A 230,686-nucleotide genomic window follows, 5' to 3' on the forward strand; every position below is an offset into this window, starting at 1 on the left:
AATATCAAACATTAGAAGAGCTTGAAATTGATTTGACCCATAACTTAACCACAATCTCAACCATTGGTTCTAATGCGCCTTATATTGGCTTACTCGGTACTGTTATCGGTATTCTTTTAACCTTCTACGAATTAGGACACGCGGGCGGAGATATTGATGCTGCATCAATTATGGTGCACTTATCTCTTGCCTTAAAAGCAACAGCTGTGGGTATTTTAGTCGCTATTCCAGCTATGATGTTCTATAACGGTTTCGGTCGTAAAGTGGAAGAAAACAAACTGAAATGGCAAGCAAATAAAGCTCGTCAATAATGGAGTTTGCCATGAAAAAGTTTGATGAAATCAATATTATCCCTTTTATCGATATTATGCTGGTGCTACTAGCCATTGTACTGATTACGGCTTCCTTTATTTCACAAGGAAAAATCCAAGTCAATGTACCAAAGGCTAGCACCACCCAAGCAATAAAATCCGATGATATGGCTAAATTACTCACCATTACGGCAGATAATGAGTTTTTTTATAATGATAAACCTATTACAAAAGAGTTATTAGCATCAGAAATTGCCACTTGGGATAAAAGTCTCAAAGTGACATTAAAAGTAGATTCTGCTGTTGCTTTTGAAAAATTTGTTGAAATCACAGATCTACTTTCTAGTCATGAAATCAAAAATGTTGCTATCGTAACCCAGAAAGAGAGTGCGAAATAAGCCATGCCAAATAAATCTAACTCCCGAATTGGTTTGCTCGGCTCGTTAGCTATCCACAGCTTAATTTTTGGAGGAGTATGGGCAGCCGTACAACACACAAAACCGATGTTACAAGAAGAGGTTACAAGTATTTCAATTGAGCTTATTGCCTCAAGATTGGAACAAGAGCAAGTTGCTGTCGCACCAGAATCAGATAATGTTGTTCCTGAACCTACTCCTGAACCAGAAAAGGTCGTTGAGCCAGAGCCTGAGCCGGTGGAAGAGCCTGAGGCTATCCCTGTAGTTAAACCTGAGTCAAAACCAAAAGAAAAACCGAAAGAGAAGCCAAAGCCAAAAGAAAAACCGAAGGAAAAACCTAAAACTGAGCCTAAGAAGGTAGTAAAAGCGCTCGAAACAGGTAAAGAAGCCAAACAGGGTGTGGTCGCTAAAGCAATACCAAATGCATTTCAAGGTAAGAAAAACCAAGCAGGCATTCAGGATGGCGCTGAACTTGGTAATAACACTAAAGTAAACCAAGCAGGCTTGCCAAATGGCAATACGACTCAACCGGGGCAATATAAAATTGCCAATGGCAATGAACATAGTACTTATCGAGCACTATTGCTAAGATCCTTGCAACAACGTGCGAATAGTAGTTACCCTGTGCGCGAAAAAATGATGCGTAAAATGGGAGTAGTTGTTCTCAATTTCTCACTGTCTGCCAATGGGCAAATTAGCAATGTTCAGGTAACAAAATCTTCAGGGAATCAAAACTTAGATAATGCCGCTGTAAAAGCTGCCCAAAATACCAAACCGCCCGCACCGCCGGCGGGGTTCCCTAATGCGATTTCTGTCCCTGTCAGATTTACCATTCAATAATTATAAACCCTTAGCAACATACCATTGCTAAGGGTTTATTTCTTTTCAAGCTATCCAAACGCGCTTGTCTAATAGATCGTGACTACCTTTTTAATCCCACACTGTTTGCTGAAAAGGGCAAGATTATTAACCTGTTCAACACTTGGTACAAAAGGCTTAAGTCCATTTTCATCGCGCACTCCTTTTGTATGCACCCGAATTATTTTCAATAATACATCTGGATAAGGTTTTAGCAAAACAGCGACTTTTTCAATTAGCTGATAAGCATCATAAAACTGATTAAGATAAACTAAACGCACCTCTTCAATCTTTCCAAGCGGTAACAATTTAGATAAATTTTGCAAATTGCGTGCCAGATTTTCTGGTTTCATATGATTTTTCACCGGTATCATCTGACTTGGTACTTTACCTGCTTGGTTTTTTCGATCAAAACAAAGCGCTTGCAATCCTTCTCCATCGCCTTTTAAATCAAATAAAAACTTATCCGTCACTTCAATCAATGGTGCAATCATCTCATATTCAAAAAAGCCACTACTATCTAGATAACAAGTTAAACCCTGTTGATGAAGTGTTTTAAATAACGGAATTAGCTTTTTATAGTGAATCGTGGGCTCACCACCGGAAATTGTCACTCCTCGAATAAAAGGTACAGATTCCATTATCTGTTCATACAGATATTGTAAACTCACTAATTTTGCGGCATCGGTATAGCGAGGGATCGTTTCCGGATTATGGCAATACAAACAATTCAGCTTGCAACCTTGTAAAAAAATACTGGTGCGATTCCCTCGCCCTTCTACATTGGAAAAAGGAATAATCCGATGCAGTGGCACAAAAATCTCTGAAAGCGCCATAGTAAACTTATACCGCATTCACATTATCATGATCACGCAGTTGGCGATCGAATACGTTGGCACAATCATCTGTTCCAGAGCCATACCACGTCGTGTCACGCAATACTGCTTCGCCATTCCGATAGCGTTCAACTTCACTTTTTTTCACTAAATAGCCCGTTACCCTAATCAGATCGGTATTTTTTAGGTATGTTGTAATATAGCGATATCCCTGTGTAAAAGCCCCATCAATAATATCAACGACAGCATCTAGGTGCTCTGTATAGGTTTGGTCGAAAGCAAATAAATCTCCCGTTCCAGCAGGAAAATATTTATGAAACGGTGCAGATTGTTTTAAATGTGCTAACAAGGTTGGCTCTTCTCCCACTCGAATACGATGGGCGGGTGTATTCAGCTTGTCTTCTGGATGATTATTAGCGCCAACTTGCGCATGCAATAAATATTGATTGTTCGTTCGCTCAACATATAGCCCTATATGCGCATTATTTACTTTTGCTAATTGATCCATAATCAAGGTCGCAATTTCATCCCCTCGCTGACTTTGTCCAAAGGTTTCATTCAGTCCTTCTTGCTTAAGAAGATGATTAACTGCATCGGCAAGCCCAACAATAGCCAGCATACTAGTAAAGTTTTTTCGCTGGATAAAGCCTTCTTTCACAAGAAAACTACTCTCAAAGAAATGGCTTTCTTCCACTAAAAACTTATGTCGCTTATCCATAGTAGAAAGCGCAAATTTAGCCACTTTTGGTAGCAGTTCATTTACCATTTCATCAACAGTGGTGCAAGCCCGCCCTATCGTACCTAATCGCAACCGAGTTAATGTATAAGCGCCACCGCATTCAGGTAATGCATTATAACAGCTTGCAATACCATACTCTTCGCCTAAATCTTGAATGTAGTAAGCATCATTTGCAAAGGATGGCTTGGAAACCAATAAACAAGCTTTCGCCGCGAGTTCTGCAAATTCCCGTGACGTTTTGGTTTTGTCATAACGAATAGTCATATTCGGTGTTGTATTCTCAAGCTCTATCACGGCTTTTAAAATTAAACGACCGGCTTTGGTGTCGTAAGGTCCGATATTGGCGTGGCAGAAGGAATCAGAAATAGTTTTATCAATATGATTTAAGAAGCGCTTGATTTTAATATAATCTTGCTCTTCATCGGTAATAAAAGGCTCAAGTAATTGATCTAAACGTCCGATATAAACAGGGAAAGTAGTGATAGAAGGTACGTGTGAGTAGATTATTAATAAGCCATCTAAGGCTTCGTCTAGGTCAGTAGGTGGTGGTAAATCTAAGAATTGGCAACCTTTTTGCATATACACATTATAATCAGGCAAAATATAACGTGGTCGGTAAATGGCATAACCTTCATTAAGATCACAAATCATCTGATTTTCAATATAGTGCCACTCTTCTTCTGTATAGCCTAATAATTCAATTGGATGAAATAGTCGTTCTGCAATATTACCAATGCTCATCAATTTCTGTTGATAAGTCAAATTTTTCGCTTTTACAACATCAAGAATATCTTGTAATACCGCTTGCATAGTATTCTCCTTAGTTTATGATTTTCAGAAAAGAAGAATTGTAGCCAAGCTGTTAGGAAATTAATGTGAATTAGATCACATTTTCTATTTACAATCTTTTGATTTTTAACTCATGCTAACAAGCGGTCTATTTCATCAAAAAATTTGCAAAAATAAAGAGCAAACAGCTAGCTGTTTGCTCTCACTTCTTATGCTTCGCTAGTCAATTACTGCGCACGAATAACTACACGGCGGTTCGGTTTTAAGCAATCTTTTAATGCTTGACCAGTTTCGCCTTTACATGCTTTAACTTGGTTAGCTTTACCTTTACCAATCGCTTTAATATTTGCTTTCACGCCTTGCGCTTGTAAATACGCTTTTGCCGTGTTTGCACGCTCTTGAGAAAGTTTCAAGTTATATTGTGCAGAACCTAAACGGTCGGTATAACCTGTAATTGATACATTTTTTGCACCATTTGCTTTAATTTCTTTAGCAACATTATTTAATACAGATTTGCCTTTTGCAGTGAGATTTGATTTATCAAAATCAAATAAGAAATCACCACTTAAGACAAATTCTTTTGCTTTAGCCGGCGCAGGTGCTGCTGGTGCAACTGCTGGCGCAGGAGCAACGGCCGGAGCTGGAGCATCATAATTAATACTTTTTGCGGTAAAACAACCAGCTAAAAGTAAAGTTGCCACTGAAACAGTACTTAATTTAAAGATGTTTTTCATCATGTTAAAAATCCTTCAAAAATAAACTCAGAAGATAAATGTTTTCTTGCAAAAACATGTTAATCCTAAGAGTTTTTTGTTCAAAAAACAATAAGACATAGCCTAATTCTAGTAAAAGGCGACAAGTATGTCGCTTGTCGCCTTAACTTATTAGACTATAAGTGAGAGTCTTAAATTACCATTGGTAACCTACACCCACACCACCAGATAAGTGTCCTTGACTATTTGCAGTACCAGTCATTTTCAGGATTAACTTACCATTGTCACTCGCTCGTGAGTAACCCACGGCAACTGCCGATTCACCACCGTAAGTACCAGCAGAAGCTGCTACCATGGATTTACCTGGGATATAAACCTGTGGTAACGCCATACCTGCCGCAGCATTTGCACCAACACCACGAACACGTTTATCCACTTTGTTAATGTGGTTATGGATATTACCCACAGCACCACGTAATTGCCCTACATTCACTGCATCTGTATCTGCAATGCCTGGTGCAACGTTTGTGATACGTGCTTCCGCTCCACGAGCGCCGACGCTTAATTCTTTCACGCCGTCTTTCGCGGTTGAGCTTCCAAGGGTTACACCTTCTTTACCGCCCACTTGAACTGTGTTGAACGTTGGGGTCATTGAGGTGGCAACTGTGATGTCTGCGCCACTGCGGGTAATTTCTATATTATTACCTGCATTGATATTGACTGTGTTACCTGCCTTCACTTTGGTTGCCGCTTGGCTATCTACGCGTTTTTCATTAACGACGTTGATGACCGTGCCCCCTGCGGCTTTAGAATCAACATTCCAAGCTGCATTGTTCACCGTGGTAGCAAGAGTCGTTGCATTCACGTAGTGGCTACCGCCGTTTTCCGAACTTGGCACGTTAATTGAGCCATCTTCGTTGACTTTTGGTGCTTCTGCGTTGTTTACATTGAAGCTCACTTCAACTCCGCCGTTCGCGTTCTTCGCCACGTTTGCCGTTGTGCCTGAGCCATTGACAAACTTAACGATATCGCCTGGTTTCACTAACTCATTGCTGCCATCTGTTAAGGCGATGTTCCAGCCTGAGTTGTTAATCGCATCGGCAACGTTTTTCACTGTCGCAACGGTACCATTTGTACTGTTGCTGGTGACTTTACCTGCTTCATTGCCAAGCTCACCGGCTTTTACGCTGAAGCTGACATTCACGCCATCCACATTAGCTTTCACGCTAGCGCTATCGTTGAAGCTGACGGTTTGGCTGCCTACGGTTGTTGCGTTTGCATTGTCATTGTTACCGGTCAGTTTCCATTGAACGCCTGCAATCGTGCTGTTCAATTGGCTGACATTCACTGCGTCTGTTGCATTCGTTCCTGCTGCAACATTGGTGATTTTGTTGCCGCCATTATCTAAACCTTTATCGGTTAGGATTACGGTACTATTTTCACCTTTCACTGTGATGCCATTGTTCATGATTGAAGTATGAACGGTGTCATTGCCCACGGTGACGCTTGTGTTCGCTTTTAAGGTATCTACCTTGATGTCTTTCGCTAAATTGAAGGTGACGTTATTCGCGTCTTTGCTAATCTCGATATTGCCGTCACTATTACGCAAATCAACATTCGCACCCGGTGCCACATTGCCTGCGTCTTCTCCCTCATTTACCGATAAGTTCCAGCCGGCTTCTGCGATTTGTTTCACTGCATAGAGCTGGCTGCCGTTGATGGCGTCTTTGCTCTCTGCGCTGATTGTGCCGTTGCTAACATTCGTCACTTTCTTATCACCGGCATCTACACCATTTTCGGTAATACTTGGACCATCTTTAATGGTTAAACCACTATTATCAATCGTTGTATTACCAATAGTGACTGAGCCGTTTGATGTTAGGTTCAGGTTATTGCTCAAGCCAAAGGTGATATTGCCATCCTCTTGGGTGATAACAAGATTGTTATTTGCCGTTCTCAAGTCTACGCTTGCGTTCGGTTTCACATTAAAGGACTTGTCACCGTGATTTGTCGTCATAAACCAGCCCGCATTTGCTGTGGCATTGACTTTCTCTAGCTGATCAACATTCACTGCATCTGTGCCGTTTACACCCGGTGCAACATTGCTGATTGTCGCGTTGTTGATATTCACGGTGTTGTTGCCATTGCTATCACTTAGCGTAATCGTGGTCTTGCCATTGCTGCTGGTGATATTGTTGATGTCTCGCAGGTCGCTTGCCATCTTGATCACTAACTGACCGTTTTCATTATCCACACGTAAGTTTTTATCTGTCACATTCGCAGTTTCTGCTGTACGACCGATAATCTCTAACGTTTCACCCAGTTTCTTCGCAATCACTTCACCTGTGTCGCCTTTGAATTTCAAGCCGTCATCTAAGGTAGCAATTTCATGCGTTGTGCCGTTGGCATCGGTATAAACCACACGGGTTAGCGTTTCGCCGTCTTTTCCGTTGATACCTGGGGTGCCTTCAATCACTGTGACTGAAGCGTTCGCACCTGGTTTGCCATCGACTCCATCACGACCGTTAATGCCAATTGTGCCGTTGCCATAGATGGTTACGCCATCTGCGCCATCTTTACCGGCTACGCCCATTTGACCATCTTTACCATCTTTTCCACCAATGGTTAAGGTGCTGTTTAAGTCAAAGGTGATGTTACCGTTGTCTTGGCTAATCACAATGTTGCCATCTGCATTACGTAAATCCACTGTTGCATTTGGTTTCACATTGTAAGTCGCGTTACCTTCGTTTGTGGTAATCGTCCAGCCCGCATTTGCTGTGGCATTAACTTTCTCTAGCTGATCAACATTCACTGCATCTGTGCCGTTTACACCCGGTGCAACATTGCTGATTGTCGCGTTGTTGATATTCACGGTGTTGTTGTTATTGGCATCACCTAAGGTGATGGTTGTGCCGTTATTGTTGCTAATTGAGTTAATTTCTTGTAACTCTTTCGCCATTTTCAGCACTAACTTACCTTCTTCATTATCAACACGTAAGTTTTTATCTGTCACATTCGCATTCACGTCTGTGCGGCCGATAATCTCTAATGTTTCGCCCAGTTTCTTCGCAATCACTTCACCTGTGTCGCCTTTGAATTTCAAGCCGTCATCTAAGGTGGCAATTTCATGCGTTGTGCCGTTGGCATCGGTATAAACCACACGGGTTAGCGTTTCGCCGTCTTTGCCGTTGATACCTGGGGTGCCTTCAATCACTGTTACTGAAGCGTTCGCACCTGGTTTGCCATCGACTCCATCACGACCGTTAATGCCAATCGTGCCGTTGCCATAGATGGTTACGCCATCTGCGCCATCTTTACCGGCTACGCCCATTTGACCATCTTTACCATCTTTTCCACCAATGGTTAAGGTGCTGTTTAAGTCAAAGGTGATGTTGCCGTTGTCTTGGCTAATCACAATGTTGCCATCTGCATTACGTAAATCCACTGTTGCATTTGGTTTCACATTGTAAGTCGCGTTACCTTCGTTTGTGGTAATCGTCCAGCCTGCATTTGCTGTGGCATTGACTTTCTCTAGCTGATCAACATTCACTGCATCTGTGCCATTTACACCCGGTGCAACATTGCTGATTGTCGCGTTGTTGATATTCACGGTGTTGTTGCCATTGCTATCACTTAACGTAATCGTAGTATTGCCATTGCTGCTGGTGATATTGTTGATGTCTCGCAGGTCGCTTGCCATCTTGATCACTAGCTGACCACCTTCACTATCTACGCGTAAGTTCTTATCTGTTACAGCGGCATCATCTGTAGCTTTACCGATAATATCTAACGTTTCGCCCAGTTTCTTCGCAATCACTTCACCTTTGTCGCCTTTGAATTTCAAGCCGTCATCTAAGGTAGCAATTTCATGCGTTGTGCCGTTGGCATCGGTATAAACCACACGTGTTAGCGTTTCGCCGTCTTTGCCGTTGATACCTGGGGTGCCTTCAATCACTGTGACTGAAGCGTTCGCACCTGGTTTGCCATCGACTCCATCACGACCGTTAATGCCAATCGTGCCGTTGCCATAGATAGTTACGCCATCTGCGCCATCTTTACCGGCTACGCCTAACTGACCGTCTTTACCGTCTACGCCATCTTTGCCTTTTCCACCAATAGTTAAGGTGCTGTTTAAGTCAAAGGTGATGTTGCCGTTGTCTTGGCTAATCACAATGTTGCCATCTGCATTACGTAAATCTACCGTGGCATTTGGTTTCACATTGTAAGTCGCGTTACCTTCGTTTGTGGTAATCGTCCAGCCCGCATTTGCTGTGGCATTGACTTTCTCTAGCTGATCAACATTCACTGCATCTGTGCCGTTTACACCCGGTGCAACATTGCTGATTGTCGCGTTGTTGATATTCACGGTGTTGTTGTTATTGGCATCACCTAAGGTGATGGTTGTGCCGTTATTGTTGCTAATTGAGTTAATTTCTTGTAACTCTTTCGCCATTTTCAGCACTAACTTACCTTCTTCATTATCAACACGTAAGTTTTTATCTGTCACATTCGCAGTTTCTGCTGTACGACCGATAATCTCTAACGTTTCACCCAGTTTCTTCGCAATCACTTCACCTGTGTCGCCTTTGAATTTCAAGCCGTCATCTAAGGTAGCAATTTCATGCGTTGTGCCGTTGGCATCGGTATAAACCACACGGGTTAGCGTTTCGCCGTCTTTTCCGTTGATACCTGGGGTGCCTTCAATCACTGTGACTGAAGCGTTCGCACCTGGTTTGCCATCGACTCCATCACGACCGTTAATGCCAATTGTGCCGTTGCCATAGATGGTTACGCCATCTGCGCCATCTTTACCGGCTACGCCTAACTGACCGTCTTTACCGTCTACGCCATCTTTGCCTTTTCCACCAATAGTTAAGGTGCTGTTTAAGTCAAAGGTGATGTTGCCGTTGTCTTGGCTAATCACAATGTTGCCATCTGCATTACGTAAATCTACCGTGGCATTTGGTTTCACATTGTAAGTCGCGTTACCTTCGTTTGTGGTAATCGTCCAGCCTGCATTTGCTGTGGCATTGACTTTCTCTAGCTGATCAACATTCACTGCATCTGTGCCGTTTACACCCGGTGCAACATTGCTGATTGTCGCGTTGTTGATATTCACGGTGTTGTTGCCATTGCTATCACTTAGCGTAATCGTAGTGTTGCCATTGCTGCTGGTGATATTGTTGATGTCTCGCAGGTCGCTTGCCATCTTGATCACTAACTGACCGTTTTCATTATCCACACGTAAGTTTTTATCTGTCACATTCGCAGTTTCTGCTGTACGACCGATAATCTCTAACGTTTCACCCAGTTTCTTCGCAATCACTTCACCTGTGTCGCCTTTGAATTTCAAGCCGTCGTCTAAGGTGGCAATTTCATGCGTTGTGCCGTTAGCATCAGTATAAACCACACGGGTTAGCGTTTCGCCGTCTTTGCCGTTAATACCTGGGGTGCCTTCAACTACTGTTACAGTTGCATTAGAACCATTCATGCCTGGTTGGCCGTCTTTACCCGGAATGCCGTCTTTACCGTTGATACCTATCGTGCCGTTACCATAAATGGTTACGCCATCTTTACCATCTTTACCGGCTACGCCTAGCTGACCGTCTTTACCGTCTACACCATCTTTGCCTTTTCCACCAATGGTTAAGGTGCTGTTTAAGTCAAAGGTAACGTTATTCGCATCTTTCGTAATCACGATGTTGCCATCGCTGTTACGTAAATCCACTGTCGCATTCGGGCTAATATTGGTGCCGTTTTCGCCTGTATTCACCGTGAGATTCCAGCCTGCATTTGCCGTGCTGTTCACTTTTTCTAGCTGATCTACATTCACCGCATCTGTGCCGTTTACACCCGGTGCAACATTGCTAATTGTCGCGTTGTTGATATTCACGGTGTTGTTGCCATTGCTATCACTTAACGTAATCGTAGTATTGCCATTGCTGCTGGTGACATTATTGATGTCACGCAGGTCGCTTGCCATCTTGATTACTAACTGACCGCCTTCACTATCTACGCGTAAGTTCTTATCTGTTACAGCGGCATCATCTTTAGCTTTACCGATAATATCTAACGTTTCACCCAGTTTCTTCGCAATCACTTCACCTGTGTCGCCTTTGAATTTCAAGCCGTCATCTAAGGTGGCAATTTCATGCGTTGTGCCGTTGGCATCGGTATAAACCACACGGGTTAGCGTTTCGCCGTCTTTACCGTTGATACCTGGGGTGCCTTCAACTACTGTTACGGTTGCATTAGAACCATTCATGCCCGGTTGGCCATCTTTACCCGGAATGCCGTCTTTACCGTTAATGCCAATCGTGCCGTTACCGTAAATGGTTACGCCATCTTTACCATCTTTACCGGCTACACCTAGCTGACCGTCTTTACCGTCTACGCCATCTTTGCCTTTTCCACCAATGGTTAAGGTGCTGTTTAAGTCAAAGGTGACGTTATTTGCGTCTTTCGTAATCACAATGTTGCCATCGCTGTTACGTAAATCCACTGTCGCATTCGGGCTAATATTGGTGCCGTTTTCGCCTGTATTCACCGTGAGATTCCAGCCTGCATTTGCTGTGCTGTTCACTTTTTCTAGCTGATCTACATTCACCGCATCTGTGCCGTTTACACCCGGTGCAACATTGCTGATTGTCGCGTTATTGATATTCACGGTGTTGTTGCCATTGCTATCACTTAGCGTAATCGTGGTGTTGCCATTGCTGCTGGTGATATTGTTGATGTCTCGCAGATCGCTTGCCATCTTGATCACCAACTGACCACCTTCACTATCTACGCGTAAGTTCTTATCTGTTACAGCGGCATCATCTTTAGCTTTACCGATAATATCTAACGTTTCGCCCAGTTTCTTCGCAATCACTTCTCCTTTATCGCCTTTGAATTTCAAGCCGTCGTCTAAGGTAGCAATTTCATGCGTTGTGCCGTTGGCATCGGTATAAACCACACGTGTTAGCGTTTCGCCGTCTTTGCCGTTGATACCTGGGGTGCCTTCAACTACTGTTACAGTTGCATTAGAACCATTCATGCCCGGTTGGCCGTCTTTACCCGGAATACCGTCTTTACCGTTAATGCCAATCGTGCCGTTACCGTAAATGGTTACGCCATCTGCGCCATCTTTACCGGCTACACCTAGCTGACCGTCTTTACCATCTACGCCATCTTTGCCTTTTCCACCAATGGTTAAGGTGCTGTTTAAGTCAAAGGTAACGTTATTTGCGTCTTTCGTAATCACAATGTTGCCATCGCTGTTACGTAAATCCACTGTCGCATTCGGGCTAATATTGGTGCCGTTTTCGCCTGTATTCACCGTGAGATTCCAGCCTGCATTTGCCGTGCTGTTCACTTTTTCTAGCTGATCTACATTCACCGCATCTGTGCCATTTACGCCCGGTGCAACATTGCTAATTGTCGCGTTGTTGATATTCACGGTGTTATTGCCGTTAGCATCGCCTAACTTAATAGAAGTATTACCATTAGTGATACTTGTGATATTCGTTAAATCACCTTCGACATGGTAAGTCACATCCGTTGCATTTGTGGTTTCATTTAATTTCACCACGGCAACGGTATTATTACCATTTACAAAATTAACAACATCACCAGCCTTGATTTTGCTGACATTGCTTCCATTGCCTGCGACCGTCCAAGACACATTATTGATGGTTTCAACAATATCCCCTACAGTTGCCACATCGGTATTATTACTACCTGAAGCGACTTCTGCTTTGCCGGTTGTCGCGTTAGTTGTGGTATTACCTTCGCCAAAAGTAAAGGTTGTGCCATTATTAACAATGGTTGTGACATTATTGTTATCGCCTAAACGGATACTGTGATTATCACCATTACTGATATTAGTGATGTTGGTTAGCTTACCTGCAAGGTCAAAGGTGATATTACCGTTATCTTGGCTAATGACAATGTTGCCGTCTGCATTACGTAAATCTACCGTGGCATTTGGTTTCACGTTATAGGTTGTTTCACCTTTATTCGTGCTCACATTCCAGCCTGCATTTGCTGTGCTATTCACTTTCTCTAGCTGATCAACATTCACTGCATCCGTGCCGTTTACCCCAGCTTTTACTTCGGTAATCGTTGCGCCACCAATATTGACCGTATTGTTGCCATTTTCAACGCCAACTTTAATCGTTGTGCCGTTGTTGGTGATACTGCTGATGTTGGTGAGATCGCCTTCTACTGTCACCGTATAGTTGGTTAAACCTTTACCATCAGTTTCAGTGGTCACATTGACATTATTACCCGCTTTTACTACGGATTTTTCAGCATTCACCGTATAAACTGTGCCATTGGCATCTGAGATGCTGGTAACTGTGGTGTAGTTGCCCGCTTTAACTACTGATTTGCTGGCATTTAATTGTTGCAGATTCACCGCATCTGTGGCGTTTGTACCATTTGCAACATTGGTGATATTTGCACCATTAACATTTACTACATTATTGTTGTTGGTATCACCTAAGGTGATTTGTGTACCGTTATTATTTGTTAAAGAAGTAATGTTACTTAATGCACCTTCAACATTAAACTTAACATCTGCACCACCAGTTGAAGTATTGGCTGTCACGACAGCAACAGTATTGTTGCCATTGACAAAATTCACCACTTCGCCTGCGGTAATATTTTCTTTTACAGCACCATTGCCGGCTACAGCCCAGCTTACATTGTTGATGGTATTCACAATATCGCCAACGGTCGCAATATCTGTTGCATTTGAATTATTGCTAACTTTTGCTTTACCTGCATCAACTGTCGTAGTGCCGTTACCAATGGTTAATTTATTACCTTCATTATTTGTAATGCTGGTAATGTTAGTTAAATCACCCGTTACACTTACATTGTAAGTGGTTAGCCCTTTACCATCTGTAGTTGTAGTCACATTGGCATTTGTACCTGCCACAACAACCGATTTTTCAGCATTTACCGTATAAACCGTGCCATTGGCATCTGATGTACTGGTGACTGTGGTGTAGTTGCCCGCTTTAACCACCGATTTGCTCGCGTTTAACTGATCCAGATTTACGGCATCTGTACCGTTCTCACCCGCTTTAACATTCGTAATGGTTGCGCCATCAACATTAATCGCTTTATCACCATCTTTATTTTCTAACTTAATGGTGGTGCCGTTATTCGTAATACTTGTGATATTAGTGAGATCACCTTCAACATTGTAGGTCACCTCGGTTGCACCATTGTTTACTTTCGCAGAGGCTTTTGTATTTTTACCATCGATAAAATTAACGATATCACCCGCTTTAATCTGGCTCACATTGGCACCATTACCCGCAAGCGTCCAAGACACACCGTTAATCGTTTCAATAATATCGCCAACGGTCGCAACATCAGTGCTATTTGTACCCGTAACTAACTCGGCTTTACCACTCACATTTACCGTCGTATTTCCCGCACCAAAGGTAAAGGTCGTACCATTGCTAATAATGGTTGTAATATTGTTGTTATCACCTAAACGAATACTGTTGTTATCACCATTGCTAATATTCGTGATATTGCTCAAGTTACCTGCTAGCGCAAAGGTAATGTTTCCGTCTTTTTGACCAATAACAATATTGCCGTCTGAGCTACTTAAATCTACCGTGGCATTTGGTTTCACGTTATAGGTTTGATTGCCATTATTCGTCGTGACATTCCAACCCGCATTGGCCGTTGCATTCACTTTTTCCAACTGACCAACATTCACCGCATCCGTTAAATTTACACCCGCAGCGACATTAGTAATGGTTGCACCGCCAACATCAACGGTTTTATTCCCATTTTGATTATCTAATTTAATCGTTGTGCCGTTGTTGGTGATGCTGCTGATATTGGTAAGATCACCTTCTACTTTAACCGTATAGTTGGTTAAACCTTTACCATCAGTTTCAGTGGTCACATTGACATTGTTACCCGCTTTTACTACAGATTTTTCAGCATTTACCGTATAAACCGTGCCATTGGCATCTGAGGTGCTGGTAACTGTAGTGTAATTGCCTGCTTTAACTACTGATTTGCTGGCATTTAATTGTTGCAGATTCACTGCATCTGTGGCGTTTGTACCATTTGCAACATTGGTGATATTTGCACCATTCACATTGACCACATTATTGTTGTTGGTATCACCAATAGTGATCGTTGTGCCGTTATTGGTTAAAGAAGTAATGTTGCTTAATGCACCTTCAACATTAAACTTAACATCAACCCCGCCGGTTGTGTTGTTTGCAGTAACAACCGCAACACTATTATTACCATTAACAAAATTCACCACTTCGCCTGCGGTAATATTTTCTTTTACCTCACCATTGCCAGAGACTGTCCAACTTACATTGTTGATGGTCTTCACAATATCGCCAACGGTCGCAATATCTGTTGCATTCGAATTATCGCTAACCTTCGCCTTACCACCTTCAACGGTTGTTGTACCGTTACCAATAGTTAACTTATTACCTACATTATTTGTAATGCTGGTAATGTTAGTTAAATCACCAGCTACGCTTACATTGTAAGTAGTTAAACCATCACCGCTAGTCGTTACATTAACTTTGACATTAGTACCTTCAGTCACGACCGATTTTTCAGCATTCACTGTATAAACCGTGCCATTGGCATCTGATGTGCTGGTAACTGTGGTGTAATTGCCTGCTTTAACTACTGATTTGCTGGCATTTAATTGTTGCAGATTCACTGCATCTGTGGCGTTTGTACCATTTGCAACATTGGTGATATTTGCACCATTAACATTTACCACTTTATTATTGTTGGTATCGCCAATAGTGATCGTTGTGCCGTTATTGGTTAAAGAAGAAATATTCTTTAAATCACCCTCAACATTAAACTTAACATCAACCCCGCCGGTTGTTTTGTTTGCAGTAACAACCGCAACACTATTATTACCATTAGCAAAGTTCACCACTTCGCCTGCGGTAATATTTTCTTGAACAGCGCCATTGCCTGCTACAGCCCAACTTACATTGTTGATGGTATTCACAATATCGCCAACAGTCGCAATATCCGTTTTATTCGAATTGTTGCTAACTTTTGCTTTGCCACCTTCAACAGTTGTTGTGCCATTACCGATGGTTAGCTTATTGCCCACATTATTTGTAATGCTGGTAATGTTAGTTAAATCACCCTCTACATTAACCGTGTAATTCGTTAAACCTTTACCGTCTGTCTCTGTAGTGACATTAACATTATTACCCGCTTTTACCACTGATTTATCAGCATTTACCGTATAAACCGTACCATTTGCATCAGAGCTGCTGGTAACATTGGTGTAATTCCCTGCTTTAACCACCGATTTGCTGGCATTTAATTGTTGCAAATTCACCGCATCTGTTGCGTTTGTACCATTTGCCACATTTTGCACGGTATTACCGCCCATATTCACCACACCACTTGCATTCACAGTGAAATTATTCGTGGTTACGCTGTTAAAGGCAGGATCCATAGAAGTTGCAATACTAATCTTACGATCAGACTGCGTAATATTGATATTCTGCCCTGCATCGATAGTCACTAAATCGCCTAATTGAACATTGGCTGTTGAGCTATTATCTACCTTACCGCCAGCAGAAGCAGTTGTTGTGATATTCCAACCTTGTTTAATCGTATTATTTAAGTTGGTAATATTTTGGGTATTATTAGAAACTTGATTTATCGCATCTTTTGTTGTTTGGTTAAGATCGATCGTATATTTGAATACATTGTTAGCTTCACTAGATTCAGTGACTGTAACATAATCAGAACCTTTTTCAGCAATGGTTTTCAATGTATCAACAGTATAAGTAATAGAGCCATTTGTATGAGCTGTGCTAGAAACATTCGTATTTGTTCCCGCTTTTACAATACTCTTCTTAGCCGCCTCTACTGCTACTAAATAAAGTTGTGAACCATTGATTGCATCAGTAGAATTGGCAGAAACATTACCCGCCGCCACATTCACAATTTGGCGTTCAGCACCTTTTGAGCCCACAGAAACCACACTACTCGGGTTATTACCGGCAAAGCCAGTATAAGTAATGCCATTTACTGTTGCCGTGCTTTCTTTAGTTGCTTCACGAGTAGTAGAAGCTGAGCCAAGTGCAACCGCGTTGGTATGACTTGCTATTGCATTGGTACCGATTGCAGTAGCATTTGCCGCAGTGACATTTGCAGAGTGGCCAATCGCCATACCACTTTCAGCATTCGCACCGACTTGGCTACTCGCACCAATACTGGTAGAGAAATTGCTCAATGCTTTTGATTTCATTCCCACTGCGGTAGATTCTTTAGCATCTACTGTCGCATTTTCACCAATTGCAATACTACCGCCCGATTTCTGCGTTACATTTGCATCGGCACCAATAGCAATAGAGCGTTCACCACTTGCTTTAGAAGAGCTTCCCACCGCTACCGCAGCGCTGCCGTTAGAAAATGCTTCTGTACCAAACGCAATCGCCTTTTCTGCCGATGCATTTGATTGCACACCAAATGCAATTGCAGATACATTAGTTGCATTAGATTGCACGCCAAATGCAACTGCATTTTCACGCGTTGCGTTAGAAGCGGTACCTAATGCAAAGGCATTTTTATCTGTTGCGTTGGCATTAGTGCCTAACGAAAACGAACTTTCACCAGAAGAATTTGCGCTGGTACCTAAAGCAAAAGCATCATCTTTTAATGCACGAGATTTTGTACCTAAGGCAAAAGCTCTTTGTGCTTTTGCACTAGCATTTGCTGAAGCGACATTAGCTTGTAAATATGTATCATAAACAGAATCAAATGATCCTGCATTTGCTTCTGAACCAAATGCAAAAGAGTCATCACCATTTGTTTTTGCAGAAGTACCAATAGCAAAAGAACGATTGCCATTTGTTTGGGTATTATTCATTCCATCATATTTGGTTCTTCTCGCTTCATTAGTATCTGTACCATCTAAAGTCACATGGTCAGCACTACCAATCGCAAAAGATTGCGTCCCTTTAGCTGTCGCAGATGAACCAATCGCTAAGCTAGAGCGGCTATCTGCCCAAGCAGTAGAACCAATTGCAACAGAATAATCCCCAATAGCAGCAGATTGACGCATTGCCGCAAATGAGTTAAAGCCTGCTGCTCTTGATGAAGTACCAAGAGCTACAGAACCGATATCTAATGCTTGCGAATAAGCACCTATAGAAACCGCTAAGCCTCCGGATGCATTTGAATAATCCCCGATCGCAATACCATTAGAAAAGCCATTACGCTGACCTTTGGCATTCGCATTTTCACCCAAAGCAATACCAGTAGAATTACTTGAATTATACAAATCTACTTCAGAATTGCTTTCTGAGGCATTCGCATAAGATTTACTACCTGGGTTATAGTAGTTATAAGGGCGAGTACTTTGGGAAGAAACACTGCTTCCTGCTCCCCCCGAAATATCCGATTGATTAGTGTTTACTACTACTGCACCTTGCGCTGTTGTACTACTAATTGCAACTGCTGCTTCAGCACTTGAAGGTATCCCTAGCATAACCGAAGCAGAGAGTAAACTTAATGAGAATGTTTTTGCGTAGTTATTGGATACGTCAGCTCCCTGATTTACACTTGACGCAACTTTACCATTATTTTTGGCAAGTTCCGATGCGACCACAAATGTTCGTGTTGCATGGCTCCAAATAACCTTAAAGATCTTATTCATAAGAATAATCCTATTTTGTTTTTATAATAAAAAAGGCAAATACAGAAAAATGATCGCTATTATCAATAGAGATTTATTTTCTATATTTGCCCGCCTAGTTGGGTTAGCCCCAACGTACTAAAACCGCACAAAAACTGCGGTTCAAAAATAAATTCTAGACTTGCTTGCTTGCTTGCTTGCTTGCTTGCTTGCTTGCTTGCTTGCTTGCTTGCTTGCTTGCTTGCTTGCTTGCTTGCTTGCTTGCTTGCTTGCTTGCTTGCTAGTGTGTCATTTTTTAACGATATCAACAATATTGATACAACTATAACGCTCGGAGCGGAGTTTACTCCAAAGAAATTTTTAAGAAATCAAATTTGCACACTTTTACAATATATACATTCACTATTTTGATTAATTTAATTCTCTCCGTTCAAAAATAATCAATTAAACATATTGCTAAACCAATTTAGCCCAAAGAAAACGATTGCATCATAAAAAAATAACGTAATTTATATACGAATTTATAACATCATAATAATCACAGAAATCATCAAAAAACATCATTTGTAAATATCATTTACATTTCTCGTCTCCACGCCTTTAATATCTACATTCATCATAAAAGTTATGTAAATTTACTTAAATATCAAGCGGTTATACTGCAAGCAATATGAAAAAATATATTCAAAAACACAAAAAGGAAAAATGCATAAATAACACGCCAAAAATGATCATTATTTATATAATCACTTCATTTGTCACTCCATCAAAAAAAACAATTTAGCAGCTTGAACAAGCGGTTTATTTTGTCTCATTTTTTGCATATTGCTGATGGCATCTCTAATAAGCATCAGCCATTTAAGTAAGCAGTCTGTTTTCACTATAAGAGAACCCTCCATACTAAAGCTTGGTAAAATTTGCAAAAAATTTTCCAAAATAGACCGCTTGTCGGCTATAATGCATAATTTACTGGATAAAATCACATAAAGAGGCAACTGTGGATTTCTCTCTATTACTCGATGGCTTAAATGATAAACAACGTGAAGCCGTAGCCGCTCCGCTCGGCAATTATTTGGTACTCGCAGGGGCAGGTAGCGGTAAAACGCGTGTGCTCACTCATCGTATTGCTTGGCTTATCGGTGTGGAGAATGTCCCTGAAAGTAATATCCTTGCTGTTACCTTTACAAATAAAGCCGCAGCAGAAATGCGTCAGCGTATTGAAAGTACCCTTATGCAAGCAGGTAATCATCGCCTATTTGGTATGTGGGTTGGCACCTTCCATAGCATTGCCAACCGCTTATTACGTTCTCACTATCTCGATGCCGATCTGCCCCAAGATTTCCAAATTATGGATACGGAAGATCAGCTTCGTTTGCTCAAACGCTTGATGAAACTGCATAACATTGATGAAAAACATTTTCCACCTAAACAGGTGGCGTGGTTTATTAATGCCCAAAAAGATAAAGGTTTGCGTGCCAAAGATATTGTGCTGGAACAAGGCGACCATAATGGGCGAGAATTGGTGAAACTGTATCAAATTTATCAAGATGCCTGCGACCGTGCTGGCTTGCTTGATTTTGCCGAGTTATTAATTCGAGCCTATGAGCTATTCAAAAATAAACCGCCGATTTTGCAACGTTATCAACAACGCTTTCAGCAAATTTTGATCGATGAATTCCAAGATACTAACAACATTCAATACGATTTAATCCGATTACTGGCAGGAAATAGCGGCCATGTGATGATTGTGGGCGATGATGATCAATCTATCTACGGCTGGCGAGGGGCACAAGTGGAAAATATCCAACGTTTTTTGAATGATTATCAAAATGCCCAAACTATCCGCCTTGAGCAAAACTATCGTTCTACAGGGCATATTCTTAATTCAGCCAATGCCTTAATTGCCAATAACGATAACCGTTTAGGTAAAAACCTTTGGACAGATAGTGGCGATGGTGACCCTGTCGATATTTATTGTGCATTTAATGAATTAGATGAAGCTCGTTTTGTTGCCTCACAAATTAAACAGTGGAAAGAAGACCATGGCGATTTAAACGAATGTGCCGTGCTGTATCGGAGTAATAGCCAATCTCGTGTGATTGAAGAAGCGCTTATTCAAGCCAACATTCCTTACCGTATTTATGGCGGTATGCGATTCTTTGAACGCCAAGAAATTAAAGATGCCCTTGCCTATTTACGCTTAATTGCCAATCGCCAAGATGATGCCGCATTTGAGCGTGTTGTGAATACCCCACCACGCAGCATTGGCGATCGTACCCTTGATGTGCTGCGTCAATTAACTCGTAGCCGTCAGATCACCCTTTGGCAAGCAATCCAAGTAGCAGTAAAAGAAGAAATGCTATCAGGACGTGCTGCAAATGCACTACTCCGTTTTGTCGATTTAATCAATGCGTTGGATAACGAAACCGAGCAGATGCCCCTATTCGAGCAAACCGATTTTGTGATTAAAAATTCCGGTTTGTATGAGATGTATAAGCAAGAAAAAGGCGAAAAAGGTGAAGTACGCATTGAAAACTTAGAAGAGTTAGTCAGTGCAACCCGTGATTTTATCAAAACTGATGAAGCCGATGAAATGAGCGATCTCACTGCATTTTTAACCCACGCTTCCCTTGAAGCAGGTGAAACACAGGCTTCACCACATCAGGAATATGTCGAATTAATGACATTGCACTCAGCAAAAGGATTGGAGTTTCCTCGTGTATTTATCGTAGGGGTGGAAGAAGGCTTATTCCCGAGTGGAATGAGCTTTGATGAAGGTAGATTACAAGAAGAGCGTCGCCTTGCCTATGTAGGGATTACTCGAGCGAAGAAAAAACTCACGATTAGCTATGCCGAACTACGTCGTTTATACGGCAAGGAAGAACGCCATTTACCTTCTCGGTTTATTGCCGAACTACCTGAAGAACATATTCGTGAAGTACGGCTACGAGGAAATATCAACCGCCCTGCGGCTTTTGTAAATTCCAAAGCAAAATCAACCGCTTGTATTGATAATACGAATGAATGGAAAATGGGACAAAAAGTACTTCACGAAAAATTTGGGCAAGGTACGGTTATTAATGTGGAAGGCAGCGGCGAACAAACCCGCTTACAAATTGCCTTTGTCGCCAATGGCATCAAATGGCTAATTGCGAAAATGGCAAAATTGGAAAGAAATTAGGGCGCAGACACAAGGTTTGCGCCAATGAATTTTACATGGTAAAGCAGAGCTAAATTGGCTGACGTGGCACGGCATTTTGGTAGCCAAACTGCCGCCATGCTTCATAAACCACCACCGCCACCGAATTGGATAAATTCATACTGCGGCTATCTTTGCACATTGGAATGCGGATTTTTTGCGACATCGGCAGTGTATCTAAAATTGCCATAGGAATGCCGCGGCTTTCTGGCCCGAACATCAAGAAATCGCCTAATTCATACTGCACATCGCTATGATTTGGCTCGCCTTTAGTCGTCAGGGCAAACAGACGTTTCGGCTTGGCGCGAGCCAAAAAATCGTCAAAATTTTTGTATTTTTGAATATCGACAAATTCGTGATAATCCAGCCCTGAGCGGCGGAGCTTTTTATCGTCCCACGCAAAACCCAGTGGTTCAATCATATGCAGTCTAAAACCACAATTGGCACATAAACGGATAATGTTGCCACTATTTTGCGGAATTTCTGGTTCATAAAGTACAATATCTAACATTCTATCCCTCCTTATGCTTCACTATCCAACAATTATGAATTTGTGGATTACGCTCAAAATCCAATGGTAAGGTTTTCGCCGAGATATTCTCTGCGGTTAAACCTAGTTTGGCTAACCCCTCAAAGTCCATTTTAAACCCTCGTTTGTTATTGGAGAAAACGATAGTGCCATCATGGGTTAAAATGCGTTTGAGATTTTCAAACAATTTGAGGTGATCTCGCTGTACGTCCCAACTGTTTTCCATACGTTTGGAGTTGGAGAATGTTGGCGGATCCACAAAAATCAATTCAAAACGTTCACGACATTCGGCAAGCCATTGCAAACAATCGGCTTGAATTAAGCGGTGATTGCGATGATTTCGCCCTGTTAAATCATTCAGCGCTAAATTTTGCTCAGCCCAGTTAAGATAAGTGTTAGACATATCCACTGTGGTGGTAGATTTTGCGCCATGCAGTGCAGCGTGAATCGTCGCTGACCCCGTATAGGCAAATAGGTTTAAGAATGTTTTACCTTTCGCCATTTCGCCTACCATTTTACGAGTAAGGCGATGATCCAAGAATAAGCCTGTATCCAAATAATCAGTGAGATTGACCCACAACTTCGCCCCATACTCTTCTACAAAGAAATAATCGCCTTTGTTTGCCAATTTTTCATACTGATTGGTACCTTTTTGTTTTTGGCGTACTTTCAGCACTAATTTGTTTGTTTCAACGCCTGTAACCGCCAGCGTTGCCGAAACGGCATCAAGCAAGCGTTGGCGTGCTTTATTTTCATCAATGTTTTTCGGGGCTTGATACTCTTGTACCACAATGTGATCTTTGTATCTGTCCACCGCTAAATTATATTCTGGTAAATCCGCATCATATAAGCGATAGGCTTCTAAGTCTTGTTGTTTCGCCCATTTCTCAATTTTTTTGATATTTTTCGCAAGGCGATTGGCAAAATCTTTTGCCACTTCACGATTTTGTTCAAATTGTAAATTTTCGCCTAAATCTGACCGCTTGTTAGCATTTTCACTGATCAGATAATTTTTCTGCACACAATCTAACGGCCCATTTTTCGCTTTAAATTGACGAGCAGAACGTAAACGTAAGCAGTTGAGTAGTTCAGGCTCGCCACTAAAAATAGAGGCATTCCACCCAGCAAACTGCTGTTTTAAACGTTGCCCAAAAACAGAATAGAGTGCAATTAACGCAGGCGTTGTGCCAAGTCGTTCACCATATGGGGGGTTACAAATTACCGTGCCGATATGCTCCGCACATGGATTTTTAAGTGCGGCTACATCGCCTTGCTGAAATTGGATTAAATGTGCCACGCCTGCATTCTCGGCATTCTGTTTTGCCTTAGCGAGAACACGATGATCGAGATCAAAACCAAAAAACATTGTAGGGGCGGACCGATGTGTCCGCCCATTTTCGCCTGTTTCAGGGCGGACACATCGGTCCGCCCCTACCATTTGCTTCTTTACCGCTTCATTCTTGACCTTTTCCCACACAGCAGGCTGATGCCCTTTCCAGCAATCAAAGCCCCATTTTTTGCGACTGATTTGTGGGGCGATATTGGCTGCCATTTGTGCTGCTTCAATTAACAGTGTGCCAGAGCCGCACATTGGATCTACTAACGGTGTGCCTATTTTCCAGCCAGAACGCAGGATAATTGCTGCTGCAAGGGTTTCACGCAACGGGGCAGCGCCTGTATCTTCACGATAACCACGCATATGCAACGCCTCACCACTTAAATCGAGCGAAATCACGAGCTCTTCACGGTTCAGATAAGCGTGTAAACGCACATCAGGGCGGATTTTATCAACAGTTGGGCGAGCAAAACCTTTACGCTCAAAATAATCCACAATACCGTCTTTGACACGCATTGCACCAAATTGGGTATGACGAATTTCTCGGTTTGTGCCGTTGAAATCCACAAAAAAGGTATCACGTGGGTCAAATAATTCTGCCCAATTAAAGGCAACTACTGAGGCATAAAGATCGCTATCGCTAAAAATTTTAGTGGTAATTAACGGCAATAAAATGCGTGAGGCTAAACGGCTGTGTAATAACGCTTTATATACCCCTTCAAGGGAAGTGGTGAAATGCACGCCGCCTTGGGCAATTTTGCATTCAGCATGGTTAATTTGTTGCAGCTCGCTTTTTAGCATTTCTTCAAAGCCACGAGCGCAAGTGGCGAAATAGGTTTGATTGATCATACTTTCTTTTATCTTCAACAAAATTGACAAATTATAGCGGAAATAGCGAAACAAGCGGTCAAAATCCGCAAAAATTTTGCAAAATCACGTAAAGAAACTTCACTCACTCCAAATTTCGGTTAAAAACCACTCTTTTAAGCAAATTTCAAAATAAAAAATCACTTTTATTGCATAAATATGCAAATTTAACTTGTTTTTGAAGCAAAAGCACTCTACACTCTCGTTCATTCTTTATACTTTGGGAGAAATCAAATGGCAAAATACAAAGTGTTTATTGACGGTGCGGCAGGCACAACGGGATTGCGGATTTATGAACGTTTAGGGCAAGCAACAGATATTGAATTATTAAGCCTAGCTGAAAATGAGCGAAAAGATCGCAATGCTCGTCTGGCGAAAATCGCAGAGGCGGATATTACTGTGCTTTGTTTGCCTGATGAGGCTTCCAAAGAAATCATTGCAAGCGCCCCAAAATCAGCAAAAATTTGCGATACCTCTACCGCTTTTCGTACTCATTCCGACTGGGTTTATGGATTCGCTGAACTTACAGGGCAAAAAACAAGAATCCAACATGCAACCCGAGTTGCTGTACCGGGTTGCCACGCTAGCGGTTTTATTGCGTTAGTTCGCCCATTGATTGAAAAGAACGCCTTACCCAAAGACAGCTTACTTTCTTGCCACTCTTTAACGGGCTATTCAGGCGGTGGTAAAGCGATGATTGGCGAATATCAAGCCCAAGATCGGGCGGAAAAATACACGGCTCCTCGTTTATACGGCTTGCCACTTAAACACAAACATTTACCTGAAATGCAAACGCTAACAGGGTTAAATAATGCACCATTATTCACTCCTGTCGTTGCGGATTTTTACAGTGGAATGCTCGTTACCGTGCCGTTATTTACGGCTCAGTTTAATCAAGGTTATCAAGAAGGCGTTGCCGTGCATCAGCTATTGTCAGATTACTACCACGATAGCTCGCTGATTCAAGTCCAACCATTTGGTGTAATGCCTGATGATAATATGCTTAATGCCAATGAATACGCAGGCAAAGACAGTATGCAAATTTTTGTGTATGCCAATGAGTCTCAAATTCTGCTTGCGGCACGTTTTGATAATCTCGGCAAAGGCGCAAGCGGTGCTGCAGTGCAGTGTTTGAATTTGATGTTGGGACGAGATGAAACAGCAGGTTTAGATATTTAATTTGTAGGGGCGGACCGATGTGTCCGCCCGAATATCCCACGAAATTAATGGGCGGACACATCGGTCCGCCCCTACATAAAAATTTTAAATTTAAGGAATAAAATATGACATTCACAACAATCAACGGCGGGGTTACCGCACCAAAAGGATTTAAGGCAAGTGGCGTGCATTGTGGCATTCGCCGTAATCGTGGCAAATTGGATTTAGCCTTGCTCGTGAGCGATGTGCCTTGTGCTACTGCCTCTGTTTATACGCAAAATAAAGTGAAAGGCGCACCGATTTTTGTAACGCAAAAAAACATTGCGGACGGCTATGCACAAGCCATGTTATGCAATAGTGGTAATGCCAATACTTGTAATCCCAATGGCGTGGAAATTGCCGAGCAATGTTGCCAACTGGCAGCGGAAACGCTTGGATTAAAACCAACGGATTTTGTGATTGCCTCCACAGGCGTTATCGGGCAACCACTAATGATTGAGCCTTTTGAATATGGTATTCCCAAAGCCTTTGAGGAATTAAGCTATGAAGGGGGAGAGCAAGCTGCCGAAGCGATTATGACCACCGATACTGTCAAAAAATCCTACGCAATTCAATTTGAATTGGGCGGTAAAGCTTGCCATATCGGGGCGATGACCAAAGGCAGTGGAATGATCAATCCAAATATGGCGACAATGCTCACTTTCATTACAACCGATGTGGCTATCACGCCTGCAATGTTAGATAAAGCGTTGAAAGCGACGGTTAAAACCACGCTCAACCAAATCAATGTGGACGGCGATACCTCCACCAATGATATGGCAACGGTAATGGCAAATGGCTTAGCAGGCAACCCTGAAATTGATGAAGAAAATGCGGATTTTGTGCTTTTCTGTGAGGCATTAAAACAGGTTTGTATTTGGGCGTGCCGTCAAATTGCCAAAGATGGCGAAGGTGCAACGAAATTATTGCAATGCACCGTAAGCCATGCCAATACAGAAGAAAATGCACTAAAAATCGCGAAAAGTATTATTTCTAGCGACCTATTTAAATCGGCAATGTTTGGCGAAGATGCTAACTGGGGACGTGCTTTATGTGCCATTGGCTACACCGAAGGCAATTTCAGCATTGACGGCGTTTCTGTGATCCTCAAAAGTGCCAAAGGGGAAGTCAAAGTATGCGAAAACGCTGCCTACCACCCATTTAGCGAAGAAAAAGCCGCTGAAATTTTAAGTGAAAACGAGATTGAAATTTTAGTGGATATGCACGATGGCACCGCATTCGCCCAAGCGTGGGGGTGTGATTTAACTTATGAATATGTCCGAATCAATGGGGATTATCGTAGTTAAATCTCCCCCCTCCCCTCTTTTTCAAAGAGGGGGCGATCTTTTTGAGCGTAAAATAAGATTGAGCGTGATTTCCCCACGAAATAAATTCCCCTCTTTGAAAAAGAGGGGTTAGGGGAGATTTTATTGGGGCGAAGCCCCAAGATGATAAAAAACAGGAAAACCAATATGCAACAATCCCAAATTGAAGCCCTCACCAAAGTGATGGGCGAAGCAACGCCCTATATCAAAAAATATCAAGGTAAAACCATCGTGGTGAAATACGGTGGCAATGCGATGATCAACGAAGAACTCAAACAAGCCGTTATGCAAGACTTACTATTGCTCAACCAAATAGGCGTAAAAGTCGTGTTAGTGCATGGCGGTGGCCCTGAAATTTCTCACGGATTGAAGCTCATTGGCAAGGAAAGCCAATTTATCAACGGTTTGCGTGTAACCGATAAAGAAACGATGGACGTTGTGCAACAAATGCTGGCAGGCAAGGTAAACAAAAGCCTCGTTGCTTTGCTTAAAGGCAAAGGCATAGGCTTATGTGGCTTAGACGGCAATATGCTGCTGTGCGAAAAATTACAGACCGAATACGATTTAGGCTTTGTGGGCGAAATCAAAAGTGTGGACACTACATTGCTCAACTTCGCTCTTGATTCTGGTTTTATCCCTGTGATTGCGACCATTGGTGCAGATGAACAGGGTATCGCTTACAACATCAATGCCGACACCGCCGCTAGTGAAATAGCAATAGCATTACAAGCGGAAAAACTCGTGAGTATGACCGATATTGCAGGGCTATTGATGAATAAAGATGATGAAAGTACCTTAATCCCCGAAGTGGAAATTAGCGAAGTGCAAACGCTCATTGATAAAGGCATTATCAGTGGCGGTATGATCCCTAAAATCGCCTGCTGTGTGGATTGTGTGAAAGCTAGCGTAAAAGAATCTGCCATTATTGACGGACGAATTCCCCACGCGATTTTGCTAGAAATGTTCAGCACCGAAGGGAATGGGACGTTGTTTTATAAAAAGGAGGCAAATCATGAGTAGTCAGACAGCCAAGCAATTAGATCACACCTATATCGCCCAAACCTATGGGCGGTTTGATTTAGCATTAAGCCACGCTAAAGGCTGTGAAGTATGGGATTTTGAGGGCAAACGCTATTTGGATTTTACCTCTGGGATTGGGGTAAATAGTTTGGGCTGGGCTGATGAGAATTGGCTACAAGCGGTCATTCATCAAGCAAGCACCCTTTCTCATACCTCTAATTTATTCTACACCTCTCCCGCTGCGCAACTTGCCGAAAAATTAGTGAAAGCAAGCGGGTTAAAACGGGTCTTTTTTTGCAATTCGGGGGCAGAAGCCAACGAGGGAGCAATAAAAACTGCTCGCAAATATAGTGTTGATAAATACGGTGAAAACCGCTCAACGATTCTTTCTCTGGTGAATTCTTTTCATGGGCGAACCATTTCTACCCTTGCGGCGACAGGCCAAGCTGTCTTTCATCAACATTTTTTCCCTTTCACACAAGGTTTTGAACATTTAGAAGCAAATAATCTTAGTGCTCTCACGCAACGACTCAACCAAAATGATGTTTGTGCGGTAATGCTGGAAATCGTGCAAGGAGAAGGCGGTTTAAATTCGTTGAATCCCGATTATTTACAAGGCGTGCAAGCACTTTGCCAAGCGAACGATATTTTGTTGATTATTGACGAAGTACAAACAGGCATAGGGCGCACGGGCAAAATGTTCGCCTATCAACATATTGGTTTAACGCCTGATATTGTTACCCTTGCCAAAGGCTTAGGAGGTGGCTTGCCAATTGGGGCAGTACTGTTTGGTGAAAAATGTGAATATACGCTTGGTAAAAGCGATCACGGCTCAACCTTTGGGGCAAATCCTGTGAGCTGTGCGGCGGCTAATGCGGTGATGGATAAATTAACGCCCGATTTTTTAGCTGAAGTCGCACGCAAGGGGGAAAAACTGAAAGCAGAATTAGCAAAATTGCCAAAAGTAAAATCCGTCAGCGGTTTAGGTTTAATGCTTGGGGTGGAATTTGAAGAAGATATTCAAGCCAGTAATGTAGTGGCAAAAGCAATTGAACAAGGCGTGTTGTTTTTAACAGCGAAACATAAATTACGTTTATTGCCGCCGTTGATTATTTCAGATGAAGAGATAACTGAAGGCTTGGCTGTACTACAGCATATTCTGGCAAGTTATTAACTCACTAAGGCGCCAACTATGTGCGCCTTTTTCATTTATTCCTTGGAAAATTTTAGCTATTTTTGGTATCGCTTGTTCCTACTCATTATTAGACTTTGGTACTTATATCTAAACATCCTATCTTTTTCTTTTAAAAATTTTGAACTAAAAACACACAGCAGCAGTCGAAACTTCCGCCAAATTTGGTTATACCTAGGCTCAGTTGATAATTCTAATTATCAACTGAGCCTAGTATATGGATGTATAACTTTTTATTTTACTTTTGGAGCAGGATGCTTTTTTTGGAGCAATCAAGCATAAACAGGGCTATTGCTCTAATTTTTTATGCTTTATAATTCGCTGCATTTTAAGCAAACTTAATTATACAAATCTAATATATTCGATATATTTGGATTTTTAGGCTTTTTTAATATGCAAAAACTATATAAAACACCAATCCTACCTCTATCTTTGTTATTAGCAACGCACTCCACAATAAGCCTTGCTTACTCCAAGATTGATGAACAGCGTGAACAAATTGTGATCGCCTCCCGCGAAAATAACACAGCGCTCACCCAAGCTATTCAGGAGTTGAGGAGACTTTATAAACAAACCAGTGACAAAAAGGTACGTGATGATTTAATCGCCCTACTGATTCGTCAAGAAAATTATCAACAAGCGTTGAATGTTTGCGCAAAATGTAAAATAAGTGATTTTTCAGAGAGTGAACTGGAAAATTTAGCTCGAGCAGCACGTAATCAGAAACAGTTGCAAAAATCACTGACGCTTTATCAGCAACTGGCAAAAAAATTTCCACAAAACCCTAATGGGTTGCTTGGTAGTGGTTTACTTTTTATTGAATTAGCTCGCTACCAACAAGCAAAAGATAGTCTCAATCGTTATATCACTCGTTTTGGGCAAGACAGTGCTGTTGAAGAAGCTCTCGGCTACTTACGCCAAAATGCTGAAACAGAAATTGGTAGAATTGGGCGCCTACAAGATGAATTGCAAAAAAATCCTCAAAATCAAGCGCTTGCTTTGGAACTCTATCGCCTTGCGGCAAAATATAATCTGATTCCGCTACAACAACGGCTTAAATCACAATACCCCGAGCTCTTTAGTGCAAATGATGCGGCTTGGCTTTCACACACAATGGCAATCAATAATGTTCGTGGCGAAGCAATCACGCCCCAGCAACTTGATCAATCTTTCCAACAATTAAGTCAATTAATAGCACAAAATACCGTTGATTCACCTATCTATCGACAAGCATTACAAGATCGCATCGTCTTGGCTGTTCGCCTCAAAAATTACCGCTCAGCCCTTGCCGACTATCGCCAACTAGAAAAATCTGTGCAGACGATTCCTAATTATGTGCAAGAATCTTATGCGGATGCCCTCTTAGCTGAAGGCTCTCCTTCAAAAGCATTATCTATTTATCAAAATTTGGTAAAGCCGTCTGAAAATATTCCTGCCGAATTGCGCTTTAAATTAGTCAATGCCGCAAGTGATAGTGGACAATTTAAATTGGCTGAACAATATGCCAATGCCATTGATGAACCGCCATTTGTACAAGACTATACCCATACTCAGCGGATTATTAACCCTAATTATGATCGCCAATTCTTTAGTCAAGTGAGTTTAACCAACTGGCGAGGGAATAAAGCTAAGGCAATGCGTTTACTTGAAGAGCGTTTACAACAAAAAACCCCTGGTGATCCTTGGACAATGCTAGAAATTGGTGAATTGTCTCGCGCTTTTCAACATTATGACGATGCAGAAACTTGGGCAAATAACGCGATGCCATTTTTGGCGCCACATGAACGTCACAATAGCCAGCGTTTACTCGCTAATGTGGCATTAGATCGTCAAGATTGGAAAACAGCTTCTCAAATTATCCGTTCATTTGATGATACACAAAAATTTCAAGAACGTAGTTTGTTAGAACGCTATGAGCGCTTAAGTTCAACAGAGGTGATCGCACACTTTGGTATACAACATAAAACCTCACCAAAAGACAGTGAAAATAATGAGGTTTCACAAGAATATCTTATTTATTCACCACGCAGTTTCAAAGGACATCGAGCTTATGTTCATTATCTTGCAAACAATGCCCCCAATGGGCAACAAAATTTAAAACAACAACGTGCAGGAGCTGGTGTCGCTTTAAATTTTTATCCGTTAGACTTAAATTTTGAAGCAGGTAGAGGTATTAAGCTCAATGATAGAGCCTATTTCACACTGAATTTAAATTACCAGTATTCCCAACACTGGTCGTTTGCGTTGCAAGCTAATCGTAATGGCAGCCAAACCCCAATTAAAGCAATTCAGCAAAATATCTATAGCAAAGATATAGGTATTGCCTCAACTTACCGTTATAGCGATCGATTCCAAGCCGGCTTAAATGCGAATTGGATGAAATTTGATGATAGTAATTTACGTCAAAACTACTTTGTTTGGGCAAATCTCCACACTTTACAAAAAGATCGCTGGTCACTTTCTAACTCGCTCCGGTTCGATTATCAAAAGAATAGGCAAATTAATAACGCTATTTATTACAATCCTGAACAAAGCAAAAGTGTTGAATTTGGTACAAATATTGCCTACCTACAGCCTTTTGATTACGGCTTAATCCTCACCCATCACCTAAAAGGGAATATTGGACGCTATTCACAAAAACATGAATCGCATGCAAAAACTTGGTCGCTCAGTTATGAACATCAATGGCGGATGGGTAAGAAATTAGCTATTAGCTATGAGATCGGGCGTAAGAAAAATATTTATGACGGCGACACAGAATTTAATAATTTCGCCAATGTTAATTTTTCATTCTATTTTAAATAAGGTTTAATAATGACTTTTAATAATAAATTTAAGATCTTTTTATTTCTCTTTATGGCAATATTTGTCGGAGAAACCGCTGCAAAAAACAACGAATACCATGTACTTGCTTATCATTCAGTGCTTGATGAAAATGCACCCGAGCAAGATAAATACTATCTACCGCAAACCATTCCTGCGCGCCAATTAATCGCCCATTTTAATTGGCTAAAAACGAATGGCTACAATGTTATCGCTTGGCAGCAAGTTGTGGATGCAGAAGCAGGAAAAAGTAGTCTGCCAGATAAAGCGGTACTACTCAGCTTTGATGATGGCTATGAATCCATGTATAGCACTATTTTTCCCTTGCTAAAAGCCTACAACTATCCAGCGGTATTTGCCCCTGTAAGTAGCTGGTTAAATGCCCCAACGGGTAGCCAAATTCAATATGGAAGCACCGCTAAACTCTCTCGCAATGCCTTTGCCCAATGGCATGAAGTGGCAGAAATGCAGCGTAGTGGATTAGTCGAAATCGCCTCACATACTCACGATCTCCACTATGGGGTTAATGCAAACCCTGCAGGTAGTCAGATCCCTGCGGTAATTTCACCTATCTACAAAAATGGTCAATACGAGAGCAAACAAGCATATCGCCAACGTTTACAACGCGATTTTCAATCCTCTGTGAAATTCATTCATCAACATACAGGACATGCACCTCGAATTATTGTTTGGCCTTATGGACAATTTAATGACACTGCCGTAGAGGTTGCCCGCCAAGCAGGTATGCCTCATCATTTTTCTTTAGATATGAGCAAAGTTAATCGTGCCGGTGACAAACATATCGGGCGATTATTACTGGATGCAGAAACTTCAATTGATACTATCGAAGAATATTTGGTGGGAAAAACGGCTGAAAATGGCATACAGAGAGTAATACATGTCGATTTAGATTATGTCTTTGATCCCAACCCAGCCCAGCAGGCTAAAAATTTAGATGCACTTATTCAGCGTATTTATGATTATGGCATTACGACTGTTTACCTACAGGCGTATGCTGATCAAGATGGTAACGGCGTTGCTGATGCGCTTTATTTCCCCAATAAATATTTGCCAGTGAAATCGGATCTGTTTAGCCAAGTTGCTTGGCAATTAATTAGTCGAGCCGATGTAAAAGTCTATGCATGGATGCCCGTGCTTGCTTTTGATATTGGTGAAAAAGGTGAATACGTGCTTGATCGTCGTACAGGCAAACCTGCTGAAAATCACTATCTTCGCCTAAACCCTTATTCAGCAAAAAATAAAGCGATGATTCAATCCATTTATCAAGATCTCGCATTTTATGCCAAGTTCAATGGCATTCTTTTTCATGATGATGCATTCCTTACCGATTTTGAGATCAATGATAACAGTGCGCAAAAGACTGCAGATTTAATTCAATTTACGCATGAATTAACACAAAGCCTTGCACCTTATTTCCGTTATGGTAAAGAAAAAATCAAAACAGCACGTAATATTTATGCGTCATTGATCACTCAACCGGAATCAGAAGCTTGGTTTGCACAGAATTTTGTAAAATTTACTCAACACTATGATACTACCGCCATTATGGCAATGCCTTATATGGAAAATGAGAATTCAATTGATGCTAAAGAAGCCAAAGCTTGGCTAGACAATTTAATTCATTTAGTAAAAGCGGAGAATATCCCTTTGCATAAAGTACTATTTGAGCTACAAGCAGTAAACTGGCGTAATAATAAAGCGATACCAACAGCTGAAATGATTGATTGGATTAGTACATTAACTAAAAACGGTATCTATAGTTTCGGTTATTATCCAGATAACTTTATTAACAACCAACCTAATTTAAAGCAAATTAGACCTTACATGTCAATTAATCAAAACTCGACAAAATAACAAGGTATTCATATGTTTTTAGAAATTTTTGGCATTTTTGTTTTCGCCTACCCTGCGGTAATGGCTCTCTATTGGTCGGTAGCAGGTATTGTCTATTTTATTCTTTATGAGAGAAATTTATCTAAGCAAAAATTTTGCAAACACCAAAATAACATGCCGATGGTAAGTGTTATGATCCCTTGCTATAACGAAGCAGAAAATTTAGATGAATCTATCCCACATTTATTAAAATTACGTTATCCCAATTATGAATTAATTTTTATCAATGATGGGAGTAAAGATAGTACTGGAGAAATTATTGATCGCTGGGCTGAGCAGAATTCGAAAATAATTCCCCTTCACCAGCAAAATTCAGGAAAAGCAAGCGCATTAAATAATGCCTTAAAAATTGCACGTGGCAAATATGTTGCCTGTATTGATGGTGATGCTGTATTAGATTATAGGGCTCTCGACTACATGGTCGAATCACTGGAAAAATCTTCAAAATATGGTGCAGTAACAGGCAATCCTCGCGTAAGAAACCGTAGCACAATTTTAGGTAGATTACAGGTTTCTGAGTTTAGCTCTATTATCGGTCTGATTAAGCGAGCACAAAGCCTGATGGGGACAATCTTCACTGTCTCTGGTGTTTGCTGTTTATTCCGTAAAGATGCCATGTTAGAGATCGGTGGCTGGAGCCAAAATATGATCACGGAAGATATTGATGTTAGCTGGAAACTCCAAACTGCTGGCTATGATATTTACTATGAACCGCGTGCACTATGTTGGGTATTAATGCCAGAAAAACTCTCTGGATTATTCAAACAACGCTTACGCTGGGCGCAAGGCGGTGCAGAAGTCATTATGAAATATTTTTCCCAAGTATGGCGATTTAAAAATCGCCGTTTATGGCCAATGTATATTGAATATTTTATCACGGCAATCTGGGCTATTTCACTGATAATCACCACACTGATTGCTGCCTATCAGTTTTTATTCTCTCAACCATTAATATGGAATCAAAATCTGCTACTACTGAGAACCAGTATTGCTATTTTGTTCTCGGCCTTTTTCTTTCAATGCTTATTTAGCATGTATATTGATAGCCGTTACGAAAAAGGATTAACTCGCTATGTATTTTCTTGTATCTGGTATCCATGGGTATATTGGTTACTAAACACATTAACGCTATTAATTGGTATTCCAAAAGCCATTTTTAGAAACAAATCCCAATTAGCAGTTTGGGTAAGCCCAGATAGAGGAGTATAAGTATATGCCAAGAAAATTACAAAAATTAATGGTAATTAATAAAAGTCGTAACTTACCACTTAAATTAAAATTAAAAACTATATTAATTGATATTATCACCTGGGGATTGTGGATTTACGTGGGATACTTTATCTACGTCCATGCAGATCATATCCTTAACCTTCCTATTATTGATAATTTAATTTTTATTGATGTAATAGGCCTGATGTTTTTAATCGTGTTAGGATTACTCATCCTAACTATATTATGGGCTGTGATTACAAGAAGTAAGCGCAATACCCAAAATAAGGAAAATAATGATTTAAAATAATATTATTTTTCAGTTCAAGCGGTCAGTTTTGCAAATAAATATGCAAAATTGACCGCTTGTTTTTTTAGTCTTTCGAGATGCTAACACTCGCTTTAATATGCTTTAGATGCACGACAATAGTAAATGTCATGATGACCAATAGAGCCCACGCACTCCATTTACTCACATGCACCATAGACCACGCGCCAAGCTGATTTGGATAACGCCAGATCCCAGCAAAAGTACCTAAATTTTCTGCTAACCAGATAAAGAAACCTATTAGAAAAAAGGCGAGTAATAGTGGCATTTTTCGCGCAGTATCGTAAGGCGTAAATTGCACAAACGTTCTTGCGTATAATCCAAGTGCAAAAGTAGCAATATACCAGCGATAATCACTTAAATAGTGATGGGTAAAGAAATTAAGATAAATCAATAATGCTGTAAGTGTTGCCAACCAATAGGGTGGGTGGCGATAAATTTTAAGATCAAATAATCGCCATGCTTGAATGATATATGAACCAACTGCCGCATACATAAACCCAGTAAATAATGGTACATTCAGCACTTTAGTATAAGCAAAATCAGGATATGCCCAAGACTGAATATGCACTGAAGTTTTAAAAACTTCTAGCACAAAACCCACTAAGTGAAACAAACTAATAGCTTTCAGTTCATCCCAAGTTTCGAGCTTAAGTTTTAACATCACGATTTGCATCAACAATGCAAAAACCAGCAAAATATCATAACGCGGTATACCAAATAAGCCTGCTTTTGGCACAACAAACATTGCCACAAAAAACATCCCTGCAAACAAGCATGCCCTTGCTTCCTTTAATCCAAAAAAGCAAAACTCAACACAAAAGCGACGAATACCACGCAATTGTAAATTCGGCTGGTGATTCATCAACCATTTATCAAACTGATTTAGCATTTTTTACCTATTTTTATACCGCTTGTTATTTATATCGATTATTGAATTTGGCTTGATGTACAGCTATCACCTCTTCTAATTCAATGCCGTATTTATCCGCTAGCACGCAAAGATTATCCAGCACATCGCCAAGCTCTTCGATAAGAGCTTGGCATTTTTCTTTTTCGTTTAAATCCGCTTTATCTGGGCGTTCATAGCCAATTTCTATCGCTCGCACCGCGGCGGCAACTTCGCCCACCTCTTCGGTAAGATAAGCCAAACGACGAAAAACATCTCGTTCATACCAACCTTGCTGTTGATAAAATTCTCGACCCCATTTTTGATAATCTGAAAAGTGCATTTGTGTTCCTTATTATTGTTCGGGCGGACACATCGGTCCGCCCCTACGGTGTTTTTTCAAATTACCGTAGGGTGGGCGTAAGCCCACGTAAACAACGTTTTACTTTGTTAATGGTGGGCTTACTCATTCCTTAACGTATCAAAAATCACTTCCGCTAATGCTTTTGAAATGCCCGGTACGCTTTCAATCTCTTCCAGCGTGGCTGATTTCACACCTTGCATTCCGCCAAGATATTTCAATAACGCTTGGCGACGTTTTGCCCCGACACCTGCAATACTTTCCAAACCGCTTTCAGTAAAGGCTTTTTGCCGTTTTTTGCGGTGGGCGTTGATCGCATAATTATGGGCTTCATCTCGAATATGTTGGATTAAATGTAACGCTGGGCTGTCGGGGGGCAGATGAATTTCCTTATCCCATTTGCTGATAATCAAGGTCTCTAAGCCTGCTTTGCGTTCTACCCCTTTTGCCACGCCAATCAATAGCGGTTGGGTTTTATCCCATTCTACGTTCAATTTTGCAAAGGTTTCCAACGCTCGATTCAATTGCCCTTTACCCCCATCAATAAAAATAATATCGGGAATTTTTTCAGGGGGAAGTGGGCGATCATAGCGTTTAAGCAAAGCTTGTTCCATTGCCGCATAATCATCACCGCCCGTAATCCCCTCAATGTTAAAACGGCGGTAATCGGATTTGAGAATGCCATTTTCATCAAACACCACGCAGGACGCCACTGTTTGCTCGCCCATTGTGTGACTGATGTCAAAGCACTCCATTCTTGCAATTTTTTCTAAATTTAGCACCGCTTGCAATGCTTCATAACGTTTGTGAATACGCTCATCTTGCTTTAATTGCAAGTTAAGTGCGGCCACTGCATTGGTATGTGCAAGGGCTAAATAACGGCTTTTTTCGCCACGTACTTTATCTGAAATGGTAACTTTATGTCCTGCTTGTTCGGTCAGCACCGCTTCTAGGGCTGATTTTTCACTCACTTTTTGGTCAATCACAATCTGATTTGGGATAGTGCGGTGCTGGTTCATTTGCAAATAAAACTGCCCGATAAAGGTATCGCTCAATTCTGCTAATTCCGTGTGGTTAGGCACTTTGGGGAAATAGCTGCGATTACCCAACACCTTGCCTTGACGCACAAATAAAATATGCACACAGGCAATACCGTGCTGATAGACGATAGAAATAATATCCAGATCATCTAATCTGTCTTGCGAAATAGATTGTTTTTCGGTTACCGCTCGCACCTGCTGAATTTGATCCCGATAGCGTGCCGCCATTTCAAAATCCAGCTCTTCGGCGGCTTTTTCCATTTTACCGATCAGATATTCCACCACCTGATGGTCTTTCCCCTGCAAAAACAGACGGACTAAATTCACCTGATTATTGTACTCATCTTGCGAATAATAACCTTCTACACAAGGGGCAAGGCAACGCCCGATCTGATATTGCAAACAAGGGCGTGAACGATTTTTATAGTAGCTGTCTTCACACTGGCGAATTGGAAAGATTTTTTGCAGTAAATTCAAAGTTTCTCGCACTGCCCCAGCATTCGGATAAGGCCCAAAATACTCCCCTGCGATTTTTTTGCTTCCTCTAAAACTGGCAAGGCGTGGATGCTGATGTTTGGTCAGTAAAATGTAGGGATAGGATTTATCATCACGCAATAACACATTGTATTTTGGCTGATTTTCCTTAATGTAATTGTGTTCCAGCAATAAAGCTTCGGTTTCAGAATGGGTGAGGGTGGTTTCAATATGGGCGATATTTGCCACTAACGCTTCGGTTTTACGGCTGGCTAAATTTGATCGGAAATAGCTAGAAAGGCGTTTTTTTAAGTCTTTTGCTTTGCCCACATAGATAATTTCGCCTTTATCGTTATACATACGATAAACGCCTGCGTTGTGAGGGACGTTAGCAAGGAAGGATTTGGGGTCAAATTGCGACATAGGATATCACCAAAATTTCGGGCGGACACATCGGCCCGCCCCTACAATTATTTTTACAGCACATTACGATTTCAATAAACTGCCTTTTGAGGCTTTCAAATACTGCAACATAGACCAAATCGTTAATCCTGCCGCAACATAAAGCAAAATAAAGGCAAGCATTTCCATTGTTTCACTTTGTCGCCAAAGTAATCCCCCCAAAGCAAACATTTGTGCAGTGGTTTTCACTTTTCCCCAAATAGAGACCGCCACATTTGCTCTTTCACCAATTTCTGCCATCCATTCACGCAATGCCGAAATAATAATTTCACGAGAAATCATAATTACCGCTGGGATACTTATCCACCAAGTATGGTAGTGCTCAACCACACATACCAAAGCAACCGCCACTAAAACTTTGTCTGCCACAGGGTCTAAAAATGCGCCTAATCGTGTGGTTTGATTCCATTTACGAGCAAGATAGCCGTCAAACCAGTCAGTAATAGAGGCAATAAAGAAAATTAAGGTAGTAAGCTCTGGTGAATATTTAAATGGGAGATAAAATGCCACAACAAACAGTGGAATAAGTACAACGCGGAAAATAGTTAGGTAGGTTGGGATATTGAATTTCATAATTCGCAGCTCAAGCAAGAAAAGTTGAACTATTTTAAACAAAACAAGCGGTCACTTCTACGCCCTTTTTTGCAAAATTTTGTAAGGAAATGACCGCTTGTACTTTAGATAATTAATTTAGCGACAATCACTAATTGACACTGCCACAATTTAGGCAGTAAAGATAACTCTGTTTTGGGTCGTTAAATTTATTTAAAAGATTACTTTGTTGTTTAATTTTTCCAGCCAGTGGACTATCAAGCAACATAGATAAATCCAATTTCGCTTTCATTTTAAAATCACGCATTAACTGACTAAAGAAATCTTCTTTTTGTTCAATAAACCATTGTACTGTGAAGCTATCACGTTCAGCTAGATTCTGTGCTTTACGTTTGGCATTAATCAGCGATTTAAGTACATCATAGGCATCGTCAAAATCGCCTAGTTGATCTACCAAGCCATGTGTCAATGCAGTTTCACCTAGCCAAACTTGTCCTTGTGCCACTTTATCCACTTCAGCTTTACTCATCTTACGCCCCTTAGCCACCAGAGCTAAAAAACGATCATAGCCGTTTTCAATGCTAATTTGGATCATCTCAACATGTGTTTTATCTAATGGCTTTAATGCCGATTGCCGCGCTAATGGCGAGGTTGCAATACCATCTTCACTAACCCCAACTTTCTTGGCAGTCTTTTCTAAATTTACAGATAATCCAAAAATACCAATAGAGCCAGTCAATGTTGTTGGTGCTGCAATAATTTTATCCGCAGTAGCAGAAATCCAATAACCTCCTGAAGCTGCCATTCCCCCCATTGAAACAACCACGGGTTTACCTGCATGTTGAAGATCTTCTGTTGCTTGGCGAATTAACTCAGAAGCCACCGCACTACCACCAGGACTATTAACACGGAGAATGACGCCTTGCACACTCTCATCAGCCCGAGCTTGGTGTAATAATTGTACAATTTCATCACTTCCCGCACTGTTTTCGTCTCCTTTACCCCAAACGATTTCCCCTTCTACATTAACCACAGCTATTTTCTCTTGTGATTTAAGGTTAAAGCGATCGGGTAATTCTGCAGCATAATCTAAATATTCAATATGCTGATAGCCCCGTTTAGGATGTTTACCAAAAGTCTCGATTAGTTTCTGCTTAATTTCTCGGCTGCTAAGGCTTTGTGTAATCCATCCTTGCTTAAGCGCGAATTCTGCGTCATCACCTTTTAAAGCGCGATATTGCTGCAATAATTTCTCTGGAGCGAGAACAACATTTTCTGCGTTTATTTCACGGTTTTTCGCAATGTTATCTCGCATATTTTGCCAAAGTTTACTTAACCATAATTGAGCATTTGCTTTAGCTTCAGAAGACATATTGTCACGCAAAAATGGTTCAACCGCTGATTTATAAGTCCCAACTCGAAAAACATAGGGTACAGCCTCAATTTTCTCTAATAATGATTTGAAATAGAGATTAGAATAACTCAACCCTTGTAGCTCAACCATTCCCGATTTATTAAGATAAATGTTGTCTGCAAAGCTTGCCAGATAATATTGTTTTTGACTAAACAAGTCTCCCACAGCAATCACGGATTTCCCTGACTGCTTAAATTCTTGCAATACGTTACCTACATAGGTGAGCGAGGCAATATCCCCCCCAGAGAAATTCTTCAAATCTAATACGATGCCTTTAATCCGGCTATCTTTTGCTGCTTTACGGATAGCCTGTACAACATCAAAGGTTGAAATTTTGAGCGGTTCACTCCCATTGCCAATTTCTGACTGTAAAAAACGGCGAAAATCGGCAAATTCATCATGGTTATCTGCAAGATAACCATCAAAATTAAGCGTTAATGCCCCGCTTTGAAAAGCGGGATCTGCATTTTTTGATTTACTACTATCACTACTGAGTAATGAAGTAAAAGCAAAAAATGCCAGTACAAATAAAATAAAAAATAGGCTTACCGTAAATTCCCGCACACAGCAAAAAGCACGATATAGCCCTTTAAAAATTTTTATAATCATTAATACCTCCTATCAGAAAAATTGCAGTGTAAGCTACCACAAATTCAGGCGGAAATTAACAAATTATGTTATGATTTTGCGTCTTTTTATCATTCGAGAAGCCTTATATGAACACCTTAGATTTCTTACAACGCCGCCGTTCATGCAAAAAATTTGGCAATATTGCGCCAAACCGCGATCAACTTGAGCACATGTTTAAAGCAGCCCTGCGAGCGCCCGATCACGGCAGATTAAAACCTTATCGTTTTGTCGTTATTGAGAATAAGCAAGCACTGTATCAAGCATTGCTTGCGGCTGTCACTGAATTTGATTTAGGCGAACGAGGCTTAGAAAAAGCAGAAAAACTTTCCTCACAAGCACCAACCGTTGTTGCGGCTATTGCCAAACTGGATGACCAAAATAAAAAAGTTCCTGCTTGGGAACAGATGGTAACAACAGGTTGTGCAACTTATGCGTTACAACTTGCCGCGAATGTTCAAGGCTTCGAAACAGTATGGATCAGCAAACATTGGGTGCAAGGCAAAGCAATGCGCGAAATGCTGACATGTAAAGAAAATGAAAAAGTAATCGGACTAATTTTAATTGGTTCCCCACAAGATAAAGCGGAAATTACAACAGCAACTGAAACTGAAAATACAGAAGGCTTTGTCTGCTACCTAGAGGGATAAAAAATGAACCAAGATCAACACGACTATCAAGATTTAATTCAGATTTTTGATAACTGCTTTGCGAAAGAATACAATACGCGCTTAGAAAAAGGTGGGGATTACCCAATCTACTTACCCGCCCATTTAGATGAAGGTGGGGTAGCAAGCGAGCGAGATTACAATGTCATTTTATTCGCACATGGCTACTACAGTAGTGCTTTACACGAAATTGCTCACTGGCTAGTAGCAGGACGTGCTCGTTGGGGATTAGAAGATTTTGGCTATTGGTATGAGCCTGATGGCAGATCAGCCGAACGCCAACGTGAATTTGAACAAGTAGAAGTAAAACCGCAAGCAATTGAGTGGATTTTAGCGACTGCTGCCGGTTTCCGCTATTTTGCAAGTAGTGATAACCTTACTGGTGATTCTGGCGATAATTCTGCATTCAAGCAAGCAGTGTACGAACAAGTTAAAACTTACGCAGAAAAAGGTCTACCAAAACGTGCAGAAACTTTGCGTCAGGCGCTTTGCCAATTTTATGGTACTCCCAATACAATTGATTTAACCCAATTTGATATATCAAGAATTTAACAAGCGGTCTCTTTTTCGCAAAAAATAACAAAGGAAACATTATGCAATTTACTGTTATTATCCCTGCTCGCTATGCTTCTAGTCGCTTACCTCGCAAGCCATTATTGGATATTGTTGGCAAACCAATGATTCAACACGTTTGGGAAAAAGCTCAACAAGCAGGGGCAAGCCGAGTGATTGTAGCAACTGATCACCCTGAAATTGAAAGCGTTGTTAAAAGCTTTGGTGGTGAAGTTTGTCTCACTTCAGATAAACACAATTCTGGCACCGAACGCCTTGCGGAAGTAATTGAGAAAATGCACATTGCTGATGATGAAATTATTGTCAATGTACAAGGCGATGAGCCGCTAATTCCCCCAATGATAGTAGCTCAAGTAGCGGAAAATTTAGATCGCCATCAAGTGAATATGGCAACTCTTGCAGTTAAACTCGAAACTAAAGAAGAACTGTTTAACCCCAATGTGGTTAAAACCTTAACCGACAAAAATGGAATGGCGCTCTATTTCTCTCGTGCATCTATTCCTTTTGCTCGTGATCATTTTGCTCATTGTGATGATGCTTTTGTCGCAAGCCAACAGTATCTCCGCCATATTGGCATCTATGCTTACCGTGCAGGCTTTGTAAAACAGTATGTCGCTTGGCAGCCAACACAATTAGAACAACTTGAAAGCTTAGAACAACTGCGTGCATTATGGTATGGTGAGAAAATTCATTTAGAGCTTGCAAAACAAGCGCCTGAAGTGGGGGTAGATACCGCGGAAGATTTAGCTCGAGTGAGAGAAATTCTTGCTAAACAAGCGATATAATAACAATCGAATTTTATTCAACATGCCCCAAAGCATTTAAAAATAAACCCTGAAATTATTTTCAGGGTTTATTTTATTAATCAATATCTTTCAGTTCATCTTCCGACAAAGTTTCTTGACTACTTTCAACTTTGCCATCTTTCACTTTAAACTCTAAATTTTGAAAATAGGCCTCACGAAATGTAACATAAGGGTCGGCTGATTGCTTAAGCAATGCCTCTTGCCCAATTAACGCAGCTCGTTTATCAACTCCTTGCACAGTAAATTTTGCAACAGACCATGGCGTAGCAAGTAGTGATAACACCGGATAAGTACTATCCACTATACCACCGAGATCTTGTCGCGGTGTTGCTGCACCATAAGCAGGTAGCATGACATAACTGCCCGTTGGTACATTATAACTCCCTAAAGTATCACCAAAAGAGCGATGCCCATTCTCTAGTTTAAGATCGTTGGTTAAACTAGCAAAATCAATTAAACCACCTAACCCAAAGATAGAGTTAATCCAAAAACGGCTGAAGTGCACCATCGCTTTTTGTCCTTCCCCTTCTAATAAGCGATTGACAAAACTTGCTGGTTCGTCAAGGTTATTGGCAACATTAACCAAGCCCGTTTTAATTGGGCTTGGTACATACTCTTTCCAACCTTTTGCGACAGGCTCTAATACATAAGGGTCAAGATATTCATAATTAACCTTCCACATAGCACGATTAAAACCTTCAAGTGGATCGTTACGCGTACCATCTTCATTTAATGCAGAAGAACACCCAACAAGCATAAATGCTGCAGCAACCAAGATAAGCTGTTTAAATTTTGTCATAAAAAACCTGTTATTTTAAGAAAGGATTATGTTGTTTTTCTCGTCCAATTGTTGTGTGCGGACCATGACCAGGAATAATTACAAAATCATCGTCTAAATCAAATAACTTTGTCCGAATTGATGAAATTAAAGTATCAAAATTACCTTGGTAGAGATCAGTTCGACCAATGCTGTCTTTAAACAAAACATCACCACTAAAAGCAATTTTATTTTTCATTTCAAAAAAACCAATGTGCCCCGGAGAATGTCCCGGTAAATGACGAATTTCGAAAGAAAGCGTACCGACTTCAATTTCATCCCCTTCACTTAACCAGTGGTCAGGTAAAAAAGCAGGAACTCTAGGAAAACCATAGCTAGCACAGATTTCAGGTAGATTGTCGAATAAAGGCTTATCAGCTAATTGGGAACCATAAACCTCAACACCAAAGTGTTTCGATACCTTTTCAACCGCCATAATATGGTCAAGATGAGCATGCGTAATCAGTAATTTAGTTACGTTAAGCTGCTGCTCTTCAATAAATTTAATAATAATGTCGGCATTGTCACCAGCATCAATAATAGCTGCATTTTTGTTTTCATCCCACACAATGCTGCAATTTTGCTGAAATGCACTAACAGGAATAATTTGTAAATTAAGCATAAAAAACAACCGCTTGCTTAACCTCGCCAGGTTCGAACAGGGCCTGTATCAACATGTACAAAGTTACTCCGAGGATAGAACCCAACCCCGCCATTATTTAAACTTTGTGCCGCATTTCTAATTTTTGCTAATGGCACCCCTTGAATATAGAAATCAATCGCTTTACCTTGCATATGGAAACTGTTGCCTGCACCACGCACTGCACGATTACTTCTTGGTGTACGATACCCGCTTAAAACCTGAATTTCTGAATTCCGCAATCCTAAACGAGCTTGTATTTGGATGAGCTTTAAATAAAGATTCGGGTCAATAGCACGAACCTTATTTTCACGTCTATCGCGCATTAAATAGTTCATACTTTGTAAACTTGCCGAATTAAAACGCCCACCTAGATGCTGACCTGTTGCCACATCTCCTGTATTGACATTACGCAAACGTAATACCATTGGCTTTGGCGTGGAAACAATTGCCGCTGCTTTATTAGAAAATAGTGTTGCACCAAGCATAATTCCACCAAGCGAAAGCCATCTACGGCGTTGTAAATTGGTTTGATCCATTAAATTCTCCTTCTTTGGATATTGGATATATCTCCGTTTTAAATGGGTATATCCTAACGCTCTATCGTTAATCTCCGAGGCTCGGTAATTGACGATAAATCATTAGCAAGTCAGATTTAGTATTCACAATAAAAACAAAGTTCCGAGAAGATTATTATACTTCTCGGAAAATATCATTTATGCGATCTAGATCACATTTTTAACCTTCATCCAATCTATTGAGACTCGCGGAAGATTAACATCATATTTATAGATATCAGGCAAGGTATACACTTTACCATTTTCTACCCACGCCGTGACATAATACAAATAAACAGGATTGTCTGAACGAATTGGCACCGAAGTTGTTTTACGGCTGGCTAATACACCTTGCTTCTTACTATCACTCCAACCCGCTTCTTTCAATAATAATGTCGCGAGTTCATCTGATTTTGCCACACGAACACACCCTGAGCTTAACGCACGATCATTTTTACCAAATAGACCTCGGTTAGGTGTATCATGCAAATAAATAGCATCAGAGCTTGGCATATTGAATTTATACAATCCCAATGCAGCATTGTCACCCGGTTTTTGGCGAATATGATAAGGGAAAGTATTCTCTTTACCTTTATATTGCGCCCAATTGATATTACTTGGGCTAATCTTATTACCACGCCCATCTAAAATCTCATAGCCTGAACGCTCTACCATACCTGGATTACGGCTAAATTTAGGAATAAGATCTTTAGCTTTAATTGTCGGCGGTACATTCCAAGGCGGATTCACAACCACATTACTTAATTTGCTATACATAACTGGTGTGCGGCGGTCATCTCGTCCAACAATCACTTTAGATTGCAAAACCTGCTTGCCATCACGCATATAGTAAAGCTGATAACTTGGAATATTAACGAAAATACCATTAGTAAAGCTTGGGATTAAACGTAAGCGTTGTGCATTCAATGCTAATTTCGCAAATGTCGTGCTTCCCCCTGCTACTGCAGACTCTTGAGCTTTCCCTTTTTGTCCTTTGGTATTTTTGCTGTTCGCAGCTTTTTTAGCGACACCCGCCGTGCTATTTGGAGACATTGTAAACAATCTATCTACCGTTTCACGGTAAATATGATTATTTGGTATAAGAGCAGAAATATATTGTACAGCAGAGCCATTTCTGACAGCCCGTAACCAAGCAGAAACATGACTTTCAGCCGGAGCTTTAGTTACGTAGCTGCCTAACCGATATAGCCATTTATCTGCATTACGTCCCACATTTTTATTGTAATACAGATAATCTAAAAAACTGTCTGTTAATAAAACATCACGAGCGAAACTATCTTCTGGCGTATTTAGAATTTGTTGTAGTGCTTTCGTTGATTTTGCAGAAACTCCACTGGCTGCAAAAGCAGCATACTCTTTTAAAAATAGCTGTGTTGCCCGTTTATCAGACCATATTGAACTAAATTCGTTATCTAAATAAACCTTAGCTGTTGTAGATGCTAACAATAATTGATTTGGTGCAATTTCTTGATTAAGGCGATTTTTAGCTTGCGCAAGTTTTTCTGCTGCAATTCGCTCTTCTTCTGCACGTTGAATAAAACTTTCTGCTTGCCGAGCCATTGCTGCTGCTCTTGCTTGCTGAGCTTCAAAACTTAATTGCGGCAATACCGTATCAACAGTATTTAACGCATTTGGTGTGGCAACATTTATTTCTGCAACTTGAGTTGTCGCACTTGCTACTGCCGATGTTTCTGCAAAAACAGCAGAACTCAATATCGTAATAGGTAAAAACTTAAACGCTTTCATGTTTAATCCAAAAAATAATTTGCTCATTTGCAAAATGTTTAATAAAACAGACCGCTTACAAAACAAGCGGTCTGGTAATTTTCGCACTAATTATATACGATATTTGACTATTTGTTAATTTTGAGCCAATCGATCATCATATTCTCCGTCTCTTTTAAGAAGAAATCTGGAGCCTCATAATCTTTTGGTAAAGCATCAAGATTCTTTAATGGCTTTTTGCCTTCTCGCTTAAAACGAGCATTCAGATCTTTCAAGCGTTTAGCTTCACTTGCTTCGTTCTCTTTTTTACGCTCATCTAAATTGAGTGAGGTAAATTGGCGAGCATCACGTTCTTTGCGCAAAGCAATATCTTCATTTACCACAATAAATTCAGGATCTTCTTTAATTCTAGCTTGGTGTTTTTCAATTAACTGAGTAACAACCGCACGTGAATTTGCCGTTTCTTGATAACTTGCTGCTGGAATCTTATCCCATGCTAATGCATTATCTTCAAAACTTTCACCTGTCTTTTCAGCATTAATAATTTCTGGCAAGCGAATATCCGCTTCTACCCCTTTAAGCTGCGTACTTCCGCCATTAATCCGGTAAAACTTCTGAATAGTATATTGGATTGAACCTAACGGCTCACGATCTAAGTCATACACAAAATTTAATGAGCGGCTTTGCTGTACTGTACCTTTACCAAAACTTTGCTGACCAACAATGATCGCACGATTATAATCTTGCAATGCGGCAGCTAAAATTTCTGAAGCCGAAGCACTATGGCGGTTAATCATCACCATGATTTTGCCATCATACTCGACGCCTGCATTCGGATCTTCATGTACTTTGATACGATTAAACGCATCACGCACTTGAACCACCGGGCCTTCATCAATAAATAAACCAGTTAATTCAACAACTTCAGTTAAAGAACCTCCGCCATTTTCACGTAAATCAATAATCAAGCCATCCACTTTTTTAGCTTTCATCTCTTTTAATAATTTACGCACATCTTTGGTTAAACCAATATAAAAGCTTGGGATCTTAATAACGGCAATATTTTTACCATCCACTTTATCTATTGTAAGCTTAGCTGCACTATCTTCTAAACGAATTTTATCGCGCACTAAAGTCACAATTTTTGATTTTCCCCCTTTTGCGGGTTCAATCTCTAGATAAACTTTCGAGCCCTTTTTCCCTTTAATTTTATCAACGACATCATCAATTCGCCAACCAACCACATCTTCAATTTTATTTTGTGATTGTCCTACCCCGATAATTTTATCCCCTACAGCTAAGCGCTTGCTACGAGCAGCAGGAGCACCAGGAACTAAAGATTTAATCGTAGTGACATCATCTTCCATCTCAAGCGTTGCACCAATTCCTTCTAATGAAAGGTTCATGCTCTCTTGAAAACGTTTTGCTGAGCGGGGAGAAAGATAACTAGTATGAGGATCAATCTCTCGTGCAAATGCATTCAAATACGTTTGCAAAATATCATCCGCTTTGGTTTGTGTTAAACGGCGAATCGCTAAGTTATAACGCTTAGTGAGTGTTTTTTTAATTTCACCCCATTTTTTATCTTTCAAATATAAACCGATAATGTCATTTTTAACCCGTTGTAACCAAAGTTCATTAGCCTCTGCTTCGGTTTTAGGAAATGGAGCTTTATCGCGCTCATTTTCAATTTGGTCATTAGCTTTCAAATCAGGTTCTTTATCAAGCAACGACAGCGCATATTTATAACGCTCATAACGACGCTTACTCATCAGCTCATAGATTTCAAAAGCAATATCAAGCTCTCCGTCATAAAGAGCATCATCTAATTTGTTCGCATATTTGCTATGCAATTCATCAATATCTGATTGTAAAAAAGTATTATGAGCAGGATCAAGCCAATCAATATAGCGATTAAAGATCTTTTCTGAAAATGTATCATCAAGGGTAAACTTGTGATAATGCGACTGTGTTAAACGAGCAGCAACCCGCTTGGTCGAAGTTTGATGTTGCTCGCTTGGCTGTGGAATAACAATTTTATCTGCTTTTATTTCTGGCTCTGCGCTAAAAGTATTGGCTGATAACAACCCTAAACACAGCCCGATAAAGTAACTTAATTTGGTCGGTTGCATAATATTCCTAAGATAACACCAAAACTATTTACGAGAGAATTTGCTTTCTAAAGCAGCTAAACTTTCTAATGATGCTTTAGGTGCATTATGGCGCTCTGTACGTTTTTTAGCATTCTCTTCGCGTGCTTTTTGTTTAAAGAATTCTTTACGTTGAGCTTTGCGTTGCTCTTTTCTCTCTGCCGCACGGCGCTCTGCCACGACTGCTTTAGCTTGAGCTAAGGTTTGTGCTGCATGTTCTGCTTGTTGGCTATCTACCACACCAGCTTCTTCACCATTTAAGCCCACACGAACAGCACCATCACGACAAGCGTGAAGATAACGCCAACTCATGGTATAGCTACGTAATGCTTGGCGTAATAGTGTTTTACTCACTTTGTCATCGCCAGCTAGGGCTTCTGCTAATTCTTGAAATAAGCCCACTTTAAGTGGTTTGGCTTCGCCTTCAGCGATAAAACAGAGAGGAAATTTTTCACAAAGGTAGGCAATGACTTCTTTAATTGGCATTGCAGTTTTTTGATGAGTTTGAACCGCTTGTTCAGATAATTGTTCGTTTAATTGTTCAGACATAGTTTTTCCATGTTGTTAAGGGAGAAAATAAACGGGGCGTACTCTATTTTATTTGTCCGCCCTTGTCTATCAAATTTAATGCGTACTTAGACTCTAATTTCTTATGAAGTTCCAATTATGCTTGGCTTTCTAAAAAACGCTCAGCATCGAGTGCAGCCATACAGCCTGTTCCAGCAGAAGTGATCGCTTGACGATAATTATGATCCACCACATCGCCAGCTGCAAATACCCCCGCAACGCTGGTTGCAGTGGCATTACCCTCTAATCCCGATTTCACCACAATATAGCCATTGTTCAATTCAAGCTGATCTTTAAATATATCTGTATTCGGTGCGTGTCCAATTGCCACAAATACACCATCAAGCACTAGGCTTTGCTCAACACCATCTTTGACGCTCTTAATACGCACACCAGTCACACCAGCATCATCACCCAGAACTTCATCAAGTACACTATCAGTGTGCAAAATAATTTTGCCTTCTTCGACTTTTTTCATTAGACGATCAATCAAAATTTTCTCACTACGAAAAGTATCACGACGATGAATAAGATGCACTTCAGAGGCAATATTCGATAAATAGAGAGCTTCTTCAACCGCAGTATTCCCTCCACCAATCACTGCAACAGGTTTATTACGATAGAAAAAGCCATCACAAGTTGCACAAGCAGAAACACCACGACCTTTATAATTTTCTTCTGAAGGCAAGCCTAAGTATTTTGCGGAAGCCCCAGTTGCAATTATCAATGCATCACAAGTAAAGGTATTAAAATCACCTTTTAACGTGAATGGGCGTTGAGAAAAATCAACCGTATGAATATGGTCAAAAATGATTTCCGTGTTAAATTTTTCAGCATGCTTTTGCATTTTATTCATCAAATCTGTGCCAGTAATTTCACCAAATTCACCTGGCCAGTTTTCAATTTCAGAGGTAGTGGTCAGTTGTCCACCTTGTTGCATACCTGTCACTAATACAGGATTTAAGTTTGCACGAGCCGCATAGACTGCTGCAGTATAACCCGCAGGCCCCGAGCCTAAAATTAATAATTTTGCGTGTTTTACAGCCATTATAATTTCCTTTCTAATTTGTCTAAATTTATCAATTAATATAATAACGAATAAAGCTTACGTCTAAACTGACCGACCAGAGGATCGGTATTTCCCATTGCTGATAAAATAGCTAAAAATTGCGTTTTAACTTCGCCATCTCCTGCACTCAAATCTTTTTGTAGCCATTCAAATAGTAATCCTAACGCCTCTTCATTCCGTTTTACTTGGTGAAGTTGGTTGGCCAATTTGATTGCAATTTCAGGCGTTTTGTTCATTCCATAGGCTTGCTGTAATTCTTGAATTTCAGGTGAATCCGCTGCTTGTTCTAGTAAATGAATTTGATCTTGTAAGCCCTGCCAACGGCTATCTCGATCTTGTAATGGAATCTGTGCCAAAATAGCTTTTGCAGGTTCAATCTCTTTCAAGGCAATATGCGTTTCAGCATACAATAAGCCAAAATCACTATTTTTCTTGTCTGTTTTCTCCCAAGCCGATTTTAACAACGGTAACGCCATATCAAATTGTTCCGCCTCTAAAAATTCTATCGCTTGGGCATATTGTAGTTCCTCTTCTTTTGGCAAAATGTTGGCTAGCCGAATGCGTAATTCTTGCTCACTGATCACACCTTGAATCGCATCAACAGGCTGGCCATTTGCAAAAAAATAGCTAGTTGGCACCGCTTGTATACGAAACTGCTGAGCAATTGCCATTTGCTCATCACAATTGATGATTGCAAGTAAAAATTGCTTTGGATATTCATCAAGCAATCGACGAAATAATGCCTCCATTTCAATAGATGCAGGTTCTCGAGACGAAATAAAATGAAAAACCACAGGCACTTCGGCTGTGGCACTGATCACTTCACTAAAATTTTGTTCATTAATATTAATTAAATAATCCATATCTTCATCACATTAAAAGCAGTGTGATAATACACACTGCCTTTTATTAAAACTGTTTTAGCCTTACTCAGAGTGATAACGCCCAATAATTGTTTTTACACCGCCATTACCAATACAGACAGAGTCATCAGTTGCTTTAGAGTACGAACCATCCTGACAAATCGCTGTTACACCAGCAGGTACTTGGATTTGTTCAATCACTGGAGGCTTTGCGATAGTACTTGAAACTGTATTGTCAGTTTGAGCTTTTACTACTTCCACTGGAGTACGTTGTACACAAGCGCTTAATCCACAAAGCAAGACCAATGCTGTAACAAATTTGAGTTTTTGCATAATCACCTCGCATAATCATTATAATAAAGGCTGAAAATTACTTTTCAGCCTAACTATGATGAAGAGTTTTATAGCAAATAGCAAGTTAGCCGTTAATGAATTTTTCGCCTAATTCAATATCTGCTTTTAAAGTTGGAATCATTGCTTCAATCGCCGCTTGCTCATAAGCGCTAATTTCACCAATTGGTAGCAATTCTTCTACGCCATCTTTACCTAAACGCACAGGCTGAGCAAAGAAACGGGCATATTTACCGTCTCCCTCTACATAAGCAAATTCAACAACATGCTCACCACTTAAGCCTTTTAATACTGAGCGAGCAAAACGTGCTGCAGCTTGAGCCATAGAGAGGGTTGCTGAGCCGCCTCCCGCTTTAGCTTCTACCACTTCAGTACCTGCGTTTTGAATACGCTTAGTTAAAGCTTCAACTTCTTCTGCAGTGAAGGCAATTTTGTCGGTTTCTGTCGCTTGAGAAAGTAATGGTAAAATCGTTACCCCAGAATGCCCACCAATCACTGGTACTCGCACATTATTCACATCCTTACCTTTTAGTTCTGCCACAAATGTTTCAGAACGCAACACATCTAGCGAAGTCACGCCAAATAATTTACGTTTGTCATACACACCTGCTTTTTTCAATACCTCAGCAGCAATCGCAACGGTAGTATTAACAGGATTTGTGATAATCCCCACGCAAGCTTTCGGGCAAACCGCTGCGACTTTTTCAATTAAGTTACGTACAATTCCCGCATTAATATTAAATAAATCAGAACGATCCATACCAGGCTTACGCGCAACACCTGCTGAAATTAAAACAAGATCTGCGCCCTGCAAAGCTGAAGCAGGATCTTCCCCTGCAAAACCTTTTACCTTAACCGCGGTTGGGATATGGCTCACATCAACAGCGACCCCAGGAGTCACAGGCGCAATATCATATAAAGATAATTCCGTCCCTGCAGGGAGCTGTAATTTCAACAAGAGCGCTAACGCTTGGCCGATACCACCTGCTGCACCTAAAACTGCAACTTTCATAAACTTCTCCTATTATCAGAATAAATAAATCTTATTGAATTGTAGAAAAAAGCGAATACGCTTTCAAATAGCGATGTTAAATTTTGCGATCTAGTGCAAATTTTAGAAAAAAATTTTAGATATCAATTGATTTATTTGCATAAATAAGCAAAAATTTTGCATATTTTTAAATAAAAATGCATAACCTTGTATAATGGAAAAAAACGATTCTCTCTCTGATGCGTTCAAATCATTGTTACGCGAAGAAAAATTTGGCTCACAAAGTGAAATTGTAGCCGCTTTACAAGAAATGGGCTTCAGCCAAATTAACCAATCTAAAGTGTCACGTATGCTTTCAAAATTTGGTGCAGTACGTACACGTAATACAAAAATGGAGATGGTTTATCAGCTTCCCGCGGAATTAAGTGTGCCAACAACCTCTAGCCCACTGAAAAACTTAGTCATGGATATTGATCATAATGATGTATTAATTGTTATCCATACCAGCCCAGGCGCGGCACAATTGATTGCTCGTCTATTAGATTCCATAGGCAAAGCGGAAGGGATTCTTGGCACAATTGCAGGAGATGATACGATTTTTGTCACCCCAACACGAGAGACACCAATTCACCAATTAATGGAAACTATTCACGAATTATTTGAAAACTCGCTGTAATGAATATTCTTATCACCGGTGGCACAGGCTTTATTGGCAGAGCTTTATCCCAAGCCCTTATTGCGCAAGGGCATCAGCTAACTATCCTTTCTCGCCAACCCAAAATAGATACACAAGCGCTCAAATTTATTCAAAATTTTGCTCATATCAAAAATCTAGATGCATTTGATGCTGTTATCAATCTGGCTGGTGAGCCTATTTTTGCGAAAAAATGGACAGGAATACAAAAAAGTAAACTTCGTCAAAGTCGGCTTGAATTGACACAAAAACTCGTTGAATTATGCCAAAAAAGCTCAAATCCGCCACATACCTTTCTTTCTGCATCCGCAACAGGCTACTATGGTAACTTAGCGCAATTTGCAAAAAACTGTACAGAACAAACCGCTTGTGGTAATGGCTTTACTGCGCAGCTTTGCCAAGAATGGGAAGCCTGTGCATTACAAGCACAAAATAAAAAAACACGGGTTTGTTTACTTAGAACAGGGATAGTATTAGATACAGCTGGCGGTGCATTAAAACAGATGTTAGCGCTCTACCGATTAGGCCTTGGGGGAAAATTAGGTCACGGTAAACAGCACTGGGCTTGGATTTCCCTTGAAGATCATATTCAAGCAATGCTATTTTTATTGGAAAATCCCGATGCTCAGGGAGCATTTAATTTCGTTGCTCCGCAATCTATCAGAAATACTGATTTTAATTGTTTATTAGCTAAAGCGATTCACCGCCCAGCATTTTTTTCTGTTCCTGCATTTGTGTTAAAGCTTATTCTTGGCGAGCGTTCGCAACTTTTGCTGGATAATCAACCGCTTGTACCACACCATCTAACTCAATTAGGCTTTAAATTTAAGTTCAATAACTTAGAACAGTGGTTAGCGAGTTGTTTTAAATAAAAAATAGGGCGATTAAGCCCTATCTTTTTAATAATCTAACTCATCTTTATACAAGTTATAATCCGCCTTTAATGCTTGGATTAATGCTATAAAATCATCAGGCAGTGGTGCATGCCACTCCATCAATTCGCCGGTAATTGGATGTTCTAAACGCAACATTGCTGCATGTAAAGCTTGGCGTTTGAAATTACGTAACACTTCCAAAAATTCTTCACTGGCACCTTTGGGAGGGCGAGGTCTTCCACCGTAAAGCTGATCACCAAGTAATGGATGAGCAATATGTGCCATATGCACACGAATTTGGTGCGTACGCCCTGTTTCTAAGCGTAAACGTAAACGTGTGTAATTGCGAAAACGCTCCATAATACGGTAATGCGTAACGGCAGGCTTACCCATTGGATGAACAGCCATTGCAGTACGTTTGGTAGGATGGCGAGCCATGGGTTCATCCACTTTCCCTCCTTGAGTCATAATACCACTGGCGACCGCCTCATACTCACGGGTAATTTGACGTTTTTGTAGCGCGGAGACTAAATGCGTTTGTGCTGGTAACGTTTTTGCAACCACCATTAAGCCCGTGGTATCTTTATCTAAACGATGCACAATCCCTGCACGTGGCACCTCAACGATTTGTGGGTAGTGATGCAATAAAGCATTTAGCACTGTACCATCTGGATTACCCGCCCCAGGGTGAACCACAAGATCTTTTGGTTTATTGATCACTAAAATATCATCGTCTTCATAAACAATATTGAGTGGAATATCCTGAGGTTCAAAGCGGATTTCTTCTTCTGTTTCCGCCTGCACTTCAATTAATTCACCACCAAAGACTTTTTCTCGCGCTTTATTGACAATTTTGCCATTCACTGTAACCAGATCATTTTCAATCCACACTTTCAAACGCGAACGTGAATAATCAGGAAAAAGTTGTGCTAATGCCTGATCAAGTCTGGCACCTAGTAAATCCGAAGTTACTTCGGCTGTTAAAGTAATTTGTTGAGCCATTAAAAATATAATTCCAAATATGCTTTTCGTATTGAATGATGTAGAATAGCGCTATTTTCCGTCTGAACTTTGCGGATAATAGCCAGTCGAACCGCATTGTACATTAAACATATTTTTATAGGTAATATTTATGCGCAAATTTACAACTCTTGCATCAGTTATGCTAGCAGGTTTGCTGCTTGCAGGCTGTTCTAGCGACAAAAGCAAAGAATTCGAAGGTATCCCTGCCCAAGAACTTTATAGTAAAGGTCAGCAATATCTTGAAAATGGCGACTACAACAATGCAATCCGTTATTTAGATGCCGTGGATGTCCGAGCGATGCAAGGCGCATATGGTGAACAAATACTACTCAGCACAATTTACGCACAATATAAATTAGGTGAATACCACAAAGCATTAGTGCTTGCTGAACAGTTTGGTCGTAGCTATCCACATAGTAGTTCAATGGATTATGCACATTACCTTGCGGCATTAAGTAATGCTCGTCTAGGCGACAATTTTATCCAAGACTTCTTCCGCGTAAACCGTTCTTCTCGCGCAGTAGAAAGCATTAATAACGCTTATGGTAATTTCCAAGCTATTGTCCAACGTTACCCTCACAGCCAATATGTTCAAGATTCTTTAAATTGGATGGCATACTTAAAACATCGTCTCGCCGAACACGAGCTTAAAATCGCACAATTCTACATGGAACGAGATGCCTATGTCGCCGTAGTCAATCGGGTATCCGATATGCTCCGTGCTTATCCAGATAGCAAACCGACAGCGGATGCTCTACCGCTAATGCAGAAATCGTTTGAAGCAATGGGCATTCAAGATTCCGCTCAAAAAGTTGCCGCAATGATTGAAGAAAATAAAGGTAAAGAATATCCAAGTATTAAAAAACCTGAGTACTCGCCTCAATTCTAACAAGCGGTTAAAAATTTCAAAAATTTTACAAAAGGGGCGCAAGCCCCTTTCCCATTTCTATAATTTCTACAGATAAAAATGAAAATTCTCGGTATTGAAACTTCCTGCGATGAAACTGGTGTTGCCATCTATGATGAACACCAAGGTTTAATCGCAAACCAACTTTACAGCCAAATTGAAATGCATGCAGACTATGGTGGCGTTGTACCCGAGCTTGCTTCGCGTGATCATATCCGTAAAACACTCCCCCTTATCCAAGCTGCACTTAAAGAAGCAAATATTACAGCTCAAGATATTGATGGTATTGCCTATACTTCAGGGCCTGGGCTAGTCGGGGCGTTATTAGTAGGATCCACTATTGCTCGCTCCCTTGCCTATGCATGGAATGTGCCAGCTCTCGGTGTCCATCATATGGAGGGCCATTTGCTGGCTCCTATGCTAGAAGAAAATCCTCCTCCATTCCCCTTTGTCGCACTGCTTGTTTCAGGTGGGCATACACAGCTGGTTAAAGTTGAAAATATCGGCAAATATGAGCTACTGGGTGAAAGTATTGATGATGCTGCAGGCGAGGCTTTCGATAAAACAGGAAAATTGCTGGGCTTAGATTACCCTGCTGGTGTTGCAGTTTCTCAATTAGCTGAAAAAGGCACACCAAATCGCTTTGTTTTCCCACGCCCAATGACAGATCGCCCTGGACTCGATTTTAGCTTTTCAGGCTTAAAAACCTTTGCTGCTAACACAATTCATGCGCACTTGGATGAAAATGGTCAGTTGGATCAACAAACCAAATGCGATATTGCACACGCCTTCCAACAAGCAGTGGTAGATACCATTATTATCAAATGCAAGCGAGCGTTGCAACAAACAGGCTATAAACGCCTAGTCATGGCAGGAGGCGTAAGTGCAAATAAGCAATTGCGCCAGGATTTAGCTACATTTATGCAAAGCTATGGCGGCGAGGTATTCTATCCGCGCCCACAATTCTGTACGGATAATGGTGCAATGATCGCTTATGCTGGGTTTGTTCGCTTAAAAAAAGGTGAACGTAGTGATCTTGCTGTCAGCGTTAAACCTCGCTGGCCGATGACAGAATTGACCGCAATATAAACTCAACGTTAAAGATTCACAAAACATCCAAATTAAATGGTGGCTTCCTCCAGAGGTAAGCCACCATTTAGTCGGAAAGTTTCCATCAAGAAAAGTTGTACACAGTTTCTGCTGTCAAGAGAAAAAGAGCAAAAAATTCTAATTTTTTTTGAAAAGAATCTATAGACACAATATAACTTATTGATTTTAAAGAATAAGTTATTTTGCATTCAATTATAGGGTAAAAATTTAAAGCCTTGTTCTACAAAGGCTTACGTGACTTTTCAAAAAGTTACCCCCAAAGTTATCCACAGGCACTGTGAATAAAAAAACGAGCATTTTGATACTGTTTTTTAATCCAGAAATACTCGTTTTATTAGAGTGAGTTGATATTTCAGATGGAATATCAGCACACCTCACATTTAAGTCTTATCTACGATAAATATCTTCTCCATCTCGGCGAGTTTTTAACAAACGTAAGATCCAAACATACTGCTCTGGGTTTTTCGTCACAAAATACTCAATCACCTCATTCATTGCCCGAGCAGACTGCTCTGCCGTACCATCAAATTCAATTTGAGGTAGGATCTCAATCTGATATTTACCTTTTTCAGCGTTATAAATTGGGAACATCGGGATCACCACTGCATTTGCTACTTTCGCCATTTTATTTAAACCTGGTAAGGTGGCTTTCTCTGTAGCAAAAAACGGCACATAAACACTATTTTCTTCACCAAAATCTTCATCAGGTAAGAAATAGCCTAGTTCTCCTTTACGCACATCCGCTAAAAATGGCTTAATTCCATTCTGGCGTGCATGCATTTTGCCGCCAAAACGCTCACGGGTTGCATTCCAAAGCCAATCTACTAGTGGATTGTGATGAGGGTGATACATCGAAGTCATCGGCATGCCAAAAGTGTGCATTGCGATCCCTGAAGCATCTATCGACCAGGTGTGCGGTACAAGCAAAATCACATTTTTTCCGCTATTTTTAGCCGCTTGCACAATCGCTAAATCCGGAAACTCACAACGGCTTTGTAAATGCTTTGGTGAACGCAAAGCAATCTCACCAATCCCTAACATCGTCTGTCCTACCGTGACAAACATTTTCTCAATCACGTTTTCACGTTGCTGAGAACTCCATTTGGGAAAACAGTAACGTAAATTTGTCTCGGCTCGATGATACTGTTTATTACCTTTTTGTTTAATGATTTTATACGCTTGACGACCTACCCAAGCAGCAAATTTATCTCGCAGCCGATAAGGAATAAAGGCAAGTAACACTAGCCCTAATACCCCAAGCCAAATCCCCCAATATTTGGGATGAAGATATTCTTTACGAAATTGATGTTGATAACCATCTCGATAGGTGAAACGTTCCATTTTTTCTATTTCCTTTTTATTTTTTCTTTCTATCCACAATGTTCTTCAATGCTAAAATCACCCCTAGCCCAATAAATGCCCCTGGTGGCAAAATGGCCAGCAATAAACCATGATCAAATGCCAAAATATCTAACCGTAAGCTCTTCGCCCAATCCCCCAATAGCAAATCCAACCCATCAAATAGCGTACCATTACCAATTAACTCACGCATTGCCCCGAGTACAACCAACGCTAGCGTCATTCCAAGCCCCATAGCAAAGCCATCAAAGGCAGATTGCAACACACCATTTTTAGAGGCAAAGGCTTCTGCTCGTCCAATTACAATACAATTAGTCACGATCAAAGGAATAAAAATCCCTAAAGATTGATACACAGGGTAAGCAAAGGCATTCATTAAAAGCTGAATAGTCGTTACTGCGGTGGCGATAATCATCACATAAATCGGAATGCGAATATCGTGAGGGGTAATATGACGAAACACCGACACTACCGTATTCGTTGCTGTTAGCACCAACAAAGTCGCCAGTCCCAGTCCTAAAGCATTAGTCACATTATTTGATACCGCCAATAATGGGCAAAGCCCCAAAAGCTGCACCAATGCCCCGTTATTACTCCAAACCCCCTGAGTAAAAAGCTGTTTCCAGTTGGTAGGTTCGACTTTTGGTGTATCGTCAATTTGTGTGATTTCTATTTTTTCGCTCATTTGCAATCCTTAAACTGTTCTACCATCTGCGGATTTTTCGCTAATTCATTTATCGTCCATTTTGCCGATTGACGAACATTATTCACCACCGCTCTTGGGGTAATCGTTGCTCCCGTAAACTGATCAAAACTCCCCCCATCTTTTTTTACCGCCCATTCGCTTTCGTTTTCTAATCTGAAAATGCGGTTACTGAATGATTTGATCCAGTCGGATACACGAGTTTCAATTTTATCGCCGAGTCCCGGCGTTTCTTTATGTTCAAGGGTTCGCACACCTAATACATTGCCATTAGGTTCAATTGCCATTAACAACACAATGTTGCCCGAATAGCCGTCTGGAGCCGTTGTTTGTAGAATGTAAGCGGTCGTTTCAGTACCTTTTTTTGCAAAATAGATCTTATTTATCATCGCTTGTTCAGGCTCATTAACCATTTTACAAGTAGCGGTTGGATCGTTATCAAATAGCTCCTGAGGCAAAATTTCACGGAATAAAATCCGTTGTTGCTCAGCGGTAACTTGCTCAATTCTGCCTTTGGTGAGCCCAAAAATGAGCGTAGAAATCAGCGTACAAGCCAATGCTACCGCCCCCAAAATCAGGGCATAACGCAGGGTGATTTGACGAGTCATTATTTTCTTCCCCCTAATTTTGTGCCATATAAACGTGGCTGCGTATAATGATCAATCAACGGCACGCAGATATTAGCAAGCAATACACCAAATGCGACACCATCAGGGTAATTACCGTAGTAGCGGATTAAATACACCAACAATCCGACCAATGCACCATAAATCAGTTTGCCTTTTGGCGTGATGCTTGCGGAAACAGGATCGGTTGCAATAAAAAATGCCCCGAACATCATCGCACCACTGAATAATTGCAACGGCATTGACCACGTTGTATTGCTGAATAAATCCGTTAGCCCACTAAGCAAAGCGAAACTGGCTAACATTGCCACAGGAATTTGCCAATGGATAATTCGCTTATAAATTAACACGACACCGCCAATCAGAAAGGCTAAATTGATTTGTCCCCAGCCGTTGAAAAGTAAATCACTTGGCAATGCGTTTTGGCTATGTTTGGCATTGTCTAACACGGTGGCTGATGAAATGCCGTCCACACTATCAATCAGTTGATGAAGGCTAAAACCATCAGTGCTAACACCGCTAAAAATCAATGCAAAGCTATCCGCAAAACTCGGGGGTTCATTGAGTAAAGAAAGCGGTGGCAACCAAGCCGTCATTTGCACAGGGAAAGAAACCAGTAATAACGCATAACCGATCATCGCTGGATTAAATGGATTTTGCCCCAATCCCCCATAAACGTGTTTGCCAAGCAATAGGGCAACAATCACACCAATCATCATTACCCAAAACGGTGCATAGGGTGGAATGGCGACCGCTAAAATTAAAGCAGTCAAAACTCCCGACATATCCGAAAGATAGAAAGCGGTCGGTTTACGGCGTAATTTTGCAATAATCATTTCAATCGCAGTGGCAAGGCTTAACGCAAGAGCAATCTGCCAAAGCAGCCCATAGCCAAAAAACCACCACATTACCCCAATCGCTGGCAACATTGCCCCAATCACCCACAACATAAAATTCGCCGTGAGATTGGTGGAATGGGTGTGGGGGGAACTCACTAGTTTGAACATTTTATAATAAACCTTTTGTAAAAAATCCAAGAAATTTAACCGCTTGTTAAACCTTCGGCAAATTCAAATTATATTTTATCGCCAATAAACGGATCACAATCACAGTGCTGGCAGTGACAAAATAGATCCAATCACTTGCTAATCCTGCTGAATAGGCAAGAACGAAAATCACGCCACCAATCAGGCTTGCGGTCACATAAATCTCTTTTTGCAGAATAATCGGCACTTCATTGCGTAAAATATCCCGGATTAAGCCACCAAAACAGCCTGTCATGCCGCCCAGTGCGATGCAAATTAATGGGTGCAAGCCAAAATCTAAACCTTTTTGCACGCCAATCACGGTAAACACCCCAAGCCCTATCGCATCAAATACCAGCAAGCCAATTTGCCAACTTTTGCGGGAAATTTGGTTGCGGAAAATCGCTGTGATGATAACGGCGATGGAAATCATCACCAGATAAATCGGTTGTTTCATCCAAAACACAGGGGTTGAACCAATCAGCATATCTCGTAATGTGCCACCGCCTACGCCTGTCACCAATGCCAAAATAAACATACCGAATATGTCCATTTTGTGCTGGCGTGCGGCAATTGCCCCAGAAATGGCGAAAACGATAGTGCCGATCAGGTCTTGGATAAATAAGAATGACCACGCCTGTGGTAGAAATAAATCAGCTAACATAACAATACATTACTCAGCTTGCTTCGCAAATTTTACCAATTCAGGTTGAATAATCCGTGCATAATCTTCCGCATTCAGTATGATTGAACGCTCTAATGTGCCAGCGTTGAACGCTAATTCTTCATAACGCCCAAATAAACTCGGTTCAACAATCAATTTGAGATCCGTGTGAAAACTGACGGGGGGAATTGCCCCAAAAACACAATCTGTTAATTCAGATACTTCCGCTGGGCTTGCAAGAGAGGCTTTCCCTGCGCCAAAATGCTGGGCAATTAAAGCTAAATCTGCCTGATAATCGGCAGGTAGTACCGCTAACACCACCTGTTTTATGCCATTACCTTTTACTTTACAAACCAATGCTTTCGCCCCTTGTCCGATTTCCGTACCACGAATTTTTGCCACTTCTTCAGATTTCCCTGCACTTGGGTGCGAAACGACACGGTAGCGTGCGTTGTGTTGATCAAAAAGTGCGGTAAGTTGGATAAAAGTATTTTCTGACATTATTTCTCCTGATTCTGTTTTCGTGCTTTGGCTCGGGCAATTGCTGCTGTAACCGCTGCTTTTCTTGGATCTTCCGCATTTTCATTTGGTGCAACAAGTTGCACCCTACTTGCAGAATTTTCTGCATTTTCTACCACTTGATCTGCGTTAGCGGACACAAGCGTTGCGTCCCTACTGGCGGCTTTTTTCGCTTTCGCTCGGGCAAGGGCTGCCGCAACCGCAGCCTTTCTTGGATCGGTTTCCGATGAATTTAAATTCTCTGTAGGGGCGGACCTATGTGTCCGCCCTTGTTCCTCAGACTCATTTTCGGGCGAACATACAGGTTCGCCCCTACTGGCGGCTTTTTTTGCTTTCGCTCGGGCAAGGGCTGCCGCAACAGCGGCTTTTCTTGGATCCGTTTCCGATGAATTTAAATTCTCCGTAGGGGTGGACCGGTGTGTCCGCCCTTGTTCTTCTGCCTCATTTTCGGGCGAACACATCGGTTCGCCCCTACTTTGCTCTGCTTGCTGGGCTTGTTTTTTCGCTTTCGCTCGGGCAAGAGCAGCGGCAACCGCTGCTTTTCTGGGATCAGTTTCCGATGAATTTAAATTCTCCGTAGGGGTGGACTGATGTGCCTGCATTTGTGCTTCCGCTGAGTTTTCGGGCGTACGCAGTACGCCCCTACTAGCGGCTTTTTTCGCTCTCGCTCGGGCAAGGGCAGCGGCAACAGCGGCTTTTCTTGGATCGGTTTCGTGCGTATTTGCTGATTTTGCAGAATTTTCTGCATTTTCTACCGCTTGATCTGCATTAGCGGACGCAAGCGTTGCGTCCCTACTGGCGGCTTTTTTCGCTTTCGCTCGGGCAAGGGCTGCAGCAACCGTAGCTTTTCTTGGATCGGTTTCGTTCGTATTTGCTGATTTTGCAGAATTTTCTGCATTTTCTACCGCTTGATCTGCGTTAGCGGACACAAGCGTTGCGTCCCTACTTTCGGCTTGTTTTGCTAATCGTCTTGCTTTGCGTTGTGCCATCAGGTCGCTATTATCAGGTTCACCTGTCTGCGTGATTTTTTGTTCGCTGGTTTCTGCTTTTTTCGCTTTTAAACGTTCAAGAGCAGCTTTAACTGGGTCTATACCATCTGAATTTGCCACTTCTTCACGGCGTTTTTCAGCCGCTTTTTGAATGCGTGCATTGCGTGCTTCTTTTTCTTTTTGCATTCGGGCTTCACGAGCTTCAAAACGCTGTTTGGCTTCTTCCGCTTTACGAGCTTTGTCGTCTGCTTCCGCAATTTTGGCTTTTTCTTGGCGGAAGTATTGGATCAGTGGAATGTAGCTCGGGCAGACGTAGGCACACACGCCACATTCTATGCAGGCATCAATGTGGTATTGTTTCGCTTTGTCGTGATCGTCAGATCGTGCAAACCAGTAAAGCTGTTGAGGTAAAAGCCCAACTGGACACGCATCGGAACAGCTAGAACAACGAATACAATTTCGCTCAGGCTGTGGTGGAGCATATTCAAAATGATCAGGCGCAATAATGCAGTTCGCTGTTTTGGTAATCGGTGATTGCAACGATGGCAAAATAAAGCCCATCATTGGGCCGCCTAAAAAGACAGGGAAACGCTCATCTGCTTGATAATCCACTTGTTCCAACAGGTGAATAATCGGCGTGCCAAGTCTTGCCCACACATTGCCTTTATTGCGAATTTTATCCCCCGTAAGCGTGACTACACGCTCAATTAAGGGTTCATCATTGATAATGGCACGTTTAACCGCATAAGCCGTACCCACATTTTGCATCACAATGCCCATTTCAATGGTGCGACTACCCTGCGGAATTTCTAAGCCTGTGAGAATTTGCACAAGCTGATCGCTTGCACCACTTGGATATTTGGTTGGAATCACACGAAGCTGAATATCGTTTGAACCGTCAAGTGCTTTTTGCACCGCTTTGATGGCTTTAGGTTTGTTATCTTCAATCGCAATCACCACTTCTTCGGGACGAAGGAGATAACGTAAAATGCGAATCCCTTCAATCATATCAAGGGTGTAATCTTGCATAAGACGATCATCACAAGTGATGTATGGCTCGCACTCTGCACCGTTGATAATCAAGAGTTTACAACGTTTGTCCGCATAGCTTAATTTGCTAGAAGTCGGGAACACCGCACCGCCTAAACCTGCGATCCCTGCTTGGTAAATTTTCTGCAAAATCTGATCGCTTGTAAGGCTAAAAAAATCATCAATCGGATTGCGTTCACACCACTCATCTTTGCCGTCTGTTTCAATCACAATGGTTAATTCAGGCAAGCCAGAGGGGTGCGAGGAAACGTAAGGCTCAATCGCTTTAACAACACCCGATGTTGGGCTATGTACAGGGAGCTGGCGATAATGATCGCCTTTGGTTAAGGGTTGACCTTTTAAAACATGATCACCCGCTTTCACCAACAATTCTCCCGCTGTACCACTATGTTGTAATACGGGCACATAGAAAAATTTCGGCAAATGCAGTGTACGAATGGGCTTTTGGTTAGACTGCTTTTTATTCTCTTGAGGATGAATACCGCCAGGAAAATCCCACAATTTCCCTGAGCGAATGCGACTTAATACATCAATTTGCATTTTTGCCTCCTTCAGTCACATTCACAGTTGGGATCACTAAATTGGGATCAAATTTCCAGTTCCAGTTTTGTGTAGTGGTTTTAATCGGGATCATTTTGATACAGTCGGTTGGGCAAGGGGCAACACAGAGCTCACACCCCGTGCAAAAATCTGCAATGACCGTGTGCATGGCTTTGTTTGTGCCAATAATGGCATCAACAGGACAAGCGGCAATACATTTAGTACAGCCAATGCAATCCTGCTCAATAATATAAGCCACCATTGGCACAGGGGCTTCGCCATCTGTTTCAGGCACGTCCACACCCATTAAATCAGCGATTTTTTCAATCGTTTCACGCCCACCTGGAATACATTTAGTAATATCGTCGCCATTGGCTACCGCTTGGGCATAAGGTTTACACCCCGGATAACCACACTGCCCACATTGGCTTTGTGGCAAAATCGCATCAATTTGCTCGACAATGGGATCGGCTTCTACTTTAAGTTTAATCGATGAATAGCCCAGCACTGCCCCGAAAATCAGCGCGATAACGGCAATTATGGCAATTGCAAGGTAAAGGATTTGGTCGGTCATCATTAGCTTGCCAACCTCACAAAAATATGGCTCATTGTTCCCACAGTTTGGATAGAAATCGGTTTACACAAAGGGGCATATTATCCGTGTTTTTGCAAGATTGAGCAAATACAAGCGGGCAGATTAGGGGAGAAAATTGCAAGAGGCAATGTAATTATCAAGCTCAACAAAAAAACTTGCTCTATATTAGATTTAGAGAGGCATTTCTTGATTGTATGAATAGAGAACTTGCAAGAAATTACAGCGAAAAATAGCTCGCCTGATGTTGCAAGCGCTTGATATTGAGCTAAAAAATGCAAATAAAAGCCTTTTAAATTCATGAGCATCACGCCTAAAAGGCTTTGCCTGATTTATATTCTCACCATGCCACTAAACCCCATAAAGGCAAGCGACATTAAACCAGCGGTAATCAACGCAATACTTGCCCCCTGAAAAGGCTGTGGTACGTCAGCACTGGCGAGACGCTCACGCAAGGCTGCAAATAACACAAGCACTAGCGAGAAACCTACAGCTGCGCCAAAACCATAAAGTACAGATTCCACTAAATTATTGGCAAGATTCACGTTCAATAACGCGACCCCTAGCACAGCGCAGTTCGTGGTGATTAAAGGCAAATAAATACCTAACAAACGATATAAAGTCGGACTAGTTTTATGCACGATCATTTCGGTTAATTGCACAATCACTGCGATCACTAAAATAAATACTAAAGTGCGAAGAAAAGTAGCATTGAATGGCACAAGAATATAGCTTTCTACTAGATAAGCAATGAGGCTTGCAACCGTGAGTACAAAAGTTGTGGCAAACCCCATGCCAATGGCTGTTTCTACCTTCTTAGAAACGCCCATAAAAGGACAAAGCCCTAAGAATTTTACCAACACAAAATTGTTAATTAGGGCTGTGCCGATAACTAATAAAATATAATCCGTCATAATACTGCAGTTACTGCTTTAGGAAATCACTCAAAAAAACGGCGGTTATTATCCGTTTTTTTAATGGGAAATGCTACCTTATTTGCGAAACAAGCGGTATCATTTCAACAAAACTCTGCAAAGGAGAAGCTAACAATGCAAACAAAGCAATTTCTCATTTTTGGGCGTGTCCAAGGTGTTGGTTTTCGCTTTTTTACTTGGCAGCAAGCCCAAAAAATTGGCTTATCTGGTACAGTAAGAAATCGAGATGATGGCAGTGTTGAAGTCATTGCACAAGGAAGTGAGAAACAGCTTACTCAACTCAAACAATGGCTGCTACAGGGCTCAAGATTTGCTCGAGTTGAGAATATCATTGAGCAAGAATATCTGACAGACAGCCTCTACCAGCAATTTCGTGTTATTCAATAATGACAAAAAAACTCAACTTCACCCTTTTATTCCTATTGCTTACGATTAGCTTGGTATCAAGTTTGTATCGTCTTGGTGATTTTGCACATTTAATGGCAGAAGGCGTTTCTATTGATATGCGTTGGCAAGTTTTAATCGATATCCGCCTCCCTCGCCTACTACTGGCAATGTTAGCAGGTGCTTGCTTAGCTTTAGCGGGCAATGCAATGCAAGGTGTCTTTCAAAATCCACTAGCAAGCCCTGGCTTACTTGGCAGCAGTGCTGGAGCAACGACAGCAAGTGTTTTTGTGCTTTATTATTTCTCTGCACCCATCGGTTGGTTACTCTTTGCTGGTGTCGGCGGTGCTTTAAGTGCATTTCTATTAGTATGGCTAATTGCACGTTACCAAGGCACAACGATGATGATTCTTGCTGGCATAGTAATTAATGTATTACTTGGTGCAACCATTACTCTCTTGCTCTCAAATGCGGAAAGCCCTTGGGCATTAGCTGAGCTTTATCGCTGGTTACAAGGATCGTTAATTTGGGCAAGAATGGATAATTTGGCTATGGCAACACCTATTATTTTGCTAGGTGGTCTATGTTTATTCAGCCAGCGCCGCTATTTAGATTTACTCACCTTTGGCGAAGAAACTGCTGCAACCATGGGCATTCATCTTAAACGCAGCTTTTTTATTGTCAGTATTGGTGTTGCGTTGTTACTTGGGGCTACGATTCCACAAACAGGTACTATCGGCTTTATTGGCTTAATCGCCCCTCATCTTGCCAGAATGTTATTGCATAAGCCTCCTTCACAACTCTATATCACTTCGGCATTATTTGGTGCATTACTCCTACTTATCGCCGATCTCTCAGTGCAATATTTAGCTCTTTTCAACCGCATTTATATTGGTACATTAACCGCTATTTTAGGCGCACCATTTTTACTTTGGATTTTACTCACAGAGCGCAAACAACTCGCGCAATAAAACGTAAAGCGAATGATGATTCACATTGATAATATTACTCTACCCTATGGCTTAAATCAGATAACCTGCCGTATTCCACAAGGTAAATTAATCGGCATTATGGGCGCAAATGGTGCGGGTAAGTCTACCTTGCTTAAGGCTATCGCAGGTATTTTACCCCTTACAAGCGGTGAAATTTGGCTAGAAAATTGCAAAATGACGGCACTTTCCCCGCAGCAACGTAGCCAAAAAATTGCTTATCTTGCTCAAAAACTCAATCTTGCGTGGCAACTTTCGGTATTCGATGTGATTGCATTGGGCTTGCCATGTCCTCTTTCTTCCTCGCAAGAACGTTTAAGAATTCAGCAAGTTGCAGAAAAATTTCATATTACCTCACTATTAGATAAAAACTATCAGCAGCTTTCTGGCGGAGAACAGATTAGAGTTCAATTGGCTCGCTGCTGCATAAAGCAAGCCCCTATTTTGCTTGCTGATGAGCCAATCGCACCACTCGATCCCTATTACCAAATCGATATAATGCAGCAATTAAAATCTCTAACACCAGTGCAAACTTGTGTTGTCGTTATCCACCATCTACCGCTCGCCTATCGTTTTTGTGATGAAATTATTCTCTTAAAAGAGGGAAACTTACTTGCTTTTGGTCAAACACAAGCGGTGTTAAATGCAGAAAATCTTGCAAAAGCATTTGGCGTGAAAGCTGAAATTGATCTTGAAAGAAAGGAAATTGGGCGAATTGAAAAATTATAAAGCAACTTTGCCGTTAAAACTCAAGGAAAAGTTGCTTTATTCATAAAGATTATGGTTTGATTTGCTCTTCGATCACTCCTCCACCTAAGCAAATTTCGCCTTGGTAGAATACCGCAGATTGTCCTGGGGTAACAGCAATTTGGGGCTCATCGAAAATCACGCGGATGGTTTCATCGTCAATCGGCTCAATTACGCAATCAATGTCCGCTTGACGATAACGGGTTTTCACTGTGCAACGCAGATTTTCTCGGATTGGCTGACGATCAACCCAATGGAGCTGGCTGGCGATTAAGCCTTTGGAGAGCAATGCAGAATTATCTTGCCCTTGTGCCACAATCAAAACATTATTGATTAGATCTTTTTCCACCACATACCACGCATTTTCTTTTGCACCTTTTACCCCACCAATGCCTAAGCCTTTGCGTTGTCCAAGGGTGTGATACATCAGCCCCTCATGGCGACCAATCACTTGTCCATCCACAGTTTTAATCTCACCAGCCTGTGCAGGCAAATAGCGCGCTAAGAAGTCTTTAAATTTGCGTTCACCGATAAAGCAGATCCCTGTGGAATCTTTTTTCTTCGCCGTTGCCAAGCCGAGATCTTCGGCAATCGCACGCACAATCGGCTTTTCAATATCGCCCACTGGGAACAGGCTTTGCCCTACTTGTTGCTCGCTGAGAGTGTAAAGGAAATAGCTTTGATCTTTATTGCTGTCCAAGCCGCGCAATAATTTTGGTGTTTCAGATAAAGCAGGGCGGCGGACATAATGCCCTGTTGCGATAAAATCAGCCCCTAAATCTTCTGCGGCATATTCTAAAAACGCTTTAAATTTAATCTCTTTGTTACACAAAATATCAGGATTTGGTGTACGTCCTGCTTTATATTCTGCAAGAAAATGCTCAAACACGTTATCCCAGTATTCCGCCGCAAAGTTAATTTTGTGCAGTTTGATTCCTAATTTATCGCAAACCGCTTGTGCATCGGCGAGATCGGCTGCAGCGGTACAGTAGTCGGTATCATCGTCTTCTTCCCAGTTTTTCATAAACAAGCCTTCAACGATATAGCCTTGTTGTTGCAGAATAAAAGCAGAAACTGATGAATCCACCCCACCAGACATACCGCAAATCACTTTTTTCTTAGCATTTTCGGCAAGTTGTTCAGGGGAAAGTTTAGGAAAGTGTTGTTCGTAAGTATTTGAAGTTAATTGATTTGACATAATTTCTCCCGTAACTTCGGTTAAGGCGAAGCACTTGGTTTGTTAAAAATAACAAGCGGTTGAATTTGCAAGATTTTTTGCAAAATTGACCGCTTGCAACGTTATCAGCTTATTCGCTGATAGAAAATTTTTCCGACTCTATCGATATGCTCAATAAAATTCGGATTGCTGAGTTGATGATAAATAGAAAGATCGAATAAATAAGGCGAGTCGGAATCATCTAAATCACCCCAAATTCGTTTAATAATATCGTAAGTGAGCTTTTCACCTTTAAAGGTTAAATCAATATCCGAACCTTCTCGATAATTCCCTTTTGCCCTTGAACCATAGATAATGGCTTGCTCAACTTCGGGATATTTTGCCAGAATGTCGGTAATAGTTTTCGTCGCTCGTTCGCTTAGTCCAAAGTCTGACATAACGCATTTATTCGTTGTTCAAAAGCAATGAAAAGTGGCAAGTAATCGTGAATAATTTTATTAAATTCGTTGGTTAATACCGCTACATCATAAGTATGCACGGTTAAGTTGCGGCTTTTTATCATTTCTTGCCAAACTTCACCGTGAGTAATAAGGCCTCGATTAAATGCCAAACGAGAAGCGGATTTAGAGCCTAAAATTTCGGTTTCGCCTTCCCATTTCAAAATATCTTGCATTAACTTCCACGCAAGTTCGTGGGTGATTTCAAAGCTCTGAATTATCCCCTTTTTGATTACATCAACATCAGTATCAGCATATTTTTCGCTTTCACTTTTTAAATAGCCTACTGCTTTTTGATAGTTATCAAATCGTTGTTTCCAGCGAATATCTGTCATTGGTTGTCCTTGATTATTTACGCCTTTCCGTTACCGTTTTACCGCCAATCCCCCAATTATCCATTGGAATTTCATCAATCACAACAACGGTTGTTTCAGGATTTTTATTTAAAATACGCTGCAACAAATCCGTAACACCTGCAATAAGCTCGGCTTTTTGTTTAGCAGTTGGGGCTTCTGTTCCACCTGTAACTTTAATATTGACGTAAGGCATAACTTACTTCACTTCATAAAACTGTGGTTCTGCTTTTTTGCCAAATTTTTCGTTATATTCGGCAATTGCCGCTTCATCACCAGCGGCAACTTTGGCTTGTAAGTTATCGCATGCTTCTTCGCAATCGCACATTTTTTTCATACCTAATGCAGTAATACCACCGCAGCTCCCTTTAATCGTTTTTTTGCTGATAATAAATCCAATCGACATCATAAAAATGATTGCCACAAAAAAACCGAAAGTCAGTAAAATCGTTTCCATTTTATTCTCCTAAATTAGTGAATTAACTTCTCAAATGCTTTTGACGCTTTTGTTTCAAAATGCTGACCATTTTTGATAATCATAAAAATAGCTAGATTCTCTTTTTCCGCGATTTCTAAAGCTTTGTCTGCACCAAGCACAAATAAACCGGTTGATAATCCATCAGCAGTCATTGTCGTTGGAGCAAAAACTGTAATAGATGCAAGATTATGGTTAATCGGGCGAAGCTGTTTTGGATCAATAATATGTGAAAAACGGTTGCCCTGTTCATCTTCAAAATAGTTGCGATAATCACCCGAGGTTGCCATCGCTAAATTATCTAATGGCACGATAATTTGTGTTGCCACTCCCTGTGCTAAGGCAGGTTGCTCGATCGCAATTCGCCAAGCCTGACCTTGTAAATTTTTACCTTTACCACGCAGCTCACCACCAATTTCCACCAAATAGTTTTCTACCCCGAGTTGTTCAAGCTGTTCCGCAAGTTTATCTACACCAAAACCTTTAGCTATCGAAGAGAGATCTAAATAAAGATCAGCCTCTTTTTTAGTTAATTGATTATTTTCGAGCAGCAATTTATCAATCCCAACTGACCGAGATTTTTCCGCAATCTGCTCAGCACTTGGCACTTTATTTAAACGCTTATCAGGTCCGAATCCCCATAAATTAACTAAAGGTCCGACTGTAACATCTAAAGCTTGCTCAGTAATGGTGTTTAAGCGGATTGCTTCCTGAACTACTGTGGCAAAGTCTTGGCTAATCACAAAAGGTTTATTCGCCTCTTTCATTTGGTTAAATTGTGAAATTTGCGAATCTTTTTGATAGGTGGACATTTCATCATTCACCGTTTTTAGCAAACGATCTAATTCTGCTTGCACATCACTTGATTTAGGCAAACTTGCCACTTTGCCATCATCAATATATTTTATGCTATACGTTGTGCCCATTGTTTTACCCGTTAAGGTAATTTGTTCAGGGGCTTTATCACAAGCGGTAAGAAATAGGGAAAAAAATGCAAAAAAGAGAAATTTTTTCATAGCTTTCATTCAGTTAAAAATTTGCGGAAAATTGTAACATATTTATGGAATAAGCACTTCATAACGTTGCAAAATGATCTGTTTGAATGCTTCACTGCAACTTGCCCAATCCACTAAATCAACCGTAAAAGGTAAATCTGAGTCGGTAAAAGCAAGTTCTAATTCAGTTTGCTGACGAATGCTAAGTGGCTGTTCAGTCATTAAGGCTAAATCTAAATCAGAATAGGTTTTCGCTGTGCCTTTAACACGAGAACCGAATACCCAAACCGTTGTGTTGGGCAACTGCTTGGTTAGAATATCTCGTACTTGCTGAATTTGTAATTCGGTTAAATCAATCATTGGCATTGCGTTTTTGAAGCTGTGTGACTAAAAATCGGGTGCTTTCCAAAAAAGCAGCGATCCCATTATAAACTTGCAGGGCTTTATTTTGATCGTAAGTATGTGAGGTAATGTTTCGCATTTTACGATAATCAAACCAACTTTCAGGGGATTCAATCAAACCTGCCTGTGCCGACATTCTTAGAATATCCCGAAAATCGCTACTATCAATATCACTATCATTTGACTCTATGGTTTTAAGCTGACGCTTTAACATTTTGATCGAAAGCTCATATACAAATTCAAACTTTTGGATACTCCCTGCAATCAGCGTATCTTGCACAATCTCTTCTTGTTGATTAAACCATTCTTGATTTTCTAATTTTGAGATCGTTTTTTCTAACGAAGTAAATGCATCTTGTAATGCGGTAATATTGAGTTTTTCCATATCTGACTTTAACAATTTGTTTTAGGCGAATGACATTCGCCCCTACAATTCATATTACTAAATCCCCCAAAGAGATTTAAGAATATAAACTAAATCAAGCGGTGGGTTTTGCAAAGAATTTTACAAAACTCACCGCTTGTTTTTATTTGAAGTTAAGGTTTATCAACCACCGAAGTCATCTAATAAGATGTTTTCGTCTTCAACACCTAAGCTTTTCAGCATACCAATTACCGCTGCGTTCATCACTGGTGGACCACACATATAGTATTCACAATCTTCAGGTGCTTCGTGATTTTTCAGATAGTTTTCATAAAGCACATTGTGAATAAAGCCACGGTAGTAGTCTTCATTATCACCCGGTAATGGATCTGAAAGTGCAACATACCATTTGAAATTATCATTCTCTGCTTGAAGCATATTGAAGTCTTCAACGTAGAACATTTCACGTTCAGAACGAGCACCGTACCAGAAAGTCATTTTGCGTTTTGATTTGAGACGTTTTAATTGGTCAAAAATGTGTGAACGCATTGGAGCCATACCTGCACCACCACCGATAAAGACCATTTCTGCATCGGTATCTTTCGCAAAGAATTCACCGAACGGACCAGAAATTGTTACTTTATCACCCGGTTTTAATGACCAAATGTAAGAAGACATTTGACCCGGAGGCGCATCAGGCTGACGTGGTGGTGGCGTTGCGATACGCACGTTTAGCATAATAATGCCTTTCTCTTCTGGGTATGAAGCCATTGAGTAAGCACGCACGATATGCTCGTCCACTTTTGACACATAACGCCATAAATCAAATTTGTTCCAGTCTTCGTGGTATTCTTCAGGAATATCAAAGTCTTTATAGTTTACCACGTGTGGATCGGCTTCAATTTGAATATAGCCACCTGCACGGAATGGGACTTCTTCGCCTTCAGGAATTTGAAGTTTAAGCTCTTTGATGAAGGTTGCTTTGTTATCGTTAGAGATAACGGTACATTCCCATTTTTTTACACCAAAGATCTCTTCTGGCAATTCAATATCCATTGAAGATTTTACGTTTACCTGACACGCTAAACGATAGCCTTCTTTTGCTTCACGTTTGGTAATGTGTGAAAGCTCGGTTGGTAAAATCTCACCACCACCGCTTTTCACTTTCACTACACACTGACCACAAGAGCCACCGCCACCACAAGCACTAGATACGAAAATCCCTTGACTTGCTAAGGCACCAAGTAATTTGCCACCCGCGGGCAGAGTAATTGCTTTTTCTGGATCATCATTGATAGAGATCGTGATGTCGCCAGAATCCACTAATTTTGATTTAGCAAATAGGATAATTACCGCAAGTAACAATACAAGGGCGGTAAATACCACAATACCGAAAATAAAATCACTCATTCGATACGCTCCTTATAATTGAATACCTGAGAACGACATAAAGCCTAATGCCATTAAGCCTACAGTGATAAAGGTGATACCTAAACCACGTAAGCCTGCTGGAATATCAGAGTATTTCATTTTCTCTGTTAAGCCAGCAAGGGCAACAATCGCTAACATCCAACCTGTGCCGGCACCGATACCATATACCACAGACTCTGCGAAGTTATATTCACGTTGTACCATAAACGATACACCACCAAAAATCGCACAGTTTACGGTGATAAGTGGTAAGAAGATACCTAATGCACTGTAAAGCGCTGGGAAGAATTTGTCCAAAATCATTTCTAGAATTTGAACTAACGCTGCAATTACACCGATAAAAGTAATGAAGTTAAGGAATGAAAGATCCACTCCTTCAACAAGTGCATTTGGTTTTAATACATACGAGTACACAAGTTGGTTCGCAGGCACAGCAATACCAAGTACCACAATTACCGCAATCCCTAAACCGAATGAGGTTGAAACTTTCTTAGATACCGCAAGGAATGTACACATACCAAGGAAGAAAGAAAGTGCCATATTCTCAATGAAGATGGATTTTACAAAGAGACTAATATAGTGTTCCATTGATTATTTCTCCACCTGTTCTGGTTTCCAAGTTCTGATTGCCCAGATTACGAAACCGATAATAAAGAACGCACTTGGAGCAAGTAGGAACAAGCCGTTTGCTTGATACCAACCGCCATCTTGTACAGTTTGGAATACGGTCATACCGAAAAGTTTACCTGAACCGATCAGCTCACGGAAGAACGCTACAACGATTAACATTGCACCATAACCTAAACCGTTACCGATACCGTCCACAAAGCTTTCCATCGGGCCTGATTTCATCGCAAATGCTTCTGCACGACCCATTACGATACAGTTGGTAATAATTAAGCCAACGAATACCGATAACTGTTTAGATAAGCCGTAAGCATACGCACGTAAAATTTGGTCAACCAAAATTACCAATGATGCGATAATTGCCATTTGCACGATAATACGAATGCTGTTTGGCACATAATTACGAATCAAAGAAATGAACAAGTTTGATAATGACACCACGAAAGTTACTGCGATTGCCATTACAAAGGCTGTTTCTAATTTGGTCGTTACCGCAAGTGCAGAACAGATACCTAAGATCTGTAGTGCGATTGGGTTGTTATCCACAATTGGTGATAACAATAATTTTTTCAAATTTGAGCCTGCCATTAGTTAGCTCCTGCTTTCAATTTGGTTAAATATGGACCAAAAGCGTTTTTGCCGAACCAGTATTTGAAAGTACCGTCCACACCGTTTGAAGTCAGTGTTGCACCTGATAAGCCATCAATACCGTGATCTTTATCGGCAGAAGCACCTTTGCCAATTGTGATTGCTGACTCGCCTTGCTCGTTTTGTAATTTTTTACCAACGAAGTTAGCTTGCCAACGTGGGTTTTCAATTTCACCACCAAGACCCGGAGTTTCACCGTGATCATAGAAAGTGATACCTTTAATGGTATTACCATCTGGTTCAACTGAAACAAAACCATACATCACAGACCATAAACCTGTACCGTACATTGGCAGTACGATTTGGTTTACTTCACCTTGTGCATTTTTAACCAAATATACTTCTGCATATTTCGCACGAGCACGTAAGCCCGCTTTATCGTCGGCTGGCGCAATCGAAACGCTTTGTGCAGGATCTTTTGCCGCTGCTTTTGCGTCAAAATTGGTTACGCCTTCTACATAGTCGCCAGTTGCTAAATCAACAATTTTAGCTTCAATGTTTTTTGCATAAGTCTCTTTGATATCGCTTGCTTTATCCGATTTTAATAAACCAGCAACGCTTAAAATATTTTTCTGTTTATCAAGCACTTTCTGCTCTTCTTGAGTAGGTTTAAGCAGCACTGCTGCACCAGCTACGATTAAAGAACAGATTAAACTCAATAACACAACGACAGTAATAGTACCGCCAACACTATCTTTATTGAATTTAGACATTGCGAATTCTCCGACGTTTGATGTTAGCTTGAACCACTAGGTAGTCAAAGATTGGCGCAAACAAGTTAGCAAATAAGATCGCTAACATCATACCTTCAGGGTATGCTGGGTTTGCTACACGGATAATCACAGCCATTGCACCGATTAATGCGCCATACCACCATTTACCTTTGTTAGTAAATGCCGCAGATACAGGGTCTGTTGCCATAAAGAACATACCCAGTGCAAAGCCACCTAATACTAAGTGCCAATGCCAAGGCATTGAGAACATAGGATTAGTGTCAGAGCCAATGAGATTGAATAAAGTTGCAGTTGCTGCCATACCAATCATTACACCAGCAATAATTCGCCAAGATGCAATACGTGCAAAAACAATAATTGCTGCACCGATCATAAGCATTAAGGTAGATGTTTCACCGATAGAACCTGGAATGTTACCTAAGAATGCGTCCATCCAAGTAATATCTGCACCCGTTGCAACGTGTTTTAAACCTGCTTCGCCACCTGCTGCCCATTGAGAAAGTGCAGTTGCACCTGAGAAACCATCAGCAGCTACCCATACGGTATCGCCTGAGATTTGAGCAGGGTAAGCAAAGAAGAGGAAAGCACGACCTGCTAACGCTGGGTTCATAAAGTTTCTACCCACGCCACCAAAGACTTCTTTTGCAACCACCACACCGAAAGTAGTTGCAAGGGCTGCTTGCCATAGTGGTAATGTTGGCGGCACGATAAGTGCTAAAAGAATAGAGGTAACAAAGAAACCTTCATTGATTTCGTGTTTACGCACCATTGCAAATAATACTTCCCAGAAACCACCTACTAAGAAAACGGTTAAGTAAAGCGGTAGGAAGTAAGTTGCACCTAGCAACATTTTGCTACCCCAACCTGCATTAGCCACAGAGCCTAAGCTATCAGCAAAACCATAGTGCCAGTTATTTGCCACTAAATCTGCTAATGTCCCCATTTGGGTTGCGGCAAGAATTGCTTGATGACCTACGTTATACATACCGTAGAACATTGCAGGGAATAATGCGAACCATACGAATAACATCATACGTTTAGAGTCAATCGCATCACGTACGTGGGCATCTTTTTGCGTTACTGTACCTTGAACGAAAAGCACAGTCGCAACGGCTTCATACAAGATATACCATTTCTCATATTTACCGCCCGGCAAAAACGCAGGTTCCATTTTTTCTAATAAATGTTTCAAACCCATTTTTAACCTTCCTTCTCGATTTTCTCTAACGCTTGGCGTAACAATGGCCCCCAGTTATTTTTACCTGAGCACACAAAGGTACATAACGCTAAATCTTCTTCATCTAACTCTAAACAGCCTAATGCTTGAGCTGAATCAGTATCGCCAGCTTCTAAATCACGCAACAATAATGTTGGGATAATATCTAATGGCATTACACGCTCATATGCACCTGTTGGTACCATTGCACGGTGTCCACCGTGAACAGCTGTGGTAAAGTTAAATAATTTCTTCGCAAAGTGTCCAAGCGTTGTACGAGTAATTGAGTATTTATCACCGTAAGGTGCAATCATACCGAATAACACTTTTTCACGCCCTTCAAGCAATACAGAAACCTGCAACGCATAACGACCTAAATAATCGTGTGGACCACTTGCTTTCGCACCGCTTAATACAGAACCTGAAATCACACGATTTTCACCTTCATTTAACTCATTTGCGGTTAATTGAGAAAGGTTTGCACCTAAACGGGTACGGATCAAACGAGGATTTTTCACCTGTGGGCCTGCAAGCGAAATGACACGTTCAACATTTAATTCACCAGTCGTAAATAATTGACCAATCGCAATCACATCTTGATAGTTCAAATACCACACTTGTTTTGTGATACTAACAGGATCAATAAAATGAATGTGCGTACCAGCAAGACCCGCTGGGTGTGGACCTTTAAAGCGGTTAGTTTGCACATTTGCAATTTGCTTACTCTGTGCCGCATTTAAGATATTAGAATCAGCTGCGCCACATAAATGTACGGTTTTGCTGCCATCAAATAAACGACTTAATACCGTTAAACCATTGAAAAATGCTTGATTATTTTCAGCAATGATCACTTCTGGATCCGCACTCAATGGATTTGTATCCATTGCATTCACGAAAATAGAAGACGGTTCAGCATCTAATGCTGGCACTTTGCTAAATGGACGAGTACGGAATGCAGTCCAAAGACCTGATTCCACAAGATTTTGTTTTACTTGGTCTGCAGTTAAAGAAGCCAATTGTGCTTCTTCATAGCAGTTAAAGGTAATTTGCTCATCACCCTCAACACGAATAACGACTGACTGAAGAACACGTTTTTCGCCACGATTAATCGCAACAACAGTACCGCTGGCAGGCGCGGTGAAAACCACACCAGGATTCTTTTTGTCTTCAAAAAGCACCTGACCTTTTTTCACAATATCGCCTTCGCGAACCTTCATAGAAGGACGCATACCCACAAATTCTTCGCCAAGCACAGCAACTTCAGTAACAGCATTGCCATTACGGATTACTTGCTCAGGTTTTCCGTTAATCGGAAGATCCAAGCCTTGTTTAATTGTAATCATATTGTTTGCACTACTTTTGGTTGGGTTAAAAAAAATGGTTGTTTAGGAAACTCCTAATCACAACCGCTGCTATTGAGCCGCAATCAAATTTGATAAACGTAGAATTCCCCCACTTATCAATAAGACCGCATTAAGTTCTCAAATCGGTTACTTCGCATACAGCGAACAAAATAGTGCGCTATTTTAGCTAAAATCATCTTAAATTTCTACTTTAGAAACATTTTTTTAACCTACAGCCTTGGAAAATTTGACCCTAGTCAAAAATCAGAGATGGCGCTAAAATAGCTGGCAATTTTTAGATTTAATCAGGATAGATTATGACCAACATTACAATTTCAGATGCAGCACAAGTACACTTCCGTCGTTTACTTGATCAACAAGAAGAAGGCACGAATATTCGTATTTTCGTGGTCAATCCAGGGACACCTAATGCTGAATGTGGGGTTTCTTACTGCCCTGCAAATGCAGTAGAAACAACGGATACTGAAATCAAATTCAACACGTTCTCTGCTTTTATTGATGATATTAGCCTGCCATTTTTAGACGATGCCGAAATCGATTACGTGACCGATCCAATGGGTTCACAGCTCACGTTAAAAGCGCCCAATGCCAAAATGCGTAAAGTCGCAGACGATGCACCATTTATTGAGCGTTTAGATTATGTGATTCAAACCCAAATCAACCCGCAGCTTGCCAGCCATGGCGGTCGCATTACCTTGATTGAAGTCACCGAAGATAAAATTGCGGTATTACAATTCGGTGGTGGCTGTAATGGCTGCTCGATGGTTGATGTCACCTTGAAAGATGGTATTGAAAAACAACTTCTCGCTCAATTCCCTGATGAATTAAATGGCGTGAAAGATGTAACCGAACACCAACGTGGTGAGCATTCTTATTACTAACAGGTTGAATTTTTGTAGGAGCGGATCAGTGTGTCTGCCCAAATCATTTCATCGACATAACGGGCGAACACATCGGTTCGCCCCTACACGAAATTATTATCACAAGCGGTCATTTTCCCTCAAGTTTTTGCAAATTTTTATTAAAATTCAACCGCTTGAATATTCAAATGGAACAGCCAATGCAAACTAGTTTCTACCGTGGTCGTTTTTCCGTTGCCCCAATGTTAGACTGGACAACCCGCCACTGCCGTTATTTTCATCGCCAATTTAGCCAACATTCCCTGCTTTATACTGAAATGATTACTGCCCCAGCAATCTTGCACGCCAAATATGATCTACTTGCTTATGATCCATCAGAAAACCCCGTTGCACTGCAATTAGGTGGCAGTGATCCGAAACAATTAGCCGAATGTGCCAAACGAGTTGAAGAACGAGGGTACTCAGAGATTAACTTAAATGTCGGCTGCCCATCGGATCGTGTGCAAAATGGAATGTTTGGTGCTTGTTTAATGGGTAAAGCAGATTTGGTGGCTGAATGTGTGGAGGCAATGAAAAATGCGGTTAGCATTCCCGTTACCGTCAAGCATCGTATCGGTATTGACGAACTAGATAGCTATGAATTTCTATGCGATTTTATTGAAAAAATCCAACCATATTGCGAAGATTTTATTGTTCACGCTCGCAAAGCGTGGCTTTCAGGTTTAAGCCCAAAGGAGAACCGTGAAATTCCACCACTAGATTATGAACGGGTTTATCAGCTCAAACGAGATTTTCCTCGTCTTAAAATCAGCATTAACGGCGGAATAAAAACAATTGATGAAATCAAACATCATTTGCAATTTGTTGATGGGGTTATGGTTGGGCGTGAGGCATATCAAAACCCAAGTTTATTGGGGCAAATCGATCAGGCTCTTTTTGACCCAAATGCCAAAATCATCACTCCGCACCAAGCCGTTGAAAAAATGCTGCCTTATGTTGAGCAACAATTAAGCAAAGGAGTTTACCTCAACCACATTGTTCGCCATATGCTAGGCAGTTTCCAAAATTGTAAAGGGGCGAGACAGTGGCGCAGGCATCTCAGTGAAAATGCGTGTAAACAAGGTGCTGGCATTGAAATTATTGAACAAGCGTTAGCATTTATTCCAACAGATATTCGCTAACCGCTAAATAAAATGAAAAAATATTTGCAATTTTTCGATTAAAAGCGTAGATTTAGATGCATGCGATTTTGGAGTAAATTATGAACTACAGCGTTAAAAACCATCACCACCATCATTTGACCGATTAATCTTTCGGGCATTTGTTGCGTGTTCGGAAGATAACTTCCGAAATGAAATGGCTTAACGCACCAAAATAACCAATTTCAACCCTTTCGGAAGGTAACTTTCGAAAGGGTTTTTTAATTTCTGCATTTAATACATTTAAGGATATAACAATGACAAAGCTAAGCAAATTCACTACTTTACTTGCCCTTTCAATTTCAGCCAATGTATTTGCTGAAAATAAAACATTCACTTACTGCCTCGAAGCTTCGCCTGCCGGCTTAAATCCGCAGCTAGTCACAGACGGGGCAAGTTTAGATGTTGGGCAAGCCGTGTATAATCGCCTCGTTGATTTTGAGCAAGGTAGCACTAATCTCATACCTTCACTTGCCGAGCGTTGGGAAATTAGTGATGATGGTAAAACTTACACTTTCTTTCTACGCCAAAATGTCCAATTTCACAGCAATAAAAACTTTACCCCAAGCCGTAATTTCAACGCAGATGATGTTATTTTTTCAATTAATCGCCAACGAGATACAAATAACCCATATAACCAAGTTTCTGGGGGAAATTATGAATTCTTCTTAGGTATGGATATGCAAAATATCATTGATAACCTAGAAAAAGTTGATGATTACACGCTTAAAATTCAGTTAAAAAAGCCCAATGCTCCCTTCTTAGCTAATCTTGCCATGGATTTTATGGCTATGTTCTCCGCCGAATATGCCGACAAAATGCTTGCTGCCGGTACCCCAGAAAAACTAGATACCGCCCCGATTGGCACTGGAGCTTTCCAATTCCACTCCTATCAAAAAGATGCGACTGTACGCTTCACTGCCTTCGACAATTATTGGCAAGGTAGAGCAAAACTAGATCGTCTAGTTTTCTCTATTACACCAGATGCCAGCGTACGTTTAGCAAAACTAGAGAAAAACGAATGTCAAGCAATGCCATACCCAAATCCAGCAGATCTTGAGGCATTGAAAAACAATCCAAACATACAATTGCTTGAACAATCAGGCTTAAATATTGGCTATATCACATTTAACTTACGCAAAGCGCCCTTTGATAATCAAAAAGTACGCCAAGCGCTAAATTATGCGGTAAATAAAGATGAAATTTTAACTTCAGTCTATCAGGGCTCTGGCATTAAAGCGAAAAACCCAATGCCAGCAACCATTTGGGGTTATAACAATGAGGTAGAAGATTATGATTACAACCCTGAAAAAGCGAAAACCCTATTAAAAGAAGCTGGGCTTGAGAATGGCTTTAAAACCGAAATCTGGGCAATGCCAGTCGCGCGACCATATAACCCAAATGCACGTCGTATGGCAGAGATGGTACAAGAAGATTGGCGTAAAATTGGTGTAGAAGCCAAAATTGTCAGCTATGAATGGGGCGAATATCTTAAACGAATGGCAGCAGGCGAACACACAGCAGGCATGATGGGCTGGACAGGCGATAATGGCGATCCTGATAATTTCTTAAATACGTTATTAAGCTGTAATGCCGTCGAACAAGGCTCAAACTACGCTGGGTTCTGTAATCCCGAGTACGATCAATTAGTGACTGAAGCTGCAACAATCAGCGAGCAAAACAAGCGGTCAGAATTATACAAAAAAGCGCAAAATATCGTAAAAGAACAAGCTGCTTGGTTACCAATTGCCCACTCAACGGTCTATTTTCCAATGCGTAAAGAAGTGAAGGGGTATGTCTTAAGTCCGTTTTTAGCTCACAACTTTTATACGGTTGATTTGCCTTAATCTCATATCTACAAGCTCAGGAAACTGAGCTTGTTTTTATACTCTATAACGACTTTTTAGCACATGTTAATGTTGCAAATAAGGCATCTAAATTTAAGCCATTTGGGTGATATATCCACACATTCTGTAAATTTTTTCTAAAACCCAACCGCTTGCATAAGAAAAACTGATTGCAATCCATAAAAAAATTTGTATATTCGATATATTCCGTTTTATCCAAATCATGAAACAATTTTTTAACAACACAACATTATCTGGAGTGAAACATGAAAAAGAAAAACTTCGCTAAACTCTCTCTTATAACATTAGCTATGACCGTCGCCGGTGCCGCTCTCGCAGCTCCCAAAACCTTCGTTTACTGTTTAGAAGCCTCGCCTTCCGCAATGAGCCCAGTGCTCGTGACAGATGGGGCGAGTTTAGATAGTAATGGCCTTACAATTTACAACAAACTCACTGACTTTAAAGAAGGTACTACCGATGTAGTACCATCCCTTGCTGAAAGTTGGGAGATTAGTGAAGATGGCAAAATCTACACGTTTCATTTACGCAAAGGAGTAAAATTTCACGAAAATAAAGCATTCAAACCAAGTCGTGAATTTAATGCCGATGATGTTGTATTCTCATTTAATCGTCAATTTGATGAAAACCACCCATTCCATAAAGTATCTGGAGGAAATTATGAATACTTTATTGGCATGGACATGCAAAATATTATTGATAAAGTCGAAAAAGTGGATGATTACACGGTGAAATTTACCTTGAAGGTGCCAAACGCCCCTTTCTTAGCCAATTTAGGCATGGATTTTGCCGCTATTTTCTCTGCTGAGTATGCTGAGAAAATGCTAAAAGCTGGCACACCGGAGAAAATTGATACCCAGCCCATCGGCACAGGCCCATTCCAATTTGTTGATTACCAAAAAGATGCAACTATCCGTTTCAAAGCCTTTGAGAATTATTGGCAAGGTAAAGCAAAACTTGACCGCTTAGTATTTGCCATTACCCCAGATGCTTCTGTTCGCTTAGCAAAATTGCAAAAAGGCGAATGCCATGCAATGCCGTATCCAAACCCAGCTGATATTGAAAATCTGAAAAAAGACGATAACATCAATTTAATGACTCAGGCAGGAATGAATGTGGGTTATTTAGCTCTGAATAACAAAATCAAGCCACTAGATAACCAAAAAGTTCGCCAAGCGTTAAATCACGCGGTGAATAAACAAGCGATTGTTGATGCGGTGTATCAAGGTGCAGGACAAGTGGCAAAAAATCCAATTCCACCAACAATGTGGAGCTATAACGATGATGTGCAAGATTATGAATATAACCCAGAAAAAGCTAAAGCATTATTGAAAGAAGCTGGTTTTGAAAAGGGATTTGAGACCGAGCTTTGGGCTATGCCGGTTTCACGGCCATATAATCCAAATGCACGTCGTATGGCTGAACTTATTCAAGCCGATTGGAAAGCTGTCGGTATAAATGCTAAAATCGTCAGCTACGAGTGGGGCGAATACCTAAAACGCTTGCGCGCAGGTGAAGCAGCAACTTCTATGATCGGCTGGACCGGCGACAATGGTGATCCAGACAACTTCTTAAACACTCTATTAAGCTGTGCGGCTGTCACTTCCGGTTCAAACTATGCAAATTTCTGCCACAAACCATTTGAAGATGTGGTGGTGAATGCAGCACAAGAAAGTGATCACGCTAAACGTGTTGAACTTTACAAACAGGCGCAAGCCATCTTTAAAGAACAAGCACCTTGGATTACCATTGCACACTCAACCGTCTATTTCCCTGTGCGCAAAGAAGTACAAGGCTATGTGATGAGTCCGTTTGGCTTGCATAACTTCTACAATGTAGATTTAGTAGAGAAATAATTGGCATATAAAATATGCCTTTACAAGCGGTTGAAATTTGCAATGTTTTTGCAAAAATTAACCGCTTGTAATATCAATGAATGTAGGGGCGTACTGTGTACGCCCACCTAGATTTAGGGCACAGGTAGTACGCCCCTATGTTTATTAAAATATCTAACAAAGAGATTTTGAATGTTTCAATTTATTCTTAAACGTATTTTAATGGTGATTCCAACCTTTATCGCCATTACTTTGATTACCTTTGCGCTTGTGCATTTGATTCCTGGCGATCCAATTGAGATCCGAATGGGTGAACGTGGGCTTTCGCCTGAAATTCATCAACAAATGATGGAGCAGCTAGGCTTAAATCGTCCACTTTTTGAGCAATACATCAGCTACATTGGCGGTGTACTGCAAGGGGATTTAGGCAATTCATTCCGTAATAATGAACCTGTATTAAAAGAGTTTTTTACCCTTTTTCCCGCAACGGTTGAATTGGCATTTTTTGCTTTGCTTTGGTCGTTGATCTTTGGTATTACGCTTGGCGTAATTGCGGCAGTGAAAAAAGATAGCTGGATTTCACATACCGTGAGTACGCTTTCTCTAACGGGTTATTCCATGCCGATTTTCTGGTGGGGGTTAATTTTAATTCTCTATTTTTCCACGCCACTCGGTTTGCCAGCCTCTGGACGTTTACCATCACAGTATTGGATTGAAGCCGAAACCGGTTTTATGCTGATAGATACTTGGCGCTCAAATGAGCCAGGAGCATTTCTGGCTGCAATCAAATCACTGATCTTACCTTCTATTGTGCTAGGCACAATACCACTTGCTGTGATTACTCGTATGACTCGCTCATCAATGCTAGAAGTGCTAGGCGAAGACTATATTCGCACCGCAAAAGCCAAAGGATTAAATACCACTCGTATTGTGATTGTGCACGCTTTGCGTAATGCGTTAATTCCAGTGGTAACGGTTGTTGGCTTGATTGTTGGACAACTGCTTTCTGGAGCGGTATTAACCGAGAACATCTTCTCTTGGCCGGGCATCGGCAAATGGATTATTGATGCCATCAACAGCCGTGACTACCCTGTGTTACAAGGCTCAGTGTTGATTATTGCCACGATCATTATCCTTGTGAATTTAACGGTGGATTTATTGTACGGGATTGTGAATCCTCGTATCCGTCATTCGTAATATAAATGGGCGTACGCAGTACGCCCCTACTATCAAGATCTTAATTAAACATTTGTAGGGGCGTATTGCATACGCCCGATTAAGCGGTTAAATTTCCGCAATTTTTTGCAAAATTATTTTTAGTTGGAGTTTCATAATGTCTCAAATAACGGTGGCAAATCCTCCCGCCCCGAAAACCCCATTACAAGAATTTTGGTACTATTTCAAACAGAATAAAGGCGCAGTCATTGGGCTTAGCTTTATTGCGGTGGTCTTTTTTGTGGCGGTATTTGCCGATTTTATTGCTCCTTTTGATCCTATTGCACAAAATCGTTCCGCTCTGCTTTTGCCTCCTGCTTGGTTTGAAGGTGGACAGGCGGCTCACCTGCTTGGTACGGACGATATTGGGCGGGATATTCTCTCTCGGATTATTTATGGCGCAAGATTATCGGTCTTTATCGGCTTGATTATTGTGGTGATGTCGTGCGTATTGGGCGTAGTGCTTGGTTTATTGGCTGGCTACTACGGCGGTACATTAGACATTATCATTATGCGTTTTGTGGATATTATGCTGGCGATTCCGAGCCTACTTTTAACCATTGGTGTAGTCACAATTTTAGGGCCGTCTTTGATAAATGCAGCGATTGCGATAGCGGTGGTATCTATTCCAAGCTATGTGCGTTTAACCCGTGCGGCGGTGATGAGCGAGAAAAACCGAGATTATGTGACCGCTTCTCGTGTGGCAGGGGCAGGTGTATGGCGTTTGATGTTTATTGTGATTTTGCCAAACTGTCTTGCACCGCTGATCGTGCAAATGACAATGGGGATTTCTAATGCGATTTTAGAACTTGCTGCACTCGGTTTCTTAGGTATTGGCGCACAACCACCAACGCCTGAACTTGGCACAATGCTGGCCGAATCTCGTGGTTTTATGCAGGCAGCAAACTGGCTTGTTACCATTCCAGGCTTAGCAATTTTATCGTTGGTATTAGCGTTTAACTTAATGGGCGATGGCTTGCGTGATGCCCTTGATCCAAAATTAAAACAGTAGGAGAGCAAAATGGCATTATTAGAAGTAAACGAACTCTCCGTCCATTTCGGGGAAGAAAAAGCCCCATTCAAAGCGGTAGATCGCATTAGCTATACGGTAAATGAAGGTGAAGTGTTAGGGATTGTGGGGGAATCCGGCTCGGGCAAATCGGTCAGTTCCCTTGCGATTATGGGCTTGATTGATTATCCAGGGCGAGTCTCGGCCAATGCTCTGAATTTTGACGGCCACGATCTGCTAAAACTTAGCCCAAAAGAAAAACGAGAAATCGTTGGGGCAGATGTTTCAATGATTTTCCAAGATGCGATGACCAGCCTCAACCCAAGCTATACGGTTGGTTTCCAAATTATGGAAGCCTTAAAAGTGCATCAAGGTGGCAGTAAAAAATGGCGAAAAGAACGTGCCATTGAGCTTTTAACGATGGTGGGGATCCCTGATCCTGTTTCACGACTTGAGGTGTATCCCCATCAACTTTCAGGCGGTATGAGCCAACGGGTGATGATTGCGATGGCGATTGCTTGCAATCCAAAATTATTAATTGCAGACGAACCTACCACCGCATTGGACGTAACGATTCAAGCGCAAATTATTGATTTATTGCTAGAATTACAACGCAAAGAAAATATGGCGTTAATTCTGATTACCCACGATTTAGCGTTGGTCGCAGAATCGGCACACCGCATTATTGTGATGTATGCAGGACAGGTCGTAGAAGAAGGTAAAGCGGAACAGATTTTCAACGCACCGCTCCACCCTTACACCGAAGCATTATTAAAAGCCTTGCCCGAATTTGCCGAAGGGAAATCTCGCTTGCAATCGCTTTCAGGCGTTGTGCCGGGTAAATATGACCGCCCACAAGGCTGTTTGCTCAATCCTCGTTGCCCTTATGCAACCGATAAATGCCGAAGCATTGAGCCAGAAATGCAAATCATCAACGGTAGACAAGTGAAATGTCATTTTCCGTTGAATGAATTCAGCGCTCCGTGAGGAAATAGAATGGAAATTCGTCTAATTCAGCAGCAAGATATTCCGCAAGTATTTGATTTAATGAAGCAACTTGCTGAATTTGAGCATTATATTGATAGCTTTGCGATCACGCCTGAAATTGTGAAAAGCTGTGGGTTTGATAAAAATCCCCCAGATTTTTATTGCTTGGTAGCAAATGATCACGGCATGATTGGCGGTATTTTGGTTTACTATTTTCTACCTTACACTGCACAAAATCGCCCAGCAATCTATATGAAAGAGCTGTTTGTGGTGGAAAATTATCGTAATCAAAAAATCGGTGAAAAATTGATGACTGCATTGCAAGAAATTGCTCGTCAAAATAATTGCCAAACGATCAAATGGACTGTCGCGCCGTGGAATAAAAATGGCATTCGCTTTTATGAACGCTTAGGTGCGAAAGAAAATAACGAATGGCTCAATTATGAGTGGCAAGTGAAATAATTTGCAAAAAATTTCAAAAATTTAACCGCTTGTTGTAGGGGCGTACTGCGTACGCCCATGGGCGTGAACATCACGCCCCTACATTTAGAGCATATAACTATGCTCTACGTTATTCCGAAAAGAGAAAAGAATGAACGAAAATAATCAATCCCCACTGCTTAAAGCAGAGAATCTTAAAAAATACTACCCTGTCAAACAAGGGCTGTTTGCTAAGCCAAAGCAAGTAAAAGCGGTTGATGGCGTGTCGTTTACGCTGGAACGAGGCAAAACCCTTGCGGTGGTTGGCGAGTCAGGCTGTGGTAAATCTACGCTTGGGCGAATGCTCACAATGATTGAACCCCCTACCGAAGGCGAACTTTTTTATAACGGACAAAACTTTTTGGAAAATGATAAAGAAACGGTGCAACTTCGCCGTAAAAAAATCCAAATCGTGTTTCAAAATCCGTACGCATCACTGAATCCACGCAAAAAAGTCGGTACGATTTTAGAAGAACCATTGTTGATTAACACCAACCTCTCGGCAAAAGAGCGGAAAGAACAAGTGCTAGAAATGATGGCAAAAGTGGGGCTAAAACCTGAATTTTACGATCGCTATCCGCATATGTTTTCTGGCGGACAACGCCAACGGATTGCCATTGCGCGTGGTTTAATGTTGCACCCTGATATTGTAGTGGCAGATGAGCCTGTGTCCGCTCTAGACGTTTCCGTGCGCGCACAGGTGCTGAATTTGATGATGGATCTACAAGAAGAGATGGGGCTATCTTATGTGTTTATTTCCCACGATCTTTCAGTGGTAGAACATATTGCCGATGAAGTGATGGTGATGTACTTAGGACGCTGTGTGGAAAAAGGCGATACCAAAACGATTTTTGGTAATCCACGCCATCCTTATACCCAAGCGCTGCTTTCCGCAACGCCACGTTTAGATCCGAGCCAACGTAGAGAGCGAATTAAACTTACAGGTGAGCTACCAAGCCCACTTAACCCACCACAAGGTTGTGCTTTTCACGCTCGTTGTCATTTTGCAACGGAAAAATGCAAAGTGGAACGACCAGAACTGAAAACTTATCAAGACGGCACACAAATTGCCTGTTTTGTGGTAGAAGAACATTAAGAGAAGAAAAGGGAACCATTGATGTTCCCTTTCTTTTTGCAAAAAATTAGGCGATTTTAACCGCTTGCTATAGCCAGAAGAGGTATCCTATAGTGGCAATCATTACAATGCAAAGTAAATCTAATTTGTAGGAACGTAGCATATCTTTCTGCTTAACCATCCCCGTCCCAAAAACAATAGCATTCGGCGGAGTACCAACTGGCAGCATAAAGGCACAACTTGCCCCCAATGCAATAATTAAGGCAAATCCAAATGGCGACATACCCAATACACTTGCAATTGAGATAAAAATTGGCACTAGCAATGCTGCGCTCGCCGTATTTGAAGTAAATTCTGTCAAAACTACGATAAAAGCAGCAATGATTAAGCAAATTAAAGCGTAGTGTTTGCCTTCAATCAGGCTCACAATAGCATCCGCCATAATTTTGCTCGCCCCTGTTTGCCCCAATACAGCACTCAGCGTTAAACCACCACCGAATAAAAAGAGCACGCCCCATTCTGTGTTATCCTGAATCTGTTGCCAATTGACAACTTTACTCATACAAAGTAACAATGCCCCAATAAGCGCCATCACACTGTCGAAACTTTCAATCTTGTGACCCAAACCAATCAGGTTTGCAAGCCAAGGGTTAATAAAGCTGCTTCCCACCCAACAGAGCGCAACAAATAAGAAAATAATTAAGGTGATCCAACGCTCTGAATTCATCTTAATTTTTTCAAAATGATATTCAAATTCGCGATTAAATTTAGGTTTAAAGGTTAAATATAATACGCCAATCATCAAAGGTAGAAGCAGAGTCATCACAGGCAAGCCATACATCATCCATTCTGCAAAACCAATTCCTAGCTGGCTCGCAGCAATTGCATTTGGAGGGCTCCCCACAAGTGTTCCCATACCGCCAATACTGGCACTATAAGCAATCCCAAGCAATACAAATACATAAGTATTATGCTCTTTTTCTCGATCCATATTACTTAAAATACCCATTGCCAATGGCAACATCATTGCCGCTGTGGCGGTATTACTCATCCACATGGATAAAAATGCCGTCACTAAAAAGAGATAAATCACGGCAGTAAATAATTTTCCCTTGGCTAACGACATAATTCTATTGGCGATCATTTTATCCAATTGTTGAATATGCAATGCCGTTGCAAGTGCAAAACCGCCAAAAAAGAGAAAAATTGTTGGATCGGCAAAAGCAGTTAATGCTTGTTTAGAAGGCATGATACCTAATGCAATCGTGAGCACAGGCACACATAATGCGGTTATCGTGACATGTACTGTCTCTGTGAGCCATAAGATGGCAACAAATGCTAACAATGCTAGGCCTTTAGTCGGCTCGGGCTCAAAAGGAAGTGTATGGAGTAGTGTAAAGAAGAGAATCACATCGATGAAAAAAATCATCGTCTTACGAGAGAATGTTTTCATAGGAATTATTATAAGAGTTAACGGATCGCTATTATAAAAAACCCAAAATTTGCCGAATTATTCTGGATCAAATTTCTTGATTATCAGTGGCGACTTTATCGCCAAATAGTATTTGGTAAAAAAATGGGATTTTTTGACCGCTTGCTCAAAAGCGTTAGGCATATCATAGAAGAATAGATGGATGATCGCCCTCGAAGAGCTAATCTGAGCTCACAAGATTTGTCATTGCCAACGCTTTACGTTCAATCTCCAACCATTCTGATTCAGGTTCAGACTCGGCAACAATGCCTGCTCCCGCATATACCAGCATCTCTTTTGCCCTCACTAATGCAGAACGCAAGGTCACGCAGAACTCCGCCTGTGCAGGCGAAAAATAGCCTAATGTCCCTGCATACCATCCACGCGTAAAAGGTTCATGCTGTTGTATAAACTGTTTAGCCTCTGTGCGTGGCAACCCTGCTACAGCTGCAGTCGGATGAATGCGGGCAAGACACTGGCTATCCCCAATATCAGGTGCTAATTCCGTTTGAATAAAACGGCGTAAATGCTGCACATTTTTTAATGCCTTGATATGCGCATCGCCCACCTGAATATCACCTGCACAATCCGCCAAATTGGTGCAAATATCATCGACCACTAACCAATTTTCATACAAATTTTTGTGATCGTTTAATAGCCACAAGGCATTTTGTGCAGTTTCAGTAATATCGTGGCTTACTGCAACCGTCCCGGCGAGCGCTTCGGTAAGTAGCTGCTTATTTTGTCGCTGATATAAACGCTCAGGGCTTGAGCCAATAAAACATTCATGGAGATTCTCAGCCCATAAAAAATGGTAGCAACCTTGATTCAAATGCCGACTTTTCGCCAATAAATCATAACCAGAAAGAGGCGAAGAAAGCTGCCAACTCGTTGCATTTGCCAATACCACTTTATCAAAGGCATCTGTTTTAATCGCACTGATTGCTTGCTGAATGTTGGTTTGCCATTGCTCAAAGCTACAGAGTTGTTTTTTAGCAATCACCTGATTTTTCGTTGAACCAAAAGTACGAGGCTCATCAAGTTGCGCTAAAAACGCGACTAAATTTGCTTGCTCATCTGCATAGCCAAAGAGCTCTGCTCGCAGTTGTTCTTCCGTTTGCCAGAGCAATAAGCGCGGTAAAATAAAATGAATCTGCCCTTCAAACTGAATGCCGCCCACCAAATGCACTTGATGTTGATGACAAAATGCTTCTGCTGCCGCTAATTGCTGAAAACGCAAGACTTGTCCAAGCGCAACGAAAGTATCGCGTTGTGCACGCTGTTGCCAAAACATTTGAGGAAAGCAGGCTTGCCCTTTTAGCCAACTAAGCAAATCAGCATCGTTAGGCTGGCATTTTACCGTTGCACTAAAACGGAGTAATCCTGCGCTTACTTCGTTTTGTGCAAGCTGTTGGCTAAGTGCTTGCGTAAGTTGGGTAAAAACAGACATTAGAAAATAGAGAGCATAAAATAATTAACCACAAAAAAGGTTCGCATTTTAACGTATTTCTGCTTTTTTTTCTGCACAAATCGGAGTAGAGTAAATCATTTTTTTCATAAAAGTAAAACAATACAGGAAACCTATGGAACGCTTTAGCAAAACCGACAAACTCGCGAATGTCCGCTATGATATTCGCGGTCCTATTCATAAAGAAGCAACTCGCCTTGAAGAAGAAGGACACAAAATTTTAAAACTCAATATTGGAAATCCTGCCCCTTTTGGTTTTGATGCGCCTGCTGAAATTATCGTGGATATTATGCGCAACTTGCCAACCGCACAAGGCTATTGTGATTCAAAAGGGCTATTCCAAGCACGTAAAGCTATTGTGCAATATTACCAGCTAAAAGGGATTCATCAGGTAGATGTTAATGATGTCTATATCGGCAACGGCGTGTCAGAACTGATTACCATGTCAATGCAAGCCTTATTAAACGAAGGCGATGAAATTTTAATCCCTTCACCAGACTATCCGCTTTGGACCGCCGCCGCTACGCTTGCTGGCGGTAAAGCAGTGCACTACCTATGTGACGAAGAAAATGAGTGGTATCCAGATATTAACGATATCCGCGCTAAAATCACGCCTAATACGAAGGCGATTTTGGTCATTAACCCGAATAACCCAACAGGAGCAGTATATAGCCGTGAAATTTTGCTCGAAGTAGCACAAGTTGCACGTGAGCATAACTTGATGCTATTTGCAGACGAAATTTACGAAAAAATTCTTTATGATGGTGCCGTGCATCATCACCTTGCGGCTCTCGCCCCTGATCTTTTAACCGTCACCTATAACGGCTTATCAAAAGCCTATCGTGCGGCGGGTTTCCGTCAAGGTTGGATGGTATTAAGCGGCCCAAAAACACAAGCAAAAGGCTTTGTTGAAGGATTAGATATGCTTGCTTCCATGCGTTTATGTGCTAATACGCCAATGCAACATGCAATTCAAACTGCGCTGGGGGGCTATCAAAGTATTAATGAATTTATCCTACCTGGTGGGCGTTTATTAGAGCAACGCAACCGTGCTTATGAACTACTTACACAAATTCCAGGAATCAGTTGCGTTAAGCCAAAAGGTGCAATGTATATGTTCCCGAAAATTGATACGGAAATGTATGGTATTAAAGATGATGCGCAATTTGTCTATGATTTGCTGCAAAAAGAGAAAGTATTACTCGTACAAGGCAGCGGATTTAATTGGCATAAACCGGATCACTTCCGTGTGGTCACCTTGCCTTATGTCTATCAGCTAGAAGATGCCATTGGGCGTTTGGCAAGATTCTTAAAAACCTATCGCCAATCTTAATCAATTTAAACCCGTCAAATTGGCGGGTTTACTCTTTCCTCTATCACGCAGGTTTTTATGCTCGGTATTTTTTATTCGCTACTTGCTTCAGCTCTTTTTGGTGGACTCTATTATCTCTCAACCTTATTACGTCCACTTGCTGGAGTAGAGGTTTTTGGTTTTAGAATGTTGTTAATGTTCCCGTTTATGTTGATACTACTGTTTGTAGTGCTACGCAAGCGCGCGGAATTTGTCAATTTTTTGCAAAGAATCCAACGTGAACCTTATTTAATTTTCGTCCTGATGCTCACCGCAACCCTCTGTGGTGTGCAAATGTGGCTTTTTTTATGGGCACCAAACAGTGGCAAAGCCATTGATGTATCTATTGGCTATTTATTAATGCCGATTACAATGGTGATTGTCGGTAAATTTGCTTATAAAGAGCAACTTTCAAAACTCAAAATCTTAGCTATTATCTTAGCTTTTGTTGGTGTAATGAGCAGCGTGGTGGCAAGCGCTTCACTTTCATGGGCAAGCGCCTTAGTTTTCTTGGGCTATCCAGCTTATTTTATGGTGCGCAAAAAATACCAAATTAGCCATATCTATAGCTTTGTCTGTGAAATTGCGCTGCTTTTGCCTGTGGCAGTGTGGTTTATTAGCCAAATTGAGCTTGCTCCGATTTTAGAGGTAAATCCTCGTCTCTATTTTTATCTCTTTTTACTCGGCCTATTTAGCGGAGTGGCTTTAATGTCTTATACTCTTGCTAGCACACTTTTACCTTTTAATATGCTTGGGCTGTTGGGTTATGTGGAACCTTGTGTGATGATGCTAGTTTCTTTCTTAATTGGTGAGCGGCTTGATCCTAGCGCTTATACCTTGTTACTCTGTTTAAGTTTTGCCATCAGTTGTTTGATTTTAGACGGCATCGCCTTGATGAGAAGGAAAAAACGTCTGGAGAGAGCAAATGCTTAAAGGGATTCTTGCGGCATTGACGGCCAACATTCTATTTGGTTTAGGCTATTATTTTGCTATTTTACTGCAACCTCTTAGCGACCAACAGATGCTCGGTTTTCGAATTATTATTCTTATGCCAATCATACTATTTGCGATTTTTGCTTTCCGCCAGCAATATGCATTTCGTGAGCTTTGGCAAAAAATCTGTCAAAAGCCAGCGCTTGTTATTGTGATGGTATTGCTGACATTGAACACCGGCGTACAACTTTGGCTCTTCTTATGGGCACCAAATAATGGGCAAGCACTGCAAGTCTCAATTGGCTATTTGCTATTACCCATTGTAGCGGTGCTCTTTGGTAAAATCCTCTTTAAAGAACACTTTTCACCTTTAAAATGGTGGGCGGTGAGTTTTGCCATATTAGGTGTGGGAAGCAATATTTTAATGAGCAGTGCAATTTCGTGGGCAACGTTTGTAGCAGGATTCGGCTACCCTATTTACATTGCTCTACGGCGTTATTTCCAGATTAATCACCTCGCTACTTTTTGGCTAGAACTGGCATTACTGCTACCTTTTGCACTCTATTTTATCAGCACAACTGAGCTTGAAATCGTGTTAAGGCAAAATACGTATTTTTATCTTTATCTTGCGCTGCTTGGCATTGTCAATGGCGCAGCATTTATTCTGTATATTTCAGCAAGCAACTGGTTGCCAATTAATGTGCTAGGTTTAATTGGTTATGCCGAGCCCTTAGTGATGTTACTGATTTCCTTTGCCATTGGCGAAGTGCTGGAGGCAAAATCCTATTTATTAATGTTTTGTTTACTCTGTGCAATTGCTTTGTTGAGTGTAGATAGCTTTAAGGAAAATCGAGATTAAATAATGACGCCACCAGCAATGAAACTTATCCGCCTTGCTTTAAATGTACCTCTTGCCCGTTTTTTTGATTACCTCTTGCCAGAGGAAATATCTACGGAGATCGGCGCAAGAGCCGTTGTACCTTTTGGACGGCAAACAAAAATAGGTGTTGTGGTGGATTTGCCAATCCAAAGTGATATTCCCAGCGATAAATTGAAGCCAATCACCGCGATATTAGATCAACAATCCTTATTTGACGATGAAATTTGGCAACTTTTAAACTGGGCGGCAAATTATTATCACGCGCCGCTGGGAGAAGTGCTAATGAGTGCTTTGCCTGTTAAATTACGTAACGGCGAAAGTAGCAAACGTACACAGCCTGACTATTTTGTTGTTACCGACATTGGGCGAAACGCATTATTAAGTGGTGAATTAGCAAGAGCCAAAAAACAGCAACTCTTACTGGAAACCCTAGCGCAATTTGCTCATTTTTTTGAAAAACCAACCGCTTGCGCTCTATCCGTTTGGAAGGGGTTAATGGAAAAAGGCTATATCAAAAAAACCGAAATCCCTTATCAAGCGGTGAGTTGGCAACAGAAATTAGCGAATCAACCTATTTGCAATCGTCAAAATCGACTGACGTTAAATAAACAACAAAGTTTAGTGGTAGGACGTTTAAATTACCATGAAGGTTTTGGGGCATTTCTACTAAATGGGGTGACAGGCTCAGGCAAGACAGAAGTCTACCTTCAGGTGATTGAAGAGATATTAAACCAAGGCAAACAAGTATTAGTGCTTGTACCTGAAATTGGTCTAACACCACAAACAATTCACCGCTTTAAAGCCCGCTTTAATGTCGAAATTGATGCTTTACATTCTAATCTAAACGACAATCAGCGGTTAAATGCGTGGCTGCGGGCGAAAAATGGAGAAAGTGCGATTGTAATCGGCACGCGTTCCGCCCTATTCACGCAATTTCACAAGCTCGGACTAATTATCATCGATGAAGAGCACGATAGCTCGTTCAAACAGCAAGACGGTTGGCGTTATCACGCACGTGATTTAGCCGTATTGCGTGCAAGAAATGCAAACATTCCGATTATTTTAGGCTCAGCAACGCCAAGTTTAGAAAGCGTGCAAAATGTACAGAATGGTAAATTCATTGAATTACAACTGAGCCAACGCGCAGGTGGTGCAAACAATGTTAAACAGCAGGTCATCGATCTGAAAACACAGCGTATCTATTCTGGGCTTTCTGAACAGCTTTTAGCCAAAATGCAACACCACCTAGAAAAAGGCAACCAAGTGATGTTGTTCTTAAATCGACGAGGCTTTGCTCCTGTGCTACTTTGCCATGAATGCGGTTGGATCTGCCAGTGTGAAGCCTGTGATAAACCCTACACCTACCATCAAAAAAGCCGTATTTTACGTTGCCATCACTGCGCATCTCAACGTGTAATCCCGAGACAATGTGGCCATTGCGGTTCTACCCATTTAATCACAACAGGCATGGGGACTGAACAGCTGGAACACGTGCTTACAGAGCGTTTTCCACAGTTTACGATCTCTCGTATTGACCGAGATAGTACCGCTCGTAAAGGTTCACTAGAACAGCATTTAACGGATATTCAAGCTGGTAAAAGCCAGATTTTGATCGGTACTCAAATGCTGGCTAAAGGGCATCACTTCCCAAATGTAACCTTGGTTGCGATTGTCAATGTGGATAGCAGTCTATTTTCCACCGATTTCCGTGCAGAAGAACGTCTTGCTCAACTCTATTTGCAAGTGGCTGGGCGTGCAGGACGTGCTGAAAAACAGGGGGAAGTGGTGTTACAAACCCATTATCCCGAACACCCTTTGCTCAAAACCCTGTTAAACGAAGGCTACTTGGCATTTTCAATAGAAGCATTAAAAATGCGGAAAGTGATGAACTTACCGCCATTTTCGGCTCAAGTACTTATTCGAGCAACAGGGCGAGATAACGATAAAGTAGCAGAATTTCTACATAATCTGACCGCTTGTTTACAGACGATGATTCAAGATAACCAATGGCAAGGATTTCAAATTTTAGGGGCTTTTTCTGCTCCAATGGCAAAAAAGGCGGGACATTATCGTTGGCAGTCAATTATTCAGCATTCACAGCGAACAATGCTGCAAAAATTGCTTTCACTATTTGATGAGGTTAAAACACAATTCTTACGTAATGATATTCGCTTAACAGTGGATATTGATCCACAAGATGTAACATAATTACAAATAAGAATAATTATTGATAAAAACATAAAAAACACGTAGACTTCACGCGTTTTTGTTCATTAACAAACATTAAAAGGAGACCTCCATGAAAAAATCCCTTTCTACTTTGGCTCTCGCCTGTTCAACCCTCTTCTCTACGAATGCATTTGCTGCAGAAGAGATTAATATCTACTCTTACCGCCAACCTTATCTCATTGAGCCTATGCTCAAAAATTTTGAGAAAGATACCGGTATTAAAGTAAACATTATCTTTGCTGACAAAGGCTTGGTTGAACGTGTGAAAAAAGAAGGTGAGCTTAGCCCAGCTGATGTATTACTCACTGTAGATATTGCACGTGTTATGGAAATTGTAAACGCAGGTTTAGCACAAAAAGCGGAATCACACGTTTTGCAAGAAAATATTCCCGCTCAATATCGTGATTCAAATAACGAATGGTTTGGATTAACGACTCGTGCTAGAGCGATTTACACCTCTAAAGAACGCGTAGGCAAATTGCCAGTAGGCTTTGACTATTTAGACTTAGCCAAACCAGAATATAAAGGCAAAGTATGTGTGCGTTCAGGTAAAAACTCTTACAATGTGTCATTATTTGCCTCAATGATTGCTCACTATGGCGAAGAAAAAACTAAAGCATTCTTACAAGGTTTAAAAGCTAACCTTGCCCAAAAACCACAAGGTGGCGATCGAGATCAAATCAAAGCAATCAAAGAAGGCGTATGTGATTATGCGCTAGGTAACAGCTACTATTACGGTAAATTGTTAGATGACGAAAAACGTCGTGCTTGGGCTGAAGCCGCAGAAATCAACTTCCCGACAGGTCAATTTGGCACACACGTAAATATTAGTGGTGTAGTCATTGCGAAACACGCGCCACATAAAGAAAATGCGATCAAATTGATTGAATATCTCAGTGGCGATAAAGCACAAGCTCTCTATGCAAAACTTAATCACGAATACCCAGTAAAAGTTGGCGTAGAGCCATCAGCAATTGTGAAAGGCTGGGGCTCATTTACTGCAGACACCATCAAATTAGAAGAAATTGCAGCTAATTACGAAAAAGCATTGAAATTAGTTGATGAAGTTAAATTTGATGAGTTTGATGCAAAATAATACCTCATCAGTGCGGTAAACTTAAGTTTGTGCAATTCCAACTCCCCTCTCCCTGCTTTGCCAAAGAGGGGAATTTGATCAAACATTATTAAATAATGAAACTGAGTTACCTTAGCTGGAAAATCATTGCTTTACTGATTACTTTAATTACCCTACTTCCCTTATTAGCGATTGGCTATCATGCCGTTGATGGGCAGTGGCAAAATTTATCACATTTGTGGCAAACAATGCTTGGCACTTATTTGATAAACTCTACACTGCTTGTATTTGGCACGGTGCTTCTTGCACTTTTTTTTGCATTACCAAGCGCTTGGATCGTGGCAAATTACCGCTTTTACGGGCAAAAAGCCTTACAATGGCTGCTCTGTTTACCCTTAGCAATGCCGGCTTATTTAGTCGCTTATCTTTATACCGACTTATTAGATTATTCAGGCAATTTCCAAATACTATTGCGATCACTATTTGGCTGGAGTACACCGCAAGATTACTGGTTTCCGCAAATTCGCACTCTTTATGGAGCCTGCTTCGTTCTTGCCTTAGTGCTTTATCCTTATATTTTCCTGCTGGTGCGAGTTGCTTTATTAGAACAATCTGAAAACTTAGTCCAAAGTGCCCAAATACTAGGTGCAAAACCTTACCAAATTTTTCAGCGTATCACCCTTCCGCTGATTCGCCCTGCGATTGCTATTGGGATTGCCTTAGTCGCCATGGAAACATTGAGTGATTTTGGCACAGTTGCCTATTTTGCTATCCCAACACTCACCACTGCCATTTATGATTCATGGCTTGGCTATCATGATTTAGGTACAGCAAGCCAAATTGCAATTTTTATGTTATTAATGGTGCTAGTTTTTTTACTGTTGGAACAATACAGTCGCCACCGTCAAAAAAGCTATCAACGAGGTTATGAGAAAAAAAACTCTTTCAAAACCCTCACAGGCTGGAAATTGAGGCTGGCGCAGGTATGGTGCTGGGGCTTACTTGCTCTCGCCTTTTTCTTACCGCTTGGCCGGTTACTTTATTGGTCTTATGAATATTTTGAAGAATCCTGGAATTTAGATTTTGTACAATATGCGCTAAATAGTTTGAAAGTCTCTATTCTTGCAGCGATATGTAGCGTATTTGTTGCGATCTTATTGCATCTAGCTCATCGTTTATCTTTTGGTAAATTTTCGTCTAAATTGACCCGCTTGTCGCTTTCACTTTCATCGTTAGGTTATGCGATTCCAGGCACCGTGCTGGCAATTGGCTTACTTTCTCCTTTAACCTTTGCTGATCATCAACTACACGCTTGGCTTAAAGCATTACATTTATCACCTGTTGGTTTGATTTTCTCGGGTTCACTTTTTGCCTTAGTCTTTGCCTATACAATTCGCTTCTCGGCAATGGCGATCGGCAGCCTCGAAACCTCACTCGGTAAAATTTCACCATCATTAGATATGGCAAGCCAAACATTGGGCAAAAGTGGTATTTCAATGTTCCTGAATATACATGTTCCTTTGATTTATAAAGGAATTATTACCGGAGGATTAATGGTTTTTATTGAAGGGATGAAAGAACTAAACGCCTCTTTGCTACTACGTCCATTTAATTTTGACACCCTTGCGACACACGTTTTTGCGTTTACTTCTGATGAGCAATTAGAGCAAGCAGCAATGCCTGCTATCGTGTTAGTTTTAGTCGGATTATTGCCCGTAATTTGGCTCACTAGGGCATTAGTCTCACAATCGGAAAAAGAACGCTAAAAATATAGAGATAACTTATTGCATCATTGATATCATTTTTACGCAACAAGTTGTACACGATGAGGAAAATATGTCTGTATTAACCATTCAAAACCTTAATCTCAGCTTTGGCTCAACGAATGTGCTTAAAGAGTTGTATCTAAACGTGAATGAAAATGAAATCATCTGCCTACTTGGTGCAAGTGGCTGTGGAAAAACAACCTTACTGAAAGCCATTGCAGGCTTGTTGCCGATCGAGCAAGGTGAAATTCAGCTTGCCGGCTGTTGCTTAAAAAGCAAAGCAGTGGAAGATCGTAAAATCGGGCTGATTTTCCAAGATTATGCGCTGTTTCCACATTTAACTGTTGCCGAGAACATTCAATTTGGATTAAGTAAATTGCCCCGTTCAGAACAACAACAAATCACCGTGCAAATGCTATCAGTCGTAAAATTACAAGGCTTTGAACAGCGTTTCCCCCACGAATTATCGGGCGGTCAGCAGCAACGTGTTGCAATAGCAAGAGCATTAGCCTGTAACCCCGAATTGTTATTGCTTGATGAGCCTTTCTCTAACATTGATAGCCAAACTCGCTATGCTATGATTCAAGAGATTAAGCAAATTCTCAAAAGCCAAAATGTCCCTGCGATTTTTGTTACCCACAGTAAAGAAGAGGCTTTTGCTTTTGCTGATAAAATTGCGGTAATGGCTCAAGGTAAAATTGTGCAGTTTGGTACGGCAAGCGAGCTTTACCATACTCCTATCAATTCATTTGTGGCGGATTTCCTTGGTGGTACAAACTATTTGGCATGCTTTGTCAGTGATAAGAAAATACTACACAGCCCTATCGGTGAATATCGTCTTTTCCCTGAAATGCAAATTACCAAAGGGCATTATCAATGGTTGCTTCGCCCAGAACAATTGCACCTCAAAAGCAGTGAACAAGGCGTTGGAGAGATCTGCAGTAAATTGTTTTTAGGTTTATATTATCGTTATCAGGTGAAAGTCAATGAAGTAGAATTGACCGTTTATCAAAACCAAGAATTTAATCTCGCACAGCGAGTTGAAATTAGCTTTAAAATCCGAGAATTTATTCTATATTAAAAAGGCAGAGAATCCTCTCTGCCTCTGTGTAGATTAACCTAAAATCTTGGCGAGCTCTGCGCTCACTTGTTCAACAGGCTGTGTGCCATCTAAGCGATGATAAACAGTATTGCCCGCTTCAGCCTCTGCGCTATAGTAGGCAATTAATGGTTTAGTCTGTTTGTGATAAATTGCCAAACGCTCTAATACTGTTTCTGGTTTGTCATCTTGGCGGATAATTAAATCTTCGCCCGTCACATCATCTTTACTTTCCACTTTTGGTGGGTTATACACCACGTGGTAAGTACGACCTGATGGCTGATGCACACGACGTCCGCTCATACGTTCTACAATCACCTCATCTGCAACATCAAACTCTAAAACAAAATCAATTTTCACACCAGCTTCTTTTAATGCATCCGCTTGCGGAATAGTGCGAGGGAAGCCGTCTAATAAGAAACCGTTGGCACAATCTGGCTGAGCAATACGATCTTTTACCAATGCAACTGTCAGTTCATCTGGCACCAATTTGCCTTCGTCCATAAGTGCTTTTGCTTGTTTACCTAGTTCTGTGCCTTCTTTAATTGCTGCACGGAACATATCCCCCGTAGAAATTTGTGGAATGCCAAATTTTTGCATCATAAATTGTGCTTGCGTGCCTTTACCTGCACCAGGTGCACCTAACAAAATAATTTTCATAGAACCTCTATAACAGTGAAACAAAGAAATAGGCGGTAACCTTACCGATTACCGCCCCAAATTGCAAATTTTTTCAAGATTTTGACCGCTTGTTATGCGTTTACTCAAATTCTTAGAAAGTGTAGTCCGCTTTTAGACGGAAATCACGACCTGCACCCGCTAAACTACTTGCGCCAGCACGTTGGCTATGGCTCTTATAATTTTTATTGAATGCATTATTCACAGCAAAGTTAAGCGTTAAGTTTTTATTTGCTTCCCAGCTTGCGTAGAAATCATTCACGCCATAACCTGCTTGTTTAACATTGGTGCTAGCTGCATTTGAACCACGGCTAGGGGTGCCTGTTTCACCTTCCACAAAGCGACCTTTCCAACCAATTTCAAGACTTGGTTGTTCAAATTTATAAGAAATTGCAGCAGTCCATGTACGACCGGTTGCCACTGCATATACCGTGCTATCTAAACTTGCACCATTGAAGGTGTAAGTTTCTGGTTTGCTATCTGCCACGCCTAAACGGAATTTGAAACCGCCTTGTTTATAAGCTGCACCTAATTCATAGCCGTGGTTACGTACTAATGCAGAATTCACGATGGTATTATTCAATACAGCGTGAGCATCTTTCACTTTTTGCCAGAAGTAGCTACCATTTAAGGAAATTTGGTCATTGTAATCATAGTTGAAACCAATTTCTGTGTTACGCGCTTTTTCTGCTTTTAAGTTATCCGCTACACTACGCACACCAGAACCACTTAATGCCACTTCATACAAACGAGGGCTACGTGTTGCATAGTTTAAATTGGTATTTAAGCTAAATCCTGTTGCCACTTCCCAAATTAAACCTACACTTGGATTAAATTCACCATCACTCGCTTTTTTGCCGTTATTCGCTTTAAAATCGAAATGATCATAGCGTAAACCTGTTGTCATTGTGACAGGCCCGAATCCCCAGATACCTTCTGCATAAACACCGATATCTTCTTTTTCTTGACGATTCGTTACCCCTGTCGCTTCAAGCACACCAGTTCTACGATTTTTCGCAAAAGCTTCGATCGAATTTGGTTTCCCTTCTTGATGGCGGTAATTTACCCCATATTTCACTAAATGATTGCTACCAATTTCAGAATCAAAGTTAATATTTGCACCTTTAGTCGTCACTTTAGTTTTAGAATGGCTATCTGTTTCTTCACGAGATTTCTCCATCACATAAGCATTTGCCTTTAATTCTGTGATAAAACCTAAGTTTTTGCTAATCCATTCAAGATTCGTGGTATTTTGCGTAGTAATACGATAACGCGGTTGGTTATTTTCATCATTAGCAACCGTAGCCCCATTCTTATCTAATAAGTAATAAGTCGGCTTACCACTGCGACCAACACCTGCTCGTGCACCTAAGGTATAACCTTGTTTTTCTTTCTCTTTTGTTAGCGTTTCAGCAGTTGCCCAATCTTGTGAAAAATCAAACTCTTCACGTAATGCACGTTCACCATGATAACGTTCTTGGCGATGGCTTAACACTAAACGGTTATTTTCATTAATATCAAAACCTAATTTTGCTAATAAACCACGCTGGCCTAACGCACTATTTTTAACTGTATCGCTGCCCTCTTTATTCGTGTAGCCTTTACCGCCTTTATAATTTTCGGAGGTTTCCCAGTTACCACTTAAAAGTGCATCAAATGCTCCAGATTTTCCGTAAACGCTAGCTCCTTGTGAATGACCTTTATTACTGCTTACGCCTGCATTTAATTTAAAGCCAAATTCCTGCCCTTCGCGTAATAAATCTTGTGCATCAACGGTTGTTGCCTCAATTGAGCCACTTGTTGCACCAATACCTGCGCTCGCAGAGCCTGCACCTTTACGCACATCAATACGTTTGATTAGGCTCGGATCTAACATAAAACGGCTTTGGTGATGGAAAAGCTGAGTATCGCTATATGTGTTATCAACTTTGATATCAATTTGGTCTTGTCCCATCCCGCGGATAGTCGTCCATTGAGATGTGCCACCAGTACCACCACCAAAGTTGATTGCGGGTTCTGCGCTTAACACGCCTCGCAAATCTTCTTTCGTTCCTTTATTTAAATCTTGCAATGTCACGACATTTGTTCTGCTTTTTGCCCCTGCGTTTTCAGCAACTACAGAAACGACACCAAGATGAGCTACTTCTTCAGCATAGGCAAGAGAAGAAACAGCAACAAAAACAGCCGCAGCCAGTTGTGTTTTAACGAATCGCATAAAAGTTCCTTATGTAAGTGTAAAAATTTGTAACTTTTGGCATTCTAGCAATCATTTAATAAAAATCAATATCACTTGTAAAAAAATTGTAATGTTTTTAATTTCTATTTACAAAAATCAAAATATGCTTAGAATTGAGAAGTTTTTTCATTTAATAAGGACCTTTATTATGTTAAAAAAAACCTTAGTTGCTCTTTCTCTCTCAGTATTCGCACTTTCTGCGTTTGCTAAAGATGTCACGATCCCAACTGCACGTGGTGAAGTCGCGCTTTCTACACCTAGCAAAATCGCCGTTTTTGATACCGGCAGTATTGATACATTACACGCGTTAGGAGTCAAAATGGATGGCGTGGCAGAGGTAAGCAAAGTGTTACCTTATGTCAAACCCTCTATTGAACAAGCTAAAAATGTTGGCACGGTTTTTGAGCCAAATTTAGAGGCATTAAATGAATTAAAACCAGATCTCATTATTGTTGGTACTCGCACTGCAAAAAAATTTGATGATGTCAGCGCCATTGCGAAAACAATTGATATGACCGACAACGGTGATAAGTTAATTGAAAGTGGCTTAACTCGTATCGATAGTTTCGGTAAACTTTTTGATAAAGAGACTGAAGCTGAAAAATTAAAAGCTGAAATTGAATCCCTGTTTAACGAAACGAAAGCCGCCGTTAAAGATAAGGGCAATGGCCTAATCATCTTAGTAAATGGTGGCAAAATTGCCGCATTCGGTTCAGGCTATCGCTTAAGCTGGATTCATAACGATCTTGGTGTACCAATGGCAGATCCGAACTTAAAAGCACAAGGACATGGTCAGCCAGTAAGCTTTGAATTTATCCAAAAACTTAACCCAGACTGGTTATTTGTGCTCGATCGCATTGCGGCTATCGGTCAAGAAGGTCAAACCGCACAACAAGTACTTGATAATGAACTTGTACGCCAAACAAATGCGTGGAAAAATGGTCATGTGATCTACCTAAGCTCTGCCTCTTACCTCGCTCCAGGTGGTGTTGAGCAGATCAAAACCGACTTAACTAACATCAAACAAGCATTTGAGAAAAAATAATCGTCATTAACAAGCGGTTGATTTTGCAGAATTTTTTGCAAAATCAACCGCTTGGTATTTTCTTCCCAACACTAGGGAAATAATAAGCGAAGTAAATAAACGGCATATGCTTGTTCGCTTTAGCAAGCTCTCAGGATGAGAAAAATAATACCATTATGCTTACCTTAAACCGAATAAACCTACTTATTCTGATTATTCTTATCCCATTTAGCCTCACTATTGGTGTGGCGGATTTTCATTGGTCGCAACTGTTGAGCGCCCCAGAACAATTACAACTCCTGCGCATTAGTCGCCTACCACGCACACTTGCTGTCTTGCTAGTTGGCGCAACCTTAGCCGTGGCGGGCATGGTGCTTCAGATTGTGTTGAAAAACCGTTTCATTGAACCCAACATGATTGGAGCCACACAAAGTGCAGGAATAGGAATCTTAGCAGCCAGTCTGCTATTTCCCACTTCGGCATTAATCATCAAAATGTCGTTGGCGGCGCTGAGTGCCTTAATCGGTATTGGTATTTTTTCTCTGTTGTTACAACGCTTACCACCACAGCAGCAGTTACTTGTCCCATTAGTTGGCATTGTCTTTGGCAATATTATTGAAGCTATTGGAACTTTTATTGCTTATGAAACCGATAGTATGCAAATGATGAGTATCTGGACCTCTGGTGATTTTTCTGGCGTTTTAGCAGGGCGTTATGAGCTATTATGGCTCACGGCCATTTTAGCTTTAGTTGTCTATTTTCTTGCTGATCAACTCAGCATTGCGGGGCTAGGGCAAAATCTTTGCACTAGCTTAGGTATTAATTACCGCCAAATGACTTGGCTTGCACTCATTATTGTCGCGATGATTACTGCCGTTGTTGTCGTTACGGTAGGGCAAATTCCTTTTATCGGCTTAGTTGTGCCGAATATTATTTCACGTTTAGCCGGCGATCGTTTACGCCAAAATCTCCCCTCTGTCGTATTACTAGGCGCAAATTTAGTCCTCTTTTGCGATATTTTAGGACGGGTGATTAACATGCCGTATGAAATCCCAATTTCAACCGTATTCGGTATTCTCGGTACAGTAATTTTCCTATATTTATTGTTTAAGGGGAAACGCCGTGCAAGCTAATATTAAAACTCTTTTTTCATTACTCTGCCTGCTGCTTTTCGCTTCGCTAGCTTTATTTCTCACTTACAATGCGAACGGTAACTGGGATTTCGTGCTACCATTTCGTGGCAAAAAATTAATCATGTTGATTATTATCGGCTATGCTATTGGCGTTTCTACATTACTGTTTCAAACGCTAACACACAATCCGATTTTAACACCAAGTATTTTGGGCTTTGATCATCTCTATCTGCTTACCCAAACCACACTCGTCTTTTTCGTTGGTGGCTTAGGTTTTACTCAACTAGATGCGAACTATAAATTTCTATTTGAGAGTTTAATGATGTTAGGTGGCTCATTATTGCTCTTTAGCTTGTTAAATAAAAATAGCCAAGATATTGCCCGTATGATTTTAGTTGGCGTTATCTTTGGTGTTTTATTCCGCAATTTAAATAACTTACTACAGCGCCTTATCGATCCAAATGAATTTGCCATTGCTCAAGGTTCCTCCTTTGCTGATTTTAATAGTGTTAAACCTGATTTACTTTGGATTGGCTCATCCATTCTATTGCTAACGCTTATCTGGATTTGGCAACAACGGCATAAATTGGATGTTCTACTACTCGGTAAAGAATACGCGATTGGACTCGGCTTAGATTACACTCGTTTTAGTCGCCAATTACTTATTTGCTGCGCAGTATTAGTCTCTATTTCAACCGCGTTAGTCGGCCCAATTTTATTCCTCGGCTTGTTAGTCTGTGCTATCGTAAACGCTATTAGCCCGAAGGTGCAGCATAGTATTCGCATTCCTATGACTATTGCAATTTCAGTGATAACGCTTGTCCTTGGACAAACCATCTTTGAACAAATGCTTAAAATGCAGGGCGTATTAAGTGTCGTCATTGAATTTCTTGGTGGCTTAGTCTTTATCTATTTAATTTTACGAAAACGGAAGGCATCACGATGATCAAAATTCAGAATGTCTGCCATAAAATTGGACAGACAACGATCTTAAATAATATTAATTTAAATATCGAAAATGGCGGGATTACCGCATTAATTGGGGCAAATGGAGCAGGAAAATCAACCTTACTTTCCTTAATGGCACGCTTGCAACCCTTGCAACAAGGACAAATCTGGCTTGATGAATTTAATATTAGTCAAACGCCTTCGCGTACTATCGCGAAGAATCTCGCAATTTTGACCCAAGATAACCATATTCATAGCCGCATCACGGTACAAGATTTATTGATGTTTGGACGCTATCCTCACCACCAAGGCAGAATATGTGATGAAGATAAAGCCATAGTAAAACAAGCGTTAGAACGTTTTGAATTAAGTACGTTTGCTGATCGTTTTTTAAGTGAGCTTTCTGGAGGGCAACGCCAACGGGCCCTAATCGCCATGACTTTTTGCCAACAAACTCAGCATATCTTGCTTGATGAGCCGCTCAATAATTTAGATATGTTTCATGCTCGTGAATTAATGCGTTTACTGCGTAAATTAACAGATGAATTGCACCTCACAACTGTGATGGTTGTGCATGATATCAATATGGCAGCTGCCTATGCGGATACTATTGTGGCAATGAAAAATGGTGAGATTATAAAAGTCGGCTGCGCAGGGGAAATTATTACGCCCAAAATGCTGAAAGAGATCTTCAATTTGGAGGCAGAAGTACTAGAGCACCAAGCCACACCGCTTGTAATACATCATATTTAGCCTAAAGGAAAAAATCAACCGCCCTATATTCCTCATATTTATAGGGCTGGCTGCAAACTCATTGAAGCCAGCCCAATGATAAATCAGGCTACTTACTTAGTTAGTAAGCTTCTCATTCCAAGGGGCAACTTTGCATAACATGAGCATTCCTGGAATGCCGACAAAAAAGCAGATCCAGAAAAACATGTAATAGCCGTAGTTTTCCACCAATACACCTGAAAATGCGCCAAAGACTTTACTTGGAATTGCCGCAAGGCTGGTAAAAATAGCAAGCTGTGTTGCCGTGTAAAGCGGGTTTGTTTCCTTTGCCATAAAAGCAACAAATGCTGCTGTTCCTAGACCGACGCCAATATATTCCGCAATAATCACGACACTCAGCATAAAGTGTTCATAGGCGCCGATGGTTTCAAATTTACCGTAGCTTGCCATCCACGCAAAACAGAGAATCGTACCAAGTTGAACCGCACCAAACAGCCAGAGTGAGCGATTTATACCTAATTTAATCATCATTACGCCTCCAATCATACCTGAAATAATTGAAGCCCATAATGAGTTAATTTTTACCACTGTCCCAATATGGGTCATCGTAAATCCCATATCTAAAATGAAAGCGGTCTGTAACGAGGTAGCAAGCGAATCGCCAAATTTATACAGAAAGATAAATAGAATCAGCCCCACGCCACTAGCAATACCTTTACGTTCAAAAAACTCTTTAAACGGTAAAGTAAAAGTGCGATAAAAGGGTTGTGAACGATCAATTTCTGGCACGTTGGGCTCTGTACTTAAAAAGAGCGACATCACCAAGCCCGGTAGCATAAATAAAGCTGTAATCAAAAATACGCTATCCCACGGCAAACTATCGGCAAGAATAAGCGATAATCCCCCTGGCACTAATCCTGCAATACGATAGGCATTCACGTGAATGGAGTTACCTAAGCCAAGTTCCGCATCGCTTAAAATCTCACGGCGATAAGCGTCCACCGCAATATCCTGCACTGCCGAAACAACTGCCACCGCGGTAGCTATTGCGGCAATCATTTTAATATCTAATACTGGATTAAATTGTCCAAGCAGTGCCAGCAAACCTAGTAGCACAATTTGAGTCATAAACATCCAGCTACGACGACGACCTAGAACATTGGGATAATAGCGGTCAAGCAAAGGGGCAACAATAAATTTCCAACCATAAGGAAAACCGACTAAAGTCATAAAGCCGATGGTTTTTAAATCTACCTCACTTGAACGCAACCATGCAGGCACAAGCTGAAATAGCACATAAAGTGGCAAACCAGAAGTGAAGCCCGTAAAAATACAAAGCATCATATTACGGCTAAAAATCTGTTGCCAAAGCGAGGGCTTCACTTGTTCCATAGTCTACCCCTGATAACCATTTGGATTATTTTTTTGCCAGTTCCATGTCTCTTTCATCATTTGCTCTAAACCACGTTCAGTTTTCCAACCGAGCTGTTCCAACGCTTTTTGTGGATTAGAATAGCAAGTAGCAATATCACCTGGACGACGTTCCACTAATTTATACGGCACTTGAATACCATTGGCTTGTTCAAACGCTTTAACCATATCCAATACCGAATACCCTGTTCCTGTACCAAGATTATAAACGTGGAAACCGGCATCATTTTGATGTTTTTCTAAGGCTTTCAAATGCCCAATGGCTAAATCTACGACATGAATATAATCACGTACGCCTGTGCCATCATGGGTGTCGTAGTCACTACCAAATACTGATAATTCTGAGCGTTTACCTACTGCTACTTGGCTAATAAACGGCATTAAATTATTTGGAATCCCATTTGGATCTTCCCCTATTAAACCGCTCTCGTGTGCGCCAACTGGATTGAAATAACGCAATATCACTGCGCTAAATTGCGGAAAAGCTTTGGTGGTATCTTCTAAAATGCGTTCCACCATATATTTTGATGTGCCGTAAGGGTTGGTTGTGCCACCTACTGGGCAGTTTTCAGTAATTGGAATCTCTTGTGGATCGCCATATACGGTTGCTGACGAACTAAATACAATCGTATTCACCCCTGCATTTAACATCTCTTCAACCAGCGTAATAGAGCCTGTCACATTATTTTGATAATACCAAAGCGGTTTTGCGACACTTTCACCCACCGCTTTTAAACCCGCAAAATGAATAACCGATTCAATCGGATTTTCCGCAAAAATTTGACGCAAAATTTCACGATCTAAAATATCGCCTTGATAAAATTTCACACTTTTACCTGTGATTTGTTTAACACGATTAAGTGATTCTTTTGAAGAATTACACAGATTATCCAACACCACAATCTCACGGTTCTGTTTTAATAATTCTACAACGGTATGTGAGCCGATATAACCTGCCCCACCTGTCACTAATACTGCCATTTGATTTTCCTCTCAGTTAAAAGATAGCAATAGTTTACCCTGTTCTTGGTAAAAAATCCGCAGAAATTGACCGCTTGTTTATAAACCAAGTTGCTTAAATAATTGTGATTTTTCCCTCTCAGTTAGTATCCGATACTGTCCCGCATCCAAATTTCCTAGTTTAAATTTACCGATACCAACCCGGATTAAACGCAGTGTCGGAAAACCAATATGTGCAGTCATTCGCCGCACTTGGCGATTTTTACCTTCACTAATTTTCAGCTCGAGCCAGCTAGTAGGAATCGTTTTACGTTCTCGAATTTTTGGTGCACTTGCCCAACTAAATGCCGGAGCCTCAATTTGACGCACTTTAGCCGGCTTAGTAAGCCCATCTTTTAGTTCAACCCCTCTACGTAATTTATCTAGATCGACTTCTGTAGGAATTCCTTCCACCTGTACCCAGTAAGTTTTTTCTTTCTCAAATTTAGGGTTGGCTAGGCGATGCTGAATTTCACCGTTATTGGTTAAAAGCAATAACCCTTCACTATCTCGATCTAATCGCCCAACGGGGTAGATATGAGGAATACTGATAAACGCTTTTAACGTTTGACGATTTTGATCATCACTGAACTGCGTAAGCACATCGTAAGGTTTATTGAACAGGACAAGAATGGTTTGCTCGAAAGAAAGTTTAGGCTTTTTCGGACGAGAATATGTTAGTTTAGGGCGAAATGAGAATGTCATTTTAAAAATAGAATAGAAAAAAACGATAGGGCGTACGACATACGCCCTCAGATGCAAGCATTGCGTTCTTCACTGGAATCAACACTTATAACTTCACGGGTTCAATAATTTCACTGGGGTAACAGCCTAGCACTTTTAAGAAACTGGTGACCTGTTCCAGTTCTTGTAACGCTTTTTGGGTATTTTCAGCATGAATATTTGCTTCTAATTCGACATAGAACATCTCTTCCCAAGGTTTGTTATAAATCGGACGAGACTCCAGTTTTACCATGCGAATATCATGTTGTTTAAATACCAATAGCGCATCAACTAATGCCCCTGCCTGTTGGGTTGTTGTCATCATTAAAAGCGTTTTCGTTTGCACTTGTGGTGAAACTTTTACCGGCTCTCGAGCCACAACAATAAAACGAGTGATATTATTTTTTTGGTTGGCAATCGCTGTTTCGATCATCTCTAAGCCGTAGAGCTTACCACCATCTTCATTACCAATCGCCGCGCAATTCGGTTTATTTAAACGTGCCACCATCTGCAAAGCGTGGGAACTACTTTCACAGTATTTGATATGGACTTTATCCAAACCTTGCAAGAATTGACTACATTGCTGTGCAGGCTGTGGATGCGTATAAATCGTATCAATTTGACTTAATTCGACTGGTTCTGCTGCCAGTAAGCAGTGTTTAATCGGATACGCTAATTCGCCAACAATAGCAAGTTCGGTATGTTGTAACAAATCATATACTTCATTAATTGAACCTGACGTTGTATTTTCCAATGGCAACACACCATAATCGGCTTCACCACGCATGACTTTTTCAAATACCGCATCAAAAGAATCACAATTTAACTCAATCAACGGATTTGGATAATGTTTGGCAAATTGACGAGAAGCAAGATGAGAGTAAGAACCACGCACGCCTAAAAAAGCCACCGCAATGCTCTGTTCTCGTTGAGCATTCAGTTTATCTTGCAGGTAATTTTGCTGAGTACGCACAGAATCTTCAATGATACGTTGGAAAATTTGCGTAATGTAATCGGCATCTAACTGATAATTTTCAGACTCGGCAAAGCTCACTAACTCTTGTAATAACTGTTTTTCACGTTCTACATCACGTAATGGCTTTTGGGTAATTTCTTTACTACGTACAACATCAAATGCGAGACGATGACGCTCTGAAAGGAGTTTTAATAAATGACGATCTACATCTGTGATACGCTGGCGAATTTCGGATAAATCAAGAGACATTTTTTTTCCTATAACAAGCGGTCAAAAATTTTATCTTTTTTGCAAAAAATTTGACAAATCTAACCGCTTGCCTCATTTATAACATTATTTGGATGAGAGCATAATATGCTCCGAGTAGAATAATTAGAACGTCTTTTTACACTCTTGGCAAGCCTTATTCTTTTCGGGATGTAAAGTGCAGTGCTTGTTGTGATAAAAGCAGCGCTATAATGCGTTTATCTTCGGCAGAAAGTTCCTCAATAGAGGATAATGCCACCAGCAATTCTGTTGCTTGGCGACGTTTTATCTCAAATTCTTGCACATCGTGCTGATAAATATGCGGCAATGATTCTAATAAATACAGCCAAGCACGGCGACAAACTAGCGATTTAGTAGCCTGTTTATCAACTAAATCTCTTAGTGCAAAAATTTCTAATGCAATACGATAATAGTGCTGATAACGCACAATTTTAGCTGTTGATTTAGTAATACTACTTTCGCGTTGAAAATAAAAGTAGAAAGGGAGATCGAAGTATCTGATACGTTGGGCAAGTAACATCGTATGAATATGAAATACTTCATCTTCAAAGAGTAGCCCAGGAATAAATGAGATAGCATTATCAATAAGAAAAGCGCGCCGGAAGACTTTTATCCATACCTCTACGCGTAAAAAATCGAATGCCTCAATCCCCGCAACGACATTACGCTGAAAAAAAGCCTCATGCATTGTGCCTTGGCCCTGTTGTTCACCCATACCAAAGTAGGTAAATTTGCCAATAGCAATATCTAAGCTATCCGCTACAGCTTGCCGAATAAACATCGAAAAATTAACAGGATCAACAAAGTCATCACTATCAATGAATGCAACATACTGCCCCTTAGCTAGCGATAAACCAAGATTTCTTGCCTGTGATAACCCTTGGTTTGTTTGAGAAACAATGCGCACCATTTTATCTGAAAAACGTTGTTGAAAGGCCTCCGCCACAGCTAAGCTGCTATCAGTTGAGCCATCATTGACAATAATTATTTCATATTCAAGATTGAGTCCACTCAAGGAAAGTAGGCAGCGGTTAAGATAACACTCTACATTGTAAACAGGTACAATCAGGCTAATGATAGGTTGATGCATATTAAGTCTTTAAGATAAAAATCAGCCCTTAAAACTAAGGGCTGAAAAAGTTAAAGTTTGGATTATTTTAATACTTTCTGTAGTGCTTCGCCAATATCTGCTAGGCTTCTCACCGTGGTTACACCGGCAGCTTCAAGCGCAGCAAATTTTTCCGCTGCCGTGCCTTTTCCACCACTGATAATCGCTCCTGCATGCCCCATTCGCTTACCTTTTGGCGCAGTGACACCTGCAATATAACTCACGACGGGTTTGGTTACATTAGCTTTAATAAAAGCAGCAGCTTCTTCTTCGGCAGAACCACCAATTTCACCAATCATCACTATTGCTTCGGTTTCAGGATCATCTTGGAATAATTTCAGGATATCAATAAAGCTAGATCCCGGAATAGGATCCCCGCCAATACCCACACAGGTTGATTGTCCAAAGCCATAATCCGTCGTCTGTTTTACCGCTTCATAGGTTAATGTCCCCGAACGCGACACAATACCTATTTTACCTTTTTTATGAATATGTCCAGGCATTATACCGATTTTGCACTCATCTGGTGTAATAATCCCTGGGCAATTTGGCCCAATCATACGCACACCAGTTTGATTCAAGCGTTGTTTTACTTCGAGCATATCAAGCGTAGGAATGCCTTCTGTAATACACACAACCAGCTGAATCCCTGCATCAATCGCCTCTAAAATAGCATCTTTACAGCCTGCTGCTGGCACATAGATAACACTTGCAGTTGCGCCAGTAGCTTCAACGGCTTCTTTTACGGTGTTAAATACAGGAAGTCCTAAATGTGTTGTTCCGCCTTTATTCGGTGAAACACCACCAACTAACTGCGTGCCATAAGCGAGAGCTTGTTCCGAATGGAAAGTCCCTTGCCCGCCAGTGAAACCTTGGCAAATCACTTTGGTATCTTTATTAATTAAAATTGACATTTTATTTGCCCTCCGCTGCTTTTACTGCGAATACGGCTGCATCCGTTAAACTTTCCGCTGCGATAATATTTAAACCACTTTGGGCTAAAATTTCTCGTCCAAGTGGTGCATTATTACCTTCTAAGCGTACAATGACCGGCACCTCCACTCCTACTTCATTTACCGCAGCTATCACACCTTCGGCAATTAAATCGCAGCGCACAATACCACCAAAAATATTCACTAAAATCGCTTTGACTGCTTTATCGGAAAGAATGATCTTAAAGGCCTCAGCAACACGTTCTTTCGTGGCGCCTCCCCCTACATCAAGGAAGTTAGCAGGCTGCCCACCATGCAATTTAACAATATCCATTGTTCCCATTGCTAGCCCTGCGCCATTGACCATACAACCAATATTTCCTTCCAATGCAACATAATTCAGCTGAAAACTCTCTGCAAGCGCTTCGCGAGCATCAGTTTGGCTTGGATCATTCATTGCCGCTAATTCTGGCTGACGATACAATGCATTGCCATCAACGATCATTTTGGCATCTAAGCAAAGCAAATTACCAGCTTTAGTCACAACAAGTGGATTAATCTCTAAAAGTGCAAGATCTTTTTCTACAAATAGCTTACCAAGCTGTGTGAAAAGATGAACAAACTGTTTAATTTGATCACCACTTAATCCAAGCTTAAAAGCAAGCTCTCTACCTTGGTAAGGCATTGCACCGACTAATGGATCTAGGGTTGCTTTAAAAATCAGTTCTGGCGTTTTAGCTGCAACATCCTCAATATTCATACCACCGGCACTTGATGCCATAAATACAATTTTCTGCGATGAACGATCAATCACCGCGCTCAAATACAGCTCTCGTTCAATATCACTTGGCTCTTCTACATAAATCGCACTAACAGGCTGACCTTCTGCGGTAGTCTGAAATGTCACCAAATGTTTCCCCAGCCACTGCTCGGCAAAAGCTTGAGCTTCTGTTACGCTGTTTACCAGCTTAACTCCCCCTGCTTTTCCACGTCCACCCGCATGAACTTGGCATTTGACTACCCATGCTTCACCGCCTAAGGTTTCAATTGCTTTTTCGATTTCATCGGCAGAAAAGCAAGCAATTCCCTTACTCACAGGGAGTTGATATTGCGCAAAGACTTTCTTTGCTTGATACTCATGTAGATTCATACAATCCCCTTGGTTGCTGTATCAAAAAACGTTGGCATTATAATCCGATTTGTTAATCAGATGTTAAATCAATTTTCAGAAGTTTTAAGCAGATCACAAAAAATAAAAAAATCTTCCTAAAGATATCAGGAAGATTTTATTTTAAATTTACGCAATACCTTTATGTCTTAACAACGCATCTAAGCTTGGTTTGCGTCCACGGAAGCGTTCAAACAAGACCATAGGTTCTTCTGAACCGCCACGAGTTAAAATGTTATCAAGGAAAGATTGCCCCACTTCACGGTTAAAGATACCTTCTTCTTCAAAACGAGAGTAAGCATCTGCGGAAAGTACCTCAGCCCATAAATAGCTATAATAGCCTGCCGCATAGCCACCGGCGAAAATATGGCTGAAACTGTGTGGAGTGCGTACCCATTCTGGCGTTGAGAAAACCGCCACTTCATCACGCACCTTGTTTAACGTTGCAAGTACAATGCCCTCACTTGGTTTTGCCATATGTAGGCGGAAATCAAACAAGCCGAATTGTAGCTGACGAAGGACAAACATTGCCGCTTGGAAGTTTTTCGCTTTTAGTAATTGGGTGAGCTTTTCTTTTGGCAAAGGTTCGCCCGTTTCATAATGCCCTGAAATAAAGGCTAATGCGTCTTCTTCCCAGCACCAGTTTTCTAAGAATTGGCTTGGTAATTCCACTGCGTCCCAAGGCACACCGTTAATGCCGGCAACATCACCCACATCAATTTCAGTAAGCATATGGTGAATACCGTGTCCGAATTCGTGGAAAAGGGTCGTTACTTCATCGTGGGTAAATAACGCAGGTTTGTCGCCAATCGGTTTATTAAAGTTGCAGGTTAAATACGCCACGGGTTTTTGTAATGAACCATCTGCAAGGCGTTTTTGGTTGATACAATCGTCCATCCACGCACCGCCACGCTTATGCTCACGAGCGTATAAATCTAAATAGAATGAACCACGCAAGCGGTCGGTTTCGTCAAAAATATGGAAAAAACGCACATCAGGGTGATAAACGTCCACATCAAATTGCTCTTCCACACGCATACCGAAAATGCGGTTAATCAGCTCAAATAAACCTGAAAGCACTCGATTTTCGGGGAAGTATGGACGAAGTTCTTCATCGTTGATTGAGAATAACGCCTGTTTTTGCTTTTCGCTGTAAAAGGCAATATCCCAAGGGGCAAGCTCGGTTACGCCAAATTCTTTTTCTGCAAAGGCTTTGAGTTCCGCAAACTCTTTTTCGCCCTGTGCTTTTGAACGTTTAGCCAAATCTTCTAAGAACGCTACCACTTGTTGTGGATTTTCCGCCATTTTAGTGGCAAGGGAATAATCTGCATAAGTTTCAAAGCCAAGTAAATTTGCTAATTCCAAACGCAGTTTAATTTTTTCATCAATGTTCGCTGAGTTATCCCATTTACCCGCGTTTTCTCCCTGATCGGACGCTCGAGTGTTAAATGCCGCATACATTTTCTCACGCAGTTCACGGTTTTCGCAGTAGGTCATTACTGGCAAATAGCTTGGAAATTCAAGGGTAAAACGATAGCCTGATTTTTCTTTGCTTTCAGCACTCGCTTTTGCTGCTTCTAAGGCGGATTCTGGCAAGCCTTTTAATTCATCCGCATTTTCTACAATGATTTCCCAGCCCATTGTGGCATCAAGTACATTATTAGAAAATTGCGAACTTAATTCGGACAAGCGAGCGACAATTTCGCCATAGCGTTGCTGTTTCTCTGCGGGCAAGCCAATGCCTGAAAGCTCAAAATCACGCAAGCTATTTTCTACCGCTTTTTTCTGAGCAATGGAATAAGTTTCAAACTCAGGGCTGTTTTTAAGTTTTAACCAACCTTGATATAAACCTTGATGTTGCCCTGCCCAAGTGCCAAATTCAGAGAGCAACGGTAAACACGCTTGATAAGCCTCACGCAACTCAGGGGAATTTTTCACTGAGTTCAAATGCCCCACAGGCGACCACGCACGGGAGAGTTTATCCCCTGCCATTACTTGCGGTAGATAAAAATTCTCCCAAGTTGGATTTTCAATTTGGGCAACTTGCTCAATGATTTCACGATTTTCTTGAATTAACAGCTCAACGGCAGGTTGAATATGTTCTGGCTTAATTTCAGAGAATTTGGGTAAGCCAGTTACGTGTAAAAGTGGATTAGTCATTGTTATTCCTTTTTTGAAACAAAAACGGGCAATAGTTTGGGGGATTTTATGGAAATTTCAAGAGGAATAATAGAATTTCAAGCGGTCACTTTCAGCCAGTTTTTTGCAAAACGCTAATAATTTGTAACAACTGGGTTAGCAAAATATCTCGTTTTTCTTACCGCTTAGTTACAGTTTTTTCCAAATTTGATCCAACGCAAAAGAATAAAAAACAATCAGCGAAATCAGTGGGATTTTTACTCCAAAAGCGTATTATTTTTACCAGTAAAATAATTTTAAAACTTTATGGAGAAACTAAAATGACAGCAAAAAAAGTGGTTGAAGCTCAACCGTATGATGCTCAAGTCGAAGTTAATGAACTGGTTGAACGCGGGCTTAAAGCATTGGATGCTTTCCGTCTACTTGACCAAGCCCAAGTCGATTACATTGTGGCGAAAGCCTCTGTTGCCGCTCTTGATCAGCATGGTGTGCTTGCCCAACATGCGGTAGAAGAAACAGGACGTGGGGTATTTGAGGATAAAGCCACTAAAAACCTCTTCGCTTGTGAATATGTCGTCAATAATATGCGGCATCTTAAAACCGCAGGTGTAATTAGTGAAGACGATGTCACTGGTATCACTGAAATAGCCGATCCTGTCGGGGTCGTTTGTGGTATCACTCCAACAACCAATCCAACCTCTACCACAATCTTCAAAGCACTAATCGCTCTCAAAACTCGTAACCCTATCGTTTTTGCCTTCCACCCTTCTGCACAACAATGCTCTGCACACGCAGCACAAATTGTCTATGATGCTGCTGTTGCGGCAGGTGCACCAAAAAATTGTATCCAATGGATTAAAACCCCATCAATGGAAGGCACATCTTTATTAATGAAACACAAAGGCATTGCGACCATTCTTGCCACTGGCGGAAATGCTATGGTTGAAGCAGCTTACTCTTGTGGTAAACCAGCACTGGGCGTGGGAGCAGGCAATGTGCCAGCCTATGTAGAGAAAAGTGCTAAACTCAAACAAGCGGTGTATGACATTGTAATGTCAAAATCATTTGATAACGGTATGATTTGTGCCTCTGAGCAAGCCGCTATTGTAGATAAAGAGATCTACAATGAGTTTGTACAAGAGATGCAATCTTATGGCGTATATTTAGTGAATAAAAAAGAGAAAGCCCTGCTTGAACAATTTATTTTCGGGGTTGATAAAGCCGATAAAGCAAGCTGTGCAGGCGCAAAATTAAATTCGGCAGTAGTGGGAAAATCTGCCTTTTGGATTGCAGAACAAGCGGGCTTTTCTGTGCCGAAAAATACCAATATTTTATTGGCTGAGTGTAAAGAGGTGGGCGAACTTGAACCACTTACCCGTGAAAAACTTTCGCCTGTTTTAGCATTGTTAAAAGCCGATAATACCGAACACGGTTTACAACTTGCTGAAGCAATGGTGAATTTCCATGGCTTAGGACATTCGGCGGCAATCCATACCCAAAATAGCGAACTTGCTAAAACGTTTGGGGAACGTGTAAAAGCCATTCGTGTCATTTGGAACTCGCCTTCTACCTTTGGTGGTATTGGTGATGTTTATAACTCATTCTTGCCATCACTCACATTAGGTTGTGGCTCTTACGGTAAAAACTCTGTGGGCAACAATGTAAGTGCAGTGAACTTATTAAATATTAAACGGGTTGGCAGACGGAGAAATAATATGCAGTGGTTTAAAGTGCCATCAAAAATCTACTTTGAGCGCGATTCTATTCAATATTTAAAATCAATGAAAGATGCGGAAAAAGTCATGATCGTCACCGACCGGGCAATGGTCGATCTCGGTTTTGTCGATAGAATTACCGAACAATTACGCCAACGCCGTAATAAAGTTACCTACCAGCTGTTCTGCGATGTAGAGCCAAACCCAAGTATTGAAACCGTGCGTAAAGGCACAGAACTTATGCGTAGCTTCCAACCAGATACTATCATCGCATTAGGCGGTGGTTCACCAATGGATGCCGCTAAAGTGATGTGGCTTTTCTATGAACAACCAGAAGTCGATTTCCGTGATTTAGTGCAAAAATTTATGGATATTCGCAAACGCGCCTTTAAATTCCCACAATTAGGACGCAAAGCCAAATTTGTTGGGATCCCAACCACTTCGGGTACAGGTTCTGAAGTGACTCCATTTGCAGTGATTACCGATGGTGACATTAAATATCCTCTTGCGGATTATTCTTTAACGCCAACAGTCGCGATTGTCGATCCTGCATTAGTGATGTCTGTCCCACCCGCAGTTGCTGCTGATACCGGTTTAGATGTGCTCACACATGCAACAGAGGCTTACGTTTCTGTGCTTGCAAATGATTATACTGATGGCTTGGCATTACAAGCGATTAAATTGGTCTTTGAAAATCTTGAAAAATCGGTCAAAGAATTTGATGAAGTTGCACGTGAAAAAATGCACAACGCTTCAACCATGGCAGGTATGGCATTTGCTAATGCATTCCTTGGTATTTGCCACTCAATGGCACACAAAATTGGCGGTAAATTCCATACTATTCACGGTCGTACCAATGCTATCTTATTGCCACACGTTATCCGTTATAACGGTACTCGCCCAACCAAAGTGGCAACTTGGCCGAAATATACTGATTATGTGGCTGATCGCCGCTATCAAGATATTGCCCGCATGCTTGGCTTACCAGCAAGCACACCTGCTGAAGGGGTGGAATCTTACGCGAAAGCAGTGCACGATCTTTCTGTACGCTGTGGCGTGAAAATGTCATTAAAAGAGCAAGGTATTGATGAAAAAGCGTTCTTAGAAGCCCGTCGAGAACTGGCATTCAACGCCTTTGAAGACCAATGTACCCCTGCTAACCCACGTCTTGCGATGGTTGCGGATATGGAGGAGTTAATGACCAAAGCCTACTATGGCAAATAAGGCTTAGTACAATACAAGCACGGCATTATGTAGCCAATGCACCAAATGCCGTACAAGCGGGTATTTCTACCCGCTTTTTTGCAAAAAATTAAGGGAAAACAATCGCTTGTTTTCCCTTAATTTTCTTAAAACTTCACTTTATGCCCGTAACTTTCAATGATCAATTTAATATGCTCAAGACTCTCTTTTGTCGGAGGACGCACATCTTCTAGCTCATATTCTTCGCCTAATGTTTTCCACTTATGCGCGCCTAAACGGTGGTAAGGAAGCAATTCAACTTGTTCAATATTATCCATACCTTGAATAAATTGCCCAAGTAAATGTACATCGGCATCGGCATCAGTATATCCAGGGACAACCACATAACGAATCCATGTACGTTGATTGCGTTTTTGTAAATACCTTGCAAAATCTAGCGTCCGTTTATTCGATACCCCAATGAGATCTTTATGAACCTCTTCATTGAGCTGTTTGAGATCAAGCATGACTAAGTCTGTTACATCTAGCATTTCATCAACTAACTCACTGTAATGGCGTACAAAACCATTCGTATCTAAGCAAGTGTTGATCCCTTCGGCTTTACAGGCTCGAAACCAATCTCTAACAAATTCCATTTGTAGCACAGCCTCACCACCTGATGCTGTCACACCACCACCAGTAGCCCGCATAAAATGCTTATAGGTCACAACCTCTTTCATTAGCTCTTCAACAGAGATTTCTTTTCCCCCTTCTAAATCCCAAGTATCGCGATTGTGACAATATTTACAACGCATTAAGCAGCCTTGTAAAAAGAGAATGAAACGAATCCCCGGTCCATCAACTGTACCGCAAGATTCATAGGAGTGATAACGTGCAATAGCCATAAATATCCTTTTTATACTTCAACTAGCGCTATTATACGTTATTTTATGAGAGAAGGCGCGGAACTATTACACTTACCGACAAATCATTAACGTTAATGATGTGTATGATCTGAAAATGTCAGCATAAGTTGGCGTACCAGTGTAGGTGACCAGTAACGCCCACTAGTATTGAGTTTCGCAACTCCGTCTGAAGTGATTTTTAATAATGACAAAGACTGCCATTCATCCAGTAATTGCATTGCTTGTAGATTGCCTTGAAAAAGTGAGGTGTCTATCATACCCAGTTCCATATTATGCTGTACCTCACTCAATAACGATTTATTTACACCATGCTTACTCAAATAAGAAATGGCTTTCTGTTGAGGTTCTGTAGCCAAATATTCTGGCAAGGATGCCTGTACTTGAAAACTATAACCGCCAAAATTACCACCAGCACCAGCACCAAAAGCTAAGCAATCCATATTTGACTTAACTAGCGTATTATACCAATTTCGCTCTCCTCGCCCAGGATAAGCAAAGTGGTTATTGCTCACCTGTTGCCAATTTGCTTGTATTAACTTCTCTACCGCATAAGCATAGTGCTGAGATTGTATTTCAGCGCTAGCAGGCTGTGGCAAAGTACCGTGCTGAATTAGGCGGTTAATTGGCAAAAATGGATAATTATTAAAAGCATAAATATCCAAGCCTGCAATAGGAAGCTGGCTCGCAAGCTCAATATCCTTCGCCCAAATTTCATCATTTTGGTTAGGTAAACCAAAAATAAAATCTGCAATAATCACAGCATTTAATTGACATAAGGCTTCCAGATAATGATAAGCCTGCTCACCACTATGCTTACGTCCTAAGCGTTTTCGCAACGCCGAATTAAATGTCTGCACGCCAATGGAAATCCGATTGACTCCGGCTTCTACACAAGCTGCTGCTTTTTCTAAATCAAAATGGCTAATGCGCCCTTCTAAAGTAAATTCACAATCATCAGCCAAGGGCAAATAGTGATAACAAGCTTGAATTAAACGTACTAAATCTTCTTTATGTAATGCTGTTGGAGTACCGCCACCAAAATAAACGGCTTTAATTTTGCCTTTCCCTTGGGATAGTGAGCGCTCAAAGGCAAGTTCTTCTATCAATTTATCTGTATAAATCTTGCTGTAATCATCTTTCCAAGCATTCCGATAAAAACCACAAAAAACACAGTGGCTTGCACAAAATGGAATATGAATATAGGCAAGCGCATCTTCATTTAACGCTCGACTACGCGCATTTAACCATACTTGTTGCCACAATTCTGGTGTGACTGCTTCGCCTCCCCAAATTGGCATAAGTGCTTTTCGCTCAGGAAAAGCCGTTGGTGCAGCTTGGCATGGCTGCCAAGTTTGAGTTGTAATCATACTTTGAGTCCTCAATAACACGAATGAAAGTGAGCTTTATACCCGAACACAATATAAATGATATTGATTTCTATCAATGATTATCTATTTTGCTAACAATCGACATAAAAAAACCGCTTGTAACCTTGGGCTACAAGCGGTTGAATACCATTCAGATTTTACAAAATGGATTACATACTCTCAGTGAAAGTACGGGTAATTACGTCCATTTGTTGCTCTTTGGTTAAAGAGTTGAAACGTACCGCATAACCTGATACACGAATGGTTAATTGCGGATATTTTTCCGGATTTTCCATTGCGTCTAACAACATTTCACGGTTAAGCACGTTTACGTTTAAGTGCTGACCGCCTTCAACTTCTGCCTCGTGGTGGAAATAACCGTCCATTAAGCCTGCAAGGTTGCGTTTTTGCGCTTCTAAATCTTTACCTAACGCATTTGGTACGATAGAGAAGGTGTAAGAAATACCATCTTTCGCATAAGCAAATGGTAATTTCGCCACAGAAGTTAATGAGGCTACCGCACCTTTTTGGTCACGTCCGTGCATTGGGTTTGCACCTGGACCGAATGGTGCACCTGCACGACGACCATCTGGAGTGTTACCTGTTTTTTTACCGTAAACCACGTTTGATGTGATGGTTAAAACAGATTGAGTTGGGGTTGCATTGCGGTAAGTTTGAAGTTTTTGAATTTTCTTCATAAAGCGTTCAACTAAGTCGCACGCAATATCGTCCACACGATTATCGTTGTTACCAAATTGTGGATATTCACCTTCAATCTCAAAATCGGTTGCCACGTTTTTCGCCACACCAATCACTTCGCCTGCTTTATTTTTGATTTCAATATCACTGCGAATTGGTTTTACTTTCGCATATTTGATTGCAGAAAGTGAGTCTGCCGCAACAGAAAGACCTGCGATACCACATGCCATTGTGCGGAATACATCACGGTCGTGTAATGCCATCAATGCGGCTTCATACGCATATTTATCGTGCATAAAGTGAATGATGTTTAACGCCGTCACATATTGGGTTGCAAGCCAGTCCATAAAGCCGTCTAAGCGTTGCATTACATCATCGTAATCCAAGTATTCGCTAGTGATTGCCTCTGTTTTCGGGCCAACTTGGTCGCCTGATTTCTCGTCCACACCACCATTGATTGCGTAAAGTAAGGTTTTCGCTAAGTTTGCACGCGCACCGAAGAATTGCATTTGTTTACCCACCACCATTGGGCTTACGCAACACGCAATCGCATAGTCATCGTTGTTGAAGTCTGGACGCATTAAATCATCGTTTTCGTATTGTACAGATGATGTTTCAATAGACACTTTCGCCGCATAACGTTTGAAACCGTCTGGTAGGCTTTCAGACCAAAGAATAGTTAAGTTTGGCTCTGGTGATGGCCCCATGGTGTAAAGGGTATGCAATAAACGGAAGCTGTTTTTGGTAACTAACGTACGACCGTCTAAGCCCATACCTGCGAAGGTTTCGGTTGCCCACATTGGGTCACCAGAGAATAATTGATCGTATTCAGGAGTACGTAAGAAACGCACCATACGCAATTTCATCACCAAGTGATCCATTAACTCTTGGGCTTCTTGCTCGGTAATTTTGCCGGCTTTTAAATCACGCTCAATGTAGATGTCTAAGAAGGTAGAAACACGACCGAAAGACATTGCTGCACCATTTTGTGATTTCACCGCCGCTAAGTATGCGAAGTAAACCCATTGTACCGCTTCTTGAGCGTTGGTTGCTGGTTTAGAAATGTCATAGCCGTAACTTGCTGCCATCTCTTTCATTTTACCTAATGCACGGTGTTGCTCTGCGATTTCTTCACGTAATTGGATTGTCGCTTGGATATCTTGACCAGCTTCAAGACGAGCTTGAAGTGAATCGAATTGGCGTTTTTTGTCTGCCATTAAGAAGTCTGCACCGTAAAGTGCCATACGGCGATAATCCCCAATGATACGGCCACGACCGTAAGCATCTGGTAAGCCAGTAATTACGCCTGATTTACGGCAGCGTAAAATATCTGGGGTGTAAACATCAAATACCCCTTGGTTATGAGTTTTACGGTATTCAGTAAAGATATGTTCAATTTCTGGTTTAAGCTCACGACGATAAACTTTACAAGAGCCTTTCACCATATTGATACCACCAAATGGCATAATTGCACGTTTTAATGGGGCATCCGTTTGAAGACCTACGATTTTTTCTAAATCTTTATTGATATAACCCGGTGCGTGTGAAGTAATGGTTGATGGCGTATCCGTATCAATGTCGTACGGCTCGTGGGTTTTGTTTTCCACTTTGATCATTTCCATCACATCATTCCAAAGTTTGGTTGTCGCTTCGGTCGCGTCTGCTAGGAATGATTCATCACCTTCATATGGCGTATAGTTTTTTTGAATAAAGTCACGTACATTGACTTCGGTTTGCCAATCGCCACCAGCAAAACCTGCCCACGCTTGTTGTTGAGCTTCATTTAATTGAGTCATTTTAAGTCCTCGTTAAATAAAAATAAGTGTTGATAATTATGAATGACAAGCGGTATGTTTTTGTCAAAAATCTACAAAATTTGACCGCTTGTTGGAAATTTTTATTCCACCTTGCCCTGATCCCTCTCTTTAGCAAAGAGGGGAGATTTCTAATGCTTTCTCAAATGCAAAAACCACTGCACCATTGCAATAAAGAATGCACCACCGACAATGTTACCCAGTGTCGCCCAAATTAAGTTTTTGCTAATAAAATTCGCTACAGTTAAATCGGCAAACTGAGCTGGCTCAATACCAATCATTGCCCAAAATTCAGGGCCTGCCGCACTATGAACCAAAATCCCCATTGGAATCATAAACATATTTGCCACACAGTGTTCAAAACCGCCCGAAACAAACATTGCAATCGGTAATACCATAATAAAGGCTTTATCGGTTAATGACTTGCCCGCATAAGCCATCCATACGGCAATACACACCATTAAATTACAAAAAATTCCCAGATTGAAAGCTTCAAAAGCAGTGTGATGAATTTTATGTTGAGCGGTGTTTAAAATGACCAATCCCCATTGCCCTTTTGCCGCCATTATTTCACCGCTAAACCAAGTGAGTAGTACGATTAAAATCGCCCCAATAAAGTTGCCTAGATAAACCACTCCCCAGTTTTTCAACATTTGAGCAAGGGTAATACGTTTGCTTGCTTTGGCAATCACTGTCATTGTGCTTGAAGTAAAAAGCTCTGCACCAAACACCACGCACATTGTGACACCTAATGAAAACACCACACCACCTAAAACCTTTGCTACACCCCACGGTAATTCGCTGGCTCCTACTTGGCTAGTCGCATAAAAAACAAACGCAATGGCAATAAATGCCCCTGCGGTAATCGCAGAAATAAAAGAATAGAATTGATGTTTGGTGGCTTTAGCAACTGCTGCATCTTCAGCAATTTTTGCCATTTCGGTAGGAGAATACATTTATTTTAAGTAATGAAAAAATAATTAAAACTGGTGGAATTATAATGAGGGCACATTTTACGCTCAAATGAAATGTGAACTTCATCACATTTTTTCTTGATCCATATCAAACCATGCCCAAAACCAAGCAAACGATTACTTTTTGGATACAAAAAAACAACATTTAGTTCACAAACAAATCGGTCAAGAAATCACAATTCCCATCAACCCGAAGAATTATGCAATTTAATTGTAATTATCAATAGCCCTAGAGCATCTAAGCATTTTTAAGCTAAAATGTGTATCGAATACACTTAACAAGGACAATAAATGAAGCAAGTGCCAGAAATTCTTGATGTAAAAGTTATCGCTAAAACCGCTATTTTCGAAGTGCAATCTGTTGAACTACGTTTTTCTAATGGTGCTGAGCGCACCTATGAACGTTTAACTCCGCAGCGACGGAGTTCAGTGATGATTGTCCCGATCCACAATAACCACATTATCTTTGTAAAAGAGTATGCAGTTGGTCCTGAACGTTATGAATTGACCTTTCCCAAGGGAATTGTAGATCAAGGTGAAGCGCCCATTGAAAGTGCTAATCGTGAGTTACAAGAAGAGATCGGATTTGCTGCTCGGAAAATTGAACCTCTTCGCCCACTTTATAGCGGCCCAAGCCATATGTATGGACTAATGCATCTCTTTGTTGCTCAAGATCTCTATCCTTCTCAACTGGAAGGAGATGAACCAGAACCACTTGAGATTATTCATTATCCGCTAGAAAAAATAGATGAGCTACTTGCCGATCCAAATTTTGGAGAGTCGCGTAATCTTTCCGCATTATTTTTATTAAAAGAGTACCTAAAAAATGCACAATAAGGCAATTCTCTGGATTTTTCCCCTTCTTAGCCAACTCACATTTTTCTTACTGACTGGTGTTTTTGGCCATTTTTCGCTGACTAATTTTGCGATAGTTTTTTGCAGTGTTGCTATACCAGCTTTTTTCTTTGCACTTATTTGCGTTAAATTTAATTATCATCGCCAGCATCTCTTTCCTATCGCATTTTTTAGCGGCTTAATCTTTTTTCTTTATGGCTTAATCATCATTCCTTTTGCCATTAGCAAGCCTGAAACAGATATTTCATTGATTGAACATAGTTTAATGCTCTTACTCTATACTTTCAGCTACGCCTTGGCAGCCATGATGTATGCATTGTTATGCTTACGCTTATTCCTACGCAAACGTTCAAGTCATTAACGACATTTCACTAAATTTACGGTATGATATGCCGTTTCTTTCCGGGGGTTTTATGCAGCAATTAAATCAAACACTTCTTGATCAGGTTCTCCACATTGCACAACAAGCAGGTGAGCACTTAAAGCGTTTCTATGCTTGCGCGGTTGAAGTACAAATTAAAGCCGATCACACCCCCGTTACAGAAGCAGATCTTTTTGTTAGCCAGTTTGTTATCGAACAACTGCAACAATTAACGCCAAATATTCCTATTCTTTCTGAAGAAGGGCAAAAAATTCCTCTGAGTGAACGCAGTCAATGGCAAGAATACTGGCTAATTGATCCCCTTGATGGCACACAACAATTTATCGATCGCACTGATCAATTTTCAGTCGTAATTGGCCTAGTGCAACACAATCGACCAGTGCTTGGCGTTATCCATTCCCCAATTCTAAATAAAACCTATTTTGCCTTAAAAGGACAAGGGGCTTTTCTATTGGAAAATGGTATCCGCACTCACTTATCCGGTATTTGCAAAAAATTACCAGAAAAGCACCGCTTACAAATTACTATTGGGAGCGTAAATATCCAAAAAATTGAGCCCGCAATTTTGCCCCCTTACCAAGCTAACTTCACTCGCTTTGGCTCCTGTAGTCTCAAGGCAGGCTTAGTCGCAGAAGGCAAAGCTGATTGCTATATCCGCTTAGGAGCAACTGGAGAATGGGATACGGCTGTGCCCGAAATTTTACTAGCAGAATGTGGTGGTGAAATTTTTGATTTAAACTTTCTACCGCTAACTTATAACCAGCGTGAGACCTTTATTAACCCACCGTTTATTATGGTTGGGAACAAACAATATAACTGGCAACAAGTATTCGCTTTTCATCGCCAGTAAATCTATTTTTAGGAGAGCTTTTATGAACGCAGATAATACCTGCATTGTGATTTTTGGTGCGTCAGGCGATCTGACTTACCGCAAGTTAATTCCTGCCCTTTTTCATCTTTACCGTATTGGCAGACTATCCGAAAACTTTTCTGTACTCGGCGTTGCTCGTTCGGAATTAAATGACATCAGTTTTCGTGAAAAAATGTTCAATGCCCTGCAAAAATCAGAAAACGCAAGCGGTGAAATTTTAGAAAAATTTTGCGAACATCTTTACTATCAAGCAGTAAATACTGCTGATGCTGCAGACTATGCCAAATTACTCCCACGCTTAAGCGAACTGCACGAAATCTACCAAACTCAAGGTAATACCCTTTACTATCTTTCTACCCCACCAAGCCTCTATGGTGTAATTCCAGAGTGTCTTGCAGCTCATGGCTTAACCACCGAAGAAAATGGCTGGAAACGCATTATTGTGGAAAAACCATTTGGCTATGATATTGAAACAGCTAAAGCGCTCGACATTCAAATTCATAAATATTTTGCTGAACACCAAATCTATCGTATTGACCACTATCTTGGCAAAGAGACTGTGCAAAACTTATTAGTGCTACGTTTTTCTAATGGTTTGTTTGAACCGCTTTGGAACCGTAACTTTATTGATTATGTAGAAATTACGGGAGCGGAGAGTATCGGTGTTGAAGAGCGTGGCGGTTACTACGATGGCTCTGGTGCAATGCGTGATATGTTCCAAAATCATTTACTACAAGTTTTAGCAATGGTGGCAATGGAACCGCCTGCAATTATCAATGCTGATTCAATGCGTGATGAAGTCGCAAAAGTACTACACTGCTTACACCCGCTTTCAAGTGATGATATCAAAAATAACCTTGTGTTAGGGCAATATGCTCGTGGTAAGGTTGATGGAGAAGAAGTTCTTGCATACTTAGAAGAGAAAGGCGTACCGGCTGATTCAAACACCGAAACCTATATGGCATTACGTTGTGAAATCGACAACTGGCGCTGGGCAGGCGTACCGTTCTATGTTCGTACAGGTAAGCGTTTACCGGCCCGAGTCACCGAAGTGGTAATTCACTTTAAAACTACGCCACACCCCGTATTTAGTCAAAATGCACCCGATAATAAATTGATTATCCGCATTCAACCCGATGAAGGGATCTCAATGCGTTTCGGCTTGAAAAAACCAGGAGCAGGTTTCGAAGCAAAAGAAGTCTCAATGGACTTCCGTTATGCAGATCTCAGTTCGGCTTCTAGTTTATTAACGGCTTACGAACGTTTACTACTTGATGCAATTAAAGGGGATGCGACCTTATTTGCCCGAACAGATGCAGTACACGCTTGCTGGCGTTTTGTGCAACCAATCTTAGATTACAAAGCTAAAAGTGGCAGGGTCTATGAATATGAAGCTGGCACCTGGGGTCCCTCTGAAGCAGATAAATTAATCGCTAAACACGGTAAAGTATGGCGTAAACCGTCAGGATTAATGAAGAAAAAAGTTTAAATGGTTGTAGGGGCGTACATCGTACGCCCATAATCACAAAAGGACGTATGACATACGCCCTCACAAATGGAACATCAAATGAATACCCAAATTTTCCCCACCGCACAAGCAGCGGTAGAACAAATTGCTAAAGAGTTTATCGAATACAGTCATCAAAACCGTCCTGTACATATTTCCCTTTCTGGTGGTTCAACCCCCAAATTATTATTCAAAACCTTAGCTCAATCCCCGTTTAATACCGAAATTCAATGGCAAAATCTACACTTTTGGTGGGGCGATGATCGAATGGTTGCACCAAGCAATCCCGAAAGTAACTACGGCGAAGTGCAGAAATTACTGTTCGATCACATCGACATTCCAAGCGAAAATATTCACCGCATTCGTGGTGAAGAAAATGCGGAACAAGAACTTGCAAGATTTTCGCAAGAATTGACCGCTTGTGTGCCGAATTTGGCGTTTGATTGGATTATTTTAGGCATGGGAACCGACGGACACACCGCTTCACTTTTCCCACATCAAACCGATTTCAACGATCAAAATGTTGCCGTGATTGCCAAACACCCTGAAACAGGGCAAATCCGCATTTCCAAAACCGCTTCTTTAATTGGAAAAGCCAAACGGATCACTTACTTGGTCACAGGGGCAAGCAAAGCGGAAATTTTAAAAGAAATCCAAACCACGCCAGCAGAAAATCTACCTTATCCAGCAGCCAAAATTCAGGCGAAAGAGGGAGTAACAGAATGGTATTTGGATAGTGAGGCTGCGAAAGATCTTTAACAACAAGTTTTAGCTATGTTCAACCTTAACAATAAAATCTTTACAGCTTTGCAAAATAGTAAGAACGGTGAAGTGAGTAATCAAACCCGTTTCTTCTATTTTCAGCAAGACAACGTCATTTGGGCTGAATATCACGGTGGGGAAATTTTAAAGGGATTTTTAATTGGTAAATGGATTTCAGATAGCCAAATTAAGTTTAGTTACCAACATTTAAATCATCAATTAGAAAATCGTCTCGGGCATTGTGTAACAACATTTTCTATGGAAAATGGAAAATTAGTTGGCTATGAGCATTGGCAATGGCTTGATACATTGGAAACGGGGCAATCCCAAATTATTGAAATAGATACAGCGGCATTACACAGCCAAATGGCAGTGTAATTTATTTTAGGTCAATAAATATTAACAAGCGGTCAAATTTGCAAAAAAGTTTACCAATTTGACCGCTTGCATAGAATCAAAAACAATAGGAGCAAACAATGTCACAAAAAGGCGATATCGGCGTTATCGGTTTAGCGGTAATGGGCCAAAATTTAATTTTAAATATGAACGACAACGGCTTTAAAGTGGTAGCGTATAACCGTACTACTTCAAAAGTGGATGAGTTCTTAGCAGGTGCGGCGAAAGGCACAAATATTATCGGTGCTTATTCGTTAGAAGATTTAGCGGCGAAATTAGAAAAACCGCGTAAAGTGATGTTAATGGTGCGTGCCGGTGAAGTAGTGGATCAATTTATTGATGCATTACTACCGCACTTAGAAGAAGGCGACATCATTATTGATGGTGGTAACTCAAACTACCCTGATTCAAACCGTCGTGTTAAAGATTTAGCGGCGAAAGGTATTCGTTTTATCGGTACCGGTGTTTCAGGCGGTGAAGAAGGTGCACGTCACGGGCCTTCAATTATGCCGGGCGGTAACATTGAAGCGTGGGAACACGTTAAACCGATTTTACAAGCAATTTCAGCGAAAACCGACAAAGGCGAGCCTTGCTGTGACTGGGTGGGTAAAGAAGGTGCGGGCCACTTTGTGAAAATGGTTCACAACGGTATCGAATACGGTGATATGCAGTTAATTTGCGAAGCTTACCAATTCTTAAAAGACGGTTTAGGTTTAAGCTACGATGAAATGCAAGCGATTTTCCAAGAGTGGAAAAAAACTGAATTAGACAGCTATTTAATCGACATCACCACCGATATCTTAGGTTACAAAGACGAAGACGGCACACCGTTAGTTGAGAAAATCTTAGATACCGCTGGTCAAAAAGGCACAGGTAAATGGACTGGTATCAATGCGTTAGATTTCGGTATCCCATTAACCCTAATCACTGAATCAGTATTTGCTCGTTGCGTCTCTTCATTCAAAGATCAACGTGTGGCAGCTTCTAAATTATTCAACAAAACGATCAACCCTGTTGAAGGCGATAAAAAAGTGTGGATTGAAGCGGTACGTCGTGCGTTACTTGCGTCAAAAATCATCTCTTACGCACAAGGCTTTATGCTGATTCGTGAAGCGTCTGAACAGTTTGGTTGGGATATAAACTATGGTGCAACCGCACTTTTATGGCGTGAAGGCTGTATCATTCGTAGCCGTTTCTTAGGCAATATTCGTGATGCGTATGAAGCAAATCCAGACTTAGTATTCTTAGGTTCAGACGATTACTTTAAAGGCATTTTAGAAAATGCGATGGCAGACTGGCGTAAAGTGGTAGCGAAGTCTATCGAAGTAGGTATCCCAATGCCATGTATGGCGTCTGCGATCACGTTCTTAGACGGTTATACTTCAGAGCGTGTGCCAGCAAACTTACTGCAAGCACAACGTGACTACTTTGGTGCGCACACTTATGAACGTACCGACAAACCACGCGGCGAGTTCTTCCATACTAACTGGACAGGTCGTGGCGGTAACACAGCATCAACCACCTACGATGTGTAATTAATACAATAGCTAAGAGGGGAATTTATTTTCCCCTCTTTTTTCATTAAAATTTCATTTTCTTTCTATATTTGGAGTTTATCTATGAAAAAATTATTTGCACTATCCAGCATTATTTTTGCTTTAACCGCTTGCTCTCAAGAGCCAGCAAACCCACACCACAATCAAGCATTAGAAACAGCGATTCAAGAGTGCCACAAAGCACACCAAGGACACGAGGCTGTGCATAATTGCTTAGCACAACGTGGTTTTGAAATGCCTAAAAACCATCCGCCAATGCATCATCACTCAAACCCTGAATTAGCAAAAGCAATGAAAGAGTGCCATCAAGGCTTAACGAGTAAAGACGATATGGCAAAATTTGAAGCTTGTTTAAAAGCAAAAGGCTTTGAAAAACCTGCCAATCACTCCAAAACACATTGATTAACTAAAAGGCGGTATTTTCCGCCTTTATTTATGCTTTTGGCACAATACCGCGTTGCCGTTTATCTTGTAAAGATGGCTTTTGGTAGGCTAATCCATCATTTGTTTTATCAAGAAAGAAATTTCGGTACTCCCCTACCCACATTGCTGTTGCCCCACAAACCGCCACAGGCATAACAGCCAAATTAATAAATGGAATTACCGTAAACAAACTAACCAATGCCCCAAAAGTAAAATTCATCACTCGCTGTTCCTTCAATGCGTTTCGCATTCTGGCAAAACTAATTTTGTGATTATCAAACGGGTAGTCGCAATACTGAATCGCCAGTAGCCACGCACTAAAAATAAAAGCCAGCACAGGCACAACAGTTTGCCCCAATACAGGAATAAACCCAAGAATAAACAGAGCAAGCAGCCGTGGTAAGCTATAGAGCATTTTGCGCCATTCCCGAGCTAACATTCTTGGCACATCTTTAAGTAATTCAGTAAAACGCATTTCTGCTAAATTTTCCCCTGTGAGCTGTTGCTCAACTTTTTCGGCTAATAATGCATTAAAGGGGGCTGCAATAAAATTAGCTAACGTGGTAAAAGCAAAGTAAAAGCCAACTAAAATCAGCAAAAAGATAAGTGGAATAAGGACAACACTAAGCCACTCCAACCACGAAGGCAGAAGACTTTCCAGTAACCCACCGATGTTGGCAAAGAAAAGCCAAATTAAACCTGCCATCAAAAGCGCATTAATCAATATAGGAAAAATAACAAATGGCAGTAATTGGCGTTGGAAAATCAATTTCCAGCCATGTATAAAATATTGTAACCCTAAGCCTGCTTGGCTTTCTGGTGTATTAAATACAGAAGACATATTCAACCTTTTGTTCTCAAAATTTGAAGAGAAGTATGGTAAGCTATGCAACGTTTTTCGCAAAGTGTGAAAATCTTATTCTGATGATTATTTGAGCTATGAGGACAAAATGGAAACATCAACGCTTTTCTTTATTCTAGCTGGGTTACTAATTGCGTTTTTAGTGGGCTACAGTCTATGGTCTGCACGTCGTGAAAAATCACGGGTTTTCTCCAATACTTTTTCGACTCGCCCCGTATCAGCCCCTGTCGGCTCACAAAGCAATGCGGAAATTCCTAGCACATTAAAACCAGAGGGCTTTAGCCAGCAAACTCAAGCCAATGAATTTGATAGTCCTGAGCGTTGGCAAGCTGAGCAGCAAGAAATTGATAATCAGGTTCGTGAAATCAATATTAAACTACCAAATCAAGCTGAAAATAATATTGCCCAGCCACAAGCAAATATTTTTACCCAGCAAGTTGAAGTACAACCTGTTGCACAAGCAGAATATGTGGAAGAAACCCAAATTCGCCTTCAGAGTGAAAATGAAAACAGCGTAACTGAGCCTGTGCAAGAACCGAATAGCACAGAAAATACGTCTGAAAATAATATGCTAACCCTCTATGTTGTCGCACCAGAAGGTGGCTATTTCAACGGCTTAAATGTGGTACAACATTTAGAAAATTTAGGCTTGCAATATGGCGAATACCATATTTTCCATCGTCATATTGATAACACTGATAGTCCAATACTCTTTAGCGTTGCCAATATGATGCAACCAGGTGTGTTCGATTTAAATAACATCGAAAACTTTGCAACCGTTGGCTTAGTCTTCTTTATGCACTTACCATCACCAACTAACGATTTGGCTAATTTACGCATTATGATCAATACAGCTGATAGCCTCGCACAATCACTCGGGGGATTTGTATTAAATGATCAACAACAGATCTTTGATGAACGTTCTCGCCAAGAGTATGTGCAGCGTATTCGTGCCCAATAATTTGTAAAAAAATCTATTTTCCTGACCGCTTGAACAAGCGGTCTTTTTTATCAAGTATTTTACCAATGAGCATTCAAACCCAATTAGAGCAACTGCGTAAAACCTTACGCAACTATGAATATCACTACCACGTTTTAGATAACCCTCTCGTTCCCGATGCGGAGTACGACCGTTTAATGAATGAGCTGAAAAATCTAGAATGGCAACACCCTGAATTCATTACGCCAGATTCACCTACTCAGCGTGTCGGAGCCAAACCACTCGATGGCTTTGCCCAAATTCAGCATGAATTACCAATGCTTTCTCTCGACAACGCTTTTAACGAGGAAGATTTAGATGGTTTCCTAAAAAGGATTGAAGATCGTATTGGGGTTAATGCCAATAAATTGGAATTTTGTTGCGAACCAAAATTAGACGGTTTAGCCGTGAGTATTCTCTATGTGGACGGTATTCTGACCCAAGCGGCAACTCGTGGCGATGGCACTACAGGCGAGGATATTACGGCGAATATCCGCACTATTCGTAACATTCCGCTTAAACTCAATACTGACAATCCGCCACACCGTTTAGAGGTGCGTGGTGAAGTCTTTATGCCGCATAATGGTTTTGAAAAACTCAATCAAACCGCACTAGAAAAAGGCGAAAAAACCTTTGCCAACCCTCGCAATGCGGCAGCAGGTTCGCTACGTCAGCTCGACCCTAAAATCACTCGCCAACGTTTGCTTATGCTTAATGCTTACAGTATCGGTATTTTTGAAAGTGATGATGAATTACCAAGCACCCATCATGCCCGTTTACAATGGCTGAAAGAGCTAGGCTTAGCAGTAAACAATGAAATTCGCCTTGCTAAAGGTAAACAAGCATTACTTGATTTCTATCACACTATCGGACAAAAGCGCAGCTCACTCGGCTATGATATTGACGGCACCGTGTTAAAAGTGAACGATATTGCTCTACAAGAACAGCTTGGCTTTATTTCTCGTGCCCCACGCTGGGCAATTGCCTATAAATTCCCCGCGCAAGAAGAGATGACGGTACTAAACGATGTGGAATTTCAGGTGGGCAGAACAGGGGCAATTACCCCAGTGGCAAAATTAGAGCCGGTATTTGTCGCAGGCGTAACGGTGAGCAATGCCACACTGCACAATGGCGATGAAATTGAACGGCTCGGCATTTCGATTGGCGATACGGTGATTATTCGCCGTGCAGGTGATGTGATTCCACAAATTGTCGGCGTGGTCTTAGAACGACGCCCTGATTTTGCAAAAAAAATCGAATTTCCAACCGCTTGTCCCGTGTGTAATTCTGCGGTGGTTCGGGTGGAAGGCGAAGCCGTAGCACGTTGTACTGGTGGCTTATTCTGCGAAGCCCAACGCAAAGAAGCCTTAAAACATTTTGTTTCCCGTAAAGCGATGGATATTGATGGCGTAGGTGAAAAACTGATCGAACAGCTAATGGAACGTGAGTTGGTGCATACCCCTGCAGATCTGTTTAAACTCGATCACACGACACTTATGCGTTTAGAACGAATGGGCGAAAAATCGGCACAAAATGCACTAAACAGTATCCAAAATGCCAAAAATACGACCCTTGCCCGTTTCTTATTCGCACTGGGGATTCGTGATGTCGGCGAGGCAACCGCACAAAATCTAGCTAACCATTTCGGTACACTAGATAAAATCCGCCAAGCCACTTTTGATGATTTGCAAGCCGTGCAAGATGTGGGCGAAGTGGTGGCAAACCGCATTGTACGTTTCTGGCAAGAGCCTCATAATGTGGAAGTGGTTGAAGACTTAATTGCTCAAGGGGTAAATTGGTCAGATGTGGTAAAACAAGAAATTGCAGATAACCCTTTAAAAGATAAAACTGTCGTGCTAACAGGCACACTCACCCAACTTACCCGAGATCAAGCCAAAGCTATTTTACAAGGCTTGGGCTGTAAAGTGTCTGGTAGTGTTTCTAGCAAAACGGATTATCTCATTGCAGGGGAAAAAGCAGGTTCAAAACTTGCTAAAGCACAAGAGTTAGGAGTGCCAGTACTCAGCGAGCAAGATTTAATCCAACTTGCAAAGCTTTAATTTTAGGAGAAAGACAAATGGCAGATCCACATATTAAATCACCCATGGATTTTTGGGATTATCTTACGGTGATCATCTACCGTAATGGCTTTGTGCTAGCCGCAATAATGTTATTACTTCTGCCTTTTCAATCTTCTATGGCTCAGGTTGGATTACTCATCGCTGGCACAATGCTCGCTTCTTCATTACATCTGTATCTGAAAAATTTCCGCTATTTATTTCAATTTGTGATGTGGATAGGCTTGCTTTGCCAAGTTTGGAAGATAGAAAGTCTCGCTTTTGGCGCGAGTTTGATGGTTATTGGGGGACTGTGCTATAAAGAATATTTTTGCTTCCGAGTGTGGGGATTGAATTTCCAGCCGATTTTGCTTGCCGTTTTATGGCTTGCTGTCGTTTTGCAAATTTCTTGGTTATTTTTACCGCTTGCTATTTTGTGTAGTATTTTAACCTTATTTTTAAGTGTACAGAAATGGCGAATGCCGTTGCATTTTGATATTGGGGACAAAGGGAAATATCAGGTTTAATTTTCCTCCTGCTACGCGGGATAGGAGTAATTTTCGAAAACAAAACAAAGGGGCGTTAAACGCCCCTTTATTTTTACTTATTTTTGACTATCCTGATGAGTCTTTGCCGCTTTTACAAAGCCTTCAAACAGTTTGTGTCCATCTCGTGGTGTTGAGTTGAACTCTGGGTGGAACTGGGCCGCAATAAACCATGGGTGGTTTGGCACTTCGATAATTTCAACCAGTTTACGGTCTGCGGATAAACCACTGACTTTTAACCCCGCTTTTTCAATTTGCGGTAAAAGTAAGTTATTCACTTCATAACGGTGACGGTGACGTTCATAAATGGTTTCCGCACCATAAACTTCTCTTGCTTTTGAGCCTTCTACTAAATGGCAAGCTTGTGAGCCTAAACGCATTGTGCCGCCTAAATCTGAATCATCAGAACGCTGTTCAACATTACCTTCAGCATCTTTCCATTCGGTAATTAAGCCGACTACTGGATATTTGCAATCTTTATCGAACTCAGTGGAGTTTGCACCTTCTAAGCCAGCGACGTTACGCGCATATTCAATTAAGGCAATCTGCATACCTAAGCAAATACCGAGATAGGGAATTTTATTTTCACGAGCATATTGGGCGGTCATAATTTTGCCTTCTACACCACGATAACCAAAGCCCCCCGGCACTAAAATTGCATCTACCCCTTTTAATACTTCAACACCTTTGGTTTCCACATCTTGCGAATCAATGTATTTGATATTCACCGTTAAACGATTTTTTAAGCCTGCGTGTTTTAAGGCTTCGTTTACCGATTTATACGCATCTGGCAATTCCACATATTTGCCCACCATACCGATAGTGACTTCGCCTGTTGGGTTGGCTTGTTGGTAAAGCACTTGTTCCCATTCTGACAGATCCGCTTCTTTTGCTTTTAAGTGGAAACGATCACACACAAATTGATCTAAACCTTGTGATTTGAGTAACGCAGGGATTTGATAAATAGAGCCTACGTCTTTTAAAGAGATGACAGCACGCTCAGGCACATTACAGAATAAAGCAATTTTTGAACGTTCGTTCGGTGGAATCATACGATCTGAACGACAGATCAATACATCGGGTTGAATACCGATAGAAAGCAACTCTTTCACTGAATGCTGAGTTGGCTTGGTTTTTACTTCGCCTGCGGTTGGGATATATGGCACAAGCGTTAAATGCATAAATAAGGTTTTTTCACGACCAACATCAACCGCCAATTGACGCAATGCTTCAAGGAATGGTAAGGATTCAATATCGCCCACAGTACCACCCACTTCAATAATCGCCACATCAAAGCCTTGTGAGCCTTCGATGACACGGTCTTTAATTTCATTGGTAATGTGTGGGATAACCTGAATGGTCGCACCAAGATAGTCGCCACGACGCTCTTTACGTAATACTTCTGAGTAGATTTTACCACTAGTAAAACTGTTCGCTTTGGTCATTTTAGTGCGGATAAAACGCTCATAGTGACCTAAGTCTAAGTCAGTTTCTGCACCGTCTTCGGTCACATACACTTCACCGTGCTGGGTTGGGCTCATTGTACCCGGATCGACATTGATATAAGGGTCTAATTTCATCATCGTGACTTTTAAGCCACGTGCTTCAAGAATAGATGCAAGAGACGCTGCCGCAATACCTTTCCCTAAAGAAGAAACCACACCGCCCGTCACAAAAATATAATTCGTTGTCATTTTGGCTGCCTTTTATTGGAGTAATCAGAATTGAATAAAGAATGGTTTTGTACCATCAAGACGGGAGCATAGTTTACAGGATTTTTCAGCTTAAGGCTATGCCTATTTCCGTAACTGCTGCCAGACTTGCTCTGCCCCTTGCCACACACCATGATCAAAACAGTAGGTATATTTCATCGGCAAGGTTGCAAGCGGTTTATTTTGATACATTTTTTGCAAAATAGGGTGTTTGAGTAATTCTGCTCGTTCATTATACCCTTGTCTATCTGCAAGTTTAATCAGTACATTCGGTTGAGCAAGAATGAGTTTTTCTAATGAGAAATTTTGTTCGGTTAAATCACTTTTTAAAGGCGTTAAGCCTAACAATTTCAATAGTGTTTGATATTGAGGCAAATGGGCATACACCATACCCGTCTCAGAAAGAAAAAGTGTATCTGTAAGCGGTTGATTTAGCTGAAAATTTTGCAAACGCAAATAGGAAACGACATTCTCTGCATAGGCTTGATTATTGGTGAGCTTGCCTAACTGCAACATCAACTCAAATAGCTCTTCCGCCGTTTGGGGATTATCATTGAGTGGGAAAAGTTTAAATCCGTAGGCTTTAAGCTGACTCACTAACTGGGGATAAAAGGTTTCATTAAGCAAAATCGTTTTGTCTCGATAAGGCAGTAGATCCAGCAATTGTGGCTCAACGATAGGCTTATCAATATTGACCTTATCTAACATCATCAACGGCTTTTTAGAATAGGGCGACATTGCGGCTATTTGTTCAGGGCGGGCAAATTCTGCCAATAAACGATCGCTACATAGATTGAGCGAGACGAATTGTTCTGCGTAGGCAAATACTGAGAGAAAAGGAAAAAGAAAAATCAGATTTTTCATTGATGATATTAAAATAATGTAAAGAGCCCCCTCTCCCGCCGAAAGCCTTTGTCTTTCTCCCCCCTCTCCCCAAAGGAAGAGGGATAGATTTTCGTCTTGTTCAGAGACGAAAATCAGGGAGAGGGATAAAGTTCTTAAATGTTTGATTAAAAATGCCCTTTCAACCCAACATAAACAGTACGTCCATATTGGCCGTAGCCTAAGATATTTTCGTATTTTTTATTTGCGACATTATTTAGGTTCACATAAGCATTTAAGTTGGCATTTAGCTGATAGTCAGCACCTAAATTCACTAACGTGTATGATGGCATTTTGGTGAGGTATGGATAGTTATCAATACGTTTACCTACATAACTTAAACTTGCTTGAGTACCGAATTTATCCGTTACTTGGAAATGGATACCAGCGTTTGCTTGGTGTTTTGGGCGGCGATAGAGTTCTACACCGAAATTATTTTTCGCACGAGTATAAGTGTAGTTGGCAAAACCAGTTAAACTATCGGTAAACTTACCGTTATAAGCAATTTCAACACCTTTGATTTTAGTTGTGCCATCTAAATTGATCGCACGAGAAGCATAGGTAGTGGAATCAATCACTTCGCTATCAATATAGTCTGTAACATTACGTGCAAAATAAGTTAAGTCTAAGCTATGATGTTTATTGGTGCTTTCAATTAACAAACCTACATCACCACCACGACTTTTCTCTGGTTTAAGGTTTGGGTTGCCAACAAATGAACCGCTCCAACCATAAAATTCTGTGGTAGCTGGATTTTGAATTGCTTTACCGTAGCTACCGTGTAAACGGAAATTTTGCGCTAAGCGAATACCAGCAGAAATTCTACCTGTAAACGAATTATCAAATTGTGAGCTGTCGGTATAACGACCACTCACACTTAAACTGTGATCATTTTCGTGGAAATAACGATATTCCGCCGCCACACTTTTTTCAGAAAGTTGTTTATTATCAAACGTTGCCCAACTTGAAACCGCATCATAATGTGTTTTTTGATAATCGGCTAATAAACTCACCGCCTGTGTTACGGGGCCTTCACGGTCAAAGTTTACATCTAATTGATAATTAGCATTCAGTTTTTTCGCATCGGCTGTACTGAGACCAACGTTATTTGTCCATTGACTATATTCAAGCGTATCACTATCGGTTTTTACGTGACTAACACTTGCAGAATGTTTGAATAATTCTTGATCGCTACCAACATAACTGCCTAAACGGAATAATGTTTCACGGCTACGAGTACGGTCATTGAAATTGGTTTCAGTGGCAATACTACCGTCATAAGCAGCAGTTTGGGTTGAATGAGAAGCAAGAAGTTCAACACCCTTATGACCATCGTCATAGCCCACTTTTAACGAGGCTTTATCGCTATGAAATTTATCTTTTTCAACCGCCCCACCTGTTGTAAATTCTGTACCATCAACAGCGGTATAACGGAATGTATCACGGCTTTGAGCAGAAATAGAACGGGTATGATGGCTACTGCCGTGTAACGCATAATAGAAACCATTGTCATGACCTGAAATAGTTACAGAGCCATCAGAGGTTTTATTTGTGCCACCGCCAAAGTCAAAATCAATGTTAAACGCTTTATCTTGATACAAGCCGCTTTTCGTCGTGATATAGATCACGCCGCCCATCGCATCAGATCCCCAAAGGGCAGATTGTTCACCACGTAATACTTCAATGCGATCAACATTGCTTAGGCTTAATCCGCCAAAATCATAGCCATTACCATTGACAGGATTGACTTTAACGCCATCAATAATCACAGCAACATGATTTGCGTCTGCACCACGCAAGAACATATTGGTTAGTGTACCACGTCCCCCACTTGCAACAATCGCGACACCCGGTACAGTTTTTAATACATCAGAAACATAAGTCGCATTACGCTGCTTAAAATCTTTTTCAGTTAAAACTGTTACTGATGAAGCGGTTTTATCTTGGTTTACAGGCGCAGCATAAGCTGAGTAAACCTTAACCTCATCGAGTAGAACCACTTGCTGAGTTTGTTCATTGGCAAAAACAGTGCCAGATAATGACAATAAAATTGTCGTTGTAATCAGATTTTTTTTCATAAAGAGCCCTTAGGTAATCACAATTTTTATATTCTATTGACACAGAATGGGGAAACATAATGAAAGAATTTTATGCAAAACATGAAACAAATTCATAAAAAATCCACACCATTAAAATAGTGTGGATTTGCAAAATTTTGTCAAAAATGCTCCGCTTACTTACATCTGCAAAGCAGCTTTTGCAGCAGCAATTGCCTCCGCAACACGTTCAAGGCTTACTCCACCTTTAGCGCAGCGTTTTGCCAAGCAAGATTCTAATGACAGAATTGGGTAAACATCATCTGCAATGACACTATGGAATTGGGCAAATTCTTCGAGTGAGAGCTCTTCCAAGGCTTTATTTTGGCTAATCGCATACACCACCGATTCGCCTACGATGTGGTGAGCTTCACGGAATGGAATGCCTTTGGCAACCAAGTAATCGGCTAATTCAGTTGCATTCGCATAGCCTTGTTTTGCCGCTTCAGTGGTGCTTTCTACGTCTACTTTAATATCTTCAAGCACTAATGCTGAGATATTTACGCACGCTTGCCACGTTTCTACTGCATCGAAAATGCCTTCTTTGTCTTCTTGCATATCTTTGTTATAGGCAAGCGGTAAGCCTTTCAGTGTTGCCAATAAACCATTTAACGCTCCAAATACTCGCCCTGTTTTACCACGCACAAGTTCACACGCATCAGGGTTTTTCTTCTGTGGCATTAAAGAAGAACCTGAGGTAACACGATCTGAAAGCTCCACAAAATGGCATTCGCCACTGTTAAAGATAATTAAATCTTCGGCAAAACGAGAAAGGTGCATCATACTGATACTTGCCGCAGAAAGCAGCTCTAACACGTGGTCGCGGTCAGATACACTATCTAAGCTATTACGGGTAGCTGTTTCAAAACCGAGATCTTGTGCCAATTTATCACGATCAATCGCATAGGCGGTACCCGCTAATGCCCCAGAACCTAACGGACAAGTATTCATACGGCGATAAGCATCGGTTAAACGGCTATGATCACGTTCAAGCATTTCATAATATGCCATACACCAGTGAGCAAAAGTGATCGGCTGTGCACGTTGTAGGTGAGTATAACCCGGCATAATCGAGAGCTGATTATTTTCGGCAGTTTCCACCAATTTCGCTTGCAAATTGCGGATAGATTCTTGCAGAGAAAGGACTTGGGCTTTACACCACAATTTCATATCCACTGCCACCTGGTCATTACGGCTACGTCCTGTGTGCAATTTTTTACCCAAATCGCCCACACGCTTAATGAGCTGTTGTTCCACCCAACTATGAATATCTTCTGCATCTTCTTGCAATACAATCGCTAAATTTGGATAGACTTCTGCACGCAATTGTTTGAGAGCTTCAATTAATTGCACTAATTCATCCGCACTAATGATCCCTACCGAATGAATTGCTTTCGCCCAACCGATTGAGCCATCAATATCTTGCAAAGCAAGACGGTAGTCAAAACGTAGAGAATCGTTAAAGTATTTGAATTGTTGATCTGCCGCTTGTGTAAAGCGACCACCCCAAAGTGCCATAATAAATTCCTTATTTTTTGTAAAAAAATGAGCAGTTTGCACCGCTTGTCATACGTGCGATTATTGCATAATTATGCAAGTTTTTTCAATAATTATTTAATCTAGCGTTAAATTCTCCGCTCCATGAGATCGCATTACCACATTATCTTCTGAACGAATTCCACCAAATTGCTTGAGATATGCGATTTTCTGCCAATCAAAGAAACGTGCAAGCGGTGTGTTTTGCCAAGAATTTAGCAACATATCAATCAAGTAAAAGCCTGGCTCAATCGTCAAGACCATTCCTTCAGCGAGCTCTCGAGTACAACGTAAACTTGGGTAAATCGTAGGTGGTGCTTTATGCGTACCTCGAGCGTTTTGTTGAAAGCCTGCGACATCATGTACTTGTAACCCAAGCTGATGCCCTAAACCGTGTGGGAAAAAGGTGCGTGAAATCCCCTCTTCAAAAATTTGTTCAGCGGGCAGTTTTACCAAACCGTGTTCATAGAGCAGCTGAGAAATCCATTGGTGCATTTGGGTATGGTAACTTAAATAATTTACCCCAATTTGCAAATTGGCTATGGTGGCTAACTTAAATTGATCTATTTTAGCAACGAGTTCTGCAAACTCACTATGCTGCTCAGCAGCATAAGTTCTTGTAATATCAGAAGCATAACCAAGATAAGTCGAACCCGCATCTAATAAGAAACTATGTCGATTTTGAGGGCAGGTTTTATCTAAGTGGGTATAGTGCAAAATGGCACTATTTTGATTAATTGCAACAATATTCGCATAAGGCACATTAGTATCTGATTGCCCTGTTGCCTGTAAGTAAGCAAGATTAATTTCGTACTCGCTTTTCCCTTCAAAAAAGGCTTCTTTTGCCACTTGATGTCCATGCAATGCGGTTTTTTGTGCCTGTCGAATACAGGCAATTTCAAATTCACTTTTGATCGAACGTTCAAAATGGAGTACATTTAGCACCTTTTTTGGATTAACCTGCGTAAATCCCAGCTCATAAGCCATTGTCTCTTGCTCGCCAATAAAGGCATAGAATGGCAAATTTGCAAAAAATTGGGGCATTTCATCCGCTTGTTTAAGGATATGCCACTCAAATTCATCAGCAAAAAAACTATCAATGGGTGGATTAGGGCTCACGTGCCAATAATCCTGTGGCGCATAAAAATAGACTTTGGGTTTATTTTTACCATCTAAATAGAGCCAGCTCTGTTCGGCTGTAGGATCAGGAAAAATCCAATTAAAATGTGGATTTATTTTAAATGGTGCGCTTTGATCATCTAAAAAATGTAATTTGGGCTGTCCTGCATAAATCCATAATCCATCTAAACGAGCTAATTCTAAGGCAGATTGAACAATGCCTTGAATGCGTAAAATATGCTGTGCAAATAACTGTTTCATAGAAATAAAATGACTAAATTAACCATAAATCAAACTTTAGATACCCTAGGGCTGCGTTGCCCAGAACCTGTTATGCTGACCCGTAAAACCATTCGTCATATGAATGATGGGGAGGTGTTATTGATTATTGCTGATGATCCTGCCACCACGCGAGATATTCCAAGCTTTTGTCAGTTTATGGATCATCAATTACTCAAAAGTGAAACGGCACAAACGCCTTACCGCTACTGGGTAAAAAAAGGGTTATAAAACGCAACAAGGGGCTTAAGCCCCTTGTTATGCCTAGCGTTCGTCTTCATCAAACTCTTCGTCATCAAAAAACTCACCGTCATTGCCGTATTCATCTTCATCGTTGTTTGGATCTTCAAAATAAGTTCCCCAGCCTTCGTAAATAGCGGCATGCTTCTCAATTAACGGCAGTAGCTCTTTTTGCTGAGCTGCAATTAAAGCCGCATCTAGCTTAATTTCGCTAACAATGTCGCACACAAACAGCACATCACCGTTTTCTTCTTCCACCTCTTCGGCTTCTGAAATTTCATAGCCAAGTTTGAAAGCATCTACCACCAGCTTCTCTAACTTATCAAAATCATGGTGAGCAACATGGTGCTCAATAATATAAAGGGCATCAGGATCTGAGCCATCAGCAAGTAAAGATGAAATAATTTCATCCGTTGTTTGGTTCAATTGGTTTACATCGTACATACGTCTATTCCTTTGTTAGTAACTGCATTATTTCAAAATGGGTGACACTTTTTTCTGCATCAAGATAACCTAACTCAATCAACCCTTGCATTAAACGATATTGTGTTGCATGCAGGCGATTATCTTTTTCAAAGTATCTTGGCGTAAAAAAGATAATATTCTCAATCTGAGCTGGAGTAAAATTAAACAAGGCAGAGCTCGCAAAGCCTCCCACTTTGCTTGGAATAACTCCTAAGAGCAATAAAATTTCTAATGGAATGTCATCCGGTAACGCTATCAAATTTTTAAACTGGCTTAAAATCATTTGATTCATCTCTTTTTCATTCGGATGCCCCTTATAAAAGCAGAGGTAACCAGCTTTATTATTAAAAAATTGTCCTGATGGTAGGCAATACTGTTGAATTAAATCAACGTGCATTTGCATAAGCCAAGTTTTTGTCTCTTGCGTAATATTAAATAATGTTGTGCCAAGAAAGAGAAAACTCGGTTGGTTTTCCATTAATTGCTTTAAATACGCAACCTTATTCAAATCAATATTGAGGATTTCTAACACCAACTGTTTTTGCTCATCACTCATTTGCTGATAAATAGCAAAATCCATTTGTCGAGAAGATGAGATTTCTTGTTTAAGGATTTGTAATTCCGCTTTTTGTAAAATAGCTTGATTAAACCAGATATATTCTGACTCAAACAATTTTCCCCAAAAATAGCGGCTCAATAAACTTAGCTTAAATGATTTTTTTACCACTAGCTCATCGAATTGCTGCTTTTCAAACTGAATTTGTGCCGCAAGATCGGGAGCTAATGCTAACTCTTGTAACGCAGAAATAGCCTCAGAACCATCATCATAAAATTTCAGTGTCAAATGACAATAATCTTGCGTATCAAGATAAAGTGATAAAAACGGTAATAGCAGTAGCTGATAATGAAAAAGATTTAAATGCAGCTCAATTTCACATTTTCGCTGTTGCTGTTTCACTTCAATCAAAATATTTTTTAGCGCCAATAACAGTGCCGAAAAATCTTTTTCTTGGTTTGGGTAAAATTGCACTACGCCTTTCGGATAGCGCTGAATCACACTTTCAGGAATATGAAAACGGCTCAACCCAAACAAACGAATGGTTTCTTGATCTTCAAAATGTTGGGCAAAATGTAAAATATAATTAAGCGAAGGAATCGTCGCATAATCTAAATAAACGCAAATTTTCTGAGTCGTTGCCATTTTGCAAAATTCCACTACATTTCAACCGCTTGTACAGCGTGCAACATTTCGGCAAACCAACCATCTAATTTACACGCCAGCTTATCAATTCCGATGCGATTTTGAGCAGAAAATGCTTCTACTTGAATATCACCTTGGAAAGGTAAAATCGCTTCACGTACCATTTTGACTTGTTTGCTACGTGCAGATTGGCTAAGTTTATCTGCTTTGGTTAAAAGCAGTAATACGGGTAAATCCGAAGCTACCGCCCATTCAATCATCTGCTGATCAAGATCTTTTAAGGGGTGACGAATGTCCATCAAAATTACCACACCACGGAGAGACTCCCTTTTTTGGAGATATTCACCTAAGGCTCGCTGCCACTGCAATTTCATTTGCTCTGGCACTGCCGCATAACCATAGCCTGGTAAATCGACCAATTTACAATTTGGTTCAACTTCAAACAGATTAATCAGTTGAGTACGCCCTGGTGTTTTAGATGTTCTTGCTAAACTTTTTTGGTTAGTTAATGCATTTAATGCGGTTGATTTCCCTGCATTAGAACGTCCAGCAAAAGCAATTTCTACCCCTGAATCTTCAGGTAAATGGCGAATATCGGGAGCTGATGTCAAAAAATGTGTTTTGTGATAATTGAGTTTAATCTCAGTCATATTATTTCCGTTTCAGTGATAAGCCTTGCTTACCATATTGATTTTCTTCAGGGAAACTTTTAAATACGCCCCATTCAATAAATAAAATAGTACCAATAAATACCGGCATTACCACACCAAGTAAAAATTGCATAATCCCCTGTGCACTCAGCGAAATGCCGTAACAAAAAACTGGGACTAATACCATAAATAAAGCCTTCGCGGAACGATTACGATCATGTAATCGTTTAGTAACAACTGCTGCCAAACTGTAGCCTACAAACAGTAATGGCAGTAAACTTAATGCATCGGAAGCGCTTGGCATTTTCCAAAAATTTGCCAAAAAAAATAGCAGCAGAAAATTTATACCAAAGCCAATCCAAAAGCCTTGGCGATTTAGTCTGCCATTGAAAGAAAAAAGTAAGCGGAATATATTCATAGATAATTACGTCTTGTTTGAACGCTAGTGTAAAGGGACGCATTATTGCGTCCCAACTTGTTTACTGTAGTGCCTTTTCGATTTTCTCAAATAAATCTCTTGCGAGATTATCCAGCCCTTTTAAGCGCTCTAAGCCTCGGCGCATTAATGTTTGACGCTGAGCCTCATAACGACCCAATTTAATTAATGGCTCAATTAACCGCGCGGCAACTTGTGGATTAGTTTCATTTAATTTAATCAGAATATCAACTAAGAAACGATAGCCTGAACCATCCACCGCATGGAAAGCCCTTGGATTTTGATTTGCAAATGCACCGATCAGCGAACGAATTCGGTTTGGATTTTTAAAGTCAAAACTGCGGTGCTCCAAGAGTTTTTGTACTAATTCAAGCACATTTTCATCTGGGCGAGTCGCTTGTAGCGCAAACCATTTATCCATTACCAAGCCATCTTGATGCCATTTTTGTTCAAAATCACTGAGTAGCCCATCACGACAAGCCAGTTGAGCTTTGGTAGCCGCTGTTAATGCTGCCAAGGTATCGGTCATATTATCCGCTTGTTGATAATGCTGATACACTAAATTGTTACCCTGCTCGGTGAAAGCAAGATAATTCAAACAGACATTACGCAATGCGCGTTTTGCCATATCCTCAGCCACAACACGATATGCCGGCGCTCTATTTTGCTGATACAGCTCCAATAAACGCTCTTTCAGGCCTTCAGCAATCGTTTTTTGCATAAAATCACGCACAACAGCAATGCCTGCTGGATCAATAACTTTAAACAACTCTGCAAATTCAGTCTCTTTCGGCAACATTAACGCAAGCGCAGTAAGCTCTGGATCTTCATTCGCTCTTTCTAAAACGAGTGTTAAAGCATTCAACAACGCTTCCGAAAACTGCATTGGTTCATCCTGTTGATAACGCTCTAAATTCGCTTTAAGCTCATTACCAAAAAGCATCTGTGCCGCATCCCATCGTATAAATTCATTTTCTGCATACTGCAGTAATGTAATTAATTGCCGATTACTATAGTTATAATCTAAACGCACAGGCGCAGAAAAATCACATAGCAAAGCAGGCACAGGGCGTTGATTAACATTATGAAATTCAAATGTTTGATGCTCATGTTGAATATCTAAAATATCACTCACACTTGCCAACTCTTGCTGTAAGCGGATTTTTAATCCATTTTCACTATATAACGCGATTTTCAGCGGGATATGTAAATTCACTTTTTCCAGCTGATCCGCGGTGGCCGGTGTCGATTGTGAAACATGCAAACGATAGGTTTTATGCTCTTCATCATATTCATCTGTAACTAACAATTCCGGCGTTCCCGATTGGCTATACCAACGCCGAAATTGGTTTAAATCAATACCACTTGCTCGTTCCATTGCAGAGACAAAATCTTCACAGGTTGCGGCTTTACCATCGTTTTCAGCCACGTAGAGCTGCATACCTTTTTGGAACTTTTCTTCGCCAAGCAAGGTGTGGATCATCCGGATAACTTCCGCGCCTTTTTCATATACCGTTACAGTATAGAAATTATTCATTTCAATCACTTTTTCTGGACGAATTGGATGTGCCATTGGGCCGGCATCTTCCGCAAATTGGAATGCACGTAAAAAACGCACATCCTCAATTCGTTTTGCAGCTCGGGACCAAAGATCAGAAGTAAATTCCTGATCTCGGAATACCGTCAATCCCTCTTTTAAACTCAGCTGAAACCAATCTCGACATGTAATGCGATTACCCGTCCAGTTATGGAAATACTCGTGAGCAATCACGCTTTCTACACCCATATAATCATCATCGGTCGCGGTTTGTGGGTTAGCAAGCACAAATTTAGAATTAAAGACATTCAGCCCTTTATTCTCCATCGCGCCCATATTAAAGAAATCTACTGCCACAATCATGTAGATATCAAGATCATACTCTAAGCCAAAGCGTTCTTCGTCCCATTTCATTGCGCGTTTTAAGCTTTCCATCGCCCAGCCTGCGCGGTTGAGATTGCCTTTATCTACATAGATTTCAAGAGCAACTTCCCGCCCACTTTTGGTGGTAAATTTATCTTGTAATAAATCAAAATCACCCGCTACCACAGCAAATAGATAGCTTGGTTTAAGAAAAGGATCTTCCCACTCAACCCAATGCTTACCATCGTCAAGTTCGCCTTGTGCAATACGATTGCCGTTAGAAAGTAAGAAAGGGTATTTTTCCTTACAAGCGGTCAATTTTGTGCGATATTTTGCAAGCACATCAGGGCGGTCAAGCATATAAGTAATTTGACGGAAACCTTCTGCTTCACACTGCGTGCAAAGCCCATCCCCCGATTGATATAAGCCTTGTAGAGACGTATTTTTTGCTGGAATAAGGCGGGTTTGAATTTCTAACTCAAATTGCGCGGCAGGCAAGTTTGCCAAATTCAGGGTTAAACTTTCATTGTCTTGTTGATAATCGGAAAATGATTCTCCGTTAAATTTAACCCCAAGCAGTTCAAAGCTATGTCCATCTAATTTAAGCTGTGTCGCGTCATCGTTTTGGCGTTTTACACTTAAACGTGAGGTCACAAGTGTCTCATTTGGATCAAGTAGAAAATCAAGATAGATATCAGTAATCGTAAAATCAGGAGCTCGGTAATCTTTTCTGAATTTGGCTTTTGGTTGCATAGTTTATCCTTGAAAAGAGACGGAAAAGTATGGCTTAGTATAGTGCAGATTAGCATGAAAGTCTTTGCAAAATTTTTGCAAAAAATACCGCTTGTTATCTTGCTCCAAAAATAGCCGTGCCAATACGCACCATGGTTGAACCACACTCAATTGCAGCCGACATATCGTCACTCATTCCCATTGAAAGGGTATCAATTCCTTTAAATTTAGCTTGCAGCTGTTGAAAGAGCTGCTGCATTGCACATAGCGCAATTTTTTGCTGCGTAGGATCACTTTCTGGCTTAGGAATAGCCATCAAACCACGTAATTTTAAATTGGGCAATTGAGCAATTTCTGTCGCTAATGACAGCATTTCATCTGGTTGAATCCCTGATTTTGAACCTTCATCGCTAATATTGATTTGAATGAGTACATTCAAGGGAGCTAAATTCGTAGGACGCTGCTCATTTAATCGCTGCGCAATTTTGAGTCGATCTATTGTTTGAACCCAATCAAAATGTTCTGCTACAACACGTGTTTTATTTGATTGTAAGTGTCCAATGAAATGCCATTCTAATTGACGGTTTTGGGAAAAATGCTGAATTTTCTCCATGCCTTCTTGTACATAATTTTCGCCAAATACGGTTTGCCCTGCATCAATCGCCTGCTGAATATCTGTAATCGGCTTTGTTTTACTTACCGCCAGCAGTTTTACCTCACTGACTGGGCGCTGGCAATTCTCCGCGATTTGTTGAATACGTTGTTTAATTTGAGAAAGGTTTTGAGAAATCGACATGACTTACTCCAAAAAGCTATAATAGCGCAGAATAATAAATCTCAACCTATTGAAAAGCAAGGAAACCTAATGGAAAGACTGGCAAAAATTAAATTAGTAATCACAGATGTCGATGGTGTTTTAACCGACAATAGCCTCTACTATTCTGCAAATGGTGAGGAGTTAAAATTTTTTCACGTTAAAGATGGCTTAGGTATTAAAATGCTATTGGCTTGTGGTATCCAAGTTGCAATACTTTCTGGTGGAGATACCCCTATTTTACGCCGCCGCATCAAAGACTTAGGTATTCCTCTTTTTCAACTCGGTAAAATGGCAAAACGCGATGCTTGTTTAGAATTAATGCAACAAGCAGGCGTTAGCGCAGAAGAGACCGCATTCCTTGGTGATGACACGCTAGATTTACCTGCATTTGAAGTATGCGGTTTAGCCGTTGCAGTCGGTGATGCTTATGATTATATGCAAGCGCAAGCCGATTTAGTGCTTACCCGTGCAGGTGGACAGGGAGCATTCAGAGAACTCTCTGACATGATTTTAAAAGCGCAAGGTAAAGAAGAAGTTTATGCCAGCGCAGATGGCTTTATGAAAGTTGTGCACCAAATGGCACAATAAATAAACAAGCGGTTGTTCTTTGTAAAATTTTACCAAAAACAACCGCTTGCTACAGGAAGGCATACTACAATAACATTTTCACAATCTTATCTAGTTTCACCCGCCCAAATTTTTTCAATAATTTTTGTACCGCAGCTGGATAATCTCGCAATATTTCTAAATCACTATAATGACTCAAAATTACCGTATGCTGACGAATGTGGCTCAATTCGGCTTGAGCTTTCTCACCAAGTTCAGCATTTGGATCAGAAATTAGCACTGCATTTTCTGCATCTAATGCCCAAGCTCGCGGGTTAAGATTATTGCCTGTAAGTAAAATATAGCGATTATCAACCCAAACACCTTTTAAGTGGTAACTGTTATTGCCGTTCTTCCATAAACGAATAGTTAATTGTTGATTTTGAATATAGCGATCAAAACTTTTGGCAAAAGCACGTAAATTTTTCTCATAGAGATATGGTAATGCCGATGCCATGGTGAATTTCTCTTCAGGTGGCGTATAGAAATCGTTCGCCGTTTTATCACCAACAATAATTTCAATCTGTCTGCCATTTTCTAATAGCCACTTAATACGATTACGTAATGAACGTGGGAAGTTGAAATAAGGCGTGCAAATAGTGAGCTTTTGATCAACTTGATAGAATAAGGCTTCAATCGTTTTATTCAGTTTATTCTTCCGCCCTAATCCGATTAATGGGCTTAGTTGTAATCGTTCTTGGCTAAATAATTTGCCACTAAAGCTATATTGTTGTTGGCTTAATTGCTTACGAAATGCTTTGATCAATGGGCGAATCTCTGCCGTTTTAGGACGATAAGCTTGATCTAAACGATAAATAGCTGGATTGCTCAGTATATGCTGTTCAATAAAGCTAACAAAGCTCTCGGCTAACGCTGGGTTAGTAATAATATGATAGCGGTCATAACGATAGCGTTCATACTGTTGTAAATACACGTTATTGATACTCGCACCGCTGTAAAGCAACGTATCATCAAATACAAAACCTTTTAAATGGAGCACCCCGAATAGCTCTCGCCCATTAATTGGCACTCCATAAATTGCAATTTCTTGCTCATCAGGTAACGAATATGCCGCTTTCATTTCTGCATACCAATCAGCATTAGAAAGACTTTCCGCCTCACCAATCCGCCCACGCTGAGCGCGATGCCAATCAACCAAAATTTTAATGTCAAGTGCCGGATTCGCCTGCTTTGCTTGATAAAGTGCTGCTAAAATTTCCTGCCCTGCTTCATCTTTTTCGAAGTAGAGCGCGGTAAGATAAATCCGGCGCTTAGCCGATTGGATAAGCTGCAAAATTTTTTGTTTAAAATCGGCACTAGAAAAAAGAAAATCAACCTGATCTGCTTGCTGAGGCAGATAGTTCAATTTCTCTAAAAAACGTTCAGCTCGGCGCTGTTTATTCAGAATGAGCATAATTAATTCCCGATTTTCAATCTCTTAACTACGCATATTTTACACCGAAATGACAGATAAAGCGATTTGCTAAATGCTGGTCTGATGTTAGACATGATTAAGACTACGTATAATCTAAGTAAAACCGTGTTATCGCGACTAAATAATAGCCCTAGACAAACAAGAAGATAGTAAAAAAGCGTTGTGAATAAACCACAACGCTTTTACTTAGTTACGCAAATTGACGACTTTCGCCTTTGCCTTCCACATTTTCTACACAACGAGAACAAAGCGATTCTTCGTCAAGGCTGTCGGAATAGTGCCAACAACGTGGGCATTTGTGGTTTGCAGATTTGATCACTTTCACCGCAAAGCCTTTAAGTTCGCCTTCTTCTACGTCTTTTTGTGCCAGCGGTTTAATCTCTGCTTTTGAGGTTAATAGCACAAAACGCAATTCATCACCTAATTCAGCCAATTTCGCCAATAATGCCTCATCAGCATAAAGCGTTACTTCTGCTTCTAAACTTGAACCAATGGTTTTCTCTTTACGAGCTTGCTCTAAAATGCGGTTCACTTCGGCACGCACTTTGAGCAGTTGTTGCCAGTAGTTGTCGTCTAATTTGTCGTTTTCGTTTAAGCCGAATAAACCTTCATAAAATTCTTCGGTAAACACAAATTCTGCACGGTTTTCAACGGCTGGTAGGTGTCCCCAAATTTCATCAGCGGTAAAGGATAAAATCGGTGCAATCCAGCGTACCAATGCTTCAGAAATGTGCCACAATGCGGTTTGGCAACTACGGCGAGCAAGGCTGTCCGCTTTGGTGGTGTATTGACGGTCTTTAATGATATCTAGATAGAACGACCCCATTTCAATTGAGCAGAAACGCATTAAACGTTGTACCACCGTGTGGAATTGATAATTATCATACGCTTCAATAATTTCTTTTTGTGCATCTAAGGCACAGCTTACCGCCCAGCGGTCTAAGGCAATCATCTCATCTGGTTGTACTAAATCACGTTTTGGATCAAAACCGTTTAAGTTTGCTAATAAGAAACGCGCGGTGTTACGAATGCGGCGATAAGCATCACCCGCACTGTTTAAAATACCGTGAGAAACCGCAATTTCCCCTGTATAGTCAGTGCTTGCGACCCATAAACGCAGAATATCTGCCCCGTTTTTATTCCAAACTTCACTTGGTACGATCACATTACCGATAGATTTAGACATTTTTCTGCCTTTTTCATCGACGGTAAAACCGTGTGTTAGCACTTGTTTATATGGCGCTTTGTTATCTGTCGCCGTAGAAAGCATCAGTGAAGACATAAACCAGCCACGATGTTGGTCTGAGCCTTCCAAATACATATCCGTTTCATTGCCGTTAAATTCTGGACGAGCTTGCACAACAGATGCGTAAGTTGAGCCTGAATCAAACCATACATCTAAGGTATCGGGCACTTTGCGGTAAAGTTGTGCATCCGCTTCGCCTAGCACTTCAATCGGATCTAAATCCCACCACGCTTGGATACCTGCTTTTTCCACACGTTTTGCCACCTCTTCCAAAATTTCAAGGGTACGAGGATGTAGCTCTTCGGTTTCATTATGCACAAACATCGTCATTGGCACGCCCCAAGTACGCTGACGAGAAATACACCAGTCTGGGCGGTTCGCCACCATCGTATCAATACGCGCTTCACCCCAAGATGGAATCCAACGCACTTTTTTGATTTCACCTAAGGCTTGTTGGCGTAAACCTTGCGTTTCCATACCGATAAACCACTGTGGTGTCGCACGGAAAATAATCGGGGTTTTGTGTCGCCAGCAGTGCGGATAGCTGTGGCGAATTTTCTCTAATTTCAGCAGTGCGCCAACTTCTTTTAGTTTTTCCAATACTTTATCGTTACTTTCAAACACGCCAAGCCCAGCAAAGAATGGCACATCGGCTTTGAACTTACCGTCATTTGCCACAAGCCCTGCCATTTCAACACCATATTTGCGAGAAACAATATAGTCGTCTTGACCGTGATCAGGTGCCGTATGCACTAAACCTGTACCGCCGTCAGTCGTTACGTGATCGCCTAAAATAAATGGCACGCTATAATCGTAGAATGGGTGCTGGAATTGCAATAATTCTAACGCAGCCCCTTTTGCTTCACCTAATACTTCAACGCTTTCCACACCTACGGCTTTTTGCACGCTTTCCACTAATTCTTTGGCAAGAATTAAACGCTCATCACCAAATTGTACAAGCTGATAATCTAATTCCGCATTGAGAGAAATCGCTTTATTTGACGGCAATGTCCAAGGGGTGGTGGTCCAAATCACGGCTGAAATTGTGCCAGTACCTTTTGCAGAAAATTTGCTTTCTACGACCGCTTGATCAACGGCTTTGAATTTCACATAGATAGATGGCGAGGTTTTGTCTTCATATTCCACTTCCGCTTCTGCAAGCGATGAACCACAGTCCAAACACCAGTGAACCGGTTTAGAACCTTTGTAAAGATGACCGTTTTTAATTACTTTACCTAGCGTGCGGATAATTTCTGCTTCGGTATCAAAATTCATGGTCAGATACGGATTATCCCAATCTGCCACCACGCCTAGACGGATCATATCCGCTTTCTGCCCTTCTACTTGCTCTTTCGCATACTCACGGCATTTTTGACGGAATTCCGCAGCAGAAATTTTCTCATTCGGTTTGCCCACTAAGCCTTCTACTTTCAGCTCAATCGGCAAGCCATGACAGTCCCAACCTGGTACATAGGGCGTATCAAGACCCATTGCGGTTTTAGATTTGTTGATAATATCTTTCAGAATTTTATTAACAGAATGGCCTAAGTGAATACTGCCATTTGCATAGGGAGGGCCATCGTGCAAAATAAAGGTTTTTCTCCCCTTTCTTGCTTGACGAATTTTTTGGTAAAGATCTTTGTCATACCAATTTTTCAACATATCAGGTTCACGCTTAGCAAGATCGCCACGCATAGGAAAGCCTGTTTCAGGTAGGTTTAGGGTGTTTTTGTAATCAACTGTCATTGTTATATACCAACTTTAATCAAAATTAATTTTGTAAAATTTACTTAAAATCAAAGCGCTTTAAAATAGGCTCTGACTGTAGCCACATCTTGTTTAATTTGTTCGCTCAAAGCTTGAAAACTCTCAAATTTAATTTCATTGCGAATTTTTTTACAAAAATGCACATTAAGCGCATTACCATACAGATCCTTATTGAAATCAAAAATATGCACTTCTAACAACGGCTTAGTGCCGTTAATTGTTGGTCGGTTACCAACATTAGCAATGCCGTTAAATCTGCCTTGTGGAGTTTCTACCTGCACCGCATATACACCTTGAATCGGAGTAACTAAACGGTTAAGCATAATGTTTGCTGTGGGAAAGCCAATGGTTCTACCAAGCTTATTACCGTGTGCCACTCGCCCACGAATATGGTATTTACTCCCAAGTAACTTTTCTACAAGGGCTAAATCATCCTCTAATAATGCTGCGCGAATTCGAGAACTACTAATTCGTTCAATACCTAATTTATAACTATGGCTATTTTCAACCACAAAACCAAAATTACGCCCTGCATCCTGCAATATTTGGAAATTACCACTCCGCTTTGCACCAAAATGGAAATCATCCCCAACACTTACGTATTTCACATTGAGCTTTTCTACGAGAAGCTGCAAGATAAATTCTTGAGCAGAAAGAGCAGAAAAAGTCTGGTTAAAACGCACGCAAAGCACATAATCGACACCAGCATTTTGTAGAGCGAATAGCTTATCTCGCAAACGCATTAAACGAGCAGGAGCAGCAGGTTCATCCTTTTTTGCAAAAAACTCTCTAGGCTGAGGCTCAAAAAGCATCACGACACTAGGTAAACTTAATTCACGTGCTTTTTCTAATAACCGCGCAAGAATTTGCTGATGTCCGAGATGTACTCCATCAAAATTACCAATAGTCAGTGCACAGCCATTTTTAAGTTCAGAAAAGGATTTTAAATTATGAACACCACGAATTAATTGCATAAGGAATTTATGAGAAAAAATAACGGTTGATTGTACAAGGAAAAGGGAGGAATTGAAAGAAAAAGGGGGATTTAAACCCCAGCAATTTAATCATTGTATCAATAAAATGAATTGCTACGTCATAAATACATTATATAAGATAAGGGAAACAAGAAATTTATCGCCATAATCACACATAAATCATAAGCAAAAACCCCAAGCCTTGCGACTTGGGGTCCCTTAAATAATACCCTGATGTTGCCCTACTCTCACATGGGGAAACCCCACACTACCATCGGCGTTACTGCGTTTCACTTCTGAGTTCGGTATGGGGTCAGGTGGTACCACAGCACTATGGACATCAGGAAAATCTTCGATGATTTCTGTCCGTTATATTGTTTGTTCTTTCTTCGTTAAATTTGAAACAAGCTAAATTCTGATTCTTCGTTCTTGTGCTTTCTTTTCGCACACTCTGTTAATTCCTCAACCGTTCCGATGTTTTTGTTTTATCTAAAACGCTTGAGGTTGTATAGTTAAGCCTCTCGGGCAATTAGTACTGGTTAGCTCAATGTCTCGCAACACTTACACACCCAGCCTATCTACGTCGTAGTCTCCAACAACCCTTACTAGCTTATAGCTAGGGAGAACTCATCTCTTGGCAAGTTTCGTGCTTAGATGCTTTCAGCACTTATCTCTTCCGCACTTAGCTACCCGGCAATGCGTCTGGCGACACAACCGGAACACCAGTGGTGCGTCCACTCCGGTCCTCTCGTACTAGGAGCAGCCCCAACCAATTCTCCAACGCCCACGGCAGATAGGGACCGAACTGTCTCACGACGTTCTAAACCCAGCTCGCGTACCACTTTAAATGGCGAACAGCCATACCCTTGGGACCTACTTCAGCCCCAGGATGTGATGAGCCGACATCGAGGTGCCAAACACCGCCGTCGATATGAACTCTTGGGCGGTATCAGCCTGTTATCCCCGGAGTACCTTTTATCCGTTGAGCGATGGCCCTTCCATTCAGAACCACCGGATCACTATGACCTGCTTTCGCACCTGCTCGACTTGTCTGTCTCGCAGTTAAGCTTGCTTATACCATTGCACTAACCTCACGATGTCCGACCGTGATTAGCAAACCTTCGTGCTCCTCCGTTACGCTTTGGGAGGAGACCGCCCCAGTCAAACTACCCACCAGACACTGTCCGAGACCACGTTTCGTAATCTTCGTTAGAACATCAAACGTTAAAGGGTGGTATTTCAAGGACGACTCCAACAATACTGGCGTATCATCTTCATAGTCTCCCACCTATCCTACACATCAAAATTCAATGTTCAGTGTCAAGCTATAGTAAAGGTTCACGGGGTCTTTCCGTCTAGCCGCGGGTACACCGCATCTTCACGGCGATTTCAATTTCACTGAGTCTCGGGTGGAGACAGCCTGGCCATCATTATGCCATTCGTGCAGGTCGGAACTTACCCGACAAGGAATTTCGCTACCTTAGGACCGTTATAGTTACGGCCGCCGTTTACTGGGGCTTCGATCAGGAGCTTCTCTTTCGATAACACCATCAATTAACCTTCCAGCACCGGGCAGGCATCACACCCTATACGTCCACTTTCGTGTTTGCAGAGTGCTGTGTTTTTAATAAACAGTTGCAGCCAGCTGGTATCTTCGACCGGTTCAACCTTCATCCGCTAGGGACTACAATCTACGCCGGCGCACCTTCTCCCGAAGTTACGGTGCTATTTTGCCTAGTTCCTTCACCCGAGTTCTCTCAAGCGCCTGAGTATTCTCTACCTGACCACCTGTGTCGGTTTATAGTACGGTTTATAATAACCTGAAGCTTAGTGGCTTTTCCTGGAAGCGTGGTATCAGTTACTTCATCTCCTTAGAAACTCGTCATCACTTCTCGGTGTTAAGAAGACCCGGATTTGCCTAAGTCTTCCACCTACCAGCTTAAACAGACATCCAACAGTCTGCTAACCTAACCTTCTCCGTCCCCACATCGCAGTTATTACAAGTACGGGAATATTAACCCGTTTCCCATCGACTACGCTTTTCAGCCTCGCCTTAGGGGCCGACTCACCCTGCCCCGATTAACGTTGGACAGGAACCCTTAGTCTTCCGGCGAACGAGTTTTTCACTCGTTTTATCGTTACTTATGTCAGCATTCGCACTCGTGATACGTCCAGCAAACCTCTCGATTCACCTTCTTCCGCTTACACGACGCTCCCCTACCCAACAGACTTTCGTCTGATGCCGCAGCTTCGGTGCTATATTTTAGCCCCGTTACATCTTCCGCGCAGGCCGACTCGACTAGTGAGCTATTACGCTTTCTTTAAATGGTGGCTGCTTCTAAGCCAACATCCTAGCTGTCTAAGCCTTCCCACTTCGTTTCCCACTTAATATAGACTTTGGGACCTTAGCTGGCGGTCTGGGTTGTTTCCCTCTCCACGATGGACGTTAGCACCCACCGTGTGTCTCCTGAGTATCACTCTTCGGTATTCGCAGTTTGCATCGGGTTGGTAATCCGGGATGGACCCCTAGCCGAAACAGTGCTCTACCCCCGAAGGTGTCCGCTCAAGGCTCTACCTAAATAGATTTCGGGGAGAACCAGCTATCTCCCGGTTTGATTGGCCTTTCACCCCCAGCCACAAGTCATCCGCTAATTTTTCAACATTAGTCGGTTCGGTCCTCCAGTTAGTGTTACCCAACCTTCAACCTGCCCATGGCTAGATCACCGGGTTTCGGGTCTATACCTTGCAACTATTCGCCCAGTTAAGACTCGGTTTCCCTACGGCTCCCTTATTCAGTTAACCTTGCTACAAAATATAAGTCGCTGACCCATTATACAAAAGGTACGCAGTCACCCCGAAGGGCTCCCACTGCTTGTACGCACAAGGTTTCAGGTTCTATTTCACTCCCCTCGCCGGGGTTCTTTTCGCCTTTCCTTCACAGTACTGGTTCACTATCGGTCAATCAGGAGTATTTAGCCTTGGAGGATGGTCCCCCCATCTTCAAACAGGATATCACGTGTCCCGCCCTACTTGTCGTTAGCCTAGTACCACCAGAATGTTTTTAGATACGGGGCTATCACCCTGTGCCGCTGAGCTTCCCAACTCATTCTCCTAACATTCAAGCTATCACTAACTGGCTCTTTCGCGTTCGCTCGCCGCTACTAACGAAATCTCGGTTGATTTCTTTTCCTCGGGGTACTTAGATGTTTCAGTTCTCCCGGTTTGCCTCATTATCCTATGTATTCAGATAATGATAGTAGGTTCTTCACCTACTGGGTTTCCCCATTCGGATATCTTGGATTAAACGCTTCTTATCAACTCATCCAAGCTTTTCGCAGATTAGCACGTCCTTCTTCGCCTCTGATTGCCAAGGCATCCACCTTGTGCGCTTAGTCACTTAACTATACAACCTCAAACATTTTAAGAATCTTAAACGGTTTAAGATTAAATAACATTAACAACTACACTTGATTGCTTTTGTTCAATCAAGATTTTGAACTACTCAGACTTTCACTTGAGGGCGTATGCAATACGCCCCTACAGAAAATCTCTCAGTTTTCAGCTTGTTTCCAATTTTTTAAAGAACAGTAAGACAATAAAAATCATCTTTAAATGGCGTCCCCACGGGGATTCGAACCCCGGTTACCGCCGTGAAAGGGCGATGTCCTAGGCCTCTAGACGATGGGGACAACATTTAAAGATGCTTTCCACTTTGCCATATCAAAGGTCGTATATTCTAGCGTTTTTGCAAGATTTTTCAAGCCCTATACCGCTTGTCTCACTCACCCGCTCAACCTTTACTCATTCATATCAAACAATCTGTGTGAACACTTGCAGTCGTTTTAGTTATCTTGGTAAGGAGGTGATCCAACCGCAGGTTCCCCTACGGTTACCTTGTTACGACTTCACCCCAGTCATGAATCATACCGTGGTAAACGCCCCCCTTGCGGTTAAGCTATCTACTTCTGGTACAACCCACTCCCATGGTGTGACGGGCGGTGTGTACAAGGCCCGGGAACGTATTCACCGCAACATTCTGATTTGCGATTACTAGCGATTCCGACTTCATGGAGTCGAGTTGCAGACTCCAATCCGGACTTAGATGCACTTTCTGAGATTGGCTCACCATCGCTGGCTCGCTACCCTCTGTATGCACCATTGTAGCACGTGTGTAGCCCTACTCGTAAGGGCCATGATGACTTGACGTCATCCCCACCTTCCTCCAGTTTATCACTGGCAGTCTCCTTTGAGTTCCCGACCAAATCGCTGGCAACAAAGGATAAGGGTTGCGCTCGTTGCGGGACTTAACCCAACATTTCACAACACGAGCTGACGACAGCCATGCAGCACCTGTCTCATGGTTCCCGAAGGCACTCTCATATCTCTACAAGATTCCATGGATGTCAAGAGTAGGTAAGGTTCTTCGCGTTGCATCGAATTAAACCACATGCTCCACCGCTTGTGCGGGCCCCCGTCAATTCATTTGAGTTTTAACCTTGCGGCCGTACTCCCCAGGCGGTTGATTTATCACGTTAGCTACGGGCACCAAGCTTAAAGCCCAATCCCCAAATCAACATCGTTTACAGCGTGGACTACCAGGGTATCTAATCCTGTTTGCTCCCCACGCTTTCGCACATGAGCGTCAGTATATTCCCAAGGGGCTGCCTTCGCCTTCGGTATTCCTCCACATCTCTACGCATTTCACCGCTACACGTGGAATTCTACCCCTCCCTAAAATACTCTAGATAGCCAGTCTGAAATGCAATTCCCAGGTTAAGCCCGGGGCTTTCACATCTCACTTAACTATCCGCCTGCGTGCCCTTTACGCCCAGTTATTCCGATTAACGCTCGCACCCTCCGTATTACCGCGGCTGCTGGCACGGAGTTAGCCGGTGCTTCTTCTGTGACTAACGTCAATTGCTTTGTCTATTAAACAAAACACCTTCCTCATCACCGAAAGAACTTTACAACCCGAAGGCCTTCTTCATTCACGCGGCATGGCTGCATCAGGGTTCCCCCCATTGTGCAATATTCCCCACTGCTGCCTCCCGTAGGAGTCTGGACCGTGTCTCAGTTCCAGTGTGGCTGGCCATCCTCTCAGACCAGCTAGAGATCGCAGGCTTGGTAGGCCTTTACCCCACCAACTACCTAATCCCACTTGGGCTCATCTTATGGCAGGTGGCCCGAAAGTCCCACCCTTTAATCTCTCGATATTACGCGGTATTAGCTACCGTTTCCAGTAGTTATCCCCCTCCATAAGCCAGATTCCCAAGCATTACTCACCCGTCCGCCACTCGTCAGCAAAGAAGCAAGCTTCTTCCTGCTACCGTTCGACTTGCATGTGTTAAGCCTGCCGCCAGCGTTCAATCTGAGCCATGATCAAACTCTTCAATTCAAAAAGTTTAATCGCTCAATAACTGCTAGCTATAAATCGCTTTATTTCTATTAAATAGAAGTAATGAATTTCTAGTTTAAGCACCTATTAAGACTTCAAAATTAAAAAATATTTTTAACTAATCAATCAACAAGTGCCCACACAGATTGTCTGATATATTGTTAAAGAACAAAAAAGAACGACGCACTGGAAAATTTATCTTTGCAACAGTGCGTCGTTGCGATGGCGTGCATTATAGAGATTTCAAAATCCTTTGCAAGCGCTTTTTTGCAGAAAATTTCAATCCTATTATCATTCGCTTAAATACCCAGCAAATCGCACAAATTATGATAGCTTTTTCACAGACAAGCGGTAAACTCTTCTGTATTTTTTGCAAATGGAGAAAAAAATGAGAATACAACACATTATCGGCCTAGGCGTAGCCGGCAATTTCGCAGGACATTTAGAACAAGCGGGCGAGGCATCTGACTTTGCTAATGTAAAAACAAGTGAAGCCTCACAACCAAAAGCAATCTTTCCTTTCTATGTTCCAGCTCAACAATTAGATGATTTTCAATTTTTAAGCATTTATCCTCTCTCTGCTAATACCATTAACTTTCCTAGCGATGCAGATAATCTGCAGATTGAACCTGAAGTCGCATTGCTTTGCGATATTGCTTACAAAGAAGGAAAAGTCATCTCGCTAAAACCAACCCATTTTGCAGCGTATAACGACTGTTCAATCCGACGTCCGAATGCAAGCAAAATCTGTGAAAAGAAAAATTGGGGAAAGAACTCCAAAGGCCTATCATCTACTTGGATTGCGTTAGATAAATTTGCACAAGGTGGGAATATAGATAACTACCGTATTGCTTGTTTTCATAAACGTGATGGGAAATTATCAGAATATGGCGTTGATAGCCCAACTATTGGTTATAGCTATTTCCACCAAAAATTATTGGATTGGATCATCGACCGAATGAATAATCAACCGGATGAAAATCCTATGAATAATATTGCTGATTTACTAGAAAAAGCCAATTATCCAGACAAAGCAGTGATCAGTATTGGTGCAACTCGTTATACAGAATTTGGCGAGCATAATTTCTTGCAAATTGGCGACACAAGTATCGTTGTCGTCTATAACGCTCAGCAATATAGCCACCAGCAAATTGTTAAGATGGCAGAAAAAGAGCAATTTAATCAAGATATTTCAGCACTCATTCAGCAAGTGAGATAATTCTTGCTCCTAAGGCGTTATTTCTGCAAAATAGCGCCTTTTTTATGCATTCCCTTAGGAAAGCACTGACTTGTCATCAGAAGAGAATAACTTATGTTAAACAAACCCGAACTTTTATCGCCCGCAGGTAGCTTAAAAAATATGCGTTATGCCTTTGCATATGGGGCAGATGCCGTATATGCAGGGCAACCTCGTTATTCATTGCGTGTTCGCAACAATGAATTTAATCACGCTAATATCAAAATCGGCATTGACGAGGCACACGCACTCGGCAAGAAATTTTATGTAGTCGTGAATATCGCACCACACAATTCTAAGCTCAAAACCTTTATCAAAGACTTGCAAGTCGTAGTGGATATGAAACCCGATGCGCTGATTATGTCTGATCCAGGGTTAATTATGCTCGTGCGTGAGCATTTCCCAGAAATGGATATTCACCTTTCGGTGCAAGCCAATGCGGTAAACTGGGCAACCGTAAAATTTTGGAAACAGATGGGGCTGACTCGTGTGATTTTATCTCGTGAGTTGTCTATTGATGAAATTGCGGAAATTCGTACGCAAGTGCCAGATATGGAGCTAGAAATTTTCGTACACGGTGCATTGTGTATGGCATATTCGGGGCGTTGCTTGCTTTCAGGCTATATCAATAAACGAGATCCAAATCAAGGTACTTGTACCAATGCGTGCCGTTGGGAATATAAAATGGAAGAAGGTACAACAGATGAAGTGGGCAACATTGTGCCAATGGACACGGTGCAAAAATATCAACCAGAAATTGCGATCAAAAATGTTGAACCGACCTTAGGCGAAGGGCAAACGACCGATAAAGTTTTCCTCTATACTGAGCCAAATCGCCCCGATGAGCAAATGACCGCTTTTGAAGATGAACACGGCACCTATTTTATGAACTCCAAAGATTTACGAGCGGTACAACATGTAGAGCAGCTGACTAAAATTGGTGTACATTCACTTAAAATTGAAGGTCGTACCAAATCGTTTTACTACTGTGCAAGAACCGCACAGGTTTACCGTAAAGCGATTGATGATGCCGCAGCTGGCAAGCCTTTTGATGAAAGTTTGATGGATACCCTTGAAAGCCTTGCACATCGTGGTTATACCGAAGGTTTCTTACGCCGCCATACTCACGATGAATATCAAAATTACGACTACGGCTATTCCATTTCCGAGCGCCAACAGTTTGTCGGGGAATTTACAGGTAAACGCAATGCGCAAGGAATGGCAGAAGTGGCAGTGAAAAATAAATTCTTGCTCGGCGATTCCGTTGAAATGATGACCCCAAAAGGCAATATCGTCTTTAAAATCGAGCGTATGCAAAATCGCAAAAATGAAAATGTAGAAGCAGCACTTGGTGATGGGCATTTTGTTTTCTTAGATGTGCCTGCTGACGTGGAGCTGGATTTTGCGTTATTAATGCGGAATTTGGAAGGCGTGAATACTCGTAACCCACATAAAGCTTAACAAGCGGTCAATTTTCTCATTTTTTTACAAAAGAAAGGCATTGGAAACCCAATGCCTTTTGTTTTGCATTTTTTTATGCATTTTAGACCGCTTGGTTAGTCGATTTAAACTGGGTTAAATCCACTTCTATATCTGCAAAACGCGCTATACCTTGTTGATGAGAGATAAAAATCACCGTACTTTCAGGCAATTCATCTTTCAATAATTGCATTAACTCCCCAGCTGAATGCATATCTAAGCTAGATGTAACTTCATCTAAATAGAGTAAACTTGGCTTGCTGAGCAAAATGCGTGCGAAAGCAATACGCTGCTGTTCTCCCCCCGAGAAAACCGCGGCCCAATTCTGTTCTTGGTCAAGATAGCCTACCCAACGAGTCATTCCTACTTTTTCAAGTACATTATTGAGTTGCTGTTCGGTATAAATACCACTATCAGGATAGCTTAATACATCAGCCAATGTGCCTCGATTTAAATAGCTACGCTGTGGAATGAGTAATGATTTCTGATTCGGTAAACGGTACTGTCCATCATAATAATCCCAAATACCGCTAAGCACGCGAAGTAGCGTTGATTTGCCCAATCCACTTTGCCCTTTAAGATAGATCCATTTATTTTGCTCAATAGAGAGTGAAATATCATGCAATAAACGGTTATTTTCGGGCGTAAAAATCGCCAGTTTTTCGGTATCAATGGCCTTATCTGTTTCAGCAATCTCCATTTTCACGGCATTCTCTAGTGCATCTATTTCTTGCTTTAATTGGTTTAAACGCACTACTGCTGATGTCCACTTTGGAATAGATGAATAAGCATAAATAAACCAACTAAAGGAATTGAGTACCACTTGGAAAGCGGTACGAATCTGCATTAAGCCCCCAATGGTAACAATTTTTGCTATCAGAAGTGGGATTGAGAGCAAGGTAGGTAATAAAATGGAGAAACGGCTATAGCCAACAGTAAAAAAACCGAGATTACGTTCTTTATCCATCAGCATACGCCAATTTCGTACAATTTCAGCAAATTCACGTCCAAGTGTCGCCTTTTCTGTTTTCTCACCCTTATACAATGCAATTTGCTCGGCATTATCCTGTTTACGAATCAAACTACTCCGAAAGTTTGCTTCATAAACTTGTTGTTGATAGTTTAAACCGTGTAATTTTCGCCCGATTAAGTGGGTAAGCACCGTACCAACAACAGCATAAATTAAAGCAACCCAAACGAGATACCCCTCAATCACAAAGGTTTCTCCAAAAAGAGTAAATTCAGGTTTTCCGGATAATCGCCACAATACCATCAAGAATGAGAAAAGCTGAATAACGTTAAACAGTAACGAAACCGTGAGTTCAATGCTGTATTCAATAAAAATTCGAATATCCTCAGCGATACGTTGATCGGGGTTATCCATTTTTTTGCGATGAGCCAGCTTATAGAAAATCTGTTTAGAAAGCCATTTATCAATAAACTGCTCGGTCATCGCCTCTCGCCAACGAATAATCAATAATTTGCGTAACCAAGTACGATAAACATTAATGATCACGAAAATGCCGATGTAAATACCGTATTCCATCATCAATGGCACAATTTGATCGGTTTTAAGCTCTGCCAGCACATCATAAAAAACTTTTTGCCAGTCATTAATTCTCACATTGAGATAAGTAATTCCTGAGCCAATTAAAATGACGGTAATAAAAATGAGCCACGCCAGCCAATTCTGTTTTGTTCCCCAAAATGGCTTACATAGCTCCCAAAGCGCTTTAAAAAAATTTCGCATTGCTTTCCTTATTTTTGTTTTTGTGTGGTAATAAACACTTTCAGATTATTTTCATTATAAAGTTTATCAGCCATTTGCTGAATGCTTTTCAGCGTGATTGCTTCTGCTAGCTGTTCCACTTCGCCCAAATAACGAGGTGAATGATACTGTTTATCGCTTAAAATCAAACGATTCAACCAAGCGTGTGGTGATTTTAACCGCTCTTTTTCACTCTGTAAGAATTGGGCCTTTGCCGTCTGTACTTCTTCTTCCTTAATTTGCTTGGCAACCTTTTTCAGAACGTCTTCGGCTAATTCCACCATTTTTTCACTCTTTTCGGGTGAAGCACTAAAGCTTAACTGGCTTTCAATCCGCTGTGAGTTCGGATTTAAGCTACTCTCGAAACGTAAGCTATAAATGCCTAAATGTTCATCTCGTAAAACCAGTTTAAGTTTATTAGCAACGATAGAACGCAATAAAGAGACCAATACCGCATCTTTTCCCTGCCATTGATGTTCGCTAAAAAACCACATCTGCACATTATCTTTTGGCTCAAGATTCATCGAAAAACGCATCATCTCACGCCCTGCGATAGGTAACAAATCTTCCATTTCCAATGCCTGCAGGCGTGGAATTCCAGCAAGATATTGAGAAATTAAGGTCTCCATTTGAGCTTCAGTTAAATCATTCACAAAATAATAGGTAGTCGGTGCATTTTTTATCTTTTGCCAAAGATGGTTAAGCTCATTTTCGGATAAATTTGCCAGCCCTGTTTTATCTGGCAAAATGTCAGTTTGCTCACGCCCAAAACGCAACGTATTGAGTGCTTTTAGCCGCTGATTCTCCATACTCTCTGCTTGTGCGAGATCGATGCTTGCAGCGATCGCTTCTTTTGTTTCATCAACACCTGCTTTAATTTGTGTTTCTTGCTGATAAGCGTAATAAAGACGTAATAGATCCGCCAAATGGGCATTATCAACCGTACCACTATAAACTAATTCATCGGCTGTTTGGCTAAGATTTAAATTCACCTTTTTCAAGGCTTTCCAACGATTTAACTGCTCAATTTCCCAATCAAGCGGAGCATTTTGAGCAATTAACTGTACCGCAATTTGGCTTTGCCACTGCCCAAGATTTTTCGCTTTAAAGCCGGCTTGACTACGAGCTTCAAAGTAGCTTTTTTCTTTGGCGGTTGGCGATTTTAGCCATACCACGCGATCACCATTTGAGAGGGTAAAATAGTACACATTTTCTGCTGAAAAATGCTGTTGGGTGAGAATTTTACCTTGGTGCTGAACCTTTTCTAATGCCATTGGCTCAACCATTTTTTCTGCCGTTGGTGCAGAAATGGGCTGTAAAGCGGTCTGTTTTTGCCAATTTTTTACCAAATCCGCCGTGATTGGCTCAATATGCGTAAGACGTGGTGCTTGATATTGCACAATGCGATCCTGTTGAGCAAACCAGCTTTGAATATGTTGATTTAATGCTTCAACAGTAATTTGATGCAACATTGGCTCAGTTCGTGCCGCAATTTCAGGCTGACTTAAATAGGGTTGCTCCATTAGCACACTATTGACCATTGCCTGAACCCAACCGCTAAAATCACGATCACTCTTATGCATTTTCGCTCGCTCAATTTGTGCTTGAATTTTCTCTTTTTGCCGATCTAATTCTGCTTGCGTGATCGGAAAACGGCTTAAACGTTCAATTTCCATAAAAATTTGTTGCAAGCCTTGCTGATGCGATTGTTCATCCACGCCAGCAAATATGGCTAATGCAACAGTATTTTGCCCAATATCCGATTTACGCAATACAATACTTCGAATGCCGCTAGGCAAGGTTTCCTGCTCATTACGCAAACGTTGAGCCACCGTTGCCACAGCCAAGCGGTCGAGTAACCGAGCATAACGTCCTTCATCCGTTTGTTGGCGTAGCCGACTTTCGTCAAAGCGTAAAATATAGGCAATTTGGCTCACACCGCTCTGTTCATCTTGAATTTGCACTGTGCGTAATGCGTTGCTTAACTTGGGTTCTAAATAATCCCGAGTGGCTACTTCACTGGTTGGTATTGCCTCGAAATACTGCTTAATCAACTTTTCAGCCACTTCCACACGGGTATCCCCCACGATCAATAGCTGCATATTATTCGGAGCATACCAGGCTCGATAAAATTGTTGCAGCTGTTCTGCTGGCATCGTTTGAATACTTTCTTGCGTGCCAATAACAGGGTGGCGAGTATAACGAGAATCCATTCGCACGACATTGGTTCTAGCACGATTCATTCGCTGCCCAACACCTTGCCCAGCACGCCACTCTTCTAAAATGACTTTACGTTCATCATCAAGATCCTGCTGGCTCATCGTCGCAAAAAAGAGCATTTGAGATAGCACATCTAAGCTCTGATCTAAATCTGATGCTTTAGGCGGCGTGAGCATATAGGTTGTACTGTCATTACTCGTTACCGCATTATAGTTACGCCCCCGAACCCATTTTTGCTCGTGTAAATAGGGCATTAAGCCATTTGGGTATTTGTGTGTGCCACGAAAAACCAGATGCTCCACCATATGGGCAACACCAGCTTGCTCGTCCGTTTCATCAACCGATCCTGCATAGACTTTCATTCGAATTTCAATTCGCCCTTTGTCTTCGTGCAACGGCAAAATGGTGTAACGTAAACCGTTTTCTAGCTTTCCTTGCACTGGCTGGCTAACTTCTGCTTGTGCTAGGTTTATGAAAAAAAGGCAAAAAATTGCCCAAAATTTTTGCATTATTTTTTCCTATCAATATCAAATGACTGTTTTTCTATCCTTTAAATGCAAGCGGTCGAATTTTGCAGATTTTTTGCAAAACTCGACCGCTTGTATAGTTAGTGAATATTACCAGTTGTAGCTTGCACCCAAATAGTAATTACGTCCCATTTTATAGACGGTATTTCCCCCTGCCGATTTTGCCACCGCACGGCGGTTTAAGACATTATTAATATCCACATCTAATTGGATATATTGTCCTTTGATAGTCGGTTGTTGATAAGAGAATTTCCAATCCCATAATAGGTGGCTACCTTCATAGGCATCTTTGTAGACTTGTACCTGCCCAACATAATCCCCACAAGCTTCTCGGTAAGCAGCGATAGTTGATGAGCCATTACATTGAATACCACTGCCATTCTCTGTATAGATATATTTACGCCCAGCAACAAAGCGAATACTTTGTCCCCAAGTTAAACGAATCTTCGGAAATTCTGTGGTTATCGTCGCATTTACTGTCCATGGGTTAGCAAAATCATTTGGTTTTGCCCCGCCCAATGCCGGCACTAACCGATCATTGTAGATCATATATTCATAAGTCGAATCATCCGTCTCGGTATAGTTGTAATTTCTTTTACTACGTTGATAACTAAAACCAATCGTATATTTTAACTTCGCAATGCCAAAATCATGTTCACTATTTTTAGGCTTCACTTCTACAGAATAGCTATCACTCTTCGACCAACCGCTATTATTGTAAACTCGAATACTTTGCCCCGCATCATTCACATCGTAGCTAGAGCGGAAGCTCTTACGGCTGTTACGATGTACCCATTTCAGCGTCCACAAGCTACCAAAGATATCCTGAGCAATCCCGCCAACAATTTCATCGGAATAGGGATTTTTTAGTTTGGATACATCATAACGACTGATATAGCTATACTTGGCATTACCCCATTCACTCAATGTACCATTTTCATTCAATGTTCGGCTAACACGCAGAGTATCACTTGCTCCTTGACGCAATTTATTCGTGAGCATTGAATTTGCATAATAGCGATTTAACCCTGTAAATAGACGAGTTTTTTCATCACCAAATACATCATAAGAAGCCGATAATCGATGAGCGAAATTTAATTTTCCTAAGAATTGGTTGTAATCTGCACGCAGCCCTGCAATTAACTCCAAATTTTTCCAATTCATTCGATCTTCAATAAAAAACGCATAGGCATCATCTCGCACTTTTTTATGGCGAGCTTCAAAGATCTGATCATTATAAGCATATTGGCTATAGTCAATACACTGCTCCGCACCATTACAAATGACATTATTGGCATATTTATAATAGTAACTATGGGTATCATTATCACGCTTATTTTCTGCCTGAGTAATTTTGACTTCCCAGCCTATTTTCAGATGATGCGAGATTGCTCCCGTATCAAATTCGTTCAACTCAACTTTCTGTTTTAAAAGATAGTCTGTGGTGGTTGAGGTGTTTTTACCATAGCCACCAAACATTGCAAAACCTGATTGACTCATCCAATCCAAATAATCTGCCGCCATATAACGGTAAAAGTGATCTTCTTCGTGCTCAATCCGATTACCCGAATGTTTATAACCTGCTTTGGTTTTCATTTTGAATTTTTCAAAGGTTTTTTCCCATTCCAAATCAAATTGGAAACCACCACCAACATTGGTATAAGCACCATTAACGACATTTTGTTTATAGTATTTCGATTTATTTGGTGCATAAGTAATAGCTGCTCGCCACAAATCGCCATTGTCTGGTAAATAGATCCCATTGAGCATAAAGTTCTCATTACTTCTGCGTTGAATATTCGCAAAAGTGCCTGTCCCAGATAACTGACGATTCATATCGTAAGTTTGCAAGGTCGGATGATAATACTGAATATCAGATGCTGTGCGACTATAACTAAAACGAATGGCAGCCTTATCACTTAATGGCTGATTAAGCATTAAATCGAAACTTTGCTTGGTAAATTTAGGCTGCATATTTAATGCTGTCGCCGCTTCAAAACGCTTATTATCATCAACATGCATTTTAGCTAATCGCTCACTTGTTACACGATACCCGACCATGCCTGCATGTTTTTCAAGATCGGGATCTTTCAAGGTTACATCGATCACCCCCCCCATAAAACGCCCATGTTCTGCCGAAATGTTACTGTCAAAAACCTCAATACTTTTAACTAATTTACTGTTAATCCAGAATGATTGTGTGCCACCAGCTGGTAAATCATAGGCATTTCGTCCAGCAGGTGCTGTATCAGCATAACGGGAGCTGGCTGCGGCTGGATTAATATTGTCATTATTTGACATGCCATTTACGATGAAATTATTGTTGTAATACTGTTCACCGTGGAATGACACTTCATTCGGTTTAATTTCCCCCCCACTGGTTGAATTATCCCCAGCACTAGAAAAACGTACATTGACATTATTTTTCAACAAATCTGTAATGTTGCCGTTTGTTGAAGGCATTGCGGCAATATCTTTTTCGGTTAATCGCTGTGTACCAATTTGCTGGCTAAATGAGCTCTCTTTAACCAGCACTTCATCAAGAACCAAAACATCATCAGTGAAATCTTCTGTCTCGCTCTGTATTTCTTCTGCCCACGCCATCATTGATGGTAGCATTAATGTGGAAACAAAAAGTGCAATTTTTGTTTTCTGCATAACCTTACTTCCCTAATCCTATAAAAGTGGGAGAGCTCTCCCACATGCCCATCTATTCCATTACTCTGCACTATCTTTGGTTGCACTAAATGCACCTTGCACATAATTTGTTTCAAGCGAGTTTGTTTGGAATGTTCCCACTACTTCTTGACCTTCATTCCCTGCAAATGCACCTTTATAAGTTCCTTCTAACGGAGTCCCTGTCTTGAGCATTTTTTCATTAATGGCGGCCTCACCTTCAAACACGATACCACTGTTGCTGACTAAGACATCTGCCGCCTTTAGTTCAACCGTACGGTAATGATTCTCTTCTTTCGCACTGGTTTTATTCCAAATTTCGCCACTAATTTGCCCATTTTGATCCACATTTAAAGTAACGACATTCAATTTTCCTGCCGTAGCAGCAATGTTCTCACCCACAAGAGAAGAGCCATTTAAACCTGCACTTTGAGAATAAGTTGCTAAACCACGATAAGTTGCTCCCAATACCTGAGCTTTATCAGTTGTTGGTGTTTTAACCAGAGCGATAAAAGAATTTTTCGGCATATTCACACCACTATCTGCATCATAGGCTTCACGCACAACAGCATAAGCAGAATATTCATTCTCTTTTGTAAATAAAATCGTACCCTCTGCAGTATTTGATAATCTTAAACACCCCGCAACAGCTGCACCAGTCACAGGGCTTGCTGCAGAACCGCAACTCGCTGTGCCGTTTGCAATCACTTCTGCTAATTCTGCTTTTTTTACTTCGTCGTTCAGATATGCGTAAGTATAAGAGGTGCTATCTGCTGCAAAACCACCAGCTGTCAAATCTGAAGCAATTTTATCGCCAGCAACTTTCTCTTTTGCAACATAGTTGGCTAATTGACTTTCTGTTGCAGCAAGCTCACTATTGGCTTTTTCTAGTGCGGAATTCGCACTCACAAGCTCGGTTTCTGCTTGAGCAGCTTTCTGCTCTGCCGCTGCAAGTGCTGCTTTAAGCGCCTCAACTTCTGTAGAATCGGAACTGCTCGCAAGCCGTGCTTTTAAATTCTCAATCTCTTGCTGTGCGGCTGTCAGCTGGGTTTGTGCCACCGCTGCTGTAGATTTTGCCGTTTCTGCCTCAATTTGTACCGCTTGTAATGTGTTTTCTACGGTTGTTTGAGCCTCTTTGGCTTCAGCTGCTGCGGTTTCAGCCGTAGCTAACGCACGTTGAGCATCTGCCAATTGCTGTTTTACGATAGATAGCTCTGCCGCTGATGTATTCGGTGTCGTGTTCACAATAGTCTCTTTATGTCGAGAGCCACAAGCCGCAACACCTAAAGAAAGTAGCAGAGCAATAGCAGTATTCGTGACAGTTTTTTTCATTTTTTATTTTCCTTATATGTTAAATAAATCGTTATTTTGTCCCTGCAAATGCACCTTGAAGCACGCCTGAAGTAGTCTGATTCTTAGTATGAATAGTGCCGATCACACCTTCTGCATTTTCACCAACAAACCAACCCTGATAAACACCTTCTACATCAGCCAAATCAGCATATGCTGTTTTATTAAAGGTTGTTGTACCATTAAACCCAACTAATCCGTTAGTCACATTAATATCGCCACTGTTGAGCGTAACACGGACAGATTCTTTACCTGTATTTGCTATCGTATAAATTTTGCCACTTACTGTGTCATTGCTTGCTGTCATTTCAAACTCCATCGTATTGATAGCAGCACTATTGTTATAAGAAAGTGAAGCTTTCCCCGTATAAGTCGCATTAACCACGGCTGACTTTTCCGTGGTTGGGACAGATAATAACGTGATATAGCTATTGGTTGGATTTTCACGGCTAGTATAAGCTTCACGAATAACCGCATAGCCAGCCAGTGTTTGAGCTGCGTTATCTTTTAGCGTATAAACAGCGAGAATATCACCTTCTTGAGCATTCGCTACGGCACATTTTGAACCAGAAGCAGCTGAATTTGAGCAACTGCCAGTAGCAACATTCTCCATTTTGTTGATTGAGGCAAAAAGTTCATCCTGTGCACTTAAAGAAGTTAAGTATTTCTCTGCCTGACTACCCATTACGCCAACCCCACCAATCGCAATTAATTCCGATTCATCGTCTTCATTGTCGATATTATCTACAACATTTTCCGTAGTTGTATGGCTGGGCTCATCTGTAGTCGTATCTTTCGAGCTGCCCTCTGTTGATGAACTCTCCGTTGTACTTTCCGCACGCTCTTCTACTAATGTATTATCTTCACTCGTTTCGGTATCCGAATTCTCATTAGTGTTTGTATTTGTTGCACTACTCGTTGCTCGAATAACAGGATCACCTTGACTACCACTGCCAGCATTCACAGAACATGCCGATACACCTAATGCGATTAAGAGTGCCATTGCACCATTGACAAACTGTCTTTTCATAAAACCTCTCAAGATAAAATTTTGGTAAAAATATTGGAAAAATCGACCGCTTAAAAACTTTTTTCGATTAATAGATTTAAACTACGGTCGGTATAATTGTATAAACTTGGAAATGTGCTACGTTGTTTTTTCCAGCGAAATTGCAATTTCGGCACAATCTCAAAAACAGGCAATGCCCAATCTTTTTTCCATACCGTAGCATTGACTTGATAAATACGGTCGATACGGGGACGAGAAAAACGGAAACCTCGTCCTAAAATCAGATTATCTTTATAATGACGTTCGCTAAAACTGTAGTTAAGTCGGCTGACAATCTGTTTTCCCCATTCTTCTGTCCAACCTAGACGAACTGTTTTTAAATCGTAGCTATAATTGCGTAACGCAGTATTTTCTCGATAGAAATCACTTCCTACTGAAAAATGACGTAGTTGCGTAGGAAACCAATGTAAAGCAAGAGAGACAAATTTACCGTTCCCGTTTAAATCACGATGATCATAGTAACGAGATTTTCCATATTCTGTAGATAGTGCTAATTGCAATTTAGGCGTCAGCCACTGATTAAAGCTGATTCTTGCTCCAGTGATATTTTTATAACGATGATTGGCATACCAGTGACGTTCATAGAAAGGCAAAAAACTCAAACGCTTTGTTGCCCATTTATGGATATACCCAAAATAAGTACGAGATGTCATTTCATCGTAGTCGTGATTATCCCAATAACTCACTCCACTCAAGTAACTTTGAAAGTGGAGATAATGCGCTTTATAGAAATTAAAATCTTTCTCTGCTGCAACATAGTAATTTATACCGTGTGCCGTTTGCGGCAGCATTGAGCTATTTTTCACAAACCCTGTATTCTCAATTTGGCTTGCACTTGACGCATTGTTTACATTACGTTCACGCACATAATTTGCTGCCGCTGAGAATTTCCAACGATCTCGATACTTAACTGCCTGCTGATAATGTCGAATTAAAGCGGCTAAATCTGGTGGTAAATCAGGACTTGACAAAATTTTCTGAAATTCAGTTTGTGCCTCTTTATGTCGAAGAGTAGACATTAAACCTTGGGCGTATTGAATTCGAATAGGCGTAAAATCAGGATATTTGGCAAGAATTTGCTGATAACGAGACATTGCCTGTTGATGATCGCCATTTCTTTCTGCAATTCTTGTTTCTGCTCGTGCGATCAATAACTGATCGGGATGTGCAAAGGAGCGGTACACATCTAATACCAATTGAATTGTTTGAGCGCTCCCTTTAGGTAATAGGTAATTTAAAACCTTTTCTGTCAATGCTTGATCTTGCTTTAATTTTTGCAAATGCGCATCCAATTCAATATTTTGCGCCGGTTCCACTGAACGTCTTTCAATTAAAACAGTTTCAGGCAATTTAATATCAGACAAAACAGGATTTGTTTCAGGAACAGAAAAAGAGGCAGAAAAACTTTCCGCAGCGATAGGAAAAGGGATAAAAAATAGTACAGAAAAAAAATAGTTCTTATGAAAAGCCATAGCAAAAATCAAGCAGCTAAATCGTTACAGCAAAATTTTTTGATATTCTACTGACTTTTTAGTAGTAATCAAGAATTATTCTCAAAATATTCACCAACTATTTATTGCCCCATAAAAAAGCGGGCTTTTGCCCGCTTACTGTTTACTTCATTTTATACTAGTTCTGCCCGTAATTTTTTCGTGACTTGCATCATTACTTCAAGCTGTTCAATCGTCTCTTTCCATCCACGGGTTTTTAAGCCACAATCTGGATTCACCCATAAACGCTCTTTCGGCACGACTTTTAATGCCTTACGCAGTAAATGTTCAATTTCTGCCGCAGTCGGTACTCGCGGTGAGTGAATATCATAAACGCCCGGTCCAATATCGTTCGGATATTTAAAGTCGGCAAAGGCAGTTAAAAGCTCCATATCTGAACGAGACGTTTCAATGGTAATCACGTCTGCATCAAGCCCTGCAATGGCTGGCAAAATATCGTTGAACTCCGAATAACACATGTGGGTATGAATCTGCGTATCGTCTTGTACGCCCATATAACTTAAGCGGAATGCTTCGCCTGCCCATTGCAAATAATTGTCCCAATCTGACCGCTTGAGTGGCAAACCTTCACGAATCGCAGGCTCATCTATTTGAATCACTTTAATGCCTGCTTTTTCTAAATCTAATACTTCATCAGAAAGTGCTACACCAATCTGCTTACATACGATAGCACGCGGAATATCGTTACGCACAAATGACCATTGTAAAATCGTTACAGGTCCGGTGAGCATGCCTTTTACAACTTTATTTGTTAAGCTTTGAGCATATTGAGACCAACGTACGGTCATCGGCTCTGGGCGTACCACATCACCATAAATCACAGGCGGTTTCACGCAACGAGATCCATAACTTTGCACCCAGCCAAATTTAGTGAAAGCAAAGCCATCTAGCAATTCACCAAAGTATTCCACCATATCGTTACGTTCGGCTTCACCATGAACCAATACATCAAGATCTAATTCTTCTTGGCGACGTATCACATATTCGATCTCTTTTCTCATTGCGCCTTCATAATCTTCAAGACTTAACTCCCCTTTTTTGAAACGAGCTCGAGCATGTCGGATTTCAGCAGTTTGTGGGAATGAACCGATATTAGTTGTTGGCAATAACGGCAAATTTAACCACGCATTTTGTTTTACAATACGTTCGCTAAACGGCGATTTTCGTTGATCAGCATCTTTTGGCAAATTGGCTAAACGTTCCGCAACTTCAGGACGATGAATCTCTGTTGAATTTGCTCGTGTATCTGCTGCGGCTTGGCTTTCATCAAGCGCCGATTGAACCACATTTCGACCATGATTTAATGCCTGTTTCAACACATTGAGCTCGTCCACTTTTTGCAAGGTAAAAGAGAGCCATTGATAAAGATTCGGTTTTTTCTCTTTTAACTGGGTTTCAACACTCAGATCGAAAGGTGTGTGCAACAAGGAACAACTTGGCGCAATCCATAAACGTTCACCTAACTTCGCTTTTAATGGTTCAAGCAATGCTAGCTGCTTATTTAAGTCTGCCCGCCAAATATTACGTCCATCGATCACACCAACAGAAAGCACATTACGATAATCACTAAATGCAGCCAGCTGTTCTGGCGCACGGATTAAATCAAGGTGTAGACCATCAACAGGCAGTGATTTTAATAATTCAGCGTGTTGTGCAACGGAACCAAAATAAGTTGCAAGTAAAATTTTGGCAGAGACTTGGCTTAATTCAGCATAAACCGTTTTGTATGCGGCAATCCATTCGTTTGGTAAATCCAAAGCTAATGCTGGCTCATCAATTTGAATCCACTCTACCCCTTCTGCAGCACAAGCGGTCAAAATTTCACGATAAACTGCAACAAGACGGTCTAATAATTCAAGGCGGTTGAATATCTCACCTTTCTCTTTGCCTAGCCACAAGAAAGTAAGGGGCCCAACAATCACTGGTTTTGGATTGTGTCCACTCACTTTGGCTTCACGAATTTGGTTTACATAATGGGCTGGATTGGCTTTAAACGTCGTATTTTTATGAAATTCTGGCACAAGATAATGATAGTTGGTATCAAACCATTTGGTCATCTCAATCGCAAATTGCGTTTTATTACCACGAGCAAGTTCAAAATACTGTGCAAGCGTTAAATTTTGGCTATCAAACCCGAAGCGGGTAGGAATTGCTCCTGTGGCAACTTGTAGATCTAAAATATGGTCGTAGAAAGTAAAATCGCCTACTGCAACAAAATCCACATTACTGCTCGTTTGATGCTGCCAGTTCTTCTCTCTGAAAGCTTTCGCTAAGTCTAATAAGTCTTGCTCAGCAATTTCACCACGCCAATAGCGTTCTTCTGCAAATTTTAGTTCACGTTTTGCACCGACACGAGGGAAACCTAGAATATGAGAAATTGTCATGTTGTACTCCTGCTTTAAATTTAAAATCTAATTTTAGACGTCTATATGTCTAAATAACTTGATTCCATATTCCAAGATTTCTCAACATTATGCAAATTCATAATTTTCAAAATAAACATGAATTTATTTCACACACATAAAAAACCGAAAAAAAAGCTGAATACAGTTCAATGTATTCAGCCTTAATTTAATACCTTTTAATTAAATAAAGATTTGTTCACTGACTTGGTAACCTTGAGGTACCTGCTCTTTATCTTCAAAGGTGACAAATTCCCATGCGTTTTCGTTAGCTAATACCGCTCTTAGTAATTTATTATTCAGACCATGTCCAGACTTATACGCTTTGAAATCACCGAGAATGTTATAACCACACATATAGAGATCACCAATAGCGTCCAGCATTTTATGCTTAACAAGTTCATCCTTAAAGCGTAAGCCTTCTTCATTTAAGATGCGATATTCGTCTAATACAATCGCATTATCCAAACTACCACCTAATGCTAAGCCTATTGATTGGAGATATTCGACATCTCGCATAAAGGTAAAAGTTCTAGCTCGACTCAAATTTTGAATAAAATTCTGGGCAGAGAATTCCATTTTATAATTACGTACTTCACTTGTAATCATTGGATGCGTAAAGTCAATGGTAAAATCAAGTTTTAAACCTTTTGAATATGGCTTAAACTCTGCCCATTTATCCCCTTCTTCTACTCGTACATTTTCTTTAATACGAATAAATTTCTTCGGTGCATTTTGCTCTTCAATACCTGCATCTAAGAGTAAATAGATAAATGGGCTTGCACTACCGTCCATAATCGGAATTTCGGGTGCATCAACTTCAACAATCACATTATCTAAGCCAAGTGCAGACATTGCTGCATTCAGATGCTCAACCGTAGAAATACGCACACCCTCATCATTAATCATACACGTGCAAAGTGTTGTATCTCGAATTGCATCAGCACTTGCGGGAAAGTAAACGACAGGATCTAAATCTGTACGTGCATAAATAATCCCTGTGTTAGCCGGTGCTGGACGCAGAGTTAAAGTCACTTTTTTCCCGCTGTGCAAACCAATACCTGTCACTTTGGCTGCCTGTTTTAGCGTTCTTTGCTTAATCATATCGTTTACCTTCTTAAAATATGGCTTAACCGTTATTACGATTTCTCATGAAATCTGGCATTGAAGCTGGAGAGAATAAGCTCCCCCGATCTACGGATGTCGGCGTATTCGTATTCACCGCTTGATGAGTATTACCAAATTGGTTTGGTTGCCCATACCGATGGGCTGCCATTGGATCATTATTTTGGTAACCATGCGGTTGTGGCACAGCCTGAGGTTGCGTATGAGGATCACGTCCCAACATTGGCGTTACTTTTTGCGGTACTGTTTCTTCTGGTTGCCCAATCCCTGTTGCAACAATAGTAACACGTAAACGACCCGCCAAATCAGGATCTTCTGCCGTCCCAACAATAATTGCCGCATCAGGATCTGCGAAACTTTCAACATAATCTAAGATAGTATTGTATTCAGCAAGTTCAATGTCACCATCAGATACAATATTCACGAGAATACCTTTTGCACCAGATAAATCCACATCTTCTAATAATGGGCTTGATACGGCTTCCTGAATAACGCGTTCTGCTCGACCTTCACCTTCAGCTTCTGCAGTTCCCATCAAAGCGCGTCCCATCTGAGACATAACTGTTGTCACATCGGCAAAGTCTACGTTTACTACACCCTGCTTAGTAATCATTTCCGTGATACCTAATACAGAATTACGTAACACATTGTTAGCATAAGCAAAAGCTTCATTCAATTTGACATTTTTAGGCAAGATTTTCGCCAATTTTTCATTTTGAATAATAATTAACGTATCAACATGCTTACTTAATTCACGAATACCTTGCTCTGCATAAGCTAGACGTTTTCTACCTTCACCTTTAAATGGTTTAGTGACCACTGCAACTGTTAATATATCTTTACTCTTGGCGATTTCAGCAATCACAGGAGCCGCACCTGTACCAGAGCCGCCCCCCATGCCAGCAGCAATAAAGACCATATCTGCTCCCTCAATCATATTAGAGAGGGCATCTCTATCTTCTTCTGCGGCTTCATAACCGACTTGAGGGTTACCACCAGCACCTAACCCTTTAGTTAAGCTTGCACCTATTTGAATAGTATTACGTACGGCACTGCTACGTAAAACCTGAGCATCGGTGTTTACAGAGAAGAACTCTACGCTACCCATATCATTTTCAGACATACTTTCGGTATCTGCACTTAAAACCATGTGGTTTAATGCATTACCGCCACCGCCACCGACCCCGATAACTTTAATTACCGCACCGTTGTTACTAAAATCATCAAAAATAGGTTCAAACATTCTTTAATTCTCCCAAAACCGACCGACTACTGTCAGCTTAAACTTTAAAAACTTTTCTTAATCCAATTGACTAAATTCTTTGCTTTATTTACTACTACATTAATTGCCGTGCCAATTTCATGTCCACCCAAATTTGGGCTAGAATCAACATCGTTATAGTGACTATATTGCAATAATCCAAGAACTGTCGCATATTGCGGTTTGTTTACATAATCCGTTAATCCCGTGATATTGAGCGGATGACCAACACGCACTTCAGAATTAAAGACAGATTTTGCACATTCTACAATATCTTCAATTTGAGAACCACCACCAGTTAAAACAATTCCTGCAATTAATTCTTGTTTTATCCCTTTTTGATAGAGTTCGACTCGTAATTGAGCTAATTCTTGCGCGATAACACCTAATAAATCGCGATAGCAACGTGCAGTTACTTCAGACAATTGAGTTCGAGTAAAAGTTCTTGGTGCTCTACCACCTAAGCCTTCCACAGTAATTTTTCGGTCTAAAGAATGCGCAGGAGGGCTAATTGCACTTCCATGCTGGATTTTCATATTTTCAGCTTGTTGGCGCGAAGTGGCAAAAACTTCAGCAATATAATCGGTAATATTATTACCACCAAACGGAATAACCTTACTAAAACGTAGTGCACCATCGGTATAAACTAGCACATCCATTGTGCCACCACCGATATCAATTAAACAAACCCCTAATTCTTTTTCATCTTCAGTGAGAACAGAATAACTTGAGGCTAAGCCAGAAAAAACAATCTGATCAATTTTATATTTACTACGTTCTACCGCATTTTTTAAATTTAGTAGCCAGTCGTTATGACAAGCAATCAAATGAGCTTGAGCAGTAAGGCGATTCCCTGCTAGATTAAGGGGATTTTTAGTCGCAGGCAGGCGATCGACACGATATTCCTGAGGAATAATATGCAGAATATCCAAACCATCAGGCAATTTCACTGAACGAGCAATATGAATTGCATTGTCCACATCTTCCTGACGAACAATTGTCGAAAGAGGAACCTGCCCACTTTCATTAAACGCGATAATCTCACCTGAAATTGATAATGTCACACCAACAACTTTGCAGCCATCAACGATATATTCTGCTTCCTCAATTGCTCGGCTAATAGATGTAATTACAGCATCAAGATCAATAACACCACCTTTATCAACGCCTTTTGAAGGGCAAATTCCAACGCCCATAACATTAATCACACCATCAGGTAATACTTCACCGATAACCGCAACGACTTTATGTGTACCAACATCAAGCCCTACAACAATTTTTGATTCTTCTGCTTTCGTCATATTTTCTGCCAAACTTAAAGTTTATTTTTTACAAATCCTACTGAAACCCCATGCTCATAGCGCAAATCCACATAAGATAAACGTTCTCCTTCTGGCATCTCAATATTTGGGAAAACCGCCACAAAACGGTCAATCTTCGGTAGCCAATCTCCCCGCCCTAAGATCAAACGTACGCCATTATCTAACGTGATCGTCCAAGCACCACGAGAATCCATTGTAACCGAGCTTAAATTCAAATTACGCAGTTGTAAATCCTGCTTAATCTTGCTCCAAGCACCTAACAGCGTTTTACCTTCAATGTCCGGCCCAGATAAAATGGGAAGCCCCTCTCCATTAAATCGCTCTTTCGGTAATGTGAAAGGTACCCCCTGTTCAGAGATATATCGTTCACCATTCCAGTGTGCTACGGGCTGATGCTCAATCAAAGTAATGCTTAAACGATTTGGAAAAACCTTCCTAACCACAACATCGCGCACCCATGGAATAGTTAAAAAACGCTGTTTTATTGCTTGAATATCCTGCCCAAAATAGCCTTTTAATGCTGGCTCCTGCGACAGAATATCACGAATATCAGCCTCAGTGGTAAAACGCGTCTTATGAGTTAAAGCAAACGATTTGATTGGCGTTTTATCCAAACGTTCCAACCACTCTGACCAATTCGAGTAAAGAATAAGCGTAAAAAGTAAACCACACAACATGATTGCAGGTTTCAGAAAACGCCTCCAATTCAATGGTTCCGTAGGCTTACTCGCTTTGGTTCGAATAACGGAAGCGTGTTTTTTACGCCAAACAACACCCATTACGCACTTAACTCCAACACTTTTTCAACTAATTGCTCAAAGCTATAACCCACTGTTGCCGCGGATTTGGGGAAAATACTGTGGCTCGTCATACCAGGGCAAGTATTCACTTCCACCAAGTTAAATTTACCGCTTGCATCTTCCATCACATCAATACGACTCCAGCCACGACAGCCAACAACATCATAGGCTTTTTTCACTAATTCTGCCACTTCCGCTTGACGTGTGGCATCAAGTGCCGGCACAACGTATTGCGTGTTATCAGAAATATATTTTGCGTGATAGTCGTAAAACTCACCTTCAGGAATAATTTGTACCGCTGGCAGCACTTCACCATCAAGCACAGGAACAGAATACTCCGCCCCTGCCAAGAACGCTTCCACTAATACAAGACTATCGAATTTTAAGGCTTCATTAATCGCAGGTAGTAATTCTGCTTCAGTTTTTACTTTGGTTACACCGACACTAGAACCCTCGCTAGCAGGTTTCACAAACACAGGTAAACCTAATTTTGCAATAATTTCTGCTGAATCAACCGCTTGTCCTCGTTGTACCACTGCCATTTCTGCCGTTGGTAGCCCTACCGCTTGCCATAATAATTTGGTACGAAATTTATCCAGTGTTACTGCTGAAGCCATAACACCACAACCGGTATATTTAATGCCCATCTGCTCTAGCGCACCTTGCAATACGCCATTTTCACCAATGCCGCCGTGCAAAATGTTAAACACACGTTGAATACCACGTTCTTTTAATTTTTCAATTGGAAATTCTTTAGTATCAATCGCTTCAACGTTATAACCTAAACTTTTTAATGCTTCATAAATTGCTGCACCAGAGTTAAGCGACACTTCACGTTCACTAGAAACGCCACCATAAAGCACCGCGATTTTTTCTTGTTTTAAGCTCATCTTATATTCCTTTTGTATTTATAGCGTTATGCCTTCCAACTTTCCGCTAAATCACGAGAAAGTTTGCTAACATTACCTGCTCCTTGTGCCAATACCAAATCACCATCTTGGATCACTTGATCTAACACCTCACCAAGCTGCGAAACGTCAGAAACCAAAATTGGATCAACTTTGCCAAGATTGCGAATTGAACGACACAGATCTTTACTTTCCGCTCCAATAATCGGGCTTTCTCCAGCAGCATAAACATTCAGCATAATTAGCGCATCCACTTGCGATAATACCTGTACAAAATCATCAAACAAATCACGAGTACGAGAATAGCGATGGGGCTGAAACACCATCACAATGCGTTTATTTTCCCAGCCTTGACGAGCCGCTTTAATAGTCACATCAACTTCCGTTGGGTGGTGTCCATAATCGTCTACTAACATAACTTTACCATTTGGACGAATGAATGAACCGAGTTGATCAAAACGTCTGCCCGCTCCTTGGAAATCTGCCAATGCAGCTAAAATGGCATCATTTGCAATGCCTTCTTCTTTTGCTACAGCCAATGCTGCCGTTGCATTTAATGCATTGTGTTTGCCAGGGACATTGAGCAATACGTCAATACGCTCCCCATTCGGACAAATCACCGTGTAATGCCCTTGAAATCCTGTTTGCTGATAATCTTCAATTCGGTAATCTGCTTTTTCATTAAAACCATACGTGAGCGTTTGGCGTCCGGCTTTCGCTGCCACCTCAAGCACTACATCATCATCAGCACAAGCCACTGTTAGCCCATAAAATGGTAAGTTGCGCAGAAACTTCACATAAGTCTCTTTCATTTTTTCAAAATCGCCACCATAGGTGTCCATATGATCCGGCTCAATATTAGTAACGACCGACACCATTGGTTGTAAATGCAAGAAAGAGGCATCACTCTCATCCGCTTCTGCAATCAGATAACGGCTTGCTCCTAAATGGGCATTTTTCCCAGCAGATTTCACTAACCCACCATTGACAAAAGTTGGATCTAAACCCGCTTGAGTATAAATCATTGAAATCATTGCGGTTGTAGTCGTTTTTCCGTGTGTGCCCGCAATGGCAATTCCGTGGCGAAAACGCATAATCTCCGCCAACATTTGCGCACGTTGAATCACAGGAATACGCGCTTCACGAGCAGCAACAATTTCTGGATTATCCTCATTAATTGCGGTTGATGCCACAACCACACTCGCACCTTGCACGTTTTCCGCTTGATGACCAATAAAAACTTTTGCCCCTGCTTCCTTTAGGCCTTGCACTGCGGCATTTTCAGCGATATCAGACCCTGAAATTTGGTAGCCTTCATTAAGTAAAACACCAGCAATACCGCACATACCCGCACCGCCAATCCCGATAAAATGGATCTGCTTTACGCGACGCATCTCTGGAATAATTTTTCGTACTTTATCTTGGAAATTCTTCATTATTAATCTCACTATATTTTATTCTTGCTTAACAAGCGGTTGATTTTGCAGGAAAATTCGCAAAATCAACCGCTTGTTATTAATTAGCCTCTTGCACAATCACTTCAGCAACACGTTTTGCTGCCAGTGGGCTTGCCATCTCACGCGCCTTAATTGCCATTTTGGTTAATTGACTACGATCTGCTACCAATGGCTGTAGCGCTTTAAATAAGCTGTCCGGCGTAAAATCCTTCTGCTCAATAATCACCGCAGCTCCTGCATTGGCAAGGTATTCTGCATTCAAAAATTGCTGACGATCTTTATGTTGAAACGGCACAAAAATGGCAGGCAAACCCGCTGCGGCAATCTCACACACCGTTAAAGCCCCTGAGCGGCAGATAACTAAATCAGCCCATTCATAGGCAGCTTTCATATCATCAATAAACTCGCTTGCCACACCATTGCCTGTTGCTTGGTAAATTGTTTCTACATCGCCCAATTTACCCTTGCCAACCTGATGGCTAATAAAAGCATATTGACCTAACTTCTCTGCCACATAAGGCACAGTTTGATTAATGACTTGAGCCCCTTGGCTTCCTCCCATAACCAAAATATTGATTGGGTAGCCTCGCTCAGCAAAACGTGTAGCTGGATCCCCTATTTCAAACAGATCTTGACGAACAGGATTACCAACGACTTCTGCGTTTGCAAATGCAGTAGGAAAGGCTTGCAAAGTTTTGCGAGCAATCTTCGATAACCATTTATTGGTTAACCCCGCTACCGCATTTTGCTCATGCAAAATCACCGGTACACCGCACAATTTTGCGGCAATACCTCCTGGTCCAGACACATAGCCGCCCATTCCGAGTACTGCATCAGGCTGATAATTTTTGATAATCTTACGTGCCTGCATAACCGCTTTTAAAATAGCAAAAGGGGCTTTCAACAAAGTCGCTAACCCTTTACCTTTAATCCCCGAAATTTCAATAAATTCAATTTCAATGCCATGCTTTGGTACAAGATCAGCTTCCATGCGATCTTTTGTGCCTAGCCAACGAATTTGCCAACCCTGCTGTTGTAATTCTCTTGCAACGGCAATCGCAGGAAAAACATGTCCCCCCGTACCACCTGCCATCACTAACAATTTTTTCGCCATTCTTTATTATCCTAATCTTCCGTTGTATAAGCATGTCCAATACGTGCTAATCGATTTTCGTGATCAATACGCAATAGCACCGCAACCGCAATCGCCATAATAACCAAACTTGAACCACCGTAACTAATCAATGGAAAGGTTAATCCTTTTGTTGGCAGTAAGCCCGATGCTACCCCAAGGTTTACAAAGCCTTGGAAAAAGATCCAAATACCAATCCCAAAAGCAAAAAAGCCTTTAAAACGTTCTTCTAAAATTAATGCCTCACGACTGATCTTTACAGCCCGAAAAGTCAAAGCGCATAATAATAACACAATAATGCTAATTCCAAAGAATCCAAATTCTTCACCAATGACTGCCATCACAAAATCGGTATGCGCTTCAGGCAAATAAGAAAGCTTTTGAATTGAATTTCCTAAACCTCGGCCAAAAAATTTGCCTTGTCCAAATGCCATTTGTGAATTTGCCAACTGGTAACCATCGCCATAAGCATCGGCAAAGGGATCCATAAAAGAGGTAACCCTTTTCAAGCGATATTCTGAAGTTAGCACCAAGAAAATAAATGCCAGTACCCCCGCAATGCCAAGAAAAATAAACTGCTTAATTCTCGCCCCCATAATAAAAAGCAGCGAGAATGTCAGAATAAATAATACAACTGTGCTACCCAAATCTGGCTGTAAAATCAGCAAAAATCCAAATAACATTAACACTGCAGCAGGTCGCCAGAAGCCAAGATTACTACTGCGAATTTCATCAAATTTCCGCACATAAAAGCTAGAGAAATAACAAATTACCGCTAACTTAGCTAACTCTGCCGGTTGAAAATTTAAAATGCCAAGCGGAATCCAGCGAGTCGCACCATTCACATTACGCCCAAAAATGAGGACGGCAATCAACAATGCTAGTGCAGAAAAAAACAGTATGATGTTATATTTTTCCCATTTTTCACTTGGGATTCGGCTAAATAGAAAAAAAGCAATGAGTGATGCTGCAACATATACAGCATCACGCACCGCGAAATAAAAAGGATCATTATATTGTGAAGTGGCAAATGGAATTGATGCCGATGTTACAGCGATAAAACCTATCACTAATAACCCTAAAAATAACCAAATCAACGTGCGATCATAAAGCGAATGTGATGGCGTTAATTTCGTCCATCGCACCCACTCGGTTTGAAATTTCTCTTTAAATTCCAACAATTGCATTATGCTATTCCTTTCGCTAATTTCATAAACTCATCACCACGTTGCTCAAAGTTTTTAAATTGATCCAAACTTGCACAAGCAGGTGAAAGCAATACCATGTCGCCAGCCTTTAATTTTGGACGAATTTGTTCAACGGCTTGATACATGGTTTCAACCAACACACTTTGCTGTGATAATTTCGCTAATTCTGCCCCATCTTGCCCAAAGCAATAACAAACAATATTCGGTTTATTGATCAATGGTTTTAGCTCTGAAAAATCAGCAGATTTGCCATCACCACCGAGCAAGAGATAAAGCGTACCAGCTACTTCTAATCCGTGCAATGCCGCAACCGTACTCCCCACATTAGTAGCTTTGGAATCATTCACCCAACGCACACCATCATCGGTTTTTATTGCTTGGAAACGGTGTGGTAAACCACCGTAAGTTTTTAACGCTTTGATGATCCCTTCTCTCGGCACCTCTGCTTTTTCTGCCAGTGCAATGGCCGCCAATGCATTCATTACGTTGTGTCTGCCTTTAATCAGCATTTCATCAATCGCAATAATCGCTTCACCATTAGCATAAAGTTTACCGTTGCAAGCGGTGTAATTTGCATTATTTTCTGCAAAACTCACCGCTTGCATTTCTTTATCTGGATAAGTTAATTGATCTTCCGCATTAACAATCACATTTTCCGCATTCTCATAAATACGCAATTTTGCTTGGCGATAGTTTTCTAATTTATTGTCGTATCTGTCCATATGATCTTCGCTCACATTCAAAATCGTTGCCGATTTCGCTTTAAGCGAATAAGTGGTTTCTAATTGGAAACTAGAAAGCTCTAATACATAAAGATCATATTCATCTTTCAACAAGCTCAACGCTGGCACGCCAATGTTGCCCCCCATTCCCACACGCATTCCTGCCTGTGTTACCATTTCTGAAACAAGGCTAGTCACCGTGCTTTTGCCATTTGAACCTGTAATCGCAATAATCGGGGCTTTCGCTTCACGGCAAAACAGCTCAATATCGCCCACTACTTCCACCCCTGCGTTAATCGCTTCTTGAATTTCAGGTGTCGCAAGGGCAAGTCCGGGGCTAATCACAATTAAATCGCTTGAAAGCAACCATTCACGATTTAGCCCACCTTTATGCAATGGAATATCTACGGGTAATTTATCTGCGCCCGCTGGGGTTGCTCGGGTATCAATCACACGCACATTAGCTTGCTTATCTTTAAAAAATTCCACACAGGATAAGCCTGTTGTGCCTAAACCAATAATGGTGATAGTTTGGTTTTGGTATTGCATTTTAATCTCCATAGGGTGCAACTTGTTGCACCCGACTCATGTTATTTTATATTCCACACCCACAGGCACATTTTCCACTACTACGATGAGCAATCAATCGTTCGGCAATTTGAGCAATATCTTCTTGACGATAAAGCCATTTCAACCAATTTTCAGGAATGTTCTCTACGCCATAAAATGCCCCTGCGATTTGTCCACAGACGGCAGCGGTGGTGTCGGCATCATCGCCTAAATTGGCGGCAAGCAAAATCGCCTCTCGGAAATTATCAGTATGCCAAAATGCCCAAAGTGCGGCTTCTAGGCTTTCTACAACATAACCTGAGCCTTTAATTTCATCAGCATTTTTGCTTTGATAATCGCCACGCACAATATGAGCGATATGTTGGTAATCGTTTGGCTCAAAACCATCAAAAATCACTGTTTTTTCTTTGCCCTGTAAAGCATTGGCAAGCAGTTCGGCAAAATAACCACAAGCTTCTAAGCAAGCAGGGCTGGCATGAGTAGTTTTAGAACTTAACACCGCATAACGTTTGATGTTTTCAGGTTGATGAAAATAGAAAAGGGAAATGGGAGCGATTCGCATAAGTGAGCCATTGCCAGCTTTATTCGGATCATCATCTTTGCTATATGAACGCCCTGTTTGTTGAAAATCGGTAAGTTCGTTACGAGTATGGTTGCCGATGTCAAAAGCAGGTTGTCCTTGACGCACAGAATTATAGCCCTCTGTTGCCCAACGCAGATAACGAAAAAGCTGATCTTGTGCATCAAAACTTTGGCAAGCGAGTAGGCTATCAGCAAGGCAAAGTGCCATTGATGTGTCGTCCGTCCACTCGCCCCGTTGACGTTCCCAAACACCACCGCCAACCATATCGGTAAGTGGTTCAGCGATACGCTCTCTCGGTACAAATTCCAATGTCGCCCCAACGGCATCACCACAGGCTAACCCTAATAAACAACCTTTTGCTCGGTTTTCTAAATTCATTTTGCAAAATTTCTCTTAAATTAAACCGCTTGTATTAACCTGAAATCACTTTTATGCCTAAACCTACCATTACAGTTCCTAGCAGACGATCAATCCAATGCCCTGCTTTTTGAAACTGTGCATTAACCTGTGGAATAGAAAGTAAAAAAGCAACGGTGGCAAACCACGCAAAGAGCAAAAACATCATCCATAAGCCGTAAATTGAGAGTTGCCATAATGGCATTTCTGGCGATAGCACCACAGTAAATACAGAAACTAAATAAACAGGGGCTTTGGGATTTAATACGTTACACAAAAAACCTTTCCAAATGCTTTTTCCATAACTTTGTGGAGCGAGTTTTTCTTGTTTAATTTCAACCACTTCATTTTTTGCTCGAGCTTTCAAGCCTTGATAACCGAGCCAAATCAGATAAGCACCACCGACGATTTTAATCGCCGTTAAAAGCCAAGCAGCATTAGCAATTACAACGGCTAAACCCATTATTGAGTAAAGAATGTGTACGCTAAAACCTAAAGCCACTCCTAAAGCACACAGCAAACCTGTTGCTCTGCCACGACTTAATGTCTGTTGGGAAACAAAAATAAAATCAGGACCTGGTGAAATTGCCGCCAAAATATGAATAGCAGTAATCACACCAAATCCGTACCAAAATTCCACTGTTGATTCTCCTTTGCAAAATTTTTTTAAAATCTGCTCGCTTGTAAAGGCGTACAACGTACGCCCTTACCGATTAACGAAGTTTCAAGGTTAATAACCCCACCAATACCAACATTAAGGTAATGATCCAAAAACGTACGGTAACACGAGGTTCTGGCCAGCCTTTGAGTTCAAAGTGGTGGTGAATTGGTGCCATACGGAAAATACGTTTTTGGCGAAGTTTATAAGAGCCGACTTGTAGAATTACAGAAAGAGCTTCCACCACAAACACCCCACCCATAACCACAAGCAATAGTTCTTGGCGAACGAGTACCGCAATCACGCCGAGTACACCGCCCAAAGAGAGTGAGCCAACATCGCCCATAAAGACTTGTGCAGGGTAGCTGTTATACCAAAGGAAACCGAGTCCTGCACCAATAATAGCGGTACAGATAATGGCTAATTCCCCTGCGTAGCGGATATAAGGAATATGGAGATAGTTAGCAAATTCGGTATTCCCCGTCGCCCACGCAATCAAACCAAATGCACCTGCAACCATAATCACTGGCACGATAACTAAGCCGTCTAAACCGTCCGTCAGGTTTACTGCATTGCTTGTTCCCACTAAGACAAAATAGGTTAAAACAATGTAAAACAAACCAAGCTGTGGCATCACATCTTTAAAGAATGGGACGACTAATTGAGTAGCGGCAGTGTCTTTGCCGAGTGCATACATAATAAAAGCGGAAACCAAAGCGACCACTGAAAGCCAGAAGTATTTCCAACGAGCCACTAAACCATCGGTATTTTTGCGTTTAATTTTCCAGTAATCGTCCACAAAACCAATTGCCCCATAACCAAATAGCACAAACATTGTGATCCAAACATAGGGATTGCGTAGATCTGCCCAAAGTAAAGTACTCACACCAATGGCAAACAGAATCATAATCCCGCCCATTGTTGGCGTACCACGCTTTTTATAGTGGCTTTCAGGGCCGTCATTACGTACTTCTTGCCCAAATTTGAACAGTTGTAAACGACGAATCACTGTTGGTCCAATCCACAGTCCAATGATCATTGCGGTAAGCATTGCCATAATCGAACGGAAGGTAATGTAAGAAACGACATTGAAAATCGTATTAAATTGCACGAGATACTCGGCGAGCCAAACTAACATTGTTGTTTTTCCTCTGAAAATAACTATTGTAGGGGCGAATGACATTCGCCCTCTACATCGCAAAAATTAAAATTCTTTGCCAAAATAATCACAAATCCCTTTGATGATCTCTTCCATTTTTTGCGAACGAGAGCCTTTTGCTAATAATACAAGCGGTTGATTTTCTGCTTTTTTCTGCAAAATTGTTTGAATTAAAAAATCCGTCATCGCTTGTTTACCGGTGAAATGGTGTGCTGGATTATCGCTAATCACTGCACTCTCTTTGCCAAATGAAACCACTAAATCTAAATTGGCATTTTTTGCCGCAGTGGCGACCGCTTGATGTAGCTCGGCACTTTCCACGCCAAGCTCTGCCATATCGCCAACAGCAAAAATGCGGTATGCCGAATAGCTTTTTAGCACGTCAATTGCTGATTTCATTGAATCTACATTGGCATTGTAACTATCATCAATCAATAGCAAATCATCACTGATTGATACGGGATACAATCTCCCTTTTACGCTAGATTTTTGCTCTAAGCCCGCTTTCACTGAGGCTAAATCAGCGCCTACTGCCATCGCTAACGCCGTTGCTGCCAACGCATTGCTGACATTATGCGCCCCTAAATGTGGTGAGTTTATTTCTATTTCGCCCTGTGGGGTATGTAACGTAAATCTTGCACCATTTAAATGTAGCACAACATTTTCCGCCCAATAATCTGCATAACTATCTTGATCAGATTCGGTGTAACTAAATGAACGCAATTCACGATGACCAATCTCTTTTTGCCACTCTGGGTAGTAGTGAGCAAGATTGACTATCGCAATGCCGTTTTCAGGCAAGCCACGATAAATTTCGCCTTTTGCTTGTGCCACACCAGAAAGTGATCCAAAACCTTCAATGTGAGCGTGTGCCACATTATTCACCAAACACGCATCGGGCTGTGCAATTGCCGTGGTATAAGCGATTTCACCAATGTGATTTGCACCTAATTCCACCACCGCAAATTGATGTTGCTCCGTTAAGCGAAGTAGGGTCATTGGCACGCCAAAATCATTATTGAGATTACCAAAGGTGTAAAGCACTTTATCGGGGTTACCCACAAAATGCTGCAAAATTTTTGCGGTCATCTCTTTTACGCTAGTTTTGCCTGACGAACCTGTCATCGCAACGGTTTTCGGGTTTAATTTAGCTTTGAGCCATTTTGCTAATTCCCCCAGTGCAAGACGAGTATCTTCAACGATAATTTGTGGTACAGCAACATCACACTGTTTTTCTACGACCACTGCTACATTGCCTTGTTCAACGGCCTGTTTAAGATAGTGATGGGCATCAAATTTTTCGCCTTTTAAGGCAAAAAATAAGCCGTTTTCTACCGCTTGACGGGTATCGGTGCTGATGGTTTCCACCGCTATTTGACTGTCGCCGATGAGTTTTCCGTTTAGGATTTCAGCGAGATCTTTTGTTGTGAGTTTTATCATTGTTGTTTTCTATGTTTGAAAAATTTTGTAGGGGCAAACCAATGTGTCCGCCCATTGAATTTCATTAGATATTCGGGCGGACACATCGGTCCGCCCCTACAGTTTTACTCTAAGAATTTTTTCACCCATTCCTGATCCGAAAAATGATACTTTTTCGTGCCAATAATCTGATAATATTCGTGTCCTTTACCTGCGATTAGCACCACATCTTTTGGGTCTGCTTGTTCAATCGCTTGTTCTATCGCATATTGGCGAATGTGCATGGTTTGCACCGCTCTTGGTTTATGAAAGCCTTGTAGAATATCGGCAAAAATCACATCAGGATCTTCGGTTCTTGGGTTGTCATCTGTGACGATCACTTTATCCGCTAATTGCTCAGCAATACTTGCCATCAATGGGCGTTTGCCTGTATCACGATCACCACCACAACCAAATACGCACCATAAATCGCCTTCACAATGTAGGCGTGCCGCTTGCAGGGCTTTTTCTAACGCATCTGGGGTATGTGCATAATCTACAATAACCATTGGCATTTCTTTGCTGTTACTTTGGCTGATTAAGCACTCCATTCGTCCACTGACGCCTTGTAGTTGAGAGACCGTTTCAATCAATTTATTGAAATCGTGCCCGAGTACAAGTAAACCTGCAAAAGCAGTTAATAAATTCGCGACATTAAATGCCCCAATTAAACGGCTTTCTAATTTGCCATTGCCCCACGAGCTTTCAAATTCAATGTTCGCCCCTTTTAAGGTGTAGCTTACTTTCACCGCTTTAATCCAACGCTTTTGACTTGGTTGGAAATTTGGATCACAGCTTACCGCTACCGCATGAGGCAGTTTCACAAGCCATTGTTGCCCGATTTCATCATCGGCATTGATCACTTGGGCTTTGGTATTCAGCTCGCTAAATAGGCGGAATTTCGCTGCCGCATACTCTTCCATTGTGTGGTGATAATCCAAATGATCACGGCTTAAATTAGAGAATAAGGCTAAATCAAATTGCAAGGCTTCAGCACGATACTGGGCGAGACCGTGTGAAGAAACTTCCATCGCACAGAAATCTGCCCCTAATTTCACAAAATTCGCCAGATTACGCTGAATTTCAATGGCTGAACCAGTGGTATTGACTGCCTCAGAAACTTGTCCGTATAAGCCGTTACCAATAGTTCCCATCACCGCTGATTTGCCACCAAGCAAGTTATGCCATTGGGCAAAAAGTTGGGCAGTAGTGGTTTTTCCGTTGGTGCCCGTAATGCCGACTAGCGTCAATTTTTCCGATGGATTGCCATAAAATGCCCCTGCAATTGCAGAAAGCATTTGAGGTAAATTCGGCACATTGAGCACCGTGCAATTTGCAAAATTTTCATCAATTTGCACCGCTTGTACATCGTTTTCGGCTTCTGCCAGCACTAACGTAGCCCCTTGTTCAATCGCTTTGTGGATAAATTTTCTGCCGTCCACATTATGCCCTTTTAGAGCAACAAAGAGATCGCCTTGCTCAACAACTCGGCTGTCTAATACTATTTGATTAAGCTTGGTTAATAGCGTGTATTCCTCAAGCTTAGGGAAAAATGAAAGTAAGCGGTTCATTGTTCTTATCCTTTATTTCCGAAACAGGAATAGAATAGAAAAATAACAAAACTGCCTTGACCATCAAGGCAGCCTTAAATATTAAATAACTTAGGCAACAATATACTGAATTTGTGTTTCATCCAATCCTGTGGGTAACACAGCAAACACTTCACCATTGTAGCTTAATGTCCCCTTTTCAGCATTATATTGAATTTGCTCATGTACATTTTGCGCCGTTACACTATTAAAAATACTTGTCACAAGCTGAATTTTATCTTCACTTAGAGAAAACTCTGGTAATTGCTCAATATTGTCTGGACTCAGAGGTGCATCAAACACAAATGTATCGGCGCTGTTACTCCCAACATCCATATTATTAGCTAGACTACTTATGAGATCATCATTTGCCCCTCGAAGATCATACTCTTCATCTATCACATAACGCCCTATATCTAGCTCATCTGGATTTGTACTCATAAAGCTTGCATGCCTACTATTACTTAATGAATTAGGCTCAATCTGCTTTGATTCTTCAAAGTTAATCAAGTTATCAGCATTTGTAAGATTATTTAACGTAATTTCAGCTAGCTCATTGTCAGGTTCATGCAACTCGGTAGTATCCAGCTCAGTGACGGCTTTACTTATCCGTAGTGTATTGAGTCTCCCTGTAAGATTTTCTATCTGGGATGCATTAAGAGAAGCCTCATTTAATATACCTTCGGCTTCGTTAATCGCTTGTTTTAAGGCGATATGCTGTGAATCCTGCGGATTAAAATAATCATCATTGGGATAATAAGCATCTTTAAATTTTGCGAGCGCCAATGCTTTTCGTAAAGCGATGTTACCGCCCAAAGTAGCTTCTGGAATATCACTTTCTGATTTTAGCGCAATACTAGATACTTCATCGACCCCGATATTCTTTTCTTTTTGTAGGTTTTTTCCTTGGTAATCAATAGAGTAAATCGCATATCTTCCCTCAGCTTGATCAAAATCGACAAAATAGATTTTATCTTTACCAAGTTCTAACCGTAATTCACTTTTATGCAGTTTAGCTGAAATGGTATGCAATGTTTCAGATGCTTCACCGATTTTCGCTCTAATAATTTCCTTGCTGCTTTTATTTATAAAATGCCAGTAACCATTATGAAAAACAGCATCCGTTTGATTAAGATTATTTCTAAAAAATGCCGTATCACTAAAATCAAAACGTGAGCTATCCGCTGGCGGAATTTGATAAAAACTTAACGGCTGAGGGTGTTTCTCATTAAAGTAAAATTTATTATCTGAAGTTAAAAAGTATGCGCCTAACGCAAAAGGTAATCGAGGGTTATCATCCCAAGTCGCATCAACGTTATACCATTGCCCATCAATCTTAATTCTATTCCAAACATGAGCCATTGAGCTATTCGGTAATACTGCTGACACAACCATCTGTGTTTCAATACCTAATAAATCCATCAATAGGCGATAGGCAGAACTATACCCCTCACAAACTGCTTTTTGATGTACTAATGCTCCAACAGAATGAAATGGGTGTCCCTCCTCTTTGTAGAAAACCTCTTTTATAAGACGATTGTACATTGCATAAGCAATATCTGCCTGCCCCATTCCTTCACGCAAATCGTTGTAATAACTCTCTAGGCTTTTCTCCATGAGATTATAGTATTCACCAATCTTTTGAGTAGGGATACTATATCCAATATTATAGCTTTTAACTTCATTAGGATTCTCTGCTTTATACTGCCAAGAGTACTCCCCTGTATGGTTCAAATGAAACAAAAATGGATATTTTATCTTGAAGCTGTCATACCAATTTTTATATTCAGCATCTGTAGCATAGAGATAATCCTGCCCTGCGACTATCTTAGTTTCACTAATGTTGAGATCGCTAACATCAATGCGTTCTTCCCCTTTTAAAGCCGCTTGGAATATTCGACGAATAAACTGCTCTTTAGGCGTAAGTTTTTCTTCCTCCGCTCGCTCAATTTCTAGACGGATTGTTTCTTTTTCTACATCTAAGCGTTCCTGCTCTGCCTTTTCTGCCTCTAAACGCACCTGTTCCGCTTTTTCCGCTTCTAAACGCGCTTGTTCTCGTTTTTCTGCTTCAAGGCGCACTTGCTCCGCCTTTTCTGCCTCTAAACGCGCCTGTTCCGCTTTTTCCGCTGCTAAACGTGCTTGTTCTCGTTTTTCTGCTTCAAGGCGCACTTGCTCCGCCTTTTCTGCCTCTAAACGCACCTGTTCCGCTTTTTCCGCTTCTAAACGTGCTTGTTCTCGTTTTTCTGCTTCGAAGCGCACTTGCTCCGCCTTTTCTGCCTCTAAACGCACCTGTTCCGCTTTTTCCGCTGCTAAACGTGCTTGTTCTCGTTTTTCTGCTTCAAGGCGCACTTGCTCCGCCTTTTCTACCTCTAAACGCACCTGTTCCGCTTTTTCCGCTTCTAAACGTGCTTGTTCTCGTTTTTCTGCTTCAAGGCGCACTTGCTCCGCCTTTTCTGCCTCTAAACGCACCTGTTCCGCTTTTTCCGCTTCTAAACGTGCTTGTTCTCGTTTTTCTGCTTCGAAGTGCACTTGCTCTGCCTTTTCTGCTTCTAAGCGTGATTGTTCTGCTTTTTTAGTTTCTAATCTAACAGGTTCTACTGTCGTTTTGTCTGTATGAGTAGAACCATTATTATTGCCACCACTTTTACCACCGCTAGATGATGCTGCAGCAACAATCCCCCCCAGCAATAGTAGTCCCCCTGTAGTATAAAGAAGAGTACCAGTACTGATACGATTTTCCCCTTGCTCTACAAGGATTTCCGCTGTTGGGATAGTAAGACTATTTTCTGCTTCTCCCCATGCAAAACCTTCTGGGTTTTCAAGATAAACGATAGGAACATTACGTGTTTTTTCAAACAGCACAATATCTTGACCATTTGTCGTGCTAGCAGAAATTTCCAATACTTTGCTATTTTCATCAACTAATTGGTAAGATGTATTTGGTTGCAATTTAAGCTTGAGGCTACTGTTGGGAGTAACCGCTATAGTTTCTTCGAATTCAGCGTGACTAATTTTGAGATGCATCGTCATTTTATATTCCTTAATACATTATTTTTGTGGTGAATAAATGTCATCCCTTACTTCACTATTAGTTATATAAACTAATATTCTCCTTAATTTAAATTATCTGGTTTAATATTCCTCGCTTTCAGACTATAGCCCATAATTTTAGAGAATAATGGTGCAGAAATTGCACCGCCATAGTAGGCTCCTGCTTTCGGCTCGTTAATTAATACCACCAATGCAAAGCGCGGATCACTTGCTGGAGCAATACCTGCAGTATAAGCAAGATATTTTTCTACATACTGCCCTTTTTCCAACTTACGTGCCGTACCCGTTTTGACTGCAACACGATATCCGCTAACCGCCGCATGCTGTCCACCTTCGCCTTTTTGTGCCACACTCTCCATCATTTTTACCACGTCTCGGGTAATCTTTTCTGGTAACACTCGTTCACCAATCACGGGCGGATCAACTTTAGTTATAGATAATGGACGATAAATCCCAAAACTGCCTAAAGTCGCATAAGCTCGAGCTAGTTGAACAGGAGTAACATTCAAACCATAGCCATAGGACAGCGTAGCACGTTCAATATCTGACCAACGCTTACGATCACCATTTGAGCCTTGTGTTTCTCCCCCAAGTCCTAAACCTGTGCTTTTACCAAAGCCAACTCGATTATAAGTATCAATTAGCAAAGCGATTGAAGGCAAACGTAATGCTAGGCGAGATACCCCGATATTACTTGATTTTTGTAAAATCCCAGTCAGAGTTAAACTTTCACGCGGGGCAACATCTTTGATTGTATGCCCATTCACAGTAAATGGACGAGTGCCAATCACTTCATCCATATAGGTGACTTTATTTTGTAGTGCCGTTAAAACCACTAAGGGTTTAACCGTTGAACCTGGCTCAAACGTATCCGTAATTGCCCGATTTCGAGCCGCTGCTGTAGCAAATCCCCTACGATTAGGATCGTTTGGATTAAATGATGGCGCATTTGCCATTGCAAGAATTTCACCGGTTTGCACATCAACCAATACCGCTGTGCCAGATTCCGCCTTATTTTCAGCAACAGCACGTTTGATCTCTTCATATGCCATTGACTGTAATTCAGCATCAATACTTAACTCCAAATCATTCGGGTCAAACGCTTTTTGCTCCTGTAACAAGCCAACCATATTACGATTACGGTCTCGCCGCACAACTTTCTTACCGTCTTTCCCCATCAGCATGTCGTTAAAGCTATATTCAATCCCTGCGCCATTATCTTGATCTTGCAAAGGAATCCCAACCCGAGAATCTCGCCCAATCCCTTCTTTATTAGTATAACCCACCAATTGTGCCGTAATTTCACCAAGTGGATAAACACTACGTGGCTCAACTTTAATCACAATACCGACAATGCGTAACTTACGCACATAATCAGCAATTTCTTCTTCTAGATGACGTGCAATATAAGTAAAACGATCATTAGAGCGCTTGTACAGCAACTCAAGTAATTCGTTATATTTTTTACCACTTTGCTTAGCAAGCGCTTGTAATTTCTCTGTTTCTCTTCGAATCACATCGTATTCCAAACGCAGAAATTCTGATTGTGGATTGTTGCGCACCTTTTCAATGAGCAAGTTATAATCCGCTCCACTAGAACGTGCAAGCAGCGTCCAATAATCTTCACCTTTGATATTAAACAGAGCACGGGGATCATATTTTTTAGGCGCATCTTTCGCTGTACGTTGCTTAATGAAATTATTGACCGCAGCTTCCATTTTGCTTGCCGAAATCCCGATTTCACGTGAAAGTTGTCTCCATCTCACACGATCTTTCCGTAATTTGTCATCAAAATATTCTTTTGGATCCATTGTAATTGAGTGCATAGGCACACTTACAGACAAAATTTGCCCATTACGATCCAAAATTTTGCCACGAGTAAACGGCAATTGCTCTGTACGAATAGAACGTTTATTCGCCTCCTCAATTAAACGTTCCGAATCAACTACCTGCAAATAGAAACTCTGTGCTAGTAAACCAACTGCCATCAAGCCTAATAATAAATAGATAATGCCAAAGCGAATCGGTAAAAAACTCGCTTTGGCTTTTCCATTTGCCTGATGCTCTGCACTATTTTCAGCTAGGGCTGCTTTTTTAGGTTTGATGCTTTTCTTCATTATTCTTCAACTAAAATCACTTCTTGTTCTTTTTTTAATGGCTGTAAGCCTAATTGTTTAGACAAATCTTCAATATTCTTTTTATAGCCTAGGGTATTCTCTGTGACTTGCAAATGCAAAAAAGCATTATCCAGCTCTTGAATTTGCTGTAACAACACACCTTGCTGACTTGTTTGCAAACGAGTTTGGTGTGTAATCCAAATTGTGAGTAACGCACTGATTATAGTAGCGATTAATAACAATACCGCTACTTTATTATGGCTAAAAAAGTCATCTAAAATAATTTGATTAAGTGGATAACGTTCGTTTGACATCAATTACTTCTCCGCTGAGCAACCCTGAGTACAGCACTGCGTGATCTCGGATTAGCACTAATTTCCGCCTCACTTGGCATAATCGCCTTACCTACTGTTTGCAATGGAATATTCTTATTTAACTCACTTTCCAAAATAGGCAAGCCTTTTGGTACAGGTTCTCCCTTACTATGTTTACGCATAAACTGTTTAACCATTCGGTCTTCAAGAGAATGGAAACTGATAATAGATAGCCGACCTTCTGCTGCAAGTACACTTAATGCAGAATTCAATGCTTTCTCTAACTCATCAAGCTCACTATTGATAAAAATTCGAATCGCCTGAAACGAGCGGGTGGCGGGATGTTTATGTTTGTCTTTGAACGGCACAGCGCTAGCGATAATCTCAGCTAATTGAAGAGTTCGCGAAATTTTTTCTTTTGCAGATTTATTGTAAGAAACGACCGCTTGTGCAATCCGTTTAGCAAAACGCTCTTCGCCAAATTCCTTTAACACCCAAGTAAGATCATCTACTGAAACCTGTGCCAACCACTCCGCAGCAGATAAACCTTTGGTGGTATCCATACGCATATCCAAAGGCCCATCTCGCATAAAACTAAAGCCACGTTCAGCTTCATCTAGCTGAGGTGATGAAACACCAAGATCAAGTAAAATACCATCAATTTTGCCTGTTAAGCCAAGCTCTTCACAGATATCTGGAATCGCAGAAAATGCACTATGTACAATTTGGAAACGAGGATCTGAAATGGTTTTTGCCTCTGCAATTGCCCGAGGATCTCTGTCAATCGCAATTAAACGACCTTTTTCACCCAACTGAGAAAGAATTAAACGCGAATGACCTCCTCGGCCAAAAGTACCATCAATATAGATGCCCTCGGCTTTTAATGCTAAGCCATCTACCGCTTCATGCAATAACACGGTAATGTGTTTTGGAGTCTCGCTCATAATGAATCCGTTATAAAGAAAGTTGTTTTAATACATCGTTGTCCGACATTTCGTTAGAACAGCCAAATGCCAAATCTTCCGCAATTTGGGCTTGCCATTGCGCTTCTTGCCAAATTTCAAATTTATTTAATTGCCCAACCAGCATAATTTCACGCTCTAGGGCTCCGTGTTTGCGTAGCACAGGGCTTAATAAAATCCGACCGTTACTATCCATCTCACATTCACAGGCAAAGCCTTGCATAACACGCTGAACACGGCGTTGAGCCGGATCAAAGTTGGATAATTGCAGCAATTTCTGTTCGATAATTTCCCACTCATGTAATGGATACAATAGCAAGCATGGCTGACGTATATCGACAGTGCAAATTAATGTACCGCCATGTTGTTCTATAAGCTCAGTACGATAGCGGGTCGGAATGGAAAACCGCCCTTTGCTATCAAGATTTATTAACGTTGCACCACGGAACATAAACTTATACCATTGCTATTGGAAAGCACCTTTCCACAAAATCCCACTTTTTACCACAAAAGCAGCGGGATTTTATAGATTTAAGCCAAGCGGGGCAAGCTGTTTATTGAAAAACAGAAGGGGAGCAAATATGTTCTGCTCCCCTCTTTTATCAATACTTTTTAACTATTCACCTAAGCTAGCGGGTAAATTGCGAAGGACTTCTGTCCAAATTTCACTACTACGTAGGCGGTGTGCGTGTAGATATTCTGAGACTTTCTCCTCATCAGCCTGCTGACAAGCGGTGCGTAATTGACAATAAAATGCAAAGGTTTCCTGCCTAAAATCAGCGCTATTAAAAACAAGTGTAGCAACTTTCTGATACAACTCTTTAAAGGAATTTAAAATCAGCCCATAGACTGGTTTATCTGCCATAAAAGTAAATCCACGATACAAGGCATAATCAAATGCGGCATAAGCAAGTGCGGTATCCTGCAGCTGCTCAAGCCCGTCAAACAATGTGACACACTCTGCTGCACGGCGTTTTACCGCATCGGGAATATAAATTTCGCCCATTTTAGTACGCAATGAAACCACATTGGTAATGATCATCGGCATAATTGAATGATCTAATTGAATCAAGGTTTCAATAATATTCGGCCCTGCCGTTTCCCAAATATTATTCACTTTAGTAGCTTTACCATGTTGAATATTCAACCAGCCATCGCGCGCCAAACGTTGCAGAACTTCTCGTAATGTCGTGCGAGTAATCCCTATCATGTCAGCTAGTTCTCTCTCAGCAGGCAAATCAGAACCAACCGGAAACCGATTATTCCAAATGCTTTTAACAATAAATTCTTCCGCGAGAGCCGCGGGGCTTTGTGCTTTTAAGATTTCCGATTTATCCATTACGATCCTAGGACTTTATAATAAAAATTTAGAACCTAACTATTATCGTTTAATCGAAACTATATTACAATCCACACAGTTTTATAATTGTGGCATAATCCTATGAACTCGTTCCAAACTATTCACAAGAATTTTCTGGGTTCAACCCCTAGCTGGTACAAATCCGCGATTCTTATTTTCCTTATCCTTAACCCTATCATTTACTTTTTCATTAGCCCCTTTATCGCAGGTTGGTTACTGGTTGCTGAATTTATTTTTACTTTAGCAATGGCACTTAAATGTTACCCATTACAACCTGGTGGGCTTTTAGCAATAGAAGCCGTTGCGATCGGAATGACAAGCCCAGAGCATATTAAGCATGAAATTATGGCGAATTTTGAAGTCATCTTGCTGTTAATGTTCATGGTTGCGGGCATTTTCTTTATGAAACGCCTTCTTCTATATGTTTTTACTAAGCTACTCCTCGTTATCCACTCCAAAAAAACGCTCTCTCTTGCCTTTTGCTTAAGCGCTGCTTTTTTATCTGCATTTTTAGATGCTCTAACCGTGATCGCAGTGATCCTCAGTGTAGGTATGGGCTTCTATAAGGTTTACCATAAAGTTGCCTCCGGTGGCGGTTTAGAAGATGTTGATAACGATGATGAAAATATCAGCAATGACGACAATATTAAATCGCATCGAGAAATTTTAGAACAGTTTCGGGGCTTCTTACGTAGCCTATTAATGCATGCCGCTGTAGGTAGCGCGCTAGGTGGCGTAATGACAATGGTTGGAGAACCTCAAAATTTAATTATTGCCGCTCAAGCTAATTGGGGATTTGGCGAATTTTTCCTACGCGTATCGCCTATCGGTCTTTTGGTGCTCATTTGCGGTGCTCTAACATGTTATCTCCTAGAAAAATATCGACTATTCGGTTATGGCGACCGCCTGCCTCGCAAAGTTTGGAGCATCCTAGCTCAATATAATCTACGTAAAGAAAAAGAAATGAGTCCCCAAATCCGTATGCAATTGGTTTTCCAAGCAATTGCAGGTATTTGGCTTGTGATTGCACTGGCTTTCCATCTCGCTGAAGTGGGCTTAATCGGCTTAAGTGTGATCATTTTCTGTAGCACCTTTAATGGGGTAACTGATGAGCACTCTTTAGGCAAAGCTTTCCAAGAATCTATGCCATTTACAGCCCTATTAGTCGTCTTTTTTTCTGTTGTTTCAGTAATTGTTGATCTCAACCTATTTGAACCAATTATTCATTTTGTGCTAACCAGTGAGCCCAATTCACAGCTTGCTTGGTTTTATATATTCAATGGCGTTTTATCCAGCATTTCTGATAATGTCTTTGTCGGCACGGTTTATATCAATGAAGCAAAAACCGCGCTTGAAAACGGCACTATTAGCCGAGAAATGTTTGATCTTATTGCTGTCGCAATTAATACGGGGACGAATTTACCTTCCGTAGCAACCCCAAATGGTCAAGCAGCTTTCTTATTCCTGCTAACATCATCCTTTGCGCCACTCATTCGCTTATCTTATGGCAGAATGGTATATATGGCATTGCCTTATACTGCCGTTTTATCTATAGTGGGCTTCTTGGCTCTTGAATTTTTACTCCAACCTCTTACCCAGCTTATGCTTGATTTTGGATGGATAGTTACCCGCTAACAAGGGGATATTATGTTTGCATGGTTAAAAAAACTCTCTCTTAGTCGCAGTACTTGGTTACTTTGTATTCTAAGCGCATTAGCCTTAGAAACCGCTGCACTCTATTTTCAATATGGTATGGGCTTGCAGCCTTGTGTGATGTGCATTTATGAACGTTTAGCGCTACTTGCCATCTTAGCTGCAGGAGCAATCGGCATTATTGCGCCACGCTTTTTCCTTATCCGTTGGGGAGCTTTACTACTTGGCTTGTTTGGTGCGATTAAAGGTTTAATGCTTGCCATCAAACACACAGATTATCAACTCCACCCCGCACCTTGGAATACTTGTTCCCCTTTTTTAGATTTCCCGCCAACCCTGCCTCTTGATAAATGGCTCCCAAGTTTATTTGCTGCCAGCGGCGACTGTAGCAAAATCTCTTGGGAATTTTTAGGATTGATTATGCCGCAGTGGCTCATTGTTGTCTTTGGTATCTACTGTACAATTTTAGTGCTACTCACTCTTGCTCAGTTTAAACGTGGAGTAAAAGCACAAAGAGATCTCTTTCATTAGTTTAATGCTCTACTGATGGTTTTATACAAGCGGTAGTTTTTTGCAAATTTTCTGCAAAAACCTGCCGCTTGTTTTCGCTTGCCCTACCCAACAATGCCCTTTTCCGCTACAATCTGTCTATTTTGAATGTAGAAGAGAAAGAAGAATGTCAAACCGTAAAATTCTTGTTACTTGTGCCTTGCCTTATGCGAATGGCGCAATTCACTTAGGGCATATGCTTGAACATATCCAAGCGGATATTTGGGTGCGTTTTCAACGTATGCGAGGCAACCAAGTGCATTTCGTTTGTGCAGATGATGCACACGGCACGCCAATTATGCTCAATGCCGATAAACAAGGCATTACCCCTGAACAACTGATTGAAAAGGCAAAAGCCGATCACGTTGCCGATTTTGCTGGCTTTAATATCAGCTTTGATAACTATCATTCTACCCACAGTGAAGAAAATAAAGCGATCACTCGCCATATCTATAACACCTTAAAAACCAACGGTTTTATTAAAAGCAAAGTCATTTCTCAGCTGTTTGACCCTGAAAAACAGATGTTCTTGCCAGATCGTTTTGTGAAAGGCACTTGCCCGAAATGTAAAGCAGAAGATCAATATGGTGATAACTGCGAAGTGTGTGCTGCAACGTATAGCCCAACAGAGTTAATCAATCCAAAATCGGCTATTTCAGGTGCAACCCCTGAAATGAAAGACTCGGAACACTTTTTCTTTGATCTGCCAGCCTTTGAAGCTATGCTGAAAGGGTGGACAAAATCGGGTTCATTACAACCTGAAATTGCCAATAAAATGCAAGAGTGGTTTGAAGGCGGGTTACAGCAGTGGGATATTAGCCGTGATGCCCCTTATTTTGGCTTTGAAATTCCAGATGCACCAAACAAATTCTTCTATGTATGGCTTGATGCACCAATTGGCTATATGGCATCGTTTAAAAACTTATGCGACCGTACTGGTTTGAATTTTGACGAGTTTTGGCAAAAAGATTCAGGCACTGAACTTTACCACTTTATCGGTAAAGACATCGTCTATTTCCACAGCCTTTTCTGGCCTGCAATGCTAGAAGGCGCTGGCTACCGTAAGCCGACAAATGTTTTTGCTCACGGCTATGTTACTGTTGATGGGCAAAAAATGTCTAAATCTCGTGGCACCTTTATTCAAGCAAGCACCTACCTTAAACACCTTGATCCTGAATGTTTACGCTACTACTATGCGGCAAAACTCAATGACCGCATTGAAGATTTGGATTTCAGCCTTGATGATTTCGTACAACGTGTAAACAGCGACATCGTGAATAAATTGGTTAATCTCGCTTCTCGCACCGCAGGTTTTATCAGTAAACGCTTTGAAGGCAAGCTTGCCGCAGAACTTGAAGATCCCGCATTATTCGGCGAATTTGTTGCACAATCAGAGCAGATCGCAGCGAGTTTTGAAAAACGCGAGTTTAATAAAGCGATCCGTGAAATTATGGCTTTATGCGATAAAGCGAATAAATATATTGACGACAAAGCCCCTTGGGTAATTGCCAAAGAAGAAGGCAAAGAAGCGGAATTACAAGCGGTTTGTTCAATGGGCTTGGAATTATTCCGTGTGTTAATGAGCTATCTCAAACCCGTGTTACCAAAATTGGCTGAGCGTGCCGAAGCATTTTTACAAACCGAATTGCGTTGGGATAACATTGATACCCCACTGTTTAACCACAGCATTGCACCGTTTAAATCACTCTTTACTCGTTTAGACAAAAAACAAATTGACGCAGTGATTGACGAAACCAAAGCACTCTTTGCTGAAAGTGTGCAAGCGGAGCAAAATAAACAAAAATCTGCAAAAAAAGAGGAAAAAATGACCGCAAGTGAAAACCAAACTGAACGCCAAATTGAGCCAATCGCCCCAGAAATCACCATTGATGATTTCATTAAATTAGATCTGCGAGCGGCAAAAGTGATTCACTGCGAAGCTGTGCCAAAATCGGACAAAATGTTGCGTTTTGAATTAGATTTAGGTGATCACAAACGCCAAGTTTTCTCAGGTATCAAAGCCGCTTATCCAAATCCAGAAGCATTGATTGGACGCTTTGTTGTCGTGATTGCTAACCTTGCTCCACGCAAAATGTCGTTTGGCATCTCAGAAGGTATGATCTTATCTGCTGGCACAGGTGGTTCAGATCTCTTCTTGCTTGATGCTGACAGTGGTGTGACAGCAGGTATGCAGGTCAAATAATTTATCCAAACATTTATAAGCGGTAGGAACTTTTACCTACCGCAGGATATATCACTATCATGGGTAATAATTCCCCTTATAGAGGAGATGAAAAGTATGATCCAACAGACTCTTTCTATCATCAAACCCGATGCCACTCGTCGTAATTTAGTTGGACAAATTCTGGCTGAAATTGAGAAAGGTGGATTAAAGATTAAGGCTCTGAAAATGTTACATTTAAATGCAGAGCAGGCTGGTGGCTTTTATGCTGAACACCAAGGCAAAGATTTTTTTGAACCATTGGTTCAGTTTATGACCTCTGCACCGATTGTTGTGGCTGTGCTAGAGGGCGAAAATGCCGTGCAACACTATCGCGATTTAATGGGTGCAACTGATCCAGCAAAACGCGAAAAAGGCACAATCCGTGATCGCTTTGCTTTAAGTATGCGCGAGAATTCTGTACATGGCTCAGATTCTGAACTTTCAGCAAAACGCGAAATTGCCTATTTCTTTATGCCAAACGAAATCGTATCTTAAAAAAATCCCTTTTTTGTGAGTCAGATCACAAAAAGGGATTTTTTTGTTATTCATTGCTAGATCGGTTTAGCAAAAAATAAAGTAAAATCTTGCAAATTTTTTCAAAAACAAAATTTATGAAGGAGCCCAAATGCTTAATCTTTCAATATCCAACATCAGCCTAAATGGCTCTGCTACTGATAAAGAAACAGCTATCCGCTTAGTGGCGGCAGGCTTAGTGAAAAACGGCAATGTTGCTGAGGGTTATGAAAATGGAATGCTTGCTCGTGAGAACCAAACGTCCACTTTCTTAGGCAACGGTATTGCGATTCCACATGGGACATTAGAGACTCGTGATCTTGTAAAAAATACAGGCGTACAAGTTTATCAATTCCCACAAGGTGTGGAATGGGGTGAAGGCAATATCGCTTATGTGGTCATTGGGATTGCCGCTAAATCTGATGAACACCTTGCTCTACTTCGTCAATTAACTTCCGTATTAAGCGATGAACAAGCGGCAGAAACACTCGCAAAAACGGCAAATTTAGATGAATTTATTGCAACGCTTTCAGGTAAAAAAGCCCTTCCTATCATCTCTGCTGAACTCATTTCTTTAAATGCGCACAGCGAAAGTTTAATTACCCTTTCAGCCATCAATGCAGGTAAATTAACAGAACTTGGTTACGCTAATCCGCAATTTATTAGCCAAGCAGTGGCAAGTCAGCCATTGGCATTAAATGCGAATCTTTTCGTCAGCGATGCACAAACAGGCAATGTGCAAAATGGTATTGCAGTGGCTCGTAGTCAATCAGGCAAAACAGTTGTGTCTGTTAGCGCAGTGGATAATGCATTGGAAAGTGAATTAGCAAAATTATTCAATCAAGATAATCAGCAAATTTTAACGTCGGGTACGGCTGAGCAAATTCTGGCATTATTTGGTGTTGCCTCAAATGTGGTAGCAGAAGTTGCAAGCAATAATGCGGAAAAAGTGATTGGTACATTTACATTGCGTAACGACAACGGTTTACACGCTCGACCAGTAGCAGAATTAGTCAAAATTGTGAAAGCCTTTGATGCAAATGTTACCGTTGAAAATTTAGATCGTGGTACAGCCCCAGTAAGTGCCAAATCTACGATGAAAATTTTAACGCTCGGTGCAGTGAAAGGTAGCAAATTACGCTTTACTGCAGAAGGTTCGCAAGCGTTAGCGGCAATTGAAGCGATTAAAGCTGGCTTTGAAAATGGCTTAGGCGAACCCGTGAGCTTTGTACCAGGTGAAGCTGATATTATTGAGCAATCCGCTGCACAACAAGCGGTTGAAAATCCGCAAAATTCTGCAAATACAAGTGAAATTGTGGCAAACAATGGCGAACTAGAAGCCACTTTTGTGATTCGTAACGAACACGGTTTACACGCTCGTCCATCAGCAATGCTTGTAGCAGAAGCGAAAAAATATAATGCCGATATTAAAGTACAAAACGTTGATCGCAATAGCGATTTAGTCAGTGCGAAAAGTATGATGAAAATCGTGGCATTAGGCGTAACCAAAGGCCATCACTTACGCTTTGTGGCAAGTGGTGAGCAAGCCAAAGAAGCGTTGGAAGGCATTGGTAAAGCGATTGAAGCAGGATTGGGAGAATAAGATGACGCAACGTATTGCAACCGTTACGCTTAACCCTGCTTTTGATTTAGTCGGGCGTTTAGCAAAAATTGAGATTGGTGAAGTGAACACCGTTGAAACGCTTGGTATCTACCCTGCGGGTAAAGGCATCAATGTTGCCAAAGTGCTTGCCGATCTTGGCACGAATTTAACCGTTACTGGCTTTTTAGGCGAAGAAAATCAGGGTGATTTTGTGCAATCTTTTGCCAAAAATGGGCTGGTTGATGACTTTTATCGTATCAATGGCAAAACGCGCATTAACGTAAAAATCACAGAAACCGAAGCTGATGTGACCGACTTAAACTTCTTAGGTTTTGAAGTTTGCACCAATGATTGGCGTAAGTTTTCTGCGCTTTCTCAAAGCTGGGAAAGTCAATTTGATTTAGTCGCTGTCTGTGGCTCATTGCCTCGTGGTGTATCGGCAGAACAATTCAAAGAGTGGTTGATAACACTGCATAATCAAGGTATCAAAATTGTATTAGATACCAGCAATCAAGCACTCACCGAAGGTTTAAAAGCACACCCTTGGTTAGTCAAACCAAACCGCCGTGAATTGGAAGTGTTAGTCGGTCGTAAATTGGATAATCTTAATGAGGTCATCGCTGCCGCCCAAGAACTTCGCAATAAAGGTATTGAAAACGTGATCGTTTCAATGGGCGAACAAGGCTCAATTTGGGTCAATAATGAAGGTGTGCTCATTGCTCGTCCACCACGCTGTGAAAATGTGGTCAGCACTGTGGGTGCAGGGGATTCAATGGTCGCAGGTTTAATCTACGGCTTTGCACAAGGCTGGGATAAAGCGCAAACCTTGAAATTTGCTTCTGCAACCTCTGCCAATGCCGTTGCACAAAGCAATGTGGGCGTGGCAGATCGCAGTGTGATTGATAGTCTTGCTCAGCAAGTGGAAATCACAGAGATTTAAAATCTCCCCCCTCCCCCTCTTTTTCAAAGAGGGGGTGATCGTTCAGTAATTAATCGTTGCTCAGTGCATTATTCTACACACGAATGATCGTCCCCTCTTTGAAAAAGAGGGGATAAGAGGGGAGATTTAAAGTTATTTTCAACATTAACAAAAGGAACTCAAAAATGAACATTTCATTTCTTTTTCCTGCCAATGTCGGCAAAGCTCGCCAATTTTTAGTGGGCGAAGTGCTGGCTACGGCTGCAAAACAACAAGGGCATGACGTAGTTTCAGCAGAACTTGCTGATTTCGTGGTGCTATTTGATAATGAAATTCCAGCCCAAGCCGCAGGTAAAAAAGGGGCGGTGCTCAATTTAGATCAGGCTTTTGCTCAGCCTGAATCAGCATTACAACAAGCGGTTTATTCTGCTCAAATTTTTGCAAATGCGACAACAACAGCCGTTTCAACTAGCGGTGTAAAAAATATCGTAGCCGTTACCGCTTGCCCAACTGGTGTAGCACACACCTTTATGTCTGCTGAGGCAATTGAAAACTATGCCAAAGCACAGGGCTGGAATGTGAAAGTAGAAACTCGTGGTCAAGTGGGTGCAGGTAATCCAATCAGCCCAGAGGAAGTCGCTGCGGCGGATTTAGTGTTTGTTGCTGCCGATATTGATGTGGATTTAAGCAAATTTGAAGGCAAACCGATGTATCGTACTTCTACTGGTTTAGCCTTGAAGAAAACCGCACAAGAATTTGATAAAGCTTTCAAAGAAGCCAAAGTTTACACAGGCGGTGCAGTAACAGCAAAAGCTAATGATGAATCTGCAAGCCAAGAGAAAAAAGGTGTGTATAAACACTTAATGACCGGTGTTTCGCATATGTTGCCTATCGTAGTCGCAGGCGGTTTGTTAATTGCGATCTCCTTTATGTTTGGTCATACCGCATTCCAAGATGAATCAATTGCATTCGGCTTACCAAAAGCGTTGATGGATATCGGTGGTGGTGCGGCATTCCACTTAATGATTGCAGTATTCGCAGGTTATGTGGCCTACTCTATTGCAGACCGTCCAGGTTTAGCCGTCGGTTTAACTGGCGGTATGTTAGCCACAACCGCAGGCGCAGGGATTTTAGGCGGTATCTTTGCCGGTTTCCTAGCGGGTTATGTGGTGAAATTCTTAAATGACAAGATCCAACTTGCTCCAAGTTTTGCCTCACTTAAACCGATTTTAATTTTGCCTTTACTTGGCACAGCGATTGTAGGTCTTGCGATGATCTATCTCATCAACCCACCAGTGAAAGCGTTAATGGATAGCCTTGTGGCTTGGTTGAACAATATGGGACAAACCAATGCTATTATTTTAGGTGCTATTTTAGGCGCGATGATGTGTGTGGATATGGGCGGCCCAGTGAATAAAGCCGCTTATACCTTTGGCGTGGGCTTAATTGCTTCACAACAATATGCCCCAATGGCTGCGGTCATGGCAGCAGGTATGGTTCCGCCTATCGGTATGGCAATTGCAACAATGATTGCACGCAATAAATTCACCGTAAACCAACGTGATGCAGGTAAACCAGCCTTTGTATTAGGTTTATGCTTCATCTCAGAAGGTGCATTACCATTCGTTGCAGCCGATCCTGTACGTGTAATCGGTACCTCTATCTTAGGCGGTGCTGTCGCAGGTGCAATTTCTATGAGCTTAGGTATTACGCTTCAAGCCCCACACGGTGGTTTATTCGTGATTCCATTTGTTTCTGCTCCTGTGATGTATATTGCAGCCATTGCAATCGGCTCAGTTATCACTGGTGTCACTTATGCATTAATCAAACCCAAAGCAGAATAAGCTTGACTGAAGCAATCTTAAGGCAGACATAAGTCTGCCTTATGTTTAACCTAGAGGAAGTAAAATGAAGACTCTTGGCATAATTGGTGGAATGTCGCCAGAAAGTACGGCAACCTACTATATAGAAATTAATCGATTAGTTAATCAAGTAAGAGGAGGAAATTATTCTGCGCCCATTTTGCTTGATAGTGTAAATTTTGAAGATATTGTGCAATGCCAAAAAAATAGAAACTGGCAACAAGCGGGCAAAATTCTAGCAAAATCTGCAAAACGCTTAGAGCAGATGGGGGCAGAGGCTATTTTGCTTGCCACCAACACTATGCATAAAAATGCCCCTGAGATTCAAGCTGCTATTAATATCCCTTTTCTGCATATTCTAGATGCTACAGCTAAGGCAATTAAAGCACAGGGCTTACATAAAATTGGCGTACTCGGCACAGCATTTACTATGCAAGATCCTTTTTACCAAGATGGGCTACTTGAGCGTAGTATTACAGCCATCATGCCAACGCTTGTCGAACAAGCAGAAATTCATCGTATTATTTTTGAAGAACTGTGTTTAGGAAAATGTCTGCCTGAAAGCAAAGCTTTTTACCTTAGCGTCATTGATAAGCTAGCCACTCAAGGCGCAGAAGGCGTGATTTTAGGTTGTACTGAAATTGGGTTACTGGTGCAACAACACGATCACTCACTCCCGTTTTTTGATACGGCACAGCTCCATTCACAAATGGCTGTTGAATTTATTTTAGGAAACAAATAATTCCATCTTACTCTTTCAGCTAGTTGGAGTTACTTAAGAATTTGGAAGAAAAGTAATTGTAGTGCTAACGGTATATTTTACTTACCCTAACAAGCGCTCAAATTTCCTTTATCTTTTACAAAAAACCGCTACAATCCGATTCTTTACACAAACACAACATTTAAAACTTGGAGTAGATTATGCCTAAATTAAGATCAGCGACCAGCACACAAGGTCGTAATATGGCAGGTGCACGTGCATTGTGGCGTGCGACAGGAATGAAAGAAAACGACTTTGGTAAGCCGATTATTGCGGTAGTAAACTCATTTACCCAATTTGTACCGGGACACGTTCATTTAAAAGATATGGGGCAATTGGTTGCTGAACAAATTGAAAAAGCAGGCGGAGTGGCAAAAGAGTTTAATACCATTGCAGTGGACGATGGGATTGCAATGGGACACGGCGGTATGCTCTATTCGCTCCCAAGCCGTGATTTAATTGCTGATAGCGTAGAATATATGGTAAATGCTCATTGTGCTGATGCGATGGTCTGTATTTCTAACTGCGATAAGATCACACCGGGAATGTTAATGGCAGCATTGCGTTTAAACATTCCGACTATTTTCGTTTCAGGCGGCCCAATGGAAGCGGGCAAAACGAAACTTTCTGATCAGCTTATTCGTTTAGATTTAGTGGATGCGATGATTCATGGCGCAAACCCTGAAACCTCTGATGAAGATGTGGCGATTATTGAACGCTCAGCTTGCCCTACTTGCGGATCTTGCTCGGGTATGTTTACCGCTAACTCAATGAACTGCTTAACCGAAGCTTTGGGGTTAAGTTTGCCGGGTAACGGCTCAATGCTGGCAACCCACGCTGACCGCAAACAGCTTTTCTTAGATGCAGGTTCGCAAATCGTTGAGCTTTGCAAAAAATACTATGAGCAAGATGATGAATCGGTTCTGCCTCGTTCTATTGCGAGCAAAGCGGCATTTGATAATGCGATGAGCTTAGATATTGCGATGGGCGGCTCAACCAATACCGTTTTACACTTATTAGCGGCTGCACAAGAAGCGGAAGTGGATTTCACCATGGCAGATATTGACCGCTTATCTCGCCAAGTGCCGTGTTTAAGCAAAGTGGCTCCAAATACCAATAAATACCATATGGAAGATGTACACCGTGCAGGCGGTATTATGGCAATTTTGGGCGAATTAGACCGTGCCGGCTTGCTCAATAACCAAACTCGCACCGTATTGGGTATGACTATTGGCGAACAGATTGCCAAATATGATATTAAACTCACCCAAGATGAAGCTGTGCATAAATTCTTCCGAGCAGGGCCAGCAGGCATTCGCACCACCAAAGCTTTCTCACAAGATTGCCGTTGGGATAACGTGGACGATGACCGCCAAAACGGCTGTATCCGCTCAAAAGAATTTGCATATAGCCAAGACGGTGGTTTAGCCATGCTTAAAGGCAACATCGCAATGGACGGCTGTATTGTAAAAACCGCAGGGGTAGATGAAAGCATTCTCAAATTCAGCGGTGAAGCCATTGTATTTGAAAGCCAAGAAGATGCCGTTGCGGGTATTTTAGGCGGTAAAGTGCGTGCAGGCCACGTTGTCGTGATTCGCTATGAAGGCCCGAAAGGGGGGCCGGGTATGCAAGAAATGCTTTACCCAACTAGCTATCTCAAATCAATGGGCTTAGGCAAAGCCTGTGCGTTATTAACCGATGGACGTTTTTCAGGTGGCACGTCAGGACTTTCTATCGGACACTGTTCCCCAGAAGCTGCTGCTGGCGGTGTGATTGGCTTAGTGAAAGATGGCGATAAGATTGAAATTGATATTCCAAATCGCAGCATTGAACTGATTGTGCCACAAACCGAGCTTGATGCACGCCGAGCAGAACAAGATGCCAAAGGCTGGCAGCCTGCCAACCGCCAACGTGAAGTCTCCTTTGCGTTAAAAGTGTATGGACATTTTGCAACTTCTGCGGATAAAGGGGCGGTGAGAGATAAAACGAAAATTTAATCTCCTTAACAAGCGGTCAGATTTTGCAATTATTTTGCAATACTAGACCGCTTGTTGCCCTCCTTTCCTCAATACATAGCATATAAAGATACCAGCAATCACTGCTGTTATTACATTAACCCAAACCCAGCCATTTTCATAAACAAGGAACACTCCTACGGAAAAAGATGCTGCCAGATTGCAAAAATATGTAATCAGCGAATTCATCCCTTGTACTTTGTGTTTGTGATATAAAACACTCTTCCCACTGCACACTTGGTTTTAATAAGGTATTTTCTTTTCCAAATAAGCTGTTGGTATAGTCAGTATGACAAAAAGGATAATAACAAATAGAAAACCACCTAAAAAATGCGACTAATGTGATGTATTTCTTCATAATGTAATCCAACTAGAATTCTCCAAAAAACCGGCATTTGGATATTAACTCAATAAAATCACTAGGATGTTTATCCGAATAAATTAGTGGTTGCGCTGCTGCTTTGAAATCAGAGACTATTCCACCCCAAATAGCACTTTCATAGCAAAATTTTATAGACTGAAATCGAGAAATATTTAGTGTATTACAACCAAAAACAAATTAAACTGAATTAACAAGGATTGAGTTTGGCGTTGCCCTAACTCGGTAAATAAATTAATTAAATAATAGGTCAGGGATGTTAGATTATTTTTCTACACTTCACCCTGCGAGTCAGGCGCTGATCGCGGGGCTTTTTACATGGGGTTGTACTATTTTCGGTTCAGCATTTGTCTTTTTCTTTAAACAAGTTAATCAAAAATGGCTGGACTCTATGATGGGGTTTGCAGCCGGAGTAATGATTGCAGCAAGTTTTTGGTCGTTGCTTGAACCGTCATTGGAATATGCGGAAAAAGGTTATGGAGATTGGAATTGGTTACCAGCTGCCATTGGTTTTTTAGCGGGTGGATTTTTTATTCGTTTAATTGATTATCTTGTCCCCCATTTGCACTTAGATAAGACTTCGATCACTGATGCTGAAGGCGTAATAGCACATAAAAATTTATCTAAATCGATGCTATTATTCCTTGCCATTACTATCCATAATATTCCTGAAGGGTTAGCGATTGGTGTTACCTTCGGTGCATTATCTTCTGTCACAGATACCTCTGCGGCATTAATGGGGGCAATTGGCTTAGCTATTGGGATTGGTTTACAGAATATACCTGAAGGCTCTGCGCTCTCTATGCCTATTCGAGGGGAAGGGGCTAGCCGTTGGAGAGCCTTCTGTTATGGTTCTATGTCAGCAGTGGTTGAGCCGATTGCGGCCGTACTCGGCGCCATTTTTGTCCTTTCAATGACAGCAATTCTACCCTATGCTCTCGCCTTTGCAGCTGGGGCTATGATCTTTGTCGTGGTAGAAGAGCTGATTCCTGAATCCCAAAGCAACGGTAATACCGATATTGCAACCCTATCATTGATGCTTGGCTTTGTATTAATGATGGTACTTGATGTGGCACTAGGATAACTGCCAGATATGCGGTAGTTAATCAAGCCACCGCATGTTCTAATATTTTCACTAAGTACATGAGTCAGTTTTACGAATCTTATTCACCTCATTCAGTAATGTATTAATTTCATTATCTGCAAAAATATCCGTAATATTTTTAGCTAAGCGCCGGCGCCAATTAGCATATTGTGTACTTGTACCAGGAATATTTACCGGTTCACTCATTGCTAACCAATCTTCCGGTTGAAATCCAAACAAGCCGCTATTTACATGCGCGACATAGCGTTGTAGCTGATGAATAAATTGCGTATTAACCGTAGAATTCAGCTGTGGCGTAATATCTGCCTCGAAAGGTACACCATATTGTTTTAACCGCTGCAAGATTTTTTCTTTTGCTTGCACACGCTGGCTTTGTAGGATGGTAAGTATCTTAGTATCTGGATATACACCAAATTTTTTGCCTAATTCGAAATCATAACCTTGCCAATAACCATAGATAGTAGGTAAATCATGCGTGCTTAACGTTGTCATGGCTTGGTAAGGGTAATGGTTTAGCGCTCGACTTCGCCCCTGTTCATCAAACTCAAAATAGAAAATTTTATACGATAAAATACCCGCATGCTTAAGTTTACTGACAATTTCTTTAGGGACTGTACCTAAATCCTCTCCAATAATCAGACACTGATGACGCTGGCTTTCTAAAGCTAAAATTGCAATTAAATCATCAACAGGATAGCTTACATATGCGCCATTAATTGCACTATCACCTTTCGGAATCCACCATAAACGCAATAAAGACATAATATGATCGATTCGCAATGCACCACAGTGTTGCATATTTGCTCTAAGCAACTCAATAAACGGCTGATAAGCACGCTGTTTTAATACATGCGGATTCATTGGCGTGAGTCCCCAATTTTGCCCCTGTGGTCCCAAGATATCAGGCGGAGCCCCAATTGAAGCTTTTAAACAATAAAGCGGTTTATCCCCCCAAGTTTCTGCGCCGTTATGACTTACTCCCACTGCTAAATCTCGGTACATCCCAATGCGCATATTTTTCTCTCGGCACATGGCATCACATTCAGCTAACTGCTGATCGGCAATAAATTGCAGCCATATATAAAATTCGATCTCATCTTTATGTGTAACACGAAACTGTTGCACTGCTGCGGAATGATAATCTTGATATTCTCTTGCCCAGAAATCCCACCCCCATTGCTCTTTATATTGATTGGCTAAATGCTGGTGTAGGGCATCAAAAGTCGCTTGAATTTGTAAACCCTCGCCACCTTTTTTTATAAACTCATGAAACGCAGTATCCGAGCAAGCGGTTGAATTTTGCTGAAATTTTGCAAAAGCAAAATGCAGTCCTTTCAATTTTAAGGGCAAAATTTTGCTGTAATCTAACCAATCTTGCTGACGTAATTGAGTTAATTGTTGCTGAATTTCCGCTGAATTAAACCAAGCCTGAGCTTCATCATTTTGCTGAAATTCAATTAGCTGGTTAATATCAATATAAGCAATATTTATCCACTGCCGTGAGGAAGGACTATAAGGACTGGCAGCCTCAGGATTAGCAGGAAATAATGAGTGAATAGGGTTTAAACCGACAAAATCAGCCTGATGTCGCGCAATATTTTGGATAAAATCTTTTAAATCACCAAAGTCACCAATTCCCCAATTTTTCTCAGATCTTAAGGTATAAAGCTGTAAAAATGTTCCCCATAATTTTTTATGTTCCTGTAGTGCTTGAGGTTGATAGCAACATGTTGGTGCCACAATGACAGTGCAATTAAATGTTTGCTTAGCTGTTATTATTTTTAATTGGTGATAGCCCAAAGGCAAATGGTCTGGTAATGCGATACCGCGTTTTTTTATTTTTCCTTGAACTATTTGTGTACTATTTTCCAGTTGTAATTGCCAAGTACCAATTAAGGGCTGTTTTTTATTTGCTAAGTTTAAAGGTAAAAAATGTGGTTGGTGCTGGTAAAAAACTTTTACACTAGGAATGGGAGTAAAATTGCTATTTGAATGGTGATTAAAAGTTTTAAGCAACGCTTTTTTTATATCTAATCTTGCCCATTTTTTTATTCCTCTCTCATCAAAAAAATAGGGCAAAATACCTGCATAAGCACACTGTCTTTCTATTGTTTTCATAATTATTCTCCTAAAAAAGAGCATAGAAAATAAGTGGCTTCTCATTAAGTTTATGTTCAACATATCCTAAATAAGAAGCCATCTAGTAGCATTATTATTTAGCTTGCCAAATTCGTTGTTGATAATCTCTGATTGAGCGGTCTGAACTAAATATGCCTAAACGAGCTGTATTTAAAATTGCGCTGCGTACCCAAGCTTGCTGATTTAAATAAGCATGACTAATTTTAGCTTGAGCTTGACGATAGCTATCGAAATCAGCAAAAACCAAGAAAGGGTCTTGCTCTAAGAGACTATCTAACATTAGCTTGAAGGTTGTTTTATCACCTTTTGAAGCTTTGCCCGTTGCCAGAAAATCCACAGCTGCTTTTAACACCATATCTTGATGATAATATGCCTTAGGCTGATAACCACTTGCGAGTAACTCACGAATGCTTTCAACCGTATGCCCGAAAATAAAAATATGCTCTTCTCCTACCATTTCTGCAATTTCAACATTCGCCCCATCTAATGTTCCCAAGGTTAATGCCCCATTTAAAGCCAATTTCATATTACCTGTGCCCGAAGCTTCTTTACCCGCCATAGATATTTGCTCTGATACATCAGCCGCAGGAATAATTTTTTCAGCAAGGCTAACTCGATAATCTGGTAAGAATGCAACTTGTAAACGATCATTAACCTGTTTATCGCTATTAATAATCCTTGCTACGTTATTAATCGCATGGATAATATTTTTTGCTAAAAAATAGCCTGGCGCAGCTTTACCAGAAAATAAGAATACTCGCGGAGTATATTCTTGATTTGGATTTTCTTTAATTGCCTGATAAGTAGCAATAATATTTAACAGATTAAGATGTTGGCGTTTATATTCATGAAAACGTTTAATCTGCACATCAAAGATAGCATTAGGATTAACATTTAATCCTAATGTTTGGTTTATTTCATTTGCCAAAATGATTTTATTATTTGTTTTAATCTGCTGATATTTATCTTGAAATCCAATGTCATCTACATATTTTTCTATTCCTTGTAAGAGTTCAAGATCTCTTGTCCAATCTTGCGTTAAGCAATGATCTAACAAGCTACTGAGCTGTGGATTGGCTTGTCGAATCCAACGACGGGGCGTCACACCATTCGTCACATTGCAAAATTTTGTTGGAAATAGCTGATGATATTCTGGAAAGAGATCCTTAATTAGCAGATCAGAATGGATTTGTGCAACACCATTAACACGGAAACAAGTGACAACACAAAGATTTGCCATACGCACTCGATAATCAAAAAGTATTGCAAGTTTTTCCCATACTTTAGCATTATCACCAAACATGGATTTCACCTGTTCATGGAATAAGTGATTAATTTTTTCTACAATTTGATAATGACGAGGCAATAATTGCTTGAATAAGCGTTGATCCCACTGCTCAAGAGCTTCTGGTAGCAACGTATGATTAGTATAAGCAAATGTGTTTGAACAAATATCCCACGCCTGTTTCCAAGTAAAATGGTGCTCATCCAATAGTAAGCGCATTAACTCAGGGATCGCCAAAGTTGGGTGAGTATCATTTAGCTGAATAACTTGATGCTGCGCTAAATCTGCTAATGGATAGCCTGCTGCAAGATGGCGTTCTAAAATATCAGACACAGAACACGCACAATGAAAATATTGCTGCATTAAACGTAATTTTTGCCCTGCCTTATGATTGTCATTTGGATAAAGCACTTGTGTTAAAGCCGCGGCATTAACAATATTTTTATCAGCCGCTAAAAATTTTCCATCGTTAAATGCTGAGAAATCGAATGCCTGATCGCTATCTGCTTGCCACAAGCGTAATACTTGAACAATATTATTTTTATAACCCACAATAGGTAAATCGAATGCTTTACCTTGAAGAGTAAGCTTAGGAGTCCATTCATACTGATCTGCTTGAATATGCTTAGTTTTTCCACCAAAGCTAATTTGATGAATTTTGGCTGGGTTGAAGCGATGCCAAGGGTAATGATCACGATTCCAAGTATCTGGGGCTTCTTGTTGCTGCCCATCTTCAAAATGCTGCTTAAATAAACCATATTGATAATGCAGACCGTAACCTGTGGCAGGTTGTCCTAATGTTGCCATTGAGTCTAAAAAACAAGCAGCTAAACGCCCTAATCCACCATTCCCTAGGGCTGGATCACGTTCTTGTTCTAAAATATCTACTAATTCAATCTGATATTGTTTAAGATAATCTCGAACTTGTTCATAGTAACCTAAGTTAAGTAAATTATTGCCCGTTAAACGCCCAATCAAAAACTCCATTGATAAATAATTTACATGACGAGTCCCATCAACTTGTACTGGTGGTCGCTGATAAATAAGTTCAAGAGAACCTTCTGCAACAATATGATACCATTGCTGCAAAGAGAGTTTTTCAGGCCCAATAACATCAAAATAACGACAGTATTTTTCAACAATAGCTTTAAATTCCATAGGAATCTCCTAGTAAAAATTAACTGTCGTGTATTATGTTTCATCAAATAAAAATCAAATCATCCTTGTCCATACTTATACGGTATGAGTGATAGGATGGAGTAAAAAGACAGAAGGATGAGGCATCATCCTACGGGCTCGTTCATTACATGTATTGAGTCCTAGTACAATTAGAGGAGAGTCACATTTATATGTTAATACCATCAAAACTAATTTGTTCTTTTCGCTTACAGAATAGTATTCCCCGAACACGTTTAATTCAGGAATTAAATAAATCGTCGCTATATCCTGTTGTATTGGTAAGTGCTCCTGCTGGCTATGGAAAGACAACTCTCGTATCGCAATGGAGTGAAGGGAAAAAAAATATAGGATGGTATGCGTTAGATGAAGGAGATAATAATCCAGAACGTTTTGCTGCCTACTTCAGTGCCGCACTGCATGCAGCCATAAATACTGAAACCGATGTATTATTGGAAGAAAATCATCAAGCAAATTTATTTGCATTATTTAATCAATTACTTATCAAAGCCTCACAATTTCCCCAGCACTTCTATTTAATTATTGATGATTACCACTGCATTGATAATGAGGAGATCCACGAAGCATTGAAATATTGGATTAAACACAAACCTGCTAATATGACATTAATCCTCATATCTCGTTCAGTTCCTCCATTAAGCATTGCCAGCTTGAGAGTCCAAGAGCAGCTCTTAGAAATAGATATCAACCAGTTAATGTTTGATCATCAAGAAAGTATCGCATTTTTCCAAGCCAGATTAGGTACTGAATTAAAGCAACAAGATATTATTGCATTATGCAATGAGGTTGAAGGCTGGCCAACAGCATTACAATTAATTAGCCTTTTTGCCAAAAATAAATCACACGCTTGGCAAGTTCCTTTGCAAGATATTGCTAAACGCTTATCTAAATCAAATAGTTTCCATATTAATGAATACTTAGCCGATGAAGTGCTCAATAAAGTTGATAAAGATACGCGCTTATTTATTCTACGTTGTTCTATTTTGCATTCGATGAATAAATCCTTAGTACAAGCTGTTACGGGGGAACCTAATAGCCTGCAAAAGCTAGAATCACTTGAAAAACAAGGGCTATTCCTACAACAGATGGTTAATGATAAATGGCAAACACTTGATGATAGTTGGTGGAAATTTCATCCTCTTTTTGCTTCCTTCCTCAATTTTTGCAGCCAACAAGAATTATATGAAGAATTACCTCAGTTACATCATAAAGCTGCTTCAGCTTGGTTAAAACTCGGTTATGTAACCGAAGCATTGCACCATGCGATGCAGCTTTCAGATAGAGAATTACTATTAAGTATTTTAGAAGAACATGCTTGGACAGTCTTTCACCAAGGTGAATTGAAATTATTAGAAGAAAGCTTAAACAACTTAGATTATGCACACTTACACGAACATACCAATTTGGTATTATTAAAAGCTTGGCTTGTACAAAGCCAACATCGCTATACAGAAGTTAGTGGAATTCTCGCCGCATTTTCTCAAGCTCTAACTGAAAACAGAATTGAATTGAGTAAAACAGCGAATGCCGAATTTAACGTATTACGTGCACAAGTCGCCATTAATTATGGCGATGAAGAAACTGCACTTCAATTAGCAACCACGGCATTAAAAGACTTATCCGAAAATGCCTATTATGCCTATATTGTTGCTATATCTATTATTGGTGAAGCACATCATTGCCAAGGTAACCTTGCCGAAGCACTAGCTATGCTACAAAAAGCTGAAAATATGGCGCGTCAGCATCATACTTATCACCATATTCTCTGGTCTTTATTGCAGCAATCCGAAATTTTACTTGCCCAAGGTTTCTCACAAGTTGCTTATGAAACCTTAGACAGAGCAAGTGAATTTGTGAAAGAAAATCATCTCCAAAAAATTCCAATGTATGAATTCTTATTACGTTCAAAAGGGAAGATCTTATGCGAATGGTATAATCTAGATAAAGCAGAATCAATGGCAACAGCAGGCATGGAGGTTTTATCCAATATTGAAGATCAACTACAATGCTTAACACTATTAACTAAAATTTCGTTGGTGAGAGGAAATTTAGATAACACTGCTCGCTTATTAAATGAAGTAGAACAGCTAGAGCGCTCACATGCTTATCATCATGACTGGATTGCAAACGCAGATCAAGTAAGAATGTTATATTGGCAAATGACTAATAATATTTCTGCAGCTCAAAATTGGTTAGCCCAAAATCCATCCCCTGTTTCGAATAAAAACCATTTTACACAAATACAATGGCGAAATATCGTACGAGCAAAAATTTTATCAGGAGACTATGAAAGCGCTAGAGATATTCTGAATACATTAATTTTTACTGCTGAGAAGCTCTCATTGATTAATGATCTAAATTATAATTTAATTCTGCGCAATCGTTTATATTATTTACAAGGAGAGAAACAACTTGCGCAACAAGATCTCATTAATGCGCTAAAGTTAATACGCCAGACTAATTGTATCAGTGCGTTCGTCATTGAAGGTGATATTATGGCTCAACAAATTCGCCATTTGTTACAATTAAATATTTTAGATGAATTAGCACTATATAAAGCGCAATTTATCTTAAGAAATATAAATCAATTCTATCGGCATAAATTTGCCCATTTTGATGAAAATTTTGTTAATCAATTACTGAAAAATCCAAAAGTACCAGAGCTCCTAAAAATTAGCCCATTAACACAAAGAGAATGGCAAGTTTTAGGCTTAATCTATTCTGGTTATAGCAATGAGCAAATTTCAGATGAGCTACAAGTTGCCGCAACAACAATTAAAACGCATATTCGCAATTTATATCAAAAAATTGCCGTCACAAATCGCCAAGAAGCAATAAATTATACTAAGGAGCTACTAAATTTAATGGGCTATCACTAACATTTAATGGCCAGCCCATATAATCATAACTTTATCAGTATTTAATATGCGACTAAAAGCAAAATATTGCGCAGTACTAAGCAATTGATGTTTACCTGCGCCAATGGCAGGGTGACGTTGTCTAAACTGCGCTAATTTTTGCCAGTGCTGGTGCAGCGCCTTTTTGGCTGGATCCTGTTGTAAGTCTTGCCAATTCATATCTGATCGAGTACCTTGCACCGGATCTGAACCTGTTGCACCAAATTCCCGACCGCTTTCATCCCCGTAGTAAATTTGAACAGCTCCTGGTGACAGCAACAATAAATTTGCAGCTACTTTCTGTTTATGAATATTTTGTTCGCTATCTGAATGAAAAAATAATCGAGTATCATGCGAAGATAAATAACTTAATACATTGAAACTATGTAACTTATCATTCATTTCGCGGTAAGCTGGTTCAATATCCGCAAAACATGCTAATGCATTTTTAGCCTGATCTTGAAAATCAAAATTGATCATCGCATCAAAGCCATTTTGATAATAATCACTTTGAAATACACCATGTCCCCAAGCTTCACCAACCATCCAAAAAGGCGCATTAAAGCTTTCTTTTGGATTTTCTTGCTGCCATTCTTTTAACGCTTGTTCAGAAGCTTGTTTTAACTCTAGCCAAGTTGATTTTTCAACATGTTTTGCTGTATCTACCCTAAAGCCATCAATACCATATTGACGAACCCAATGGGAAAGCCAACTAATTAAATAATCACGCACTTTACCATTTTCTAGCGTTTGGGCATTTGTACCTTTATTTGCAAAAAATTGAGGTAATTGAACCGCTTGTTCACTCTCGGTTTTAAGATCAGGTAGGGCTGATAACGACATTTTTAAATCATCAAACTTCGGACTGTCATAGTCGCCAATATCGGCTCGCACCCATGCCCTTCCCCACCAATTTTCCCACGCTTTCTCATCACTAAAATGAATAAAATCATTAAAGCTATGCCAATTTTGTCCTTGTTTCGGTTGCCAATCTGTCCAATTTTTACCTAATACACTGGATATTTCCTCTGATTTTAAATAAAAACGACCAAAATTGAATTCTTGCATATCCGCTAACGTTGCATAGCCTGTATGATTCATCACAACATCAAATAGAATACGAATACCACGTTGATGAGCCTGTTGCACTAGATTTTTTAAATCGGCTTCACTGCCCATATTGGCATCAATTTTTGTCCAATCTAAATGATAGTAACCGTGGTAAGCATAATGCGGAAAATCCCCTTTATTTCCACCACCTACCCAGCCATGAATCTGCTCTAATGGTGAACTAATCCATAATACATTGACACCAAGCTGCTGTAAGTAATCTAACTTTTCAGTTAATCCCCTTAAGTCTCCGCCATGAAATGTACCTATTTCCTGCATACCATCACTACGTCTACCATAGCTATGATCATTGCTTGGATCCCCATTATAAAATCGATCAGTTAGCACAAAATAAACGGTAGCATTTTTCCAATCAAATACCGTTTGCTGATGATTCTCAAGCTTTTCTAACAATAATAAACCATCTGCGTTTTCTGCTGGCATTAAAGTAATTTTGCCATTTTTAACCACTGCGTGTTGACCTGAATAAAAATCCCGCACAATATCTCCCTCTGAAAAAGTTGCAGAAACATCAATTTCAAGGGGAGTATGATTCCAACGAGGACAAGGCAACTCAGCATTTGTATTTTCAGGCAATTGTTCTAAATGGATTTTTAGTGTAGGTATACTATTGTGCATATCAATTTGAGCACGATAATTTCCTTGGCGGAATAGGCGAATGCTTGGAATATCCGCTGTGCAAGGAACAAGCGGCATACTTTGATTCAATTTCATTACTGTTTGAGGCTGATAACACCGCTCCCCAAACAGAAAATTTAGCGGGTAATTCCCCTTGGTTAGCATGGCTGAGCTTTGGAATAAATGATGCTCTGCATCATCATTAAAAGTACCAAAATGAGCATGTTGCCAAGATTGTGCAAATAAATTTGATACACCAAATAAGCAGAGATAAAGAAATGACTTATTCATAGCAATACTCAGAGTATTAAATTGACCAAATACAAACTTACAAGCGGTGAGTTTTAAATAAAATTTTACAAAATCCCCAAGGTGGGCCCTTTGAGGTATCATTCTAGCCTTTCACCCCGCCCGCAGTTAAACCACCAATTAACCAACGCTGAGCTAATAAAAAGACTAAAGTAATAGGGATAGCAGATAACACCGCAGCCGCAGCAAAATCGCCCCACAAATAATTTTGTGGATAGAGATATTGCTGCATGCCTACCGCAAGGGTATAACTATTTACATCCCGTAATAAAAGCGAAGCAACAGGAACTTCGGTAATTGCTGCAATAAATGACAGAATAAAAACAACAGCTAAAATAGGCACAGAAAGGGGCAGCAAAATTAACCGGAACGCCTGCCATGGAGTTGCGCCATCTAGTGCAGCGGCTTCTTCTAAAGAGCCATCAATAGTTTCAAAATAACCTTTGATCGTCCAAACATGTAAAGCTATTCCACCTAAGTAAGCAAAAATAATCCCTCCATGAGTATTTAAACCAAGAAATGGTACATATTGCCCAAGACGATCAAAAAGTGCATATAATGCAACTAAAGAGAGCACGGCTGGAAACATTTGGAAAATAAGCATACTCTGCAAAATTGTTTTTTTTCCTTTAAATTTCATTCGTGCAAAAGCATAAGCACAAGTAGTCGATAATGTCACTATTCCGATAGATGTAATGGTTGCCACTTTAATTGAATTCCATAGCCAACGTAATACAGGGAATGGTGGAGGAGTAACTGAACCGTCTGCGTGAGTAACATTAAAACCTAATGCAGCCTGCCAGTGCTCCCAAGATATTTGGCTTGGAATAATATCACCAATAGCTAAATTACCAGGACGCAACGAAATGCCAATCACCATGAGTAAGGGGAAAATAATCAGTGCAAGAAAACAAATTAAAATACAATGTGTTGCCCATACTCGATAACGTATGGATTTAGATTGAACTATAGCCATATATGCTCCTTAATTTGGAATTTAACTATCTCAATTATTTATAATTCCATTTTTGAAACTTTAATATTTAACAATGCTAACCCACCAACTAGTAGGAAAATAATGGTTGCTATGGCTGCCGCCAGGCCAAAATCTTGTGTACCACTGCCTTCAAATGCGATGCGGTAAGTATAGCTCACTAATAGATCGGTATAACCTGCCGGAGTAGTTGTGCCAATCATATCTGGGCGACCATTGGTTAATAATTGAATTAAAACAAAATTATTAAAATTAAAAGCAAAAGAGGCGATCATTAATGGTGTGAGCGGTTTTAACAATAATGGGAAGGTAATCTGACTAAAGTTTTGCCATGTGGAAGCACCATCCATTGCTGAAGCCTCATAAAGATCTGCAGGAATAGCTTTTAATAGCCCCATACATAAAATCATCATATAAGGATAGCCTAGCCAAGTATTCACAATAAGAATCATCACTTTAGCTAGGAATGGATCATTAAACCATTCTGGGCTAATACCAAATAATTGGTTTAAAATCATATTAATTTCGCCAAAGCTTTGATTAAATAGGCCTTTAAAAATAAGAATAGAAATAAATGAAGGAACAGCATAAGGTAATATGAGTAATAACCGATAGACTGCTTTACCTTTCAGCGCATCCCACTGTACTAAACAGGCTAATACCATGCCGAGTAAAACAGTAAAAACAACTGTTAATAAAGAGAATAAAACCGTCCAAATGAAAATCTGTATAAAGGGCTTTTGAATCCCTTCATCTGTAAAAATTTTAACAAAGTTATTAATGCCAGTAGTTACGGTATAGCCAGGTTCGAGCTTTTCATCTAACCAATTACCGTAGCTATCTATTGCTTGAAAAAAACCAATTTCATCATTCGCGCGATACAATTTACCAGTTTCATTATTCACTAATACCCTGTTTTCATTGTCAAATTGATAGCGAGCTTTTTGTTCTGAAAATTGACGCAATGAGCTCATTGTTAGCTCATTATGATTAGGTAAAATCACCTTTATTGATTGAAGTATTGCACGATTTTGAGTAATAAATTTAAGCGGGACTTTTTCGCCGTCAGGAAGGGATTGTTCTGTTACAGCAATATTTTTTTCAATAGCTAAATTAAATTTATCAGAGACAAGTGTTTGTTCCGTATTCGGATTCACTAGGACAAGGCGATATTGATTATCTGCTTGTGGATATAGTGAGAAATTATATTTATCACCAGAAAAATAACGCTGTTCAGACAGTACCGTGACTGCCCGCTCAAAAGCAAGCTGATTTGAACCGCTATAGTTCGTAAAAGCAATCGCAATTGTGGCAATTAATGGGAATAAAATAAAAATAACCATCCCTAACATGCCTGGATAGACATAGCGCCAAGCGTAAGCATCTTTATTTGTAAAGATATAAATGCCTGAGGTTAAAATAACTAGCGTTAAGATTGCAAATAGATATTCACCTTGTGAATACATTAATACCACCAGATAAAAATCAAGCAATAATACTAATCCTGCTACAAAATAAGTCAGCCAGTTAGTCGATTTTAATGGAGAAAAAATAGGCATAACTACTCCTAAGTTTTTTCGAGTATAAAATTAGAGCGGGAAAAATTCACAACTATTTTCCCACCCTTAATTATGAAAACTATTGCTGTTTTTGAATCCGAGAATGGGCATCATCTAAGGCTTCTTTTACCGACTGACGACCGGTGACTGCATTATTAATTGCAGATTTTTCAGCATACCAAAATGCTGCCATTTGAGGGATGTTAGGCATAATCTCACCATTTTTAGCATTTTCCATTGTTGCTGCAATACGTGGATCTGTAGCTAATTTGGCTTGATAAGATTTAAGTGCCACAGCGCCTAATGCTTTATCATTATTTACCGTATCTAATCCTTCATCTGTGAGTAAATAATTTTCTAAGAATTCTTTAGCTAAATCTTTGTTCGGACTTGCACTATTAATACCAGCACTTAGCACCCCAACAAAAGGTTTAGAAGCTTTGCCATTTAAGGTTGGCAACACCGTCACACCATAATTAATACCGCTTTTATCAATATTGCCCCAAGCCCAAGGACCATTAATTGTTAATGCTGTTTGTCCCTTATTGAAGGAAGCTTCTGCAACTGCATAATCCATATCAGCATTGATGTGTTTATTTTTCACCATATCTACTACAAACTGCAATGCTTTAATTGCACCTTCGTTATTTACCCCAATGTCTTTCACATCATATTTTCCCTCCGTAAATTTAAATGCATAAGCGCCATTAGAGGCAGCCACAGGCCAAGTAAAATATGGTTCAGATAAATTCCACATAATGGCATTTTTGCCTTCTTTTTTGAGTGATTTATCTAATTCAACAATTTCTTCCCATGATGTTGGTGCTGAAGCCACCAACTCTTTGTTATAGATTAATGAAATTGCTTCTATTGCAACGGGATAGCCAATAATTTTGCCATTATAGGTTTCTGCATCCCAAGCAAAATCTACAAATTTGTCTTTAAACTCTTGGCTAACATGAACTTCGTCTAAGAGACCTGATTGTGCATAACCACCAAATCGATCGTGCGCCCAAAAAATCACATCTGGGCCATCCCCAG

At 40.9% G+C, this 230,686-nt stretch carries 177 protein-coding genes, 1 tRNA gene, 3 rRNA genes, 1 pseudogene and 1 other annotated feature (2 of these 183 only partly in view); of the genes and pseudogenes, 69 read left to right on the forward strand and 113 right to left on the reverse strand.

Annotated features, from left to right (window positions below; translation table 11 throughout):
- The 3 genes in view from exbB to F542_RS07395 are tightly spaced (at most 11 nt apart) and all read left to right on the forward strand, a layout consistent with a single transcriptional unit that may run on beyond the window.
- A protein-coding gene (gene exbB, locus F542_RS07385; RefSeq protein WP_015432127.1) for a TonB-system energizer ExbB crosses the window boundary here: on the forward strand, positions 1-311 show its 3' portion. The gene continues 133 nt to the left of window position 1, outside the view; only the last 311 of its 444 coding nucleotides appear in the window; its start codon lies beyond the left edge, outside the window; it ends in the stop codon at positions 309-311.
- An 11-nt stretch (positions 312-322) separates the two neighbouring features.
- The gene (gene exbD, locus F542_RS07390; RefSeq protein ID WP_025267209.1) at positions 323-709 is read left to right on the forward strand and encodes a TonB system transport protein ExbD; all 387 of its coding nucleotides are present in this window, start codon (positions 323-325) and stop codon (positions 707-709) included.
- A 3-nt stretch (positions 710-712) separates the two neighbouring features.
- The gene (locus F542_RS07395; protein WP_025267210.1) at positions 713-1,567 is read left to right on the forward strand and encodes a cell envelope integrity protein TolA; all 855 of its coding nucleotides are present in this window, start codon (positions 713-715) and stop codon (positions 1,565-1,567) included.
- Positions 1,568-1,635: 68 nt separating this feature from the next.
- Here the strand turns inward: F542_RS07395 and F542_RS07400 are convergent, their stop codons facing one another.
- The 4 genes from F542_RS07400 to F542_RS07415 form a co-directional block, all read right to left on the reverse strand.
- On the reverse strand, positions 1,636-2,421 hold the full coding sequence (locus F542_RS07400) for a 4Fe-4S cluster-binding domain-containing protein (RefSeq protein WP_025267211.1): 786 nt from the start codon (positions 2,419-2,421) through the stop codon (positions 1,636-1,638).
- Positions 2,422-2,428: 7 nt separating this feature from the next.
- Complete coding sequence (locus F542_RS07405) at positions 2,429-3,970, reverse strand: YjjI family glycine radical enzyme (protein ID WP_025267212.1); 1,542 nt, start codon at positions 3,968-3,970, stop codon at positions 2,429-2,431.
- Positions 3,971-4,176: 206 nt separating this feature from the next.
- Positions 4,177-4,686, reverse strand: coding sequence for an OmpA family protein (locus F542_RS07410; protein WP_015432122.1), 510 nt, complete (start codon positions 4,684-4,686; stop codon positions 4,177-4,179).
- A 172-nt stretch (positions 4,687-4,858) separates the two neighbouring features.
- Entirely contained in the window at positions 4,859-18,343 is a 13,485-nt protein-coding gene (locus F542_RS07415) for a YadA-like family protein (RefSeq protein WP_025267213.1), read from the reverse strand.
- A 976-nt stretch (positions 18,344-19,319) separates the two neighbouring features.
- On the opposite strand from F542_RS07415, the gene uvrD reads away from it, so the two are divergent.
- On the forward strand, positions 19,320-21,503 hold the full coding sequence (gene uvrD, locus F542_RS07425; RefSeq protein WP_025267215.1) for a DNA helicase II: 2,184 nt from the start codon (positions 19,320-19,322) through the stop codon (positions 21,501-21,503).
- Between the two features lie 49 nt (positions 21,504-21,552).
- Here uvrD and trmL read toward each other — a convergent pair whose 3' ends face one another.
- Both trmL and rlmKL read right to left on the reverse strand, forming a co-directional pair.
- On the reverse strand, positions 21,553-22,032 hold the full coding sequence (gene trmL, locus F542_RS07430) for a tRNA (uridine(34)/cytosine(34)/5-carboxymethylaminomethyluridine(34)-2'-O)-methyltransferase TrmL (protein WP_025267216.1): 480 nt from the start codon (positions 22,030-22,032) through the stop codon (positions 21,553-21,555).
- 1 nt (position 22,033) lies between these two features.
- A complete protein-coding gene (rlmKL, locus tag F542_RS07435; protein ID WP_025267217.1) occupies positions 22,034-24,235 on the reverse strand; it encodes a bifunctional 23S rRNA (guanine(2069)-N(7))-methyltransferase RlmK/23S rRNA (guanine(2445)-N(2))-methyltransferase RlmL in 2,202 nt (733 codons plus the stop codon).
- Between the two features lie 252 nt (positions 24,236-24,487).
- Here rlmKL and argC point away from each other — a divergent pair, with 252 nt between their 5' ends.
- From argC to F542_RS07475, 8 genes are all read left to right on the forward strand, one after another.
- Positions 24,488-25,432 (forward strand): N-acetyl-gamma-glutamyl-phosphate reductase, encoded by a 945-nt coding sequence (argC, locus tag F542_RS07440; RefSeq protein WP_025267218.1) that lies wholly within the window; start codon positions 24,488-24,490, stop codon positions 25,430-25,432.
- Between the two features lie 104 nt (positions 25,433-25,536).
- Positions 25,537-26,757, forward strand: coding sequence for a bifunctional glutamate N-acetyltransferase/amino-acid acetyltransferase ArgJ (argJ, locus tag F542_RS07445; protein ID WP_025267219.1), 1,221 nt, complete (start codon positions 25,537-25,539; stop codon positions 26,755-26,757).
- A 165-nt stretch (positions 26,758-26,922) separates the two neighbouring features.
- On the forward strand, positions 26,923-27,795 hold the full coding sequence (gene argB / locus F542_RS07450) for an acetylglutamate kinase (protein ID WP_025267220.1): 873 nt from the start codon (positions 26,923-26,925) through the stop codon (positions 27,793-27,795).
- Positions 27,788-28,969 (forward strand): aspartate aminotransferase family protein, encoded by a 1,182-nt coding sequence (locus F542_RS07455; protein ID WP_025267221.1) that lies wholly within the window; start codon positions 27,788-27,790, stop codon positions 28,967-28,969. The genes argB and F542_RS07455 overlap by 8 nt, the downstream gene beginning before the upstream one ends.
- A 411-nt stretch (positions 28,970-29,380) precedes the next feature.
- Positions 29,381-31,792, forward strand: a complete 2,412-nt coding sequence (gene pgaA / locus F542_RS07460; RefSeq protein ID WP_042365679.1) for a poly-beta-1,6 N-acetyl-D-glucosamine export porin PgaA — start codon at positions 29,381-29,383, stop codon at positions 31,790-31,792.
- Between the two features lie 9 nt (positions 31,793-31,801).
- Positions 31,802-33,685, forward strand: a complete 1,884-nt coding sequence (pgaB, locus tag F542_RS07465) for a poly-beta-1,6-N-acetyl-D-glucosamine N-deacetylase PgaB (RefSeq protein ID WP_025267223.1) — start codon at positions 31,802-31,804, stop codon at positions 33,683-33,685.
- 60 nt (positions 33,686-33,745) lie between these two features.
- Positions 33,746-34,933 carry a poly-beta-1,6-N-acetyl-D-glucosamine synthase gene (gene pgaC, locus F542_RS07470; protein WP_407636814.1) on the forward strand — a complete coding sequence of 396 codons (1,188 nt, stop codon included), beginning with the start codon at positions 33,746-33,748 and terminating at the stop codon, positions 34,931-34,933.
- 4 nt (positions 34,934-34,937) lie between these two features.
- Positions 34,938-35,243 carry a hypothetical protein gene (locus tag F542_RS07475; protein WP_025267225.1) on the forward strand — a complete coding sequence of 102 codons (306 nt, stop codon included), beginning with the start codon at positions 34,938-34,940 and terminating at the stop codon, positions 35,241-35,243.
- A 64-nt stretch (positions 35,244-35,307) separates the two neighbouring features.
- Here F542_RS07475 and F542_RS07480 read toward each other — a convergent pair whose 3' ends face one another.
- The 5 genes from F542_RS07480 to sppA form a co-directional block, all read right to left on the reverse strand.
- Complete coding sequence (locus F542_RS07480; RefSeq protein ID WP_025267226.1) at positions 35,308-36,153, reverse strand: DUF817 domain-containing protein; 846 nt, start codon at positions 36,151-36,153, stop codon at positions 35,308-35,310.
- Between the two features lie 25 nt (positions 36,154-36,178).
- Positions 36,179-36,493 carry a MazG nucleotide pyrophosphohydrolase domain-containing protein gene (locus tag F542_RS07485; RefSeq protein WP_025267227.1) on the reverse strand — a complete coding sequence of 105 codons (315 nt, stop codon included), beginning with the start codon at positions 36,491-36,493 and terminating at the stop codon, positions 36,179-36,181.
- Between the two features lie 119 nt (positions 36,494-36,612).
- A complete protein-coding gene (gene uvrC / locus F542_RS07490; protein WP_015432105.1) occupies positions 36,613-38,448 on the reverse strand; it encodes an excinuclease ABC subunit UvrC in 1,836 nt (611 codons plus the stop codon).
- A gap of 63 nt (positions 38,449-38,511) precedes the next feature.
- The gene (gene pgsA, locus F542_RS07495; protein WP_015432104.1) at positions 38,512-39,060 is read right to left on the reverse strand and encodes a CDP-diacylglycerol--glycerol-3-phosphate 3-phosphatidyltransferase; all 549 of its coding nucleotides are present in this window, start codon (positions 39,058-39,060) and stop codon (positions 38,512-38,514) included.
- A gap of 130 nt (positions 39,061-39,190) precedes the next feature.
- On the reverse strand, positions 39,191-41,059 hold the full coding sequence (gene sppA / locus F542_RS07500; RefSeq protein ID WP_025267228.1) for a signal peptide peptidase SppA: 1,869 nt from the start codon (positions 41,057-41,059) through the stop codon (positions 39,191-39,193).
- 110 nt (positions 41,060-41,169) lie between these two features.
- Here sppA and F542_RS07505 point away from each other — a divergent pair, with 110 nt between their 5' ends.
- The 3 genes from F542_RS07505 to kdsB are packed head-to-tail and all read left to right on the forward strand — an operon-like array spanning position 41,170 to position 43,106.
- A complete protein-coding gene (locus F542_RS07505) occupies positions 41,170-41,730 on the forward strand; it encodes a nitroreductase family protein (protein ID WP_015432102.1) in 561 nt (186 codons plus the stop codon).
- A gap of 3 nt (positions 41,731-41,733) precedes the next feature.
- Positions 41,734-42,300 (forward strand): elongation factor P hydroxylase, encoded by a 567-nt coding sequence (locus tag F542_RS07510; RefSeq protein ID WP_015432101.1) that lies wholly within the window; start codon positions 41,734-41,736, stop codon positions 42,298-42,300.
- Positions 42,301-42,341: 41 nt separating this feature from the next.
- The gene (gene kdsB, locus F542_RS07515; RefSeq protein ID WP_015432100.1) at positions 42,342-43,106 is read left to right on the forward strand and encodes a 3-deoxy-manno-octulosonate cytidylyltransferase; all 765 of its coding nucleotides are present in this window, start codon (positions 42,342-42,344) and stop codon (positions 43,104-43,106) included.
- 76 nt (positions 43,107-43,182) lie between these two features.
- Here kdsB and F542_RS07520 read toward each other — a convergent pair whose 3' ends face one another.
- The 10 genes from F542_RS07520 to mdh form a co-directional block, all read right to left on the reverse strand.
- The gene (locus tag F542_RS07520) at positions 43,183-43,926 is read right to left on the reverse strand and encodes an MlaA family lipoprotein (protein WP_015432099.1); all 744 of its coding nucleotides are present in this window, start codon (positions 43,924-43,926) and stop codon (positions 43,183-43,185) included.
- A gap of 10 nt (positions 43,927-43,936) precedes the next feature.
- Positions 43,937-44,566: an MBL fold metallo-hydrolase gene (locus F542_RS07525; RefSeq protein WP_015432098.1), complete on the reverse strand. Its 630-nt coding sequence runs from the start codon at positions 44,564-44,566 to the stop codon at positions 43,937-43,939.
- 17 nt (positions 44,567-44,583) lie between these two features.
- Complete coding sequence (locus F542_RS07530) at positions 44,584-45,123, reverse strand: YcbK family protein (RefSeq protein WP_015432097.1); 540 nt, start codon at positions 45,121-45,123, stop codon at positions 44,584-44,586.
- A gap of 186 nt (positions 45,124-45,309) precedes the next feature.
- Complete coding sequence (locus F542_RS07535; RefSeq protein WP_144084237.1) at positions 45,310-46,908, reverse strand: L,D-transpeptidase family protein; 1,599 nt, start codon at positions 46,906-46,908, stop codon at positions 45,310-45,312.
- Between the two features lie 107 nt (positions 46,909-47,015).
- A complete protein-coding gene (gene prc, locus F542_RS07540; RefSeq protein WP_025267230.1) occupies positions 47,016-49,019 on the reverse strand; it encodes a carboxy terminal-processing peptidase in 2,004 nt (667 codons plus the stop codon).
- Between the two features lie 24 nt (positions 49,020-49,043).
- Positions 49,044-49,586 (reverse strand): RNA chaperone ProQ, encoded by a 543-nt coding sequence (proQ, locus tag F542_RS07545; RefSeq protein WP_025267231.1) that lies wholly within the window; start codon positions 49,584-49,586, stop codon positions 49,044-49,046.
- A gap of 115 nt (positions 49,587-49,701) precedes the next feature.
- A complete protein-coding gene (gene trxB / locus F542_RS07550) occupies positions 49,702-50,652 on the reverse strand; it encodes a thioredoxin-disulfide reductase (RefSeq protein WP_025267232.1) in 951 nt (316 codons plus the stop codon).
- A 35-nt stretch (positions 50,653-50,687) separates the two neighbouring features.
- A complete protein-coding gene (locus F542_RS07555) occupies positions 50,688-51,536 on the reverse strand; it encodes a co-chaperone YbbN (protein ID WP_025267233.1) in 849 nt (282 codons plus the stop codon).
- 63 nt (positions 51,537-51,599) lie between these two features.
- Positions 51,600-51,869 (reverse strand): DUF3761 domain-containing protein, encoded by a 270-nt coding sequence (locus tag F542_RS07560; protein ID WP_025267234.1) that lies wholly within the window; start codon positions 51,867-51,869, stop codon positions 51,600-51,602.
- An 85-nt stretch (positions 51,870-51,954) separates the two neighbouring features.
- Positions 51,955-52,899 (reverse strand): malate dehydrogenase, encoded by a 945-nt coding sequence (gene mdh, locus F542_RS07565; protein ID WP_015432090.1) that lies wholly within the window; start codon positions 52,897-52,899, stop codon positions 51,955-51,957.
- Between the two features lie 193 nt (positions 52,900-53,092).
- On the opposite strand from mdh, the gene argR reads away from it, so the two are divergent.
- Together argR and F542_RS07575 are read left to right on the forward strand one after the other, a co-directional pair.
- On the forward strand, positions 53,093-53,554 hold the full coding sequence (gene argR, locus F542_RS07570; protein ID WP_015432089.1) for a transcriptional regulator ArgR: 462 nt from the start codon (positions 53,093-53,095) through the stop codon (positions 53,552-53,554).
- A complete protein-coding gene (locus tag F542_RS07575; RefSeq protein ID WP_015432088.1) occupies positions 53,554-54,444 on the forward strand; it encodes a TIGR01777 family oxidoreductase in 891 nt (296 codons plus the stop codon). The genes argR and F542_RS07575 overlap by 1 nt, the downstream gene beginning before the upstream one ends.
- Before the next feature lie 27 nt (positions 54,445-54,471).
- Here F542_RS07575 and rluD read toward each other — a convergent pair whose 3' ends face one another.
- Positions 54,472-55,449, reverse strand: coding sequence for a 23S rRNA pseudouridine(1911/1915/1917) synthase RluD (rluD, locus tag F542_RS07580; RefSeq protein WP_015432087.1), 978 nt, complete (start codon positions 55,447-55,449; stop codon positions 54,472-54,474).
- 130 nt (positions 55,450-55,579) lie between these two features.
- On the opposite strand from rluD, the gene F542_RS07585 reads away from it, so the two are divergent.
- On the forward strand, positions 55,580-56,359 hold the full coding sequence (locus F542_RS07585) for an outer membrane protein assembly factor BamD (RefSeq protein WP_025267235.1): 780 nt from the start codon (positions 55,580-55,582) through the stop codon (positions 56,357-56,359).
- 78 nt (positions 56,360-56,437) lie between these two features.
- Complete coding sequence (gene tsaD, locus F542_RS07590; protein WP_015432085.1) at positions 56,438-57,466, forward strand: tRNA (adenosine(37)-N6)-threonylcarbamoyltransferase complex transferase subunit TsaD; 1,029 nt, start codon at positions 56,438-56,440, stop codon at positions 57,464-57,466.
- Positions 57,467-57,874: 408 nt separating this feature from the next.
- Here tsaD and lpxM read toward each other — a convergent pair whose 3' ends face one another.
- From lpxM to rsxA, 9 genes are all read right to left on the reverse strand, one after another.
- The gene (gene lpxM / locus F542_RS07595) at positions 57,875-58,828 is read right to left on the reverse strand and encodes a lauroyl-Kdo(2)-lipid IV(A) myristoyltransferase (protein ID WP_015432084.1); all 954 of its coding nucleotides are present in this window, start codon (positions 58,826-58,828) and stop codon (positions 57,875-57,877) included.
- Positions 58,829-58,844: 16 nt separating this feature from the next.
- A complete protein-coding gene (locus tag F542_RS07600; RefSeq protein ID WP_015432083.1) occupies positions 58,845-59,531 on the reverse strand; it encodes an electron transport complex subunit E in 687 nt (228 codons plus the stop codon).
- Positions 59,528-60,160, reverse strand: coding sequence for an electron transport complex subunit RsxG (rsxG, locus tag F542_RS07605; RefSeq protein ID WP_025267237.1), 633 nt, complete (start codon positions 60,158-60,160; stop codon positions 59,528-59,530). The genes F542_RS07600 and rsxG overlap by 4 nt, the downstream gene beginning before the upstream one ends.
- Positions 60,157-61,182: an electron transport complex subunit RsxD gene (gene rsxD, locus F542_RS07610; RefSeq protein WP_025267238.1), complete on the reverse strand. Its 1,026-nt coding sequence runs from the start codon at positions 61,180-61,182 to the stop codon at positions 60,157-60,159. The genes rsxG and rsxD overlap by 4 nt, the downstream gene beginning before the upstream one ends.
- 46 nt (positions 61,183-61,228) lie before the next feature.
- The gene (locus F542_RS07615) at positions 61,229-61,864 is read right to left on the reverse strand and encodes a trimeric intracellular cation channel family protein (protein WP_015432080.1); all 636 of its coding nucleotides are present in this window, start codon (positions 61,862-61,864) and stop codon (positions 61,229-61,231) included.
- A gap of 9 nt (positions 61,865-61,873) precedes the next feature.
- Complete coding sequence (locus F542_RS07620) at positions 61,874-62,365, reverse strand: YbaK/prolyl-tRNA synthetase associated domain-containing protein (protein ID WP_015432079.1); 492 nt, start codon at positions 62,363-62,365, stop codon at positions 61,874-61,876.
- Positions 62,365-64,962 (reverse strand): electron transport complex subunit RsxC, encoded by a 2,598-nt coding sequence (gene rsxC, locus F542_RS07625; protein WP_025267239.1) that lies wholly within the window; start codon positions 64,960-64,962, stop codon positions 62,365-62,367. The genes F542_RS07620 and rsxC overlap by 1 nt, the downstream gene beginning before the upstream one ends.
- Positions 64,952-65,539 (reverse strand): electron transport complex subunit RsxB, encoded by a 588-nt coding sequence (gene rsxB / locus F542_RS07630; protein ID WP_025267240.1) that lies wholly within the window; start codon positions 65,537-65,539, stop codon positions 64,952-64,954. Before rsxB ends, rsxC begins: the two co-directional genes overlap by 11 nt.
- A gap of 347 nt (positions 65,540-65,886) precedes the next feature.
- A complete protein-coding gene (gene rsxA / locus F542_RS07635) occupies positions 65,887-66,468 on the reverse strand; it encodes an electron transport complex subunit RsxA (RefSeq protein ID WP_015432075.1) in 582 nt (193 codons plus the stop codon).
- Between the two features lie 135 nt (positions 66,469-66,603).
- Between rsxA and F542_RS07640 the strand changes: the two genes are divergently transcribed.
- The 3 genes from F542_RS07640 to F542_RS07650 are packed head-to-tail and all read left to right on the forward strand — an operon-like array spanning position 66,604 to position 68,591.
- Positions 66,604-66,876, forward strand: coding sequence for an acylphosphatase (locus F542_RS07640; RefSeq protein ID WP_025267241.1), 273 nt, complete (start codon positions 66,604-66,606; stop codon positions 66,874-66,876).
- On the forward strand, positions 66,876-67,844 hold the full coding sequence (locus F542_RS07645) for a FecCD family ABC transporter permease (RefSeq protein WP_015432073.1): 969 nt from the start codon (positions 66,876-66,878) through the stop codon (positions 67,842-67,844). Before F542_RS07640 ends, F542_RS07645 begins: the two co-directional genes overlap by 1 nt.
- A 15-nt stretch (positions 67,845-67,859) precedes the next feature.
- On the forward strand, positions 67,860-68,591 hold the full coding sequence (locus F542_RS07650) for an ABC transporter ATP-binding protein (RefSeq protein ID WP_015432072.1): 732 nt from the start codon (positions 67,860-67,862) through the stop codon (positions 68,589-68,591).
- A gap of 49 nt (positions 68,592-68,640) precedes the next feature.
- Here the strand turns inward: F542_RS07650 and mnmA are convergent, their stop codons facing one another.
- The 14 genes from mnmA to F542_RS07720 all read right to left on the reverse strand — a co-directional run bounded on the left by mnmA (position 68,641) and on the right by F542_RS07720 (position 78,871).
- Positions 68,641-69,807, reverse strand: coding sequence for a tRNA 2-thiouridine(34) synthase MnmA (gene mnmA / locus F542_RS07655; protein ID WP_015432071.1), 1,167 nt, complete (start codon positions 69,805-69,807; stop codon positions 68,641-68,643).
- 104 nt (positions 69,808-69,911) lie between these two features.
- Positions 69,912-70,223 (reverse strand): nucleotidyltransferase domain-containing protein, encoded by a 312-nt coding sequence (locus F542_RS07660; RefSeq protein WP_015432070.1) that lies wholly within the window; start codon positions 70,221-70,223, stop codon positions 69,912-69,914.
- Entirely contained in the window at positions 70,205-70,618 is a 414-nt protein-coding gene (locus F542_RS07665) for a nucleotidyltransferase substrate binding protein (protein WP_015432069.1), read from the reverse strand. Before F542_RS07665 ends, F542_RS07660 begins: the two co-directional genes overlap by 19 nt.
- Before the next feature lie 13 nt (positions 70,619-70,631).
- Positions 70,632-70,832 (reverse strand): tautomerase family protein, encoded by a 201-nt coding sequence (locus F542_RS07670; RefSeq protein WP_015432068.1) that lies wholly within the window; start codon positions 70,830-70,832, stop codon positions 70,632-70,634.
- 3 nt (positions 70,833-70,835) lie between these two features.
- A complete protein-coding gene (gene nqrM, locus F542_RS07675; RefSeq protein ID WP_015432067.1) occupies positions 70,836-71,093 on the reverse strand; it encodes a (Na+)-NQR maturation NqrM in 258 nt (85 codons plus the stop codon).
- Positions 71,094-71,107: 14 nt separating this feature from the next.
- Positions 71,108-72,136, reverse strand: coding sequence for an FAD:protein FMN transferase (locus F542_RS07680; RefSeq protein WP_015432066.1), 1,029 nt, complete (start codon positions 72,134-72,136; stop codon positions 71,108-71,110).
- Positions 72,137-72,169: 33 nt separating this feature from the next.
- Complete coding sequence (locus tag F542_RS07685) at positions 72,170-72,466, reverse strand: nucleotidyltransferase family protein (protein ID WP_015432065.1); 297 nt, start codon at positions 72,464-72,466, stop codon at positions 72,170-72,172.
- Positions 72,459-72,893, reverse strand: coding sequence for an HI0074 family nucleotidyltransferase substrate-binding subunit (locus F542_RS07690; RefSeq protein ID WP_015432064.1), 435 nt, complete (start codon positions 72,891-72,893; stop codon positions 72,459-72,461). The genes F542_RS07685 and F542_RS07690 overlap by 8 nt, the downstream gene beginning before the upstream one ends.
- Before the next feature lie 162 nt (positions 72,894-73,055).
- The gene (gene nqrF, locus F542_RS07695; RefSeq protein WP_015432063.1) at positions 73,056-74,282 is read right to left on the reverse strand and encodes an NADH:ubiquinone reductase (Na(+)-transporting) subunit F; all 1,227 of its coding nucleotides are present in this window, start codon (positions 74,280-74,282) and stop codon (positions 73,056-73,058) included.
- A gap of 12 nt (positions 74,283-74,294) precedes the next feature.
- Complete coding sequence (gene nqrE, locus F542_RS07700) at positions 74,295-74,891, reverse strand: NADH:ubiquinone reductase (Na(+)-transporting) subunit E (protein ID WP_025267242.1); 597 nt, start codon at positions 74,889-74,891, stop codon at positions 74,295-74,297.
- A 3-nt stretch (positions 74,892-74,894) separates the two neighbouring features.
- Complete coding sequence (locus F542_RS07705; protein ID WP_015432061.1) at positions 74,895-75,518, reverse strand: NADH:ubiquinone reductase (Na(+)-transporting) subunit D; 624 nt, start codon at positions 75,516-75,518, stop codon at positions 74,895-74,897.
- Positions 75,518-76,291 (reverse strand): Na(+)-translocating NADH-quinone reductase subunit C, encoded by a 774-nt coding sequence (locus F542_RS07710; protein WP_015432060.1) that lies wholly within the window; start codon positions 76,289-76,291, stop codon positions 75,518-75,520. The genes F542_RS07705 and F542_RS07710 overlap by 1 nt, the downstream gene beginning before the upstream one ends.
- Positions 76,284-77,510 carry an NADH:ubiquinone reductase (Na(+)-transporting) subunit B gene (locus F542_RS07715; RefSeq protein ID WP_015432059.1) on the reverse strand — a complete coding sequence of 409 codons (1,227 nt, stop codon included), beginning with the start codon at positions 77,508-77,510 and terminating at the stop codon, positions 76,284-76,286. Before F542_RS07715 ends, F542_RS07710 begins: the two co-directional genes overlap by 8 nt.
- Positions 77,511-77,512: 2 nt before the next feature.
- The gene (locus F542_RS07720; RefSeq protein WP_015432058.1) at positions 77,513-78,871 is read right to left on the reverse strand and encodes a Na(+)-translocating NADH-quinone reductase subunit A; all 1,359 of its coding nucleotides are present in this window, start codon (positions 78,869-78,871) and stop codon (positions 77,513-77,515) included.
- Positions 78,872-79,188: 317 nt separating this feature from the next.
- Here F542_RS07720 and nfuA point away from each other — a divergent pair, with 317 nt between their 5' ends.
- The 9 genes from nfuA to F542_RS07765 all read left to right on the forward strand — a co-directional run bounded on the left by nfuA (position 79,189) and on the right by F542_RS07765 (position 89,438).
- Entirely contained in the window at positions 79,189-79,773 is a 585-nt protein-coding gene (gene nfuA / locus F542_RS07725) for a Fe-S biogenesis protein NfuA (RefSeq protein WP_015432057.1), read from the forward strand.
- Positions 79,774-79,952: 179 nt separating this feature from the next.
- Positions 79,953-80,933 (forward strand): tRNA dihydrouridine(20/20a) synthase DusA, encoded by a 981-nt coding sequence (gene dusA, locus F542_RS07730; RefSeq protein WP_025267243.1) that lies wholly within the window; start codon positions 79,953-79,955, stop codon positions 80,931-80,933.
- A 103-nt stretch (positions 80,934-81,036) separates the two neighbouring features.
- Positions 81,037-81,175, forward strand: a sequence feature (His leader region).
- A 33-nt stretch (positions 81,176-81,208) separates the two neighbouring features.
- Positions 81,209-82,798 carry an ABC transporter substrate-binding protein gene (locus F542_RS07735; RefSeq protein ID WP_015432055.1) on the forward strand — a complete coding sequence of 530 codons (1,590 nt, stop codon included), beginning with the start codon at positions 81,209-81,211 and terminating at the stop codon, positions 82,796-82,798.
- Between the two features lie 266 nt (positions 82,799-83,064).
- Positions 83,065-84,672, forward strand: a complete 1,608-nt coding sequence (locus F542_RS07740; RefSeq protein WP_015432053.1) for an ABC transporter substrate-binding protein — start codon at positions 83,065-83,067, stop codon at positions 84,670-84,672.
- A 171-nt stretch (positions 84,673-84,843) separates the two neighbouring features.
- Entirely contained in the window at positions 84,844-85,848 is a 1,005-nt protein-coding gene (locus F542_RS07745; RefSeq protein WP_015432052.1) for an ABC transporter permease subunit, read from the forward strand.
- A 136-nt stretch (positions 85,849-85,984) separates the two neighbouring features.
- A complete protein-coding gene (locus F542_RS07750; RefSeq protein WP_025267244.1) occupies positions 85,985-86,878 on the forward strand; it encodes an ABC transporter permease subunit in 894 nt (297 codons plus the stop codon).
- Between the two features lie 9 nt (positions 86,879-86,887).
- Positions 86,888-87,862: a dipeptide ABC transporter ATP-binding protein gene (gene dppD, locus F542_RS07755; protein ID WP_025267245.1), complete on the forward strand. Its 975-nt coding sequence runs from the start codon at positions 86,888-86,890 to the stop codon at positions 87,860-87,862.
- Positions 87,863-87,871: 9 nt separating this feature from the next.
- Entirely contained in the window at positions 87,872-88,324 is a 453-nt protein-coding gene (locus F542_RS07760) for a GNAT family N-acetyltransferase (RefSeq protein ID WP_025267246.1), read from the forward strand.
- A gap of 130 nt (positions 88,325-88,454) precedes the next feature.
- On the forward strand, positions 88,455-89,438 hold the full coding sequence (locus F542_RS07765; RefSeq protein WP_015432048.1) for a peptide ABC transporter ATP-binding protein: 984 nt from the start codon (positions 88,455-88,457) through the stop codon (positions 89,436-89,438).
- A 67-nt stretch (positions 89,439-89,505) separates the two neighbouring features.
- Here the strand turns inward: F542_RS07765 and F542_RS07770 are convergent, their stop codons facing one another.
- Both F542_RS07770 and F542_RS07775 read right to left on the reverse strand, forming a co-directional pair.
- Positions 89,506-90,870, reverse strand: a complete 1,365-nt coding sequence (locus tag F542_RS07770) for a DASS family sodium-coupled anion symporter (protein WP_015432047.1) — start codon at positions 90,868-90,870, stop codon at positions 89,506-89,508.
- A 199-nt stretch (positions 90,871-91,069) separates the two neighbouring features.
- The gene (locus F542_RS07775) at positions 91,070-92,338 is read right to left on the reverse strand and encodes an isochorismate synthase (RefSeq protein WP_025267247.1); all 1,269 of its coding nucleotides are present in this window, start codon (positions 92,336-92,338) and stop codon (positions 91,070-91,072) included.
- Between the two features lie 133 nt (positions 92,339-92,471).
- Here F542_RS07775 and F542_RS07780 point away from each other — a divergent pair, with 133 nt between their 5' ends.
- The 7 genes from F542_RS07780 to F542_RS07810 all read left to right on the forward strand — a co-directional run bounded on the left by F542_RS07780 (position 92,472) and on the right by F542_RS07810 (position 101,671).
- A complete protein-coding gene (locus F542_RS07780) occupies positions 92,472-93,689 on the forward strand; it encodes a pyridoxal phosphate-dependent aminotransferase (protein WP_015432045.1) in 1,218 nt (405 codons plus the stop codon).
- A gap of 57 nt (positions 93,690-93,746) precedes the next feature.
- Positions 93,747-94,640 (forward strand): EamA family transporter RarD, encoded by an 894-nt coding sequence (gene rarD, locus F542_RS07785; protein ID WP_015432044.1) that lies wholly within the window; start codon positions 93,747-93,749, stop codon positions 94,638-94,640.
- Positions 94,633-95,499: an EamA family transporter RarD gene (gene rarD / locus F542_RS07790; protein ID WP_015432043.1), complete on the forward strand. Its 867-nt coding sequence runs from the start codon at positions 94,633-94,635 to the stop codon at positions 95,497-95,499. The genes rarD (F542_RS07785) and rarD (F542_RS07790) overlap by 8 nt, the downstream gene beginning before the upstream one ends.
- Before the next feature lie 18 nt (positions 95,500-95,517).
- Positions 95,518-97,728 (forward strand): primosomal protein N', encoded by a 2,211-nt coding sequence (gene priA / locus F542_RS07795; RefSeq protein ID WP_025267248.1) that lies wholly within the window; start codon positions 95,518-95,520, stop codon positions 97,726-97,728.
- 91 nt (positions 97,729-97,819) lie between these two features.
- Positions 97,820-98,845, forward strand: a complete 1,026-nt coding sequence (locus F542_RS07800; protein WP_015432041.1) for a Fe(3+) ABC transporter substrate-binding protein — start codon at positions 97,820-97,822, stop codon at positions 98,843-98,845.
- Positions 98,846-98,940: 95 nt separating this feature from the next.
- On the forward strand, positions 98,941-100,590 hold the full coding sequence (locus F542_RS07805; RefSeq protein ID WP_015432040.1) for an ABC transporter permease: 1,650 nt from the start codon (positions 98,941-98,943) through the stop codon (positions 100,588-100,590).
- Between the two features lie 70 nt (positions 100,591-100,660).
- Entirely contained in the window at positions 100,661-101,671 is a 1,011-nt protein-coding gene (locus tag F542_RS07810; RefSeq protein ID WP_015432039.1) for an ABC transporter ATP-binding protein, read from the forward strand.
- A 33-nt stretch (positions 101,672-101,704) separates the two neighbouring features.
- Here the strand turns inward: F542_RS07810 and adk are convergent, their stop codons facing one another.
- On the reverse strand, positions 101,705-102,349 hold the full coding sequence (gene adk / locus F542_RS07815) for an adenylate kinase (RefSeq protein ID WP_015432038.1): 645 nt from the start codon (positions 102,347-102,349) through the stop codon (positions 101,705-101,707).
- A gap of 112 nt (positions 102,350-102,461) precedes the next feature.
- Positions 102,462-104,582: a TonB-dependent receptor domain-containing protein gene (locus tag F542_RS07820; RefSeq protein ID WP_025267249.1), complete on the reverse strand. Its 2,121-nt coding sequence runs from the start codon at positions 104,580-104,582 to the stop codon at positions 102,462-102,464.
- 169 nt (positions 104,583-104,751) lie between these two features.
- On the opposite strand from F542_RS07820, the gene F542_RS07825 reads away from it, so the two are divergent.
- The 4 genes from F542_RS07825 (at position 104,752) to F542_RS07840 (ending at position 108,461) form a co-directional block, all read left to right on the forward strand.
- Positions 104,752-105,648 carry a siderophore ABC transporter substrate-binding protein gene (locus tag F542_RS07825; protein WP_015432036.1) on the forward strand — a complete coding sequence of 299 codons (897 nt, stop codon included), beginning with the start codon at positions 104,752-104,754 and terminating at the stop codon, positions 105,646-105,648.
- Between the two features lie 155 nt (positions 105,649-105,803).
- Complete coding sequence (locus F542_RS07830) at positions 105,804-106,760, forward strand: ABC transporter permease (RefSeq protein ID WP_025267250.1); 957 nt, start codon at positions 105,804-105,806, stop codon at positions 106,758-106,760.
- On the forward strand, positions 106,750-107,706 hold the full coding sequence (locus F542_RS07835) for an iron chelate uptake ABC transporter family permease subunit (protein WP_015432034.1): 957 nt from the start codon (positions 106,750-106,752) through the stop codon (positions 107,704-107,706). The genes F542_RS07830 and F542_RS07835 overlap by 11 nt, the downstream gene beginning before the upstream one ends.
- Positions 107,703-108,461, forward strand: coding sequence for an iron ABC transporter ATP-binding protein (locus F542_RS07840; RefSeq protein ID WP_015432033.1), 759 nt, complete (start codon positions 107,703-107,705; stop codon positions 108,459-108,461). The genes F542_RS07835 and F542_RS07840 overlap by 4 nt, the downstream gene beginning before the upstream one ends.
- 96 nt (positions 108,462-108,557) lie before the next feature.
- Here F542_RS07840 and F542_RS07845 read toward each other — a convergent pair whose 3' ends face one another.
- The 8 genes from F542_RS07845 to prlC form a co-directional block, all read right to left on the reverse strand.
- Entirely contained in the window at positions 108,558-109,832 is a 1,275-nt protein-coding gene (locus tag F542_RS07845; RefSeq protein ID WP_015432032.1) for an AmpG family muropeptide MFS transporter, read from the reverse strand.
- Positions 109,833-109,835: 3 nt separating this feature from the next.
- Positions 109,836-110,852, reverse strand: coding sequence for a UDP-glucose 4-epimerase GalE (galE, locus tag F542_RS07850; RefSeq protein WP_015432031.1), 1,017 nt, complete (start codon positions 110,850-110,852; stop codon positions 109,836-109,838).
- A gap of 78 nt (positions 110,853-110,930) precedes the next feature.
- Positions 110,931-111,575 carry a pseudouridine synthase gene (locus tag F542_RS07855; RefSeq protein ID WP_015432030.1) on the reverse strand — a complete coding sequence of 215 codons (645 nt, stop codon included), beginning with the start codon at positions 111,573-111,575 and terminating at the stop codon, positions 110,931-110,933.
- A gap of 85 nt (positions 111,576-111,660) precedes the next feature.
- Positions 111,661-112,818 (reverse strand): prephenate dehydratase, encoded by a 1,158-nt coding sequence (gene pheA / locus F542_RS07860; protein ID WP_015432029.1) that lies wholly within the window; start codon positions 112,816-112,818, stop codon positions 111,661-111,663.
- Positions 112,819-112,972: 154 nt separating this feature from the next.
- Positions 112,973-113,926 carry a glycosyltransferase gene (locus F542_RS07865; protein WP_015432028.1) on the reverse strand — a complete coding sequence of 318 codons (954 nt, stop codon included), beginning with the start codon at positions 113,924-113,926 and terminating at the stop codon, positions 112,973-112,975.
- Positions 113,927-113,988: 62 nt separating this feature from the next.
- Positions 113,989-114,858, reverse strand: a complete 870-nt coding sequence (sucD, locus tag F542_RS07870) for a succinate--CoA ligase subunit alpha (RefSeq protein ID WP_015432027.1) — start codon at positions 114,856-114,858, stop codon at positions 113,989-113,991.
- Between the two features lies 1 nt (position 114,859).
- Entirely contained in the window at positions 114,860-116,026 is a 1,167-nt protein-coding gene (sucC, locus tag F542_RS07875) for an ADP-forming succinate--CoA ligase subunit beta (protein ID WP_015432026.1), read from the reverse strand.
- A gap of 147 nt (positions 116,027-116,173) precedes the next feature.
- Complete coding sequence (gene prlC / locus F542_RS07880; RefSeq protein WP_015432025.1) at positions 116,174-118,204, reverse strand: oligopeptidase A; 2,031 nt, start codon at positions 118,202-118,204, stop codon at positions 116,174-116,176.
- 299 nt (positions 118,205-118,503) lie between these two features.
- Between prlC and adhE the strand changes: the two genes are divergently transcribed.
- Positions 118,504-121,122, forward strand: a complete 2,619-nt coding sequence (gene adhE / locus F542_RS07885) for a bifunctional acetaldehyde-CoA/alcohol dehydrogenase (RefSeq protein WP_025267251.1) — start codon at positions 118,504-118,506, stop codon at positions 121,120-121,122.
- A gap of 125 nt (positions 121,123-121,247) precedes the next feature.
- Here the strand turns inward: adhE and pflA are convergent, their stop codons facing one another.
- From pflA to focA, 4 genes and pseudogenes are all read right to left on the reverse strand, one after another.
- Positions 121,248-121,985, reverse strand: coding sequence for a pyruvate formate lyase 1-activating protein (gene pflA / locus F542_RS07890; RefSeq protein ID WP_015432023.1), 738 nt, complete (start codon positions 121,983-121,985; stop codon positions 121,248-121,250).
- A 116-nt stretch (positions 121,986-122,101) separates the two neighbouring features.
- Positions 122,102-123,373: pseudogene (hutW, locus tag F542_RS07895) on the reverse strand (heme anaerobic degradation radical SAM methyltransferase ChuW/HutW); the annotation flags it as partial.
- A gap of 170 nt (positions 123,374-123,543) precedes the next feature.
- A complete protein-coding gene (gene pflB / locus F542_RS07900; protein WP_015432021.1) occupies positions 123,544-125,868 on the reverse strand; it encodes a formate C-acetyltransferase in 2,325 nt (774 codons plus the stop codon).
- A 149-nt stretch (positions 125,869-126,017) separates the two neighbouring features.
- Entirely contained in the window at positions 126,018-126,842 is an 825-nt protein-coding gene (gene focA, locus F542_RS07905) for a formate transporter FocA (RefSeq protein WP_015432020.1), read from the reverse strand.
- A 309-nt stretch (positions 126,843-127,151) separates the two neighbouring features.
- Between focA and nudE the strand changes: the two genes are divergently transcribed.
- The 8 genes from nudE to F542_RS07945 all read left to right on the forward strand — a co-directional run bounded on the left by nudE (position 127,152) and on the right by F542_RS07945 (position 133,591).
- A complete protein-coding gene (gene nudE, locus F542_RS07910) occupies positions 127,152-127,697 on the forward strand; it encodes an ADP compounds hydrolase NudE (RefSeq protein ID WP_015432019.1) in 546 nt (181 codons plus the stop codon).
- Complete coding sequence (locus tag F542_RS07915; protein WP_025267252.1) at positions 127,687-128,076, forward strand: hypothetical protein; 390 nt, start codon at positions 127,687-127,689, stop codon at positions 128,074-128,076. Before nudE ends, F542_RS07915 begins: the two co-directional genes overlap by 11 nt.
- Positions 128,077-128,128: 52 nt before the next feature.
- Positions 128,129-128,947, forward strand: coding sequence for a 3'(2'),5'-bisphosphate nucleotidase CysQ (gene cysQ / locus F542_RS07920; protein ID WP_015432017.1), 819 nt, complete (start codon positions 128,129-128,131; stop codon positions 128,945-128,947).
- Between the two features lie 22 nt (positions 128,948-128,969).
- On the forward strand, positions 128,970-130,457 hold the full coding sequence (gene zwf, locus F542_RS07925; protein ID WP_015432016.1) for a glucose-6-phosphate dehydrogenase: 1,488 nt from the start codon (positions 128,970-128,972) through the stop codon (positions 130,455-130,457).
- Between the two features lie 78 nt (positions 130,458-130,535).
- Positions 130,536-131,234 (forward strand): 6-phosphogluconolactonase, encoded by a 699-nt coding sequence (gene pgl / locus F542_RS07930; protein ID WP_025267253.1) that lies wholly within the window; start codon positions 130,536-130,538, stop codon positions 131,232-131,234.
- A gap of 15 nt (positions 131,235-131,249) precedes the next feature.
- A complete protein-coding gene (locus F542_RS07935; RefSeq protein ID WP_015432014.1) occupies positions 131,250-131,615 on the forward strand; it encodes a hypothetical protein in 366 nt (121 codons plus the stop codon).
- Positions 131,616-131,713: 98 nt separating this feature from the next.
- The gene (gene gnd, locus F542_RS07940; protein WP_015432013.1) at positions 131,714-133,168 is read left to right on the forward strand and encodes a decarboxylating NADP(+)-dependent phosphogluconate dehydrogenase; all 1,455 of its coding nucleotides are present in this window, start codon (positions 131,714-131,716) and stop codon (positions 133,166-133,168) included.
- Positions 133,169-133,252: 84 nt separating this feature from the next.
- Entirely contained in the window at positions 133,253-133,591 is a 339-nt protein-coding gene (locus F542_RS07945) for a hypothetical protein (protein ID WP_015432012.1), read from the forward strand.
- 31 nt (positions 133,592-133,622) lie between these two features.
- Here F542_RS07945 and cysZ read toward each other — a convergent pair whose 3' ends face one another.
- On the reverse strand, positions 133,623-134,453 hold the full coding sequence (gene cysZ, locus F542_RS07950) for a sulfate transporter CysZ (RefSeq protein ID WP_015432011.1): 831 nt from the start codon (positions 134,451-134,453) through the stop codon (positions 133,623-133,625).
- A gap of 109 nt (positions 134,454-134,562) precedes the next feature.
- Here cysZ and zipA point away from each other — a divergent pair, with 109 nt between their 5' ends.
- The 3 genes from zipA (at position 134,563) to F542_RS07965 (ending at position 138,037) form a co-directional block, all read left to right on the forward strand.
- On the forward strand, positions 134,563-135,435 hold the full coding sequence (gene zipA, locus F542_RS07955; RefSeq protein WP_015432010.1) for a cell division protein ZipA: 873 nt from the start codon (positions 134,563-134,565) through the stop codon (positions 135,433-135,435).
- 65 nt (positions 135,436-135,500) lie between these two features.
- On the forward strand, positions 135,501-137,513 hold the full coding sequence (gene ligA / locus F542_RS07960; protein ID WP_015432009.1) for an NAD-dependent DNA ligase LigA: 2,013 nt from the start codon (positions 135,501-135,503) through the stop codon (positions 137,511-137,513).
- Between the two features lie 17 nt (positions 137,514-137,530).
- Complete coding sequence (locus F542_RS07965) at positions 137,531-138,037, forward strand: DUF2301 domain-containing membrane protein (protein ID WP_025267254.1); 507 nt, start codon at positions 137,531-137,533, stop codon at positions 138,035-138,037.
- 77 nt (positions 138,038-138,114) lie between these two features.
- Here the strand turns inward: F542_RS07965 and pyrG are convergent, their stop codons facing one another.
- From pyrG to pepQ, 5 genes are all read right to left on the reverse strand, one after another.
- Entirely contained in the window at positions 138,115-139,749 is a 1,635-nt protein-coding gene (gene pyrG, locus F542_RS07970) for a glutamine hydrolyzing CTP synthase (RefSeq protein WP_015432007.1), read from the reverse strand.
- Positions 139,750-139,851: 102 nt separating this feature from the next.
- Positions 139,852-140,631 (reverse strand): substrate-binding domain-containing protein, encoded by a 780-nt coding sequence (locus F542_RS07975; protein WP_015432006.1) that lies wholly within the window; start codon positions 140,629-140,631, stop codon positions 139,852-139,854.
- Positions 140,632-140,777: 146 nt separating this feature from the next.
- Complete coding sequence (locus F542_RS07980; RefSeq protein ID WP_015432005.1) at positions 140,778-142,727, reverse strand: TonB-dependent receptor plug domain-containing protein; 1,950 nt, start codon at positions 142,725-142,727, stop codon at positions 140,778-140,780.
- A 159-nt stretch (positions 142,728-142,886) separates the two neighbouring features.
- A complete protein-coding gene (gene argH, locus F542_RS07985; protein ID WP_025267255.1) occupies positions 142,887-144,263 on the reverse strand; it encodes an argininosuccinate lyase in 1,377 nt (458 codons plus the stop codon).
- A 96-nt stretch (positions 144,264-144,359) separates the two neighbouring features.
- Positions 144,360-145,661 carry a Xaa-Pro dipeptidase gene (gene pepQ / locus F542_RS07990; protein ID WP_015432003.1) on the reverse strand — a complete coding sequence of 434 codons (1,302 nt, stop codon included), beginning with the start codon at positions 145,659-145,661 and terminating at the stop codon, positions 144,360-144,362.
- Between the two features lie 9 nt (positions 145,662-145,670).
- Here pepQ and tusA point away from each other — a divergent pair, with 9 nt between their 5' ends.
- Complete coding sequence (tusA, locus tag F542_RS07995; protein WP_015432002.1) at positions 145,671-145,910, forward strand: sulfurtransferase TusA; 240 nt, start codon at positions 145,671-145,673, stop codon at positions 145,908-145,910.
- Between the two features lie 33 nt (positions 145,911-145,943).
- On the opposite strand, the gene rraB is transcribed toward tusA, so the two are convergent.
- From rraB to F542_RS08025, 6 genes are all read right to left on the reverse strand, one after another.
- The gene (gene rraB, locus F542_RS08000) at positions 145,944-146,363 is read right to left on the reverse strand and encodes a ribonuclease E inhibitor RraB (RefSeq protein ID WP_015432001.1); all 420 of its coding nucleotides are present in this window, start codon (positions 146,361-146,363) and stop codon (positions 145,944-145,946) included.
- A gap of 4 nt (positions 146,364-146,367) precedes the next feature.
- Positions 146,368-147,585: a polysialyltransferase family glycosyltransferase gene (locus tag F542_RS08005; protein ID WP_025267256.1), complete on the reverse strand. Its 1,218-nt coding sequence runs from the start codon at positions 147,583-147,585 to the stop codon at positions 146,368-146,370.
- Positions 147,586-147,599: 14 nt separating this feature from the next.
- Positions 147,600-148,235 carry a ribosome biogenesis GTP-binding protein YihA/YsxC gene (gene yihA / locus F542_RS08010; protein WP_015431999.1) on the reverse strand — a complete coding sequence of 212 codons (636 nt, stop codon included), beginning with the start codon at positions 148,233-148,235 and terminating at the stop codon, positions 147,600-147,602.
- Between the two features lies 1 nt (position 148,236).
- Positions 148,237-148,653 (reverse strand): DUF805 domain-containing protein, encoded by a 417-nt coding sequence (locus F542_RS08015; protein WP_015431998.1) that lies wholly within the window; start codon positions 148,651-148,653, stop codon positions 148,237-148,239.
- A gap of 61 nt (positions 148,654-148,714) precedes the next feature.
- On the reverse strand, positions 148,715-151,324 hold the full coding sequence (gene pepN, locus F542_RS08020; protein WP_015431997.1) for an aminopeptidase N: 2,610 nt from the start codon (positions 151,322-151,324) through the stop codon (positions 148,715-148,717).
- Positions 151,325-151,418: 94 nt separating this feature from the next.
- Positions 151,419-152,099, reverse strand: a complete 681-nt coding sequence (locus tag F542_RS08025) for a YggS family pyridoxal phosphate-dependent enzyme (protein WP_015431996.1) — start codon at positions 152,097-152,099, stop codon at positions 151,419-151,421.
- Between the two features lie 69 nt (positions 152,100-152,168).
- Between F542_RS08025 and F542_RS08030 the strand changes: the two genes are divergently transcribed.
- Complete coding sequence (locus tag F542_RS08030) at positions 152,169-152,708, forward strand: KdsC family phosphatase (protein WP_015431995.1); 540 nt, start codon at positions 152,169-152,171, stop codon at positions 152,706-152,708.
- Between the two features lie 64 nt (positions 152,709-152,772).
- On the opposite strand, the gene pssA is transcribed toward F542_RS08030, so the two are convergent.
- The 7 genes from pssA to F542_RS08065 all read right to left on the reverse strand — a co-directional run bounded on the left by pssA (position 152,773) and on the right by F542_RS08065 (position 163,543).
- Positions 152,773-154,140, reverse strand: a complete 1,368-nt coding sequence (gene pssA, locus F542_RS08035; protein WP_015431994.1) for a CDP-diacylglycerol--serine O-phosphatidyltransferase — start codon at positions 154,138-154,140, stop codon at positions 152,773-152,775.
- A gap of 211 nt (positions 154,141-154,351) precedes the next feature.
- Positions 154,352-157,153 (reverse strand): isoleucine--tRNA ligase, encoded by a 2,802-nt coding sequence (gene ileS, locus F542_RS08040; RefSeq protein WP_025267257.1) that lies wholly within the window; start codon positions 157,151-157,153, stop codon positions 154,352-154,354.
- A 50-nt stretch (positions 157,154-157,203) separates the two neighbouring features.
- Complete coding sequence (ribF, locus tag F542_RS08045) at positions 157,204-158,148, reverse strand: bifunctional riboflavin kinase/FAD synthetase (protein WP_015431992.1); 945 nt, start codon at positions 158,146-158,148, stop codon at positions 157,204-157,206.
- Between the two features lie 229 nt (positions 158,149-158,377).
- Positions 158,378-158,493: ribosomal RNA gene (gene rrf, locus F542_RS08050) — 5S ribosomal RNA — on the reverse strand.
- Positions 158,494-158,656: 163 nt separating this feature from the next.
- Positions 158,657-161,551 (reverse strand): 23S ribosomal RNA (locus F542_RS08055).
- A 210-nt stretch (positions 161,552-161,761) separates the two neighbouring features.
- A tRNA-Glu gene (locus F542_RS08060) sits at positions 161,762-161,837 on the reverse strand.
- A 166-nt stretch (positions 161,838-162,003) separates the two neighbouring features.
- Positions 162,004-163,543: ribosomal RNA gene (locus F542_RS08065) — 16S ribosomal RNA — on the reverse strand.
- The 16S, 23S and 5S rRNA genes sit together here with 1 tRNA gene alongside, the layout of an rRNA operon.
- 388 nt (positions 163,544-163,931) lie before the next feature.
- Between F542_RS08065 and F542_RS08075 the strand changes: the two genes are divergently transcribed.
- Both F542_RS08075 and trhP read left to right on the forward strand, forming a co-directional pair.
- Positions 163,932-164,762: a DUF5718 family protein gene (locus F542_RS08075; protein ID WP_025267259.1), complete on the forward strand. Its 831-nt coding sequence runs from the start codon at positions 163,932-163,934 to the stop codon at positions 164,760-164,762.
- A 93-nt stretch (positions 164,763-164,855) separates the two neighbouring features.
- Positions 164,856-166,241 (forward strand): prephenate-dependent tRNA uridine(34) hydroxylase TrhP, encoded by a 1,386-nt coding sequence (trhP, locus tag F542_RS08080; RefSeq protein ID WP_015431989.1) that lies wholly within the window; start codon positions 164,856-164,858, stop codon positions 166,239-166,241.
- Positions 166,242-166,323: 82 nt separating this feature from the next.
- Here trhP and F542_RS08085 read toward each other — a convergent pair whose 3' ends face one another.
- From F542_RS08085 to fadR, 27 genes are all read right to left on the reverse strand, one after another.
- Complete coding sequence (locus tag F542_RS08085; RefSeq protein WP_015431988.1) at positions 166,324-168,009, reverse strand: ABC transporter ATP-binding protein/permease; 1,686 nt, start codon at positions 168,007-168,009, stop codon at positions 166,324-166,326.
- Between the two features lie 8 nt (positions 168,010-168,017).
- Positions 168,018-170,756, reverse strand: coding sequence for a M16 family metallopeptidase (locus F542_RS08090; protein ID WP_015431986.1), 2,739 nt, complete (start codon positions 170,754-170,756; stop codon positions 168,018-168,020).
- Between the two features lie 108 nt (positions 170,757-170,864).
- The gene (locus F542_RS08095; protein ID WP_025267260.1) at positions 170,865-173,432 is read right to left on the reverse strand and encodes a TonB-dependent receptor plug domain-containing protein; all 2,568 of its coding nucleotides are present in this window, start codon (positions 173,430-173,432) and stop codon (positions 170,865-170,867) included.
- 60 nt (positions 173,433-173,492) lie between these two features.
- A complete protein-coding gene (locus tag F542_RS08100; protein WP_025267261.1) occupies positions 173,493-174,782 on the reverse strand; it encodes a HupA family protein in 1,290 nt (429 codons plus the stop codon).
- Between the two features lie 31 nt (positions 174,783-174,813).
- The gene (locus F542_RS10785; protein WP_025267262.1) at positions 174,814-175,830 is read right to left on the reverse strand and encodes a hypothetical protein; all 1,017 of its coding nucleotides are present in this window, start codon (positions 175,828-175,830) and stop codon (positions 174,814-174,816) included.
- Between the two features lie 50 nt (positions 175,831-175,880).
- The gene (locus F542_RS08110; RefSeq protein ID WP_025267263.1) at positions 175,881-177,341 is read right to left on the reverse strand and encodes a porin family protein; all 1,461 of its coding nucleotides are present in this window, start codon (positions 177,339-177,341) and stop codon (positions 175,881-175,883) included.
- 152 nt (positions 177,342-177,493) lie between these two features.
- On the reverse strand, positions 177,494-179,764 hold the full coding sequence (gene metE / locus F542_RS08115) for a 5-methyltetrahydropteroyltriglutamate--homocysteine S-methyltransferase (RefSeq protein WP_025267264.1): 2,271 nt from the start codon (positions 179,762-179,764) through the stop codon (positions 177,494-177,496).
- 201 nt (positions 179,765-179,965) lie between these two features.
- A complete protein-coding gene (gene lpxC, locus F542_RS08120; RefSeq protein ID WP_025267265.1) occupies positions 179,966-180,886 on the reverse strand; it encodes a UDP-3-O-acyl-N-acetylglucosamine deacetylase in 921 nt (306 codons plus the stop codon).
- Between the two features lie 25 nt (positions 180,887-180,911).
- On the reverse strand, positions 180,912-182,150 hold the full coding sequence (gene ftsZ, locus F542_RS08125; protein ID WP_015431979.1) for a cell division protein FtsZ: 1,239 nt from the start codon (positions 182,148-182,150) through the stop codon (positions 180,912-180,914).
- Positions 182,151-182,194: 44 nt separating this feature from the next.
- Complete coding sequence (gene ftsA / locus F542_RS08130; protein ID WP_025267266.1) at positions 182,195-183,469, reverse strand: cell division protein FtsA; 1,275 nt, start codon at positions 183,467-183,469, stop codon at positions 182,195-182,197.
- A 14-nt stretch (positions 183,470-183,483) separates the two neighbouring features.
- On the reverse strand, positions 183,484-184,269 hold the full coding sequence (locus F542_RS08135; RefSeq protein WP_025267267.1) for a cell division protein FtsQ/DivIB: 786 nt from the start codon (positions 184,267-184,269) through the stop codon (positions 183,484-183,486).
- Positions 184,269-185,180 (reverse strand): D-alanine--D-alanine ligase, encoded by a 912-nt coding sequence (locus F542_RS08140; protein WP_025267268.1) that lies wholly within the window; start codon positions 185,178-185,180, stop codon positions 184,269-184,271. The genes F542_RS08135 and F542_RS08140 overlap by 1 nt, the downstream gene beginning before the upstream one ends.
- A 26-nt stretch (positions 185,181-185,206) precedes the next feature.
- Entirely contained in the window at positions 185,207-186,634 is a 1,428-nt protein-coding gene (gene murC, locus F542_RS08145) for a UDP-N-acetylmuramate--L-alanine ligase (RefSeq protein WP_015431975.1), read from the reverse strand.
- Between the two features lie 79 nt (positions 186,635-186,713).
- Positions 186,714-187,769: an undecaprenyldiphospho-muramoylpentapeptide beta-N-acetylglucosaminyltransferase gene (gene murG, locus F542_RS08150; RefSeq protein ID WP_025267269.1), complete on the reverse strand. Its 1,056-nt coding sequence runs from the start codon at positions 187,767-187,769 to the stop codon at positions 186,714-186,716.
- 11 nt (positions 187,770-187,780) lie between these two features.
- The gene (gene ftsW / locus F542_RS08155) at positions 187,781-188,974 is read right to left on the reverse strand and encodes a putative lipid II flippase FtsW (RefSeq protein ID WP_025267270.1); all 1,194 of its coding nucleotides are present in this window, start codon (positions 188,972-188,974) and stop codon (positions 187,781-187,783) included.
- Positions 188,974-190,272, reverse strand: a complete 1,299-nt coding sequence (gene murD / locus F542_RS08160) for a UDP-N-acetylmuramoyl-L-alanine--D-glutamate ligase (RefSeq protein WP_025267271.1) — start codon at positions 190,270-190,272, stop codon at positions 188,974-188,976. The genes ftsW and murD overlap by 1 nt, the downstream gene beginning before the upstream one ends.
- 40 nt (positions 190,273-190,312) lie before the next feature.
- A complete protein-coding gene (locus F542_RS08165; RefSeq protein ID WP_025267272.1) occupies positions 190,313-191,248 on the reverse strand; it encodes an ADP-ribosylglycohydrolase family protein in 936 nt (311 codons plus the stop codon).
- Positions 191,249-191,282: 34 nt separating this feature from the next.
- Positions 191,283-191,906, reverse strand: coding sequence for a LysE family transporter (locus F542_RS08170; protein ID WP_025267273.1), 624 nt, complete (start codon positions 191,904-191,906; stop codon positions 191,283-191,285).
- A 73-nt stretch (positions 191,907-191,979) separates the two neighbouring features.
- On the reverse strand, positions 191,980-193,062 hold the full coding sequence (gene mraY, locus F542_RS08175) for a phospho-N-acetylmuramoyl-pentapeptide-transferase (RefSeq protein ID WP_025267274.1): 1,083 nt from the start codon (positions 193,060-193,062) through the stop codon (positions 191,980-191,982).
- Between the two features lie 66 nt (positions 193,063-193,128).
- Positions 193,129-194,523 (reverse strand): UDP-N-acetylmuramoyl-tripeptide--D-alanyl-D-alanine ligase, encoded by a 1,395-nt coding sequence (gene murF, locus F542_RS08180; RefSeq protein ID WP_025267275.1) that lies wholly within the window; start codon positions 194,521-194,523, stop codon positions 193,129-193,131.
- Positions 194,524-194,627: 104 nt separating this feature from the next.
- Positions 194,628-196,112, reverse strand: coding sequence for a UDP-N-acetylmuramoyl-L-alanyl-D-glutamate--2,6-diaminopimelate ligase (gene murE, locus F542_RS08185; protein WP_025267276.1), 1,485 nt, complete (start codon positions 196,110-196,112; stop codon positions 194,628-194,630).
- A gap of 90 nt (positions 196,113-196,202) precedes the next feature.
- Positions 196,203-199,160, reverse strand: a complete 2,958-nt coding sequence (locus F542_RS10790; RefSeq protein WP_025267277.1) for a transglutaminase domain-containing protein — start codon at positions 199,158-199,160, stop codon at positions 196,203-196,205.
- A gap of 83 nt (positions 199,161-199,243) precedes the next feature.
- Positions 199,244-201,298 (reverse strand): penicillin-binding transpeptidase domain-containing protein, encoded by a 2,055-nt coding sequence (locus tag F542_RS08195; protein ID WP_025267278.1) that lies wholly within the window; start codon positions 201,296-201,298, stop codon positions 199,244-199,246.
- The gene (ftsL, locus tag F542_RS08200; RefSeq protein WP_197017026.1) at positions 201,298-201,612 is read right to left on the reverse strand and encodes a cell division protein FtsL; all 315 of its coding nucleotides are present in this window, start codon (positions 201,610-201,612) and stop codon (positions 201,298-201,300) included. Before ftsL ends, F542_RS08195 begins: the two co-directional genes overlap by 1 nt.
- A complete protein-coding gene (rsmH, locus tag F542_RS08205) occupies positions 201,612-202,556 on the reverse strand; it encodes a 16S rRNA (cytosine(1402)-N(4))-methyltransferase RsmH (protein WP_025267280.1) in 945 nt (314 codons plus the stop codon). The genes ftsL and rsmH overlap by 1 nt, the downstream gene beginning before the upstream one ends.
- A 10-nt stretch (positions 202,557-202,566) precedes the next feature.
- Positions 202,567-203,025 (reverse strand): division/cell wall cluster transcriptional repressor MraZ, encoded by a 459-nt coding sequence (mraZ, locus tag F542_RS08210; protein WP_015431962.1) that lies wholly within the window; start codon positions 203,023-203,025, stop codon positions 202,567-202,569.
- Positions 203,026-203,190: 165 nt separating this feature from the next.
- On the reverse strand, positions 203,191-203,913 hold the full coding sequence (fadR, locus tag F542_RS08215) for a fatty acid metabolism transcriptional regulator FadR (protein ID WP_025267281.1): 723 nt from the start codon (positions 203,911-203,913) through the stop codon (positions 203,191-203,193).
- A gap of 102 nt (positions 203,914-204,015) precedes the next feature.
- On the opposite strand from fadR, the gene nhaB reads away from it, so the two are divergent.
- The 10 genes from nhaB (at position 204,016) to F542_RS08265 (ending at position 217,495) form a co-directional block, all read left to right on the forward strand.
- Entirely contained in the window at positions 204,016-205,569 is a 1,554-nt protein-coding gene (gene nhaB / locus F542_RS08220) for a sodium/proton antiporter NhaB (protein WP_025267282.1), read from the forward strand.
- A 12-nt stretch (positions 205,570-205,581) separates the two neighbouring features.
- Positions 205,582-206,118: a disulfide bond formation protein DsbB gene (gene dsbB, locus F542_RS08225; RefSeq protein WP_025267283.1), complete on the forward strand. Its 537-nt coding sequence runs from the start codon at positions 205,582-205,584 to the stop codon at positions 206,116-206,118.
- 145 nt (positions 206,119-206,263) lie between these two features.
- Positions 206,264-208,339 (forward strand): methionine--tRNA ligase, encoded by a 2,076-nt coding sequence (gene metG / locus F542_RS08230; protein ID WP_025267284.1) that lies wholly within the window; start codon positions 206,264-206,266, stop codon positions 208,337-208,339.
- 96 nt (positions 208,340-208,435) lie between these two features.
- Positions 208,436-208,855, forward strand: coding sequence for a nucleoside-diphosphate kinase (gene ndk, locus F542_RS08235; RefSeq protein WP_025267285.1), 420 nt, complete (start codon positions 208,436-208,438; stop codon positions 208,853-208,855).
- 130 nt (positions 208,856-208,985) lie between these two features.
- Positions 208,986-210,476 carry a fused PTS fructose transporter subunit IIA/HPr protein gene (fruB, locus tag F542_RS08240; protein ID WP_025267286.1) on the forward strand — a complete coding sequence of 497 codons (1,491 nt, stop codon included), beginning with the start codon at positions 208,986-208,988 and terminating at the stop codon, positions 210,474-210,476.
- Position 210,477: 1 nt separating this feature from the next.
- Positions 210,478-211,416 (forward strand): 1-phosphofructokinase, encoded by a 939-nt coding sequence (gene fruK, locus F542_RS08245; RefSeq protein ID WP_025267287.1) that lies wholly within the window; start codon positions 210,478-210,480, stop codon positions 211,414-211,416.
- Positions 211,417-211,580: 164 nt separating this feature from the next.
- The gene (locus tag F542_RS08250; protein ID WP_015431954.1) at positions 211,581-213,239 is read left to right on the forward strand and encodes a fructose-specific PTS transporter subunit EIIC; all 1,659 of its coding nucleotides are present in this window, start codon (positions 211,581-211,583) and stop codon (positions 213,237-213,239) included.
- 64 nt (positions 213,240-213,303) lie between these two features.
- Positions 213,304-213,999: an aspartate/glutamate racemase family protein gene (locus F542_RS08255; RefSeq protein WP_015431953.1), complete on the forward strand. Its 696-nt coding sequence runs from the start codon at positions 213,304-213,306 to the stop codon at positions 213,997-213,999.
- A 179-nt stretch (positions 214,000-214,178) separates the two neighbouring features.
- Entirely contained in the window at positions 214,179-216,014 is a 1,836-nt protein-coding gene (gene ilvD / locus F542_RS08260; protein ID WP_025267288.1) for a dihydroxy-acid dehydratase, read from the forward strand.
- Between the two features lie 653 nt (positions 216,015-216,667).
- Entirely contained in the window at positions 216,668-217,495 is an 828-nt protein-coding gene (locus F542_RS08265; RefSeq protein WP_015431951.1) for a ZIP family metal transporter, read from the forward strand.
- A 51-nt stretch (positions 217,496-217,546) separates the two neighbouring features.
- Here F542_RS08265 and malQ read toward each other — a convergent pair whose 3' ends face one another.
- Both malQ and glgP read right to left on the reverse strand, forming a co-directional pair.
- Complete coding sequence (gene malQ, locus F542_RS08270) at positions 217,547-219,634, reverse strand: 4-alpha-glucanotransferase (RefSeq protein ID WP_015431950.1); 2,088 nt, start codon at positions 219,632-219,634, stop codon at positions 217,547-217,549.
- A 94-nt stretch (positions 219,635-219,728) separates the two neighbouring features.
- The gene (gene glgP, locus F542_RS08275) at positions 219,729-222,098 is read right to left on the reverse strand and encodes a glycogen/starch/alpha-glucan family phosphorylase (RefSeq protein ID WP_025267289.1); all 2,370 of its coding nucleotides are present in this window, start codon (positions 222,096-222,098) and stop codon (positions 219,729-219,731) included.
- A gap of 191 nt (positions 222,099-222,289) precedes the next feature.
- On the opposite strand from glgP, the gene malT reads away from it, so the two are divergent.
- Positions 222,290-225,016 carry an HTH-type transcriptional regulator MalT gene (gene malT / locus F542_RS08280; protein WP_025267290.1) on the forward strand — a complete coding sequence of 909 codons (2,727 nt, stop codon included), beginning with the start codon at positions 222,290-222,292 and terminating at the stop codon, positions 225,014-225,016.
- A 3-nt stretch (positions 225,017-225,019) separates the two neighbouring features.
- Here malT and F542_RS08285 read toward each other — a convergent pair whose 3' ends face one another.
- The 4 genes from F542_RS08285 to malE form a co-directional block, all read right to left on the reverse strand.
- Positions 225,020-227,074 (reverse strand): alpha-amylase, encoded by a 2,055-nt coding sequence (locus F542_RS08285; RefSeq protein ID WP_025267291.1) that lies wholly within the window; start codon positions 227,072-227,074, stop codon positions 225,020-225,022.
- Between the two features lie 103 nt (positions 227,075-227,177).
- A complete protein-coding gene (gene malG / locus F542_RS08290; protein WP_025267292.1) occupies positions 227,178-228,068 on the reverse strand; it encodes a maltose ABC transporter permease MalG in 891 nt (296 codons plus the stop codon).
- A 38-nt stretch (positions 228,069-228,106) separates the two neighbouring features.
- Positions 228,107-229,645, reverse strand: coding sequence for a maltose ABC transporter permease MalF (gene malF, locus F542_RS08295; protein WP_025267293.1), 1,539 nt, complete (start codon positions 229,643-229,645; stop codon positions 228,107-228,109).
- Positions 229,646-229,724: 79 nt separating this feature from the next.
- Positions 229,725-230,686, reverse strand: the 3' portion of a protein-coding gene (gene malE, locus F542_RS08300; protein WP_025267294.1) for a maltose/maltodextrin ABC transporter substrate-binding protein MalE. The gene runs 229 nt beyond the window's last position; 962 of the gene's 1,191 nt are visible here — the last part of the coding sequence; its start codon lies beyond the right edge, outside the window; it ends in the stop codon at positions 229,725-229,727.

The organism is Bibersteinia trehalosi USDA-ARS-USMARC-188, from assembly GCF_000521725.1.
Lineage (GTDB): Bacteria > Pseudomonadota > Gammaproteobacteria > Enterobacterales > Pasteurellaceae > Bibersteinia > Bibersteinia trehalosi.

Coding starts and splice junctions, on each gene's coding strand:
- F542_RS07530 (WP_015432097.1), bottom strand. CDS start 45,123: ATGGATCAAACCAATTTACAACGCCGTAGATGGCTTTCGCTTGGTGGA.
- ndk (WP_025267285.1), top strand. CDS start 208,436: ATGATCCAACAGACTCTTTCTATCATCAAACCCGATGCCACTCGTCGT.
- F542_RS07520 (WP_015432099.1), bottom strand. CDS start 43,926: ATGACAAAATTTAAACAGCTTATCTTGGTTGCTGCAGCATTTATGCTT.
- murE (WP_025267276.1), bottom strand. CDS start 196,112: ATGAACCGCTTACTTTCATTTTTCCCTAAGCTTGAGGAATACACGCTA.
- F542_RS07660 (WP_015432070.1), bottom strand. CDS start 70,223: ATGTCAGACTTTGGACTAAGCGAACGAGCGACGAAAACTATTACCGAC.
- dsbB (WP_025267283.1), top strand. CDS start 205,582: ATGTTTGCATGGTTAAAAAAACTCTCTCTTAGTCGCAGTACTTGGTTA.
- F542_RS07980 (WP_015432005.1), bottom strand. CDS start 142,727: ATGAAAAAAAATCTGATTACAACGACAATTTTATTGTCATTATCTGGC.
- tsaD (WP_015432085.1), top strand. CDS start 56,438: ATGAAAATTCTCGGTATTGAAACTTCCTGCGATGAAACTGGTGTTGCC.
- prc (WP_025267230.1), bottom strand. CDS start 49,019: ATGCAACCGACCAAATTAAGTTACTTTATCGGGCTGTGTTTAGGGTTG.
- gnd (WP_015432013.1), top strand. CDS start 131,714: ATGTCACAAAAAGGCGATATCGGCGTTATCGGTTTAGCGGTAATGGGC.
- F542_RS07620 (WP_015432079.1), bottom strand. CDS start 62,365: ATGTCAGAAAATACTTTTATCCAACTTACCGCACTTTTTGATCAACAC.
- ftsW (WP_025267270.1), bottom strand. CDS start 188,974: ATGCAATTGTTGGAATTTAAAGAGAAATTTCAAACCGAGTGGGTGCGA.
- F542_RS07855 (WP_015432030.1), bottom strand. CDS start 111,575: ATGACATTCTCATTTCGCCCTAAACTAACATATTCTCGTCCGAAAAAG.
- rsxB (WP_025267240.1), bottom strand. CDS start 65,539: ATGATGACCGACCAAATCCTTTACCTTGCAATTGCCATAATTGCCGTT.
- exbD (WP_025267209.1), top strand. CDS start 323: ATGAAAAAGTTTGATGAAATCAATATTATCCCTTTTATCGATATTATG.
- F542_RS07480 (WP_025267226.1), bottom strand. CDS start 36,153: ATGCTAAATCAGTTTGATAAATGGTTGATGAATCACCAGCCGAATTTA.
- F542_RS07810 (WP_015432039.1), top strand. CDS start 100,661: ATGTCTGTATTAACCATTCAAAACCTTAATCTCAGCTTTGGCTCAACG.
- cysZ (WP_015432011.1), bottom strand. CDS start 134,453: ATGTCTTCTGTATTTAATACACCAGAAAGCCAAGCAGGCTTAGGGTTA.
- nhaB (WP_025267282.1), top strand. CDS start 204,016: ATGAACTCGTTCCAAACTATTCACAAGAATTTTCTGGGTTCAACCCCT.
- F542_RS07535 (WP_144084237.1), bottom strand. CDS start 46,908: ATGAAAGCGTTTAAGTTTTTACCTATTACGATATTGAGTTCTGCTGTT.
- F542_RS07555 (WP_025267233.1), bottom strand. CDS start 51,536: ATGGATTATTTAATTAATATTAATGAACAAAATTTTAGTGAAGTGATC.
- prlC (WP_015432025.1), bottom strand. CDS start 118,204: ATGACTAATCCACTTTTACACGTAACTGGCTTACCCAAATTCTCTGAA.
- argJ (WP_025267219.1), top strand. CDS start 25,537: ATGACATTCACAACAATCAACGGCGGGGTTACCGCACCAAAAGGATTT.
- fadR (WP_025267281.1), bottom strand. CDS start 203,913: ATGGATAAATCGGAAATCTTAAAAGCACAAAGCCCCGCGGCTCTCGCG.
- F542_RS08100 (WP_025267261.1), bottom strand. CDS start 174,782: ATGAAAAAAACTGTCACGAATACTGCTATTGCTCTGCTACTTTCTTTA.
- zipA (WP_015432010.1), top strand. CDS start 134,563: ATGGAAACATCAACGCTTTTCTTTATTCTAGCTGGGTTACTAATTGCG.
- zwf (WP_015432016.1), top strand. CDS start 128,970: ATGAACGCAGATAATACCTGCATTGTGATTTTTGGTGCGTCAGGCGAT.
- murC (WP_015431975.1), bottom strand. CDS start 186,634: ATGAAGAATTTCCAAGATAAAGTACGAAAAATTATTCCAGAGATGCGT.
- F542_RS08025 (WP_015431996.1), bottom strand. CDS start 152,099: ATGTCGATTTCTCAAAACCTTTCTCAAATTAAACAACGTATTCAACAA.
- F542_RS07915 (WP_025267252.1), top strand. CDS start 127,687: ATGCACAATAAGGCAATTCTCTGGATTTTTCCCCTTCTTAGCCAACTC.
- rarD (WP_015432043.1), top strand. CDS start 94,633: ATGCTTAAAGGGATTCTTGCGGCATTGACGGCCAACATTCTATTTGGT.
- mraY (WP_025267274.1), bottom strand. CDS start 193,062: ATGTTAGTTTGGCTCGCCGAGTATCTCGTGCAATTTAATACGATTTTC.
- F542_RS07760 (WP_025267246.1), top strand. CDS start 87,872: ATGGAAATTCGTCTAATTCAGCAGCAAGATATTCCGCAAGTATTTGAT.
- pepN (WP_015431997.1), bottom strand. CDS start 151,324: ATGCAACCAAAAGCCAAATTCAGAAAAGATTACCGAGCTCCTGATTTT.
- F542_RS07525 (WP_015432098.1), bottom strand. CDS start 44,566: ATGCTTAATTTACAAATTATTCCTGTTAGTGCATTTCAGCAAAATTGC.
- F542_RS07780 (WP_015432045.1), top strand. CDS start 92,472: ATGGAACGCTTTAGCAAAACCGACAAACTCGCGAATGTCCGCTATGAT.
- mraZ (WP_015431962.1), bottom strand. CDS start 203,025: ATGTTCCGTGGTGCAACGTTAATAAATCTTGATAGCAAAGGGCGGTTT.
- sucC (WP_015432026.1), bottom strand. CDS start 116,026: ATGAATCTACATGAGTATCAAGCAAAGAAAGTCTTTGCGCAATATCAA.
- F542_RS07805 (WP_015432040.1), top strand. CDS start 98,941: ATGAAACTGAGTTACCTTAGCTGGAAAATCATTGCTTTACTGATTACT.
- F542_RS08195 (WP_025267278.1), bottom strand. CDS start 201,298: ATGAAGAAAAGCATCAAACCTAAAAAAGCAGCCCTAGCTGAAAATAGT.
- F542_RS07935 (WP_015432014.1), top strand. CDS start 131,250: ATGTTCAACCTTAACAATAAAATCTTTACAGCTTTGCAAAATAGTAAG.
- pssA (WP_015431994.1), bottom strand. CDS start 154,140: ATGCTCATTCTGAATAAACAGCGCCGAGCTGAACGTTTTTTAGAGAAA.
- nqrF (WP_015432063.1), bottom strand. CDS start 74,282: ATGAGTGATTTTATTTTCGGTATTGTGGTATTTACCGCCCTTGTATTG.
- F542_RS07770 (WP_015432047.1), bottom strand. CDS start 90,870: ATGAAAACATTCTCTCGTAAGACGATGATTTTTTTCATCGATGTGATT.
- ileS (WP_025267257.1), bottom strand. CDS start 157,153: ATGACAGTTGATTACAAAAACACCCTAAACCTACCTGAAACAGGCTTT.
- F542_RS07865 (WP_015432028.1), bottom strand. CDS start 113,926: ATGCATCAACCTATCATTAGCCTGATTGTACCTGTTTACAATGTAGAG.
- F542_RS07585 (WP_025267235.1), top strand. CDS start 55,580: ATGCGCAAATTTACAACTCTTGCATCAGTTATGCTAGCAGGTTTGCTG.
- F542_RS07825 (WP_015432036.1), top strand. CDS start 104,752: ATGTTAAAAAAAACCTTAGTTGCTCTTTCTCTCTCAGTATTCGCACTT.
- nqrM (WP_015432067.1), bottom strand. CDS start 71,093: ATGGAAACGATTTTACTGACTTTCGGTTTTTTTGTGGCAATCATTTTT.
- sucD (WP_015432027.1), bottom strand. CDS start 114,858: ATGTCAATTTTAATTAATAAAGATACCAAAGTGATTTGCCAAGGTTTC.
- malQ (WP_015431950.1), bottom strand. CDS start 219,634: ATGAAAACAATAGAAAGACAGTGTGCTTATGCAGGTATTTTGCCCTAT.
- F542_RS07830 (WP_025267250.1), top strand. CDS start 105,804: ATGCTTACCTTAAACCGAATAAACCTACTTATTCTGATTATTCTTATC.
- F542_RS07800 (WP_015432041.1), top strand. CDS start 97,820: ATGAAAAAATCCCTTTCTACTTTGGCTCTCGCCTGTTCAACCCTCTTC.
- F542_RS08255 (WP_015431953.1), top strand. CDS start 213,304: ATGAAGACTCTTGGCATAATTGGTGGAATGTCGCCAGAAAGTACGGCA.
- F542_RS07410 (WP_015432122.1), bottom strand. CDS start 4,686: ATGATGAAAAACATCTTTAAATTAAGTACTGTTTCAGTGGCAACTTTA.
- pgaB (WP_025267223.1), top strand. CDS start 31,802: ATGACTTTTAATAATAAATTTAAGATCTTTTTATTTCTCTTTATGGCA.
- lpxM (WP_015432084.1), bottom strand. CDS start 58,828: ATGGAACGTTTCACCTATCGAGATGGTTATCAACATCAATTTCGTAAA.
- pflA (WP_015432023.1), bottom strand. CDS start 121,985: ATGGCTATTGCACGTTATCACTCCTATGAATCTTGCGGTACAGTTGAT.
- F542_RS07405 (WP_025267212.1), bottom strand. CDS start 3,970: ATGCAAGCGGTATTACAAGATATTCTTGATGTTGTAAAAGCGAAAAAT.
- pgaC (WP_407636814.1), top strand. CDS start 33,746: ATGGCTCTCTATTGGTCGGTAGCAGGTATTGTCTATTTTATTCTTTAT.
- F542_RS07740 (WP_015432053.1), top strand. CDS start 83,065: ATGAAAAAGAAAAACTTCGCTAAACTCTCTCTTATAACATTAGCTATG.
- F542_RS07690 (WP_015432064.1), bottom strand. CDS start 72,893: ATGGAAAAACTCAATATTACCGCATTACAAGATGCATTTACTTCGTTA.
- F542_RS08265 (WP_015431951.1), top strand. CDS start 216,668: ATGTTAGATTATTTTTCTACACTTCACCCTGCGAGTCAGGCGCTGATC.
- F542_RS07765 (WP_015432048.1), top strand. CDS start 88,455: ATGAACGAAAATAATCAATCCCCACTGCTTAAAGCAGAGAATCTTAAA.
- ftsZ (WP_015431979.1), bottom strand. CDS start 182,150: ATGTTTGAACCTATTTTTGATGATTTTAGTAACAACGGTGCGGTAATT.
- F542_RS10785 (WP_025267262.1), bottom strand. CDS start 175,830: ATGAAAAGACAGTTTGTCAATGGTGCAATGGCACTCTTAATCGCATTA.
- F542_RS07670 (WP_015432068.1), bottom strand. CDS start 70,832: ATGCCTTACGTCAATATTAAAGTTACAGGTGGAACAGAAGCCCCAACT.
- F542_RS08110 (WP_025267263.1), bottom strand. CDS start 177,341: ATGGCTTTTCATAAGAACTATTTTTTTTCTGTACTATTTTTTATCCCT.
- F542_RS07845 (WP_015432032.1), bottom strand. CDS start 109,832: ATGGAACAAGTGAAGCCCTCGCTTTGGCAACAGATTTTTAGCCGTAAT.
- rarD (WP_015432044.1), top strand. CDS start 93,747: ATGCTCGGTATTTTTTATTCGCTACTTGCTTCAGCTCTTTTTGGTGGA.
- argC (WP_025267218.1), top strand. CDS start 24,488: ATGGCAAAATACAAAGTGTTTATTGACGGTGCGGCAGGCACAACGGGA.
- F542_RS07665 (WP_015432069.1), bottom strand. CDS start 70,618: ATGACAGATATTCGCTGGAAACAACGATTTGATAACTATCAAAAAGCA.
- dusA (WP_025267243.1), top strand. CDS start 79,953: ATGCAAACTAGTTTCTACCGTGGTCGTTTTTCCGTTGCCCCAATGTTA.
- rlmKL (WP_025267217.1), bottom strand. CDS start 24,235: ATGATCAATCAAACCTATTTCGCCACTTGCGCTCGTGGCTTTGAAGAA.
- F542_RS10790 (WP_025267277.1), bottom strand. CDS start 199,160: ATGACGATGCATCTCAAAATTAGTCACGCTGAATTCGAAGAAACTATA.
- lpxC (WP_025267265.1), bottom strand. CDS start 180,886: ATGATTAAGCAAAGAACGCTAAAACAGGCAGCCAAAGTGACAGGTATT.
- ftsL (WP_197017026.1), bottom strand. CDS start 201,612: ATGTCAAACGAACGTTATCCACTTAATCAAATTATTTTAGATGACTTT.
- ligA (WP_015432009.1), top strand. CDS start 135,501: ATGAGCATTCAAACCCAATTAGAGCAACTGCGTAAAACCTTACGCAAC.
- tusA (WP_015432002.1), top strand. CDS start 145,671: ATGACTAAATTAACCATAAATCAAACTTTAGATACCCTAGGGCTGCGT.
- F542_RS08030 (WP_015431995.1), top strand. CDS start 152,169: ATGGAAAGACTGGCAAAAATTAAATTAGTAATCACAGATGTCGATGGT.
- nqrE (WP_025267242.1), bottom strand. CDS start 74,891: ATGGAACACTATATTAGTCTCTTTGTAAAATCCATCTTCATTGAGAAT.
- ilvD (WP_025267288.1), top strand. CDS start 214,179: ATGCCTAAATTAAGATCAGCGACCAGCACACAAGGTCGTAATATGGCA.
- malT (WP_025267290.1), top strand. CDS start 222,290: ATGTTAATACCATCAAAACTAATTTGTTCTTTTCGCTTACAGAATAGT.
- pgaA (WP_042365679.1), top strand. CDS start 29,381: ATGCAAAAACTATATAAAACACCAATCCTACCTCTATCTTTGTTATTA.
- F542_RS07735 (WP_015432055.1), top strand. CDS start 81,209: ATGACAAAGCTAAGCAAATTCACTACTTTACTTGCCCTTTCAATTTCA.
- fruK (WP_025267287.1), top strand. CDS start 210,478: ATGACGCAACGTATTGCAACCGTTACGCTTAACCCTGCTTTTGATTTA.
- F542_RS07475 (WP_025267225.1), top strand. CDS start 34,938: ATGCCAAGAAAATTACAAAAATTAATGGTAATTAATAAAAGTCGTAAC.
- F542_RS07615 (WP_015432080.1), bottom strand. CDS start 61,864: ATGTTAGCTGATTTATTTCTACCACAGGCGTGGTCATTCTTATTTATC.
- malG (WP_025267292.1), bottom strand. CDS start 228,068: ATGGCTATAGTTCAATCTAAATCCATACGTTATCGAGTATGGGCAACA.
- mnmA (WP_015432071.1), bottom strand. CDS start 69,807: ATGTCAAATCAATTAACTTCAAATACTTACGAACAACACTTTCCTAAA.
- F542_RS08075 (WP_025267259.1), top strand. CDS start 163,932: ATGAGAATACAACACATTATCGGCCTAGGCGTAGCCGGCAATTTCGCA.
- F542_RS08285 (WP_025267291.1), bottom strand. CDS start 227,074: ATGAATAAGTCATTTCTTTATCTCTGCTTATTTGGTGTATCAAATTTA.
- murG (WP_025267269.1), bottom strand. CDS start 187,769: ATGGCGAAAAAATTGTTAGTGATGGCAGGTGGTACGGGGGGACATGTT.
- metE (WP_025267264.1), bottom strand. CDS start 179,764: ATGACAATTTCTCATATTCTAGGTTTCCCTCGTGTCGGTGCAAAACGT.
- rsxA (WP_015432075.1), bottom strand. CDS start 66,468: ATGACGGATTATATTTTATTAGTTATCGGCACAGCCCTAATTAACAAT.
- nfuA (WP_015432057.1), top strand. CDS start 79,189: ATGACCAACATTACAATTTCAGATGCAGCACAAGTACACTTCCGTCGT.
- focA (WP_015432020.1), bottom strand. CDS start 126,842: ATGTATTCTCCTACCGAAATGGCAAAAATTGCTGAAGATGCAGCAGTT.
- F542_RS07400 (WP_025267211.1), bottom strand. CDS start 2,421: ATGGCGCTTTCAGAGATTTTTGTGCCACTGCATCGGATTATTCCTTTT.
- F542_RS08250 (WP_015431954.1), top strand. CDS start 211,581: ATGAACATTTCATTTCTTTTTCCTGCCAATGTCGGCAAAGCTCGCCAA.
- F542_RS08140 (WP_025267268.1), bottom strand. CDS start 185,180: ATGAGCTTAAAACAAGAAAAAATCGCGGTGCTTTATGGTGGCGTTTCT.
- F542_RS07575 (WP_015432088.1), top strand. CDS start 53,554: ATGAATATTCTTATCACCGGTGGCACAGGCTTTATTGGCAGAGCTTTA.
- F542_RS07395 (WP_025267210.1), top strand. CDS start 713: ATGCCAAATAAATCTAACTCCCGAATTGGTTTGCTCGGCTCGTTAGCT.
- F542_RS07485 (WP_025267227.1), bottom strand. CDS start 36,493: ATGCACTTTTCAGATTATCAAAAATGGGGTCGAGAATTTTATCAACAG.
- F542_RS07645 (WP_015432073.1), top strand. CDS start 66,876: ATGACAAAAAAACTCAACTTCACCCTTTTATTCCTATTGCTTACGATT.
- rraB (WP_015432001.1), bottom strand. CDS start 146,363: ATGTACGATGTAAACCAATTGAACCAAACAACGGATGAAATTATTTCA.
- trhP (WP_015431989.1), top strand. CDS start 164,856: ATGTTAAACAAACCCGAACTTTTATCGCCCGCAGGTAGCTTAAAAAAT.
- argR (WP_015432089.1), top strand. CDS start 53,093: ATGGAAAAAAACGATTCTCTCTCTGATGCGTTCAAATCATTGTTACGC.
- F542_RS08165 (WP_025267272.1), bottom strand. CDS start 191,248: ATGAATTTAGAAAACCGAGCAAAAGGTTGTTTATTAGGGTTAGCCTGT.
- F542_RS08005 (WP_025267256.1), bottom strand. CDS start 147,585: ATGGCAACGACTCAGAAAATTTGCGTTTATTTAGATTATGCGACGATT.
- F542_RS07975 (WP_015432006.1), bottom strand. CDS start 140,631: ATGAAAAATCTGATTTTTCTTTTTCCTTTTCTCTCAGTATTTGCCTAC.
- dppD (WP_025267245.1), top strand. CDS start 86,888: ATGGCATTATTAGAAGTAAACGAACTCTCCGTCCATTTCGGGGAAGAA.
- fruB (WP_025267286.1), top strand. CDS start 208,986: ATGCTTAATCTTTCAATATCCAACATCAGCCTAAATGGCTCTGCTACT.
- glgP (WP_025267289.1), bottom strand. CDS start 222,098: ATGGAATTTAAAGCTATTGTTGAAAAATACTGTCGTTATTTTGATGTT.
- rluD (WP_015432087.1), bottom strand. CDS start 55,449: ATGGCTCAACAAATTACTTTAACAGCCGAAGTAACTTCGGATTTACTA.
- trmL (WP_025267216.1), bottom strand. CDS start 22,032: ATGTTAGATATTGTACTTTATGAACCAGAAATTCCGCAAAATAGTGGC.
- pgl (WP_025267253.1), top strand. CDS start 130,536: ATGAATACCCAAATTTTCCCCACCGCACAAGCAGCGGTAGAACAAATT.
- F542_RS08095 (WP_025267260.1), bottom strand. CDS start 173,432: ATGCAGAAAACAAAAATTGCACTTTTTGTTTCCACATTAATGCTACCA.
- F542_RS07715 (WP_015432059.1), bottom strand. CDS start 77,510: ATGGGTTTGAAACATTTATTAGAAAAAATGGAACCTGCGTTTTTGCCG.
- F542_RS07710 (WP_015432060.1), bottom strand. CDS start 76,291: ATGTCTAAATTCAATAAAGATAGTGTTGGCGGTACTATTACTGTCGTT.
- pheA (WP_015432029.1), bottom strand. CDS start 112,818: ATGTCTCTTGATTTATCCGAAATTCGCCAGCGTATCACAGATGTAGAT.
- pepQ (WP_015432003.1), bottom strand. CDS start 145,661: ATGAAACAGTTATTTGCACAGCATATTTTACGCATTCAAGGCATTGTT.
- F542_RS07820 (WP_025267249.1), bottom strand. CDS start 104,582: ATGCGATTCGTTAAAACACAACTGGCTGCGGCTGTTTTTGTTGCTGTT.
- murF (WP_025267275.1), bottom strand. CDS start 194,523: ATGATAAAACTCACAACAAAAGATCTCGCTGAAATCCTAAACGGAAAA.
- F542_RS07415 (WP_025267213.1), bottom strand. CDS start 18,343: ATGAATAAGATCTTTAAGGTTATTTGGAGCCATGCAACACGAACATTT.
- F542_RS07640 (WP_025267241.1), top strand. CDS start 66,604: ATGCAAACAAAGCAATTTCTCATTTTTGGGCGTGTCCAAGGTGTTGGT.
- F542_RS07965 (WP_025267254.1), top strand. CDS start 137,531: ATGGCAGATCCACATATTAAATCACCCATGGATTTTTGGGATTATCTT.
- F542_RS07750 (WP_025267244.1), top strand. CDS start 85,985: ATGTCTCAAATAACGGTGGCAAATCCTCCCGCCCCGAAAACCCCATTA.
- pyrG (WP_015432007.1), bottom strand. CDS start 139,749: ATGACAACGAATTATATTTTTGTGACGGGCGGTGTGGTTTCTTCTTTA.
- nudE (WP_015432019.1), top strand. CDS start 127,152: ATGAAGCAAGTGCCAGAAATTCTTGATGTAAAAGTTATCGCTAAAACC.
- rsxC (WP_025267239.1), bottom strand. CDS start 64,962: ATGCAAATTGATGTATTAAGTCGCATTCGCTCAGGGAAATTGTGGGAT.
- galE (WP_015432031.1), bottom strand. CDS start 110,852: ATGGCAGTATTAGTGACAGGTGGGGCAGGTTATATCGGCTCACATACC.
- ftsA (WP_025267266.1), bottom strand. CDS start 183,469: ATGACGAAAGCAGAAGAATCAAAAATTGTTGTAGGGCTTGATGTTGGT.
- F542_RS07945 (WP_015432012.1), top strand. CDS start 133,253: ATGAAAAAATTATTTGCACTATCCAGCATTATTTTTGCTTTAACCGCT.
- rsxD (WP_025267238.1), bottom strand. CDS start 61,182: ATGTTCAAACTAGTGAGTTCCCCCCACACCCATTCCACCAATCTCACG.
- trxB (WP_025267232.1), bottom strand. CDS start 50,652: ATGGCTGTAAAACACGCAAAATTATTAATTTTAGGCTCGGGGCCTGCG.
- F542_RS07650 (WP_015432072.1), top strand. CDS start 67,860: ATGATTCACATTGATAATATTACTCTACCCTATGGCTTAAATCAGATA.
- proQ (WP_025267231.1), bottom strand. CDS start 49,586: ATGTCTGAACAATTAAACGAACAATTATCTGAACAAGCGGTTCAAACT.
- adhE (WP_025267251.1), top strand. CDS start 118,504: ATGACAGCAAAAAAAGTGGTTGAAGCTCAACCGTATGATGCTCAAGTC.
- malF (WP_025267293.1), bottom strand. CDS start 229,645: ATGCCTATTTTTTCTCCATTAAAATCGACTAACTGGCTGACTTATTTT.
- F542_RS07510 (WP_015432101.1), top strand. CDS start 41,734: ATGAACCAAGATCAACACGACTATCAAGATTTAATTCAGATTTTTGAT.
- F542_RS07505 (WP_015432102.1), top strand. CDS start 41,170: ATGAACACCTTAGATTTCTTACAACGCCGCCGTTCATGCAAAAAATTT.
- F542_RS08085 (WP_015431988.1), bottom strand. CDS start 168,009: ATGCGAAATTTTTTTAAAGCGCTTTGGGAGCTATGTAAGCCATTTTGG.
- F542_RS07775 (WP_025267247.1), bottom strand. CDS start 92,338: ATGTCTGTTTTTACCCAACTTACGCAAGCACTTAGCCAACAGCTTGCA.
- F542_RS07680 (WP_015432066.1), bottom strand. CDS start 72,136: ATGAAAGCTATGAAAAAATTTCTCTTTTTTGCATTTTTTTCCCTATTT.
- kdsB (WP_015432100.1), top strand. CDS start 42,342: ATGCAATTTACTGTTATTATCCCTGCTCGCTATGCTTCTAGTCGCTTA.
- cysQ (WP_015432017.1), top strand. CDS start 128,129: ATGCAGCAATTAAATCAAACACTTCTTGATCAGGTTCTCCACATTGCA.
- F542_RS07705 (WP_015432061.1), bottom strand. CDS start 75,518: ATGGCAGGCTCAAATTTGAAAAAATTATTGTTATCACCAATTGTGGAT.
- rsmH (WP_025267280.1), bottom strand. CDS start 202,556: ATGAGCGAGACTCCAAAACACATTACCGTGTTATTGCATGAAGCGGTA.
- priA (WP_025267248.1), top strand. CDS start 95,518: ATGAAACTTATCCGCCTTGCTTTAAATGTACCTCTTGCCCGTTTTTTT.
- metG (WP_025267284.1), top strand. CDS start 206,264: ATGTCAAACCGTAAAATTCTTGTTACTTGTGCCTTGCCTTATGCGAAT.
- mdh (WP_015432090.1), bottom strand. CDS start 52,899: ATGAAAGTTGCAGTTTTAGGTGCAGCAGGTGGTATCGGCCAAGCGTTA.
- F542_RS07840 (WP_015432033.1), top strand. CDS start 107,703: ATGATCAAAATTCAGAATGTCTGCCATAAAATTGGACAGACAACGATC.
- pgsA (WP_015432104.1), bottom strand. CDS start 39,060: ATGAAATTCAATATCCCAACCTACCTAACTATTTTCCGCGTTGTACTT.
- ribF (WP_015431992.1), bottom strand. CDS start 158,148: ATGCAATTAATTCGTGGTGTTCATAATTTAAAATCCTTTTCTGAACTT.
- argB (WP_025267220.1), top strand. CDS start 26,923: ATGCAACAATCCCAAATTGAAGCCCTCACCAAAGTGATGGGCGAAGCA.
- argH (WP_025267255.1), bottom strand. CDS start 144,263: ATGGCACTTTGGGGTGGTCGCTTTACACAAGCGGCAGATCAACAATTC.
- F542_RS07720 (WP_015432058.1), bottom strand. CDS start 78,871: ATGATTACAATTAAACAAGGCTTGGATCTTCCGATTAACGGAAAACCT.
- F542_RS07560 (WP_025267234.1), bottom strand. CDS start 51,869: ATGCAAAAACTCAAATTTGTTACAGCATTGGTCTTGCTTTGTGGATTA.
- uvrC (WP_015432105.1), bottom strand. CDS start 38,448: ATGTCGCAATTTGACCCCAAATCCTTCCTTGCTAACGTCCCTCACAAC.
- F542_RS07600 (WP_015432083.1), bottom strand. CDS start 59,531: ATGAGCGAAAAAATAGAAATCACACAAATTGACGATACACCAAAAGTC.
- adk (WP_015432038.1), bottom strand. CDS start 102,349: ATGAAAATTATTTTGTTAGGTGCACCTGGTGCAGGTAAAGGCACGCAA.
- F542_RS07455 (WP_025267221.1), top strand. CDS start 27,788: ATGAGTAGTCAGACAGCCAAGCAATTAGATCACACCTATATCGCCCAA.
- F542_RS07745 (WP_015432052.1), top strand. CDS start 84,844: ATGTTTCAATTTATTCTTAAACGTATTTTAATGGTGATTCCAACCTTT.
- F542_RS08015 (WP_015431998.1), bottom strand. CDS start 148,653: ATGAATATATTCCGCTTACTTTTTTCTTTCAATGGCAGACTAAATCGC.
- F542_RS07685 (WP_015432065.1), bottom strand. CDS start 72,466: ATGATTGATTTAACCGAATTACAAATTCAGCAAGTACGAGATATTCTA.
- pflB (WP_015432021.1), bottom strand. CDS start 125,868: ATGACTCAATTAAATGAAGCTCAACAACAAGCGTGGGCAGGTTTTGCT.
- F542_RS08135 (WP_025267267.1), bottom strand. CDS start 184,269: ATGGGTGTTGTTTGGCGTAAAAAACACGCTTCCGTTATTCGAACCAAA.
- F542_RS08090 (WP_015431986.1), bottom strand. CDS start 170,756: ATGCAAAAATTTTGGGCAATTTTTTGCCTTTTTTTCATAAACCTAGCA.
- yihA (WP_015431999.1), bottom strand. CDS start 148,235: ATGACTGAGATTAAACTCAATTATCACAAAACACATTTTTTGACATCA.